The following is a 230,686-nucleotide window of genomic DNA, read 5'->3' as shown; positions in this document are numbered from 1 at the left end:
CCTGCTCTCCTTCGGCAGAGGTAAATTCATCCAATTTTATATTTGTAAAGTATGGCAAGGCTTCGATTCGCGGCGCCTGCAGGCGCATCAACTCGGGCGGGCGATATGCCAGCACAAAACAAACGGAGCAATCTGCCAGCGCCTTTGCCAATGCTTCCAGCAGGTCGTGCGATAGCGCGTCTATCCAGTGCAGGTCTTCCATCACGATCAGGATCGGTTCGGACCTGGAGGCGGCGACCAGGCAATTCTGTAACAGAGTGGTTAATACGTTCTTGCGCTGCTCAGGTTCGAGGTTGCGCGTAAAGTCGTTATCGGGAATATCGAGGTTCAATATCGGTCCAAGCAGGGGCAGGGCTTCCACCCGGTCGGAGTTATGCTCCTTTAGTTTCCCTTCCAATATGCGGATCTGTTTCTCCAGGGGGGCATCGGGATCGATATCGAATAGCGCAGTCCATATCGTCTTCCATGTGAGATAAGGGGACGTCAACCCGTCAGATTGGCACGAACCGCCGAAGCCCGCGAATCCTTTTCTTCTCGCGCTGCGGATTACCTCCGCCACGAGTCGGGACTTGCCCAAGCCTGCCTCTGCCACGATTCCGATCACCTGGCTCTTCCCTTCTTTTGCCAGATCGAGCTTCTCTTCGATGTTTCTCAACTCAGCCTGCCGACCCACCATCGGCAGAGAGTAGTTCGGCTCCTGCAAGCGTACGGCTCGCCGCCGGGTTTCGCCCATTAATTGATATAAAGGAATAGGCTTGGATTTCCCTTTTACCATCACCGCGGGGCGCGCTTCAAAAGTGAAATATTCATTGACAGCCTTGTATATGTGACTGCTTACCAATATTTCACTTTCCCTGGCGGTGATCATGAGTCTTGCTGCGAGATTGACATCATCGCCCAAGGCGCCGAATGTCTTTCGGGTTTCTCCGCCGTAGGCTCCCACCAGCATTAATCCTTGTGTGATGCCTATCTGCAGATGGAGTTCGGTTTTGTTCCGGAGCTCCAGAGCCGCCTTCAATGCACGCTGAGGATTGTCTTCGTGCGCATTCACTGCGCCAAAATTGATGTAAGCATAACTGCCTTTATCGCCGATGGTCACCTGCAATAAGACGCCATCGTATCTGGCGGCGGATTTCTGCATCTCCTTCACAAACACATCCAATAGAGATTGCGCGTTGTCGCCTTCAAAATCGATGCCTGAGAAGCGGATGAACATTGCAACACATGGGCGGAACTCACTGAAAAAATCCTGCCTGCCTTGCAAATGTGGCAATGCCCACTGGTTCAGGGAAGATGGGTCAAGAGATTTAAGCGTTGTTTTTTGCTCTCCCGCTTTCTGCTCCATATTTTTAATCACGGCGAACTTTTCGCCGTCCACCAGCTGCCATTCATCCACCTCCAACGAAGCTCCCAGCGTTTGGACAGTGGCTTCGTCTACCAATACTTGGCCCTTGCCTGCCAAGCGTTCACCCAGAGCCGAGCGGGAGACAGTTCTCCCAGCCAGGACATCGATGAGCTGAATGGATGGATCTCCCACGACAAATCGCCGCGCCTCTCCCGAGGCGATGGATACCTTCAAGAACAGATCCGGGAAATCTGTGATGGCTTTCTGCATCTCAATCCCGGCATGGATCGCCCGAACTGCGCCATCCTCGCCGTCATACCAGCAGGTGATAGCATCACCTGCAAAGCCGATCACGCTTCCGCCATAACGCTCCAGGCTGGCGATGAGAGCGGTAAAGGCGTCGTCTAATCTTTTGGTGAGTTCCTCTGCGCCCTTGCGGGAACCGAGTGTCTCTCGCAGAGATTCGGTCAACGCCGTAAAGCCACTAATATCCGCGAACATCACCGTACCTGAAGAACGGTCCGGCAGGGATGCCCCATTCGCGATCGCCTGTAATCGATCTTGTGGCAGATAAATATCCAGCGTCATATCTGTTCTCTTAGACTTCATCGGAATATATTATCTGTATTGATTCCTTTCGCTTGGGCGCGTTGTTTTGCGCGGTCGGCATGCCCCTCAGTGAAGACCTCGTCGTCCAATTCCCCTTCGAACCGGCCAGGAATGGTTGATCCCTTATCCAGCGCACCGGGCAAAGCGGCGTGCGCTGGCGCGCTATCGGGTGTATATCCGACAACGAACGAATTGGAGGTGAAGACGCCTGTGGGATCCACCTGCTTTTTGACGCTGCGGCACCTGTCATAATCTTCCCAGGAGTAGTAATATGGCCACACCACGTGCATATCGGTGTTGTCGTGACTTGCCCAAAACCAGCGATGATCCGTTGTAGAGAACATGCCAGATTGACCAACACCCTCCTCAAGGTTGCGTTTGTGCCATTGCCACGCATACTCTTGAGCCCCGGGTACTTTGCCATTAAAGAAAATGTCAAGGTTGTAACCGACAGTTGTGTTGCGCCATGCATATGAGGTCTGCCTGCGCCTGCCGTTCTTGGTCACGGCTGAGTCCTTGCCGCCGAAATTCTGACATTGGACAAACACCATGAGACCTTCATCACTGCGCCCGCTCATCTCGTCGATCCGCGACGCTGCCCACTCTGACCAACCGGGGGACGCAACTTTGTCCGTGACCTGACCATACTTCAGGAAGGGGTAGTTGAACTCGCGGGTCCCCTCGAAGGTCCATAGCTGCGTAATACTTTCCGAGATCTTCGTAATTTTGCTGTTGTCACGCTTCACGATAAGATTGAGGATCTTCTGTTCAAACCACATCTTTAACCGCTCCCACCACGAGCCACCATGGTTTGCAGTTTTGAGGATCGCCTCGATCTTATTGCACCACTTCGGGTCATATGTGTCGGGTTTGTTATCCAGGTTCGAGTATTGGAAGTAGACCACCAGGACGGTGAATGGAGAGGAACCGTTTTTATCTCCAAAATGCTTGATCATGAAGTCATCTTTCGAAGCACGTCCAAGTTGATTTGCGATATAGTCTTCCTCGCCTGCCGCCACCGTGAAACAGAAATCATAGTCACCCGGAGCATCCTCCCACTCCTGTACAAGGTCGAACATCTGCACTAAAACGTTGTGATCGAGCGCTGGATCGTAGGGAATGACTTGCTTTAAAGCACGAGCGTATTTATGGTCCGAATCCTTCAGCGGGCGGAGGGTGATGTGGGTCACAATGCCATAGTTGCCGGGGCCGCCACCGAGAACGGCGAAAAAGAGATCCTTGTCCTCTTGATCCGGGCTGTCAACGGCGATGGTTCTCTTTGTGCCATCTGCCAGGAATATCTCAAAGGACACAATATGGTCGCTGAAAAGACCAAAGGCGCGGGATAACTGACCGTACCCGCCCGTTTGCGCATGGCCGCCGACATGCACATCGTAGCATTGGCCGGTCGGCATAAAAAGCCCCTTGTCTTTCAACTTTGTGTTGAATTCCAGCAGTGAGTGGCTAATACCAACACGGAGCAAGCCGGTTTCCGTGTCGTAATCTCCCCAATCTGTATATGCCTCGCTCAAATCGAGTTGGATATTCTTGTCGGATGTTGACGAGGTGCCTGAATAGGCGTGACCGCCTGTACGCACAGCTATACCAAGGTTATTCTCCCTGGCGAAGCGGATTGCTGTCTCGACGTCGCGATCCGCTTCAGGATGTTTGGGATAGATGATGGCCGCCGGAGACATCCATTTCCTGGGTTGCGATGTCGTGGCGTACTGGTAACGCTTGAATTCGTAATCTTCATCGCCAAACTTGTGAACAGGGCAGTGAAAATATGGTAACTTCATCATATAAAATCCTCTCTGATTAATAAAAATACTTCGCTGAAAAATCCGACCACAGAGTCGGGTCGTCTGATAGTTCACAGGGTGGGGATTGCGCTTTATTGGAAAGTTAATAACCCAGGGAAGGAGCGATTTCGGATATTTTCTCACCTTAATATCATATTAGCAAGGAAGGGACAGGCACACTTTTTGGTGTGCCTGTCCCTTCTAAATATCGCCCGGCTCATCCGCCATGCGGACGATGCGCGGGGTGAACTTTCCGATCACCTCCACCAAGTCGTGCTGGGCGGTGATGACCTCATCGATCGCTTTGTATGCCTGCGGACTTTCATCGATACCGCCGCCAAGCAAGGTTACTCCGCGCTCTTTGAGGTAGTCGTCCCGTTCGCGCTTGCTGATGGAATTGATGGCAGCCTTCCGGCTCATTCTGCGACCGGCTCCATGCGAAGCGGACTCAAGCGACTCGCTCACGCCTCTTCCACGGACGACGTAGCCTGCATCTCCCATCGAGCCGGGGATCACGCCGAGAACTCCCACACCCGCAGGCGTAGCTCCCTTGCGATGGACGATGACTTCACGCCCATCGGGCAGTGTTTCGCGCCAGGCAAAGTTGTGGTGATTTTCAACCACCGCCACTTCCTTCAGCCCAACAGTTGCAGCCACGCGTTTGTGGATGATGTAGTGATTCGCCGAGGCGAATCGACCTGCCAATTCCATCGAAAGCCAGTATTCCTGACCATCTTCTGAATCCAGAGTGAGCCAAGCCAAATGGCGGACACTCTTATCGAGGTCGGGGTGTTTCTCCATTGCCAGTTTACTGAAGCGGTCTGCGATCTTCGCGCCGACTCCGCGCGAGCCGCTGTGCGAGAGCAAGGCGAGATATTCGCCGGGCTGTAATCCAAACATCGGTTCATGCAGGCGAAACGAGCCCCATTCCACAAAGTGATTGCCCGTGCCGCTGGTGCCAATTTGATTCATGGCGGTGTCTTTCAACGTCCGTAGTTGCTTGGTTGCCAGCCATGCTTCATCGTCAAGCACTTGATGTTGGGCGCGTTTACTGCCTTTCCATGAAGCGCCCATACCGAAGGCGGTTTCATTCCACAAGGATTCCTCGAACATGCCCTTCTTCTGTCCGATAAGGATCGGTGAGACCTCATATAACGACAGGCGCATACGGCAGGCGATGTCCACACCGACGGCGTAGGGGATGACGACATTCTCGGTCGCCAGTACACCGCCAATGGGCAGACCATAACCGACGTGCGCATCCGGCATGAGCGCGCCAGTGACAGTCACAGGCAGGCGCATGGCGTTTTCCATCTGCTGAATTGCGCCCTGTTCAATCTGTTCTGCGCCCCAAATGGGGAAAGGCAGAGGCGATTCGCGAAGTTCTTCGACAGAGGCTTCGTTGTTTTTATTCTTGCGCAGAATCTCGCGGGCAAGGTCGGCAAGTAAACTGTCAGCGAGGTAATTGCCTGGGTTGGCGCGAACAGCTTCGAGTTGAGCAAGAGCCGCGTCGCGTTCCATGCCGTTAGCGATCATTTTGTTTCCGGCTTCTTTTGCAAGTCCGATACTTTTTCCATCTTGCCAGTTGTTGAGTTTCAGGATCTTTCCTGTGATGATGTCCATGAGGTTGTCTTTCTGTAGGTCAGGCTATGTACCCGTAGGGTCTTTAGCCTGACGAACTTTATTGGCGGGCTACAAGCCCGCCCTACGAATCGATTGGGTCAGGTGGTACGCAGGCTTCATCAAAATTGATGGTAGTAAAAACCTCTGCCTGCAATACCCAGTTACCTTGTGTGGTGCGCTGCCATTTGGCGGCGTAGACACCTGAAGCGCGTACGAGTTCACCTTTTATAGTGTACTCGCCCTGCCAGTTGCCGAGTTCTTCAGCGATGCCCCAACGTTCGTTGGCGGTGATCTCGCGCGGGGTTCGACGATAAACGGCGGTTGGGTCTTGTTTGAAAAGCTCAGCCCAACGTATTTCTTCCTCGTCGGCTCCGTGGAATTGGTCGCTGCGACCGGTGATCAGATGATAACTCGCTGCCAGCAATGGGCGGATGCGTTTGGCGTCTTTTTCGGCGATGGCGCGGTTGAAGGCTTCGCGTGCGGCGTGGATTAGGTCGGTTGTTGATTGGGGCATGAGATTCTCCTTCTCAACCACGAAGGGTCACAAAGGTACACAAAGGTTTTATGGTTTTCCTTTGTGACCCTTCATTCCTTTGTGGTTATTGTTGTTCTTCCAATTTCCAAAGTTCGCGCATTTCCGGGCTCCTCTCCAGGAGTTCGTCGAGTGTGCCCTCGGATTCGACTTTGCCGTCTTTGAGGACGATGATGTGGTCTGCGCGCCTCAAAAGTGGACGGCGATGGGAGACGACGAGACAAGTTAATTCGTTGCCTGATTCAAAGATGCGCTCCCAGAGTTGACGTTCGGTTTCCACGTCCAGTGCGCTGGAAAGGTCATCGAAGACGACCAATTCCGTGTCGCGGATGAACATGCGGGCGGCGGCGGTGCGTTGGGCTTGTCCGCCAGAGAGTTTGACTCCACGTGAGCCGACCATTGTTTCGAGGTCGTCATCGAGGATTTCCAAGTCTCTGTCCATGACGGCGAGTTTGGTCGCTTTGTAGATATCGTCATCACTACGGTTCAAGCCGAGCAGGATGTTGTTCCGCAGGGTGTTGCTGAACAAACGCGGTACTTGCGCGGTATAAGCCACACGTGGCGGGACGAAGAAATTGCCAGCGTCGGTGATGACTTGTCCGTTCCAGCGAATTTCGCCTGAATCGGCGGGGAGCAAACCCAGCAATGTGCGGAGCAGTGTCGTCTTGCCGGAACCGATGCGACCTGTGATGACCGTCAGCGAGCCGCGTTTGATTTTGAGCGAAATGTCTGCGATGCCGTTGACCGAGTTCGGGTAGTGAAAGGTCAGATGGTCAGCGACCAGTTCATTCAGTCGGTCTGAGGCGGTTTTGGTCGGGTAGGTCACTTCGGGCAAGTCGCCATCCAGATCTATTTGTGCATGTTCAACGAGCGCATCCAGCGAGGCATTTTCCATCAGGCGGTACATGCGTTTGACGGAGACGTCCATTTGTTTGTAACGCGCCCACAGCATGCCGCCGAAGGTGGTGAGGTCGCCCATGCTTTGCAGGAGGTAGACGAAGAGCGAAAAGTCGCCGAGGGTGAAGTTGCCAGTGCGCATGGACTGACCGACGAGGATCAGGATGACACCCGTGCCCAGTGTGGAGGTGTTGCGGTAAAGCGAGCCGAGTACTTCGTCGAAAAGTTTTTCGCGGACGGTTAACTTGCGTCGTTCATCGTTGATGCTGTGAAAATGATTGATGATATTCTTTTCAGCGGTGGCGATCTTCACGGCTTGCACTGCGCCAAAGAATTCACCGATGAAGCCTGTCACTTTGCCCGCAGATTGACGCGACGCGCTGCGATAATGTTCGATGCGTTTGGTGGCGATGTTGGCAACGATGCCGACGATGACCAATGGAATCAGCGCCATCACCGTGACCGAAGGGCTGATCTGCGTCATCAATACGATGGAAACGGCGATGATCGCCAAGCCAACCATCACATCGTTGACAAGGATGACGAAGAGCGGCAATTCCTGCACATCGTTTTTGAAGCGGCTGACGGCTTCACCCGCTGAGTCGGGCAGTTGCGACGCGCCAGGGCGTTTGAGAATGTGCGTCAGCAAATTCTTTCGCAGGAGCGTGCCCATATCTGCGAAGATGGGCACGTCGGCATAATAAAACCCGTAACTGGCGAGGACACGTCCAAGCCAGGTGGCGGCGAGGAAAGCGACGACTGCCCAAATGCCAAAGGTTAGTGGCGCTTCACCGGTTAACATATCGAAGAAGGCTTTGATGATGAGTGCGGGTGCAACCTGCCAGCAGAAGCGAATGAGCGCGACGCTAACGAGGTCAACAATCCACAGCCAGGGGCGAAAGCGGATGAGTTCGAGCACAACTTTCCACGCGGGCAGGGCGGGGATGTTGAGGTCTTTTGGGTTGAGGGTTGTTTCGGTCATTGTAAATTCTTTCCTTACCACGAAGGGTCACAAAGGTACACAAAGGTTTTTTGACGGGTTTCCCTTTGACAGGCTCAGGGCAAACCTTTGTGCCTCTTTGTCTCCTTTGTGGTTTTTGCTCTTACGCCAGAACTTCTTCCAAGCCAGTTTGCAGCAATTGATAAAACCTTGCGTTCGGGTTGGATGCCAGTTCTTTGCGGTTGCCGTATTCGAGCACGGAGCCGTTATCAAGGATGAGCACGTCATCGGCGCGGTGCAGGGTATCAAGCCGATGAGCGATGATGATGGCAGTGCGTCCTTGCAGCAGTTTGTCTATCGCGTGTTCGAGTTTCTGCTCGGTGGCAGGGTCAAGGCGGGATGAGGCTTCGTCGAGGATGACCAGACCAGGATTCCGCAGGAAGACTCGCGTGAACGCCAGCAATTGCGCCTCACCCGCGGACAGCGACCTTGATCCTGTTTCCAGTTGAGTGTCCAGACCATTGGGGAGGGTTCGGAACCAGTCGCCCAGTTCGAGGTCTTCAAGTGTGGCGATGATCTTGTCATCGGGGATCGAGCGGTCGAAGAAGGTCAGGTTCTCGCGGATGGATGCGCGGAAGAGTTGCACATCTTGCGTCACAATGGCGATGTTTTGACGAAGCGAGTCTAGTTGAATGTCCTGCAAGTCTTCGCCGTTGATTTTGATGCTGCCTTCGTTGACGGAATACAGGTTGAAGATCAAGCGTCCGAGGGTGGTCTTTCCGCTTCCGGTGCGACCAAGCAGTCCCAAAACAGAAGCAGGCTTGAGGTCCAGTGAGAGGCGTTTGATGACGGAGTCTTCACCGTTATAAGAAAAGGATACATCCTTGAATTCCAACGCGAGCGGATGTGTGTCGATCACTTTGCCGGTCTCATTTTTGGTTTCAGGTTGGAACTGCTTGAATTCGGTCAAACGTTCCACACAGGCGCCAATCGTCTGGAAACTTTCGATCTCGTGCGTCATCGCCCAGAACGGTTCTTCGAGCAGATTGAGGTAATGGACGAAAAGATAAACCGTGCCGATGGTGACGACGCCTGCGGTGAAGAGCCAGTATCCGCTGGTGATGGCGAGCAGCGTACCAGTGGTGAGCGCGAGACCCATCGCGTTTTCGATGATCCAGCGCTTGAAGTGGGCGCGGCGATTATGCGTGAGAATCTCGGCTTGATGGCGGAAGAGTTCGCGGATGGAGAAGCCGACCGCGCCGCTCGAGCGGATGTCTTCGGTGCCTGCCAGTTGTTCTTCAATAAAGCCGTACATCTGACCTTCGGCTTCGCGTCTTGCTTTCTGGTGTGGCACGGCAATGTCTTTGAGCCTGCCGAGGATGCCGATGGTCAACGCTGAGTAAACTGCGAATGCCAAGCCCACGCGCCAATCTTCGATGGCAAGCGTGACGAGGATGCCGATGAGCAAAAGTCCGTTCGCGATGAGGTTGAGCGCGAACTGCGAGAAGAAGGTTGCCAACTCGGTCACGTCACCGTCGATGCGTTCGATCAACTCGCCGGGCGTGTGGTCGTTGTGGAACTTCATGCCGAGTTTGAGCGCGTGTTCGGCGAGTTCGGCGCGCAGGGCGTTGGTGGCTGTCCATGCCACGTTTTCGCCGAGGTAGGTCACGCCGATGTGAACGCCTTGCTGTAACAGCGCGATACCGATGAATGCGGCGGCTGTCCACATCAGCGTGGAAAGGGCTTCGCCTGCCAGCGCGTCGTCGATAAAGAGACGCATGATCTGCGGGGCGAAGATTTTTAACCCGATGCTGCTGAACAACATCATGGCGAGCAGGATGAACCGTCCGCGCTGGGGGCGGATGTGTTCGGCGAGCAGGTTCCAGTAGGATTTGAATGAGAGGTTCATGTTGTAAACGGACTTTCTAACGGATTCACGGAAAAAACGGACAAAAAAACACGGCGCGGGTGCGCCGTGTTTTGGAAAGACACAGGAAATCGAGCCGTGGTTAAACGGTCAACAGGCGCACTTCGGGGTAAGTCGTTATTCGGTTGGATTTCTTACGCAGGTTTAGCAATTGCAACGACATTTGAAGTGCGCTCCTTTCTTTTGAGATTTAATAGCGTTCAGAGTTTACATGAGAGTATGATGAGTTGTCAAGATACAGACGGTCACGACTTTCATGTTAAACTTTCTCCATGGCAGATAAAGCGATTCTATTCAAAAGATTGCAAAGTTTCGATTTCCTGCGCGGTCTGGATTTCGAGACCCTGAAAAGGCTGGCAGAGAGCTCCACCTGGAAGGTTTACGCCCCTAATGAGGTTCTTTTTTGGGAGGGAGAGGTCGAGTCGAACCTGTTTTATCTGCAATACGGCTCATTGAAAGTGTTGAAAGCATCGCCCGACGGGCGCGAGCAGGTACTGAGATTTATTACTGAAGGGGAGATATTCAATGAAGTGGGCGTGCTTGCGAAAAAGGCAAATCCCGCCACTGCGATTGCCCTGGAAGAGTCAGGTGTCTGGCTGATTCCGCGCCATGCCCTGGAAGAAGTAATTCTGGCGCATCCAGGTTCAGCTTTGCAGATCATCGAGAACATGGCTGATAAGATCATCAGCCTGGTGACCCTCGCAGCGGACCTATCCTTGAAGAGCGTGGAAGCACGGTTCATCCAGTTGCTGCTGGATCAAGCCGAAGGGGATTTGATCGAGCGCCGACGATGGACGAATCAGACCGAACTTGCGGCCCGCCTCGGAACCGTTCCAGATGTGCTCGGCCGGGTTATCCGCGAATTGACCAAGGCAGGATTGATCGAAATGAATAAACAGCAGATCCGAATTCTGGACCGGGCGGGGTTGATGGATCGGGCTTAAGCATCAGCGAGTACAAAGTTTGGTTGTAAAAAAGCGACAAAAGTCGTGGCGGGAGGCGGGGGATTGGTTTAGAGTCAGGCGCATCAGAAAGATCACGATATGCCAGAGCCACATCAAATCTATTTTGCAGATATAAAATCCAATGCCGTATTTTCAGCGGATGGTCCCAAGCCGCAGTTTTTGATCGATACGCCCAAGTTCAAGACCCTGGTGGTCGGACTTGAAGCTGGCGGGCAAATCCCCATGCATGCCGGTGAGGCGGCGTTGTATTACTTTATCGAAGGTGCGGGATTGATCACGGTCGAGGATGAAGCGTTCGATATCAAGCCCGGCGTGACTGTCATCGCGCCTGCCGGAGCGAGACGCGGCATGAACGCGAGGACACGCGTGATTTTTCTCGGCGCGAAAGGAGGAGAATGACGTGTACAAACCTGCCGCCTTTCTTGCGTTTGCAGTCGGAGCAATGTCCATCGTGGCGGGCGGGATGGTCATAAAAGGCTGGAGGCCGGGTTACTCGGTTCTGTCCTGGCTGCCGGTTTATAACTTCGCCGTAGGGTTGTTGACGCTTGTGCCTGCTGTTCTGCTGTGGTTCAAAAACCGTTATGCACTTGTCGTTTCGCTCGGCACATTCTCAATTCACACAGTTGTGCTCCTCCTCTTGCTGACAATCTTCCGTGGCGGGGTCGCGGTCCAAAGTATTGGCGCGATGTCGTTTCGCGTGGTCATCTGGTTGATCGTCCTCGCGTTAATAATGTTCAAACGCTAGGACGATTAATTGTTCTTTATCGGACCCCTACCCAAGGAGTTACCTCATGGAAAAAGTCACTGCTGTTCGTTACCATCCATTGCAAGTTACATTTCACTGGCTTACCGTGATGCTCGTACTCACGGCATTCATCCTAGGCAAGTTTATGAGCCGTCTGCCCAATGACGATGTGTCGAAAATTGCCCCATTGGCTTTTCATATGACTGTCGGCATCCTGACACTCATGGTCATTGTCGCCCGATTTGTGGCGCGGGCAAAACTGCCCAAACCGCATCATGTCACGGCGGGGAATGCGGTTTTCGATTGGATCGGAAAATTCGTGCATTATGCGCTTTACCTGATGGTCTTCCTGATTGCCATCAGTGGCCTTTCGCTATCCATGCAAGCCGGGCTTCCCCCGATTGTTTTTGGCGGTTCAGGCGCATCCCTGCCCGCGGACTTTTACAATTTTACAGCACGCCTCCTGCATGGTTTTATTGCGCCCGCCCTCCTCCTGCTTGTGCTTTTGCATGTCGGCGCGGCGTTCTATCATCAGTTTCTATTGAAGGATAACATTTTCAACCGCATGTGGTATGGAAAATAAAAGGAGTACAAATGCCAATCCCGTATTTACTCACTGTTTTGCTCTACATTTTTGTCGCCTTGTTTGCGGCAGCGGACGCCTCCCTCGTCAGTATGAGCGTCTTTAGCGCGTTTCCGGCTTTGCGTTGGGTGCGCGTCCACTTCATCACGCTTGGAATTATCTCGCAGGCCATCTTTGGACTGCTGCCAGTTCTCGTTGCGTCGCTTTCAAATAAGGAAAAACCCGCCATGCGTTGGGACATATGGCTGACCCTCAATGCAGGTCTGATCGCGCTGGTCGCAGGTTTTGCCGGGATGAATCACCCCATTATCTTTACAGGCGGAACGCTCATCTTCATCGCCGCGTTGTTATTGCTCCTGCAATTGTGGAGGATTCGGGGTGGCGATGCGCCTGCAAGCCTAAAATTCTACATTACGGGTATTTTCTATTTGCTCGTAGGCATCATCATCGGGACAGGTTTGTTCCTCAACTGGAGTGAAGCCCTTTACATAAAAGTGCCGCTCGAAGCTCATATTCATGCAAATTCGTGGGGTTTCATGTCGCTCGTGTTCGCCGGCCTTCTCGTGGATTTCATCCCGATGATCACAGGCAAACCGCTGGGCGGAAAATCTGCGATCAATTACATCTTTTGGGGCATGGCCCTCGGTGCGTTCGGGCTCGTCCTGGGACCCTGGCTCGGCGGCAGCCTGCCTCCAACGGTAACAGGATTGGTCCTCCATCTTTCGTCCACGATCTGGCTGGTGGTCTTGATGATTCGCGCGCTGAGAGAAAGCGGAAAATTGAATCTCGCAGGCGGATGGCATCTGGTCTTGTCTTACCTATGGATATTGCTCCCGGTCATGATCGCCCCTTTGATCCTTCTTCACGTCATCGAGGGCGGACCTGTCGAATCGACCGCGCCGCAAGCTTTGATTTATGGCTGGGTTCTGCAATTTGGCATCGCGCTCATCCCATACATTGCACGGCGATTCTTCCTTAAGGACGCGAATCCCGCGCTGGGCGGCTCGTGGCTGAGTCTGGTTTCTGCGACGGTTGGCAGTATCCTCGTTTGGGTGAGTATTTTTATCATCCCGGCAAGAGGACTGATCTACGGAGTTGGCTTCGCTTTCTACGCCCTGGCATTGATTCCGCCATTGAAGGAACTTTTCGTTATCGTCCAATCCGGTTTGAAAAAATACGAACCTGCGTGAAAATATTTACGGCATGACTGAAAATTCCGGTGTATTAATGCGCCGGAATTTTTATTGTTTCCATCAAAACCATAAAAAGGCTACAATTGCATCCGTGGAGACTTCATGAAAACAATCCTGCGGGTGCGTTACTGGCGGATCGTGTTGTTCTTTGCCCGCGTTACGACAAGCATAATTTTTTGGGATATTGTATTGCGGCAAATCGGAATGGGTTTTCTTTCCCGTGCCACACGTCCGCGGCGGTTGCGCCAGATCGCGGTCCGCTTTCGCGCGCTCGCGATTCGCCTTGGCGGGGTGATGATCAAAGTGGGGCAATTCCTCTCAGCCCGGCTGGATGTGCTGCCTTCGGAGATTACCGACGAATTGGCGGGTTTACAGGATGAAGTCCCGCCGGAGGAATATGACCCGATCCGCATCCAGGCGGAACGGGAGTTTGGGTCTCCCATCGATGAGGTCTTTCTTTCCTTTGAAAAAGAGCCGGTAGCCGCCGCATCATTGGGACAAGTCCATTGCGCAAGGTTATTTTCAAACGACGCCGAAGCAATGGGCTTTGAAAATGTCGTGGTGAAGATCCTGCGCCCGAACATCGAACAGATCGTGGAAGTGGATATGTCCGCAATACGGGTTGTGGGCAGCTGGTTGAAACGATATCGCCCCGTCAGCGAGCGGGCCGATGTTATGGCAATTGTTGGGGAATTTGACGCGATCTTGAAGGCGGAACTGGATTATTTGTCGGAGGGAAAGAATGCCGAGGTTTTTGCTGCCAACTTCAATGACGATGGAGGCGTCCATGTCCCGCGTGTGGTGTGGAGCCGAACCACGCGGCGCATCCTTACACTTGAAGATGTCACTGCCATAAAGATCACCGATTACGATGCCATCACGAATGCGGGCATCAGTCGGGCGGTTGTTGCGGAGCGACTGCTTGCGGCGTATTTAAAACAAATTTTCGAAGACGGTTTTTTTCATGCCGACCCGCATCCGGGGAATTTGTTCGTGCTGCCTCTGCCCGAGAAAAACGAAGACGGCTCGACCCGATTCCGCCTGACCTTCATCGACTTTGGCATGGTGGGGAGAATGCCGGGCACGCTCGTCGAGGGGCTTCGAGAGGCGGCGATTTCCATCGGTTTGCAGGATGCGCCGCGTCTGATAAGGGCGTATCAAACTTTGGGGGTCCTGCTTCCAACTGCAAATGTAAAACTTTTGGAGGAAGCCAGCGCCCAGGTCTTTGATCGTTTCTGGGGCATGAGCATGAACGAATTGCGCAGCATCCGTCACGCCGAGATGATGAAATTCGGCTTGCAGTTCCGCGACCTGATGTTGACCATGCCGTTTCAATTGCCCGAGAACCTTTTGCTTCTCGGAAGGACGATGGGGATTTTGTCCGGGATGTGTACAGGCTTGAATCCTGAGTTCAATCTTTGGCTCCAGCTTGCACCGTATGCGCGTAAACTCACGGAGGGCGAGGATGGATCCCCATTGGATGTCTTTTTCGATGAGGCGGAACAATTCTTCAAGACCCTGATCGCCATCCCCGGCCGGGCGGAACGTGTTCTTGGGCGTATCGAGCGGGGTGAGTTGAACGTGCAGATACCCCTGGTAAACCTGCAGATCAGTTACCTCGAGCGTTCCCTGAACCGGTTGACGGGCGGTATCGTGTTCTTGGGTCTGCTGGTGGCAGGCGCGATCTTGTACGATGCCAACGCATTGATAGCACGGGGGTTGTTCGGTGGGGCGGGTGTTGCATTGTTTTACACCATCTTCCTTGCGCGCGGAAAACGCCCGTTTCGGTAGATGTGTCGTAGGGTCAGGCTTGTAGTCTGACGATCATTCTTTTGGCGGGTTACAAGCCCGCCCTTTAAAACAAATAAAAACACTCCCGGTCAATTTGACCGGGAGTTCAACTTTATGAGGATTTTTCTTCCGTCCGTTTGATTGCGGCGTCGATAAGACTGCGAAAGGCGAGAAGCATCTCCCTGCGCGCCGCGCGGCGATGCTCCAAAAATCCGGGCGGCAGGATGGTCTCCACGCTCTTACGCATCTCCTCCCGCGCGGCTTTCATATGTTCCAGCGCCTCGGGCGGAAGTTTGTCCTTCATCGATTTGCGTTTTGCTTCGCTCATGGGCTACTCCTTATACATGATAATTATAGCACCGGGGAAATTCACGGTCCGGGTGTCATGACGGGGAATTGGGTCATGTCCATGTTCGGGTCGATCTCCATGGCTGTCAGCGGGACCCAGCAGGGGTTATTGAAATACGGGTTGCGGATCACAACCCAGCCTGGTACAGATCCGATTCCCAGGATGATGACGTTCTTTCTGCCCTTGGCATTAAGTTCGATGTTGCTGATCAAAGTGTAGGTATCACCGGGACCCGTCCAACAACCGGTCTGGGCAATCAACCGAGGCGGGTTGATCTGTGATGGTGGAAATGTCGGCGTCGGGGTGTCTGTGAATGCGGGAGTCGGCGTTTCTGTCGGCAGCGACGGGGTGACTGTCGCGGCTCCGGCGGTCTGTGTCAACATATCGGCCGCAAGTTGCGCTGCAACCGTGCTGACGACATCCACCGTGGGAGCGGACGATTGTGGGGCACAGGCGGAGAGCACAATGCTGACAAGCAGAACCGTCATAATTTGTCGAACCTGTAATCCAGTTCTTTTCACTTTGCTGCCTATTTACCTTTCTTTTCCATTTTCGCCCACGTATCTTTGAGATTGACTGTCTGGTTGAAAACAGGCTTCTCCGGCAGGGAGTCTGGATCAACGCAGAAATAGCCGAGGCGCTCGAACTGGTAGCGTGATCCAACCGTCGGCGATGCAAGAGCCGGTTCCGCATATCCGCTAAGGATTTCCAACGAGTTGGGATTCAGGCAGTTGAGGAATCCTTCCTCGCCTTCCTCGGGGTTTTCCTTGTTGAAGAGCCGGTCATACATGCGGACTTCCACTTCTTTGGCGTGTTTTGCTGAAATCCAATGGATCGTGGATTTGACCTTGCGCCCGTCCTGTGCATCACCGCCTCGCGTTGCCGGGTCGTACGTGGCATGGATCTCGATGACATTGCCATTTGCATCTTTCACCACCTCGGTACACTTAATGAAATATGCATAGCGTAATCGGACTTCGTTGCCGGGGAACAGACGATGATATTTCGGAGGCGGCACTTCGCGGAAGTCATCCTGCTCGATATAAATGACCCCCGAGAAAGGAACTTTGCGCCTGCCGGATGAAGGGTCTTCGGGATTGTTGACTGCTTCCATTTCTTCCACGAGATCGTCGGGATAATTGTCTATGACAACTTTCAGCGGGCGGATGACCGCCATGCGGCGCAGGGCTCGTTTGTTCAGGTCGTCGCGCACACACTCTTCGAGTAATGCCACATCACTGACACTGTAATTTTTCGCCACCCCCACCCGGCGGATGAAATCCAAAATGGCTTCGGCGGTGTAGCCGCGGCGGCGCATTCCCCTCAGCGTCGGCATGCGCGGGTCATCCCAGCCATTGACACGATTCTCCTCAACAAGGCGGCGCAATTTACGCTTGCTCATCACGGTGTAGTTCATGTTTAGACGCGCAAACTCGATCTGACGCGGCTTGAACACGCCCAACTGATCGAGGAACCATTCGTACAGCGGACGGTGATTTTCGTATTCAAGCGAACACAATGAATGGGTGATGCCTTCCATTGAATCGTTCTGCCCGTGAGACCAATCGTACATCGGATAGATCTTCCACTTATCGCCGGTTCGATGATGCGGCGGGTTATGGATGATGCGGTACATCGCTGGATCGCGCATGTTGATATTCGGATGCGCCATGTCTATCTTTGCGCGCAAAATACGAGACCCATCAGGGAACTCGCCGTTCTTCATGCGTTCAAGCAGATCCATATTTTCTTCAACATCCCGGTCACGGTATGGCGAATTCACACCGGGTTCGGTCAGGGTCCCGCGGTTCTTGCTAACTTCCTCAGGTGTCTGGTCATCCACATAGGCTTTCCCCATCAAGATCAGCTTCTTTGCCCATTCATACAACTCATCGAAATAATCAGACGCATACGTCACTTTCACCCATTCAATGCCGAGCCAGCGCGCATCTTCTTCGATGGCTTCCACAAACTCGGTCTCTTCCTTGGTCGGGTTGGTGTCGTCGAAACGCAGGATCAACTCGCCATTGTTTTCCTTCGCGATGAGATAATCGATCATGAACGCCTTGACATGCCCGATATGCAGATAACCATTGGGTTCGGGGGGCAGTCGCGTGCGCACGTAAGTGTAGCGTCCGCTTTTCAAATCCTCCGCCACGGCTTCGCGGATGAAATCGGTGGGCTTGTTCTCTTCCGGACTCATTCTATGACACAACCTTCGGGGTAATTTATAGCGGACGAAAATCCGCTTCTTACTCGACCTTTTGCCTGCCGGCGTTCCAGGAACTTTTTCCTCGCGGAAGGCGTCGGTGATGCAAATTATAACAAAGTATAATTAACATCATATACCAACAGGAGCATAATTCATGGAAGAAAGACTTAAAAATAACTATGCCGTATTTTTTGACAAAAGCGTTGTCCTCAAAATTTCCCGGTGGGCAGGCATTATTGCCTGGGTGGTTTTGGTGGTCTATTTGCTCACCTCCTCCATCTCGTTCGCTCAATTCATGACGCAATTTGTGACCGGTGTTTTCTACCAGAAGGGGATGTCTATCTTTGACCTGCTCGGTTTCTTCACCCCATATCTCATGCAGTCAATTCCCGGCGTGGTCTATTTCTTCGGTTTGAAATTCGTCGAAAACGGACTGCTCATCCTGATGGAAATCGAGGAGAGCGCCCGACGATCTTCCCGTTCAAGCTGACGGGTTCGCCGATGCCTTCACTTGCGCGGGGTGGGTGGGCGTGATAGAATTCCGCCCGCTGGACGGATAAAGTAAGGTCTTTGGGGATTGGTGAAATGGCATCACGTCGCGCTCTGGACGCGAAATTTGAGGTTCAAATCCTTGATCCCCAGCACAATGCAAGCGCCTTGAGATTTTCTCGAGGCGCTTTATGTTTGCTCTTATTCTTGCATTGAGGGATGTGTAAAAGGTCGAGGCGAAGGAAGAATCAAATGGGGAGGGATAGGCATGAGCGGGGTCGAGGCGATAAATCCGGTCTTAATTGGGGGAAATAGTAAGGAAGATCATCCCAGATATGTAACAAAAATCACAGCGTGTAATTTCTCCGTATGCAATAATAAGTACATATTCCGATAATCATTGTGAAAATAGACACATTACAAAAGGAGAATGCCATGACCCAGAAAGAAAACCCGGAAGAGAAAGAAGCCTTCAAATGGCAGGCTGTGTTCGACAACATCTGGCTGTTGTTCCTGCTCTCGCTGTTGATCAGCGGGGTCATCTACAATGCCTGGGGAATCATTGACCTTATGAACGTTCCCCCTGCGCCATAGGTAAAGGAGAAGATAACCAATGTTAGCCCCCGAAAAACTCTGGTGGAAACCCATGGGTCGCCATGAAAAGACCTGGCTTACCGTCGCGTTCGTTTGGTGCGTGTTCCTTACTGTGATGATGCCGCTCTGGTATTTCATGGGCAAGCAGAACGTGCCCACTGAAACTTATCGAACCACGCCTGCGCAATTCAATGAGACCATGCTTGCCTTCACCGAACAATACAAAGTGGGTGAGGAGACCGTCAACGGCGTGACCCTGCCCGTTGTAGAAGCGCCTCCCGGCAGTGACGTGTATCTGCGCGCCAGCACCTGGCAGTGGTACCCCATTTTACAATTCCAAAAAGGCGAAACCTACCGCCTGCATATATCCTCAATGGATCTTCAACACGGTTTCTCGCTCCAGCCGGTCAACATCAACTTGCAGATCCTGCCCGGCTACGATTACGTGGCGACCATCGTTCCGACCACGACGGGTGAATTCACAATCGTCTGCAATGAATTCTGCTCGCTCGGCCATCACACCATGATTGGCAAGATTATCGTGAAATAGGAGATATGAAATGACCGCACTTGCTCCCACAAATCCATGGATGGCTGGCACAAAGGACGATTACCGGGTCTGCGGCGTCACCACCCTCAAAGTGGATATGCATGCCGAACGCCTTATCATCGCCAACGCGGTGATGGCTGTCGTCTGTCTCGTCCTCGGCGGCATCGCTGCGCTTTTGATCGCCCTCACACGCTGGCAGGCCGTCCACCTGCTGGATGCGACCTGGTTCTACCGTTTATTGACCCTGCACGGCATTGATATGCTCGTGGCATGGATCGTCTTCTTTGAAATGGCCGGGCTGGCGTTCGGTTCCACCGCGTTATTGAATGCGCGCCACGCCGCCCCCAAACTTGCCTGGTTCGGCTGGGGTCTGATGACTATCGGCGGTTTGCTTGCCAATGGCGTCGTGCTGTTCGACCCGAAATCCACTGTTACGTTCACCGCCTATGTGCCGCTCAAGGCGCATCCCTTGTTCTACCTGAGTTACATCCTCTTCGCCGTTGGCGCGTTGATCCAGGTCATCACCTTTTTCATCAACCTCGTCGTTGCAAAACGCGAAAAGCGTTTCGAAGGTTCCCTGCCGCTGGCTGTATTCGGTTTGATGACCGCTGCGATTCTTGCCGTCTATACCCTACTCGAAGGCGCGGTCGCGATCGTGCCCGCCTTTTTATGGTCGCTCGACGTGTTCCCCGTCTACGACCCCGGCATTTACCGCAACTTCTTCTGGGGATTTGGGCATCCCGCCCAGCAGGTTAATCTTGCGGCGATGGTCGCCATCTGGTACATGCTCGCGCAAATGACCGTCGGCATCCGCCCGGTGAATGAGAAATTCTCGCGCCTCGCCTTTATCCTGTATCTGTTCTTCATCAATCTTGGTTCGGCTCATCACCTCCTGGTTGACCCCGGCCTTTCCTTTGCGTGGAAGGCTGTAAACACATCCTATGCCATGTATCTCGCCGTTCTCGGTTCCATGATGCACGCCTTCTCGATTCCCGCCGCGATGGAAATTGCCCTGCGCGCCAAGGGGCACAATAAAGGTTTGTTTGGCTGGCTCCGCAACGGTCCGTGGAATGAGCCGGGCTTTTCCGGCTTGGTCGTGTCCATGATCCTCTTCGGCTGGATCGGCGGCGTCACCGGTGTGACCATCGGCACCGAACAGATCAATATGCTTGCGCACAACACGCTGCGCCTGCCCGGTCATTTCCATGCCACGGTTGTCGGCGGTACCACCACAGCGTTCATGGCATTCACGTACTATGTCATCCCGCTCATCTTCCGCAAAGAACTCAAACTTAAGAAATGGGCGGTCTGGCAGCCCTATGTATATGGCGTCGGCTCGGCTCTCGTTTCTTTGGGCATGATCACCAGCGGCTTGCAGGGCGTGTCCCGCCGCAATTGGGATATCACTTTCGCGGGGGTCGTTCCTGGCACGGTAGACCTCACGCTTGCCATTTTCGGCATCGGCGCGTTGATCGCGGTAACCGGCGGCATCATGTACGTAACCATCGTGCTGGTCTCCATTCTCACCGGTGAGCGCAAAGAAGCCACCAATATGCTTCTCGTGGCTGGTAACGACAATCCTCTGCTCGAATCCACCAAACTCACCGACCATCAGATGGAAGACAAACAAAACCAACCCAAAGGCACATTGGTTCTCGTCTTCGCCTTCCTCGTCTGGTTCGCAGTTTATTACCTCACGAACTGGTGGCTTTTGGGCCGCACCTGGTTTATTCGCTAACGGCGTTTCTCCTTTTGAAAGGACTTCGTCCTGCCAAAACGGGACGAAGTCCAAAAAAATTTACCGGTGAGATGATCGCATCCTTTCTTCTTGGTTTGCTCGGCAGTCTCGGTCACTGTGTGGGGATGTGTTCCGCGATCGTTTTTCTCTTCGACCGGCAGCCCGCCTTTCAGAATAAATTTGCGTGGTTCCTTGCTCATCTGGGTCGTCTTACGACTTATTCCGCGCTTGGCATGGTTTTCGGCCTGTTCGGTCAGACCCTCTGGTCGTATGGAAACCTGCAAGCGATGCTTTCCATCCTTTTCGCGATCCTCGCCTTCTACATGGCATCCGCATTCATCGGATTAACTCCCTCTCCCGAACTTCTGTTTTCGAACTGGATTCAACTTTGGGGAAAATGGATACGCGGATATAAACCCGCTTCGCTCCTAAGCCCGTACCTGCTCGGCCTCCTTTGGGGACTGCTACCCTGCGGCTTGGTCCTGACCGCCCTCATTACCGCGGCTGCTTCCAAATTCGCGCTGCTCGGCGGGTTGACCATGCTGGTCTTCGGCATCGCCACCCTCCCCAGCCTCGTCGCCGTCAAATGGCTGGCGGCAAAATCCATCTCCCGCCTCTGGTCGCGCGGACTCGCTGCACTTATAATGATGACCTTCGGCTTTCAGTTCGCCATGCGCGGATTCGCCGGGTTGGGATGGGTGGATCATTTGATGTTGGGATCGTTTATGTTCTGGTAAAACCGCAATATGCGACCACACGCGGTATATAATGGACATGCGGCTGCAAGTCCAAACCGCAAACGATGGTTGAACATGTTCAAGAGCCTGCAATCGAAGTTAACCCTTCTCTTCACGGCGTTTGTCCTGCTCGTGCTGGTTTCGGTCGGCGCGACGATGTGGGGGTTGGAGACGCAAAGGCAGGACGCGCTGGTGATCAACCTGGCGGGGCGCCAGCGAATGTTGACCCAACAGATGGCGCGGCTTGCCTTTGAGGTGAGCGCGGGGGAAGATACGATCAATGCTTCGTTACAGGAAGTGGAACAGACCTTCGAGCAAACCCTGCGCGCCCTGTTGGATGGCGGAACGGCTCCCTATCTCTCCGATGCGGATGCCGCCCTCCCGCTCACACGCGACCCTGGGATTCGTTCCGCGTTGAATGAAGTTGATCTCACCTGGAGCGAATTCCGCGCCGCGCTCGATATGCTGCAACAAACCCCGCGCGACGATCCATCGTTTGATTCAACCCTCCAATCCATAGAAGAAAAATCTTCCACGCTCGTTGCGCAAGCCGACGAAGTGGTTCGTTTATATGAAGCAGACTCCACTGCGAAGATCAATCGCCTGCGAGTGATACAGATCGGCTTTTTTATCGGCGCGTTGGTTTTGCTGGGCGTCGGGGCTTGGGTCACGCGCAAATCCGCGCTGGAACCGTTGAGGGAATTGTCGCGGGCGGCGAACCGCTTGGGGGAAAACGATCTCGATAGCGCGGTGCAGGTCGAAGGTCCAGAAGAGATGCGGAGGTTGTCTGAGTCGTTCGATTCGATGCGGAAAAGCCTGCGCGCGTCGCGATCCGAATTGCTGGAGGTGCTGTCCACGCTCGAGGAGCGCGTCGCGCAGCGCACGCGCGAACTCGACGCGCTGAACGAAGTCAGCCGCGAGATCGCCTCTCAATTGGATGTGAAGTATGTGCTGAATTCCGTGACCGATAAAGCGCGCATGTTATTGAACGGAGACTCTGCCATGCTTTGCCTGTTGGATGAAACAAAACAAGATTTATTGCTCAAATCCATCAGCGGCATTCCCTCCATCGAAACGACGGATCGCATGTCCACGGTGAACCAAGCCAGCGCGGTGTTGACCAGTCCGCGAGCGTTGATTTGCAGTAATGCGCAATGCGTCGGCGGGTGCGGCTTGCTGACGGAAACGCACGCCGCCAGCCACGCGGTTGCGCCATTGCGAATCGGCGACAGGGTGATCGGCGCGTTGTGCGTGAGCAGTTCCACAACGGATCATTTCACAAGCGAGTCGGCGGACATGCTGACGAAGTTAGCCAACACCGCCGCCATCGCCCTGCAAAATGCGCAACTGTACGCGCAGGCGGAGCGCGTGGCTACGCTGGAGGAACGCCAGCGTGTGGCGGCGGAGATGCACGACGGGCTGGGACAGACGCTCAGCTATCTCGGTTTGATGACCGACCAGACGATGGAGTTCTTATCGGGCGGGCAGGATGAGACCGCGCTCGAACGTTTGCGCAAGACTCGCGAGACGATCGAAAAGGCGGCGGGCGACGTGAGGCACGCCATCAACAACCTGATTGACGAAACGTCACCGTCCGAGATTGATTTGCGCGGGAAATTGCAGTCCTCGGTGAATGAATTCGGGAAGGGTCGTTTGCGTGTTGCGTGGAACGCGGAGGCGTCGCCCAGGTGTTCGCGCCAGGTCGCAGAGCAGGTACTGAAGGTCGCGCGCGAGGCGTTGAAGAATATCGCCCATCACGCCGATGCAAGTCAGGCTGTCGTGCGGATGGGAAAGAACGACGGTCATTATTTTGTCGCGGTCGAGGACGATGGCAAAGGCTTCGATACATCACAGCCCGAACCGAACGGGCATTTCGGTTTGAAGATCATGCAGGCGCGCGCGGAACACATTGGCGGACAAGTGAAAGTCGAATCGGAACAGGGACGCGGAACGCGCGTCACGTTGACGTGGGCAATGGAAACGAGAGAATGAGAATGGGTCGAATGCGCGTTATGCTGGCGGATGATCATGCCCTGTTCCGCGAGGGGCTGGCGGGGATCATCGCTTCGCAGCCCGACATGGAAGTGGTGGGCGAGGCGAACGACGGGCTGGAGGCGTTTGTCAAGGCGCAGGAACTCAAACCCGATTTGATCCTGATGGATGTGCAAATGCCAGGCACGGACGGCTTGGATGCGGCGCGTCAGATCAAGCAGGTTTTGCCCGAGACGACCATCGTCATGCTGACGGTGCGGGACGACGATGAAAAACTCTTCGAGGCCTTGAAGAACGGCGCGCAGGGATATTTGCTCAAAGAGATTCGTTCTCAGGAAATGCTGGCAATGCTGCGCGGCGCGATGCAGAACGAGGCGGCTCTTTCCCCTGCTTTGGCTGGGCGCGTGCTGGGAGAGTTCCGCCGCCTGAGCAAACATGGGATTGTGAACACGGATGACGACAGCGGCTTGACCGAACGCGAGCAGCAGGTCTTGTTGAAGGTGGCGGAGGGCGCGACCGACAAGGAGATCGCAGAGGCATTGACCATCAGCCTGAACACGGTCAAGACGCACATACGGAACATCCTCTCCAAATTGCAGGTCTCGTCGAGAAGGGAAGCGGCAAAGGTGGCGAAGAGCAAGGGGCTGGTGTGAGGTCTGGAACTAATCCTTTTTGAAAAAAGAGTGATGTGACAATCACTCTTTTTTCATTCCCAACGCGGGATAGCGAGGGATTCGATTGCACCGTGTTTTCCAGTACGCTTGAAGAAATACTGTTCACAATTAGCGTTCTCTTGCGTATCCCAACGATGTTTGTGCATCGCAGCAACGACTAGAGAACGTCTTCTACGCTGTAGAAACAATCATGCCAAAACATCGCGTCCTGTTGATATGTTCGCAACATCTTTTCGGCGAGAGCATGGAGAAGATTTTGCGCGCCGAAGCGGACGTGGAGTTGGTCGGTCCGTGGGGCTTGGGGGAGGAGGTCTGCTCGAGGATAACCGAGGCAAGCCCCGATGTGGTCTTGATTGCGGACGACGATTCTCAAAGCGAGGCGGCGGCAAGTTTGACATCCGCCATCATGGAGAGGAATCCGAACCTGCCCATCATCCGCGCGAGACTGGCTGAGAATGTCGTCCGGGTCCACTCCACGCACATCCTGCCCGCCAGCGGCGCCGACCTGCTCGAAACAATCCGAAACCTGCCTGCCATTTCAGCGGGCAAATCATCCGACGAGAGGAGCAAATAAGCAATGAGCGATAACAGAAAGCCTGCCGCCATGCTCAGGCGTTTTTCCCTGCCTTTGATGTTGGGGGCGGCGTTGATTTTCATTGCAACCACGTTCAGCGTTGCCTCCGCCATGCCGCCGCTTCAGACGGACGGGGAGGCATTGTTCACGGCGAAGGGGTGTAACGCCTGTCACACGATCGGCGGCGGCGATTTGGTGGGTCCCGACCTTGCGGGCGTGACTGAACGCCGCACGGAGGAATGGCTGACCCAGTGGTTGACCGCGCCCGACCAGATGTTGACAAGCGACCCCGACGCCCAGGCGATGCTGGCGCAATATAACAACGTCCCGATGCCGAATTTGGGATTGAAGCCCGATGAGGTGGCGGCGTTGATCGCGTATTTGGGCGGCGGCGCGACGTCGGGCGGCTCTTCGGCGGGACTTCCAGCGGGGGACGCGACCTCGGGCAAAGCCTACTTTGTGGGCGATAAACGCTTCGAGAACGGCGGTCCGCAGTGCATGTCCTGTCACAGCGTGGCGGGACTCGGTTCTCTCGGCGGCGGCAATTTGGGTCCCGACCTGACGACGAGCGGCTTTGTCCAATCGGATGCGGCATTCGCGGCGTTCATGGGCGCGCCGTCCACGCAGACGATGGGCGCGATCTGGGTGAAGACTCCGCTGACGGCGCAGGAGCAGGCGGATTTGTACGCCTTCCTGAGCAAGGCTTCGGTGACGAAGCGCGAGCCGAGCGCGTTGTTGCAGATCGCTTTGTTGAGCGCGGTCGGCGCGGCGGTATTGATCTTCCTCGCGCAGTTGACCTGGGGCAAACGCTCGAAGGGCGTGAGAGTACCGATGATCGAACGGACGTTGGCGAAGAAATAATACATTCCCTCACCCCTAACCCCTCTCCCAAAGGGAGAGGGGAACTCCCTTCCCCCTTCGGGGGAAGGGCTGGGGATGAGGGCAACAACGGAGGCACCTAACATGAGTTGGATTCAGGATTTGGTCAACCCGCAAGCCCGCCAGTGGGAGGAGTTCTATCGCAACCGCTGGCAGCACGATAACATCGTCCGCAGTACGCATGGGGTGAACTGCACGGGCGGATGTTCGTGGCAGGTTTATGTCAAGGACGGCATTATCACCTGGGAAATGCAACAGGTGGATTATCCGCTGTTGCAGGACGGTCTGCCGCCCTACGAGCCGCGCGGATGTCAGCGCGGGATTTCGGCGTCGTGGTACGTCTACAGCCCGATCCGCGTCAAGTATCCGTACGCGCGCGGCGTGTTGCTGGACTACTGGCGCGAAGCGAAGCAGAAACATCTTCATCCCGTGGACGCGTACGCTTCCATCATGGAAGACGAGTCGAAGCGCAAGCGCATCCAGAAGGCGCGCGGCAAAGGCGGATTCCGCCGCACGAACTGGGACGAAGTATTGGAGATCGTCGCCGCTTCGATGATCTACACCGCGCGGAAGTACGGTCCCGACCGCGTCTTCGGCTTCTCGCCGATTCCCGCGATGTCGTATCTTTCGTACGGAGCAGGCTCGCGCTTCCTGCAACTGTTCGGCGGCGTGAACATGAGTTTCTACGACTGGTACGCCGACCTGCCGAACGCCTTCCCCGAAATCTGGGGCGACCAGACCGACGTGTGCGAAAGCGCGGACTGGTACAACAGCAAGTACATCGTCTCGATGGGCGCGAACCTGAACATGACGCGCACGCCCGACGTTCACTTTGTTTCAGAAGCGCGGCATGAGGGCGCGAAGTTCGTCGTCATCGCGCCAGACTTCTCTCAGGTGGCGAAATATTCCGATTGGTGGATCCCCGTCAAGGCGGGGCAGGATACGGCGATCTGGATGGCGGTCAATCACGTCATCATCAAGGAATATTACACGGATCGGCAAGTCCCGTACTTCATCAACTACTTGAAAGAAAACACCGACATGCCGTTCCTGATCGAATTGGAGAAGGACGGCGACGGCTACAAGGCGGGACGTTACATCCGCGCCAACACGGTCAAGCGTTACAAGGACGTGGAGAACGGCGATTGGAAATTCCTTGTCCACGACGCGAAGGCGAACGCGCCGCGAATGCCGAAAGGCGCGGTGGGCGACCGCTGGAGCAAGGAACAAGGCAAGTGGAATATCAAGATGGAAGACGGGTTGGATGACCAGCCCATCGAGCCGACGCTTTCATTTCTCGGTTCGCAGGATGAGACGGTCAACGTCGCGTTCTACGAGTTCGCGGAGAAAGTCACCGCCATGCGCGGCGTCCCCGCGAAATACATCGAGACCGAAGGCGGGAAGAAACTCGTCACGACCGTCTTCGATCTGGTCGCCGCCCAGTTTGGCGTGAGCCGCGGACTGCCTGGCGATTACCCGCAGAGTTACGACGAAGTCGGCGCGTATACGCCCGCGTGGCAGGAATCCTACACGGGCATTGGGCGCGACACGATCATCCGCCTGGCGCGCGAGTTCGCCTCCAACGCCGAAGCGACAAACGGCAAGTCCATGATCATCATCGGCGCGAGTATCAATCACTGGTACAACAACAATCTCGTTTATCGCGCGCCGATATACGCGTTGATCCTGTGCGGCTGTTGCGGAGTCAACGGCGGCGGGATGAACCATTACGTCGGTCAGGAAAAACTGACTCTGGTCGCGCCGTGGTCGAGTCTCGCGTTCGCGCTCGACTGGCAGAAGCCGCCGCGCCGACAGCAATCCCCCACGTGGCATTACGTCAACAGCGACCAGTGGCGCTACGAAGGCGACTTCACCGATTACGCGCCCATCCCGCCCAAGACGAAATGGGCGAAGGGTCACGCGATGGACTTGGAAGCGATGGCTGTCCGCATGGGCTGGATGCCGTACTTCCCGCAGTTCAAGACCAACTCGTTTGAAGTGGCGAAGGGCGCCGAAGCCGCGGGCGCGAAGACCGCCGAAGATTTCTCCAAGTGGACGGCGCAACAACTCAAGGACGGCAAACTCGAATTCTCGGTGGACGACCCCGACGCGGAAGAGAACTGGCCACGGGTGTGGGTCATCTGGCGCGGCAACGCCATTCAATCCAGCGCGAAGGGACACGAGTTCTTCCTGCGTCACTATCTCGGCACGCACGATAACATCATCGCGGAGGAACACGCCAGGGACAAGGTCAAGACCGTCAAGTTCCGCGAACCCGCGCCGCGCGGCAAAATGGATCTCGTGGTTGACCTCAACTTCCGCATGGACTCGTCCGCGTTGTATTCGGACATCGTCCTGCCCGCCGCGTTCTGGTACGAGAAGAACGACCTGAACACCACCGACCTTCATTCCTTCGTCCATCCGCTCGGGCAGGCTGTGCCGCCCGTGTGGGAGTCAAAGACGGACTGGGAAATCTTCAAAGCCTTCGCCAGGAAAGTCAGCGAAATGGCGCCCGATATCTTCCCGACTCCGCTCAAGGACGTGGTGACGGGTCCGCTCATGCACGACACGCCCGACGAACTTTCGCAAGCCGAAGTGTTGGACTGGCGAACGGGCGAGTGCGAACCGATTCCAGGCAAGACCATGCCGCACATCCGCGTGGTGGAGCGCGATTACGCCAACCTCTACAACAAGTTCATCTCGCTGGGACCCAACATCCGCACGGACGGAATCAACGGCAACGGCGTGCAAATCCACGTGGCGAAGTTCTACGACGACCTGCTGAAGAATCCCGTCGGCGGTTCGCCCGACCCGCGTCACATGCGATGCGTGGAATGGGGCGGGAACAAATATCCGTCGGTGGAAGACGCGCTTGACGCGGCAAACGTCCTGCTCTTCCTTGCGCCCGAAACGAACGGAGAAGTCTCCTACGCGGCGTTCAAGCATGAGGAAGAACGAGTCGGAATGCCGCTGGCGGATCTCGCCGAAGGCGTGCGCGACGTGCGCATGACCTTCTACGATCTGACGCGACAGGTGCGCCGCACGCTCATCAGCCCGTGCTGGTCGGGCATAGTCAACGACGGGCGCGCGTATTCCGCCTGGTGCCTGAGCGTGGAGCGGCGCGTCCCCTGGCGCACGTTGACGGGACGCCAGCACTTCTACATTGACCATCCGTATTACATGGACTTCGGCGAAAACCTGCCGACGTTCAAACCCAAACTGGTCTCGAAGCCTGGCGACTGGAAGAAGATCGGCGACATCGTGAACAGCCCCGTGGACGATAAGAGCCTGATCCTGAACTACATCACGCCGCACGGCAAGTGGAACATCCACTCGACCTACAAGGACAACCACCGCATGTTGACCCTCTCGCGCGGCATGGATCCCGTCTGGTTGAACGACAAGGAAGCCGAAAGCGTCGGCATTGTGGATAACGACTGGGTCGAAGTCCACAACGACAACGGCGTGGTCGTGACACGCGCGGCGGTCAGCGCCCGCGTCCAGCCTGGGACGTGCCTGTACTATCACGCGGTCGAGCGCACGGTCTTCATCCCCAAGTCGCAGATTCGCAAAGGCAAGCGCGCGGGCGGTCACAACAGCCTGACGCGCACGCGCATCAACCCCGTCCTGCTGGCGGGCGGCTACGCCCAGTTCACCTACGGCTTCAACTATTGGGGACCCATCGGCGTGTTCACGCGCGATACGTACTGCGTGGTGAGGAAGATGGAGAAGTTGGAGTGGTGATTGTTTTCCTCACCCCATCCCCCCTCCCACTGGGAGAGGAGTGAAGGGATGAGGGATAACCAAGGAGTTAGACGATGAACGAGCAAATCAAGGATGGTTCCCTGAAAAAGGCGTTGATTGATAGCGAGAACGCCCTTTGGGGAACGCTAAAGAATAAACATCCCGAACAATTCGATGAGTTTTCTGAGCAGTTCGGCAAGTTCTTCGCCGATGATTACCGCGGCGTATACGCGTATGGAATCAACGCCAAGAGCGATGAGATTGAGGGAACGCGTTGGTGCAGCCTGCAAAAGTATTCACTGACCGAAACGGAAGTGACATTCCCAACCAGCGACATGGCAGTCGTAGTCTATAAGATTGTCACGGAAAACTTTAGCAAAGAACAGGATATCTCTGGCGCTTTCAACGCCTCTTCCGTCTGGGTGAACCGCGGCGGTCAATGGCAGTTGATTCTTCATACGGAAGCAAGACTCAATAACGCATAATGCGATACGCAATACGCGAACCGCAAAAGGAGCAATGGCATGGATATTCGCGCACACGTTTCAATGGTCTTTCATCTCGACAAGTGCATCGGCTGTCACACGTGTAGCATCACATGCATCGAAGCGTCTTTGCGCGATGACGACGGCGCGCCTGTTACCGGTTAGTTCGTTAGAAAGGAAAATTTAGCCATGTTCACTATTCAAAACAAAAACCGCACTATATCGGTTGTCATCATATTGGCAATGGTCCTTAGCCTTGCGCCTGTCAACCCCGCGCGCGCGGCAACGCTTACGCAGAGCGTCACCACCATCGCCGGGAACGGCCTCGCCACCTTCTCGGGTGATGGCGGCCCGGCCACCGCGGCCGCGCTCAGCGGTCCGACCGATGTGGCAGTCGCAGCCGACGGCACCGTGTACATCGCCGACAGCGGCAATCTCCGCATACGCCGCATCAGCCCGGGTGGCGTCATCAGCACGATCGCCGGCAACGGCGCTTATGGCGACGGCGGTGATGGCGGCCCGGCGACCGCTGCGCAGCTCGGTTCAATAGAGGCCATCGCGCTCAGCCCGGCAGACGACATCCTCTACATCGCGGACGTCGGCATGAACCGCGTGCGCCAGGTGGATCTCGGCAGCGGCGTGATTACCACGTTCGCGGGCCGTGGCCTGGATTACATCGGCCACGGGGGCAACGGCGGCCCGGCGACAGACGCCTGGATCGGGATACCCCTGGGAATAGCGGTCGACCCGACCGGCAACGTGTATTTCACCGAGTTCATTTACTGCACCGTGCGCAAGGTGGACATCGCCACCGGCGTCATCACCCGGGTGGCCGGCTCCGGCGTGGCCGGAGATTGCGGTTCGGAGGGCGACGGCGGTGATGCGCTGGCGGCGCGTCTCAACTCGCCCAGTGGCGTGGCCACGGATGCCGCCGGCAATCTGTTCGTGGTCGAGCTGGGAACGAACACCGTGCGTCGCATCGACGCCGTCACCCACATCATCACCACGATCGCGGGCGGCGGCGCCACCCCGCCGGGCTTCGGTGACGCGACGACCATGGACCTCGGTGATATTCATGGCATCGCCATCGACGAGGCCGACAACCTCTACGTCTCGAATCACGCCCAGGTGTTCAAGGTCGACCTCGACACCGGCATCCTCTCCGTCTTCGCCGGTACGGGCGTCAGCGGCTTCTCCGGTGACGGCGGCCCTGCGCTGGACGCTACCTTTTCGGACATTTGGGGGCTGGGCGTCAGGGGAGCCGCGCTTTTCATTGCCGACACGCAGAACAACCGCATCCGCGCGGTCCTGCCGCCGCCGCCACCGGACGATCTGGTCATCGATCTCGCCACCTCGCAGGCGCTGCTCGACAGCCTGAACGCGGTGGCGGGCAGCATCGTCATGATCAACGTGGATGGCCGCGAGTATCTCGTGGTGCCGAACGTGGCGAGCGTCGGGCTCGACGTCACCCTCACCGGCAACGATCAGCTGCTGGTCATCGACCTCCATGCCCTGCAGAGCGCCGGCGGCAACATCACGATCTCGGGCAACCTCGCGCTGCAGAGCGTGGACTTGAGCGGGCTGGAGACGGTGGACGGATCGCTGTCCTTCTCCGGCAACCCGGCGCTGAACGCGATCCTGATCTCGGGCGTGACCGGCATCGGCGGCGATCTCACGCTGGTCGGGACCGCCGCGACCGTCATCGACCTGTCGTCGCTGACTACGGTCAGTGGGTCGGTCGACATCAGCGAGAACGGGTCCATGACGACTATCGACATGTCGTCGCTCGCGGCGGTGGGAGGGAACCTCGAGGTCAGCGATAACCCGTCCATGACGACGATCGACGTGTCCTCGCTCGCCACCGTGGGGGGCGATCTCGTCGTCGTCGACAACGGCGACGCTACCGTCGACATGTCCGCGGGGGCCGACGTGGGCGGCAACCTCACCGTCGAGACCACGGGCACGGGGACATTCTATATGGGAGACAGTGCCGTCGGCGGGGATATCTCGCTCGATGCGACCGGCTACACCGGGATCAGCGGGACCACGCCCGGCGGCGTGCTCGACCTCGCGGTGACCCACCCCGAGGCACTGATGCACCTGCAGGTGCAGGCGGCAACCTTCGAGACGCCGGTGAGCTTCATGGTCACCCGCGTCGATCCGGTCGCCTTGGCGTCGGAGGACGGCGTCGATGCGGGCGGGGCCCCCGCGACTGTCGACCCCATCGTGGCGTACCAGTTCATGTTCGCGGTCCCGACGCTGAATCGCGACGCGACGCTCTCGTTCGACATCGACCTCGCCCAGCTCGACGCCGCCACGCAGACCGCGCTCCTCGACGCGCTCGACGCCGGCACGGCGACGCTGGTGACCAAGGGCGACGCGGTCGGCAGCGTCTACCAGGCGTTCCCGATCTGCTCGGGCGCGGACGTCCCGACCGCCGACGGCTGCGTGCTGGTCGAGACCTTCGATGCGCTCGGACAGCCGACCAGCGGCACGCCTGCCATCGTTCGCTTCAGCAACGTCGTCGGTCACTTCTCCACCTGGGCCGTCGCGATCGTGACACCTGAAGATACAACCGTCGGTGACACAACGCCGCCCGATACAGTGATTGACAGTGGACCTGTGAATCCCACCAACAGCGCCGCGGCAACCTTCACGTTCCATGGTTCCGATGATGTGACTCCAGCCGCATCCCTTACCTTCGAATGCGCACTGGATGGCGGTTCGTTCTCAGCCTGCACCGGTCCAGCAGTATTCACTGGTTTAACCGATGGCAGTCATGGCTTCGCAGTACGAGCCAGAGACGGCGCAGGTAACCTCGATCCCACCCCTGCCACTCATTCCTGGGTCGTGGATACCACCCCGCCCACCCTCAACCCGGTCGTGTCGCCCAATCCCGTAATGTTAAATGGTTCAGCATCGGTCACATCCGGTGCGGCAGATGCACTCTCCGGTCTGGCTTCGCAAAGTTGTGACGCGCTCGATACCAGCAGTGTAGGAACAAAGTCCGTGACTTGTTACGCGATGGATAATGCCGGCAATACGAACAGCGCAAGCACTTCGTACACCGTAACCTATAATTTCACAGGCTTCTTTTCACCAGTGGATAATCTGCCAACGTTGAATCTGGTCAATGCCGGGCGCGCCATTCCTGTGAAGTTCAGCCTTGGCGGTGGCCATGGACTGAATATCTTCGCGGCGGGCTATCCCAAGTCTGAACCGATTGCTTGTAGTTCAACTACCCCTGTGGATGGCGTTGAAACCACTTTCACAGCCGGTTCGAGCAGTCTGTCCTATGACCCATCTTCTGACCAATACACCTTCGTGTGGAAAACGGAAAAGTCATGGGCCGGCACATGCCGCCAGTTGGTCGTGAAGTTGATTGACGGCACAGTCCATCGTGCAAACTTCAAATTCAAGTAGCGGAAGGAACAACGCTGGTCGAGTCGTAATGCGGGATGGGCCGCAATAACCACCCATCCTGAATTGGGAACACTTTTCAAGGAGCAAACAAATGGATATTCGCGCGCACGTTTCAATGGTCTTCCATCTCGACAAGTGCATCGGCTGTCATACGTGCAGTATCGCCTGCAAAAACATCTGGACGGATCGCAAAGGCACCGAGTACATGTGGTGGAACAACGTCGAGACCAAGCCTGGCACGGGCTATCCCACCCTGTGGGAAGACCAGGACAAATACAAAGGCGGCTGGGAAAAGAAGAACGAAGAGTTGAAGTTGAAATTGCACAGCAAACTCGGCGCGCTGGGCAACATCTTCTACAACCCCTACCTGCCCACCATTGACGATTACTACGAACCCTGGACGTACGACTACGAGAATCTCTTCAACGCGCCCGAAGGCGACGACCAGCCGACCGCCCGCGCCATCTCGATGATCTCGGGCAAGCCGATGGACAGCATCGAAGCGGGACCCAACTGGGACGACGACCTGGGCGGCTCGCCCCTTTATGCCCGCAACGATGTCAATCTCGACGAACTCACCGACGACGAGCGCGAGCAACTCAACGAACTGGAGCGCGTCGTCTTCTTCTACCTGCCGCGCATCTGCAACCACTGTCTCAACCCTGGCTGTGTCGCGGCGTGTCCCGCGGGCGCCATCTATAAACGCGGCGAAGACGGCATCGTTTTGCTCTCGCAGGAAAAATGCCGCGCCTGGCGCATGTGCATTTCGGGCTGTCCCTACAAGAAGACTTACTATAACTGGGCTTCGGGCAAATCCGAAAAATGTATTTTGTGCTACCCGCGTCTCGAATCGGGACAACCCCCCGCCTGCTTCCACTCCTGCGTGGGACGCATCCGCTATCTGGGAGTCCTGCTCTACGACGCGGATCAAATCCAGAAATGCGCCTCAGTCCCCAACGAAGAATTGGTCGCCGCGCAACGGAACATGATTCAAGACCCGTTCGACCCCGAAGTCATCAAAGCCGCCAAAGCCAACGGAATCTCCGACGCGATGATCACCTCCGCTCAGAATTCGCCCGTCTATAAGTTCGTCAAGAAATGGCAGATCGCGCTTCCGCTTCACCCCGACTTCCGCACCCTGCCCATGCTCTACTACGTCCCGCCCATGCTTCCCGTCCTTGCCAAGACCGACAAAGACGGCAAGTACGACGTGGCAGGACTCGACAATGAAGGCTTGCCCGCCATGATCAGTTCATTGGAAAAGGCGCGCATGCCCATCAAGTACATGGCGAGCATGTTCTCGGGCGGCAACGTCAAGGTCGTGGAAGAGGTCTATCGCAAACTCATCGCAGTCAGAATCTTCAAGCGCGCGCAGAAAGTCAAAGACTACAAACAAGCCGACGTGGACGCCGCGCTCGCGCAGGGCAACACCAACGCCGACGAAGTGGAAGCCATCTTCCGCCTCACGTCGCTCCCGACCTACGAAGAACGCTTCGTTGTCCCGCCGCTCGGGCGTGAGGTCGCCGTCGAATCGTGGGAAGTCCCGCTCGACCGCAAGCGCGAAGCGGGCTTCGGCGTCCGCAACAAGATCGCGAAGAGGAAGTTCTAATGTATACCGAAACCGAAATGCGAAGCCTCTACCAATGCTTCGCCCGCATATTGGAATACCCCGCGGGCGGCACGCTCCAAGCCGCCATCAAAGCGCAGGGACTCTTGATTGACGAAGACCCCGCCTCCGCCGCGCAGTTGAAGGAATTTCACGACTACGCCGCGTCGCTCCCGCCTGGACGACTCGAAGAAGTGTACACAGGCACGTTCGATTTGGACGCGGCTTGCCATCCGTACATCGGCTATCACCTCTTCGGCGAGACCTACAAACGCAGCGTCTTTCTCGTCGGGTTGAAACAGCGTTACAGCGCGGAGGGATTCGTCTTCCCCGAAAACGAATTGCCCGACCATCTCGCCGTCATCCTGCACTTCCTTGCCACCACCCACGACGAGACACAGGCGCAGGAAATCGCCCGCGACGCGCTGCTTCCCGTGTTGGATCGCATGACGGGACGCGCCAAATCCGAAGGCTTCGACGAAGACGAAAACGCCGAAGCGCCCAAGGCGGAGGAAGAATCCGAAAAGCGCACTCAATTCCACGGCGTGTTGGAGGCGCTGCGCTCCGTCCTGCAAAACCAGTTTCAAGTCCTGACCGTGTTGGAACCCTCCGCCTGAAAGAGGTCAACCGCGAAGACCGCAAAGGTCGCGAAGTCAAAACCAAATTAACGCGAATTACGCGAAGAAGCGAATTTCGCAAATAAAAAAGAATTCGCGTCATTCGCCCATTAGCGGCATTCGCGTTGAAAAAAATCTTTGCGCTCTCCGCGCGCTTCGCGGTTCAAAGAATCTCAAAAGGAGCAATCCATGTTCGATAACGCCCTGTTCATCGGCTTTCCCTACATGGCAATCGCCATCGCCATTGCCGTCACCATCTACCGTTTCTTCTTCGACCCGTATTCCGTCTCCAGCCAGTCGTCGCAGTTTCTCGAAAACCGCATGCTGTTCTTCGGCTCGGTGCCGTGGCACTACGGGTTGATCACCATCCTTCTCGGACACCTCACCGCCCTGCTCTTCCCCAGCCTGTGGGGATTGTTGACCGCCAACCAAGTCCGCCTCTACGTTCTCGAAATCACAGGACTCGCGCTCGCGCTGATGGCGACGGTCGGACTCGTCCTGCTGTTCTACCGCCGCATGGCAAACGCCCGCGCGCAAGCAGTCACCTCCGAACTCGATTGGATTCTGCTGTTCTTCCTCTTCCTGCAAGTCGGTCTCGGATTCTGGGTCGCCTACTACTACCGCTGGGGCTCGGATTGGTACTTGCACACCGCCGTCCCGTGGCTGGTCTCGCTCCTCAAATTCCAACCCGACATTACCTATGTCACCGCGCTACCGTTCTGGGTGAAATTCCATTTTCTCAACGGCTTCGTCATTGCCCTGCTCCTCCCGTTCACGCGACTTGTGCATCTGCTCGTCTATCCCCTCTCCTATCTCTGGCGCGAACATCAGGTCGTGATTTGGAATCGCAGCCGATTTCGCTAATCATGAAATCTTTGGATGAACTCCTCTCCCAAAGCGCGACTCATCATCACCGCCTCTGCCCGCGGCAAGTCCTCGGCGCTCGCATCGGACTTTTGGCTGGACTCCTGCTCGACCTGCCTTTGCCCCAACCCGAAAAACGCCTCATCGCCATCGCCGAAACGGACGGCTGCTTCGTGGACGGACTCTCCGCCGCGACTGGTTGTTACGTCGGCAGGCGCACCCTCCGCGTCGAAGACTACGGCAAGACCGCCGCGACCTTCATTGACTCGCTCACTGAGGGAGCCGTCCGCATCGCGCCGCGGCAGGGAGTCCGCGAACTGGCATGGGACCACGCCCCGTCCGCCCGCAACCGCTGGGAAGCGCAACTCATCGGCTACCAGCACATCCCCGACGATTTGTTGCTCGACTGGCAACACGTCGAACTGACGACTCCTATCAAGCAAATTGTCGGTCAGGCAGGCAAACGCGCGGAGTGCGAAATCTGCGGCGAAGAGATCATCAATCAACGCGAACTCCTCCGCGAAGGGACGGTCTTATGCAAATCCTGCGCGGGGGAGTCGTATTTTCGCCTCCCCCATGAGTATCAATTGGACGCGGATCGCGAAGCACACGGAGAACGCGGATGTTTATAAAAATTTCTCCGCGTACGTCCGCGCTCGTCCGCGTCCCATAAAGATTTCCCCGTTCAACCAACCTACATGTTAATCACCCACGCACTCCTCGGCGAACACGGCGTATTTCACTTCCTGCTCGCGCACATCGAACAATCCCTCCCCGCGCTCGATTCCCTCTCCAGCCTCCAAAACCGAATCGCCGCCTTCGCCTCCGCCCTCGAATCTCACGCAGGCATCGAAGACGAACTGCTCTTCACCGCCCTCGAACCCCACCTCGGTACAGCGGGCGGACCTCTCGCCGTCATGCGCTTCGAGCATACCCAAATCACCGACCTGCTCGGCGCCATCGAATCCGCCAGCGACCTCGACTCCGCCCGCGCCCTCGCAAAGCAAATGATCGAAGTCACGCGCGGACACTTCCAAAAGGAAGAACAAATCCTCTTCCGCATGGCGCATCAGTTCTTGGGCGAAGACGAACTCGCCACCCTCGGCGCAAAATGGGCGCAGAAACGTGCGCCATTGATTTCCCTTGACATGCAATGAGCGAATCCAAGTCCAGCCTCTTTCACACACTCCTCCGCGAAAGCGCGGAACTTCATCCCGCCTATTTCGCGCTCGTCATGGCGACGGGCATCGTGTCCATCGCCGCCAAACTGGAGAACATGCCCCTGATCGCATGGTCTCTTTTTATCGCCAATGTGGGGTTTTACGCGATCTTGTGGCTGTTGACGCTCCTCCGCGTCTTTCGCAATTTCGGCAGGGTCGTCGCCGACCTGATCACCCACGAGCGCGGACACGGATTCTTCACGACTGTCGCGGGGACCTCCGTGCTTGGCAGGCAGTTTCACGTCATCGCGGATCTTCCCGAAGTTGCCGCGATCCTCTGGCTGGTGAGTCTCATTCTGTGGTGTGTTCTAATGTACACCTTCATCACAGCCGTGACTGTGCGCGAGACCAAGCCATCGCTCGAAAACGGCTTGAGCGGCGGTTGGCTTTTACTCGTGGTTTCCACTCAATCCATTTCCGTGACGGGCGCGAGCATTGCCGATCACTTTGGGACGTGGGCTGAGGCGATTCTTTTTCTGACGCTATCCATGTTCCTGCTTGGTTTTCTGCTTTACCTTCTCGTCACCTCCCTGATCTTTTATCGCTTCACATTCTTCAAATTCAGCCCCGCGGAGTTGACGCCTCCCTACTGGATCAACATGGGCGCCATGGCGATCACCACGCTGGCTGGCTCGATCCTGATCCTTGAAGCCAATCACTGGAAAATCATTGTGGACATGATGCCTTTCTTGAAAGGCATTACCCTGCTCTTTTGGGCGACTGCGACCTGGTGGATTCCATTGCTCATCATCCTCGGCGTTTGGCGTCATGGTTACAAACGCTTCCCGATCACGTACGATCCCTCCTACTGGGGTTTGGTCTTTCCCCTCGGCATGTACACCGTCTGTACATTTCAACTCGCCAAAGCCCTGAAGCTCGATTTTCTGTTCCTCATCCCGCGTTACTTTATCTATCTTGCCATTGTGGCATGGCTCGCCGCATTCATTGGGTTGATCGTTCAACTGATAAGGAAACTCTTCGCGCGTCTCACGTAAGGAGGTTGCCATGAATAATCCCAAAAGGATTGTGGGCATTTCGCCAACCAGGGTTTTCTCTGCCCGCGTTCTCCGCTTTATTACGATTCTGGCGCTCTATGCAATGGGATGTGGGTCGGGATCCAATATTCCGTCGCCGAAGGAAAATTCTGACATCATCGCCGAAGCGCCCGCGATATCGCAGGAGCCGATCTTCCGCGACGACTTCAACGGTAACTTGAATCCCGCGTGGACGTGGCAGAACGAAGACATGTCACATTACAAAGTAAAGGAAGACGGCTGGCTGGAGATTATAGGCGGGGACGAGAGCGTATTGGCGGGAGGACAACAGGCAAATCTGTTGTGGACGTCATTGCCTGTAGGAGATTTCGTCATATTAATCCACTTGAAATCACAGCCGCTATTTGACTTCCAACGCGCGGGGATTCTTCTCTCTGGCAATTCTGGAGAATATGTGTCGTTAAATCGGGGCTATTGCATGGAATGTGTCTTGGGCGGCAGCGGCATTTTCCTGGAACACAATCTGGAAGGAGACCGAAGGAGATTCTCTGTCGCCACCGAAGCGACCGATCTGTATCTGATGATCATCCGATCGCGAGGAATCATCGGCGGGTTCTATGCCGTCGAGACAGGTCAATGGCAGAATATTGGAAATATAGAAAACGAGATTTCCTTTGAACGGGTCGGTTTGGATGTAACTAACAATAGCAAATGGGAGAACGGATACGATGTGGTTGGAAGGTTCGATTTCTTCGAGATGCGCGCTTCATATCATCAAAAGCGGCCTCCGCTTTGGGATGTGACGAAAGTCATTGCTTTTCTTCGGTGAAGCGTTATGATCGTTTCGTGTGCGATTCGAAATGCTAAAGGAGCGCCAGCATGAATCCATCGAACCATCCCGCAAGCCCGCCAAAACGAATCAGGGATTTGTTCAGGGAGCGCAATTTCGGCTCGCTGTACTTATCGTCCACGCTGACCCTCATCCCCTCCGCCGAATATGTTGCCGCCAACACCGACGAGACGCGCGACGCGCTGATCGCCATCGGCAACTTTGCCCTGCCCACTGAAACGGGCGAACGCGGAGGCATGGTCAGCGTGAAAGCGGTCAAGGAAGACGCGCTTCGGTATTGGGAAGCGGTGTTCAATGCGGTGGTGAATTGGAAGATGTAAAGGAGAATCACGATGAACCTCAATCCCACCTGGTCTGCGCTCGAAGAAATCTATGACATCCTCGGCGGGTACGGTTATCCCGCCATAGACAAAACCGCCGAAGAGATGGGCTTGGAACCCGATTTTTTCACCTGGCTCGTGGCGGTCTGGCTCTTCGGCGCGGAGACGTTCACCGTCGCAGATTTCATGCGCATGTTTCCTTACGGTCAGCCGCGGGAAAATGAGGAAAGTTTCACCGCCGCCGCGCAAAAGGGATATTTGATTTCAAATGGAAATAGCGGGTATGTCCGCGCTCAAAAGGGAATGGAAATCGCGCAGAAGTTATGGCGCGCCGCTGGGGACTCGCTTGCCAGCCTGAAACCAATCTCTGACAAAGATGAGCAAAGGCTCATGGAATATCTCGGACGATTGGTCAATGCTTCGCTCGCCGCGCCCGAACCGCCTTCGCATTTCTATCTTTCCCACAAACACGAAAACTACAGCCGCTATGGGACGAAATCTCCGCTCGAAGATTTCATTGTCCGCTTTGGGGCGCTCTCGGCGTTCCGCGATGACATGTACATCACGAGTTGGAGCGCGCACGGGGTTCAGGGTCATGTTTGGGAGACGCTCGACAAACTGACTCAAAACGACGCGCTGACCTTCGATGACTTGTTCGAAAAAGCCAAACGGCGCGTCCCGACGCGGGAACTGCTGGCGGAGAACATCATGGAACTCGCGCGGCGCGGGTGGGCGGACGACGCTTCGGGGAAGATTCAAATCACATCGGCGGGCAAACAGGCGCGGGCGGAGGTCGAAGCGGAGACGGAACGTCTCTTCTTCGCGCCGTGGGCGTGTTTGAATGAGTCAGAGTTGGAGGAGTTATCCACTCTCGCAAGTCAATTGCGGGATAGGTTGAGGCAATAGGAGGCTTCCATGAATCTCAATTCCATCTGGTCGGATTGCAAAGAATCTTATGACCTGCTCAACAAGGTCGTTTCCTCGGTCTATCGCAAGATGATCGAAGAGAAGGTTGTCCCCAAGGGGTTTGGCGGCTGGGGACCGTTTGTGGTCATGTTCCCCGATGGAGCGGTCACGTTCGAAAAATATCAGCGCATTTTCCCGTACGACGCGGAGCAGGTATTTCACGAATCTTTTTCTGTTGCCGCGCAGGAGGGATATTTGTCCTTCGATGGAAGTGGGTATCGCGCAACAGACAAGGGGGAGGAAATCACGCAAACGGTTATGCGGGCGTTCACCGATGCGATCGCGCCGCTCCAGCCCATGCCGCAAAGTGAACTCAAACGACTCGTGGACACCCTGATTCGATTGTGCGAAGCGACAGACGCCGCGCCCGAACCGCCATCGCACTTTTGCCAGACGGTTTACAAAAATTACAAACGCACCTTTCCCAGCGACGCACCTCTGCCCAGACTCTTCATCCACTACTTCAAGGAACTGGATTTCCACCGCATGGACTCGCACATGGCGGCGCGGCGGATTCGCAACATCGAAGGCAATCGCTGGGAAGTGTTCAGCGAAGTATGGGGAGGGAAGAACAACACACTCGATAAGATTTTCGATGAACTTGGCTTTCGCGGCATCTCCCGTGACGAATACGCCAGCATCTTACAGGAACTCGTCGCGCATGGATGGATCGAAGAAACCGCGGGCGGTTTTCAAGCCACCGCCGAAGGGAAACGAATCCGCGAAGAAGCCGAAGCCTTGACCGATAAATATTTCTTCGCGCCGTGGAATTGTTTGAGCGAGTCCGAGTTGGAAGAATTGGCAGGTCTCGCAAGTCAATTGCGGGATGGGTTGAATAATCCAGTAGAAAACCGAGGAGACTTATCATGAATCTGAAATCCCTTTGGTCAGCCCTCGAAGAGGCATATGAACCGCTTGACAGTTATCCCAATACCGTTCTGATGAAATTGATCCCTGAATTAAATCTCCCGCCAGGCTGGTTTACCTGGTTTGCGGCGGCAGTTCTTTTTGGCGCGGAACCCATAACTACAGAAAATTACATGCACCTGTTCCCGTATGGGTTGGCGCGCTTGATTGAAGAACGCTTTGCATCCGCCGCGCAACAGGGGTATTTGGTTGCGGAGGAGGGGAAGTATCGCCTCTCAGAGAATGGGGCGAGCGTCATTCAGCAAATTACTCAGGCAGTTGACGAAGCCGTCGCTCAACTGCAACCCATGTCTGCCGAGAAACTGCAACAGTTTGTAAATTACCTAATTTGGCTTGCCGATGCCTCGTCCATCGCGCCTGAACCGCCAACCAAATGGTTAAGCGCCTATAAACGAAACAATATGAATCCTGGAAAAGAAGCGTCCTTGCCCAGATTGATCATCTACTACTTTGATCAAGTCACGGCATACCGCGACGATGTGTACGTTGCAACGTGGGAGACACATCGGGTTGAAGGTCACGCATGGGATATGCTTGATAAGTTTTATAGCGGAGAAGCGCTTGCGTTCGATGAACTGTACGAGAAGTTAAAGGCGTGGGGAGTGCCTCAAGACGTCTACGCTCATGATCTACAGGAACTCGTGAAGCGTGGATGGGTAAAGGAAGAGTCGGGCAAGTATCAAATCACTCCCGCTGGCAAAAAAACTCGTGAAGATGTTGAAGCAGAAACAGAACGTCTCTTCTTCGCGCCGTGGGCGTGTTTAAGTGAGTCTGAGCTGGAAGAGTTGTCGAGTCTCGCAGGTCAGTTGCGGGATGGATTGATGCAATAAACTGAAGGAGAAAGGAGACACCATCGGGTTCAAATATTTCGAAGAGCTCACGACTTTTCTCGAAGCATGGATGAAAAATTCATCCAAAAGTGATTTGTCAAAAAAGGAGATGACAAAATGAACAAACTCAAATGGTGGCTGCGGATCGTCGGCGGGTGGTATTTGCTCATTGGGTCGACTGGTCTTGTGCTTCCAGTCTTCAACCCCGAAATGTACGCGGGAGGTCTTCCGTCCGCTCAGGCCGCGGACGAACTTGCCGTGGCGGCATCCATGGACATGAACTTCGTTGTGATGCTGGTCTTCATCGTGCTCGGCGCGTTGATGGAAGTTGCCAGCCGCGACCCGTCCCGCGCCCGATTCTTCATTTGGGCGATGGTCTGCCTGGAATTCTTCGCCTACTCTGTCGTAAACGTGATCTGGACTTTTCGCGGATGGCAGAACACGGTTCCCATCCTGATCTTGCACCTGCTCTTCGGCGCGACGGGATTCATGTTCCTGCGGCAAACGAAGGCGGAATAATTTTCACCAAAGGAGAACTCAAAATGAAACCAAAACTCTTCCTCACCATAGCGGGCGCGTATTTTCTGCTCGATGGATTTGCAGGCTTCTTCATGGTCAGCGGCTTTGACTTCATCGCCTGGGCGTACAGCATCTTTAGCATGTCGCTCGGCGCGTTGTTCTTGATGACGCGCGGTGAAGAAGCGTCGAAGGCGCGGAATACGATCTTTATGACAGGCTTTCTCGCCAGTTTTGCCGTCAGTCTCATTGCATATTATGCTCAATGGAGCGGACAGTTCATGGACTCGCCCGCAGGCTACATCCCACCGACCTTGTGGCTGATCGTAGCCTGCGGGTTCTTCCTGGTCGGTCGCGCGAATATGAAGTAAAGGAGAAAATCAAATGAAACCGAAAATCGTTCTCACGGTCGCCAGCGTTCTGTATTTCCTGCTGACAGTCGCCAGCTTTTCCATGACTGGCAGCGGCTTTAATTTCCTCGCGTACCTGGCGATTGTTTTGACCCTGTGCCTCGCCATCCTGTTTTGGTCGGTGCGCAATGCGCCTCCATCCAGCGCGCTTGATGCGATCCTGCTCACGGGTTTTCTGGCATACTTTTTGGGATGTATCATCGCTTTTTACGCCCAGTGGAGCGGAAATTACATGGATTCGCCCTTGGGCTATTTGGAAGGCGTTGCCTGGTTGGGAATGGCGGTCTGGTTTTTCCTTGTCAGGCGCGCGAATAAATCCCAATAGCGCCAGCCAAAATACAAAGTTCACCAAAGGAGTAATTACATGCTTTACCAACTCGTTGTCTTCCTGCACGTTGCCAGCGTTCTCGGATACCTGCTGGCGCACGGAGTCTCGGCGGCGGTTTCGTTCGCCCTCAAAAAGGAACGCGACATCAACCGCGTCCGCGCTCTGCTCGACCTTTCGGCGGCTTCATACCCCGTGATGTTCTACGCGCTGTACGCCTTCTTCATTTTCGGAATCATCGCAGGTTTCATGGGCGGATGGTGGGGGCGCGGCTGGATCTGGGCCTCGCTCGTCCTGCTCATCGCCATTGTCGTTTTGATGATGTCATTGGGCACGGGGATTTACAGCGAAGCGCGCAAAGCGGCGGGGATTCGTTACAGCGTCAAAGGAAAATGGTTTCCGCCCGAACCCGCCAAAAGCGATGAAGAGGTCATTGCGATTCTGGCGAAGGCGAATCCCGTTCTGCTCACCGTCATCGGCTACGGTGGATTCGCCGTCATCACCTGGTTAATGACCGCCAAGCCGTTTTAGAAATCCATGTTCACCGTCTACTTCGTCCTCATCGGCATCGCCGCCTTCTTCATCGCCGCGCTCGTCCTTGGCGTCTGGCTTCGCGCCCATCGCACCAAAGAAAACGCCGAACGCTCCAGCCGCGTCATGCACTTCTTCTTTTTCGCGGGAGAAATCGCGCCGCCGCTTGTCGCCATCTTCTACCCAGGTCTGACCCGCTTCGACGCGCTCCTCGGTCTGCCTTCGCTCCCGTTCAAGCCGTTCACCCTCGCGCTCGGCATCCTCCTCGCCATCCCAGGTTTGTATTTTATGGGCATCACCAACAAACTCCTGCGCTCCCTCGGAAGCGGAACCAACGCCTTCATCCTCACCAAACACATCGTGGACGACGACATCTACAAGCGGACTCGCAATCCGATGTCGCTCGGATTCTATCTCTGCGCCCTTGCCCTCGCCTTCGCTTCCTCCTCGACGTTTGTGCTGGTCGCTGCTTCGTTAGGCATGATCCCCGCCCATGTCTTTTTCCTCAAATTCTTTGAGGAACTCGAACTGGAGTTGCGCTTCGGCGAATCGTATTTGGAATACAAGAAGATCGTTCCATTCCTTATCCCTAGATTATCGAAAGGATAACAAATGTCAAATCGTAATTTGTTTCTTCTTGTAGGCTGGTCTGCCATCGTCAGCGCCATCGCCACGATTATCGGCGCTGTGACCCTGGTGATCTTTTTTAGCGTGGGCGATCCGTACGGGAAGATCAACGATGTATGCAGTGTCGTCATCGGGTTAACGGCGATCCTGATCCTTTTCGCGTTGTATCAAATCCATCGCGCTTCCGCGCCGACAGCCAGCCTCATCGCGTTCTTGATCGGCGCGGCTGCCATGCTGATCGGGGCGGCTCTTCAGGCATTGCTCGTCATCACAGGCACGAATTTTGGCAACATTGTCACTTTCGTATTTGGTGTCTACGGTGCCTCGCTCGTGACCTTTAATTGGCTCGCCAATTCAAGCAGATCCTTGCCTCGCGGTTTGTCATGGACGGGAATCGCGGCTGGTCTCGGCTATGTGCTGGTGACGGCTGGCTTCATCCTCGGCGGACCGAATCACCTGCTGACGTATATCGGTGGCGCGCTTTCCGTCATCGCTTATCCCACTTGGGCGATCTGGTTGGGACGCATGTGGTTGAGCGGACGTTAGACACCTTCGGCGCGTCCGCTGCGCGTTGTATGCGTAACCGGCGCTCTCTAGCGTCGGATCTAATCAAAAGGAGAATCCTCATGAAACTCGAAAAATCGATCCACATCAATTGTACGCCCGAGAAGGCATTTGCCTTTGCCACCGACTTCGCCAACGCCTCCAAATGGATGGTCGGATTCATCGAATCCAAAACCCTGACCGAAGGCGCGACGCGGGTTGGGACGCAGTATGCCTTTGTCTCCAAGTTATTGGGTCAGAAGATGGAAATGAAGTCTGAAGTCACCGTCTGGGAGCCTCCCACCCGTTACGCGTACAAGACTATCGACGCGCCGGTCTCCATGCAGGGTACTTTCACTTTCACTGCGGAAGACGGCGGGACTCTCGCCACCATGACAGGTGAAGGCGAGTTCGGCGGTCTCTTCAAACTCGCGGAGGGGATGATGAAAAGCCAGATGGACAAACAAATGGACGACACCATGAACGCCTTGAAAAAGGCGCTGGAAGGATGACACTTGTCATAGCGAGGAGGGTCGGTGGTCGAGTAGCGTTTTTTTGTGTATCGAGACAGACCCCGACCCGACGACCCTGGCACCGTGCGGCTTAAGCCGTACCAGGGCAGGTGAGCAATCCCATCGTTGCATCGGGGATTGCTTCGCTTCGCTCGCAATGACATGAGAAATATGAACTTACGAAAGGAGAATTTCAGATGTTCGTAAACCTGCTCGTTCTGCTCGTCGTTCTTCCGATCACTGTTTTCATCGGCAAACTCACCGTCAAAGCGCAGCAGACGTGGGTCAAGATCCTCGATGGAAAACAAGTTTGGGTGGAGGTCGAAGCGGAGAAGGAACGTCTCTTCTTCGCGCCGTGGACGTGCTTGAATGAGTCCGTGTTGGAAGAGTTGGCGAGTCTCGCAAGTCAATTACGGGATGGGTTGAAGAAATAAGAGGCTTATATGAATCTCATTTCAATCTGGTCTGTTCTCGAAGAAAGTTCCGACATTCTCGGCGACTACGCCTATCCCGCCATGGACAAGGCTGCCGAAGAACTGGGACTCTCGCCCGATTATTTCTCGTGGGTGGCGGCGGTCAATCTCTTCGCCCCTGATTCGTTCACGCTGGCTGAGTTCATGCGGATATTTCCTTACGGCTTGCAACAGGTCAATGAAACGCGTCTCGTGTCTGCGGTGGAGCAGGGTTTTTTGACTCTCGACGGTCAAGGTCAATATCGCGCCACGGAGTTGGGGATAAACATTGCCGTCCATCGCGTGTTCCAGGCGGCAAATGATTCCATTGTCTCGTTACGTCCCATGCCCGAGGAGGCTTTGAATAGGCTGGTCAACCTTCTCACCCGCATTGCAAATGTCGCGCTTGGAATGCCCGAACCACCCATCCAATTCACCACAAGTCACAAACGCAGATCGTACGATCGGATTGGCATGAGGGATTCGGTCCCGGGTTTTGTTGGGCGCTGTCTGGAAATGGAAGGCTATCGCGATGACGCGTACATCACGACATGGCAGGCTCATCGTATTGACGGTCACGCGTGGGAAGTTCTCGACTGCCTTTCGCAAAACGACACGTTGACCTTCGACGACCTGCACGAGAAAACCAACCGTCGCGGCGTGACGCGCGAAGTCCATGCTGAGGACGTGCAGGAACTCGCGAAGCGCGGGTGGGTGGACGACGCCTCGGGGAAGATTCAAATCACATCGGCGGGCAGACAGGTTCGGGCGGAGGTCGAAGCGGAGACGGAGCGCCTCTTCTTCGCGCCGTGGGCGTGTTTGAGCGAGTCGGAATTGGAGGAGTTGGCGAGTCTCGCAAGTCAATTGCGGGATGGGTTAAACAATTAATGAAAGGAGTTTCCTGTGAAAAATCTAGTTCGGTTCACAATTCTGTTTGCCTTGCTGTTCGGTCCCTCCGCATGCGGACCGCGTGAGACATGGGTTTACCTTGTCATGGGGGTGATGACCCGCGAAGAGACCAGCGACATCCCCGAACAGTTTGCGTCCTACATCGAGCAAGAGGCGGGTGTTAAGGTTGTAATCCACGAGCAGGAGAGGTGGGAGCCGTATCAAATCCTGGAGAATATGCGCACCAACGAAGAATTACGCGATCTGGTCAAGAACGCGGAAATCATCACCTTCGATTTCCATCTCGAATTTCTCAACGTCCCAGAGGGACTATACGCGGGCAAAATCTGCGGTGGCGAGGACAATCAAGATTGCATACGTGAAGCCATACAAGAAGAGCAGGAAATTTTCACCGCCATTATAGACTTACTGACCGAACTGCGCACGGGATCGCCCGTTCTTCTTCGAGTGTTCATCATTGATGATCATTATTACCAATTCGAATTGCCTGGCTTTGGCGCGATGGGAAAAGCGGAAACCATCGAAGTTATGAAAATGTACTACCACGAGTTCCAGAAATTCGTGGAAGAGGAAAGCCAGAAGCGCGGGGTTGTAGTGGTGCGCGCCCTGCCCGACCCATACTTTCAAGAATCAAGACCTCCAGGTGAATGGTTAGACGGACTCGGCCATTACACCGAGCAGGGGAGCAGGGTAATTACAGATGAGTTGATCTCACTTGGGCTTGAATTCGAAGTTTTGAAATGACTGTCCCAACGCAGGAGGCGCCTTTGACCGACAAATGTTCCTTAGCGCCGTGGACGTGTCTCAATGAATCCGAGTTGGAAGAGTTGGCGAGTCTCGCAAGTCAATTGCGGGATGGATTGAAGTAACAAAGATTTATTGCAGGATAACAGCCCATGAAAAAAAGAAACCCTGATATACCGCTTGAAAACCTAAACGTTGGCTATAACAGCATTGTGGATTATCACAATAACCTCGTGCAAGTTCGTTTCACGGTCGCTGGACTTTCAGTCGCCGCGGACGGATTCCTTGCCAGCGCATTTTTCCAGACAGATTCCCCCGAATTCTCCAGGATATTGATCTCGATCCTTGGCTTGATCCTTACATTCATCTGTGGAATGTTGGAACTCCGCACGCTCCAACTCTTGATGAAACTACTAAAGGCAGGATACACACTTGAAAAAACAATGGGATTGGGCGAAGACCAGGGAGTGTTTTCTGTCTTGACACATTCTCAAGTTGTGCCTCGATTCTTGAAGAAGTTCTCGAAAGCGCCAACAGATCAAGAAAGCAGATTTGTATTTTCACATTCGGTTATGTTCTGGTTGTTATACCTCTGCATCTTCATCTTTTGGGCAATCATGCTTATTTTGGTGTTCTTGAAAATCGTGTAGAACCATCTCCAACAATATAGTAACTATATGAAAAAACAAATGCGTACTATCCAACTGATTCTCATCCTTACCATTCTTTTAAGCGGATGTACCCCCGCTTCGACCTCCCCCACGCCTGTTACTATCACATCGACCGTCATCCCCACTGTTGCTTCCTCCTCCTCCGCGCCGACAAACACTCCGTTCCCGCCCGCCACATCCACGCCGCCTCTGCCCATCCTGCCGCACGACACCATTGACCCCTCCACGCTCACGGGCAAGTTGATGATGGGCTATCAAGGCTGGTTCTCCTGCCCCGGCGACGGCACGAACATTTACAACGGCTACTACCATTGGATTCACGACGGCTTTCCGAAGTTGAACGCCGAAAGTTACCGCGTGGACATGTTCCCCGACACCCGCGAACTGACCGACGACGAGAAATGCCCCACCGCGCTGAAACTTCCCGACGGAAGCCCCGCCTATGTTTACACCAGCGCGAACGACAAAACCGTCCTGCGCCACTTCCAATGGATGAGCGAATACGGCATTGACGGCGTCTTCCTGCAACGCTTCGGCGTGCAACTGGCGTATCCCGAATGGCGCGACTTTCACACCGACCTGCTGGTCAATGTCCGCGACGCTTCGGAGACCTATGGTCGCGCCTGGGCGGTCATGTACGATGTGACTGGCTCGAACGAAAAAGGCAACAACGTGGTCACATTGCTGGAACGCGATTGGAAATATCTCGTTGACTCGCAAAAGATTCTCGAAAGCCCGCAATACCTCCACCACAACGGATTGCCCGTCGTCGCCATCTGGGGCTTGGGTTTCGACGACCGTCCTGGTACCGCGGCGGAAGCGATGGAATTGCTCGACTTCTTCCAAAACAACCCCGACCCGAAATACCGCGCCATCGTCCTCGGCGGTGTGCCGATATTCTGGCGCACGCTTCAAGCGCCCGCCCGCAGGGAATCCGCCTGGAAGGATTTCTACTGCGCCCTCGACATCATCAGCCCGTGGACGGTGGGCGTCGCCGCCTCCGACGCCGAAGTGGACAACTACTACAGGAATACCGTCCGCGCGGACATGGTGTCCGCGCAGGAATGCGGCGCGGAATATATGCCCGTCGTGTATCCTGGAACTTCCTATCACAATCCAGTGGGTCGTCCCTTCAACGAACAACCCCGCCGCGGCGGACGGCTGTATTGGCGTCAGGTATACGATGCCCTGTCGTTGGACGCGACCATGATTTACAACGCCATGTTCGACGAAGTGGACGAATCGACCGCCATGTACAAAATCGCGGAAACGTCAGCCGACATCCCTGCGGGGATCGAAGTCATCACAATGGACACCGACGGGGAAAGCCTGCCGAGCGACTGGTATCTGCGTCTCGCGGGCGAAGCGACGAAAATGCTGCGCGGCGAGATTCCCCTGACCGACACGATTCCCATCACCCCGTCCGAACCCGAAGCGCTCCAACAGCCTGAGCAAATCCAACTCAAGATCACCACCTCCTCCGATTGGACGACGATCAAACTGGGCGGCATCCAAATCAAGAATGCGCTGATCGCCTCCGCCAGCGCCGAAGCGACCCAGGCCATCGCCGACCTGAACGAAAGCCTGCTCGTCCTCACCCAATCGCTTGACCGCGCCAACGCGGGCAAATCCGTCGAGATGATCGTTGACCTGTTCCCCGCCAAACTCGGAGACTCGCCCCTGACCATCACCATTGGGCGCGGCAGCATCGGCAAAACCGTCGTCGAGGTGTATATCGTCAACGGCTCCACGTCCACCCTGGTTCAAACCATCCAATGGGCGGACGTGGTCAGCGGCGAAAATTTAGCGACGTTTGAAATCCCCGCGGCGTTGATTGTAGTGAAGCCGTAAGGTGAATGTCGGGCGCGGCTGTTCGACGTTGTGCCCTAAAACAAGGGAAAGGAGGTTGCCCGAAAAAATCTTTTCCGTCGTTTTTTGTTTTACCAAAGGAGATAAAATGACACACCATCAAAACCTTCCAAAAATTTCGCTCGAAGAACTGAGGGTGGAGATCAAAAAAGAATACACCAACGTCGCGCTCGACCCGAACAAGGGCTATCACTTCCACACAGGGCGACGCCTTGCGAACCTGCTCGGTTATGACGAAGCCCTCTACGCCGACCTGCCCGAAGCGAACATCGCCTCTTTCGCAGGGACGGGGAATCCATTTTCTGTCGGCGCGATCAATGCTGGAGAAATCGTCGTGGACGTTGGCTCGGGCGCGGGCTTCGACTCCCTCATCGCCTCGCGAATGGTCGGCACAACGGGCAAAGTCATCGGCGTGGACATGACCGACGAGATGTTGAAAAAGGCGCGGGCGGGGGCTGAAGCGATGGGCGCGTCCCACGTCGAGTTCCGCGAAGGACTCGCCGAGTCGCTTCCCATCCCCGATAACTTTGCGGACGTGGTCATCAGCAACGGCGTCCTCAACCTGACCCTCGACAAGACCGCGACCCTGCGCGAGTGGTTCCGCATCCTCAAGCCAGGCGGCCGATTGCAGGTTGGCGATATCCTCGTCGAGCGCGAAGTGCCGTCCGATGCAATGGACGACATCTCGCTCTGGACTGGCTGAATTGCCGGTGCTCTGCTGGATGCAGAGTTGCTCCGCGCCGTGAGCGCGGCTGGTTTTGAAGACGGCAAAATCGTCCACAAATACAACAGTTACATAGACACGCCCGACCCTTCGGACGCGCTGGACTTCGGCACGCAGGGAATCAGTTTCCGCGCGCGCAAGCCGATGTAGATTGAATCTATTTGGTGTTAGAGAACGTCCATACTCAGAGAACAAAAAAGGAGAATAAATGAGCAAACGATTGCAAGTCACCCTATACTTCATCACCGCCTACCTGACCATCTTCGGCATCCTGTTCATCTTCCTGCCGAGCGTCGCGGAAAAAGTATTTTCCAATACCCTGCCCGATAAAACCTTAAACATGCTTTACGGACAGTTAACCCTCACCTTCGCGTACACCGCATTCCTCGCGGCGCGCGGCGGGGACGGGCTGGGCAAACTCTCGCGCGTCATCCTCGCGCTTACGACAGGACATGTCGTAGTTTTTGCCTACCAACTCTTTACGGGCATGTTGAACTTCGCCCAGGCGGGACCTCCGCTTATCATCAACGCGATCTTCACCGTGTTGCTGTTCATGTTCCGCAAGGATGTCAAAACCTAAAACCGAAAATCATCCTGACGTTAGAGAACGTCTGCTACGCCTCCGCGTAAGAGACGCTCTCTAACGTCGACCCTGAACCCCATGTTGTGAATCATTCTCTCTTCCTCGCCCTCCTAACAGGATGGTTATATGAATCACATCCAATTAATTGAAGACAATATCCTGACCTACTACAAAGCCATTGCCCGCCTGCTGAACGGCGACTTCATCGAAACCGATGAGGTCGCCTGGTTTACGACGGGGCGTCGGAGTTTGTACCGTTTCAATGGCGTTGTCAGCACAAAAATCCGCGCGGGAGATTTAAGCAAGGTCATTGATCCAATTCTCGAAACCTTCCTCTCGAAGGACCTCCCGTTTTTCTGGGCGGTTTGGTCGGACTCTGGCACGCCTGGATTGGGCGATTATTTGAATTCGAAAAATGTTCGCTTCGAACATTTCACAGGAATGCCTTGCATGTCGCGCGGACTTGACAACCTGCCCGAACTGCCTCTCCTGCAAGAGGTTGAGATCGTCCGCGTCCAATCCCAACAGGAGCAAGCCAACTGGCTGAACGTCCTCATGGAAGGCTTTGACGAACCAGCAGCGAGCCGCACGGATTTTCAACAAATCCTTGCCAACTCGCTCGCCGAACCTGATCCCATGTTTGAACATTTTCTCGCGCGCTGGCAGGGTGCGCCTTGCTCCATCTCGACCTTGTTGAAAGCCGAACATGGTGCGGGGATTTACCACGTCACCACCCTGCCCCAGCATCGCGGCAAAAAACTTGGTAAAGCCCTCACCCTCGCTGCCATGGAGTCCGCCCGCCGCGCGGGATACAAGGAAGCCGTCCTTTTCGCCACGCCCTCGGGTTTTCCAATCTATCAACAACTGGATTTTCAAACCGTATCCACCGTTGACGCTTTTATTTGGAGTGGGCATGAATGACTACCTTAACCCTAATCTGATCTGTGACCTCATCACAGCGACGGGAAAATAACATTCGACCTTTATGTATGATTCGATGAACCGCTTTTGAATTTACCATTTGTAACAAAAGTCATTTGCTGATTTCCACCCTGCACATACACTTGCGCTTCAACTCTAAAATCGCCAAAGGAGAACCAAACGATATGACCACCTTCATCCTCATTCACGGCATGTGGCACGGCGGCTGGTGCTGGGAGAAATTATCCGCGCTGTTGAAAGCGGCGGGACACGACGTCCACGCGCCGACATTGGCTGGACTCGCCGAACGCGCCGATATGCTAAATGATGACATTGACCTGAACACGCACGTTCAAGAAATTGTGAACCTGTGCGAATCCAAAAACCTGCGCGATGTGATTCTCGTCGGTCACAGTTCGGGCGGATTCATGGCTCACGTCGTCACGGACAAAATCCCCGAACGCGTCGCGCACATCGTCAATCTCGATGGCATTGTTCCCGAAAACGGAAAATCGCTGGCGGATCTAATCGGAGAGACGTGGGACTTCTTCAAGAAGAAAGCGACCGAAAGTGGGAATGCGTGGCGCTGTCCGCCCATTATGGAGTGGACGTTCGGCATCAATGGCGCGGAGTTGGAACGGGTGCAATCGAAACTGACTCCGCATCCGTTGAAGACACTGACCACACCCGTCACACTCGAAAACCCAAAGACGAAATCCATCCCGTCCACGTTCATCCGCTGCTCCGAAGGTATGACGGATGAAGACATTGCCGCCGAAGAAAAGAAGCTCACAGGGCTGGGGATGAATTTCCGCAGTCTGCCGACAGGTCACGACGCGATGATCACCATGCCGAAGGAACTGGCGGAAGTATTGCTTGAAATTGCAAAAGAAAACAAATGAGCCAGCCCACCGTCAACCCCTGGTCGGACGACGACCACTCCGCCTTCCTGCGCCTGCGGATGAAGACTTTCTGGAATTTTGACTACTTCGAGCGGATCATCCTCCTGCTTCTGGACTTACCCCAAAGCGGACGCGTCCTCGACGTGGGCTGTGGCAGCGGCGGCATTTCGCTTCTTCTTGCGGACCTGCAACCTGATCTGCAAATCCTGGGCGTGGACTTTGAACCCAAGCCCCTCGAAGACGCCCACGCCTACGCCTCTCGCAACGGACTGACGAACCTCACCTTCGAGCAGGGCGACGCGCACAACTTGAAATACGAAAACGAATCCTTTGACGCGGTTCTCTGTCAGACAGTATTGACTCACGTCCGCGACGCGCAAGCCGTCGTCAAGGAAATGACGCGGGTTCTTAAATCGGGCGGAGTCTTCTTCGCGGCGGAATACACCAACTCCGCGATAGCGAATTATGACAGCATCCACTTCGGCAAACGCGATGAGGAATGGTATCGCGAGTATTATCGAATCAACCTGCTGTTCATGAAAGGCAAAAAGGCGCTCGGTCGCGGCGACGACACCGTCGGCGTGCGCGTGCCGTTGCTGGCAACCCAGGCTGGATTGGACGTGTACGACGTGCGCCTCAACGACCGCGTCATGCACGTCTTTCCACCGTATCAGCACGAGAAACAACGCAACTATCTCGAACTCGCCAAGACCGCCAACACGATTGACAACGAAGAAAAATGGCTGAAACTGGACGTCGAAACCGTCGTCGCGGGCGGCGGCACGGAAGAGGATGGTCACTGGTTTCACCACGCCATTGACAGCGCAGGAATCGTCCGCGCAATTGAAGACGGGACGTTCACCGCGACGGGGTCGTTCCCGTTGTATTTGACGTTTGCGAGAAAATAAGTACCACAATCTTCAGTTTGTGCAGCGCAAAGCGCACACTGAAGATTGAGTCACGCACAATGACATCACTCGCAGGGTAAACCGCCATCGTCACAGACGGCGGACTGTATGAGCGAAACTAAACAGAAAAACGTAACAAAAGTCACAGTTTTTATCTGGTTTTTCCTTGATAATCTGACTTGATATTTTTTTCACAATGGCCTTAGCAACCAGCGCTTCCAAAATTAAATCTCACGCCACTTGTTCCTTGTGTGGGCTGACAACACTACACCCTCTTAGGAATGAGAGGGGAGATGTCTTTTGCTGCCCATCCTGCAAAGAAGTCTCTGCTCTGCTCGAAGAATCTCCCGCCAAACCAACAGTCCTTGCCAACGTAGCGGATGTAGAAAACCTCACCCTCACGCTCGGCGGGATGTGGTGTTCCTCCTGCGCGTGGCTCGTGGGTGAACAACTTAAACGAACAAAAGGGGTTGCTTCGGCAGACGTAAATTTCATTCAACAACAGGCAAACCTCACCTACGACGCCTCGATCACCAATCCCAAATTACTTAAGAAGCGCATCAAGGCTCTTGGCTACAAAGCCATCCTGCCAAACGAAAAGCCCTACGATGAGGAAGAGTCTTTCTACATGCGCCTGCTCATCGGCGGCGTGATGGTGTTGCACGACATGATTGTTGGCGCAGGTATTTATGCGCGGGAAATTTTCGGTTGGGCAACGCCTGAGTCCCAGCCGCTTGTGGATTTCTTCCAGGTGATGATGTTGGTGACAAGCATTCCTGTTTTGCTTCTGCTGGGTCTGCCGATTCTTCGCGCGGGCTTCGCTTCCCTCCTGCGCGGGCAGCCCAACCTGCACACGCTCATCACCATCGGCACGTTTTCGGCGTTTGGTTTGTCGGTTTATCATCTCATCGTCGGTCAGGGCGGACTGTACTTCGATACCGTCACCATGCTGATCTTCCTCGTCTCGGTTGGACGCTGGCTCGAAATGCAGGCGCATAAATCCAGCAACAAGGCGGTGATGAAATTGCTGGAGCAGATTCCGGATACAGCCACTGTCGTCACAAACGAAGCGGATAAAGATGTGAGCGTATCTGACCTAAAACCAGGTATGCGCCTCCGAGTCCGCCCTGGAGCCCGGTTCCCCGTCGACGGTTTGATCGCCTCTGGAGAAGGGGATGTGGACGAATCGCTCCTCACCGGTGAACCCAGGCCTGCCACACACCGCGAAGGCGACTCCGTCAAAGCTGGCACGATCAACCTCGACGGCAGTTTCGAAGTCATTGCAACCGCTGTCGGCGAATCCACGATGGCGGGACAAATCGGCAGGCTTTTACACGAAGCCCTCTGGGCACGCTCCCCCCTCGAACGCCTGGTTGATAAACTTTCCGCTTGGATGACCCCCGCCGCGCTTACACTTGCCGCAATTGCCTTCCTCATTTGGAATGCCATCTCTGGCTTCGAGCAGGGACTGCTAGTTGCGCTGTCCGTTTTGCTGATTGCCTGCCCATGCGCGCTCGGGTTGGCAACTCCGCTCACGCTCTGGCTGTCGCTCGAACGCGCCGCTGAATCTGGCGCCATCCTGCGTAGCACTGCCTCGTTGGAAAGATTGGCAAAGGTCGAAAAAGTGTTCTTTGATAAGACCGGCACACTCAGTCAATTGCCGATGAAAGTTCAAGGTGTATTCTCAAATTCAGCAAAGTTTCTGCAAATCGTTGCTTCGGTTGAGAACGGATCGGAACATCCCTTGGCGAAGGCGATTGTGGAATATGCCAAATCACAGGGGATCGAATTGATAAAACTAGAATCCTTCAAATCCCTCCCCGCGCTGGGCGTCGTCGGTCGATTACCGATTGCCAATGACCGGTCTATGATCCCCAGCCTCCAGTCTCCAATTTACATCGGGTCTGCTCGTCTTATGTCTGCCGAGGGGTTGACCATGCCTGAGGAAATGAGCAAGCAGGCTGAGGCGTGGAGGGAAGCGGGTTTGGTCATCGTCTATGCCGGGTGGGATGGGCAGGTCGTCGGGGTGGTGGGGCTTGGAGAGACAATCCGCGCGGAAGCGAAAGAAGTTATGACTCAATTGCAGTCGCGCGGACTGGAACTTGGCGTGTTGACCGGGGACGAATCCAGCGCGGGCGAACGCTGGCAAAGGACGCTTGGTGTTCCCGTGCAAGCCGCGCTGATGCCGGACGAAAAGATGAGACGGCTTTCGCAAAATGCCGCCATGGTCGGCGACGGGATCAACGATGGTCCCGCGCTTGCCGCAGCGACCGTGGGACTTGCCATGAACCACGGCACGGATGTCGCTCGAACCGCAGCGGACATTGTCTTGATGCGGGATGATCTGAAAATGGTCCCATGGTTGATCGATCTCTCCCGCGAGTCGATGAAGCGCGTGCGGCAAAACCTCGGTTGGGCGGTGGTCTATAACCTGGTGGGCGTTGCGCTGGCGATGGCGGGCTTGTTGCAGCCCGTCTTTTCCGCGTTTGCAATGGTGGCGAGCAGCATATTCGTCACCAGCAACGCGATGAAGATGAACAATTATCCATTGTTGGATGGAAACGACCCGAATCTCGATCAAGGCGGTGCTCGCACAAAGCCGCCGATGTCATGACCGGTCAAACTCAATACAAACATCAAATCTGGAATTCAATTAATGACACTTCCGAACCCTTATGCAGACCGTAAAATCCTCCGTTCTCTTGAAAAATTGTGGACAAAACTCGAAGGAACGATCAACCGATTCGCCAAATCGGATTTCAACCCCCTCTATCATCTCGGCACCTTGACCATCTTCATGCTCCTGGTGCTGATCGCCACAGGAGTATATCTGACAGTACTCTATCGTCCGGGACTGGATGTCGCCCATGCCACCGTCGTAAAGATCGATTCGACCTGGTTTGGCTCGCTCATGCGCAGTGTTCATCGTTATGCCAGCGATGCGATGATCTTGCTCATCGTCCTTCATCTTCTGAAGATGCTGTTCAGCGATAAATACTGGGGTCAGCGCTGGCTGGCATGGACGAGCGGCTGGATCATGCTGGCAGGGACGTGGTTGACGGGGACGTTCGGTTACTGGCTTGTCTGGGATCAACGTGCACAGTGGATGACCGAATACATGATGCAAACGCTTGGCGGCACTTCAGGCCTGACCTACGTCGCGGCGGATATCGAATCGCGCACGTTCTCGAATTTCGTCATCATCATCTTCCTGCATGTCTTCCTGCCGTTGATCGGTTTTCTGGGTATTTATATTCACGGTCTGAAGCTTTCACGCGCCCGCTGGTGGTCGCCCCGCTGGGTGAGTGTTCAGGCGGTCGTGGGGTTGGTGATCCTTTCCCTCATCAAGCCTGTGGAAATGTTTGCAGAAGCGGACCTTTCGAAGCTTGTCGAGTCAGTGCCAATGGATGCCTATTACCTCGGATTCCTTCCGTTGATCGATCAATGGGGCAATTTGATCTTTTGGGGGCTGGCAGTCCTGCTTGGCGGGAGTTTATTCCTCCTGCCCTGGCTGGCGCGCGGAAAAGATCTGGGTCCCGCGGTGGTCAATGACCCGAAATGCACAGGATGCAATATTTGTTATGCCGAATGTCCGTACGATGCCATCCGCATGGTTCCGCGGAACGATGAGACGATCTATAACAAACTAGCCGTCATAAACACCGCGCAATGTACGGGGTGCGGCATCTGCGCGGGGGCTTGCCCGACGGATGCGATAGACTTGCAGGGTGGTTATAACAGCGAACAGACTTTCGGCGCGGTGCGTGGAGCCTTGCATCGAGAACGGCAGGCGGGGAATCCCGTCACGGTGTTGTTTGCGAGTCAACGCGATGAAGCGCTGGGCGGGTTGCCTGCCCGGCTCAATATCGGGAAGGACCACGATCATGTCGCAGTGTCAAGTTGGGGGGAGGGGGAGGCGGCGCGCGTAGTCACGGCGGTGTTGCCGTCTGCGGGTGCGGTCAATATCGAATGGATCAAATCGCTTCAGCAGGAGGGCGCGCGCAGCGTTGTCATCCTCTCACAGCCTTACGACGACTCTCCAAACCGGGAGGATGCGCATTGGATTCTTAATCGCCTGCATTTGCGCCCCGCATTGACGACCAGGGGTTTGCATTGGCTCGAGACGACTCCTGGCGATGTGGGGGCGGTGGAAACCTTTTTGACCGAATTTCATAATAACGGGTCGCAAAACGGGAACGGAGAGTCGGCCCTGCCCCCGGTGAAGGAACGGAATAAGTTAATTCCCTCCCTTGTGGGCGGACTTGTCGGGACTGTGTTGTTGCTTGGTCTGTTTGCGCTGGCACTGCCCCTCGATGCTCGGGCAGGGATGAAAGCGGCGGATGGAAGTGCGCTGCGGATCGCGGTCGACGCCAGAGGTCGGATCGAGGCTGCGGCAATTCCCGAAGGCGTAACTCTGCCGGAAGGCGCAGACCCCGTGAAAATTTTCGGCGGCGTTCATTTTCCCATCAGTGTGCGGGTGATGGTGGATGGAAATACGATCTTGGACGATACCTATGAGCCTTCCGGCATCAGCGGCAATGGGCGCATCTCTGCGCTGGAATTTTTGGAGATCGAACCGGGAACGCATCATGTGGAGATATGGCTGAAGGATGATCTGAGCGATTATCGGCGGTTATTTTCCGGTGATGTGAGTTTTGAAAAAGGCAGGGTGTTGATCCTTGCCTATGATGAAAACCAGGACAAATTCATTCTCAGATGATCCTGGATACTTCGAATCCCGCTTTCAGCCCCCGCAACGAATCAGCCTCCTTCGGTGTTCATACCTTTGAATTCGTCATTTCAAGTTCATTTCAAAGGAGAACAGATATGGATAACAAGGTATTACAAGTGATCGTCGCGCTTCTCATCCCGCCGCTGGCTGTGTATTTGAAGAAGAACACGATCGATAATGATTTTTGGATCAATCTCGTGTTGACCTTCCTTGGCGGTTTCCCCGGCGTCATTCATGCGTTGTGGGTAATCCTGCGATAGCGACGGTGATAAATATGACTCACCCCGGAACGAACGTTCCGGGGTGAGTTCGTTTTTAAGGGCAGATAGGTCGTGGAAGAACGCGGAGAACAAACTGTCAATTATTGATCAGCTTTTGCCACGTGTTCGGTCCGACGATGCCGTCGGAGGTGATGTTTTTGGAGGCTTGAAAATCCTTTACGGCTTGGGCGGTGATGGGACCGAAGATACCGTCCACTGTGACGTTGTTGAATCCAAATTTGCCTCTCAGGAGCTGCTGAACGGCACGCACGGCGGGACCTGTATCTCCCTGCTTGACCGTGACGATCAACGCCTGCCAGGTTTCGGGTCCGACGATGCCGTCTTCTTTGAGATTCTTCAAGGTCTGGAAATCTTCCACTTCGGATTGGGTCTCGTTTCCGAAAATGCCGTCAGCTGCGGGAGTTTGCCCGTGATGGAGCAGAAGAAATTGAATGGCATAGACTTCATTACCGCTGTCGCCCTTCTTAAGTGTGGGCCAATCCGGCGCGGCAGTGGCTTTGACCTGGACCCAGAACGGCCCGGTTGAAAGGGCAAAGATTGCACCGCCCGAATCCTTCAATTTCCAGTTGCCTTTGTATGTCCCGGGCGAGTTCGGTGCGACGAGGTTCACGGAAACATCGATGGTCTGTCCCGGCGGCACTGTGCCGTTAGTCAATTGCTGTGAGGCGGGACCTCCCATCTGGTCGCCGGAGTCGAAGATGAGTTGATAGCCGGAGGTCCAGGTGCATGAGCCGACGTTCTTGAGTCTCCAGGTTTTCGTGAAGGCTTTTCCGACCGTGATGTTGGTATTATCCGGGATGGTCACATCTTCCACAAAAGACGCGCGGTTGCACGGAAGGGACGTGGCGGTAGGCTGACCCGCCTGTTGAGGCTGGGAGGTGGCGGTCGGTTGGACGCTTCCCGGTCCCGGCTGGCTTGTCGGCTGGTTCCCAGTCGAGGATGTGGCTGTAGATTGACTCTGGTTTAATGACGCTTCGACGGTCTGTGCGGCATAGGTCGAGACCATGTCGAAATCGTTTTCAGGTTGGGGCGCGCCGGAGGGCAGGTTACATGCAGCGACGAGCGCGGCAATTAGGATAAGGGCGGGAACAAGTTTTATTCTCATTATGTTTTCCTCTTCCACGAAGTTTACAACTTACCGCCCATTCCATCAATTTGACATAGGTACCATGCGGGGAATTACGGGGCATGCCGAACGGGTTCGTCCCGCCGCAATCCCTTTTTGATGAGGCTTTTGGTGCGCCTATAGGAATATTGCAGTGAGAAGAAGCAGGATTCCCAGCATTCCAAACCCTGCCTGAACCAGTAAAGGGTTGAGGATCACGCCGATCACCAGAATGGCGGCATTGATGAAACCAGGGACGGCAATTCCAAATTTCTTCAACTGGAGGAATCCCATCGATGTGAAGAAAACCGCCGCTCCAATCATGAGCCACTTGGCAAAGCAGGCGAAGTACTTGATATCGAAGTAGGCTATTGGTGCGTCCGATTGCAGGGATTTCCAGATGAAGTAATTCTCGATCCAATCCGAAACGGCGGCGATGGCGATGCCCGTCAGGATGAAGTAATAGTACCGGGTTCCGTCAGGGGCAGGCGACAGGCGGAGATGATTTGCGAGAGCGAAGAACAGGGCTGTGTAGATCGGTATGAATACAAGCGAATCGCCCCAAAGGGCTTTGTTCAGCCTTCCCATCAAGATGTTCCTCTGCACCTGCACGCCTTCCGCCCTCTCTTTGCCTGTTGTCAGATTATCGAGTTGCTCCTCCATCTCTTCCGGAGTCCGGGCGAATTCAAGCCCGATCTGGGGCATGAAAAATTTTTCAAGCGACATTTCAAGGGAATAGGCGGTCCATGTCATGAAGACCAAAGCAATACCCAGGATGACAAGGATGGCTCGAAAAAAAATCTGCATGGTGCTGCTCTCTTTCTGGAACGCGGAAATAATATTTTTGAAATAACTATACGCCTTCCGGTGGTGGATGCCAAGTCGCGAATGTCATAAAGTTGCCTTTTATCGTTTATGGTCCGGACCTGGATGCGGAGAAACAAAAACAGGACCGGGATTGCAACCGCTCCTGTTCTGCAGCCTCCACTGACAAAGGGTTTATGCTACTCGACAATATTGATCGGCAGGCTGTTGTTCGCCCCAAGGGCAGCCACCGAAACCTTCTGCGCGATCTTCATGGCGATGTCCGTAAATGACCTTGCGACGACCGAATCAGGATGACTCTCGACGATGGGTTTCCCGCTGTCGCCGCCGATTCGAACGTTCTGGTCGATTGGAACCTGACCGAGGAAGGGGGTTCCGCTTTCCATTGCAAGCTTTTCGCCGCCGCCCGATCCGAAAAGATCCATCTTCGAGCCGTCGGGCATTTCCAGCCAGGACATGTTCTCGATAATGCCGAGAATGGGCACTTCAAGGGTTTTGAACATGTTCAATCCGCGCCCGGCATCTTCGAGGGAGACCATTTGCGGCAGGGTCACGATGATCGCGCCGCTGAGGGGTAACGCCTGCGCAAGGGATAGAGCCGCATCACCCGTGCCGGGGGGCAGGTCAACGATCAGGTAATCGAGTTCACCCCATTCCACTTCGCCCAGGAATTGGCGGATGGCTGAGTTGAGCATCGGACCGCGCCATATGAGGGGCTGTCCCGGCTTGACGAGCAATCCCATCGAGACCATTTTCAATCCAAACGCCTCGGCGGGGATGATACGCTGCCCATTCGGCGGGGGGAGTTTTTCCACGCCGAGCATCGTGGGTGTGTTGGGCCCATAAATATCCGCGTCCATGAGACCGACGCGCGCGCCTGCCTTTGCCAGCGCTACTGCAACATTGACCGAGACCGTGGATTTCCCGACACCGCCCTTGCCCGATCCGACTGCGATCGCATTGCGGATTGGCATGTTGACCAGACCGCGCATGCGCCCGTCGTTGGGAACGTCTGAATCCATTTTTATATCGACATTTTTTACGCCTTCGACGCTTTTCAGCGCTGCCCGGCAATCCGCTTCGATCTTTCCGCGCAGGGGGCAGGCGGGTGTTGTCAGCATCACGGTGAAGGAAACCCTGTCGCCCTGGATGTCCAGGTTGCGGATCATGTTCAGGGTTACGAGGTCCTGCCCGAGGTCCGGCTCTTGAACCGTGCCGAGGGCTTTTAGTACAGCTTCTTTGGTTGGGGTCATTTATATTCCTAAAGATGATATGTCGCTGCGGGGAAAGCCATGTCCTTTGCTCCCGCAATGACATTAAGTCGCAGGCGCTGCCGCGGAAGCTGATGCATCCGCTTTTGCGGCTTTCGCTGCTTCCTTTGCCTTCCGCTCGTCTTCGTTCTTCTGGTAATTCAGCGGCCGGATCTGTCGGTAATAAGATGCGGGCTTCGAAAGTTTTTCGAGGTTGTATACATTGCGATCGTATGAGGCGATGTCGAAATTATGATCCATGATGATCGCATCGAAGGGGCAGTATTCTGCGCAGAAGCCGCAGTTCATGCATATATCCATGTCGATATAAAACTCTTTGGGCTCGGGCACGGGTTTGCCGGTGTTCGGGTCGTTGGTGCGCACGATCCAAATGCACTGCGGCGGACAAACCTTCGCGCAAATTCCGCACGAAGTACAGCGGTGTTCACGCTTCCCGTCGGCGCCTTCGTCGTACACCAGGAAGGGCACGTAGCGGAATTCCTCCGGCGTGATCAACTGCTCTTCCGGATATTGGACTGTAAAGATGCCGCGTGTATTTTTCGATGAACGATGCGCCACGCCTTCGGTCGTGTAATAGCGTTTTTTTCCGCGCAGCCACCACACGATATCGTCGAGGTAGGTTTCGCTGAAGCGTTTTAAGGTGACGCTCAGACCTTTCAGTATGCCTTTTCCGTACATGATCTCTCCTATCGATCCACTTCACCCATGACGATGTCGAGCATCGCAAGCAGGGCGACGAAGTCGGCGATCTTGTTGCCTTTGCACATTGTTTCGAGCGCGGTCAGGTTGATGAACGAAGGCGCCCGCACATGATAGCGGTAGGGATTCGGTTTGCCGTTGGAGACGACATAGTAACCGAGTTCGCCCTTCGGAGATTCGACCCGTCCATACGCCTCACCTGCCGGGACCCGGACCTGGTACTGTGGTTTCTGCGAATTGATCGGTCCCTGCGGGATTTGTTTGATCGCCTGCTCCAATATCCTGAGCGACTGTCGGATTTCGTCGAAGCGGATGAGATAGTTATCATACATGTCGCCGTTGTAACGCACGGCCACATCGAAGTCGAAACGGTCGTAGACCGAGTACGGGTCGGCGCGGCGAAGGTCGTACGGCACTCCCGCAGCGCGCAGACAGGGTCCGGTGACGGAATTTCCGACCGCTTCCTCGGCGTTGAGGACATGCATGCCCTTCAGGCGTGCCACCAGCACCTCGTTCTCGTTGAGGAAGCGTTCCATTTCGTCGGTCTTCGCGGGTAGCCGGTCATGGACCAGATCCTTGATCTTCTGCATCACATCGTCGGGGATGTCGCGCACGACGCCGCCAAAGCGGAAGTAATTGCACATCATGCGCGCGCCTGCGACGGCTTCGAAGATATCGAGGATCAATTCGCGTTCTTCGAAGGCGTACAGGGCGGGGGTATATAACGTGCCCAGATCGTTGAGCAGCATCCCGATGAAGATCAGGTGGTTTTGCACGCGGGTCAATTCCGCCATAATGACGCGGATGTATTCCGCACGCTCGGCGACAGGTATCTTCATCAGTTTTTCGACCGTGATCGCGTAGCCGAAGTTGTTCGCCATCGAGTTGAAGTAATCGAGGCGGTCGGTATACGGCATGATCTGGAGGTAGGTGTTGCGCTCGCCGATCTTGTCGTGGTTTCGGTGCAGGTAGCCCATGACAGGCTTGAGGCTGGTGACGGTTTCGCCGTCCAATTCCACTGCCACGCGCAAAACGCCGTGTGTGGATGGATGGTGCGGACCCATGTTCACCACGATGGAATCTGTCTTCAGGTCGCCATCCTTCGGCTTGATGCTGGACCGCTCGAGGGAGAAATAGAGTTGATCCTCGGTCTGCGGCTGGTATTGATCGGGGTCAAAACCGGGGGGGAAGTTCAGATTATCGCGGTACGGATTCCGGAATTCAGCGTAAAGGTGGTTGCCCTCGGGCCAGCGGCTCTTGAACGGTTTTGTTTCCTCTTCGAAGAATGCCTCTTTCCAATCTTTGCGGAGAGGATGGCCTTCGAAGCCTTCCCACATCAAAATGCGGCGCAGGTCCGGGTGGCCCGTGAACTTGATGCCCATCAGGTCCCAGGTTTCGCGTTCCTGGAAGTCCGCGCCGTGCCACACATTGATGAGCGATGGCACTTCGACCGGATCGACGCGGTCCACCTGGGTTTTGAAAACGATGCCGGGTCCGCCGGTTGTGCGAAAGGCGTGGTAGACAACTTCCATCTTGTTCTCGGCGGGGTAGTCCACGCCGGTGACGGTGGAGAGCAGGTCAAAGCCGAATTCGTCGCGAAGTGTCGTGGCGACCTCGACAAGATTTTCCTTTTTGACGATAAAGCCGGAAAAGCCGGGTCGGGCATCGGCGGAGACAAAATCCGGGAAACGAGCGGCAAGGTCAAGGGTCTGGGTTGAGGCGGGGGCGGTCATGCGACACCTTCCTTCCTGGCGGCGGCTTCCTTGTATTCGGCATTGCGGCGCACATCGATCAGGTCGGGTCCCAGGATGGGCATCGGCACATAGTTCGCGTCTGCTTTGCCTTTTTGATACCAGCGCACTTTTTTAATGGATTGTTTGTCGATCTTTTCCTGGAGTTTGATCAGCCCCGCGATCAATGCCTGCGGAGTGGGTGGGCAGCCGGGGATATAGACATCGACGGGCAGGAACTTATCGATGCCGGCCACCACGTTGTACCCTTCCTTGAACGGACCTCCGCTCGAGGCGCAGGCGCCCATTGCCACAACATACTTGGGTTCGGGCATCTGGTTGTACAGGCGAATGAGGGCGGGCAGCATCTTTTTCGTCACGGTGCCCGAGACGAGCATCATATCCGCCTGGCGCGGGGTGGGGCGCATGACCTCCATGCCGAAGCGCGCCATATCGTAACGGGCGGCTTGCGCGGCGATCATCTCGATGGCGCAGCACGCCAGGCCGAACATCAGGGGCCAGACCGACCAGCGGCGCCCCCAGTTGTAGAGCCGGTCGAGCGTGGTAACCGATACCACGTTCTGGATGTCTTCGGGGATGTTGTAGTTCGGCAGGTTCAAGCCTTCGTACTTATTTTCTTCCATGAATGTGCTCCTCGTACCAGTCTTGGTAGATTGCGTAAAGGATGTCGTCGTTCGCGAGCGCGGGATCATCCTCGAATTCCGAAAGTTCCAGCGTCCATTCGTAGATTTTTTTCAGAGTAACTTCCTCGATGTTCACGTCTTTATGGGTTCTGTGAAGTTCCATCGCGATGGCGTAGGTGGCTTCCCAATTCAGACTCATGAATTTATATGACGTTCGCGGAAATACAGGAACAAGGGAAGCGAAAAGGAAAGCCCGACCGACAGCGTCGCTAACAGATACAACCACCAATTCTTCATGTTCAGGCGTTTGGATTCCGAATAATAGAACATCCATGCCGCGAGAACGGAGATCGTCAGGTCTGCCGCGATGAGCGCGCCCCAATCCAGCGCTAGCACTTGCGCCAGCGCCGCCAGGGTGGTCATTTCGTTTGCTGTATAAAAATTGATGATGAAATAATATGGGAGGATGAAACCGAGAATTGCCAGGGATAAGTAGAGGGTCTTTTTCACTGTGGTGTTTTCCATCACAATCCCCGCGATTATAAGCACGGGTTGGTAAACCGTCAATCGAATTATGGAAATATATATTTGCAAAAATGGATTTATGAGTATAATCACCTCAGCCGGGTGACGCTCTCCAAATCAACCACGACGAGCCCGCCTCACTCCGGACTGGATCCTGATCCCCTGTCTGGCGGATCTACCTGCTCTCTTGCATTGAATTTTCACCATGTCCACATCCCGTCAGAGAATCCTTGCGCATCTTAAGAAAAACCGCTCCGCTTCATCACGGGAGATCGCGCGCGCGTTGAAACTCTCCCCGCCCAACGTGAGGCATCATTTATCGGTGCTCTGTTCGGATGGGAGGGTGGAATTGACCAGCGTTAAAAATCGCGATGGCAGGGGTAGACCGGAAAAGCAGTATTCGCTGGCACAATCCATGCTGGGAGATAACCTTCCCGCATTAACTCATGCGATATTGGGAGCGGCAAACTCAAAACTGGATATGAAGTCTGTGGCGCGCATCATTTTGGATGAAAGCGGGTTTGCAAATCAACCGATGAGCAAGCGTCTGGCGCTGCTCATCGATAAGTTGAATGAAATGAACTATCAAGCCCACTGGGAGGCTGGCGCAGGCGGGCCGCGCATAGTCTTCGGCCGCTGCCCGTACGCAAGGGTGATTGCCGGCCACCCGGAAATCTGTAGAATCGACGAAACCCTGCTGGAACAGGCGCTCGGACGCAGTGTCGAGAAGGCAAAGAAACCCGAACCGGCTATAAAAGCGGCTTGTCCTTATTTTTTTCAGACAAAATGAGCCAGATGAAATTAACGTTTTACGAATTTAAACCGGAGGACCTGGCGTCCAACCAGCGGGGATTCATTACACCCAGCCAGACGGAGTTCATCAAAGGCATGGCGGATGGAATCCGCCGGTCGCAACGGGGCGGATTGCCGCTCGTCATATTTTTCCTGTTGCTGGGGTTGGGCATTTTCTTCGGCATGACTTTCTCGAACGAAAGCGCCCGAAAAGCCTTCCTTTCGGATCCTGTGAACCTTTTGGTCATGTGTTCGATTCCCCCTATCGTTTTAGGGATATTCGGTATTTCCATCTACTTCGCCAACCGCCGGGCGGCTCATTTGGAAGAGTCCGGGTTGAAGGTTGCCGAGGGGGAGATTTCCTGGGATGAGGAATATTCGAAGACGGGACCCACGTATTTTTTGTACGTTGGCGAATCCGAATTCGCCTTCGGCGAGGACCTTTCGGGTGATTTCCCGGCGGGGAGGCGCGGGCGGATTTTCCATTGCGAGACATCTTTTTTGAAATTGATCCTGTCGCACGAATTGTTGGATTGATGTCAAATCCAAAGAATCGATCGGACAGTGCGCTATGGAGCCGGGGTGATCTCTTTTTGCATCACTTCGATATTTGCGTTCTTGAGGAAATTTTCAGCGTTCTCGTCCGAGCGGTAGGCAACACTGTAAACGATACGGGTGATTCCCGCGTTGATCAGCGCCTTGGTGCAATTGATGCAGGGAAGGTGCGTGACGTAACAGGTCGACCCTTTAGTGGAAACCCCGTGCAGCGCCGCCTGGATGATGGCATTGGTCTCCGCGTGGATCGTTCGGACGCAATGCCCATCCACCATGAGATGACCGATCTCATCGCAATGTCCCTGCCCGGCGGGCGAGCCGTTGAAACCGGTGGTAAGAATCCGTTTTTCCCGCACCAGAACACATCCCACAAAAGCGCGGTCACAGGTACTTCGTTCCGACACCGCATAGGCGATCTTCAAAAAATAGGAATCCCAGTCAGGTCGCATAATTATCTCCAAAAACGTATTGCGCGCTATTCTACCCGCTGGCTGCCGCTTCGGGGAAGCCATTTCGCCTCTTTGGTGTTTTATTCTCAAAAGGAGCAAACATATGTCTGACAATCCCGCTGCCTCATCGTTTTATGAGCGCCCGAATGTTGAAAGATCAGTGATTCCGGTCGGTCCCGGCGTGCCGGTTGGCATGGAGGGTGTGTACAGCTCCCGGCTTGGGATCGGAGGCGCATATGGATCCTGGGGGGAGAGTTACAGCAACGCCTCCCTCCCGTCCTTTCTCGCAGAGCGGAATGGCAGTTCGTTCGAAGCGGATGATATTTTGAATCTGGCTGAACTTGGCTTTAATTATCGGCAGCATGTACCGAAGTTGACCGAAGCGGAAAGCCTTCAGCTGGAATTGGAAGTTGGTTCACGCTTGCTGAAAAAAACCCTGGAAGTCTGCGGATGGAAAGCGTCCGAGATCGAGGGAGTTTTGATCGGGATGACCGGTCCGATTTCCTTGGATTACATCCGGCAGATAAGCAAAATGGCCGGGATTCCGGAGGATGCGCTCAAAGTCTCCGTACATAAAGCATGCGACGGCTCGATGGGCGCCCTGCACCTGGCGCTGAACCCGAACCTTTCCCAAGCCGGGCAGTTAAACATTGCAGACCACCTGCGCGGAAAAAAGGTGCTTGTTGGCGGCATAGAGGGGTTGAGCCGGATTACTTGTAACACAACCGACAAGAACGCGCTGCAATTGTTCGGCAACGGCATGGGTGCGATCGGCGTCATTCCCGGCAGGACGATGCGCTTCCTCGTCGGCAAAAGCTATGAAACGTATGATGAAGAGGGATTGCTGGCTGTGAAGATGGAATACCCGCATCCCGGCTTGAAAGCGGACACCTCGTTATTGGATGTTACCCGCGACTCGGAGAACGGGATCCGCGTGGCTGGGCTGATGAACGAGCCCAAAAACGGCGAGGCGGTGGAAATGGCTGGCCTGATGGGCATGGTGAAGTTGTTCGTCCGCACGGGCGTGCAGGTGGTGGAGGATGTCTACCGGGAGTATCACTCGCTGATGGAGCGCATGGGCAATTCCGGCAAATCCATCTCGATGGGGATCGTCCATCATGCCAATTACAAGATCAATGCCCTCAAAGCCAAGCATCTCTCCAAATTGGGAATCGAATTCCCCATGCCCTGGCTGTTGAGCGATTTTGGCAACGTCAGCGCCGCTTCGAATATCATCGCCTTTCTGCGCAACCTGCCGAAGCTCAACCTGGGCGATCATGTCCTGTTCGATGGGTTTGGCGCCGGAACCTATTACGATGTGATGGCTGTCTCGATGGGTGAATAAGAACGATTATTAGACAACAGCCGCCTTTCGGGCGGCTGTTTTTTTTATTCCACAGTCACACTTTTTGCCAGGTTTCTCGGTTGGTCCACATCCAAACCGCGGATGGCGGCGATGTGATAGGCAAGCATCTGCAGCGGGAGCACGGTTGCCACGGGAGATAGCATCCAGGGCGCGTCGGGAATCCAAAGCACATGGTCTGCCATGCTTTTTACAAGCTCGTCGCCTTCGGTTGCGACCGCCACGACCATGCCCCCGCGCGCTTTCGCCTGTTGAATTTGCGAGATCATCTTTTCGTGCCAGGGATCCTTCGGCGCGATGCAAAGCACAGGCATTTCCTCGTCGATCAGGGCGATCGGACCGTGCTTCATCTCACCGGCAGGGTAACCCTCGGCGTGGATGTACGAGATCTCCTTGAGCTTCAACGCGCCTTCATAGGCGATTGGCATGTTGATACCCCTGCCAAGGTACAGGCAGCCTTTAATATCTTTGAGCGCCATGGCCACTTTTTCGATCTCGGGTTCGGTGTCGAGCACACGTCCCACGAGGTCGGGGACGAGGCGCAGGTCTGCGACGAGTTCCTTGCGCGTTTTCTCTTCGAGCATCCCGCGCATATCTGCGAGCAGGATGGCAAGCATGTACTGGTCGACCAGCGGGGCAGTGAACGCCTTGGTGGATGCCACGCCGATTTCCGGTCCGGTCTGCATCGAAATGTAACCGTCGGCAATGCGCATGGCTTGCGAGCCGATGGCATTGACGATGCTCCAGATGATGCCGCCTTTGCGGCGTCCCTCCTCCATGGCGGCAAGGGTGTCGGCCGTCTCGCCGGATTGCGAAATGGCGAGCACTACCGTGTTCTCGTCGATGATGGGATCGCTGTATCGGAACTCCGAGCCGATCACCACTTCCACTGGGACGCGGGCGATCTTCTCGATCAGGTATTTTCCAACCATGCCTGCGTAGGCGGCTGTGCCGCAGGCGGTGATGTAAATCCGCTGGATGCGCCTGGCAAGTTCCGGCGTCAGGTTCAGTTCCGGCAGGCGGATGCGCCCCTCTTTGAAATCCACACGTCCGGCGAGGGTATCGGTCAACGCGCGCACCTGTTCATGGATTTCCTTCTGCATGAAATGACGGTACTCGCCTTTCTCCGCCGAGACGGCGTCGAACGCAATCGTGTGGATCTCCGGCTTGACTTCCTCTCCGTCAAGTGTTTCGATACGTACGCTGTCTTTGGTCACCACCACCATCTGGCGCGACTCGAGAAAGATCATGCGCCGGGTATGCTCCAAAATGGCGGGTATGTCTGAGGCGAGAAAGTTCTCGGCTTCGCCCAAGCCTACCACGACGCCCCCCGCGTTCCCGATGCGGGCGGCGATGATCTTGTCCGGCTCGTCCGTTGAAAGCAGCAGGATCACATTTGCGCCTTCGATCTGCTTGAAGGTGCGCCGCGCCGCCTCCTCGAACGAATAACCGGCCGACCTGTGATAATCGGCGAGATGCACGATCGTCTCAGTATCGGTTTCCGAATGAAAGGTCACGCCCTCGGAACCGAGGTCGTCCTTCAGCTCCAGGAAGTTTTCCACGATGCCGTTATGCACCACGACCATCCTGCCGCTGTTGCTGATATGCGGATGCGCGTTCCGGGCGGAGGGAGCGCCGTGAGTCGCCCAGCGGGTGTGTCCTATTCCCGGAGCGCCGTTAAGCGGCGATTTGCTCACCAGGTCTACCAGTTGCTGTAATTTACCCGCATCCCTGCGGATGTCGATCTGATTGTCATTGATCACGGCAATGCCTGCAGAGTCATAGCCGCGGTACTCAAGCCGTTTCAATCCGTTTAAAATGATCGGTGTCGCTTCACGCGGACCGATATAACCTACGATTCCACACATGGTAGGGGATCCTCCAATTTTGGTGTTTTGTGGACCGACGAACCGGCGCTTCATTCATTGGACAGTATGCCGGTTGCGCAGTCTCGAATTTTTGCCGCGCCCTGGGTTTTGTACCGCGGTTGCCCGCAGGGTTTGTCCTCAGGGATTCATCTGGAGGGAAAGATGGGCGGGTCGTGGCAGACCCGGAAGGCTTCCGCTGATCTCTCGATTTTTCCAATTTGCTGATCTCGATATGGACTTTCACCCTACGAGACCGGCAAGTTGGTTAACTCCATTTCGCAATGGAGAACCTTCATCCTCGTCAACCCCGCGATCTGCGGGGTCCATGCGCTGTCTTTCCCATTTGTATGTGTCTCTTACGCTCCTTTCGTGATCGGAGTCAAAATTATACCGTAAAAACAACCGCCAACATTTCGGATGGCGGTTGTTTTTTTATTTTTCTCGAACGACGTCTAGCAGTCTGTACAGATTGGTGTAAAGGTAGGCGTTGGCGTCCTCGTCGGCGTCGGGGTGACGACCGTCGGCGTTGGCGAGAGCGTCGGCGTCCTTGTGGGTGTCCTGGTCGGTGTATTGGATGGCGTCGGCGAGAGGGTGCGCGTCGGCGTGTTGGATGGAGTCGGCGAAACGGTTCGCGTCGGCGTTCTCGATGGCGTGAAGGTGATGGTCGGCGTGAGGGTGATGGTCGGCGTGCGCGTGATGGTCGGCGTACGCGTGATGGTTGGCGTGCGCGTGATGGTCGGTGTGCGCGTCGGTGTGAATGTTTGAGTCGGAGTCGGGGTATAGTTATTGATGCTGCTGGTAACCGTACAGGTTCCCCAACTCGGGAAATCGAATGTCAGGCTGACCGTCCATGCGCCGGACCAGGTCGAACTGTTGGAATCCGCATCCCAGGTGGCTCGGGTGCCGTTGCCGCTCAAGGGCAATGTGCCGGAAGGTGCGCTCGTATTCTGCGGCGATTGGGTGATTCCCGCTCCGCTGGTGCCGCTTGGGTTATAGTACTCGTCACCGTCGAATATCGTTCTGTCCATGTATTTTCCGCCGCCGAGAGGCGAGGGCACCCAGGTGAGCGTCGAACTGATCAGATAAGCGGTTGCCACGTTATCATTTCGGACGCGCGCCTCGAAGCTATCCCCATTGAAGCGCGTGCGGTCGATCAGGATCAGGCTGCAGGAGGGGAGCGGCGTGTTCGTCGGCGTGGGCGTATGGCTGGGAGTGCGCGTTATGGTGGGCGTGCGAGTGATGGTTGGAGTACGTGTAATGGTCGGCGTACGCGATGGGGTATTCGTTGGCGTATTCGTCGGCGTAAATGTGTTGGTAGGAGTGTGGGAGGGCGTCATTGTTGCTGTCGGCGAGTAATACACGAATCCGCCGCCGCTGCCGCCCGGGTTTGGTGGGGGGAAGTTTACGATCTGAGCGGTCTCAAAGGTTTCATTCCGCCCCACACGATAGGATGCGAGGTGGACCATATCGGGCTGGATTCCGAACAGAGGCAGGACGATGAAGGTGAAGTTGTAGTCCGCGGCGACGACGACCAGGTCGCCGGGGTCGCCCGCGCTTCCATCCGCTCCGCCGCCAAGTTCGGTGCATTCGGCGTATTTGGTCAAACTTCCCATTTGCGGGCGTGTAAAGTACAAACCGATCGGGTCGCTAGCTGAATCATCCTCGGGTCCCGCGCAAACAGTGATGTTGAGATATTCGTGAGCTGTTTGAGCCGCAGCTTGATCGGTCCGAAAACCCAAAATGACCCGCAAGGTTTCGTCTATGATGGACGGCAGGCGGGCATCTTTAATTTCTGCGGCTTTGTTATCCTCTGCGCAGGGGGTGTCATCCGAACAGTGGGCAAGGTTGTAGGAACCCGCTGTGGCAAAACGGATGCCAAAGCGTGTCGAGTTCTCGATGATCAGCCAGGCATAGAACAAACGCCCAAACTCGATCAAACCCACCAGGACCAGCAAAAGAATGGGAATGATCAGAGCGAACTCCACCATGGCTTGCGCCCTTTTCGGGCGCGGTATTTTATGTAAGCCTGCTCGGATCATAAGAATAACTCCATGAATTCAACAAAATAAGCGACCATTATTCGGAAATTTTTGTGGCAATGTTCTGCGCGATGATCTCGAAGATATTGCGGAGGGTGACGTTGTTTGGCGCAAAAAAATACTCGCCGTGGTTGATCTCAGAATTCAGAGAATCGCCGGCATCCCGGGCAATGTATTGGAGGAGAAATTCCGCTTCTCCCTGCGACGTGTCTCCATTCGCGACCAAGGTCTGGACATTTTCACCCAGACCGATCGTATAGATTGTAACGCCGTTTCCGCTTTTCATGGCTGCGAGGTTGTCTGCCATATCACGGGCGTAATCTACCGCATCATATTCGGAAATGTCCATCTCTTCACCGCTTATGGGATTTGTATAAGTCACCAGCGGGTCGGATGCGCTTCTTCCATTGTCAGGATCGGGGTAGGCATCGCGGCACAGTTTTGGTTTCGGGTCCGGCATGAGGAAGAATAACCAGGTATTTTGCGGGCAGTATCCGTAGGGATAATCGTCTTCATCAGCTTCGCTGGGAGTGCTTGCGTTCGCAGGGCCGCTCGCAAGGAGCACGGTTACCCATAGTGAATCAGACCGTGAATAATCCGGATTTCCGCTTCCTGAAAATGCCTCTTGCGCCAAAGCCAGCATACCGCCAATATTACTCGATGGACATGAAGATGGGTCAGCCGTTGCCCTGACGCCCGGGTCGGGGTCGCCGATCGCGCTTTCATAGATTTCACAATAAGGCTTGTTGAATGTACCGCTTATATACTGTAGACATTCGCCAGGAAAGTTTGACCCGTCGCAAACGCGGGGCTGGAACACCTTCAGGTTATCGATATTATAAAGAATGGTATTCTGGTCGAATGTAAGGGGCAGCACCTCTGTGGGATCGCGATCGACGGCATCGGTCGGTCCCGACGCCTGTTCTGTCATGGTGATGACCGCGACGCGGTCGTAACCAAAGTAGATCAGGGAATCCACAAAATCCAAAGCCACGTCTTTTACAGCGCGCATGGGCTGGCAGTTATCGGCATCATTACAAACGATCGGGTCGTCGCCCGGGTTGGATTGATTGGGCGCGCCGCTGGTTTCATATGCCATCGAGCCGGACGTGTCGATCAATAAGACCAGATCGATGGTCGCCGCTTCGCCGATGGAGGCAACAGTGAGTTCCGCGCTGTTGATGCCGATTACGCGCAGGAAGGCAAATCCGACATCCGCTTTGGAGGTCACTTCCACAAGTTTTCTGTTCTCGATGGGATTGTCGACCGGGTCGGGATTGCATAGGTCCGGGCGGTCTTCGCCGGTTTCATCGCAGGTGTGGACCTCGATGTCCTTTACATTATTAGCCTGATTGATCTGGAGGAAACTGCGCGCGGCATTTTCCATTGCTGTCAGGTTGAGCACACCCGTATCTGGATCTGGACGAAATTCCTGGGCGGCGGCGACTGCCGCGGAATCGACACTTCGTTTTAATTTTCCATACTCGATCAAAAGCAAGCCTGTATCCGTTACCAGGCCCACCATGGCTATCAGCCCGATAAACGCGGCAGCGACCAATACGATCGCCTGCCCGCGTTCTGATTTTTTCGCCTGGGTCTTCCCGATAAGTCTTTTCATATTCCCTTTCAAACTATGGAGAGGCTTGGTCCAATGGCTTTGCATAAATGGTCGGCATGACGGCTGAAACATACAGCATGGACGGGTCTTCCGGAGAGAAGAATGGTCGTGTCCACGGCAGGTTTAGGGTGCCCTCATAGCCGTAATAGATCTCGATGATTAACAATCCCGAATCGGAGGGTTCGGCGTCGTTCGCGGTCAGGAAGTCTCCGATGCTTGAGTCGGGGTAAAGGGTTGGGGGATCGGTGTCATCGAAGTGTTTGTAATATTCACCGGTAAAAAACCGTTCGATCGCCACGATCGAATCGGGGTCTGTGGTTTCATCCACCTCCACCCCGATCAGGGAGATAAGGATATTGTCCCGGTCAGGTTCGAGTACGATCTGCCTCGAATCCGGGTCGCCTGCGGGCGCGAGCAGGTCGATCGCATATTCCGCGGCGCTTACGTAGAAGGTCGGGTCGACATCCCCGTTTGCATCGAACGGGTTGATCGTGCTGTAACGACGCGCTGTGGACCGCACAGAATCCTGGACCGACAGGTAGGTATTCAGCATGAAGCCGAACTCGACCATCCCCGTGAAAAGGAGGATGAGCAGGGGCAGGGTAATTGCAAATTCCACCAGGCTCTGCGCTTTGGTGGCTTGCTTCCCATCCCTGGAGCGGGATTTCTGGGTTTGATGATATCGAAGCATTACCGATTACTCCAGCTCAACCTTGAAAAATGCGGACTCCTCTTCCGTAATGAAGCGATCTATCGAATTTGAAGGCTTGGGGGATGTTATGGATCGCCTGCGTTGGACTTTTTACAATTATATATCAGTTCCCACCCCCAAACAATATGCAAGAAAACTGTAATACTTTCATTTCTGTAAGTGCTTATTGGAAATGAGGGGAAACCCTATGGCACATTACTCCTATTTGATAAGGATAACCTCTGGCATACTGAGAGTATCCCAATTATCCTCCGCCTTGTATTGGATCTCGATATTGTCCGTGCTATTAACCTCGATGTAAAAAGCGATCATCTGGCTGTGATACGCGGCGCCTCTGATCGCGTCCATGCCATTGATTCGCAGGGTGCCGTGCGGGGCAAAGATGGTGCCGCGCGTTTTCGAATAGTCGCTCCCGTTGAGGTTGATCGTGCCCCAGTTGCCGCCGGGCATGTAGATCAGCAGTCCGGCAGCCCTGCCTGTCTTGGGCGCGCTCAGGTCGTATTCCGCATAGCCGCTGAAACGGACGTTTCCATCTTCCATCACGAATACCACATTCTTGCCTTCGAGGAACTGACCCTCTTTGATGATGAAATCATCCTGAAGGCAGTACACGCCCGGCTCCAGGTATTTAATTCCATCGGGCGGGAAAATCCCGTCTTCATAATTCCCCGAGGAGATCGTTTCGCTCTCGAAATCCGGCGTTGCGATCTTCGACCCGCACCCGACCTGCGGAAGCTTATACGGCGGCGGGTAGGGGATCGGCGCCTTGCCTTCGTCGACGGGATAGGGCGTGATCAATTTGGGTTTTTGGATGCTCGCGCCCCCCACCACGGTGATGCGGTTCGCATCGCGGATGCGGATGCTGCCGCTCCCGTAGGACATTAACGCGCAGTCCTTGTTATCCGAGTTGACGAAGATCCCGCCTCCGTACAAATTGATGGTGGCTTCGCTGTGGATGGAAAAAGCGCGGTGATGCTCGCACTGGGATTCCGGCGCAAGGCTTACGAGTGCGTATCCCGGGAACATATTGCCCAGTTCCGAGGGTTTCGATCGTGAGACGACATGAGCCACGCTCGTAATGGTGGGGATTCCAATGACGACGCCGAAATATGTTCGCAGGTGCGAGGTGAGGATCACTTCGATGTATTCCGAGTCTCCTGCATACGGTCCGGAAAGAGGCGGCGTGTTCAACTCGACGGTACTATTGACCCCGTCATTGTCGTATCCGTTTGCCGCCGCTGTGGCGAGGGCGGCGGCGCGCCAGTTCCCGCCCTCGATTCTTGTCAGCGCAGCGGTCAATGCTGCGGCTGAGGCTGCCGTATCCGCGCGGCGGCTGTCGATGAAGGCATTCGTCCCATCGATGGCAAGGGCGGCGGCGCCGATCAATCCGATGATCGTAAAGACGATCAGGATCATTGCCTGGCCCGACTCGTATAACTTTCTTCTGCGGATATTTTTAAAGGATATTATTTGCATGGCGGTTGAAGAATTACGTTTGAAGCGGCGGCTCTGATGCGGATCGTATCCGCGCCGACGATGTCGCCCGTGAACGGCATCAGGATCGGATAGAAATAAGTTACCCGGACCTGGATGTAGTTCGCGGTTCCTTTTGTCACGCCTTCACAGGCTCTCCCCTTGACGATGATTTCCACATCGACTTTTTCCTCATCCCTGAGGTCAACCGGGGACGAAAAGACTTCCTCATCCTCGCCCCGCGGAAGGATATATCGGGCGCGGTTTTCGATCTCCGCCTTGTTGCCCGGATTGAAGGAGGCGTATAACGCCCCTTCCTGTGCCGCATCCCTGACGATGGAGTAGGAGAATAAAGCCAATCCGAAATCGAACGACGCGAGCATGATGAGGAGTATCACCGGCAGGCTGATCGCCAGCTCGACCAGGCTTTGACCTTTTTCACGGGAATCGTTTTTTTCCATGATCAATTACTCGAATCGACCGGGTAGTTCACGCAGCCCGGGTTGCCGATTGTGATGATAATTCTTTCGGTCCCGTCGCGGAAGTTGTAATTCTGGTCGAAATGAAACTCGATGGCGGATCCGCCCGGGGGAATGGCTGGATAATATGCCGGGATGAATGTGCTCGGTGTGAACAGGTCGCCGGTCCAGGCTTGATCGGCCAGGATGACCCGGTTCAGCCGCAGGGAGGGGGTGCCGCCCGTATCGTGATTCCATTCCACGTAGACCGAGGCGGTGCTGAGCGTGTGTCCTGTGTTGTTGAATATTTCCATGGACATGACGTTATCATCGAATTCGAGAGGACCGTGACTGACGCCCTGTTCCCCGGTGCAATTGATTGCGGTTGAAGTCCGGGTGGGGACTTTGCTCGGGTTGGGTGTGATCGAGGGAGTGAACGTCAATGTCGGGGGCAATGTGTTCGTTGGCGTGCGCGGGAATAAGGTGCGGTAGGCTTCAAAAGTTAAATTGAAGGTGGGCACCGGGGTCGGCGGTTCTGTGGATGTGGCATTGACGAGAGGCGTTCTCGTCGGCACTTTGGAAGGAGTCGCAGTCTCTGCGGCAAAACCGGTTGGGAACGCGGATCCGAAAATCGGAACCGAGATCAAAAAAGTGCGCGCGTTTGCAGATACCACATGGAGCGGCTCGATGTTTCCAAGCGTCAGGATCGGCTCGTAGGATGCCGAGACTTGCACGATGATTCGATCTCCATTCCGAATGACATTGTCTTCGATCGGGCAGGTGTCCGCATCCGGGCTGGGATCGATTTCGAGGATCGGGATCTGTTCGCCATCCGCTGTCACGCCCCGGTCGTATGTAATATTGATATCGTCGAAGTCTGTCAGGATCGCGGAGCGGTTTGCCACATAGCGAATCCCGTCACAATCCTGGTAGTAGGTGACGCCCAAATTCGGTTCGCCGCTCCCGGCGCCGTAACGCGCTGCCTGCCGCGAAGCGTTCGCCACCGAGGCAACGATGAAGATCAGGCGCGATAACTCGATGATGCCGTATACCAGGATTATCAAAACCGGTAGCGCGACCATGAACTCCACCAGCGCCTGAGCACGCCAAGGTTTCCTGAATTTGGGTGATGGAAAAAAATTTGGAGTCATTATCTCAACTTGCCATTAACCGTGCAGGATCGCCTTAAGAACATCGGGAAAATAAACTATGATTCCGGCGCCGATGATGAAATAAGGTCCGAATGGAATGAACATCATCAAGGCATTCTCGTTGTATCGCCTCATGACCATCAAGCCGACGATCAGGAGGAGACTGACGACTCCGCCCAGCAGGATGCTAAGAAAGATCATCACCAAAGTCAGGGTTGGTCCGCCAACAAGCAGCCCGAGAATGGTAACGAGAATGACGTCTCCCTGCCCAAGCGCTTCTTCATCATCCGCTTCCAGGCCCTTAGCCTGCATGCGTCTTGCGCGGAGTTTTGAAAATAGTACCCCGAAAAGATAAAAACCCAGCATGACGATCAGACCGGTCACCCCGCCCCAAAGCGTGTTCTCAAGCCCGCGCGAAACGAAGCCAAGAGTCAGCGCGAGCGCGGCGCCGGCGATGCTCGTTGGGTGGAGGATGAGTTTATGTTCCATGTCGATCGTAAACACGAGCCCAAAATAGATCAACAGGATCATCCCAGCCCAATAGCCAATTTTCAATGGGGGATGGGCGTACATGTAGAGGCTCATTCCAACCATTGCGGCCTGAACCAGCCAGACCCGAATGGATCGGATGTGCCCATTCGGGCATTTTTGAAAAAACAAATAATCCCTCATCGTGAAGGATGCGCCGCAATGCAAACAGGCGGGCAGGCTCAGCCGACGGGTCACCGGCAGCACATCAGATATATAGTTCACGATCCAGCCTGCGATCCATCCTGCCAACAGGGGAACGATCCATTCAAAAAACATGAAATCATTATAATTCCAAATTTTCATGCATGGAGGAAGACGGGATTGTGTAAGCGGAATGCAATGTAATTGGCGGATTATGTAAAACCCCATTACAATTTTGTCAGACAGGAGATGTTCAAATGGAAGAATTTATTATCGAAGGCGGCGTCCCCTTGAACGGTGAAATTACGCCTTCGGGCAACAAGAATGCGGCTCTGCCTTTGCTCGCTGCATGCTTGTTGACCGACGAGCCGGTCATCCTGCGTAACGTTCCTCAGATTCGGGATGTGTTCGCCATGCGCAGATTGGTCGAAAGCCTTGGGGCGGTCGTTGAAGATCTGGATCTTCATACGTGGCGGATCACAACAAGGGAATTGACCGCCTCACACTTGGACCCGGATCTTTGCCGCCGCATCCGGGCTTCCATCCTCATTGCGGGTCCGGTCCTTGCGCGCGCCGGCGCATTGAAACTCCCGCCCCCCGGTGGCGACGTCATCGGGCGCCGTCGACTCGACACGCATATTCTGGCATTGCGCGCGCTCGGTGCGGAGATTGCGTACGATCGGGTCTTCGATATAAAAGCATCAGGTCTGCATGGAGCGGATATTCTTCTGGATGAAGCCAGCGTCACAGCGACGGAAAATGCCATTATGGCGGCTGTCCTGGCAGAAGGCATTACTCATATCCGCAATGCTGCATCCGAACCTCATGTGCAGGAGTTGTGCAACTTCCTCAATAAGCTTGGGGCAAAGATCGAGGGCATCGGTTCGAACGCGCTGACGATTACTGGTGTATCGAGTTTAAAGGGCGGGGAATTCACCATCGGTTCTGATTTGCTCGAAGTTGTGAGTTATGTTGGGGCGGCAGTGGTCACCGGGGGAACGGTGCGAATCAATAACGCTGGCGTGCAGCATCTTGAAATGGTGGCGCAGGTCTTCCGCAGGCTCGGTGTCCATTGGACCGTGGATGGCGATGATATCCTCGTCCCGTCGAACCAGAGCTTGTCAGTCCTCTCCGACCTCGATGGCGCTGTTCCCGAAATTAAAACGAACGTGTGGCCCGCTTTTCCGACCGATCTGACAAGTATTGCGATTACGGTTGCAACCCAGGCAACCGGATCGGTGCTCTTCCATGATTGGATGTTTTCAGGTCGGATGTATTTCACCGACAAGTTGGTCGGCATGGGCGCTCGCATCATCCTCTGCGATCCATATCGATGCCTTGTTCAGGGTCCAACACCACTCTATAGCGAAAAGTTGGAAAGTCCCGACATCCGCGCTGGAATGGCGTTATTGCTTGCGGCATTGGCAGCGAAGGGGACCTCGAAGATCAGAAATATCGTCCAGATAGAAAGAGGATATGAAAAGGTGGACGAGAAATTAAAAGCGCTCGGTGCAAGGATCAGTCGGGATAGGGAATAAAAAAATGCCGCGATTTATTTCGCGGCATTTTTTTATAACGCATCATTATTTGACGATAATTACCGTCTCCCTGATTTTCACCACGAACAGGTGATTGTCTCCAACTCTGTTGACAAATGTGCCAACAGCGGTGGTCTCGTCTCCGTCTGCGTGTTGGATCCATGCCCATGCCCAATACTCGCCCTTGGGCATGGAAACGGTCAGTTTCTCGTTCTTCTTAAGAATATAGGTTTCTGCCCCGCACTGCCCAAAGAGGTTCGTCCTAAGGTTCAGTGAAAGGGACACATTTCCGCCGGTTTCGTTCTCGAACCGGACATTGGAAGTGGGACCTGCCTCGCCTCGGTTGATCGGGTGCAGGCAGTTATCTTCACCTCCGCTGCTCGCCGCTGCTTGCGTGGCTGTGGGCAGAAGGGCGAAATCAGGAGTGGGGCTTGGAAGTTGTGTGAAGGTCGGGAGCGGAGTTGGCGAAGGTATATCCGTGGGTGGCAGGGGTGTGTTCGTAGGAACCGCGGCCTGGGTCTGGGCTACCATCGTTAATGCGGCTGAAATTGCAGTGCCCTGAACCTGTTCCGGCGAAAGCGCCGGTGCTTCCGGTTGGCCGCCGCACGCCGAAACGAACACGGCAAGCAGAACCAGGATTGGAATTATCTTTTTGATCATGTTTACTATCTCTCCATTTTTATAATTCGATGAATAGAAATCAATCTTTCTTTACATTAATTCTATTCTTGTAAAACGTGATTGTGACAAAGCCGCCTTTATCCATCTTGAAACCTCCATCGAACTGCCTGCCGCCCACCCAGGCAACATAGGTGTAATTGCCTGCGGGAGCCTCTGTCGAGAAGATCTTCTTGACCGGATATTCGAGAATGGTGACATATCCTTCTTTTGTCACACAGCGGAGTGAGATATACACATCCGCATCGGCTTTGTTGACGAATTGCACAACTCCATACGGCAGGAAGGGAGGCAGGGTTCCCGAGTAACCGGATTGAGGGGTTGACGGGTTGTTCGCAACAGGAGTTTCTGATGCGGCGGGTGCTCCTTCTGAGACGATCGCCGATGATGGCGTGCCTGCCGCGGGGGTTCCTGCCAAAAGGGTGGCTGTGAGGGTTAATAATACCGGATTAACTGTTTCGGTCGGAGTTGGTTGCGTTGGTGTCGGCCCGGTCGTCAGAATGATCGGCGTTTCACTTGGCAGGGGCGACGGAGTGGGCAGCGCCTGTAATGTCTGCTCGGATAAAACGGCGGCAGTGAGGCGCAGGTCTTCTTCTGAAACCGGGGCGGATTCGCGTTGCGTTTGAGGAAGCGCGGGAAAGCATGCGCTCACGACGAAACCCAAGGCGAGGGTGAGAAGAATCTCCTTTTTCATCCCGACTCCGGGGACCAGCTACACCTGTTGACCTGCTACTTCCATGAACTGCGTGACCACATCCCTCAACATCCGTTCAGGCAAAGCGCCAACCTGTCGATGCACCACCTTGCCATTAAAGACGAACAACAGGGTCGGGATGCCCTGGATTCCAAATTTTTGCATCCATTGGGCATGGTCATCTGTGTTCACTTTCGCGATCAACAACTTCCCATCCAATTCCTTGGCAAGTTTATCAAGGGTTGGGGCGATCATTTTGCACGGGTTGCACCATGGCGCCCAAAAATCCACGATCACCGGGATTGCGGACTGCATGACCACTTTCTCGAACTCTTCATCTGTTATGTGTTGTGGTTCTCCAGGCATTCTTATTCCTTCATTGTCGATTTCTTACATAAACGGCGTATTTAGCCAAAAAAGTATAACATAGAATCCCTGATATAATCGCCGCCCATGAGCGTTTTCTCACGATGGAAGGATGGGCTTTCCCGAACAAGCAAAGCCGCCTTCGGACAGATTGCAGCGATCATCGGTGCATCTGAGATCACCGATGAAACCTGGGATGATTTGGAAGTTATGCTTATCCAGGCGGACATGGGGATCGAAACAGCTTCGTCTGTAATGGAAGAGCTCAAACGCCTCGCTCGAGCCGGGGGCTGGATTCGCTCCGATCAACTTTTGTTTGCGCTGAAAAGTGAATTACGCAGCCGCCTTATCCCACCGCCGGAATTCCATTTTGATGCTCCGCCGGTTGTGATCCTGGTTGTTGGTGTTAATGGATCGGGAAAGACAACGACAATCGCAAAGCTTTCATCGTTTTTCGGCATTTCAGGAAAAAAAGTCCTGCTCGGCGCGGCGGATACCTTCCGTGCCGCGGCTGTGGATCAACTTCAGGTTTGGGGAGAAAGGTTGAATGTCGAAGTGATCGAAGGCGCTCCCGAAAGCGATCCGGGCGCGGTGGCGTTCAACGCTGTCCAGGCTGGTGTTGCCCGCGGCGTCGATATTATCTTGATCGATACTGCCGGGCGTCTGCATACCCGGTTTAATTTGATGGAAGAACTGAAAAAGGTGTATCGCGTTGTCGGCAAGGCTCTGACCGGCGCGCCGCATCATGTTTGGCTGGTGCTCGATGCCACCACCGGACAGAATGCGCTCCAGCAGGCCCGTTCTTTCAAAGATGCTGTTAACGTCACCGGAGTGATATTGACGAAATTGGATTCTTCTGCAAAAGGCGGCATGGCTTTTGCGATTCAGAGGGAATTGAACCTGCCCATCCTTTTTGCAGGCCTGGGTGAAAAAGCGGAGGATCTTACGCCTTTCGACCCCGACGCCTTTGTGGATGGAATTCTTGCGTTACCCCAGGAGTAAACATGCAAGACTTGCTTCAACGTTTGAATACGGCAAATGAAACAATCCAGCAATTATTGGAGCGCCTTTGACTTGGCGGGGAAAAAGGAACAATTGGCAGAACTGGAAAAACAGATTGAACTGCCTGATTTTTGGAGCGATTCTTCATCCGCACAAAGGGTGATGAAAAGCATTTCAGGGTTGCGGAATGAAGTGGATGGCTGGAATGCCATAAAACATCAGGTTCATGACCTGATCGAGCTTGCAAAACTCAACGACGAATCGCTTCGCGGTGAACTTGAAGGCGAGATACAAAAGTTGGAGGCCGAGGTTGAAAAAAGATCCTTTGCCGCGATGCTTTCAGGTCCGTTCGATCATGACGATGCGATTCTTGCGATCCATGCGGGGGCTGGCGGAACTGATTCGCAGGATTGGGCGGAGATGCTCCAGCGCATGTATTTGCGATGGTGCGAGAATGGGGGATTTACGGCCGAGATTCTGGATACGACCCCCGGCGAAGAGGCGGGGATCAAGAGCGTAACGATTGCCGTCGGCGGGCAATATGCGTATGGATATCTTCGTTCGGAAAAGGGCGTTCACCGCCTTGTTCGTCTTTCCCCGTTCGATGCGGCGCACCGGAGGCATACTTCCTTTGCATTGGTGGAAGTGTTGCCCCAGGTCACCATGGATGAGGCGGATGTTGAGATCAATCCCGGCGATGTGAAGATCGATGTTTTCCGTTCATCAGGCGCAGGCGGACAAAACGTTCAGAAAAACGCCACTGCGGTTCGATTGACCCATCTTCCGACGGGCATTGTGGTAACCTGCCAGAATGAACGCTCTCAAACGCAGAATCGCGAGTTTGCCATGCGTATTTTGCGGGCGCGTCTTGTGGAATTAAAACGCGCGGAAAAAGAGGAGGAACGCGCCGTCCTTCGCGGGGAATACACAAAAGCCGAATGGGGAAGCCAGATCCGATCGTACGTTTTACACCCATATCAGATGGTCAAGGACCATCGCACTGATTTTCAGGTTGGCAATGCTCAATCCGTGTTGGACGGGGACCTGGATGAATTCATGGAAGACTATTTGAGAAACGCCCCGGGTGTGAACAAATAATGACAGGCTCCTTTCATAAGTGTCCCCGCCGCCGGGGACTGCGGTCTTGAGCACCGTAAAATTCTACTTTTGCAGGTTGTCTACTGATCAATTTAATTCTTAAAAAAAAGAGAGCGGGTTGATTTGCCCGCTCTCTTTGACTATCCACCTGTGGGAAGCCGCTTCTCGAGGGTGCTACTGAAAAGATCTTCCTGTTCTTGTGATGTGGTTTTGATGGATTTCGCGCGTATCTTTGCGTTGCCGTTGGCTTTTTCCAGGGCTTGCTGCCAGGCGACCTGCATTGCTGTGATCTCAGGCTCGTTGGAAACCTCTTGCTCCAATTCGAAGGTCTCTTCGCTCTTTTTGCCGCCTTTCCGCTTGCCCTTCCCTTTGCGTTCATGCGTTTCGTGAACTGCTTCCATCGCAGGGGCTTCCTGCAGCGCCTTGATGCTCAAGCGGATCTGTCGTTTGCGGCGATCCACATCCAGCACCTTCGCTTCAACTTCGTCGCCCTCTTTGACGACCGCACTGGCGGTTTTGACATAACCATGCGCAAGTTCGCTGACGTGGATCAGGCCGGGTCGTTCCGCACCGAAATCGACGAAGGCCCCATACGTTTCGACTCTGGTCACTTTCCCCTTAACTATCATGTCGGTTTTGATCTCTTTCCAATCATAGGCGAGTGGCTCCACCATCGTCAGTTCGACGCGATCATTGCGGACTCGTTTGACCCAAACCGTGACTTCCTGGTCTTCCTTTAGAACATCTTCCACCTTATTTATGGGGGTTTCACTTATTTGGGATATGTGAAGTACTCCGGGTAAACTTTGCCCTATGTCCACCAGCGCCCCCGCTAAAGTGATCTTCAAAATTTTGCCGCTTAATTTGGTCTTTGGTTCGAGCGCTGCGGCAGGCGCGATGTCGGGTGTTGTCATGATATGCTCCTGCTTTCTGAAATAATGCCAAGGATTAATTATACCTGTCAGGGAATGTCTCGTCAATGATTCTCTTCAAGTGGCAAAATCATCCGGCATTTTAATTTCCCCTGCTTCCAATCCAAAATTCAATATATCGGATGTTCGATCTGGATGTGAAGCCAATAATACCTGTCGAATCCCGCCGGTGAATATGTCGCCGGTAAAACCGGGGGCTAACGTGCATCCGAAAAGTGAATATCTTCCGCCTTCCATGCAGTGACCTGCCTGCCATACCCCAGCGGGAATCACATACTGGATTTCCTGTCCCTTCAACGGCTCATTCCCCAGGATAACATCGCGACTCGAACCGTCCGGATAGAGCAGGATCAAACGCAGCGGATCGCCGCCGTAAAAATGCCACATCTCATCGATTGTCAATTTATGGAAATACGAAACGCTTCGCGGTTCATGGCAGTACATCCCGATCATCCCGGTTCCAAATGGTTTTCCGTTTGGTAGATTCTCCGCCGACCGATAGGTGCTGGCAAACAGGGTCCCTTCCACGGGCAGCCGCTCGAATTTAAAATGCTCGATCATTGCTCTTATTTCTGCGTCCATCTCGACTCCGTTGCTAACTACCTGTGATCAACTGTTCTTCACAGTTAAATTAACAATATTCGCACCGCTTGCTTTCACCAGGTTCTCAGGTGTGATCATGATCTCTTCGCCCCATTGACCCGCGCCTGTTCCAAGGATGGGCTCGTTCATCAAAGTCGCTTCGAGGAAGGAACGGAATCCCTCGGGCTGCCAGCCAAAGGCGGGGATCGAGCCGATGATGTATCCGGTCACTTCTTTTACGCGTTCAGGAGGGGCCATCTGAATATTTCGCGAGCCTATCGCTTTCTTCAAGTTTCCTGAGATGGCGTTCTGATCCCCGCCGAGCATGACAAGCACACACTCGCCGGTATCCACCACTTGAAAGATTAACGTTTTCACAGCCTGGCGTTCTGGAAATCCCAAGACCGCGGCGACATTTGCCGCGCCTTTCTCCGTATCGGGTGGAAAACTTTTTGCCTCATAGGGGATGTCATGTTTATCCAAATGAAGGTGAGCGGGGAGTTTCATGTTCCGATTCCTCTGCGAATGAGTCTAATGATTTCTGCGGGTGTGTGAGTGACCTCTACGGTGACTGCATCCCGGGGTTCTTCCAAAGCCTCGAACTGACTTTGCAATAATTGTACCGGCATGTAATGACCCTTACGGCGCTTCAGCCTCGGTTCGACCTGGTCGTACATCCCGCGCAGATATACAAACCTGACCTTGTCGTTTGCAGTTAGCTTTTCGCGGTATCGCTCTTTCAACGCAGAGCAGGCCAGCACGAGTGACGAGCCTTCCGTCAGATGATTCTGAATCAATTCCCGGAGATGATTCAACCACTCAACGCGGTCTTCGTCGGTCAACGGGATTCCCTTTGACATCTTCTCGCGATTTGTGGGTGGATGAAAATCATCCCCGTCGAAAAAATCCCAGTCTAGCTCGCCCGCCAGCATCCTTCCTATGGTCGTTTTACCGGAACCGGATACTCCCATCACGATAATTGCCTGAGCCATGGATCAACCCATCAACACGTTGTAAATTATTTTGACTTCAAACTCGACAGGAAAATACCCAATAAGATCAAAATGCCGCCTGTAATCGTCATCAACGAAGGTGTTTCATTCAAGAGAAAAAAAGCCAGCGTGGCGGAGCCGATCGGTTCGCCAAGCACAGTCACGGCAACGAGCGTGGCTGTCAGATATTTCAATGCCCAATTATAGGTTGTGTGTCCGATCAGTTGAGGGATTGCCGCAAGAAGAAAGATCCAGCCATAGGTTTTGGGTTCGAAGCCAGCGGGGGTGTTCCCTGATGCGAGCATGATGGTAGTCAAGATGATCGCCGCCATGCCATAGACCAGAAAGATGTACGAAACAAGCGATGTCCCTGCGCGTAGTTTCCTGCCGATGACGAGATAGCCGGTCACTGCCCAAGCGCCCATCAGCGCAAGGAAGTTACCCCACATGGCGCGTCCTTGCAGGATGGTTGAAAGTTCCGGGCAGACGAGCCCACTTTTCCATGCGCAGGCATCGCCTAACCCGATGATCATCCCACCGATGACCGCCAAGACCAAACCAACGACGGCAATCCGTGAGACATGTTCTTTCAGCAGCAAGGGCGAAAGCAGAGCCACCCACAACGGACCCGTTCCTACAAAGACGACCGAACTTGCGACGGTGGTGTATTCTAGCGATGTGATCCAGGTGGCGAAGTGAGCGGCGAGGAAAATGCCCGAGAAAACACCGAGCAGGACCTCGGTCCGGGAGAGGCGTTTGATTTCATCCAAATGACGGGTGAGCGCGAGTGGCGCGATCAGAACCGTCGCAAACGTCAAACGCAGGGCGGCAATCACAAGGGATGGAACACCGTCAGCCTGGGCAAAGCGGATGAAAATACTGGAGGTTGAAACTGCGAAGGTGGCAACGATCAGACTGATCGGCAGGAGGAGGCGGGTGCGGGGATTCATGGAATAGTAGAGTGTACCATCGGCCAAGTGGCGGGGATTTTTATATTGCAATCCTCACCTGGAAGGGATAGAATTAGCGAAACATTTTTTATAAACTCAAAGGAGATAACAATGGCTTTTGAACTTCCCAAACTTGCATATGCGTACGATGCGCTCGAGCCGCACATCGATGCGCGAACCATGGAAATACATCATACCAAGCACCACCAGACCTACATCACCAATTTGAACGGCGCAGTTGAGAAAACTCCCGAACTTGCAGGGAAATCACTCGAGGCCTTGTTGGGTGATTTGAATGCCGTGCCTGAAGGCGTCCGCATGGTCGTGCGCAACCATGGCGGTGGAACCTACAATCACAATCTCTTCTGGGAGGTCATGGGACCCAAGGGAGGCGGAACCCCCCAGGGCGATCTCGCCAGGGCGATCGACGCCTCCTTCAAATCCTTCGATGCCTTCAAAGATGAATTTACCAAATCAGCTACAACCCGGTTTGGATCAGGTTGGGCCTGGCTGGTTAAAAAGGGCAGCGGACTGGCTGTCGTTTCCACGGCGAACCAGGATACACCTTTAGCGGACGGCATGACGCCCATCCTGGGAATCGACGTTTGGGAGCATGCTTATTATTTGAATTACCAGAATCGCCGCCCGGATTACATCGCTGCCTGGTGGAATGTGGTCAATTGGGATGCGGTCGCCGCGAAATTCGCCGCATAGGTTGCCGGTCAATCCCGCCTTGCCACGCGGTTAAAGAACGTTATAATAAGCAGGTCTCGATTGTAAAATATCCCACAAGGAGAAACGTCATGACCCATATCATTACCAGTCTTTGCGTTCGCGACCGCGGATGCATCGATGTATGTCCCGTGGAATGTATGATTCCCGGTTATCCCCTCAATGAGTGGCCCTGGATCTATATCGATCCGGACACCTGCATCGATTGCGGTGCATGCGTGCCGGAGTGCCCCTTTGCCGCGATCTTCCCAGAGGACGAAGTTCCCGCCGCCTACACCGCCAAGGGCGGGGAGTACATCAGCAATGTTGGACTCACCGGTCACTATGAAGCGACGAACCATCACGGCAAGCAGATTGCGCTTGAGACCACGCGCCAGTTAGCTGCTGGCGAAGTGGTGGACCTCACACCCGACATTAAACCGAATTATGATTTCTTCAAGGCCGGTCCGGGATATGGCGCAAAAGATCAGGACGACGGTACCTAGTCTCTTTCAATAAAAAAAGCCGGGAGTGTTTCCCGGCTTTTTTTATTTCAGATCAACGATCCAAAGCTGCGTTCAAGAGGCTTTTGCCTATACGTTCCGCAAGAGCAGGATTGTGTTCCTCGACGGCGACAACGACTGCAAGGGGCGCGCCTTGCCAATCCGGTGGAGTTCCGGCTAAAAACCATGTCACTGCGGTTTTGCTGATGCTACCTGTCGCGGTATGACTCCAGAAGGCGCCGCCTTCCTCGATTAATGAAAAAGCCGCTTCCTTCGCAGCCGATGGCGGCAGCAACACCCGGGGCTCACCCAAAGCCGGAAGGACAACCCATCCCTGTTCGCGTGTGTTGACCGCTGTAGCAATCCGCGGCGCGGGCAAAATACCTTGATAGCTGATCGACGCTGCTGCCAGGCAGACTTGCAACGGGCTTGCGCGCAAATCCTCGACGGAATTCGGGAGCGTGTAATCTACCACCGGCAAAGTGATCGATGGCGTTCGGAAGAGGCCGGATTCTTCATATAGTGTGATCAATCTTGAATTGAATGGAATCTCCCCCGGGAATTTTGCCTCCAGGATGGGCAGGAAAACATCGCCCGCCGGATACAATCCTTGTGTCGCACGGTTGAGCAAAGGCGAGCTTTCGTTTTGAGTGAGCATCTCGCCTTCGGAATCCAATCGATTTGGATCGAAGGTCGGATGAGACGCCAGCACAAGAATCTCGCCCGTTTCTGCGTTCATCAAGATGACTGCGCCTGGATGAGTTCCGAGAAGTTCATCCGCTGTCGTTTGCAAATTTAAGTCAAGGCTGAGCCGCACATCCAAGCCGGGGGGAGGGGTGCCATAGATCAGCTGGTTCCAGAGTATCAGGCTTTTGGGGTTTCCCTGCAGTCCCCGCAAGTATCCATCGAGGTTTGCTTCGAGCCCGGCCTGGCCAAAGACAGGATGCGTGTAGCCAGTTATAGGCGCCAAGTCTGGATAGTAATAGGTCCTGATGTAGGAACCACTTTTTCCTGTGGTGACATTAATCGGCCTGTTATTACTGTCAACGAGTTTGCCTCGCAAGACATAGCGGTCCGCTATGGCGCGTCGGGCATTGTCTGTGCGGGCAAGCAGGTCGTCGCCGCGGATCACGGACCACCAGGCACCGGTGATGGCGCATGCCGCAAACCCAAATGCGAACAAACCTGCCAAAAAAGGGATTGGGCGTGAATCTCTCAGGGATGCGGGCTCATCGTCTTCGATGTTACTTGCCGCAAGCAGCAAATACAATGCAATGTACGATGTTAAAAGGGAGGATCCGCCATAGGAGACGAACGGAAGTGTAACGCCGGTCAACGGCAGGAGGCGCAGGTTCCCGCCAATGATGAGAATGCTTTGAATCCCAAGGTATGAGGCGATGCCCGATGCAAGATACCTTCGAAAATTATCAGGCGAACGCAGGGCGATCGTCAATCCGCGGGTGAGCAGCAACCAGAAGAGAAGGATAATTCCAAGGCTGCCGATCAGACCCGTCTCTTCCGCTATGGCTGAAAATATAAAATCGGAAATGGATACCGGGACCAATAAAGGACTCCCGATTCCCAATCCTCGCCCCAAGACACCCCCGTTCGCAACTGCTAGGAGAGATTGGGTGATCTGGTAGGAATTTCCGGTAGGGTCGCTCCATGGGTTCAGCCATCCCATCACGCGTACCTGAATAACATCCACGAAGTAAAAACCTATCGATAAGCTAACGAGAAGAAATGCGCCCGTGGCGAGCAGCATTCTCCGCTTGCCGGATGCTATGAAGAGAAAAACCGTATAGATCAGGATGAAAATGGACGCTGTTCCAAGGTCGCGTTGGACGATCAGGAGCAGTAATGCAAGCCCGATAACGACGACCGTGGGAATAAGAAGAGGCAGGGAAGTCAGGCGGATGTTTACGCGCTCCGCGAGATACGCAGACAGGTAAATGACAAGAAGTATTTTGAGCGGTTCTGATGGTTGAAAATAAACATCCCCCAGGCTCAACCAAAGACGCGGACCAAACCCGAGCGGGTTGGTGCCGAAGAGCAAGGTTAATGCGGTTACGATCAAGCCTGCGCTCAGGAAGATATACTTATATCTTCTTAGAACAGAAAGACTCTTCAGGCGCGATACTGCGGCGACGAAGACGACTGTACTGAGTCCAAGCCAGGCGGTTTGCCGCAAGCCAAAATCTTCATCCAGCCGCCAGATGGTGAGTATTCCCCAGCCACTTAAAAGAGAAGCGAGAGGAAATAGGAAGGTATCCCGCTCGGGTAATGACTTTATCAGTGAGCGATGGGCAATGTAGGTTAAGACTCCCCAGGCTGAAAACCCGATCCAATGCGAGAAGCGATAATCAACATCCCAACTGCGTTCACGCACCGCCGGGGAAAGCGTCAGGATGATCGATTGCAGAAATAAAAAGAGCGCCGCCCATTGCAGCAGACGCCCTTGCGTCTTATGATTCATTGTGAATGGGTTTGTTTGTCCAGCCGCTGGGTGGGTTCGATGATCACATTTTCAGAAAGGCTGATGCTCAAACCAATGCTGCCGCACTGGATCTCGTCGCCGGACGTGATCACTGTCGGAATGGTCACCGGTAATTTGTTAAGCATCGTCCCGTTCGTGGATGCGAGATCTTCTATCCACCATTGATTATGGTGGTACACCAGGTGCGCGTGGCGCGCAGAGACGGTATCGTCTGGCAATGGAATATCGCTGCCGGGGTCGCGCCCAATCGTAATTTCTGCCTGGTTGAAATACCTTAATACCCCATTCCCGCCCGGTGACTCGACCATGATGCTGAGACCGGGAACGCGTCGGACTGCCAGGGCGACCGCTTGGCGCTGGATTTCACGAAAGAGGAATATCAACGCCCAAGCAAGAAACCCGTATAATGCGACCGCCGCCAGGAGTCTCACTGCGAGGACAACGGCGCCGCTCATTTTTTTCTGAAATCTGCCGTGGAATGATCTTTATTCAAAACCGCAGTTGGTCTCTCTTCTGACCCCCGGTTTTTGAATGGAGCAGTGTCTTTTAAGTCCGGTTGGGGAGGCGGGTTGTCCTGACCGAAAATCAACGCCACCCCTGCCAGGGAGATCACATCCCCTGGATATAAAACGCTCTGGCTGGTGCGCTGCCCGTTGACAAAAGTCCCGCCTGTAGAATTCAGGTCGAAGACGACAAAGCGGCCTTTGATTGCCCGCAGTTGGGCGTGATTGCGGGAAACGCGTGGATCGTCGATGACCAATTGGTTATCCATCCTGCGGCCGATATTTACAACCGGAAGGTTGAGCGGGTAGATTTTTACACCCTCCACGATCAGGAAGGAATTCTCGGGGATCTTTTCCGCGTTTCCGTCGAGGCTGCCGGTATCCAGTGGAGTTGCGTTCGTTTCAGACATAGTTTCTATCCGGTGCGAAGTCAAAATTTCGACATCATTGGGGGAAATTTTTTCATCGGTTGTCACACTGACGGTTGGGGATATTGTAAACTTAAAACCCGCCTCCCGGGCGACTGTCGTGATCGAATGTAAAATGACTGTAAGGAGGTTGGCGTCATCCCATGCGCCGATTTTTTCAGGGTTTAAGACGAAGGTGTACACATCAGGGATGATGATCTCGTCGTTGGAATGAATGCTGTTTTTTTGGATGGCGGCGGCCAGCTTCTGGATAATCACGTCTTCAACAGCCCTGCCGGGGAGGACCTTTAATAGGTCAACCTCGATCAGGTTCTGGAGCCGGGATTCGAGTTCTCGTAAGTTCATCTGATCTATTTCTTTATCGAAGCGAGTTCCCGCAATTTGGGCAGGATTTTGCGCCTGTCTTCACCACGAAGCCGCATTGGGGGCAGGTATTGGGCTGCACCAAACCGAGTGGGGCTCCACAGGCAGTGCAGGACGGTTCCCCGACCGGATTGGCGACGTGACAATATTCGCAAGTCGTGCGTTTTAGATTTTCGGAAAGTTCAGCTGAAGCGCCCGCCGCGCGCGCAGCCTTGGAAATTACCGCCCAAACCCGTTCACTGATCTGGAGGTTCTCGATATCCTGTGCGATATCATCTAGCCGCCCCAGCAAGCTGAAAGGATTCTTGATTGCGGCAAGAGCGCTCATCCCGAGGCTTGCTGCAACTCCAAGCCAGGCTTGTTGTCCCAACTCCACCATGATCCCTTCATCTTCGATGGATTGAATGGTGACCGTCATGGCGGTCTGTCCGCCGGACATTGCATCTGGTCTTGTGCCCACCTGTACCACCAGTCGATCGCTATGCCCCAATGTTTGAGCGCGCATATTACCCTGGTTGAACTCTGCCAAAAGCGCCTGGGCGATATCCACCGGCTTGATCTTTCCGTGATAGATTTTACGCTCCATATCTCGATTATAATCGCCTTTGCGATTCTCCTTTAAGAAGTTTTACGAAATGACAAAAAACAGGTTTCAATTCATCCTACTGGTAATTTTCGCGGCGCTTTTCCTCTTTGGGATTTCCCTCGCTTCTCCTCCCGATTTTGTTCTGGCTCAGCAACCGACAGAGACTCCCGCCCCTGCGACCGGGTTATTCATCACGGTCATTACCACAGAACCGCAGATAAATGTCCGGATGGGTCCCAGCTCGACGGTCTATCCTGTCGTCGGCGTCCTGTTGACAGGGTCCACGGCTCCAGCCCTGGGGCGTTCTGCAGGAGGCGATTGGATTCAGATCGAATTCCCGTCCGCGCCTGGGGGTAAGGGATGGGTCTATTCGCCCCTTGTGCAAGTTTCTCCTCCCGGCAACCTTCAGGTGGTCGAACCGCCTCCGACACCGGTGCCGCCGGCCACGTCCACGATCGATCCGACCCTGGCGGCACAATTTGTCATCCATCCTACGACGACACGCCTGCCTACATATACGCCAGCGCCAACATTGGCGGCGATCGAAATCTCTGAACCTGAGACATCCCAAATCGACATCCCCTGGGCATCCATGATTATTGCGTTTGTTGTTTTAGGTGTCCTCGGATTCTTGCTCTCGTTTATTCGAAGGTAAGCGCATCATGCCTGGTTCGATGAAACATCTGGTCTTGGCTATGATAATTCTTTCTGCGGGGATATTATCCATGTTTTCGGACTCTGCGCAGGGCATCGTTTTTGCCCAACAACCCACCGGTTCAGTGCCGACCGTGACCGGTACCGCCACCGGCATGATCGTCCGTGTCAATCAAGACCTGGAAATCGTCAATGTCTATTCCGGTCCAAGTTCCTATTTGTACCCTTCCATCGGAGTCCTCCTTCTCGGGCAGGAGGCTCCCGCCTTGGGCATCTCGGAGGATGGAAATTGGATACAGGTTTATTACCCGGGCGTGCCGGAATCCGTGGCATGGGTATATGGTCCATATGTGACAATAATCAAGACGGGACGCCTTCCCGAGATTCCTGCGCCAAGCACGCCGACACCGCTCTCCACCCCGACGATCGACCCCACCCTTGCCGCCGCGTTCATCGACCCGGTCACCCCGACCCGCCTTCCTACTTTCACGCCTCCGCCGGAACTTATTGTCCCCACTTTCCTTCCTAATTTCGAGACATCAAATCGCATTCCGATGGGTCTGTTCATCATCGGTCTCGGATTCATTGGGGCTTTTGGAACCCTGATCTCTTTTTTGAGAGGTCGATAGCATGGGACGAGTCGTTTCTTTTTCAAGTCCGTAAAAATAAAAAAATGGACGGGTATCATACCCGTCCATTTTCATTTACTTTATGCGATTAATTATTGCAACCGCACGACCCGCCGCAGCCGCAGCCACCGTCCCCGCCGCCGGAACCGCAGGCGCAGCCTCCCTCGCCATGGCTGTGACCTTTTGCATGAGGGCTATCCACCGCAAAACCCGCTCCGCGAACGGGATCGTTAATGAAATCGACAGTGGCGTCGCGCAGGTAATCGATGGAGACTTCATCCACCACTACCTTTACGCCGTCCGATTCAAATGTTGTGTCGACGTCGCGGATGTTGTTATCCAGCGCCATGCCGAAATTTACGCCGCAACAACCGCCCCCAGCTACGTACACGCGCAGGGCGTATCCTTCGAGTTTTCGATCCGTCAGAATGTTCCGGACGGCTTCGCTCGCGGCAGGGGTGAGTGTAAAGAGACGGGTATTAATTTCCTGGAGCATGAGGTTCTCCTTTTTACGACCAATTTTGGCAAATGTTATCAGGTTTGATGGGGAGTGTCAACTTATTCTGCCCAATTGTTAGCGCAAAGATAAGTCTGGTTCTCATTTTCTTGACATAAACCCTTCCCGACTGTAAAATCCCCCTGCTTAAAAGGCGGAAGCCTTTATTTTTTAATCTCTGTAGGAGGAGTATCCTTTCATGTTCACAATGGGATTATCCAGCATTGAACAGATCGCGATTTGGGCCGTTTTTGCCGTTGCATGGCTTGGGCTCGGATACGCGGTTTTTTTGCGTTCTCAAATCCTCAACGAGGATAAGGGAACGGAAAAAATGCAGGAGGTTTGGGGCGCGATCAAGTCCGGCGCGGATGCGTATTTGCAGAAGCAGTTGAAATCCATCCTTCCACTGATCGGCATTCTTACCATCGCCCTGTTCCTTTCAGTATACGTCGTACCGCCAACGCCCGAAGCACTTGAGCGTTTCCATGGTCAATCTGTAGAACGGATTAAATTGATCATCGGTGTGGCACGCGCTTTTGCATTTGTCATGGGCGCGGGCTTCTCCCTGTTGGTCGGTCAGATCGGTATGCGCATGGCAGTGGAAGCCAACGTCCGGGTTGCTTCGGCTTCGAAGAAGTCTTTCGGTGATTCGCTCCGCATCGCATATCGAGCCGGTACCATCACAGGCATGCTGACAGATGGGCTTGGCTTGTTGGGCGGTACCATCATCTTCATCATCCTCGGCATTGCCGCTCCGGATGCGTTGCTTGGCTTCGGTTTCGGCGGTACGCTTCTTGCGCTGTTCATGCGCGTGGGCGGCGGCATCTTTACGAAGGCTGCCGACGTCGGCGCAGACCTGGTCGGCAAGGTCGAAGCAGGCATCCCTGAGGATGATCCGCGCAATCCGGCTGTTGTGGCTGACCTTGTCGGCGATAACGTCGGTGATTGCGCCGGTATGGCGGCAGACATCTTCGAATCCTATGAGGTAACGATTGTTTCCGGTTTGATCCTCGGTTTGGCGCTCTGGCATATCACCGGCCAACTCGAGTGGATCGTATTCCCGCTCGTGGTCCGTGGTATCGGCGTGCTGTCTTCCATTATCGGTACATATTTCGTGCGCGGCGGCGAGACTGGCAAGAGCGAAGATGCAATGAAAGCGATCTTTAGCGGTTTCCTGACCTCTGCCGTGATCTCAGCCGCTTTGTTCTTCATCGCCGGTTACGCCTATTTGAATACGGCTGAAATGAATCAATGGGGCGGTTGGTGGCGGTTGCCGACGGCGGTTGGCGTGGGCGTTTTGCTGGCCATCCTCATTGATCGTTTGACCGAATACTTCACCGGTACGCATGCCGCGCCTGTTAATGACATCAAGAAATCAGCGGATACGGGTCCTGCGACCTTGATCTTGAATGGCGTCTCTGTCGGATTCGAATCGTCCGTGTGGTCTGTGATTGTCATTGCATTGACCATCATTGCTTCCATCTTTATCTTCGGATCCATCCCCGGCGTCGAAGGTGCGGATCGGGCGACGTTCGTGCTTTATGGCGTTGCCATGACCGGCATCGGTATGTTGACTCTGACGGGCAACAATGTGGCGATGGACTCCTTTGGCCCGATAGCAGATAATGCCAACGGTATCGGCGAAATGTCCTGGTCCGGCAAGACGGATAAAGACACAAAACGCGCGCAGCAGATCATGGCGGATCTCGATGCGGTGGGCAACACAACCAAAGCCATAACAAAAGGTGTTGCCATTGGCTCGGCGGTGATTGCGGCGGTTTCACTTTTCGGCTCCTTCCTCGTGGATGTGTCCCGAGCGCAGGCCGGCTTCGGTATTCCTGTCGAACAGCAGATCCAAACCATCGGTATCCGTGTTGATATTCCACAGGTGTTTGTGGGTATGCTCCTCGGCGGAGCGCTGCCCTGGCTGTTCTCATCCTTTGCCATTCAGGCGGTTGCCCGTGCGGCATCGCTGATCGTGTTGGAAGTCCGCCGTCAGTTCAAACTCGGCGTGTTGACCGGCAAGGTCAAGCCCGATTACGCCCAGGCGGTCAGTATTTCGACCACCGCCGCTCAGAAGGAATTGGTCTCGCTTGCTCTGCTCGGCATCGTGACACCCATCGTCGTTGGCTTGCTCCTGACCGTGGAAGCCCTTGGCGGCTTTTTGGCTGGCATCATTGTTTCCGGTCAATTGCTTGCGGTCTTCCTCAACAACTCCGGCGGCGCCTGGGATAATGCCAAGAAGTTGATCGAAGATGAACCCAAGGACCCGAAGAAGAATCTAGGCAAGGGTTCCGAGCGTCACAAGGCTGGTGTTGTGGGAGATACGGTCGGAGACCCCTTCAAGGATACAGCCGGACCGGCTCTGAATCCAATGATCAAAGTGGTCAATCTCGTTGCAGTGATCATCGCTCCCATTGTCGTCCAATATCAGGGCGTCAAAGGACCGGCGCTGTATACCGTTTGGGTCGTAGCTGCCGTGCTTTTGGGTGTGCTTGCCTGGGCGGTAATGCGCTCCAAAGCTCCTGCTGAAGAAATGGCGGCAGGAGTGAAAGCAGGCAACGCAGCCAGGAAAAGCACCAAAAAGAAGTAATAGCAAAGTCCAGGAAAGCCCCGCTGTGTTGATAGGCGGGGCTTTTTATCGATACCGGCAATGAAATGAATACCACCAATTCCCCTTCCTTTTTTGTTTACAGCCGCTTCGCTTAATGGGTGATTACTACCCTCATCCCGATCTTTTACCACTCTTTCTATGAACGAATCGAAGACACTTACTCAGGCTGAATGGAATGGTTTGATAATTGGAATCTCTGTGTTCTTTGGGGCTTTTGTCCGTTTCATTCCTGGACTTATGACCGATTTTCCCCTCAACGATGGGGGCATGTTCCTGAGTATGATCCAGGATTTACAGGAAAGCCAGGGGCTTCTGCCCAGGTTTACGTCGTATAACCAATTAAATATTCCCTTTGCTTATCCGCCATTCGGCTTTTATTTCGCCCACTTTTTATCTGCCACATTGGGCATTTCAGATGTAGATATCCTTCGCTGGATGCCCCCGTTTGTCAATACAGTAACAATACTCGTTTTTTATTTATTAGCTTCTGAGATTCTCGCATCGAGATCATTGGGTGCTTTGGCTGGCGGATTTTACGCGCTCACGCCTGGTGCATATGGCTGGTTCGTAATGGGCGGCGGGCTTACTCGCAGTTTTGGCTCGATCTTTTTATTGCTCTCGATCCTGTTGGTTCTACGCACATATAAGGTAGGGACTGTAAAAAATATCGCGTTGTCAATCCTTTACTGCTCGTTGGCTGTTCTAAGCCATCCCGAAGCCGGCTTCCATACTGCTGCCATCTGTTTATTGCTGTGGTTTTTTTATGGACGGAGTGTCAGGTCTTTCCGGCGAGCGATATTGGTAGGCGTCGGCACTCTGGGTGTTACATCTGTGTGGTGGTTGACGGTGATTTCATATCACGGGCTGGCTCCATTCCTTTCCGCTTTGCACACTGGCTACAACGGGAAACCCATATGGAATGCCATGATGGATCTGTTGATTGGCGGGGGTATTTTTCCTGTTTTGGCAGTTTTGCGAATAATCGGCATCGGTTGGTCGATTTGGACACGGCGGCATGTATTGCTGCTCTGGACCATCCTGCCGTATCTGGTCGAACCACGCAGCGCTCCAAGCGTGGCGAATTACCCTTTGACGATGATGTTGGCGCTGGCATTCGCGCAGGCGATTCCTTGGTTGGCATCAATCTTGAGACGCAAGCCTGTGGTGACGGAAATTTATAAAGACAAAAAAATAAATAATGTTTTATTGGGCATTCTGATCTATATGTTTATTGAATCAAATCTGTATGGATTTCGCCTGGTTGGAAACAGCCTTACTCTGGGCGAACGGGAGGCTATGAAATGGATGGAAGTAAATACACCCTCTGATGCACTCTTCCTGCCATTGACAGGCGTTCCAAGCCCTGAGACCGACCCGTTCGTGGAGTGGTTTCCCGCACTCGCAGGCCGCCGCAGTCAATCCACCATCCAAGGGTATGAATGGTTGCTAGCGGATGGATTTTTCCAGCGTTATTCCGTTCTCTCGGAATTGCAGAGGTGCAAATCCGTGGACTGTGTCGAACAATGGTCGCAGGATAATGATCTCCCGTATGACTACGCCGTTCTAACAGCTAATAATGCCAAAGGGGAACTTGGGCGTTCCTTTCGAATGAATCCCAATTACGCCCGGATTTATTTTACACAGGAGGTTGTGGTTTACGAAAAAACCCGATGAGAAGGCTGATTCATTACTTGTTTTCTAAAGTTGAGATTTCTTCGGCGCATCGGCGCCTGATTAATTGGAACTCCTAATCCATACCAGAGGATGGGATGGTTTTATTGCCCCCATCCCATCCCGCATGTTAGAATGCGCGCATCTTCCCTGAAAGGATTTCTACCAAATGGCGGATGTAAAAGAATTTGGAGAACGTATCGTCTCCAGCCTGGAAAAAGTGATCGTCGGCAAGCGGCAGTCGCTTGAGCTGGTTGTAATCGGGTTGTTATGCCAGGGTCACATTTTGATCGAGGATGTCCCCGGTGTGGGAAAGACCGTGTTGGCGCGCAGCCTTGCCCGGTCATTGGATTGCGTGTTCAATCGAATCCAATTCACGCCGGATATGCTCCCCAGTGATGTGACCGGGGTTTCCATTTACAACCAGCAGAAAAACGAGTTCGAATTCCGCCCGGGTCCCATCATCGGTCAGATCATCCTGGCAGATGAGATTAACCGCGCCACACCCAAGACCCAGGCGGCGCTTTTGGAGGCGATGGAGGAGCGTCAGGTTACCGTGGATGGCGTAACCCACTCCATGCCCAAGCCGTTTATCGTGCTTGCCACGCAAAACCCGATCGAATACGAAGGGACGTTTCCGCTTCCCGAGGCTCAGTTAGACCGTTTCCTGTTGAGGTTGCGCCTGGGTTATCCGAGCATAAACGATGAGATCCGCATCATGGAGGATCAAAAAATTCAACATCCGCTCGAGGCGTTGACATCAGTCGCGACGGGGGAGGATGTGATCCGGATGAGCGAGGCCATCCGGCAGGTTTACGTATCGAATGCGGTCAAGCGATATATAGTGGAATTGAGCACACGCACCCGGCAGAGCCAGGATGTCTATCTTGGCGCGAGCCCACGCGGAAGTCTTTTTCTTTCCCGCGCCGCCCAGGCACGCGCGGCTCTTCATGGACGGGATCATGTCCTGCCTGACGATATCAAGGCACTGGCAGTACCGGTTCTGGCTCACCGCATCATCGTCAGCGCTGCGGCCCGGTTGCGCGACCTCGGTTCGGATCGGATCGTGCAGGAAATCGTCCTTGCCACCCCCGTGCCGGGGGGTACGTACGAAGCCGCTCAAAAAGAATAGCGATGAAAGCCGGGCGGACTCTCGTCCTTATGATGTTTCTTGTCGGTATCATCGGCGTGCTGGTCAATGGCGCGCCGGTCTATTCCCGATTCCTGTATAGCAGCATCCTGCTCGCCTTTCTCGCCTGGTTGTGGACCTTCTGGGTGGCAAGAGGGCTCTACCTGGAGCGAAGTTCGCGCGAATTGCGGGCTAACGTGGGGGATGTGCTCGAGGAAAATATCAAACTGACCAATCGCAGCCGAATTCCAGCCGCATGGATCGAAGTGATTAATGGAACGACCATCCCGTTCGCTTCAGGTTCACGCCTCTTCACACTGGTAATGGCAAAACAGCTGCGAAATTATACGGCTCGCACCTGGCTGACCCGCCGCGGAAGTTTTCAATTGGGTCCAACGCATGTCTCGACCGGGGATCCGTTCGGCTTGTTCACGGCGGGAAAACAATTCAAAGCCGGCGAGACATTGATCGTCCTTCCAATGATTCACGAAATTCAGGCTTTCCCATCCCCGCAGGGGATTTTGACGGGAGGACCGGTCATTCGCAGGAAGTCGGCGGATATTACCCCTCACGCATCAGGCGTTCGAGAATACGTTCCCGGTGATGCGATGAAGCGCATCCACTGGCCCACGAGCGCGCGGCGTCGGCGTCTTATGGTCAAAGAGTTTGAGCAGGACCCGCAGGCCGAAGTGTGGGTATATCTTGATTCCCAACGGGCTGTTCACTTCCAGAAAAAACATGAAGAGATGGAAGCGCCTTTCCAGACCATGTTGTTAATGAGACGACCAAAGATCGAACTTCCTCCCTCCACGTTGGAATACTCCGTCAGCATCGCGGCATCGCTCGCGCATTATTTCATCCGGCAGGGTCGCGCGGTCGGTTACGCCAGTGCAGGGCAGGTGTTGAACATCCTTCCAGCGGAGCGGGGCGTGCGCCAGGAGGCGAAAGTTCTCGAAATGCTGGCGTTCGTAAAAGCCGATGGAGTTCTATCGCTTGGAGGCCTTATCGCCACACAAGCCGCGCTCCTTCCCCAGGGTTCGAGCGTCATTCTTGTCACTCCCACCACCCGCCCAGACTTGTTCCAGGCAGTCGATGAAGTTCTTCGCCGCTATCTTTCCCCCATCGTGGTATTGTTGGACGCAAAGTCCTTCGAGGGACCGACAGGCTCGGCGGATTTGCTGGCATCCTTGCGGGAAAGGCGCGTGCCCGTCGTCTCTGTTTCTTGCGGCGATAATCTTTCGGAAACTCTTTCAGGAATCTCGACAAATTTCAATCTCCAGGGACCCCGTACATGGCAAACGCCGACCTACGCACAATCGATCTAAACTTTCAGGGGAAGACTCAGGCCATCGCATCTTATTTGATTCGGGATGGAGACGCAGTTGTGTTGATCGAATCGGGACCCGGTTCGACTCTTTCTGCGCTCGAGGCTGGTCTGGCGAATGCGGGCTTGTCCTCCCGAAACGTGACCCACGTCCTGCTCACGCACATACATCTGGATCATGCCGGGGCGGCAGGCTGGCTCTCGCGCCAGGGTGCGGAGATATTCGTGCATCCCATCGGTGCGCCGCACATGCTTAACCCCGAAAAACTTATTGCCAGCGCAACCCGTATTTACGGGGATAGGATGGATCAACTCTGGGGTGAGTTCCTGCCTGTGGCGGAGAGCAGGCTCAAGGTCCCGAATGATGCGGAGGAGATCGTCATCGGAAATTTGCGGTTTCTACCCGTCCAAACCCCCGGGCATGCCGACCATCATTATGCCTATGTCTTCGAGGACATATGTTTCAGCGGGGATGTGGGCGGGGTGCGAATCCCCGGTTTTCAATATTTGCGCGCGCCCATGCCGCCGCCGGAACTGCACTTCGGCAAATGGCGTGACTCTTTGGCGCGATTGCGCGGCATGAAATTCTCAAGGATCGCGCCCACCCATTTCGGTCTATATGAGGATGTAGGGTGGCATTTGAGTTCATTGGACCAGACTCTGGCTGCGATGGAGACCTGGCTGGAACGTGTGATGGCTCGTAATCCTTCCATCGAGGAATTAAGGGAGGAATTCACCCTGTGGATGGAGGAGGAGAGCCGGGAGAAAAACCTCAACGATGAGGTCGTGCGCGCGTACTCACTATCGAATCCGGTGGCGATGAGCGCGGACGGTTTGATGCGGTATTGGAGGAAGGTCCGGGGCGGGTAATATGTCACGCCGAACGCGTGATGCAAGGGACGTGGCAAAAATGGCGAATACCGTTATACTCCCGCTTAAGGAGATGACATGAAGGACTTTATTGCGATTTCTGATTTTTCATCGGATGAGATCCAGGACTTTCTCGACCTCGCGGTCAAGCTGAAGAAGGAGTATTTCAAGAAGGGGAATAAACCGCTTTTCAAGGGCAAGGTCCTTGGGATGATCTTCCAAAAACCGAGCCTGCGTACCCGCGTATCGTTCGATATGGCCATGCGGCATTGCGGCGGCGATGCGCTTTACCTCTCTCCAAGCGAGATCGGGCTCGGCAAACGCGAGTCGATCGCGGATGTGGCGCGGGTGTTATCCGGCTATGTTCAGGCGTTGATGGCGCGCACCTTCGACCATGCCCATGTCGTGGAACTTGCGCAATGGGCGGATGTTCCCGTGATCAACGGTCTAAGCGATTACAATCATCCCTGCCAGGGGATGGCGGATGCGTTGACCATCATCGAAAAATTCGGCAAGAAATCGAAAGGTCTGAATATCAGTTATGTGGGCGATGGTAACAACGTCACGGTTTCGCTCATGCACGTTTCAGCCCAACTTGGCTGGAACATGACTGTGGGGACGCCGGAAGGGTATGACGTGAACCCGGGGGCGGTCGAGATCGCGCAAGCCATTGCCCGCAAAACCGGCAGCAAACTGGTGTTCGTGCGCGATCCCCATGAAGCGGTCAGGAAGGCGAATGTCATTTACACCGATACCTGGACAAGCATGGGCCAGGAAGAAGAGACCGCGATCCGTGAGAAGATCTTCCCGCCGTATCAGGTCAACGCAAAATTGGTGAGCGAAGCGGACAGGGATGTGATCGTAATGCACTGCCTGCCTGCGCATCGCAACCAGGAATTGACCGACGATGTCGCAGACGGCCCTCATTCTGCGATCTTCCAGCAGGCGCATAACAGGCTGCATGCGCAGAAGGCGATCCTTGCTAGGCTGTTTGGCGTGGCGTGAAGAAGGGCGATGCTCGAAATAAGAGATTCGATTGTCTGACACCAAAATCAATTATTTAAGAGGATATCTGTTCAATGAAAACCCGGGATTTTATCGAAATCGAAGAACAGTACGGCGCGCACAACTACCATCCGTTGGATGTGGTCATTGAGAGGGCGGAAGGGGTCTGGGTCTACGATGTGGACGGTAAAAAATATCTCGATTGTCTATCCGCGTATTCGGCGGTCAACCAGGGACACGTCCATCCGGAAATATTACAGGCATTATTGGAACAGGCGAAAAAAGTCACACTGACTTCGCGCGCATTCCGCAACGATCAACTGCCGATGCTGTACAAGGAACTTTCGGAAATGACGGGGTATGAAATGTCATTGCCGATGAATTCCGGCGCGGAGGCGGTCGAGACGGCCGTCAAACTTGCGCGCAAGTGGGGATACCAGGTCAAGAAGATTCCGCGCCATCAAGCGGAGATCATCGTGGCTGGGAATAACTTCCATGGGCGCACCGTAACCATTATTTCATTTTCCACCGAGCCGCTTTACCGCGATGATTTTGGTCCATTCACGCCGGGATTTGTAGTGGTGGAATATGGGAACGCGGGCGAGATCGAGAAAGCGATCACTCCCAATACGGCAGCGGTTATGCTCGAGCCGATTCAGGGCGAAGCGGGCGTTATTATTCCCCCGGATGGATATTTAAAAAAGGTCGCCGAAATCTGCAGGAAGAACAACGTGCTGCTCGTGGCGGATGAAATCCAAACCGGCTTATGCCGAACAGGAAAACTTTTTGCCTCCGATCATGAAGAGGTCCGCCCGGATATCGTCATCATCGGGAAAGCGCTGGCGGGTGGTTTCTATCCCGTTTCCGCTGTACTTGCGGATAAGCCAATCCTTGGCTTGTTCACTCCCGGCGAGCACGGCTCGACCTTCGGCGGAAATCCGCTGGCGGCGGCGGTGGCGCGCGCGGCATTAAAAGTTATGCGTGATGAAAAATTGGCGGAACGCGCAATGGAGCTGGGGACCTACTTTGTGGAGCAATTGAGCGAAATCCCAAGTCCGCATGTGAAAGAGGTTCGAGGGAAGGGTTTGCTCATCGGCGTGGAACTCAAACCCGAGGCAGGCGGCGCGCGTCGATTCTGCGAGGCAATGAAGGCAAGAGGCATCCTCGCAAAGGAGACGCACGATAACGTCATCCGTTTCGCGCCGCCTTTGGTCATCGACAGGGAAACGATCGAATGGGCGTTGCCCGCAATTCGGGAAACGCTCAATATGAAATAGAAATTCGAGACCCTAAGGGCATTGAGACCTTTAGGGTCTTTTCAACGGAGGAAGCATGTATATTGGGATTCCAAAAGAAAGCCGCCCCTTTGAATACCGGGTTGGTCTGTCTCCGGCCGGAGTGGAGATTCTCTCCAGGTTGGGGCATCAGATCTTCGTCGAGCATGAGGCGGGATTGAGCGCGGGATTCAAGGATGAAGAGTACGAAAAGTTTGGGGCGCGAATCGCCTATTCGCCGCAGGAAGTCTTCGGCCGCGCCGATCTTCTGTTGAAGATCTCGCGTCCACTGAAACAGGAGATCGAATGGATGAAAGAGGGAGCCACGCTGGCCGGGTTCCTGCATCTTGCATCCAGTTCACAGGATCAGATCGACCTGTTGATTGAGAAAAAGATCACTGCCCTCGCCTATGAACAGATCACGGACCCGGCCGGGCGTCATGTGGTCCTCCGTCCGTTCAGCCTAATCTGCGGCGCGATGGTTGCCCCGATTGCCGCACGTTTTCTTCAAACCAATCGCGGCGGGAAGGGGATTTTGCTGAGCGGTGTGCCGGGTGTCCCGCCTGCGGAAGTAGTGATTATCGGAGCCGGGGGGGTGGGGTCATCGGCTGCGCGAGCGATGATGGGCGCAGGCGCGCATGTGACCGTACTCGACAGGAAGATGAGCGCTCTGGAGAATCTGACCGAAAAGTTACCCGGTGTGGTGACCATGCTTTCCACAGCCCGCAATATCGAACGCGTGGCTGCCTATGCCGATGTTTTGATCGGAGCGGTTCTGATCACCGGACAACGTGCCCCGATCGTGGTGACGCGGGATGTGGTTCGTTCGATGAAACCGCGGTCTGTCATCATCGATGTCAGCATCGATCAGGGTGGATGTGTAGAAACGTCACGCCCGACGATGCACGATAACCCGGTCTTCATCGATGAGAATATGGTGCATTACTGTGTGCCGAACATCTCAAGCCTGGTGGCGCGGACGGCAAGCCATGTTTTGGTGAACTCGGCGATTCCCTTTATCACTCAGATCGCCAACAGCGGGATCGATGCCGCAATGGAGGCGGATTCATCCATAAAGGTGGCGATCAACACTCATCAGGGAAATCTGGTCAATCTGCTAAGTTTGAAAGGGCGGGAGGCTTCAAAATGAGCACCCCATCCAATTATCAATCGAGAGCGACAACCGCTCAAGAGGCTGTCAAGACGATCAAATCCGGGGACAGGGTTTTCCTGACCGGGAATGTATCCGTCCCTCAAAAACTGCTCGCTGCGTTGGTGGAATATGCCCCCAACCTGAAAGACGTGGAGATTTGCCAGGCATTAACCGTCGGCGCGACAGATTACGTCAGCCCGGAGATGGAAGGGCACCTGCGGGTAAATTCCATGTTCATCAGCGCCAACATCCGCAATGCTGTGCAGGAGGGACGCGCAGACTTCACCCCCGTGCTTCTTTCGGAATTTCCATTGTTATTCAAGCGTGGGATTTTGCCGGTGGATGTTGCGGTCGTCCATGTGTCGACACCGGACGAACACGGTTTTTGCAGTTTGGGGGTCGAGGTCGGGTTAACGAAGTCGGCGGCTGAATCTGCCAAGATCATCATCGCCGAGGTAAACGATAAAATGCCGCGCACGCTTGGCGATTCCTTCATCCATGTCAGCCGTTTGACCCACATAGTGCAGGTCAGCTATGACATCCCGGAATTGGCGATGGCCGAGGAGGACGGCGCGGAGACCGTACAGAAGATCGCCGGTCATATATCGGGTTTGATCCCTGACGGCGCCACGATGCAATTGGGGATCGGAAACATCCCCGACGCGGTCTTGAAATATCTTTTTGATAAAAAAGACCTCGGTATCCATACCGAGCTTTTCTCCGATGGCGTGATCGACCTCGTTAATGCGGGTGTCCTGACGAACGCGCGCAAGAGCCTTCATCCCGGCAAGATCATAGCGGGTTTCATCCTCGGGACCAAACGCCTCTATAATTGGGTCGACGACAACCCCTTGATCGAATTGCATCGCACCGAGTACGTCAACGATCCATTCGTTATTGCCCAGAACGAAAGAATGGTGGCGGTCAACTCCGCCATCGAAGTGGATCTTACCGGGCAGGTCTGCGCAGACAGCATTGGACCCAAACTTTACAGCGGGGTCGGCGGACAGTTGGATTTCATCTACGGCGCATCACGTTCGAAGGGCGGCGTTCCCATCATTGCCCTTCCCAGCACAGCGATCATGAAGGATGGCGCTGCGATCAGCAAAATCACTGCCATGCTCAAACCCGGCGCAGGGGTGGTGACGAGCCGCAATCATGTGCGTTTCATCGTAACAGAATTCGGTATCGCCGACCTTTATGGAAAGACCATTCGCCAGCGCGCGCAGGCATTGATCGAAATTGCGCATCCGCAGTTCCATGACGAATTGAAGAAACAGGCGCGGGATTTGCATTACCTGTAATAACTGAGTGAATTGGACGCGGAGATGGCGTAACTCCGCGTCCGTTTTTTTGTTAACCTGATAATAATTCGACCCGCTTGACATTTCACGCGTTATTCCCTATCATCGGGGCGTTTTGGACCGAGAAACCGCCTGGAGCGGGTCATTCGTCAAATCAGATTCGATAAACCAGGAAGAAATACAATGCGTAATGTAAAGATCGTTGCAACCATAGGTCCCGCGTCGGACACGGAGGATGTTTTGGAATCCTTGATGAGGGCGGGGATGAATGTTGCCCGTTTGAATTTCTCGCACGGCACGCACGAACAGCACCGCGAGCGGGTAAACCGAATCCGCAGAGTGTCGAAGCGGTTGAACATCCCGGTCGGCATCCTCCAGGATCTGCAGGGACCGAAGATTCGGGTGGGTAAATTGGAAAATCCGCTTCAACTTTCCGCGGGGGAGGAGATCAGTCTGTATGCCACGCAGGATTCGCCGCCGAAGAACGGACATCAGGTCATTCCCGTTGATTTTCGTGAATTGTTCGACTCGGTGCAAAAAGGCGATAAACTGCTTCTCGATGATGGGCGGCTTGCGCTTCAGGTCATCTCTGCGAAAGGTCGCGTCGTTCACGCCAAAGTGTTGGTGGGGGGTTTGCTTTCCTCGCACAAGGGGATCAACCTGCCGGGGGTAAAACTCCGCATTGCAGGGTTTACCGAAAAGGATAAAGCCGACCTTGCCTTCGGCATTTCGCAGAACGTGGATGCAGTGGCGATTTCGTTCGTCCGTAGCGCAAAGGACGTAAGAACGGTTCGTGAGGCGATCCATGAATATTCCGCAGGGAAGCGCGAGCCGATGTTGATCGCAAAACTAGAGAAACCGGAAGCCTTGAACGAACTTTATGATATTCTCGATGTGGTGGATGGCGTGATGGTGGCTCGCGGTGATCTGGGTGTGGAACTCCCGCCGGAACGTGTGCCTCCCTTGCAAAAATTGATCATTCGTGCCGCAAACGCCCGCGCGAAACTGGTCATTACCGCCACGCAGATGCTCGAATCCATGATTCAAAATCCGCTTCCCACCCGTGCCGAGGCATCGGATATAGCCAATGCTGTTTTCGACGGGACCGATGCGGTCATGCTTTCCGCCGAGACGGCTTCTGGTGATTTTCCGCACCTTGCGGTCGAGATGATGTCGCGCATCGTCGCGGAAGCCGAGTCTCATTTCAAAGAGTGGGGAAGCCGCCAGGACGCCCGGGCAGGTTTGGGCGAGAGCGATGCGGCTTCGATGGCTCGCGCGGCGAACGCTCTGGCGAGCGATCCGGAAGTGGAAGCGGTATCCGTATTCACCATGCGCGGACGGTCTGCGTGGTTGATGTCGAAAGCCAGGCCGTCGAAGCAAATCCTTGCATTTACCCCGGAGCCGGATACGTTCAACCAACTTGCGTTCTTATGGGGCGTACAGCCTTATCTTGTGAAGTTTGCAAAGAGCATGGACGACATGCTTGCAGAGGTGGATGCGGTTTTGTTGAAATCAGGCATCGAGCCAGGGCAGCAGGTGGTGCTTGTCTGCGGATTCCCCATCGGCGAACAACGCCCGCCAAACATGGCGCTTCTTCACACAGTGGCGAGCGAGGCAACGGTGAAACTGGCGCGAAAATTGGCGGAGAAATAAACAATACCCGACGGCTTGTTGCTCAATAACAAGCCGAAACATGTTTGCTGAAACGACGTGATGAATAAAAAATATTACACGATTCTTATCCTTGCGATTCAGATTGCCGCTGGCTTCATTTATGGATATGTTCGTGAAGAGAATGCGGATCGTATCAGGGAGCCGCGCCTTGTCGGCGATACGGAGGATTATTTCCATAACGCAGGCCTGCCCGTCTTTTCACTTGAATTTTGGACGGATGCCCGCCCCCCGATCACCGCTTTACTCTGGAAGTTCGCTGGCTCAGACCCTGAGGCGATCTTCAAACTCCAGTTATTTTTTTCCATCGCAAGTTGGATAGCGCTCGCATTCGCCGCCGCTCATGCATTGAAGACCGGCTGGTTGAAACCTTTGATTTTTATCGTTACATTAGCCTTCAGCGTGAGCCGCGACGTTTTCATGTGGGACCCCTTCATGGGTAGCGAATCCATTTCCCTTTCCTTCATGGCGCTGTTCCTTGCTGCTGCCGTCTGGCTGTTCGCCGGTTGGGCGACTTACAAGGCGGCGTTGCTTGTCATTCTGGCGTTCTTCTTCGCATTCACCCGTGATACGAACGCCTATATTCTTCTAATGATCGCTGGGCTCATTTCCGTTGTTTTTGCTTTTTCAATCCATCGTCATAAAGCGTGGATGGTTGGTGGGGCATTTTTACTAATCTTCCTTGCAAGCTCCCAGCTTTCCCTGATGGGGCTGCGACCTTATCGCGCCATCCTGATGAACACCTCCCTGCGCATTTTCCCATCCGAAATCTATACAGAATACTTCCGCCAGCATGGCATGCCGGTGGATGACCGGCTTGTGCGTATGGCGAGGAATATGCAGCCCGGTGAAACGTTTGCGGTCAACATGGCGCTCATGTTCGATCAGGACCAGGAGGAATTCCGTCAATGGGCTCTGGGTCCCGGACCGCGGGAGTATGTCAGGTTTCTATGGTTCTATAAAGCTGAAACCTTCCAGAACGTTTTTCTCGAAACCCCGGAGGAAAGTTTTTATCCCGACGTTTATTACTATACCGCGACGGGTTATCGCCCCATCATCGCGAACGACAGGATCGCGGAATTTTTATACCCCACGCGCTTCGGGTTGATCTTTTTCTTCGCCGTAAATCTCATCGCCGCATTTGTCGCCGCGTTCGCGTGGAGGGATGGTCGCGCGCTTTGGCTGATTCCCGTTTTGATGATTCTGCTTTCGTATCCGCAGGCGGTGCTCGTGTGGGCGGCGGATGTGAACGACGTCGCGCGCCATTCGATCCCTCATAACGTCCTGATGCGACTCGGCTTTTGGTTTCTGATTTTCTTTGTGGCAGATTTTCTGCTCAAGGATTTACCTGCCCGAATGCCTTTCCTTCAACGGTTGCGGAATCCCACCGCCTGACACGCTTCGCTCCCCGCCGGAAATTGATGTCCGTAAAAAGGACGGTATTTCTCACCCGTCGGGTTTTACTCCCTCGTGGCGATCAGGATTCCGATTCCGATCAAAATTCCGCCAAAGATGAACAGGGGCGTGATCTCCTCGGAGAGAAAGAGCCAGCCTAATAAGGTCCCTACAACAGGCTGCGCAAAAAAAGTCAGTGACGCCACCCCGGCGGGAAGTTCTGCGAAGGCATAATTCCACAGGAACATTGCGATGGCGGTTGAGATGATGCCGAGAAAGAGCAAACCGCCGATGATGCCCGGTGTGATCTCGCCGATTCCGATCGTGTTGACTTCCCAAATCGAGAACGCAAAACTTGATGGAATTCCTCCTAACAGCATGATCGCGCTGGAAGTCAGAAGATCGGTGGATTGCGAGACTTTCCGCACCAGAACCGAATAGAGCGCCCAGGTCAAAGCCGCCGCAAGCAGACTTATATCGCCCCAAAATAGTGAAGGCGAAAGTTCGGCATTGCGCGGATCGATGACCGCCAGTACTCCCAATGTGGAGACGACCAGCGCACCGATTCGCAATGCTGTTGGTTTTTCATCAAGCAGGAACGGCGCGAACAGCAAAACGAAAGCGGGCGTGGCGGATGTTACCAAAGACCCATTCGACGCAGTAGAGAGTTTCGTCCCGACGAATTGAAAGCCGAGGGATACTCCATATCCGACGACACCGACCAGAAAGCTTTTCCAAAAAAGATCGGCGGTGATCGGAGCCGCCTCAATCGCTTTTTTGTTCCGAAAATAGATCACCAGTCCCAGCGCCATCGCGCCCATGATCAGACGGATCAATAACAGCGAGAATGGAGGGATGACCTCCAAAACCACCTTGCTGACAACGTACATGCCGCCCCAGATCGAGGCGGCAGTAAGACCGGAGATCAAACCTGCGAATGTGTGATGTTTGTGCATAGACCCCCGATTATATCGAACTCACTTAATTTTCATCCATAAAAATATTGTGCGCACCGAACCGCCGCCCAGAGTCATTAAGAGAAATTGTACGTACATCCAGCCAACATCGGGACTGAAACCCAGGGCAAGCGGAATGGTGTCATTTTGATCCGGCAGCCAGATGAATAAAAGCACGCCTGCCAGGGTCAGGTCAAGGAGCGTCAATGCGATCATCTGATTGACGACTTTTCTCCTCTTTCCTGCATCCAAACCCTGTTGTGAGGATAAGAGACGGATTCTCCTGAAGGACCATGTCAACCCGGCAAGGAGCGACAGTAGGATTCCAGCAAGCAAAGCGCGCCCATAGCTCGAAAGAAAATCCGGCGCGGGCGGCTCAAGCGGCTTCAGCCCTAATGCGAGTAAAGTGAGTGACCACCCGATATTATCCATAGCCCCATCTCTGCCTGGGTCGCTTTTATTGAACATAACCACCACGCCGATTTCCTTTTCAGGGACGATGACCATCAGCGAGCGATATCCGACCCATCTTCCGCCGTGCGCGAGTGTGGTTGGAGGCTCGCTGTCTGGGTCGGCCTGTGGGAATGGAAAAACCGTCCATCCCATCGCGTAACCGGCATTCTCGCTGTATTTTACGGCTAACGTGTGGAGTTCTTCCACTCCGTCTGGCGAGACGATGGAGACGCCCTGATAATTTCCCTGATTGAGATGTGCAACCAGGTAACGCGACATGTCTTCAGCGCTTGAAAACAGCCCCGTTGACGGGGTGATGATGCGGGAATAGGGCATGTGATCTTCCCATGCGATTGGGAATCCGAAGAAGGGGTAATATCCGCTGGTTATGTTCGCAGCGTGTGCCTCGGGGAGGGATGTGTATGAGTTTTTCATTCCCAGCGGAGCAAAGATGCGTTCCTCGATATAGGATTCGTAGGATTGTCCCGATACCGTTTGGATCAATAAGCCCAGAATATCGTAGTTCGTGTTCGAATATTCGAACATGGCGCCGGGCGGGAATTTCAGCTTCTCGTCCTTCAATTCGCGGATACTTTCCTCGAGCGCATCGTCTGTAAACCGGTTATCCAAATTCCGTTTATCACCCTCAAATTCTGAAAATCCGCTCGTCTGGTTGAGCAGATGACGGACGGTGATCTGCGCTGAATATTCTGCATCCGCGACCTGAAACCAGGGGATGTAGGTTTGCACTGGCTCGTCCAGATCGATCGTGCCTTCATCCACCAATTGCATGACCCCCAGTGCCGTTATTGATTTGCTGAACGAAGCGACCAGAAATGGCGTTTGCGGCGTCATGGCTCGGCCCGCATCGTCGGCGATGCCGTAGCCCTGGACGTATTCAATTTGATCGCCGCGAACGATCCCGATCGCCGCCCCGGGAATTCTTAATTCATTCATTTTCCCGGTTACATAAGAGTCAATGACGTTCGTATCGGCTTTCTGCGCACGGACGAAATTTGTCTGCCTGTTGGGGAGGAATATCAGGCTCAGGAATATAAGAATAATCCAATGCAAATAACGATAAACCATGGCATTCTCCATTTGATGCTATTCCATGCTGAATTTTCTTTGTCTTAACTTTTTTATCTCGCCCCGTTTTTTCTTCCCCTCCATTCGTTCTTCTTTTGAAGCCTTCGTTGGCTTGGTCTTGTGACGCGTCTTGGGTTTTACGCCCGCTTTGCGGATCAACTCGTGGAACTTGTCGAGAACATCCGCGCGGTTCGCCTCCTGCGTGCGAAAGCGCTTTGCCTCGAGGATCAACACGCCTCCAGCGGTGACCCGTTTTCCGGCAAGCCGAATCAGTCGTCCCTTTAAGTCAGAGCCGAGCGACGGGGAATGGATGATATCGAACCGCAGCTGCACAGCCGTTGCGACCTTATTAACATTCTGTCCACCCGGTCCCGATGCGCGGATGTATTCCAGCGTGATTTCGTTGTCGAGTCTGTTCATTATCTAAATTATAAACGCAACAAAAAGCCCCTCTCCCAAAAAGGGAGAGGGGCTGGGGGTGAGGGGTATTAGAACATCAACTCATTGACCTTGTCGATCATCGCGCGGTCGGGGCGTAATTCGGCATCGGTCAGGCGGTTTAGCGGCGTATCGACCAGGTTGTAGATGTCGGTCAGTGAGGGTTTGTGTGTGTTGACATAGATCAAGCCGGTGAGAAGCCAGTTATTCTGTTGGGCTTCCTCGAGCGCGTGCAAAGCCTGATAGCGGTTGGTCGGATCGTAACCTTTTTCGAGATTTTTCAGAATGACGGTGGAACCATCGTGCATGTCAACTTCGCGTATCTCGCCCTCCATCATTTCCTGTTCGAGCATAATCTCGCTGCGAGGCGCGATGTAGGAAATTTCGTGCAGCGGTTCTTCGTGATCCTTGCCCCAGGCGTAGGAATGATAGGCATTTTCCTGGTTATTGAAGGTCACGCACGGACTGATGATATCGAGCACAGCGATGCCCTTGTGGGCGAAGGCTGCCTTGAGCAATTCCTTCACCTGCTTGGGGTTGCCCGCGAAGGAACGCGCCACGAAGGTGGCGTTCGAGATCAATCCCTCCATGCAGATATCCACCGGCATGTAGGGATTCTCTCCCTGTTTCTTCAACTGCAGGCCTTTTTCAGCAGTGGCGGAGAATTGACCCTTGGTCAGGCCATAGACGCCATTGTTCTCTATGATGTAAACCAGATTGACATTGCGCCGCATGACGTGTTTGAATTGTCCCATGCCGATGCTGGCAGTGTCGCCGTCGCCGGATACGCCGATTCCTTTCAAGCGCGTATCGCCGAAGAGCGCGCCGGTTGCAATGGACGGCATGCGCCCATGCAGGCTGTTGAAACCAAAACTACGGTTCATGAAGTAGGTCGGCGATTTGGACGAACAGCCGATGCCGCTGAATTTGATCACGTCCTCCGGCAGGACGCTCATCTCGTACATTGCGGCAACGATCTGGTTGGAGATCGAGTTGTGTCCGCAGCCCTGGCACAATGTGCTGGGGAAACCGCGGTAATCGTTTTTTGTCAGGCCGACGGCATTCACGTTTGCGGGCGCGCCAGCCATGGGGAGGGTTTCAGTCATTGTCTTTTACTCCTTTTCATCGTCACCGGTAACTACTTTCGCTTCGACCTGCCGGCGGATTTTTTCACCGCCGCTTTTCCAGCCGGAGCCACTTTCGCCTTCGCAACAGTTTTCTTCGCGTTGGGTTTTTTACTGCCCACTGACTCGTACTTCGCAAGGATCCCTTCGCGCACCCACTTTGCCGCCGCGGGCAGACCGTCCTGATATGCGACAGACCTGAACCTGCTTGCGAATTGCGGATATTCCGTGTATAGGATCTGCAGCATCTGTCCGTCGCGGTTCATTTCGACCACAAAGACCTGGTCGTGCTTTTCGATGAAGGCATCCACTTCCTTTGTGAACGGGATCGCGCGCAGGCGCATGAACTCGGATTTGATGCCGTGTTCCCTGTCCAATTTATCTTGTGCTTCGAGAATGGCGTTCTCCGTCGAGCCATAGGCAAGGATGCCGATCGTCGCGCCTTTCGTCTCGCGCAGGATCGGCGCAGGGACGTACTGCTTCGCCGTTTGCTGTTTACGGGCGAGACGTTCCATGTTGCGGACATAGGTCTCCGAGTCCTCCGTATATCTCGCGTTCTCATCATGACCGGTCCCGCGCGTGAAATACGAACCCAGGGGATGCGTGCTGCCGGGAATCGTGCGGTAGGGGATGGCGTCGCCATCCACATCACGGTATCGTCCCCAATTGCCTTTGAGTTCTTCCACATCCTTTTCCCAAAGGATCTTCCCGCGGTCCATCGGGGTGTCTGGATATTGGAATGGTTTGCTCATCCATTGGTTCATGCCCATGTCGAGGTCGCTGAGCACGAAGACGGGAGTCTGGAGTCGTTCGGCTATGTCGAAGGACTTCCAGCCGAATTCAAAACATTCGTACACGTCGCCTGGTAAAAGGATCACCGAATGCGAGTCGCCGTGACCGATGAACGCGGTAAAGGTCAGGTCGCCCTGCGAGGTACGCGTCGGCAGACCGGTGGAAGGACCGATGCGCTGAACGTCCCATACTACAACAGGGACTTCGGTGTAATAAGCGAGACCGGCGAATTCCGTCATTAACGAAAGGCCCGGACCGGACGTGGAAGTCATGGCGCGCAAGCCGGCCCAGCCCGCGCCGACCGTCATGCCGAGAGCCGCAAGTTCGTCTTCCGCCTGCACGACCGCATAGGTGTGTTTTCCGTCATCGCGTTTGCGCAGGATGGGCAGGAAATCGTTCAGCGATTCGGCGAGGGAAGAGGCGGGCGTGATCGGATACCACGCCGCAAACTGGATTCCGCCGAAGATCGAGCCGATGGCGGCGGCGGTGTTGCCATCCGCCATGATCAAGCCTTCGGTCTTGTCCATCGCTTCGAGCTGGTATGGATCTTTCTTTTCGAGATTTGCCGCCGCCCACTCCGCGCCAGCCCTCACCGCATTGAAGTTCATGTCGATCGGCTTCTGCTTGCCTTTGAAATGGAAAGTGAGCGCGGCTTTGACGGTCTCCAGGTCCATGGCGATCATTTGCGCCAGCACGCCGACATAGACCATGTTGCCCACCAGTTCGCGGAAATCGCTCGGCACGTTCGGGTCGTTCTTGACGATGGACTTGATCGGCATCGGGTAGATGGCGATATCGACACGCTCGATCGGCTGTTTGATATCGTCAGCGTAGAAAAAAGCTCCGCCCGGCGTGACCGAGGCGAGGTCCTTTGCGAACGAATCCGGGTTGATCGCGATCACGATGTCGCTTTTTTCCTGGCGGGCGATGAATCCATCCTTGTTCACACGGATCGTGTACCACGTGGGCAGACCTTGGATGTTGGAGGGGAACAGGTTCTTGCCCGAAACGGGAATGCCCATCTTGAAGATGGCTCGCAAGATGGTGTTGTTGGCGGTCGAACTGCCGGAACCGTTCTTGGTGCCGACCGTGATCGAAAAATCGTTCACTATCTTGTTCATGGAACTCCTCGAAAGTTTTTCGTCATTGCGACGATGAAATCAATTGGTGAATCAGGTCAGTATGTTCGCTGAGGGCTTTGAAACCGCCGTCGACATCGTTGGCGCAGATGGCGTCGACCATCTTTTGATGATAATTCCAGACCTGGGTTAGATAGTTGTAATCGGTGAAGTAGTTCAAGCCCACGGTTTCGTAGGCGTCCCAATACGATTGCAATATGCCTGTAACGAACGGATTTCCCAATCGCAGGTAGATGGTTAGATGTAATTCGCGGTGCTCGGGGTGGGGGATTTCCGGAGGCGAGCCGCGCAGTTTTTCCCAGGCGAGCGCGACGAGGTCGTGCAAATGCTTGTGATCATCGGGCGTCAAAGTCCTGACAGCCTGGTGCCAATAAGCCAGTTCGATGTGCTGCCGCAGGTCGGCGAATGCCATGAAATGATCCTTATTGAGCGCGATGGCATAATCCAGGCTTTTCAGGACGGCAGGGGCGAAGTTATAAGGCTTGCGCCTCATTCCCGTCCTCGGCTTGACCTCCACCAGCCCAAGCGCGCGAGCCACTTCGAGCTGTTCCCGCAAAGCGGCGACGCCAACACCCAGTTCACGACTCAACTCCACGAGAGGGGGCAGGCTGGCTTCCGCTTCCGGATGAACGGCCAGATATTTTAAAAATTCAGAAATGTTGGGGGAAACACGGTCACGCAGCATATATACGATTAATCCGATTAATCGTATTTTACGGCATGGTTATCAGAATGTCAAGATTATGCCTGGTTCCAACCACCAAGGAGTTCTCCCGGTTGGCGATTGGAAATGAAATAAAGGAGATCACATGCTTTGATTTTTCACGACAGCCTGTCCCGACTGACAAAGGCGGGTCGAAGGGTTGCCGCGCGCATTGGCTTTATTTTGTAGAAGTTGAAACTCTGCGAACAGATTCAACCATTTGAAGAACAGCGTCAACCACCAAACCTGGTTGGTCAATTTGTATTCCATGACCGCTTTTTTCAGCAACAATCATCTGACTGTTAGACGAGAGTTTTGCTAATTCCGCTTGTAATTCTTGCCAAACTATTTCAGCCTGTTTTGCTTGTTCGACTGGCATACCGGCAAACAAATCAGGGATACCATGCCGTAAAACGATTAGCGGAATATTTCCCAATGAGCCGGATACGCTTAGTTGCTTGTCACTCTCCCTGCTTGCGGCTAATTCATCAAGATTGCTTTGAAAATATTTTGGCTGGAATCCAACTTCGAGATATGTAGTTCGTATTTCAGAGGGCAATTTCATCACTATTGGTGGCGCGGCTTTTTCTCCCATTAATTTGCCCAGCGCATTTAGCAAACCTAATCGTGATGCCAGTAGCATGAACCAATACATTCCCTTTCCAGACGCTTCGAGTTTTTTCCATGCCGGGGGCATTTTTGAGTTGATGGCTTCGTGTCTCGCGTCAAGCAAAATAACACCAGCCACTTCCTCAGGATATTTTCTGGCAAAAAGCCGGACAGTATGACCACCATAAGACGCGCCAACAAGAATATATGGTTTTTTGATCTCCGCTTTTGTCAACAAAGCATGTAATTCCGTAACAATTTGTTCGCTTGTACGGGGAGTGGGTCCAGAGTCGCTCCAACCAAACCCTGCGCGGTCATACGAACATGCATTCGTGAACTTTGCCACTTCGGTTTGAACCATGTTCCAATCCAGCGACCAACTTGCGCCGCCAGATTCAAATATTACCGAGGGGTTCCCTTCGCCAATAGAATATAGATGTAACTGATGGCTGCCTATATTTATCAATTTGCCGATCGGAGGATGGGAATTTTGACTCATTAGAATCGTTTCCTTGGAAAGGAGATAACATTTCGGATGGCGTGCCAACGGTGTGCGTCTCGTCCCCGAGCCTCTCGACGGGCTCGACAACCATGCGGGCATGGACTCCGTCTGGGAGCAGGATGCGAAGCGCGCTCGAAGCCAGCCCGTCCTGGTGCTCTCCCAGGGAAAAATGCATGACTGCGAAGCGTCCCGCCCCAAGGACGATGGGGAGGCTTTGTTAGCCCGTTCTTAGAGAGGCAACCAGGTGCCAATTCCAATTTCCATCGCCCGGTGATAAATTGTCGGAGCTACCGCCATGTCATCCAGAGCCACGCCAAGATTGCACGCGATTGTTCGTTCATCTGGTGATTCACGACCGGGCTTCATCCTGGCTACCAATTCACCCAGGTCGGCATGGATAGGTGGCACATCCTGAAAATATCCAACACTCTTGTAATATTCAAATTGTTTCAAATCGTCAGTGCAGAATTTATCTGCTTCCTTCATCGCTGCGGGTTCCCAATAGGAATCAAAATCTACAAGCGACGCAAAGGCGCCTTTGTCGAACCATCCCGGCTTGATGGTCTTGTGCGGTTTTTTTAGTATCGGACCCGCTGTCACAACCAGGTCACAACCGGTCACCGCTTCCCGGGGTGATTGCACAGGGATTACTTTAAGTCCCAATTTTTCCCGCACGGTCTGACTAAAGTTATTAACTGCCTCGGGGCGTACATCGTAGGCAAAAACTTCCTCGAGGGGGAAAGATACGCTTAGTGCCTCGGTGTTCGTTATGCCTTGCACGCCACAGCCCAAAATACCTAGTTTGGCAGATGAGGGTCGCGCTAGTTTTTTCGCCGCGACCGCCGAAGCGGCTGCTGTCCGCATGGCAGTGATCCATTCGCAATCCATGACAGCCAACGGGATCCCGGTTTCTGGGTCGTTGAGAATGAGCAAACCTGTAATATATGGCAGCCCCTTTTTTGCATTCTCGGGAAAACCGCTGACCCATTTCATGCCTGCCGAATTGAGTGCCGGGATATAAGCGGGCATTGCATGGATGAAGTTATCGCCCTCACCAGGGTGGATACCTGGTTTGGGCGGCATTTCAACGCGGCCGTGCCCTTTTTCATCAAATGCTGTCTCAAGTAGTTGAATGATTTCTGCCATTCCCAGGTTAACAGAAACTACATCAGATTGCGAGAGATATAGGATTTTATGCTGTTTCATATTTGGATTTCCTTATGAATGGAAATTATTGGACGTTACAACATTTCAAGCAAACGCCTAACGAGACTGTCGAAAAACCGAACTGGGGAGGGCGAAAGCGGACAAGCGCCCAGGTTTTCCCGCGGATCGCGGTGGAACGGGGTGACCGGGCTCAAAAAGGGCTTATGCCCGCGCCCCAAAGGTATGGATCTTGCCGATATTGTGGACCAGAGCGAACAAACACCATTGTACATCCACTTTGCGTTTGATCGTCTGCAAGATATCGATGGTTTTAGGGCTGTAAGTTGAAGGGGAGCGTGGTGCTTCAAGGGACAGCGCCCCGCAGGATGAGCTCAGGGACGCTTAAGATGAGACGGTTTCTGAGGACGCTTTGTTGGCTGGTGTTTTGCGGAAACCTTACTTACTGGACAAGTCTTCGAGCCTTTTTAGAATCACAGGGTTGGTAATAAGACCTTTCTTAAGAATTTCCAAAAACAGTTCTTTGTCACGCTCCCATAATTCGACCATTACTTTTTCTGCCTCTCGCTGATTACTTAATCGAATTTTTTCAAAAAGTGAGTTGAAAACTTCGGATTTTTGCTGACCATCTGCGATAACATTACTGGCAATTTTTCGTACTTCTGCCATGTTAGTTAAGTCTTCAAGAACGTAATTGAATAATTCGCTGTCTCCCTCCCCTCTGTTCAGTAAGTAAACTGCAATCTTTCTAAGTTCAGATTGATTTTTAGTCGAAATGTTATCCACCAAGTCTCTTACTTGGCGAGAATCGTGGTGTTGCAAGTCTATCAAGTTTAGAACAATGTCAAGAATTTTATCAGCGCCAAGAATTTTCTCAGATATTTGTACGCCTCTACTTAAATCACCTTGCTTAATGAGACGGATAACCATTGATGACTTGACAGACTCATCCCTGATTTTGGAAACTATTTTTTCGTAAGTATCAAAATCGTCTCGGTTATAAAAATACTCAGCAATAGACCTTTTTTCATTATCATCTTCTGGAAGTTCGTCTAAACTGTCTTTGTATTTGCCATAACTTTTATCCATTTTTTCTTTGTCGCGGATAAAAATAGCGTCTTTGACTGATTCGACGAATGTCTTAACTTGGGGATATGGAATAGCGGCATGTTTGCTGTCTGACGCTAACGAACGGAAAAACATGCGCACACTTACATCATCTGTTATGTTGGTTGCTTGTCGGTCTTGCATTGGATGCACTAGGTCAGAAACTTTTACGTCATCAGTAAGTAAGATATAGTATTTTTTATCAGCAAGCCAAAATGCGCTCCATTCAATAAAAAGCCAGGGTTTACGTGCGTATTCAGGTGTTACTAAACAAATGAGAGCATCACACTTTTGAAGGTTGTCTCTAATTGACTTTTTCCATTCATCTCCTCCGCCGATCTCTTGAAACGCTAAGTAAAGTTGAATATCCCCTTCAAAGGCATTATTTATGACACGGGTTAATTCTTCGGCAATTATTTTATCGTTCCCTGTATGGCTGACGAAAATGTGGTATGGCATATTTAATCCTCAATTTTGAACTGATGAAACCAGCTAACGAAACTGTCGAAAAACCGAACTGGGGCGGGCGAAAGCGGACAAGCGCCCGGGTTTTTCCTGCGGATCGCGGAGGAACGGGGTGACCCGGCTCAAAAAAGGCTTATATCCGCGCCCCAAAGGTATGGATCTTGCCGATATTGTGGACCAGGGCGAACAAACACCATTGTACATCCACTTTACGTTTGATCGTCTGCAAGATATCGATGGTTTTAGGGCTGTAAGTTGAAGAGGAGCGTGGTGCTTCAAGGGACAGCGCCCCGCAGGATGAGCTCAGGGACGCTTGAGATGAGACGGTTTCTGAGGACGCTTTGTTGGCACGCTTTTGGATTGCAAGACTCACCTATGTTGAAACAGGTTTCATTTCTCGACAACGAGGATAATTTTTGCAACCATAAAATTGTTTTCCTTTGTGTTCGCCCTGCGCTACGGTTCGTAACAACATTGGGATGCCGCATTTAGGGCAAAGTGGATTTCCATTCTCTTGCTTGTTAATTTCAGATTGCGAACTCGAAGGGCTAATTTTATCCTTCAAAAGCGGTGCGATTTTAGATGCAATTTCTTTTGTATTGTACTCTCGCTGAACGGGCAAACGCAATAATGGCAAGCCTGCAACTTCAAAGACTCTATCAACAAAATCATCGCGTTCCTGCCTGTTGTCTTGCTTGTGGCTGGAATCGTCTAATTCAATACCTAACAATGGCTTCATTGTGACAGAATCACAAATAAGAAAATCCAAATGCTTTTGAGCGATTCTGCTGAAATATGTCATGTTTTCATTTGGACGAGCCACAAAGAAAACATCTGCCAACCTTACTTTTGACTGAATTGTTAACCGTGTGCCACCAAGAGAAACAAGGATTTTATAAAACGAAAATTCAGCGGGCGAAAGAAAATCATCGCGAACACGATAGGGAAGTGTTTCGGGAATATTTGATTCAATTATTGGGGCAGGTTCATCAGTCGCTTTATATGAACTGGCTGTAAAAACGGTTTTAGTTGTTTTGCGTCCCAGGAAAGGGAATAAGATGCTTAAGCAACCTTGTTTTTCTTTTCTCTTTGCTGCCATGTGCTATATTTTTTCTCCACCGAATTTTACTTTGTTATGCAAGGAACTGCCCAACGAGACTGTCGAAAAACCGAACTGGGGAGGGCGAAAGCGGACAAGCGCCCGGGTTTTCCCGCGGATCGCGGTGGAACGGGGTGACCCGGCTCAAAAAAGGCTTATATCCGCGCCCCAAAGGTATGGATCTTGCCGATATTGTGGACCAGGGCGAACAAACACCATTGTACATCCACTTTGCGTTTGACCGTCTGCAAGATATCGATGGTTTTAGGGCTGTAAGTTGAAGAGGAGTGTGGTTCTTCAAGGGACAGCGCCCCGCAGGATGAGCTCAGGGACGCTTAAGATGAGACGGTTTCTGAGGACGCTGTGTTGGGCGCTTTTGTTATGCAAGACTCGATTACATATTTTGAAGTTGCTCGCGAATCAAAGTGCTTAATTTCTTCACGACTTCATGATATTTTTCAGACGGCAATTTACACGCAAATTCCGCTTTCCTTGCCTTCCAATCAAGACTTTTTACTTGGTCAGATAGAATTGCGCCTTTTACTTCTAATCCTTCAGGTATCAAAACTTCAAACGGATAGCCTTTTACCTGGCTTGTTATTGGACAAAGTATCGCTAATCCAACTTTACCGTTATATGCCTTTGGGGACAAAACCAACGCTGGTCTATGACCTGCCTGTTCATGTCCTGCTTGTGGATTGAACATAATCCAAACGATGTCGCCGCTATCAGGAATATATGCCATAGTTTTCACCAAACTTCATTTCCTACGGCAGAACCCGTATCTATTTCATTGTGGAGATTGTCTTTCGTGATACCTGCAAGTAATTCTTCAAGCGTCCAGCTCGGCGCTGGAACTGGCGTAACAATAATCTTGCCTTTTACGATGCTTATTTCTACGAAAGAATCATTTTCTAATTGAGCGTCAACCGCAAAGGCTTTAGGTATTCGGAGGGCAAGGCTGTTGCCCCATTTCTGAACTTTTGTGAGCATAAGGTTATCTCCTGTCTGTTTCTACAACAAAGATACACCTTTTTGCTGGATTTTTCAAGTGCTTATTTTGGACGGGGCGTGCCAACGAGACTGTCGAAAAACCGAATTGGGGAGGGCAAAAGCGGACAAGCGCCCGGGTTTTTCCCGCGGATCGCGGTGGAACGGGGTGACCGGGCTCAAAAAGGGCTTATATCCGCGCCCCAAAGGTATGGATCTTGCCGATATTGTGGACCAGGGCGAACAAACACCATTGTACATCCACTTTGCGTTTGGAGCGCAGCGTGAAGGTGGATTGCTGTTTTTTCGCTCCCTTACACCCTGATCTACTTTCTTTTCGCGGTACCCTTGACTTCCCACTTCATCTGTGGACGCTTTGTTGGGCGGCTTTTTATTAATGACTACTTCCCAAATCCAACTCCATGAAGATTGCTATCTTATGTATTTCTTCTGGTACTTCGCTATAAGGCTCTATTTGTTTGAAGCCTAAAGATTCGTATAATTTTATCGCTGATGTTAGAAAGTTACCTGTGTCCAATCGCATAAGGTGATAACCAATTTGCCGAGCATCTTCGATGAGTGTCTGTGCAAGCGTTCTTCCCACACCCTGCTCTCGATATTGCGGTAAGACATACATGCGTTTCAATTCACAAATCTGTTCATCAATGGGACGCAAGGCTGCACATCCAACAGCGTGATTTGCTTCGATTGCTAATATCAATCTGCCTTTTGGTGTTGCATATTTTCCAGGTAGGTTGGCGAGTTCATCTTCAATGCCTTGGTAGGAAATATCCAATCCATGCTCACGCGCCAGGAATTTATAATACTCGCGAAATAGTTCATTGATTTGTTCCATCTCAGCGGGAGTTTGGACTTCAATTATCTTCATGGATATTTCTCAACAAATCTTTCTCACACATTCGGAGCCGCCGAACGGTTTGCGTCTCGTCCCCGAGCCCTTCGACGGGCTCAGGGTAAACTCCGCGAGTGGGATACCTGCGCTGTGTCTCGGCAACCTCGACAACCAGGGCGGGGACGGCGAAGCTGTCCAACCAGCCTGTCCTGGACGGACAGTCCAGGGAAAATGACAAGGCGTAGGAAACTGCCTGGGATGTGCGCAGATCGGGCGAGCGAGCCTCCAGCGAGCACCGTTCGTCCAGCTTGACTGGATCGCCCAGTCAAAGCGCATTGGCGCTTGACAATCCCACCAGTCAAGTGCATGCTGTGTTGGGTGGTGCTTGCAAGTTGCTTGCATTGTTTGTCTGCAAATGTTTCATGCGAGACCAAGAACCATTGCCAAGATAATGAACTGGAATATTCCGTTCTGTAAGTGAATAATAATTGCGACCCACGTGTTCTGCTGTCGTTGCGCTATATATGGAAGGGCAAGACAAATAGGCAATAAAGCCAATATTTGCCAGGGGTAAAAAGCGACATGCCATAGTAGCCACAACAGACCATTTACCAGCCAAGCCCATTTACCGTGCGCCTTTTCTTGGCGTGGCAAGATATATCCACGCCACCATAATTCTTCACCAAAAATATTAAAGAACAACTGGATGAATAAAAGGATGACTACCCCCCAATTACCTTTCAGTGGGGATCCGATAAAATCAGCGAATACGACTGCGCTAATAGGTACGCCAGGTGTTTGCCAAGGGGTAAAGAAATCTGGCGGAGCGATGGCAGGAAGGGCTGCAATCAGCAACTGCGCGGTAAATGACACCATTCCAATGCTCAAAAAGGTCACGACCAACCCTCCGATTGCCCAAAGCCAATCTTTTCCCGTCATTGGGAGCAATCGGAAGCGTGTCTTAATATTGCTCCATGAAAGTGGATAACCATCGCGTTTGTAAAAACCAAATGCGAGAGCAAACAAGATTGCCAGTGGTAGAGTGAAGGAAACTATATTGGCTTTGAATGGAGTTAGCCCCAAGCGCATTAGGGCTGGCGTGCCATTGTAGAGGGAGATTCGAAAGAGAAGTGCAGACAGTCCAAAATAGAGTAGTGCTTTCCAGAAAGACATGGGCTTGATAACGAAAGCGCTTTGGTTGGTCATCCTAGTCATGTTTTCACTCCTTCTTGAACTGTTGCGAGGCTTCATCTGTGTTAGTTCTCAACCGCCCAACGGGACTGTCTAAAAACCGAACTGTGGAGAGCGAAAGCGGACAAGCACCCGGGTTTTCCCTGGCTATTCGACAGTTTCAACAGTTTGCGTTAGCTGCGTGTGGGCGGGCGTGGATAATGCTTGGGAGCAGAAAAACTCGAAGCGAGAAAAATACTCGAAAATGCCGCAGATCGGGCGAGCAAGCCTCCAGCAAGCACCGTTCGTCCAGCTTGACTGGATCGCCCAGAGCACAGCGTCCCCGAAGGGGGAGCGCGTTGGCGCTTGCCATCCCCATCGTCGGGTGAACGCTGTGTTGGGGCAACCTATTCCGCTCCGATCCGTTGCTTGATGTACTTTATGATTACATCAACCACAGCTTCCCGTTCACAGTCGCGGAACATTTCATGGTTGGTTTTCTCAAACCAGACAATCTCCTTTTGTTCTGTTGGTGTTGAGATACCATTGTAGATAATATTCGCACTGACTGGTGCGACCAAGGAATCGTTGCGGCTTTGTAGAATAAGGGTCGGGGGTTGTATGTGCGACAATCGAGTACGAGTCGTTCCAGTGAAATCCAGAAAGGAGAGAACGGCATCCATTGGAGCCCAGAGATAATTGGGATTGCCAGAGGCGAGAGCGGAGTCGGCATAGACTGGAGGAAAATCCCACTTCTTGAGCAATTTGCCAACCACAGGGGAGAGGAAATGCAATGGCTGACCTGGAGCGAGTGGTGATGCTGGTTGAACCGCCGCGGCGACAAGAATAAGACTTTCGATTTCGCCTTGGCTGTCGGCAGCCAAGTTTAATGCCACCAATCCACCCATACTGTGTCCAATCACAATGACTTTCTCAGATTCCGTCAGTAGATCTTGGAGGGCACATTCAGCATCCGATAACCATTCATGCCAGGTGACGCCCCGCAGCGCTTCGGGAGAGCGTGCGCCATGACCTCGCAAGGTGGGCATTCGATAGGGCACTCCTAATTGTTTTACTGAAGGCTCAATTTCGCGGACGGTATCAGGGCTCGCCGTTAGACCATGAATGATCAGAACACCATATTTTTTCTTGTACACCGTACATCTCCTTTGCAATAATGGTGAGAAGCTATCAGCGCCCAACGGTTTGCGTCTCGTCCTCGAGCCCTTCGACGGGCTCAGGGTAAACTCCGCGAGTGGGATACCTGCGCTGTGTCTCGGCAATCTCATCATGCGGACTGATCTTCCACCATCTTGGGAACCCTTTTGGTTTTATGGTGTCGGTATCCCACAGCCTTCAGAAATAACGGGGTTGATGTCGTTTGGAAAATCGATTTCGATCGCCAAAACACCAAAATTATAAGATGGCTCGTCAATGACATCGTTGATCTGTAAAAAGATCTGCCCCGCGTCGGCAACCCTGAATGTACATTTGTTGCCAATAAAGTAATTAAATGATCCTATGCGCGCGACCAATCCGCCCACACTGTAACCCAGCATCGGGCACAGGTCTTCCGGCTCGCAGGCATTCACATCACCACTGCCCGCCGTTTCGGGGTATCCGTTCATGTAGATTTCAGAGGACAATTTATTTTCCAAATCCTCCGGGATTCCGCTCCGCACATCTTCAGGGAAAGGTATCCTGTATGGTGTCCATTTTCCTCCCACTACCTCGATACTTATGATGTCTCCCGCTGCGGCAGTGACGCCCGTAAACTGCCATGCTGAAGCCGAGTCGATCGCAATAGGTATTCCGGATGTCCCGGATTCTCCTCCAACCGCTGAAGCAACTGGCGGATAATTCGGGCTCGAAGCCGCTTCCGCAGTTTGAGTTGCCGCAAGGGGAATGCGGACCGCAGAGACGCCCGCGGAATAACTGAAGTAGGCGCCAATGATGCCCGCCATGGCGGTAATGGCAGCTGGCAGGATGACCGCTGCAAGGTTCACAGAAGATTTACTTTTTCCCATACTTCTGATCTCTCTCCTTTATTACCATTATCCTAAAACCTCATTAGCCAATGCGCGACGGATTACATCTTCTCTCTGAGTCCATCGGCGCACCCAGTAAAGCGAAACATTGCATCATTAGATAAGAAGTTTATTGGCAACAAACAAAACGAGGGCGGTTATTGTCTGGGTGATCGCGAATGGTTTTACCGCTAGTGAAATATTAACCGCATGATCGGGCAGCTTTTCCTTCCTCGATATTGAGGTAAGAATGAATCTGGTGTCAGTCTGAATGGCTATGGCGCGCTTGTATTTCCCTAGAATTTCTTTTCGCGCAATCGCTCCAGTGAGAAGCGTCATGAAGTAATTCAACGGCGCAACGACGACCAGCCAGGCCAGCAATGCAAAGCTCATGAAAAGGATGACGACAAAACCATTGATCGTATCCAAACCGAAGTTGAACCAACGATTCAGAGCCTGATCGGTCTTATAATCCGGATCCTGTTCCGCGGTAAACGCAACCGATGCAAAAAAGGCGGCCATCAGCCCAAAACACCCCTGAATATAATAGCCGGGATGGGCGGACAATAATTGATTACGGGAATCCAGCCCTTCCCATATCGATGCGGTAAAACCAACGATGATGCCGATGAGCGTGCCGTTCGTTATATACCAAATAAAATAATTCTGATCGAAAATATAACGGAATAGAAGCCAATTGATGGTGACGATCCCTGCGAGAAAAGCCAAATATGGCAAAGGACCTTCTAAGAGTGAACGAGAACTTTTTTTCATTTTGGTTCCTTACTTTCTGTGCTGCGTATCGGGCTGACGGGCATTCTCAAACGCAGGCCAATGATTATTGCCTTTTCAAACGAATTGAACGCACTCTGCAAGTCACCATGCCGCCCAACCAGTAATTGGACGGTCGATTCTATATAACTTCTTATGGATGGTTGGTTACGTCTAAAGTCCTGAATTGTTTACCCCCGTCATGCGGCAAGGATCGAATCACCCTACAAATAATACGTCATCCTCTGCAAATGGGTGGATGGGTCGATGTACTGCACCTTCACCCCGCCTGGCACGTTCAAACTGATCGGCGCATAGTTCAAGATCGCCTTCACCCCCGCCTGCACCAGCTGGTCCGCCACCGCTTGAGCCGACGGAGCGGGCACCGTCAGCATCGCCACCTTCACCCCCAGTTGGCGGATGCGCTCCACCATCGTCTCGGCGTCTTCCACCCTGAAATCGCCGATCTTTTCCCCCACCTTATCCTTGTCCCTGTCGAAGATCGCCACAATATGAAACCCCCGGTCGCGGAACCCCTGGTAATTCGCCAGCGCGTGACCCATATCGCCCGCGCCGACCACCGCCACTTCCCAAATGCGGTTCACCTTCAGGATCTCGCGCAGTTTATCGATCAGATACTCGATGGAATACCCCGTCCCCTGCTTGCCGAACTCACCGAACTGCGAAATATCCTTGCGGATCTGCGCCGCCGAAATACCCACATGCTCGCCCAGCTCCTGCGACGACGTGGTCTTCAAACCCATGTCTGCCATGCGTTGAAGCGCCCGCAGGTACACGGGCAATCGTCCGATGATGATGTCGGGAATCTTCCTCGCGTTCATGTGCCCTCGCCAAAATTGGTATGACTAACTATACCAAAAAAAGAGATTTTGTACAATTCGGTACAAGTGCTTCACAAACGAAAGCTGTTTGGATGAAAACCCGCGCCTCAGGCGGGGACCGGGCTTGGGCGGTCCCCATCAGGCTTTTCCCGCGTCCGAGGCGGGGATTCCGCAAAAAAATCCCCCGATGTGATGAAACATCGAGGGATGCGGATTTAGAAAAGTTTTATTGTTAGGGGATGATGATCGGATTGCAAGTACAGGTTGCGTCGTCCAGCCTGGTCCCCTGCCGGCATGTGATTTGACAACCAGGCGAACCCGGGTCGATTCTTTCTTCCTCTGCTTTTGGCGTCGGCTCGAAGATCATGCAAAGCCCCAGGTCCGTTGCCGAGACGAGAACGCCGATCGGCACCCGGCAGGCGTTATCCACCTCAGCCAAAAACTGGATCGGGTAGAAGGTAAAACTCTTGACCGCCGCGCCCGCCTCTTCCTGGGTCATCCCGTCGTTGAAATCGAACTTCATCGGGTCGATCTGCCTGCCCGCCCACGGACCGATGAGGAACTTATTGTCGTTGTCGATGAACGCGGTCTTCACAGCGATCTGCACGATCAGCGCACTGTCGGGGGAAATGCGCACCCAGGCCGCGTCCGGGTCCTTGCCCGCGCCGTTATCGAAGACCTTCGTCTCGAACCCGTCTATGAATCCGGGCTTTTCCTTGTCCTGGTATACCGGCAGCAGGCCGCCCACATCGTTGTTCGTATCCTCCCAGATCTGCGCATTTTCGGTCGACCAATCGGTGGAGGAGGGATTGGACACCAGCACGAGAAAATCGCCCTTGCCGTCTATGTTCGTATCGATCTCCAGCGCGTATTGACCGGGCAGGTTCCCTTCCGGGCTGAGCGAACGCACCGTGATGCTGGCATAGGTGAAGATCGCATCCTGGAATATTTCGTAGAACTGAATATCGAGATCGGGGAAGTATTGGTCCATCGCCACGGCGTTGAACGGGCGCTCGTATTCGCCGAACGTGAAGCGGTCGCCCCCCGGCGCGGTGTGATCGCCGGATGTGCTGGCGGAATCCTGGTCCCCGGCGTGGCCGGCGCTTTGCGACGGCAATTCCTCGGGGATGTGGGTATGGACGATCTCGCTTGGCGCGGCAGCCGCCGTTGATGTGGGCTCGATGACGACGATCTGCGTGACAGCCTCCTGCGGCTCGGGCGTCGAACCGCCGCAGGCTTGGACGATAAGCAACATTCCACCCAGCAGGATTTTTGTCGATATATGTTTCATTTTCAACTCCAATTTATAAAACCGATACAATACGCCTGTCATTCTGAACGCAGCGAAGGATCTCGCCGGTCTTCGCGATGTTCAGGGTGACATATTTATTTCACATACGCCTCCTTTCCAGTCTTCATCCTTTCGGCGTGACCTGGTCCTGGGTCCACGCCTTGAGCCTTTCGCCCTCCGGCGCATCTTTGCGCCCGAGGACCTTGTACACATTCACCGCTTTCGTTTTGCCTTTTACGGTCACCGCGTCTGCAAGTTCCGCGTCGAATTCGTCTTTCACCTGTTGATACGTGCTCTCGCTGACCAGGATGGGCCAGGCGTAGGTCTTGGTCAGGTCTTGTAAACGCGCGGCGAGGTTGGCGTTGTCGCCGATCACCGTGTAATTGATGCGCTGCGCCGAGCCGAGCAAGCCCACGAACACTTCGCCCGAGTTGATGCCGACTCCCATTTCGATCTGGCTCGGTCGTCCCTCGTCCGCCCATTTCTCCTTCAACTCCGCCAAAGCGGTGCGCATGTCCAATGCGGCGCGCAGCGCGCGGACGGCGTGGTCTTTATACGGCACGGGCTCGCCGAAGAACGCGATGATGGCGTCGCCTTCGTATTTATCCACTGTGCCGCCGTGTTTGTAAATCACCTGCGACATCGCTTCGAGATACGGGTTGAGCAATGCCACCACCCCCTCCGGCGTCATTTTTTCGGAAAGGGTCGTGAAGCCGCGGATGTCCGAGAAGATGATCGTCAGGTCGGCGCGTTTGTTCAACGAGTTGATGTCCTGCGTCTTCATCATCTGGTCCACCATTTCGGGTGAGATGAAGCGGCTGAACAGGTTACGCACGCGCCGTTTTTCGCGCTCCTGCGAGACGGCTTGTTCGAGGGTCGGCAGGACGACTCCGAGAAAGAGCATCCCTTCGGGCGCGGCGACCGGCAATACATATCGTTGCTGGAGGAACAGGAGGAATGCCAGCAGCCAATATGCCAGAGCCGCGAGAGCCAGCAGCGAGATCGTCAACGACGGGCGTTTGGAAAGCGTGATAAAGAATGCCAGCAGCGCCGCTCCAACGATGATGAGGAGCGACATCCACGGCGGAGCATACGCGATGTATTTGCCGTTGAGGATCGTATCCACCGTGTTGGCGACGACTTCCACGCCCGGTGTGGTATTCCTTGCCGAGAAGGGGGTTGGGTAGATATCCTGCAAGGTGATCGAGGTCGCGCCGATCAACACGATTCTGCCGCGGAAGGCGTCCGGGTCCTGTTCGAGCGTGATGCCGTCATGCACATCCGATGCGGAATAGGTCGGGTAGGTCCCGGCGGGTCCCGCAAAATAGACCGGCAGCAAGCCCGAACTCAATGGCGCGCTCTGCCCGTTGAATTCCACGCTCGAAGCGCTGAAGACGGGCGGTTCGGCGTTCGAATACAGGCGCGCGATCTCGAACGCCCAGTGCGGGTAAATCTCTCCCTGGTATGAATCATATGCCGAGACGCTCCGCACGATCGCGTCTTCATCGCGGCGGACGGAGGTAATGCCCATGCCGTCCAATACATCGCGATAGATGGAAAGCGGCAGGACGCGCGACTCGGTCACGAATCCCTCACCGGTGCCGCGCAGGATCTGCATCACCGCCGCCGAGGAGGGACTTTCTCCCAGCGACCTCGCAAGCGCTCCGTCATTCTCCGGCTGGCTCTCATCCGGCTCGAAGAGAAATACATCCACGCCGACGACCCTGCCGCCGCCCTGGTTGATCTGGTCCACGATTCCGGCAAGATACGAACGGGGCCAGGGCCATTGCAGTCCCGTCCAGTTGAAGGATTGGTCGTCGATCGCAACGATGACGATCTCGCCCGATGGTTCTTCCGCGCCGCGCATGCGCACGAACGTATCCTGGATTGAATATTCCAGCCGTTCGAGCGGCGTGGTGATGTCGGTGAAAGTTGCAATCGCCTGCGTGAGGAGAAGAATCAGCGCCGTGCCGATCAGGAGGATGATGCGCAGGCGTTGCCCTGCCTGCGCCAATCCCGCACGCACAGGTGAGCTTGTCGAAGCGTTGACCGGCTTGGATTCTCTTTGCATGAAAGATTATTCGCCTCCGCAGTAGGGAGAACAATATTCCTCAATTGCAGGCGGCTCTGTTGGCGGCGGTTCTGTCGGCTGCCGCGGACCTGGATTGTCTTCCGGTTTTGGCTTTTGGGTCGGGTCCGCTTTCGGCTTGGAGAAATTGACCGAAGCGCTGGTGCAGAGCGGGGTCCCGTTCGAGCCGTAGGCGGTCACGAACCACTCGTAGTTCCCGCCGAGCGGCAGGACTTCGATGTAGAATTCCGCGCCGGGGTCTGTCGTCTGGATGATCGCCGTGCTTCCGTTTTCATTAACGAAGGTCAGGATGTAATACTCCGCGCCGGGCGTTTCGCTCCAGGAGAATGCCTGCTTCCCGGCTTTGCCGAGGGTGCTGCCATCGGCGGGAGCTTGGGGCTGGGAACATGCGCCGCCTCCGCCGCCCGAAGATTCTGTCGGCGCTTCAGTGGGCGGCTCGGTGGGAGTCTCGGTCGGTTCTTCGGTCGGCGCCTCGGTTGTCGCGGCTAAAAGTTTGGCGATGCCCTCGTCGTAATATTTCTTCGTTTCGCTGTCGTTGTTGTTTTGGATCCATTCTTCGAAATCTTCGAACGTCATCCCGCCGAGCAATGGCGATCTCCACGTGCCGTCCTCCTCCTGGTGGAAAAGGATCACGCTTTGCCCGTTCGTAAAGATGACCTGCACTCCGTCCGGGTTGGTTGCCGAGCAGGTCCCTTCGAGGCAGGTGATGTGAATATCGCCGGTGACCGGGTCGATCTCAACTTTCATATAGGACCCGCGCACCGAAGCCACGCCGGAGGGCGTTTCCACATCCGCCTGCCCGCCGTTCAGGATGATGAAGATCCTTCCCAATTCAAGTTTGATCTTTGTATAAAGACCGCCATCGGTTTCCTCGTTCGAGATCAGGGTAAAGACCGAGGAAGGCGTCACGCGCACGATCGTGCCCGAAGAAAGATCGAGGCGCACGCGCCCGTCATCGCCGGTTTGGATCTGCCCGTTCACGTTCAAGATCGACCCGGCGTTCACCTCCGCAAAGGCGGCTTCTTCCGCCTGTTTCATTTCCACCAGGCCCGAGAGCTCGCTCAGCGTCGCGGAAAGCGGCGGTGTTTCTTCATTGGTCTGGCAGCCCGCAAACGTCAGGGAGAAGGCAAGCAGTAGTACGATAAGGTTTTTTCTGTACATTTTTCTCCGTTTCAGTCGATGGTGACCGTAATTCTAACTTTATAGTCCGCGTGGATCCCATCCCCCGTTGGAACTGGCGATATTTTCAAGAGATATATTTTGCCCGGCTCGGTCTCCATCGCAACCGTGCCGCCGCATTCAAGCGGCGCCATGTCTGATTGAATGAATTCTAATAGAACGAAGCCGGAATCACATGAGAGTTGAATGACAACCCTGTCATGGTCCGCCGAAAAGGCGATCCAGTCTTCGCCATCGCCCTGCGGCGTCGAAACGTCTCCCTCGAATTGGATCGAACGCGCGGAAGCGGGCGAGAGCGAAAAGACCGCGATGGGCGCGTCGGCTGAGTCGTTATCGTTTTGCGCGATCTCCATGGGGGCGGGCGCTTCGGCTGAATCTGCTTCGCTTGTTCTAGCAGGTTGATTTTCATCGCCGAGAGCGGGGATCGCATCGATGTTCTCGATCTGCATGAATTCCGCATTGACCCAGCCCGTCCCATCCGCGGCGGGAGGATACGCGACCTTCATCCACGCTCCCGATGCATCCTTTCCGAAGATGGGCACCACATCGTTCTGATTCAACAATCCCAGCAACTCGAAATCCTGCCCCGGTCCACTGCGCACGTTGACCCCGCGCGTGATCACGCCTCTCACCCCGGACCCGGATTCCGATTCTGCGCCCAAGATGGGAATCTCCGCCGATTCATTTTGTGCCTGCACGAAATCCGCGCGCACCCAGCCAGAGTTTCCATTGAATAGGATTCGATACCAAAGACCGCTGGAATCCCTGCCGATGATCTGTACGTTTGAGAAGGCGGGAATTGCGCCGAGCGCCCGGCTTGCCGTGGAGGTATCCTCCCTCAAATTGACCTCGCTTGTCGTCACGCCGGGGATCGGAACGATAGTCGGCGCAAGGGTCGGCCGCGGCGAAGCAGCAGTGAACGCAGGTGTGAGAGTGGGAGGAAGGGTCGCGGTGACAAATGCCGGTCCTGGGATGGAAGGCGTTGTGGGCGATGAGTCGCAGCCTGCGCAAATGAGCAGGAACGCGATGGACGAAATGAGTCTGAGTCGGGTCACGCGATAATTGTATCCAATAAAAATTCACCCCAAAGGCGATTGATTCCTTTGGGGTTTCGGGCTGGCGCCCCCGCGCAGACTCGAACTGCGCTCTTCGGCTCCGGAGGCCGACACTCTGTCCACTGAGCTACGGGGGCGGGCGAGCCGAATTTTACCATAGGCAAAAAAACGGCTGACGAATGAGCCGTCAGCCGTTTTTTTAAATGTCATTCTCAGCCGCGAAGCGGCGAAGGATCTCAGGGCTTTCAGAAGATTTTATGTCTTCGCCTGCGGCGCGAGGTTCGCAATGTTCCCGCGCAGTTTTGTGATGATGGCCGCGTTCCCCTTTTCGTCGCCGAATTTTTCGAGTTGTTCCTTCTTGTGCGCCAGTTCGCCGAGGTATTGATAGAAATGACTGGTGGCTTTATACGCGCCGCCGCTCAGCGCCGCCATGCGCGCGCCGAACTGGAAGAACGAGACCGCGGTCTTGTACTGCGCGTCTGAGATCAAACCGCCCGACACTTCCTCTTTCAAGTGTTTTTTCAACAATCCCTGCTCGTGCCGGATCAGCCAGATGATGAAGCCGAGGAAGATGAGCCAGCCCGCCCATTCGAGCAGGACGACCAGCGCAAGGCTTCCCAGACCGGTGACGAACACAAGCGAGGTGTTATGGAAGGCGTGCGCGAACACAGCCAGGAAATAACCGACGACAGGCGCGGCGAGCTTGACCAATAAGTTGCGGTTCATTCGTGCCACGGCAAAACCCAGCCCGGTGAATGCGGTATAGAAAGGATGCCCCCATGCGAACACACCCACGCGCAGGGCAAAGTTCGTGAACATGCCCGCCCAGCCGCCGTCGCTGTATTGACCGAGGAAATAGAACACATTCTCGGTGGCGGCGAATCCCAGCCCGGCGATTCCGCCGTAGATGATGCCGTCCAGGATCGAGTCGAACTCCTTGCGGAAGATCAGGAAGACAAGCAGGACCGCGAGTCCCTTCATGAACTCTTCCACGATCGGCGCGGTGATCGAACCGCCCGCAATGTCTTCGAGCACCGCGTCGTTCAACACAAAGCTGAAGCCGATCTCGAAGATGGTCGCCACGATGAGCGTGCCGATGATGGCGAAGAAACCGCCCCAGAAGAAGGTCATCAACAACAGCCAGCGCGGCTCCTTTTCATACCGGTCGAGCCAGTAAAGGAACCACGAAAAGAAAAATGCGGGAATGAAAGCCATGGGTATTGCGGCAAGCACAGCCATAGTACTCCTCCGAAGAATTTGGGATTGGAAATGACAAACCTAATTTTAACGATATACCGGAATAAATCAATCCTTGAAGATCAGGCGTGTGCGCTCCACCCGCGCGGTTTCCGGCTCGATTCCCAACGCCGCCAAGACTTCTTCCGGTCTTCCTGTCGCGCCCTCACGCGCCGCCAGGGTCATCTTCAGCCACGCTGTTCCGTCCGCCTGGGTGATGACGCTCATCATTTCGATCAACGGACGCAGGTCGTAGCTCTTCCCGCGCCGCTCACGGATGATGGACTCTGTCATCATGACGGACTCCACTTTCCGCTTCAATTCGGAACCGTCGATGGGTTCCGTCAAACGGACGTCGTACGCCGCCGATAGCACCTGGGTCTGCAAGGCGGGAAGCCACTCGTCCACCGATTTGATCTCCCTAACATTTATATCCGGCGGAAGATTATCCTTTAAACGCGAGCTGATGTCTTCGACGGAGACCTCTTCGTTCAAGCGTACATCCAGCACTTCGCCCCGCGAGGAGAATCCCAGCGGCAGGGCGGCGGCAAGACTGATCTTCGGCTGGGGGTGAAATCCCTGCGAATAAGCAAGGGGCAGGTCGGCGCGGCGCATGGCGCGTTCCCACAAGCGGTGCAGGTCGAGATGACCGATGTAACGCAGCGCCCCCTGCTTTGTGAATGTGATGCGGACTCGCATGTCTGTCTATTTCGGTTCGGCGGCGATTCGCCCCAACCAGGCATGGATCAGCGACCCGGTGCGGCGATATGGACGGTAGGTATGCTCGGCGATGCGATGGAACAGGTCATGGTCGAGGAATTGATGATGGCTGAGCTTCTCCAGCAATTCGACGATGCTCGCATAAACCGCCAGTTCCTCCGCGACGATCTCATCGAACTCGATGTTCTTGTACGCGTTCAGCACGGTCCAATTGTGCTTGTGCTTTTCCACGAGCGGGGATTCATAATCCGGGTAGCCGAACTCTTTTTGAAAATTTTCCAAAGCCGAGAACGAGGCGGACGGCGAATATGCCTCTCCGTGCAGGATCTCGGTCAGGCGGTCCGCGATGAATAGTTCGTGCGAAAGCGCTTCCGCCAGCAGGTCCTTGACGGTTAACCCGCCCGAGACGCCGCGCAACGTCAACCGGCGCGCGAATCCCACGCGGTTGAGCAGTAGCTCGAACTGGTCGCGTTCGTTTTGCAGGCGTACTAGGAGAGCGGTTTTGTTCATTAAATAAATGTTCCCGGCGGAATACCGATTCCGGGTACTTTCCTCGCCGCCGGGGACGGCGGCTGAGCGATCAATCGCCTACCAGCGGTAATTCCATTTCCATCTTTCGAGCGGGAGATTTTACCTCCGGACATTTCCAAACTTCGCCCGGGTTTTCGCGGCGCAGGTTCGCAAAGGTCGGCAGGATGCCGCAGGCGAAACAATTCAGGCGGCAGTCCACGCGGATCTCACCTTCGAGCGACATGCGGAAATCCTGGAAGAGGAAGTTCTTGCGCACCGCCGCACTGATATGCTCCCAGGGGAACACTTCATCCGTTCGGCGCTGGCGGTTGGTATAAAAGGCGGGGTCGAGCCCGTGCTCCTGGAAGGCGGCGATCCATGTATCGAACCTGCGTCCTTCCTCCCAGGCGTCGAACTTCGCGCCGTTCTTCCACGCGGAATAAATGACTTCCGCCATGCGGCGGTCGCCGCGCGAAAGCCAGGCTTCCACGAGCGTGTCGTCGGGCTTGGTCCAGCTCAATTTGATGTTCTTGTCCTTGAACAGTTCGCGTTTCAGCAGGGCTTGTTTTTCAAGGATGCTGTCGCGCGTGTCGCAAGAAACCCACTGGAAGGGAGTTTGCGGCTTGGGAACAAAAGTGCTGACGCCGACATTCAACTTCACCTTCCACCCCGCAACCTTGCGTCCTTCGGCGATGACGCGTTTACTTAGATCCGCTATTGCCTGCACGTCTTCGAGCGTCTCGCTCGGATGCCCGATCATGAAATACAACTTGATCGTCGTCCAGCCGCGGCTGTAGATTTCGTTCGTGGTCTTGATGATGTCTTCATCAGGGATGAACTTGTTGATGATGCGGCGCATTCGTTCGCTGGCGGCTTCGGGCGCAAGCGTGAAACCGCCGGAGCGGTGCTGTTTGAGTTTCTCCATCAGGTCCACAGAAACAGACTCGATGCGCAGGGAGGGCAGCGAAACGGTAAGTTTCCTTCCCTCAAAGCGTTTGCTGATGGCATCCACCAGATCTTTGATATATGTGTAATCGGAAGAGGAGAGCGACATCAATGCCAGTTCTTCGAATCCCGTCGCGTGGACGGCCGCCTCGGCGGCTTCCACCACCTCTTCCACGCTTCGTTCGCGGACCGGGCGCGTAATCATACCCGCCTGGCAGAATCTGCATCCGCGGGTGCATCCGCGCATGATCTCGACCGAGACGCGGTTATGCACCACATCGATGTTCGGCACGATGAACTTTGTGGGCGGCGGCGGCAGTTTGCCCACGATGCGTTTGTTTATCACCTTCGGCGCTTCGGGGATGATCGGTTCCGTGACAGCGACCGTTCCATCGTCCATGTACGAGGTTTGATAGAAGCGCGGCAGATACAAGCCCGAAATCCTTAACAGGCTGCGCAGGCGTTCTTCGCGCGGTTTTCCTTTTGTCTTTTGCAGCGAGTCGATGATGTCGTGGATGGCTTCCTCGCCTTCGCCGACGACGAAAGCATCGATGAAGGCATGCATCGGCTCGGGATTGGTGGCGGCATGTCCGCCCGCGATGATGATGGGATGCGAATCGTCGCGATCCGCCGAACGGATGGGAATGCCTGCAAGATCGAGGATGTTGAGGGCGTTGGTGTAAAGAGTCTCGTAGGGCAGGGTAAAGCCGATGAGGTCGAAACAGGCCAGAGGGCGTTTTGATTCGAGCGCGTAAAGCGGAATCCCATGTTCGCGCATCAGGGCTTCCATATCCAGCCAGGGAGCGTAGGCGCGCTCGGCGAGCGCATCCTCCCGCTGGTTGACCTGGTCGTAAAGAATCTTCAAGCCGACATTTGAAACGCCGATGTCATAGATATCGGGGAAGACGAATGCGACGCGGGTTTTTGCCGAGTCCCAATCCTTTACCGTCGAGTTCAATTCTCCGCCTACATAACGACCCGGTCGTTCAACTTTTAAAAGGATTCGTTCGAGTTTTGTCTCGATCTGTTCTGGCGTAAGCATTCCGCGATTATACCTGATAAGAATTACCCGGTTTGGAAACATAAACCGGCAGGTCATCCCTGCCGGTTCGTTATTGCGCCTTGAAGTTATTGTACAGCCACGGCGGCCGGCTTCGCCATCCGTTCGCGAGCCCAGAGCCAGAGCGCGCCCAGGCCGAAGAACATGATGATGAACCCGATCAGCCAGCCTACTGCCGGAAGGTTGACCAGCAAACCGACGATCACCACGCCAAGGAGCAGGGGCCAAACTTTGTGTTCGCCCAGCGCGGGGTTGAAGCGCCCGAGGATCCAGCGCCCGCCCAGCCAAGCCACAAGGATCTGGGAACCGAAGCCGGTGAACAGCACGAACCCGATGATCAGCGCAAAAATGGACAGGAGGCTAAGCCAGATGACCGTCCCGGAAACGCCGCCAAGGGTCAATGCGCCGAAGATCACTCCCAGGATGATGGTCACGACCACGATCAGGAACAGCGCAAAGAAGAAAGCGGCGTAGGCGACGATGCCCCAGCCAAAACTCGGAACAGGCTGGGCTTGCAGTTTGCCCATCAGGCTTTTCATGAAGACAGGCGCAAGCCATGCGAGCAACAACCCGAAGAGAGCGAGAGTCACGATATCGCGGAGCAGGTCGAAGGTCCAGTTTGCGGCGATCTCTGCCGGAGTGGGCGGAGTTGGGACGACTCTTTGGTCAACAACAGGTTCGTTTCGGGTGACCTTTCCATCGACGGCGCCCGAAGGGATGGTGATATCCTTCGTTTGAGTATAGGTGAAATCACCGCCGATCCTGGCGCCTTCCGCGATCTTCAAACCGGGGTTGACGGTTGGGATGGACACGTTCGTGTTCGAAATGTACATGGATGGGGGAGGACCGCCCTGGTTCATCTCGCCGACCTCGGCTTTTACATCGCCGCCGATCTCGCCGCGTAGTTCCAATGCGCCTGCGGCAAGTTGCAGATCGTCGCTGATCGAACCGGCGAGCAATCCCTGCGCCCCGGCAAACACGGCATCATTCTCGACCGAACTGCCCTGCTTCGTTTCGAGGCTTGCGCCCGCAGCGACCAGGTCCCCGCCGATCACTGCGTTGGCGCCAAGTTGGAGTGCCGCACCGGCAATACGCGCATCGTCCTGCACAGTGCCCTCGATCAGGACGGTGTTTCCCGCCGCGATCAGATCGCCCTCCACAGTGCCGTTGATCGTGATGAAGTTGCCGAATACGATTAGATCTCCCTTGACGGTTCCATCGAGGGTGAATTGATCTGCTCCGACGTAGAGGTCATCGTTAACGACTTCATTGGCTTCGATCACGATTACATCACCCGAGCGCCCGTCGAAAGCCAGCACCGGGGTTGTGGCCGCCAGCGAGAACAGGGCAATTATCATAAGGACTGTCAAAAATCGTTGAATGGTTTTCATGGTGTCTCCTTGGAAAACATTTCCGAAAGAGATATACGGCATGTATCCCCCGAGGTTGCAATAGTTCCCGCCTCTTCCCCGGCCTGAGGCTGGTCACCCCATTCTGTCTCTTATTCCCCTTGCAGCGTCTTCAACTTTGCAGGTTTCCCTGAATACCAATTCATGATCTCGACGAACCAGGCACAATACGTCTCCTTGGCGTTATCGATTCCCGCCCGGATCTCATCCAGGCGCATGAACCTGACCTCGGAAATTTCCTCCGGATCGAAGCGCACCTGCCCCGGCTGTATTTTTCCTTCGTAGATCACGCTGATCTCATTATCGTTCGGTCCGTATTCCATTTGGATCTTCCCCAGCAGGTTGATCTCGATTCCCTCCACGCCCATCTCTTCCTTCAACCCGCGCATTGCCGCTTCCCGATAACTTTCCCCCGCCTTGACGTGTTCCGACACCGAGCAATCCAGCAGGGATGGGGACGAAGCGCGGTCCGCGCTTCGTTTTTGGATCAGCATCTCGCCCTGGGCATCAAATAGGAAGACATGCACCCCGCGATGCTGCAATCCCCGCCGGTGGACATCCGAGCGCGACGCCTGCCCAATTACTTCATCCTTGTCGTTCACAACATCCAATTGTTCGTCAGACATTTTGTTTTTCTTTCTTTACAAACGCGGGGTCCGAAGGAATCTTGCAATTCCATGCGCTGCCCATTTCCCTTCCAGCGCGCAGCGATCGGCAGTCTCCACGCCGCGCAGGAGATTTCCAGCTATGAAAACCCCTTGAACCGAAGATTGGAAGTTCCCGTCGATCACCGGTCCGTTCGTGCGCGAGTCGATCTGCAAACCGCCCGTGCGCGCCAGTTCGTGTTCGGGAATCCAATTCCCGGTAAAGATGATCGAGTCGCATTCCACAATTTTTTTGCTTCCGTCTTTGTGGGTGAGTTCGATGCCTTCGACCCGTTCTTGACCGTAAATATTCGATACGCGGGTATTCGTTATGATCGGCGTGCGGGACATTATATCGGCCAGCGCCAACTTCATTACAGTGTACGGAAATTCGATTTGATGCATGGGTTCTTCCGTCACCATCATCGCACATTCGATTTTTGCGCCCATGAGCGACATCAACGCCGAGAGGCTGACCAATTCAGCGCCGACGATGACCGCGCGTTTGCCAACCGGCAATTTTTCCTGGTAAAGAAACCTTTGCATTGAACCGGTCGTGTAAATCCCTTGCGGTCTCTTCCCCGGCACCAACCGCGCTGCACGCGGACGTTCCCGCACGCCGGTCGCCAGTAAAACGGTTTGCGCTTTAATTTCGCCAATTCCATTTGGCGATGTAAAACTCAATACCTTCTCAGTGCTCTCTGTTGCAGGATTTTTCCATCCCAAAATCGTTGTGGATGTTCGCACTTCCACATTCATCTTTTCAGCCAGGTCACGATAATACCTTGCGTACGTGGGTCCCTGCCACATGCGCCACAAGTCTTCACGCCCAAAACCGGTGTGATGGCAAAAGCGCGGCATCCCGCCTGCTTCCGCTTCGCGGTCTGCCACCAAAATATTTTTCACTCCCTGCTTCTTCAACTCGATTGCCGCGGATAGACCCGCCGGTCCACCGCCGACGATGAGGACATCCACATTCATGTTACTCTGTGCGAAGCGATGAGTCTCGCTGGGTAAGATGGAGAGTCTTCGCTCACTCCGTTCGCTGAGAATGACCTGGAGAGTCGCATGACAATTGAACCCCTGACAGCGCCCCTGCGAAGCGCGCGTCCTGCGGCGCAAGCCGTCCAGCGTCGTGGCAGGGATCGGCGCATTCATGGCGGCGATCAACTCGCCGCGCGAAACCCGCTCACAATGGCAGACCATCTCGGCATAAAGCGGATTCTTCGCAACCATTTCCGCGTCTTGATGCGGGCGCACGAACGACTGTCCGATCGTCGGAAGTTTGATGGTCTTGAATTCCTTTTTCTGTTTTAGATGCAAACCCGCTTCGCGGAGCAACTCCACGCCGTATTCGGCGATGCCCATCGCGCCGGAAATACCCGTCGAACGGATTCCGCCCAAACACAAGTAACGAAGCGATGCATCCATCTCGATCTGATAATCGCTGTGTTCTGTCGCCGCGCGCAGACCGGCGTAAGTGGCGGTCACTTCTTCGTTCAGCAGTTGCGGCAGGATTTTTTCCCCTTTATCAAGCAGGAACTTCAGCCCTTCTTCTGTCGTCTCTGTCGCCGATTTGTCATCCAGATCCTCAGCGGTCGGTCCAAGCAGAATATTTCCATAAACGGTCGGGCTGATCAGTACACCCTTTGTGACGGATGTTGGAACTGGCAGGAGTACATGATTAATCAAATCTCTTGCCATTTTGTCGAAGACGATCAACTGTCCGCGCCTCGGAACGACCCGGAAGCGGGTCTTTCCATATTGGGCATCGATCTCATCCGAGAACAGTCCCGCCGCGTTGACGATAAACCTCGAATATATTTTATTTCCCTGCTGGTCGAGTAGTTCCGTATGTTCGCCACTGGTCGTATCGAGGCCAGCGACTTTGAAATTGAGGAACAACGCCACGCCATTCTCCACCGCCTGATACGCCATCGCCAGCGGAACGGAAAACGTGCAGAGAATTCCTTCGCCGGGAACAAACAATCCACCCAGGGCGCCCGGGCTGATGTGCGGCTCACGTTGACAAATCTCTTCAGAGGCGATAATGCGAACATCCGTTACCCCGTTATCGTGTGCCTGCTTGAGCAGTTTGGGAAGAGCGTCGAATTGTACTTGATTCCATGCAATGAGCAGACCGCCCAGGACTTCATGCGCAATATTCGCTTCCGGCATGTACTCCTTCATCAAGGAGTAACTACGTCGCAGAAGTCTGGCTTCGAGCGAGCCAGGCTTGGCATCATAACCGGTATGCCAAATCGCCGTGCTGGCCTTGGAAGTCCCCATGCCCACATCGGGATTGGATTCTAATAGGGCGATCTTTAGGTCATAGCGTGAAAGTTCTCTTGCAATGGCGCATCCCACCGCCCCCGCGCCGATGATGGCGATGTCGTAGATGGTTGTCATAATATCTCGTTTATGTGGCGGTCACGATATGCTCCTCGCAAAGAACGCTCGTCGCTGCTCGATCACCAGGGTCACTTTATCTGTGAAATACTTTCACCGCCTCCAGCGCTTTGTTCCATTTTTCCAGTTTCTTTTTTCTTTCTTCCTTCTTCATCGTTGGAGTATAAATCTTTTCCGCCTTCCAACTCTCAGACAGCATCTCGAAACTTGTGCCCAATGACGATACGCCTGCAAGATTGGCAATGCCGATGGCTGTCGCTTCCACCGAAGCGGACACACGTACTTCGAGATCCAATAGATCAGCGATCATTTGCATCAGGTAGGGGTTGCCAGCCGGACCGCCGTCCACTTTGAGGTGGGGAGGAGTTGTGCCGCTGTCCTGCGACATGGCGGTGACGACTTCGTAGACGCGGCAGGCGATTCCGTCCAATGTGGCGCGGACAATGTCGTCAGAAGTCGTACTGCGGTTCAAACCAAACATTGCACCCTGCACATCCGTGCGCCAATGCGGAGCGGCAAGCCCCTGCAAGGCTGGAACAACGACAACTCCCATATCCTTTGAGTTTGTCGCGGAATCGTGACTGGCGGCTGACTCCGGAATGAACTTGAGATTATCCCTCAGCCATTGCACGGCCGAGCCGGTGACGAAGATGCCGCCGTCGAAAGCATATGCAGTGTGACCGTTGAAATTCCAGCCAACAGTTGTAAGCAGGCCATTGTTCGAGAGTTTGGGTTTGTCGCCAATGTTCATCAAAAGGAAACTGCCTGTCCCGAACGAGCATTTCATTTCACCCGCTTTGAAACAAGCCTGCCCGAACAACGCGGCTTGCTGATCGACCAATAACGCATGCAGGGGTAAAGGATTTCCGTTCCCAAAATCCACATCACCAATGTAACCCGCGGAAGGCTTCACTTCCGGCAGCATGCTTTTGGGAACGTCGAATAATTGCAGTAATTTTTCATCCCACTGGAATTTGTTCATGTCGAACAACAATGTGCGCGAAGCGGTGGAGGGATCGGTTATGTGTAATTTTCCGCCGCTCAGTTTCCAGATCACCCAGGTTTCCGTGGTGCCAAACTTTAGTTTGCCCTCATGCGCACGTTTGCGGATCTCCGGGTTGTTTTCGAACACCCACTTGAGTTTGGGGGCGGAGAAATAACTGTCCAACAGCAGCCCGGTCGTTTGGCGCAACCAAGCCAAATCCACGTTTGGGGCGAGCGAGTCACAGACAGATTGACCTCTCGTATCCTGCCAGACGATGGCGGGGGTCAAAGCCTTTCCGGTTTCCGTATCCCAAACAACGAAAGTCTCACCCTGATTATCGAATCCAACAGCTGAGATTTCATACTTGGAGAGAAGTGGAGCGCAGGCCTCTTTGACAGTACGGACGATGTCCTCCGGCTCCTGTTCGACCCAGCCTGCCTGCGGGAACCGGGCCGGTAACTGCGCCGAATTCTTTTCGACCATTTCTCCGTTTTCGTTCACGATAACAGCGGTGGTCTGTGTGGTGCCTTGATCGATGCCGAGAAGAAATTTCATGGAATATATAAGGGGTATATAAAGAAGACCTGACAGGTTTAACCACCTGTCAGGTCAGATAGTGGATGGGAGTTATGCTTCGCCGTATTTCTTTTCGATGTCAGCGATCATCTTCTGGCGTTCCTTGATCTTCTCTCCTTCGGGCACGCCTTCGAAGCGATTATCTTCGCCGCCGGTGACGAAGGTGATCACAGCTGTGACCACTCCAACAATGATGGCGGTAATGGCTGTGCTACCGGGCGGAATGAGGAAGTGCAGGTTATTCGAGTCGGGGACTGAGATAAAACTGAGACCGTAACCTACAACGGCTACGACGATGCCGATAACTGCCGACTTCTTCGACCACAGCCCAAGCAAGGCAACCACGAAAATGATGGTGAAATAGAAGACCTTCTCATTGGGCGGGAAGAAACCGCTGATCGCGAGGGTAACGCCGGAAAGGACAGCGATAATGGCATTGACCTTCGAGAACCCGCCGAGATTGAACGGTCCTTTTTCGGGCCATTTCGATCCGCCTTCTGCGAGAAATCCTGCCGCGATCGGCATTGCCATGGAAAGATACAAGAAGACGGCGCAAGCCACTGCCAGTACGAGATAGTAGGGAGCATACACCGTGCTGAGGAGAGCCAGAGCCGCAGAGGTCCAGATCGCGTAGGTGGGGGTGCGGTATTGGGTGCTGACGTGGGAAAGCGTCTTTGAAGCGGGGAGCCCGCCGTCGCGCGCGAAGGCGTACATCATGCGGGAAGTGGATGTGAGACCGGCAAGTGCGCAGATGTAGTTCACCACGACAAGACCGCCCGCCAGGATGATGCTCAACCAACCCGGCATTCTGGACGCGCCCCACATATAGAAGAATGATCCCCATCCCGCTGCTGCGGCATCTTCAACACTTGGCATCACCAATACATATGCTGCTACAGCGACGAGACCGAAGACCCACGACGCGAATACCGCCTGCCACATGCCTTTCGGAACGTTTACCTGGGCATCCTGGGTCTCCTCCGATGTATGCGCAGATGCATCATAACCTGTCAGGGTGTAGCATACATAGGAAAGTCCAAGCAGGAATGCGAAGGCGATGCTCTCGGTGCGGAAGGGAACAACCGCTCCACCCGCATCACCTGTCACGTTTTGGAAGGAGAAGAGCCGGGAGAAGTCCAAAGCCACAGGGCTGAAGGCGAAGAGGACGATGATGAGGATGACGGTCAGGGCGAGGATCATGTAGCCGCTGAAGTCGGTCACTTTGGTGGTGATATCGATGCCGTAATGATTCAAGAGCGCCTGGGTCGTCAAGACGAACGCCATGAAGAAGAACTGGTGCCAGTAGCCGAATCCGGAAACATCCATACCGAGGGCAGTTCCCAGAAACAGGTCTTTGAAAAATACGGAATACAAAAGCACATCCACCGAGGAGACCACGCAGATCAAACCGATGAGGTTAAACCATGCAGTTGCCCAACCCCAGGCTTTCCCGCCGAGGTGACTGCTCCAGTGATACAAGCCGCCAGCTGTCGGGAAGGAGGAGGCAATCTGTCCCATGCCCCAGGCGACGGTCATGGCGAGCGCGCCGCCCACCAGCCAGATGATGAAAGCGCCGCCGGAGCCAAGGGCGTTGAACGCGGCCGGGAAGGCCGAGATTCCCCCCGCCAGGATGCAGATGATCGAGAATGAAATTGCGAAGTTCGAGAACCCGCTCATACGGCGGGAAAGTTCCTGCGCGTACCCCATCTTATGCAGGACTTGCTTGTCGTGCGCTTGACTTTTTTGTGCCATTTCGTAATTCTCCTTGATTTTAATTTGGTGTTTGAATCAAGTCATTGAACTTACGAATATCGTTTGGGTTCCACGATAGGCGCCTCCTCCTCCCGAGGGGAGTTTTCTCTGAGTATTTGCATTGAAAACACTGGCTGTTAAAAAAGGGTACGGAGTATTTCACTCCGAATTACAGCCCCAGCCAGGGGATGCCGATTATAGAACAAGGGCGCGGTTTTTCACCGCGCCCTTGTCGGACCTTATCCAAATATTTCCAAAAGCTGTTTTATGCGCACGACCCCGTCGAATCCTTTGATCTCCCCCTTTGTCATACTGGCTTTTTCGCCGTCCGGGTCACCGAGGCAGGTGACGATCACATCGCCCGCGTTTACATCTTCCTTTTCGGTGTAGTGGTTGGTAGTGACCACGGTTTTCATCCCGGCGGCTTTGGCGGCTTTCACGCCGTTCTTGGAATCCTCGACCACGAAAACTTCATCGGGGTTTAGCCCGAGCTTTGAAAGCGCCAGATTGTAGATCTCCGGATCGGGTTTCTTGTTCTTGACAACATCGCCGGCCAGCACCGCATCGAACTTGATGTCGGATAGGATCTTTTCGGTGATGGCTTTTGCCGCCTGTTCATTGGACGTGGTGCAGACTGCGATCTTCAAACCCGACTCCATCGCCTCTTTCATGAACCGGTGAATGCCAGGCCGAAGCGGCAGTTTGCCTGTCTCGATCAATTCCACGAACAGGGCTGTTTTGCGCTTGTGCATCTCTTTGACTAGGTTGTCGATCTCCTCCTCGGTCAGCGACTTGGAGAATCCATTCGTTTTCCAGTGATGCTTCATGCGCTCCTTGCCGCCTGCGATCTGGAGCAGTTCATGGTAATACTCCACATCCCACTCGTCGGTGAAACCGAATTCCTTGAAGGTCATATTAAAGGACACGCGATGGCCGTCACGCTCGGTGTCGATGATCACACCGTCCTGGTCGAAGAAGACTGCCTTGATTTTTGACATGGTTGCCTCCATGTCATTGCGGGCACGATCGGGCGAAGCAATCTCCACGAAAATATCGGGATTGCTTTGTCGTTTCGCTCCTCGCAATGACAATTTATTTCTTCACACCAAAGAATTCAAGAATGGTGTTGACAAAGAGTTCGTTCTCTTCCTTCGTGCCGATGGTCACACGGAACCAGCCGTCGGAGCCGTATTTCTTGCTCTCGCCGCGCAGGATGATGCCCTTGGTTTCAGCATAAGCCAGAACTTCCTTGCCGGTCTTGCCCGTCTCGCCGCAGTCGAACAGGATGTAGTTGGCTTTGGATGGCATGACGTAGAAGCCGGGGATCACGCTCAGGGATTCGCTAATGTAATTGATCGCATCGTTGTTGAACTTGACCCGTTCCGCCAAACCTTCGGTGTCTTCAAAGGCGGCAAGCGCCGCCCACATGGGGATCGTGCCAACATTCCACGGCAGGAGCGAACCGGCGATCTGCTTGATCACATCCTCGTGACCAAGGGTGTAACCGAAGCGCATCCCGGCGAGGCCATATGCCTTTGAGAGGGTGCGGGTGATAAGCACGTTCTTGTATTTCTTGGTCAATTCCACCTGAGACATTCCGAGGCCGGCATATTCAATGTAGGCTTCGTCGACGACCATTGGAATGCCCAGCTTGGCGAAAGGTTCAAAGTGTTTCGGGTCCATGAAGTTGCCGCTGGGATTATTGGGATTCGGTATGACAATGATCTTTGTCTTGTCGGTGACGGCTTTCATCAAGGCATCGGGATCGAAGTGCAGCAGGTGATCCTTGTAGATCATCGGCACATCGACCATTTTTGCGCCCAGCAATTTTCCGCGCAGGCCGTAAATGCCGAAGCAGGGCGTATGCTGGATGACTTCATCACCCGGCACGATGAACATGCGGAAGATATTGTCGTACACTTCGCTCGAGCCGTTACCGATCATCACATTCTGTGGTCCCGCCACGCCGTTGATCTCCGCGATCTTCTGGCGGACGATGAGGCCCTGGTCGGGGTAGCGGTTGGTCATCTTCGCGTACTTGAGCATCGCCTCTAAAACTTTATCGGAAGGCGGCAGCGGGTTTTCATTCGACATCATGCGGTGCAGTTCGGGGCGGCGCCAGGCCAATTCGATATGCTCCGATATGTACATCGGGATTCCCTTTACCCATGGGGCGTAATATTCATTGATATTCTTCATGTGGCTTATCTCCTAAGTGTTTTGTGAATTCGAAAAGACCATTAAGAAGACGTCCCCTGCCGCCTGCTCGCCAGTCTCAAATCTCTGATCTCTTTGCTTACGCCTTGCCGTTGCAGCCGAGTTTGTCCATCCAGTGCATCACGGCTTTGCGGATCGCATCGCGGACGAAGACATCGAGCTTGCCGGGGTCGTATTCATCGCGATGGGCGTTGATATATTCCCATTTGGCATCGATGAGCGTGTGCTTCAATTCGGTCGAGACGTTGAATTTCGCGCCGCCCGCTTCGCGCAATTTGACGATATAGTCATCCGGCAGTCCGGTTCCGCCATGGACGACAACAGGGGTCTTGATCCCATTGCCGTTCAACATTTTATGAATGGTCGCCATGCGCTCGAAATCGACCTTTGGATTCTTGGTCTTGTAGACGCCGTGAGCGGTGCCGATGGCGGGGGCGAAGATATCCACGCCAGTGCGTTCCACAAATTCAACAGATTGTTTCGGGTTGGCAAGCTGCGCCTCATCCTCCGCGACCTTTACCTGGTCCTCCACACCGCCCACGGTCCCTAACTCGCCTTCGACGGAGATATTGCCGACTTTGTGGCAGTAATCCACCACTTCCTTGGTCTGGCGGATGTTCTCTTCATAATACTGCTTGGAAGCGTCGATCATGATATTGGTGTAACCTGCGTCCGCGCATTTCTTGCAGTAGGCAATATCCGTACTGTGGTCGAGGTGCAGGCAGACCGGCACCGGAGCGGATTCCGCCAGGGTGCGGTAGATCGCCACCATCATGTTCGTTCCGAGAAATTGCGAAGGCTTGACAGACGTCTGCACGATCACGGGCGCCTTTTTTTCGATCGCCGCGTCGATCACCGCCTCGAATTGCAGCAGGTCGGTGATGTTGAACGCGCCCACAGCCCAGCCTTCCTTCGCTGCGGGGATCATGATTTCTTTTGCGTTTACGATTGACATGGTTGTCTCCTGTTTTTCTTTCAAACTATGGATTTCATCAGGCTCAAGACGATTATGAGCCTAGTTCGACAATGCTTTCTGATGGCGGGAAGCCATCCGTTCGCTTATATATTTCTCGAGTCCGGCAAAACCTTTTGAAAAATTTTCTATCGTGCTGAGCGTGGATGGGTGAGTGTTGAACTGTTCCAGCGCCAACCCATCCGGGTCGTAGGCTTGTATGCAGAAGGGGATCTTTTTCATCTTCTCCAATACATCCTTCGGGACGCCTTTCTTGATCTCCGGCTCGAACTCCAGGTCATCGCCAATCTCGAAGAGCGGCTCCAGCACATAGGGCGGGCAGGTGTACACGATGTCACCGCCAGCGAGTTTTTGCACGTCCCAGAAGCGCGTCTTTCCTGCGACGTTGGGACCGACCCGCATCGAACAGGCAAGCATCTTACTGGCATAACCGCCCTCGGTCAGCATGCGGTATGCCCGGCGGAAAACCGCGATGCCGAACCAGTGCTTGTCCTGCCAGGAGAGTTCGATATTTTTTCGCTCTGCTTGAACATCCAGCACTTCATGTTCCGTCAGACGTCCGATCATCATGGTGATGACCGCCCGCCACCTGTCCAGTCTGGTACCGTTCTTCTCGGCGATCTTTATTCCGTCCATCGCTGCGTTTGCCGATGCTAGAATCTGCGGCAGTGTGAAGCACACCGTGGTATTGGTGCTGATGCCCCTGGATGTCAGGGTTTTGACAACCTCGATCCCCTGCATGCTGGCAGGGACTTTGATCATCACGTTCGGGCTGAGGGCGCTCAATTCCTCCGCATCCCGGACCATGCGTTCGGTCTCGGTGAAGAGGCGCGGATCCAACTGACCGGAGATCCAGCCGAAGCGTCCCTTCGAGGCTTCAAAGATCGGAAGGTACATTTGCGCGCCGCGCTTTACAACTTCCTTGTATGTCATCCAGACGGCCTCGTTCAAACTGAGACCCGGGCTTGACTTGATCAATTCATCCACCCATTGGTTCCAAAACTCAGGATCGCTTTGGACAGCCTGCCACGAAAGCGGGGGGTTGGTCGTGCATCCCCGAAACACACTTTCAGCGGGGTTTTCTTCGTTGAACAACCTTGCGAGTTGTTCTGTGAGGACCGGCTTTCGGGCGGGTTCTACCCTGTCAACCATTTTGCGCACCCACTGGCGGTACACCAGCGGCGATGAATCCCACCAAACCTCCAGGTCGGGATGCGTTTTCGCGAGGCGTTCGACGGGACTTTCGATCATGGCGCACACTCCTTTCTCAAAGCGCACAGGAAAGTCTACGTTAGGCTGGATGAATGGGCGAAGAAAATCTAAACGTAAACCTCCAAATTCATTTTACATCCCGCAGCCACTTTTCCCAACGATAATCCGTCACATGCATGCGGTAACGGCCGAACCACAGATCGGCATATCCCTGGAAATCCTCCTCCAGTTTCGATATAACGGTTTGAGTTGTGCCCCACATCGATTCGTGAAGCTCCGACATCGCCCACATGATCCTCAGCCTGGCATAATGCTTCGGTTTCATTTCGCCAAAATAAGCGGTGAGGAAGATGCGGATCTGGTCTTCGTTCAATCGATGATGGTGGGAGAAATTTCCGAGGTCGAAGAAGATATCACCCATGCCCGCGTATTCCCAATCCAACAGACGCAGTTCGCCGATATCTCCTGCAACTTCTTCATCCAGCCAATTGAGGTTGAGCAGATCGTTATGGCAGGGCGTCGGTTTGTAGGGATCTTTCAATAACGCCTTTTCCGCTTCGCGCATTTTCTTCATGATGAAATCCCAGTCGTTCGGGAACTTTGCCCCTTTGGTCTTTGCCCTCTTAGTCAGCATTTCGACGCGGCGGAAAACGTTGAACTCGCCTTTCAATTTCGGCGCATTGCGATGGAATAACCTCAACTTCTGCGCCACGCGGACGAGATAATCCGGCTTGATGATGTCCTCGGGCATGATGCGCCTGCCGTTGATAAAACGCGTGACAATGTAACCTTCCGGCTCGATGAAATACATCACCTCGGGTGCGATGCCCAACTCGCCGGCGGCCCTGTTCGCCGCACATTCCACATCGCGTTTGATTCCCAGTTGCTCTGTGCCTTCGCCTGCAAGGCGGATCACGTACGCCTTTCCATCTGCTTCGATCTTAAAATTCAGGTTGGTGATGCCGCCGCTCAACGGAATCTTCTTGACGTTCTTTGACTCCGCGAGAAACGGCACCCTGGCGATGGCTTTGTCGATGGCAAGCGTATTCATTGGATTCTGGTTCCTTCCTTTGGCAAAAATATTTTTGGCGGATGAACAACCGCTTCAAGCCTGACTCTTCGCCGCGCTTTGGTCGGCGCTTTGAACCTGCTTCGTGTTTGCGAGCCTCTTTTCCAGTTTTGCTTTCCTCCCCTCTCCCATTTTGGGAAAGGGGTTGGGGGGTGACGGTTATGCCTTGATCCTCTCGTTCTTCGGGTCAAACAGCACATTCTGGGTCACTTCCACGCCGACCTGTTCGCCGAAACACTCGATCTCGAGTTTTGTTCCAGGCTTGGAGTATTCCATTGGCAAATACGCATACGCAATCGACTTGGCGACCGAATAGCCGAATCCTCCCGAAGCCACCCAGCCGACCGTCTTGCCGTCGACGCGGACGGGTTCCTTGCTCATGACAATGGTACGGTCATCGGCGAGAGTCATCGTACAGAGTTTGTTCTTGATGCCTTCTGCTTTTTGTTTTACCAGCGCTTCTTTGCCGATGAAATCGCCTTTATCGAGTTTCACCGCGAAACCGAGGCCTGCTTCATACGGAGTGTAGTCCGGTGAAATTTCGCCGCTCCAATAGCGGTACCCTTTTTCCAAACGCAGCGAATCGATCGCTTTGTATCCACCCGCCACCATGCCTTCGGGTAGTCCGGCTTCCCAAAGCGTATCCCATAATCGCAAGCCATACTCCATCGGGCAGTAGAACTCCCAACCGAGTTCGCCCACGTAGGTCACGCGCGAGGCGAGAGCGGGCACATCACCCACATTGATCCGCTTGGAGGTCATATAGGGGAAGCCCGCGTTGGAAACATCGTCGGTCGTTGCCTTCTCGAGGATGGTACGGGCTTTGGGTCCCCATAACCCAATACAGGCGTAGTTCGAGCCGACGTCTTCGATGGTCACACTGCCGTCCTCCGGCATCTGCAGCGAGAGCCAGGACATATCGTGTTGACCGAACGCCGTACCCGTCACAATGAAGAAACGGTCATCAGCCAGGCGGGTGACCGTGAAGTCGCATTCGATACCGCCGCGCTTGTTGAGGCATTGAGTGTAGACCAGCGTCCCGATCGGGACATCGATCTGATTCGCGCAGACGTAGTTGAGGAATTTCAACGCGCCGGGTCCGCGCACCTCGAATTTATTGAACGAAGTCTCATCGAACAGACCTGCGTGTTCGCGCGTCATCAAATGTTCGTGACCGATGGCACGGCTCCAATTGTGACGCATCCATCCGCGCGGTTCGTGTCCGTGCGTGGCGCGTTCTTCATATTTTGTGAACCAGTTCGGGCGTTCCCATCCCATCTTTTCGCCGAAGGAACAGCCGAGGTCTCGCAGGCGGAAATAGGTGGGCGAGATGCGCACATTGCGTTTGGAGAGGCGTTCTTCAGCAGGGTAGTGAATGTCGTAATACTGGGTGTAGGTCTCGAATGCACGCGCACGCGTATATTCGAGGCTGTTGTAGTTCGGGCCAAACCTCCGCACGTCGAGGCGCCAAACGTCCCATTCGGGCGAACCGTCGATGATCCATTCCGCCATCACCTTTCCGATGCCGCCCGCACCGGCAAGGCCGTGAGCGCAGAAAGCGCAGGCAACCCAAAAGCCTTTAACCGATGTCGGTCCGAGCAAAAATTCTCCATCGGGGGTAAATCCTTCCGGACCATTGAGCAACCTAACAACCTCGGCATTTTCTATGGCTGGAACGCGGCGAATCGAGTTTTCCATCAAAGGCGTGAAGCGGTCCCAATCGGGCTCGAGCAGTTTAAATTTGAAATCGCGCGGAATCCCATTCATGCCAAAAGTGGCGGGCTGGCGTTCGTAGCCGCCGGTCACAAGTCCGCCCACTTCCTCTCGCCAATACACGAGCAGATCGGGATCGCGCAGGTTGGGGAATTTGGACGTCACACCTTCGATGGGTTTGGTCATGATGTAAAGATGCGCCATCGGAATGACGGGCAGATTCAAACCGACGAGTTTTCCGACTTCGCGTCCCCACATCCCGGCAGCATTGACCACAACCTCGGTCTTGATCGTACCTTTATCCGTGACCACTTCATGGACACGCCCATCCTTCAGGTTGATCTTCTCGACGTTCGTATTTGTGAGAATCTTTGCCCCGCGGTTTTTTGCGCCCACGGCGAGCGCATTCGTCAAGCCGGTGGGATCGATGCTCCCATCGTTGGGTGTGTACGCCGCACCTACAACGCCGGTTATGTCCATTAACGGGAACATGTCCTGTGCTTCTTTCGGTGAGATCAATTCCATGGGCACACCGAAAGACCGGGCGAGTCCGACGAGGCGCTTGGTCTCCTCCAATCGTTCGTGGGAAGAGGCGAGGCGGACTCCACCAACTTCGCGCCATGAGGTATCCTGTCCCGTTTCTGCTTTGAGGGTGCGATACAGGTCCGTGCTGTAATGCATCATACGGGTCAGGTTCGCATCCGAGCGCATTTGCCCGACGAGCCCCGCAGAGTGCCAAGTGGAACCCGCGGTCAATTCGTGGCGTTCGAGAAGGACGACATCCTTCCACCCTAGTTTTGTAAGATGATAGGCGATACTGGCTCCGCCCACGCCGCCACCGATGATGACAGCCTGCGCTTGTGTTGGAAATTCAGACATGAAGGTCTCCTGAGAGTGGTGTAGGTCACGCTTCAAGCGTGACCTACGAAATTATTTTTGCCAAACCGAATCAGGTTTTGCCATCTGTGCCACGATGTCGAATGATGAAATCACACCCAGTGGGAACGCGTCCGGGTTTTCCCGGTCGACCACGACAAGACGGTGGTGATGATTTTGGATCATCTTGTCCGCTGCTTCACGCAGACTGGCAGTAATGTCGATGGTCAAAGCCGGATGCATCACATCGCGAACGATCTTTCCCTCCGCGCCGCCGTTTTGGACGTAAGGTAACAGGTCCCTGCCGCTTACCACGCCGAGCACCTTGCCTTTCGCATCCACCACCAGGACCGAGCGCCATCCTGCGGATGTCATTGCGCGTGCGGCGGAAAGGATCGGTGTTTTTCCCCGGCAGACGAGGATCGCATCCGACATCACATCTCCTACACTTCCGCGTTTAATTGCGCTTGACTCAGCGAGATACGCCACGAAATCTGAAAGTGAAATGATGCCGACCGGTTTGCCGTCCTGGGTAACAACCAGGCGGTTGACATCTTTATCAATGAATTCGCGCACAGCTTCGGTAAGCGGAACACTCCCTTCAACGGTGGTGATCGGCGATGACATCAAGTCTGCGGCAGTAAGTTTGCGCATGGTGTTCAGGCTTTCCGGGTCAGAAGAGAGCCATTCGCCTGCCAGCAGGTCGAAGTCAGATATGACCCCTGCCGCGCGCCCATCCCGGTCATTGACCACCAGGGCATGGACATGATTGTTATGCAACAGAACAGCCACCTGGCCAAGCGTCGCATCGGATTTGCAGGTGATTAGATTGGCGTGCATGATATCTTTTACAAGTTTTGCCATAGCGACTCCTTAAACTTCATCCACATCCTTGTACCACTTCACCCGGTCGCCGACCCGGTCGCGGATGCGCCATGCCAGCGGCTTGGGCTCGTCGTTCAAACGCTTTAGAATCGCATCCACCTGCGATTCGACCTGTTTCTTTTGATCCGGGGTTAACTGGGTATAGTGATGTGCAAGTTGTTTGACCTTTTCCAGGTTCATTGTAGTCGTGCGCCAAAGCCCCCATTCGTTCGCGCATAATGCGGCGGCAAGTTTGATGTTTATGGTTTCCTTGTCGGTATCTCCCAACGGATGTTCGAGCAGTAACATGATGGTGTCGATGATGTCCTTCTCGTTGATCTGCACGATCTGCATTTTTTCCAGGAGCAGTTCCGTCAATGGAATGGTGGGCGAGTCGATTTCGAGCCGGTCCTTCCAATATATCGCGTGGCAAAAATCGAGCTTCTCGTAGAATACATCCACATGCAAGCCGGTGCCGGGTTTGTCGAAGATGGCACGTTCGCCCTCGCTGTTTATGAAAACTTCCCGGTTTTCGGCATATCCCATCCTGGCAAACATCCCACTGATTTCTTTGTTCTGCTGTTTGTAAGCCGCAAAATCGATGTCTGTGTACGCGCGCCCCAGCGCCGCCTGCAAGTAGCCGAATTGCGGGCAGTGCATTTGAAAAGCCAGCGACCCGATCACGCGCAAAAGGATGCCCGAATCGTCACTGGCTTTCAAAATCGCATATAACTCATTCTCGAACTTCTCCCGTTCTGATTGATCCTGCTGGCCCATCCCGATCGAACTGTTCGACATGAATATCTCCAGAGAATGAGGATCGTTTTCGTGCTCTAAGAACTGTTCCTTTCATCGACGTAAGGAACAATAAAATATTATACTGAAAAATTCAAAAACTTGCAAATTTCATCATATTCCTATATAATCCCCCGACAAAAGTGAGCAATTTCCATCATCGCTAATCTGAGATTATTTGATGAGCAAACCCCTGATCCCTGCTCAAAGGCGAGAGAAAATTCAGGAATATCTGGCAATCCATCAGATCGCGCGCACCGCAGATTTATGTGAATTGTTGGAAACGTCTGAAGCCACTGTGCGCCGGGACCTTGAATGGATGGAGCAGAAGGGGGTGTTGGAACGGACGCATGGGGGAGCCATTCTCAGCCAGCGCATGATCCTCGAACAGGAATACCAACAACGCGCCCAACATCACCCTGAAGAAAAGAAAAGGATCGGCGAACTTGCCGCCTCACTCATCGAGGACGGCGACATCGTTTTTATCAACAGCGGCACGACCGCCACCCAGGTGCTTCAACACATCCGCCGCGATTCGCGCATTACCGTCTTCACCAACAATGTCAGCGCAGTGATGGAACTCGGTGAGCCCGGCTTTCATTACCATATGATCGGAGGCGAATTCCAATCCCGTTCCAATTCCCTGGCAGGCCGCTTCGCTCTCGACAATCTTAACTTGATCTACGCCAACAAGGCCATCATCGGGGTGGACGGGATCTCCCTCAAACACGGTTGCACCGTGCCCAGCCTGCCCGAGTCCGAGGTCGTTCGCAAAATGATCGAACGCACCAAAGGCCAGGTCATCATCGCCACGGATTACAGTAAATGGGGCGTTGTTTCCAATTTCCAGATCGCAGCCCTTGATGAGATCGACAAACTGGTGACGGATGGAAAGTTTCCTTCTTCTGCGATGGAAGAACTCGCCTCACTCTCCATCGCCTGCCTGATTGCCGAGCCCGTGCCGAATCTTGCCTGACGCATTAACGCGCCAGGCATTTTCTTTTGGAGAATCGATGTCATTCCTGTTTTCAAAAAAAACGAAAAAAGAAGCAGCACGCCTTTTCTTTGCCACCGACCTGCATGGCTCCGAACGGACCTTCCGCAAGTTCATCAACGCAGGCAAGTTTTACGAGGTCAATACGCTGGTAATGGGCGGGGATATTCAGGGCAAATTGATGATTCCCATCATCAAAGAAGGGAATGGCCGCCACCGCGCCACCGTGCAGGGACGTACCGAACATTTGGCGTCTGAAGATGAATTGAAGGCTCTGATGGGCAGGTTGGATATCCTCGGCTTTTACTACAAGGTCATGGAGCAGGATGAGTTCCAATCCCTGCAGACCGATCCCGTCGCGGTGCATGCCTTGTTCAATGAACTGGCGCGGCAGAAATTGATCAACTGGGTGAACCTCGCGGAAGAGCGGCTGAAAGGGACCGGCATTAAATGCTTTGTAACCGGCGGCAACGATGACGAGTGGGAGGTGTTAAACGTCGTGAAGGAACAGGCGACTGAATCGTTCTTCGCATGCGAAAACGAATTGGTTCATGTGGACGATGCACACAGCATGATCTCGATCGGCATCAGCACGCCGACACCGTGGAACACCCCCCGCGAAGTCTCTGAAGAGGAACTCGGAAGGTTGATCGATGAAATGGCGGCAAAAGTTCCCGATATGCAAAAATCCATATTCAACTTTCACGATCCGCCAATCGACTCGACCCTTGATACCTGCCCGAAGTTGGACTGGTCGAAAGACCCGCCGGAGCAGATCACGGAGGGGGGACAGGTCGTTTTGCATGGCGCAGGCTCGAGGTCCGTTCGTGAGGCGATCGAAAAATATAGACCGATGCTCGGCCTGCACGGTCACATTCATGAATCGCAATCTGTGGCAAAACTCGGCAGGACGACTTGCATCAACCCCGGTAGTGAATATGCAGAGGGCGTTCTGCGCGGGTGCATCGTCACCTTCGCGGATGGAGAAGTGCAGGGATATCAGATGACCAGCGGTTGACCATTGCCATATCCTTAGAGTTATTATTGCGGCAAGGCAGCAGAAAAGGAGGCTGACTATTTCCAATATTTGCTCATCGTTCTGGAATAGGTTGATCTAATCGTTTTCTTAATCTCACAAAGGAGAAGAAATGGCTGCAACAGCAAAACCAGAAGTATTTACCCGCAAGGCATCGGGACTTGTGCGCGTGATGTCCCCGTTCTCCGCCTTCGTCTATAACATCCTGACGATGGGCTTGATCTTCCCGTGGACATATCTGTGGGCGCCCGGCGCGCTGCCCGGCGGCAAATTGGTGTGGGGCATATTGCTAGCGATGGCGATCGAAATACCGATCGCGCTTGTGTATGTCTGGCTTTCGACTGCGCTCCCGCGTTCGGGCGGCGATTATGTCTTCCAAAGCCGTGTGTTCGGCGGCGGCATTGCGTTTACGGTCGTGATGTCCGGCTATGTGATATGGATCCTTCAATGGGTTGCCTTATCCGGCTGGCTCTTATCGTATCTGGGATTTGCGCCGCTCTTTCTGGGTCTGGGCGCATTCACTGGCAATGCGGGCTTGACCAATCTCGGGTTGTGGTTCACCAGCTCGACGGGCATCATTATTACCAGCATCCTCAACGCATTTGTTGCCTTGATGATCCTCATCAGCGGTTTCAAGAATTACGTGCGTTTCCAATCCGTGATGATCGTCGGCACCCTGCTCGCCTTCGTTACCATGCTGGTGGTTTTGTTCACGGGCAATCCCGCTTCTTCCGTTGCGAAACTTGACTCGTTCGCTCTGGCGATCAGCGGCGTTTCCAATTTCGTACAGACCGCTAGGGATGCGACTGTCGCCGCAGGCATCGATCTCAATCCGCCTTTCAGCTTGATCGCGACCCTGCTCGTTGCGCCCATCGCGTGGACTTCTCTGCAGTGGGCGACCTATTCCGCCCAGCAAAATGGCGAGATCAAGAATGCCCGTTCGTTCCGCGATCAACTTTTCATCATTGTCGGCTCTTTGATCTTCACCGGCATTCTGCTTGCCATCCTTGCGGCAGCGCTTGAAAAGGCCGTGGGAACGGAATTCCTCTACATAGCCGGTGCGGGGTATTGGTCCTTGATAGGCGAAGCCACCATATCCGGCTTCTGGTTGTGGCCCAATATCATCGCTGTGGCGCTTTCCGCCAGCCCGATTGTGGTGATCATCATTGGATTGGGATACATCCTCAATTCGCATCAGATCGTGCACAACTGCTACATCGGCATGACGCGTGTGATGGTCGCCATGTCGCTCGACCGCCTGCTTCCTGAATGGGTCAGCAAAGTGGACGATAAGCGCCATACTCCTGCCAATGCACACTGGGCATATTTCATCGCTTCGATCCCCGTCATCCTGCTTTACAACCTGTATCCCGGCTGGGTCGGTTTGACTCTGGGTGTGACATTTGCCTGCGGTTATGTGTTCGTCCTTACCTGCCTGGCAGGGGCTTTGCTTCCATACCGCGCAAAGGATGTGTACGAATCCTCGCCTGGAGCGGCGTACAAACTTGGCGGAATACCCCTCGTGACGGTTTTAGGCGTGATCGGCTTCATCCTGGGCACGGTCTTCCTGTTGATGTTCATGTTCGATTCGCGTCTTGGTCTGACCAGCCCGCTGGCTTACCAGATCGTGTTCGGCGTGCTGGCGGTCTCGGCAATCTGGTATTTCTTTGCCAAGAATGCGCAGAAATCCAAGGGCATCAATGTGGATTACGCCTTCAAGGAGATCCCGCCCGAGTAATTTTGATTCATCGTAACGAACAATGCAGGTCACGCCTGAAGCGTGACCTGCATTGACAGCAGGAAGTATGCCGGTGAATCCGTGCACGGGTGACAGGAACCGATCCTTTCTTGGAGACCTGTTTGCGGATTTGCTTGTATACAATTGAGCGCGAAGGATACGCTCCGAAACGTGTCTTCGCATAAGAGAACGCCAACGAGATAATAACCGGAGATGAAATGAAAACACAGGCAGAGATCGTTGTCATTGGCGGGGGAATTTTTGGGGCACAGGCCGCATACCATCTTGCAAAGAACGGGCGCAGGGATGTCGTCATCATTGAAAAAGGGGAGATCGCCAGCGGCGAGTCGTCTCATGCTGCAGGTTTGGTGACCCAGTTCGCCACATCGCAAGCCATGTTGCGCTTCCGCATGTACAGTGTGGAATTGTATAAAGAGTTGGGATTGTTCACCACCGTCGGAAGTTTGCGCGTGGCCTCGAGCAGGGAGCAGCTGCTAGAAATGGAAAGAAGTGTCAGCCGCGCCAAGGCGTTGGGATTGGATTGTGAAGTGATCGGTCCCGACGAGACCGGAAAACACATGCCGCAGATATCCAAGAAGGATCTGTTCGGCGGGATTTACCTTCCCGGCGACGGCCAGCTTGACCCTTACACGACCACGACCTCGATTGTCAATTCCGCCAAACAGCTGGGCGTCGAGGTTTATACCAACACACGCGTGACTGGAATCAAATTGTCAGCCAAAGGTGAGGTCCAGGCGGTCCTGACAGACAAGGGCGAGATCCGATGCGAGATCATCCTCAACGCGGCAGGGCTATGGGCGCCTCGCATCGCCGCCATGGCTGGACTCAACGTCCCCACGACCCCGGTCGACCATCAACATATTGCTTTACATGCCGTACCGGGACATGAATTCGATTCGGGCACACCCTGTTTGCGCGATCCGGATAATCTGGTTTATATGCGTCAGGAACAGGGTGGGTTGGTGATCGGCGGTTATGAACCGAAGCCGCTTTCGCGCTGGATCGACGGTACGCCTTGGGAACATGGAAGCAAATCCTTCCCCGGCGACTTCGACCAGTTCGAAATGCTGCTTGAAGGAGCGATCCGCAGAATCCCATTTTTGGATCAGGCGGGCATCATTACCTTGGTGCGCCACCCCGGGGCATACACGCCGGATTGTCAGCCCCTGCTTGGACCGATGCCTGGCGTGAAGGGATTTTGGATGCTGGCGGGCATGTCGCTGAACGGTTATGGCGGTGCGGGCGGCATGGGTAAATTGATCGCTGAATGGATCATCGACGGCGAAGCGCCGATGGATATTTACAATTATCGCGCCACCCGCTTTGGAAATTATTATTCCGATGTCAAATACGCGGCGGACCGCACAGTGGAAAGCGTGAAGTATTACTATCGTTTGCGCTTCCCGCACGACGAGCACGAGACCGCGCGCCCGCATCGCACCAGCCCGGTGCATTACCGCTTGATGGAGAACGGCGCTGTCTTTGGCGAGAAATTCGGTTGGGAGCGCGTTAACTATTTTGACCCCGGCAGGGAGTGGAGGCGCATGGGCGAGGATCAACGCCAATGGGGTTGGACCAAGCCTCCGTTCTTTGAGAGACTGCGAAAGGAACACATCGCCACCCGCGAACGCGTTACCTTATACGATCTGACATCCTTCGGCAAGATCGAAGTTAAGGGACCCGGCGCGCTGCCACTGCTGCAAAGGTTGACATCGAGCAATGTCGATAAACCGGTTGGAAGCGCGGTCTACACCCAATTCCTCAACCGCAACGGCGGCATCGAATCGGACCTGACCTTCACACGGTTGGGCGAGGAATACTTCTGGGTCATCACGGGTTCGGGTTTTATCGCCAACGACCTGGCGCACATCCAGATGCATGTCGATGATAAGGATGGAGAGATCTCCGTCCGCGATATTACCCTGGAACATGCCTGCCTTGCCTTATGGGGTCCGAAAGCCCGCGAAGTATTAAGGAAGGTGACAAGTTCGGATGTATCCAACGAAGCGCATCCGTACCTGACCACAAAACCCATCATCATCAATGGAGCGAAGGTTTTGGCTCAGCGCGTGAGTTACGCGGGCGAATTGGGCTGGGAGTTGTATATCCCCAACAATCGGGCTGCCATGGTCTGGGACATGCTCATCGAAGCAGGCAGGGAATTTGACATGGAACTCGGTGGATACAAAGTACTCGATCCCCTGCGCCTCGAAAAAGGCTTCAAGTATTTCACGGTTGACATTACGCCGACGACAACGCCCTATGAAGCGGGGCTTGGCTTCTGCGTCGATTTGGATAAGGGTGATTTTATCGGGCGCGATGTGCTGGCCAAACAAAAGGCGGAGGGTGTGACTCGCAAACTCAGCACATTGGTGTTGACCGATACGGATGAATTCGTCCAGATCTACGGCGGGGAGGCTGTCTATCATGGTGATAAACTTGTGAGCCGCGTGAGAAGCGGCGGCTACGGTTTCACCGTGAAGAAAAACATCCTGTATGCGTATCTTCCCATCGAACTGGCTGTGAAGGGGAATCGCTTCACGATTGAACTGATCGAAGGCAATCGCGAGGCGGAAGTGACCGCCAGCGTGTTATACGATCCCAAGGGTGAGAAGTTGAGAGCGTAGTTGTGGTTCCGGCAGAGTACATCGCAAGCGCCGTCCATCGATCGCTGTAATTGTATGGTAAAAAAGAAACTTTCCCCCCCGGCTTACATCGGCTTTGGGATGTTGACCCCGGTCTACATCATGTCGCTCGACAGGCTGCCGAAATTGAACACCGGCGCGGTCGTGCATGAGGTCAGTGATTATGTATATGACGACGCGGCGATCATCGCCTGCAACCTAAGCCAGTGGGGGGTTCCATCGGGTATGATCGGCACGGCTGTTGGGGACGACATGCTCGGGCGTTATATCAGGGACAAACTGCGCGACTTCGGCGTGCAGGGCGAAGTGCGCTTTACAAAAAAATATAGCACGCCGCTCGAGGTGAACGTCTCAGATAAAAAAGGCGCGCGGACGTATTTCTGGCAGCGCTCGAAGGAGATCCTCGCTACGCTCGATACCGCGGACCTTTCGCTCATCAAAAAAGCCAGACTGCTCTATGTGGACTGGTATGATGGCGATAAACACATCCTGCGCGCCATGCACGAAGCCCGCAAACACCATGTGCCCGTCTTTTTGAATCTCGAACACGGGCATCAGGATCACGAATTATTGCGGAAGTATTCGGGATACACAACCATCTGCCAGGCGGTGACCGACGCCGCGCAGATCGGCAAAAAGCAAGCCATGTTGTCTGTGGCGAGAAAGTTGATCAAAGCCGGAATCCAGACCGCGGTTATCACCATGGCGAGTCAGGGATGCATGGTGGTTCAGGGAAACGAGGTAATTCGCGCCCATGCGCCAAAAGTAAAGGCCGTGGACGCCTCCGGCGCAGGCGCTACCTTTTCATCCGGATTCATCTACGGTCATCTTAATGGCTGGAGTTTGGAGGATACGGTCCGCTTTGCGATCGCGGCTGCGTCCTTGAAGGTGACCCGCTCAGGGTTGAAGATGTTTCCCGTGCGCGAGGTCAAGGGGTTGGCGCATTCGGTGCGGATCGAACGGATGCAGTACCGCCATAATCAGTTCGTGCGGATCTCCGAACTCTTCAAATTGCCCGAAGATAATGTCCTGATCGCAAACCCGCTGGTGAAGGAAACCCGCAAGTTTGCGGCGCGGATCCTGCCCAAACGAAAAACGGAAAGAAAGAAGATCAAAAAGTCGCTCGTCGAATAAGGATAATTGCCCATGTCATTCGCAAATTTACTTACCCAGGAACAGATTGAAAGGATCCACGACGCCTCACTGGAGGTATTGGAGGATACGGGCTTGAAAGTCCGCTTCGAGCCGGCGAGGGAATTGTTCAAGGCGCACGGCTGCAGTGTGGACGGTGAAAGGGTGAAGTTTCCGCGGTCGGTGGTCGAAAAATACCGCAGGTTGGTTCCGCCTTCATTTACTTTTCCTGCGCGCGATCCAAAATTCGACAGGACGATCCCGCAGGACAGCCCGGTCATTGTTACGGCGAGTTCCGCGCCTGATATCATCGACCCGGTTACAGGTCAGGAAAGACGCGCTGAGTCCAAGGATATCGCGCAGATCGCCCACCTGATCAATGAACTTCCCGGTTACGATATCTTCTCCATTTCCACACTTGCAGATGACGCGCCCGCGGATCAATTCACGCTCTCGCGCCTGTATCCTGCCATCAAGTATTGTCTTAAACCGATCCGTGTCACCACGACAAACATGAAGGATACGATAAGCGTCATGGAAATGGCGTACATCGTCGCGGGCGGTGAAGAGGAATATCGGAAACATCCCTTCCTCACACATCACTACTGCCCGGTTGTTTCCCCGTTGACGATGGATCATCTTTCGACCGAGAACGTGATGTTCTTTGCGGAACAGGGTTTGCCCGTTTATCCCACCATCGTCCCGAACGCAGGGCTTACTTCGCCCATGTCGATGGCGGGGACCCTGGTGCAGGGGAATGCGGAATTCTTATCCGCTTTGATGTTGATGCAAATGACAAAGGAAGGCACACCGACGATCTATGCCACCCTGGGCACGGTCGCCGATATGCGTTCAGGCGCATACACGTCCGGTGCCATCGAATGCGGCATGCTGCATATGGCGTTCGCGCAAATCGCGCGCTTTTATAACGTGCCGGCGGGCGGGTATGTGGGTCTCACCAATTCGAAATTGAACGATGCGCAAGCCGGGTATGAAACGGGCATGTCGGGAGTGGCGGGCGTGCTGGGCGGCATGGACATGTTCAACATCGGCGGTTTGATCGATGCGCTCAAGACATTCGATTTTGCCAAGGCTGTGATCGATGATGAAATGGCGCTCATGATGAAGCGCATCAAACGCGGCATTTCCTTTAACGAAGATGACCTTGGAATCGATCTTATTAAGGGGATCGGACCCGGCGGCTCGTTCATTACCGCCAAACACACCACCAGCCGCATGAAGACCGAGGCTGTGATGACCAAGATCGCCGACCGCGACGCGCGCACGATCTGGGAAAAGAAAGGCGCGACGGATACGCAAGCCAAGGCAATGGCGAAAGCCAGGGACATCATGACGAAGAATACCGCGCCTCTCATCCCGCCCGAGGTTGATTCAGCGCTGCGAGCCAGATTCCCCGGCCTGGTGGCGGGCGAACTGACCGCGATAATTTGAATTCTGCCATTTCGAAAGGAAATCCATGTTCGGCTTTTTTAAAAGAAAAGAAAACGTATTTCAAGCCCTGATCGAACAACAGGCTTCCCTGTCATATGAAGGCTTGCGCCTGCTCATGAAGTATTTCGAGACAAGCGACCCCCAGGTTGCGGAGGAACTGTCCATCAAGGAGAAGGAGGCCGACGAAGTGCGGCGCATCCTGATCGATGAATTGAACCGAAGTTTCATCACCCCCTTCGACCGCGAGGATATCTTTGCCCTGTCCCGCTCGATCGACGACGTCATCGATTACGCCGATACCACCGTGATTGAAATGGTGATTCTCAAGGTCGAGCCGACGCCTTATATGTCGCGTATCGCCTCCCTTTTGAAAGATGCGGCTTATGAGATCATGCACGGCGTGATGCGCCTGCCCAAAAATCCCAATGTGGCGCTCGATCATGCCCAGCGCGCCAAGGCATTGGAGAACCGGGTCGAAGCTGTCTATCGCGAGGCTGTTGCGGACCTGTTCAGCGGTCCCGAAGACCTGCATCACGTGGTCGAAATGTTGAAGTTACGAGAGGTGTACCGGCATTTATCCAACGCGGCGGACAGGGGTGATGAAGCCGCCAACATCATCGCGGACGTGGTGGTAAAGAAAGCATAACAAGACGTTAATGTCATCTTCCCTTATCCTTGTTATCATTTTGGCGCTCATCTTCGAGTTCATTAACGGTATGCGTGATGCCAGCAATATCGTTGCGACCATGATCTCATCAAGGGCATTCTCGCCCCGCTCCGCGCTTGGCATGACGGCGGTTGCCGAATTTTTGGGTCCGTTTCTTTTCGGCGTCACCGTCGCCAAGACCATCGGCAGCGACGTCGTCGACTCGCATATGTTGACCATCGAAGTCTTGATCGCGTGTTTGTGCGGCGCCATTATTTGGAACCTGATTACATGGTTTTTTGGTATTCCGAGCAGCTCTTCGCATGCGCTCATCGGCGGGTTGATCGGAGCCGTGATGGTATCGGCGGGATGGGATGCGGTCAAATTGGATGGGTTGAATAAGGTTTTGATCGCCTTGTTTACCTCGCCGGTGATCGGTTTTCTGATCGGTTTCATCGCTTTGCGGCTGATCTATTTCCTTGCGCAGAGGTCGTCGCCGAACATTAATAATTTTTTCAGACGCGGACAATTCCTTACTGCGGTAAGCCTGGCGTTCAGCCATGGCACGAACGACGCGCAAAAGACGATGGGCATGATCACACTGGGGCTGATCGTTGCTGGCGTCCAGGAATCGTTCGTTGTGCCGTTCTGGGTGATCTTGGCCAGCGCGGCGACAATGGCGTTGGGGACATCGCTGGGTGGTTGGAGGCTCATTCGCACATTGGGCGGCAAGTTCTATAAGATCCGCCCGGTGCATAGTTTCTCCACCCAGTTGACTTCGGCATTCGTCATCCTCGGCGCTTCGGCAATCGGGCTTCCCGTCAGTACCACGCAAGTCGTGAGTTCGGCGATCATCGGTGTCGGCGCATCGGAACGATTTGGCAAGGTCCGCTGGAGTGTGGCAGATGATATTCTGACAGCCTGGGTGCTTACCATCCCGGCAAGCGGATTGTTCGGCGCGGGTATTTATTGGCTGATTGTGAATTTCACTTGAAATCGAATATTCATGGTTTGACTTTGAATATTGATGATGTTAAAATGTTAACAGTTCGTTAATGAGACAGGAGGTATCGGGAAGCAATGTCGAGTTCGTGCAAGTGGTTTCGTTCGTTTGATCAATCTAACAATAAGGAGAAAGAGATGCGTACGAAGAAGTTTGCTTTTCATTTGCTCGCCCTGTTCGTGATCGCCGCAACCGTGCTTTCCGCATGCGGCGCCCCTGCCCCTGCTGCGACCGAAGCGCCCGCCGCAACCGAAGCTCCCGCGGAAGTCCCTGCTGCTACGGAAGCCCCCGCCGCTGATCCCATGGCGGAACTTGTGGCTGCCGCAGAAGCCGAAGGCATGCTGACCACCATTGCTTTGCCGCCGGATTGGTGCAATTATGGCGGTGTGATCGACGCCTTCAAAGCCAAATATCCCAATATCGAAGTCAACGAATTGAACCCTGATGCCGGATCCGCGGATGAGATCGAAGCCATCAAAGCCAACAAGGACAATAAGGGTCCCCAGGCTCCGGATGTGATCGACGTCGGTTTCTCCTTTGGCGAATCCTCCAAGGCGGAAGGCTTGATCCAACCCTACAAAGTCTCCACTTGGGATACCATCCCCGACGATGCCAAGGATCCTGAAGGCTATTGGTACGGCGACTACTACGGCGTGCTGTCCTTCCTCGTGAACACCGATGTTCAACCGGATGTCCCACAGGACTGGGCTGACCTGCTCGATCCGAAATACAACGGGCAGATCGCGCTTTCCGGCGATCCCCGCACCTCCAATCAGGCGATCCAGTCTGTGTTTGCGTCTGCCCTCGCCAATGGCGGTTCCCTCGATAATGCCCAGCCCGGTTTGGATTTCTTTGCCGAGTTGAACGCCGCTGGCAACCTCATCCCGTTGATCGCCAATAATGGCCTTGTTGCCACAGGCGAAATCCCCGTCCGCATCACCTGGGACTACAATGCTCTCGCCGCCATCGATTCCTTCGAAGGCAATCCGAACGCCACTGTTGTGGTGCCTGCGACCGGCCGTTTCGCTGGTGTGTACGTCCAGGCGATCAGCGCGTATGCTCCGCATCCCAATGCCGCCAAATTGTGGATGGAATTCCTCTACTCGGATGAAGGCCAGCTCTTGTGGATGGAAGGTTACTGCCACCCGATCCGCGAAGCCGACCTGCGCGCCCGCGGTGTGATTCCGCAGGAGTTGCTCGACAAACTCCCAGATGTTTCCGGTGCTGTATTCCCCAGCCTTGACCAGCTTAATGCTGCCAAGGATTTGATCACAACCAACTGGGATACGGCTGTTGGTGCCGACGTTCAAGCTGCTCCGTAACCTGTTTGTCAGATGTTGAAATGCGAGACCCTGCCGTCAGGCAGGGTCTCGCCGCAACTTCGCAGATCGTTAAGGATATGATCATGGCGCAGACCACAGTAAAACCGATCAAACAGCCGGCCGCCACTGCAAGTTGGAAGACCTGGCTCGGCGTTACCCCGTTCTTGATTTTTGCCGTACTGTTCTTATTTTTACCCTCATTGCGGTTGTTCACCGCGAGTTTTACCAACCCCGAAGGAAAGTTCACACTTGATAATGTGACTCAACTGGTATCGGAACCATTCATTGTGAATGCGTACAAGCTGAGCATACAGATCAGTGCTGTAACAGCGTTGGGCGGGGGTATCCTTGGTTTTCTTATGGCGTACTCCGTTACGGTGGGGGGGTTGCCTAAGTCCCTGCGCTCCGCGTTAATTACATTTTCAGGTGTTGCTTCCAATTTTGCCGGTGTGCCGCTTGCATTTGCCTTTGTTGCCACCTTGGGACGACAGGGCTTCATTACACACATCCTTCGGGATTATTTAGGACTGAATATATACGAAACCGGATTCAACCTCTATAGCTTTGCCGGTTTGAGCCTGGTCTATATGTATTTTCAATTTCCCTTGATGGTCTTGATCATGGCTCCCGCCCTTGATGGGTTGAAGCGCGAGTGGCGCGAAGCGGCTGAGAACCTTGGCGCAAATACGACCCAATATTGGTTGAAGGTTGCCCTGCCGGTCTTGCTGCCTTCCATTCTTGGCGCGATGATTCTTTTGTTCGGGAACGCCTTTGGAGCATATGCCACCGCTTATGCGTTAACGGGCGGCCGCATTGGAATTGTGACCATCCAGATCGGTGCGCAAATTCGTGGTGATGTGCTCTATAACCCGGGGCTTGGATATGCAATGGCGATCGGTATGGTGGTGGTTATGGCAATCTCGCTGGCGGGCTATTCCTGGCTTCAGGCGCGGACCGAAAGGTGGTTGAAATGAATTTCTTTTCCCGCTTGCGTCGTTTCCCATTCTGGAGTTGGGTTTGGTTCATTATCGGAGCGCTGTATTTCATCCTGCCCTTGTTCGCCACATTCGAATTCTCCTTAACATGGGATCCCGAAATCCCGCTAAAAGCTTATCAACGTGCTTTTGAAGATAACGATTTTTGGGAAACCTTCGGCTATTCGAATATGCTGGCGTTAGCCACCATTATTGCCAGCGTCATCCTGATCGTTCCCACCGCTTATTGGATCCGGCTTCGATTGCCCGAGGCGCGCCGCATTGTTGAGTTCATTACATTGATGCCGTTCGTTGTTCCTGCGATCATCCTGGTATTCGGAATGATCCGCATTTATAGTTCCCCAATCGATGTTCCATTTACTGAAATCCAACTGATGCAGCCCCTTACGAATTTCAAAACGGGCACAAACATCCTGATCGTGGCCGGGTACATGGTTCTTGCCATGCCGTATATGTACCGATCTGTGGATACCGGGATGCGTACCGTGGATATTCGCACGCTGACCGAGGCGGCTCAGAGCCTCGGCGCGAACTGGTTCGTCATAATCACCCGGATCATCCTGCCGAACATTCGCTCCGCTTTGCTGAGCGGTGCGTTGCTCACCTTCGCGATCGTTGTCGGCGAGGTGACCCTGGCCACTTTCCTCGGCGTGAATGCCTTCGGTCCATACCTCTTCCTGCTCGGTCAACATCGCGCTTATGAGCCGGCGGCGCTTTCGTTCATCAGTTTCCTGCTCACATGGGCGGCAATGGGTTTGCTTCAACTCGTGTCCGGCGGGCAGGGACAGGCCGCAGGCGCGCATTAAACCATTCGTGGAGAATCCGATGTCATATTTAACTCTCTCGGGAATTACAAAACAGTTCGGCGATACCGTGGTGGTGGACAATTTCGACCTGGAGATCGGCAAGGGAGAATTTGTCTCATTCCTCGGCCCGTCCGGATGCGGGAAAACCACAACCCTGCGAATGGTGGCCGGTTTTGAAATTCCCACCGTAGGCAGGATTACTTTGGACGGGGCAGACATCACAGACAGGGCTCCCAATCAACGCAATGTCGGAATGATCTTCCAGTCCTACGCCCTGTTTCCGAATATGACCGTCGCGCAAAACATCGGCTTTGGTCTGAGTGTCCGAAAAGAAACCAAAGAGATGGTCAAACAACGCGTTGATGAGATGATCAGCCTCATCAACCTCGAAGAACACGCGAACAAATTTCCATATCAACTTTCGGGTGGTCAGCAGCAGCGCGTTTCCCTGGCTCGCGCGCTTGCCATCCATCCACAGGTTTTGCTCCTTGATGAGCCGCTTTCCGCTTTGGATGCGAAGATTCGCGTCTCCCTCCGGGCTGAGATTCGCGCCATCCAAAGGAGACTCGGCATCACCGCCATATTCGTCACCCACGACCAGGAGGAAGCGCTTTCCATCTCCGACCGCATTGTTGTCATGAACGCCGGGTTGATCGAACAGGTCGGCACGCCGTTCGAGATCTATAATTTTCCGCAGACTCAATTCGTGGCGAATTTCGTCGGTTCGCTTAACAACGCGACCGCTGAAATTGCCGACCCTGCAAAAGGCCTCTTGCACTTGAACGGCATCCACTTGGTTACGGCATCGGACGTGAAATCGAAAAAGAAAGGCGACAAAGTCCGAATTTCCATCCGTCCGGAACGCCTTGGATTCGCCTCCGAACAGAAAAAGGATAACATCCTCGATTGCTCCATCGAAAACATCATTTTCCTCGGCTCGGTCGTTCGTATCCAGGTAAAGATCGGCGACGCCAAATTCAATATGGATACCTTCAATAACCCGTTCCTCGAACTGCCGAAGATCGGCGCGAAAGATCAGGTGACCTGTTCGAAAGAAGCGGTATTGGTCCTGGATGAATGAAAAAAAAGTAGGTCACGCTTCAAGCGTGACCTACAGCTTTTAATAGTTTGTTTGATGAACAAAGTGATTCTTGTCCTCTCAGATGCTCTGCGATACGATGCAGCCACAGCGAACATGGGCTACCTGATGCACCTGGTGGAATATAAAAAAGCGAGCCTGTACAAGATCGTCGGAGAACTTCCAAGCATGTCGCGCCCGATGTACGAGTCCATTCATACCGGGCTGCCCTCCAGCGAGACAGGCATCGTGGCGAATTCCGTGGTGCGCTTGTCGAACAAACCCAACGTTTTCAAGTTGGTAAGGGATGCGGGAAAGGTCACGGCTGCGGCGGCGTTTTACTGGTATTCCGAGTTGTATAACCGCGTTCCCTACGATCCCATCGACGATAAAGAAACCGACGATGAATCGCTGAATATTCAACACGGACGCTTTTATACGGAGGACGAGTTCCCGGACGTTGAATTGCTCAATTCGGCGGCTTTTCTCGTGCGCAAGTACGCGCCGGATTATCTCCTGTTCCACCCGATGGGACTGGATTATTACGGCGAGATATACGGTTCAGAATCCAAGGAATATCGCAATCACGCCACCTACCAGGACTCGAGATTTGCGCCGCGCATCATGGAATGGCTTGGAATGGGTTACACCGTTCTCGTAACGGGCGACCACGGCGTCAACAAGGATGGGAATCATGGCGGGGCGGAGTCGGGGCAGAGAGAGGTTCCCTTCTTTGCGATTCAGCCGTCCCTTAAAGGTAGAGGCGAGACGGGCGAGGTCATCTCGCATTTGCAGATCGCGCCCACGGCGCTGAGTCTGCTTGGCATCCCAATTCCATCGACGATGGAACGTGAGCCGTTAACCTTCGACTAAAGCCGAAACCAGTTCACGATTGAAGTCGGGAATATCCGCCACAACCCGCCCCCAAACCTGGTTGCCCTCGCGGAAGGCGGGCTCATCCACCCAAACCCCGCCGACGTTTTCAAGATCATCCTTGATACCGGTCGAACCGGTGACGCGCTGACCCTTCCTGACGATACCCGCAGAGACCGCAATCGATCCGCCGTGACAGATGATGCCGATGACCTTATTGGCATCGTTCATTTCACTGACAAGTTTCTTGACGACATCGTAACGCCGTAATTTATCAGGCGCCCAGCCGCCGGGTAGAATGATTGCAAAAAGTTCGCCGGCTTTGAGGTCTTCGATCTTCGCATCTGGTGTGATGACGAGACCATTCTTGCCGCGCACGGATTTGAGGTCCAGCCCTGCCGAAAGCACTTTTGCGCCTTCTTCCTGCAAACGCATCACAGGTACATAATACTCAAGGTCTTCCACGCCTTCGGCGATCAGGGTGGCAATCGTTTTATTTTTTAATCTCATATCATCCTCTCACTTGAATAAAGCTTCAAATTGTGCGCCACTTTTAATTAGATTTTCCTCTTCCTGTTTATTGAGCGGAGTAAAGTTTTCACAAGCCTGAATGACCATGGGAAGAATTCGAACGTCACCGGCTGTGCAAACTCCAGTGACATCGTGGGAAAGCACAAAATTAACTCCGCGTTGGATCTCATCCATTTTATCGAACGGCTTATACCAAGTAGTGGCGGTTTTGGGTTTTTCGCCCCACGGACCTTTGGTGATCGATTTGATGATCATGGTGCCAATATCTTTTGCTTTGCAAACGGAGATCAATTCTTCAGCGGCGCTGCGATATTCTGGCATAGCCATTTGGACGAAATTTAGCGGGAAGAGCACTGAGTCAAAATCGAAGCGGCGCAGCGCCTCAAGATAGATCTTGGGAGCATCCACTCCATGCCCGGTGATGCCAATGTAGTTTGTCAGACCTTGGTCGCGTGCTGCCGTCAACGCTTCCAAGGCTCCGCCTTTGGCGAAAAGGGAATCCAGTTCGTCGAAGCTGGTGACGGCATGACATTGATACAAGTCGAATGAATCGGTATGCAGGCGCTCAAGCGATTCATGAATTTCGCGCCATGCGCCTTCTTTTGTGCGTTCCATGGTCTTGCAACCGAGAAAGAAACGCCCACGCTCGGTCTTCATCCACGGACCGACGCGCAGTTCGGCTTGTCCGTAGGATGGGGCAATGTCAATATGATTGATGCCCGCATTGATGACCATTTCCATCACACGGTCAGCTTCTTTTTGTTCGATTTCCCAAAATGCCGCGGCGCCAAAGATGGCAACCGTGCTTTCATGTCCTGTGCGTCCGAACCGCCTTTTTTCCATGAGTTATTCTCCGATGATTTTTATCAAAACTCGTTTTCGTCGCCTGCCGTCGAATTCGCCGTAAAAGATCTGCTCCCATGTTCCAAAATCAAGCTGACCATTCGTAACAGCCACCACCACCTCGCGCCCCATCACCTGGCGCTTCATATGAGCGTCGGCGTTGTCTTCGCCGGTGTCGTTGTGCCGGTATCCGTTGACCGGCTCGTGCGGGGCGAGTTTCTCCAGCCATTTCTCGTAATCGTGATGCAGCCCGCTCTCGTCGTCGTTGATAAAGACGGACGATGTGATATGCATCGAATTGACCAGACACAACCCTTCCCTGATCCCGCTTTCCTGCAATGCCTGTTCCACATCGCGGGTGATGTTGACGAATTCCCGGCGGGAGGGGACGTTAAGCCAGAGTTCTTTGCGATAGGATTTCATGTTATTCCGTTTTTTCGACAACCACGGTCGCTTCGGTCAATAGCGCAGCGATGGCTCCCAGCGCAGCCAATTGCGGCGCGATCAAGGCTCCCATCACGCCGATGGTAACGGGGATTTCGACGACGGTCTTGCCGTCCTTATCCTTGATGATGATCCTGCGGATGTTGCCTTCGTGAAGCAATTCCTTGATCTTGGCGACGATCCTTTCGCCATCCACGCGGAATTCTTCAGTGTGAGTTTTTTCGTTCATGTGATTTCCTTTCAGGTATTGTTCCGATAGTACTCGAACCACTTCGCGTCAAGCGGTTTCCATTCGTCGCTCTGGTCGGCGACATCCGCCCAATTCTCCTTGCCGCTCCATTCCCCGATCTTGATGGCATATACGGATGTGGCGCGGAGTTCCTTTTCTGTGATCTCGCGATACTCCTCCCCGGCTTGTAGGGTGGGGAAGTATTTGCCGATCAATCCATACAACAATCTACGCGCTTCTGCAGGTTCGGTTACGACTCGCGCGGTGCCAAAAACGACCACGCTTCGAAATTGGAGCGAGAATTCCAGCGCGACGTTCGAGGGGAGCATTTTCCCCAACTCGCTCGCCTCGAGCGTGACTTTTGGGTTGTACTCGATGTTCGAGCGGATTCTCCCCGAGATATTGGAGTGAAAGGCGATCTGGTGATTTTCTTCATCGAACCAGAAAGTGGTTGGATTGATGAATGGCTGTCCATCCACTGAAGTGGCGATGTGACCGACTTTCGCTGTTTTTAGGAACTCCCGAATCCATGCATCGTCTTTTGTCAGGTGTGGCCTGCGTTGGAAAGCGGTGGGGTTTTGACCGATATATTCTCTGGCCATGATGTTTCCTATTGGGTGTCGACGAGCAGGTGCAGATACCATACCCATTGGGCGATGTAGCCGCCCACGATGCTCACGAACACGATCAACCAGCCTGCCCAGGTCACCTCTCCGAGGAAGGATAGTAAAAAATATGCGCCTGCGCCTGTCGTGAGCGAACTTAACAGGGCGACTTCGACCGCTATCAGATTTGCGATGCTGTAAGGTTTGTTCGTCGGAGGGATGCTGCGCAAGCGCCACTTGAACGCATCCTCGACCTCCGGATGGTGCTTGATGTAGAAATCCTTGATCTGGTTCATCGCCTCCACCGATTCGTGCCAGGCGGCGCGCAGGCGGGCAAGTTGGGCAATGGTCAAGGCGCCCATGAAGGTCAATACGAGGAATAGCGCAAAGAATGCAAAAGACACGATCCGCGATTGCGCCTCCAATTGTGTGCCGATGATGGCGGCAACGAAGGAGCCGACTGAAACAAAGTAGAACGAGGTGACTCGTGAGCGGTCTTCATTAGCCTGGAAGGCGGTCTGGGCGATGTATTTATATTCCCCCTGAAGCAGCTCGTCTGGATTGAGATCGGGTTTGCGTGCCATGCGAAATCTCCTTGGTCTGATGTGCTTCAATTATGACATGACTTTGTCTTCGGCGCAAAAAAGCGGACGATCATTCATCGTCCGCCTTCCAAACCGGCACTTTCGGATTATTCTCCGGCTAGACCTTGATTGCCCATTCACCCTTGCGCATCACCGGTTCGCGGGCGCCGTCTTTTGTGATGCCGTCGATGTCCATTTGCGGCGAGCCGATCATGAAGTCCACATGGTTAAGGCTGACGTTGCCTCCGGCGGCGATGAATTCTTCGTCGTTCAACTCGGTTCCACCGGCGAGGGTGAAGCGGTAGGCGCGTCCGATCGCGATATGGCAGGAGGCGTTCTCGTCAAACAGTGTGTTGTAGAAGAGATGTCCGCGCCTGCCGATGGGAGAAGAGGCGGGGACGAGCGCAACTTCGCCGAGGCGGTGGGAGCCTTCGTCTGTATCCACCAGTTTTTTCAGCGCAGCCTCGCCTTTTTTCGCCGTTACCCTGGTAATGCGTCCGTTCTCGAATGTGACCTGGAAATCCTCGATCAATGTTCCACCGTAACTGAGCGGGAATGTTGCGCTAATGACACCATCCGCGCGGTTGCGGTCCGGCAGGGTGAAGACTTCTTCGGTCGGCATGTTGGCGGTAAAAGCGATGCCGTTCTGCGCAAGGGATTGGGCGCTGATCCATAAATGACCGCTGGGAAGCCCGAGTGTGAAGTCGGTGCCGGGACCTTTATAGTGAAGTGCTGTGTATTGCTTGGCTTGAAGATATAAGGCTCGCTCACGCAGGGATGCGATGTGTTTATTCCAGGCTTCGATGGGGTCCGGCTGGTCGATGCGGGTGGTTTCGAAGATCGCCCGCCATAATTTTTCCTGCGCTTCCACCACCGAGAGATCGGGGAAGATCTTTTGTGCCCAGGCTTCCCCGGCGGCGGCAACCACGCACCAGTTAATGGCATTCTTCGTCACTTTTTCACTGATGGCGTTCCAGTGCTCGATGTGGGTTTTTTGCAATTGTCCGACGATGTCTGCGTCCAAACCGCCCAGCAGGTCGGGATTCGAACCGGCGATGGACAGCAAAGCGCCGTCGTGCTCGATCATGTCCAATGCGGCCTGGATTTGCCATTTGGGGTAAATATCGAAGGAGTCTTTGGGTGCATGCTGGGCGCGGAGGCGCAGCATTTCCTCATCCGCAAAGATGGCTTCCACATATTTCGCGCCGACGCCATAGGCGGCTTTGGCGATCTCGCGGACAAGTGGGGCGAATTGATGCGGGACGCCGCGGGTTGCGCCAAGCATGATGATCAGGCGCTGCCCGGCGCGGATGTTCAATCCGACTTTGACGATGGCCTCCGCGTATTTTGCCAGCATTTCCTGATGGTTTTTACCGGTCATATAACCTCGCTGAAGTGAAAAATGAATGCCTCAAGTATAGCATGGGCGGCATTTCGCGGGCGGCGTTATTCCGGTTGGACAGGGAATCTCTCGCTGGAACCGATTTCGACTGGGAGTGTTTTATACTTGGGCAATTATATATCTTACAGCAGGAGAGTCTCTCATGCTCACGGTCGAAAAAGTGGATACTGGAAATAAAAAACAGGTTAAGCGCTTTGTTGATTTGCCTTTCCGCATCTATGCGGACTGTTCCCAGTGGGTGCCGCCGTTGTTTGTGGATGCCTATAATCAGTTAAACCGCAGGAAACATCCCTTTCACGAGCATTCGGATGTGGAGTTCTTTCTTGCCGTACGCGACGGACGGGATGTGGGGCGGATCGCCGTCATCGAGAACAAGTTGTACAACGGTTATCACAAAAAACAGACCGCGAATTTTTATTTGTTCGAGTGCGATAACGACTCTGAGGCTGCGAAATTATTGTTCGATACCGCCGCGAATTGGGCGAAAGCGCGGAACTTGAATATCTTGATCGGTCCGAAAGGCATGGGTCCGTTGGATGGATACGGCGTTTTGGTTTTTGGGCACGAGCACCGCCAGACGATGACCATGCTCAATTACAACCACGCCTACTACCAGTCCCTGGTCGAGGCGCAGGGTTTCGTCAAGGAAGTGGATTTTGTTTCATGCTTCCTGCCCGCGGATAAATTCCAAATGCCGGAGCGTGTCCAGCGCATCGCCGAACGTGTGATGCAAAGGGGGCATCTGGAGATCAAGGCATTTAAGAACAAAAAAGAACTGGTCAGTTGGGCGGATCGCATCGGTAAGGCATATAACGACGCCTTCGTAAACAATTGGGAATATTACCCATTAACCCCGCGTGAGATCGTTTTCGTCGTCGAAAACATCATGACGATCGCGGATCACCGCTTGATAAAGATCATCACCCACGACGAGGATGTGGTGGGATTCCTGTTCGCCTTCCACGATGTCTCCGCCGCGATGCAGAGGGCAAAGGGAAAACTATTCCCGTTCGGGCTGCTCGACATTTTGATGGAGATCAAACGAACGAACACCGTCGCTGTCAACGGCATGGGCATCCTGCCAGAGTATCAGGGACACGGCGGCAACGCGCTGTTGTATTACGCGATGGGGAATACATTGTTGGACTTTAAACAGTTCATCCACGTGGAGATGACGCAGGTCGCCGAGACCACCGAACAGATGCGCGCAGACTTGAAGAATTTGAACGGGGTGGAATATAAGAACCATCGGGTGTATCGAAAAGGATTGTGATCTTATCTTATGGTAGTCATCCGGCTTCTCGGTGTTACCAGTCTGTCCGATGAGAAGGGTGGATTCATCCCCCTGCCCACCAAGAAATGCGGACTCTTGATGGGTTATCTTGCGTGTAATAAAAACATTCTGCTGGATCGCTCTTCGGTGGCATCCATGCTTTGGCCCGACCAAAACGAATCCCGCGCCCGCCGGAATCTCAACAATGAAATCTGGAGACTGCGAAAATATCTGGACAACGCTCTTGTGACGGATTCCCAAACCCTAAAGTTTGCCCCCGATGGAAAAATTGAGATCGATGTGGAAATCTTCGAGCGAATCAACGCGGGGTCTTCCGTACCCGAATTCGAAGAAGCAATCTCCCTATATAGGGGTCAGTTCATGAGCGGTTTTTTCGAAGATTGGGTCCTGGTCAAGCGCGAATACTTTGCAGACCGGCTTGTTCACTACCTCGATCATTGCGCCGTCCATTATCAGGAAAACAATGATGTCAGAAAAGCGGTTGCCTGCGTGCGCAGAATTCTGCTTTTGGACCCGGTCAATGAGGCGAGTCATCGGCGACTGATGCGTTTGTATGTCATGATCGACGATTATTATTCAGCTCTCTGGCAATACCGCGAATGCGAAGAGATCCTCGAACGCGAACTGAACGTGCCTCCGATGCCTGAGACGCAAGCCTTGTATGAGCAAATTCAAAAGCAACTGGCGGCGCGGAAAGGCGGGAATTGAAAGTTTCGGGTAGAACGCAGGTTTATTGAGATAGTTTTGAGATAGGCGTTTGCTATTCTGCTGTCAGTTGACAGCAGAATTTTTTGCCATGAAGAAACCTGTCCTTACCGTTCATCCAGTAAACAGAGTTGTTATTTTCAGGTTTGTCGTTCATCTGTGGCGGGAGAAAGTTCGCGCGGGGCGGTTTGTCTGGCGCGGTTCGGTGACAGACGCGCGAAGCGGCGCGACAAAATATTTCCAATCCCTGCCCGCATTGGCCCGGCTGATGGCGAAGGCTGTCAAAACCAAACCAAAGGAGTAGAAACCATGATAAAGAAAACTCTGTTCTTCACGCTTGCATTGTTCCTCGCTCTCGCCGCCTGCGGTCCCTCGCCTGAGGAAATTGCAACCATGACCGCCTCAGCGTGGACTGCGACGCCGACGATTACGCCTTCGCCCACGCCCACGCCAATCCCGTACGATATGACCGTCAAAGTGACCGATGCGGATGGAATTCCGATTGCGGAGGCAAGCGTCACAGTCGGCGATGGAGACCCGAATTTGACCGATGCAAATGGAGCGACTTCGTGGATAAATCTCGATCCCCCTGATGGATCTGTAAACGTTTCTGCCCAGGGGTATTTCGCCTCAGAGCAGACTTTCAGCCTGAATCGCGGACCCAATGAAGTCGTCGTCGCATTGGAGCGCGACCCATTTGGATTGCTCCCTTCGCAAGCATGCGCGCCGGGAGAGACCCTTCTCTATCTTGAAGACTTTCAAGACGGTGAAGCGGAAGGATGGCCCGACATCGATTTCCGCGCGAACGGTTGGAACCTCGAAGAGTATACGGATGAACCGGGAAACACGGTGGTAAGTAATAATCTGATGGAACATTTAGGCGCCAATCTTCAGGATCAAACCTTTGCGGAAGCTGTCTGGCGGGTTCGATTCCTCGTTCAGGGGCGGCGAGCCATCTCGTTGAACTGGCTTCAAAATAACGGTGTCGAAGTTGACAGCCAGTTTGTGGACGACGCTCGCTATCAGATCGTTGTGGATAAGGGCAATACCGAAATCCGGCGTCTGACTATTCCCGTTCTCAATATCCCTGTAGGGAGGGGTAGAGGAGCCGCTACGGGCGTCTGGCATAACATCGAAATCAGCACATTTCAAGGCGAGACGCTTATTTACCTGGATGGCGCGCGCGTTTCAGGATATCGCGATCCGAAGCCATTGCCCGGCGGCGGCATCGGGTTGGAACTCATCCCCTTCGACAACGCCATCGAGGGAACCGTTAACTATTTCGACAATATCTCCGTCTGCGGTTTAAGTGCGCCTTTCACGTCCATGTTTGTTGCGCCGTGAGTTGTCATCCCTGAATAAAAAAACAGAAGCCGGAGATTCGTTCTCCGGCTTCTGAAAGGGAGCAGTGTTGCTCGATTACTTTGCGATTGCCGGGGTTACATCAAGAATCGCAGGTTCCCCGGTCTTATGGATTTCTCCATCCTCGAGTTTGGTGAGCGGAAAGATGACATGGAACTGACTGCCCGGGAAGTTGACCTCGTCATAGCCGGGGCTTTCCACCCAGATTCTCCCTCCGTGCGCCTCGACGATGCCTTTGGATAATGCCAGACCCAAGCCAGCGCCTCCGCCTTTGAAACGCGACTTGCTCGTGGAGTGTTTGCCCAACTCGCCGGGTTGATAGAACTTTGTAAAAATGACCTCGCGGAGATTTGGGTCCACGCCCACGCCGGTGTCGCTGACGATGATCTCGACGCCGCCATTCGGCAGGTTGACGATGGCGGGAATCTGCCTGCCTGTCAACGAGATCCTGCCTCGATCCGGTGTGAACTTGACGGCGTTTTGCACCAAATGGTTGATCATCTTCTCCAGCAAATGGGAATCAGCTTTGACAAGGGGCAGGGAGGGAATTTTGATGGTCAGGCTTTGCTCGCGCTCGCGGATCGTCTTAATATGGTCTGAACAAACCTTTTCGATCAAACGGGCGAGGTCCACAGGCTGAAGGTGGGGGATCAGGGAGCGCGCGTCGAGCTGGGCGATGTCGAACATCGAATCCATCACTTCATGCAGGCGCATCGTCCCGTCGTGGATGCCCTTCATCATGCCCTTTTGGCCATTTTCAAGTTTTGGGTCTTCCATCAGCATCTCGGTATAGCCCTTGATGACGGTGAGCGGCGTGCGAAGTTCGTGCGAGGCAATGCTGATGAAATCGGATTTCGCCTGGTCGATGCGTTGCAGTTCCTGATTGTTCTTTTCCAAAGTGCGGCGCGCCTGTCTCAACTCATTGTTCAGGCGCATGAGGTTATCCACCAGGCGGGCATTTTCGAGCGCGACGGCGGTCTGGTTGGCATGCGCGCTCAGCACGGAAAGGTCTTCGCGGGTATATCGATTGCCGCTTAATTTCGAGCCGAACGCGAGCATGCCGATCCATTGTTTCTTTGCGAAGATCGGAATGTAGACCTCGCAGCGCAGGTCGTTGAACCAGGTCCGCTCGAGGGGGGAGGCGGCTCGAAACGCCGGATGCAAATCCAGGTCATATTGAAGAAGCGGTTTCTGCTCGCGGATAAAGTTGGAGGCGATGACCCCGTCCTCTTCCAATTCGACAGCCACATGCTGGCGTTCCTCCGGGCTTTGGGCATTGCGGATCTTATACGTCCTGCGGCCGTCAGCCTGGCGTTCGGCATCGACAAGAAATAGAAACCCGCGTTCGATCTGCATCGCTTCGAGCATGATTCCAATCGCGATGCTGGAAAGCCGGTCCATATCGAGGATGTTGCTGATGCTCTCGCTGTACTGGTGAATGGTCATGCTGGCGTCGTACTGGTCGCCCTTCATCCATTTTGTGATGGCACGCGAGACGAGGGCATTGAGCGGGGTGAAGAGCATGGCGATGAACAGCGCCGCCACCGTGCCGGCGATCAACGGATTGTAGTTTTCGTTATTTCCGAACAACGCCTGAATGACCAGAAAACCGCCGGCATAGAAACCGACCAGGGCAATGATGCTGGCAAGATAGATCAGTATGCGCCGCGTGATGTTTTTCAAATCCGGGACATAATGCGTGCCGACCACGTATGCGATCCCGACCGCGACGAGCAGCCTGAGCGGCTGACCCGTGATCAATATGCCGGAAAAGAGCAGGATATCGCTGATAAGGGTAAAGAAAACGGGCGCCCACCAATATGCGAGTCTGCCGCGTAGAAGCGGCTGGCGGCTTTGTCTTTGGGAATACGAGAGGTTGAGGATCAGGGCGATGCTCAGGATGATCCAGCCCAAAATTACCCATGCGGGACCGAGCCGGGAACGGTAAAGGATCAACTCGCCGTTCGTCCAAAGCGTCTCCGGCAGGTTCAAAGCGTTGGTGAGGATCAACGCGAGACCCAGAGCCCATGCGCCAAAATAACCGATCCAGGCCCACCAGAATTCGCGCTTCAGGAATACCTGGAGCGTGAGCATCATAATGACGCCCAGCGTGAACGCGATATAGGTCTGTAGTTCCTGGAAAAGGAGGGTGCCCTCACTGGCCTGCCAGACGGCTTCCGCGATGTTGATGACCATCGCGAGCAGGGCATACAAAACCACCAGCCAGGTGGCTCCACCCTGGCCTTCCTCCCGCCGTTGGACGGCAAAGAAAATGACCGGCAGATAGAACCCGCCGAGCAGCAATAAAATGATGACTTGCGCCAATGATGAGTTCATAATGTTGGCGGAAATTTTACTCGAATTCACAGATAATCGGTTATCATTGTTATCATGCTTACTTCGCGGTCTGCCCGGCTTAAATATAATTTTTCACGTGAATTTTTCCGCCCCGATGGGCGCGTTGTTTTTACCGATCTTGCCACAGCAAGGGCGTTTGCCGGACAGATGTCGGCGCATCGCTCCAGCCCCGTTTCGGTCTCGGATGTTTACGTGATCTTTCTGCTCGATGAGGCATATCACATCCTGCTTCGTCATTACTACAGCCGTTACACCGGCGTGATGGCACGCGCCATGGGGTCGCTCCAATCGACGCTTGGCTCGAAGTACGACCTGACCCTGACGAAGTTCACCGAGGAATTTCCGCCCATGGTTGTGTTCCGCGGCGAGATGTCGGCGGGGATGTACCTGGCGACGAAGATCGCAAACGTAGGCGAGATGGGTTACGGGGTCCGCGCGGCGGCAATCGATGAGATGCTGTTGGTGAATAACGCCAATAAGAATCCCGCCATCGCTTCGTACAGGGATTTATTCGACGCTTCCGTCATGGACGGCTCGGCATTTGGAGAATTTACCAGCCGTCTTCTCGAATTTTTCTCCCGGCAGCCGGGTTTGGGCGATGACGACTCGGGGCGGGCGGAAACATTGGTGGATATTCTTAATGGACCCATTCAAGCCTCTCCCGATTCTCTCGAAGGACAGTTGAAATTCATCCTCGAACGCTGGGGGCATGTGCTCGGCAAAGAGTTTTCCACCCGCCTTCTGCGCGCCCTCGATTACCTCCGCGAAGAAATCATCCGCAAGCAGGGACCGACGGACACCTTCGGCGCGGAGATCCGATTGCCGGATTATTTGTCGGGGGAATATTCCGAATACGAACGCTACAGTCCCGACCAGGATTGGATGCCGCGACTCGTTTTGATCGCCAAGAACACATACGTGTGGCTCGACCAGTTATCGAAAAGATACAAACGCGCGATAAGCACCCTTGACCAAATCCCCAATGAAGAATTGGACCTGCTCGCCTCGCGCGGATTCACCGGCTTGTGGTTGATAGGCCTGTGGGAGCGAAGCCGCGCCTCGCAGCGCATCAAACAGCGCATGGGTCAGGCGGATGCGGTTGCATCGGCGTATTCCCTCAACTCCTACGACATCGCCGGGGATTTGGGAGGGTGGTCTGCCCTGGAAGATTTGCGCGCGCGGGCATGGTCGCGCGGGATTCGCCTCTCGGCGGATATGGTCCCGAACCACATGGGCATCGACTCGAAGTGGGTGATCGAACATCCCGATTGGTTCCTGGCCATGTCTCATTCGCCCTACCCGTCTTATTCGTTTCGGTCTGAAAACCTGTCCGATGATTTGCGCGTGGGCATTTATCTCGAAGACCATTACTATGACAAAACCGATGCCGCAGTTGTGTTTCAACGCCGTGACTTGCAGACCGGCGACCTGCGATTTATCTATCACGGCAACGACGGCACATCCTTCCCATGGAACGACACCGCCCAACTCGATTACACCAAAGCCGAGGTCCGCGAGGCGGTCATTCAAGTCATCCTGCACGTGGCGCGCAATTTTCCGGTCATCCGCTTCGATGCGGCGATGACACTCGCCAAGAAGCACATCCAGCGTCTGTGGTTCCCCGAGCCGGGCGCGGGTGGGGCGATTCCCTCACGTTCGCAGTTCGGCTTGACCAAGGCGGAGTTCGACGACAAAATCCCCGTCGAGTTCTGGCGCGAAGTTGTCGATCGGGTCGCGGCGGAAGTTCCCGATACGCTCTTGCTTGCCGAAGCCTTCTGGCTCATGGAGGGATATTTCGTACGCACGCTCGGGATGCATCGCGTGTACAACTCCGCGTTCATGCACATGCTGCGCGACGAAGATAATGCCAAGTATCGCATGGCGATCAAGAACACGCTCGAATTCGACCCGCAGATCCTCAAGCGCTACGTCAACTTCATGAACAATCCCGACGAGAAGACTGCCGTTGAGCAGTTCGAGAAGGGCGATAAATATTTTGGTGTATGCACACTGCTTGCCACCCTGCCGGGCTTGCCAATGTTCGGTCATGGACAGATCGAGGGATTTGCCGAGAAATACGGGATGGAATTCCGCAGCCCGAAATGGGATGAGACCCCGGATGATGGTTTGATCCAGGCTCACGATTGGAGGATCTTCCCGCTTCTTCACCGCCGATTCCTGTTCGCTGACGTGGAGAATTTCCTGCTCTTCGACCTGCAAAAACCCTACGGCGGACTCGATGAAAATGTTTTTGCCTATAGCAATCGTTTCCAGGACGAACGCGGGCTGGTCATTTATCACAACAAATATTCAGACACAAAAGGCTGGATCAAAACCTCGGCTCCCGCCTTGGATAAAACATCGGGCAAACTTGTCCGCCGCAACCTTGCCGAAGGACTTGGCTTGCCGCGAGATGGATTCGCCATCTTCAAGGATTACGCCTCGCAATTGGAATACATCCGCTCGTGCGAGGAGATTTGGAAAAGCGGCATGTATGTGGAACTCGGCGCGTATCAATGCCACGCCTTCATGGACTTCCGCTTTGTCTACGATAAGGAGTGGGGGGATATTTGCGATCAATTGAACGGCGCGGGCGTCCCGTCCATGCAGGGGGAGTGGGGGAAGATGTATGCAAAACCCGATGAGGTTATGGAAGAGAAACCTGTAGAGAAGAAGAAGCGCGCCGTCCGCAAGGCTGCGGTCAAGAAGACGGCTGCCAAGGCAAAGAAAGCCGCAGTTAAGACTAGATCTGTGAAGAAGACCCCTGCTGTGAAGAAGGTTGTTGCTACCAAAGCGAAAAAAGTGAAAAAATCGAAGAAAGATTCTGCAAAGAAGGCACAAATTACACAAGCAGTTACGGCGAAGGCATCTGCTAAACCCGTTGCAAAGAAAAAGACGGTCAGTAAGAAGAGCAAGTAAACCCATCTACTCGGTTGGAGAGAAATTTTCCAACCGAGTATTTTTACGACAATCCATGAAACCCAAACTCTATCTCATCACCCTGCTCGCCTTCCTCGCCATCGACTCGATCTGGCTGGGATTGGTTGCGCCGTCGTTTTACCAGTCGCAGATCGGTTATATCCTGGCGGAGAATCCCAACTTCCTCGCGGCGGGATTTTTTTATCTGCTGTTCGTCCTTGGCATGGTGGTGTTTGTCGTCGAGCCAGGTGTGCGCGAAGGGACGCTAATCAAGGCGGTGCGGCGAGGCGCGGTGTTCGGGCTGGTGACCTATGCCACCTACGATTTGACCAATCTTGCCACGCTCGAAGGCTGGCCAGTTCTGGTCACAGTTGTTGACCTTGCATGGGGAACGATCTTAAGTGCGGCGGTAACACTGGTCAGCGTCTGGGCGGGCAGGCGATTCGTCAAATAAAATAAAAATCGCCAAGCCCGGCAAAGATTTTCTTGACAACCTTGGCGATTCAAAGATTTTATTCTCTCGACCTGCCGCTTACTCCTTGTCCGTCAAATAATGGAGAAGGACCAGGCCCAAACCGAGGAAAAGCGGGATGAAGCCTCCCAGCATCCACGGTCCGAGATGAAGCGGATACCCATCGCCGTTGGTAAAGCCGATGGGGTAGAGTCCGATGGTGAAGGCAAGTCCCAGCGCGGCAATTACAATTCCCCAGCGCAGAAAGCCTTTTCCTCCTTTCGTTTCCGGGCGGGTCAGGCCTTTTTCAGCCAGTCCCATGTTTTCCTTGTAATTGATGTACCTCATAATGGCGATGAAGCCAAAGGTGATCAACAGAATTGCGGAAACGCCGATGACGGGGACAAAATCGCTGTTCATTTTTTTCTCCTTTTGTTTTGAAAAATCTATTCTTCCAGGGCGTTGATCGTGATGTTGCCGCTGTTCGTCGAAACGGTGAGTTGAGCGCCGCCGCCGTTGACCGTCCCGGTGATCTGACTCTTATCGGAACCGGTGCTTCCCGTCGTGACAACTGTGATGGGCAGGTCGGAGTCGATGTTTCCAAAATCGGTTTTGAGATAGACGTTCAATTTCGAGTCTGCGGGCAGGGTCAGGGCGATCTCGCCGAAATCGGATTTGATCCTGTGCGGACCTGCGCCGAGCGAACCTTCGAACCTGATCGTGCCGCTGTTCGAACTGAGATCGAGGGTGGCTTCCTGCGCATTCGACACGGTGATATTGCCGAAATCGGTATGCGCTTTGATTCTTTTCTTCGCGCCGTCGATGACGATCCCGCCGCTGTTTGAATCGAGATCATAGGATCCCGCCAGCGTTTGATTCAGTTCGATATCGCCGAAGTCGCAAGTGACCGCCAGCGCGCCGCGGATGTTCGCATTGACAATCCTTACCTTGCCGCTGCTCGATTCGACGGTGAGGGATGAGGCGGAACCGTTCTCGAACGATGTATCGCCGAAATCCGATTTGGCAAACAGCTCGCCCGAGGCGCGGACTTCGATAAGCGCTAGTGTGCCGCTGTTCGAGCGGATGGAAATATCCCTGCCTTTGACGTTCTCGAGTGTGATCCTGCCGAAGTCGGCGTCGACGGATATATCCTGCGACTTCGCGTCCAAATTTTGAATCTCGATCTCGCCGCCGGAATTTTCCAGAGTCAGCGCTCCTGCGACGTCTTTTACCGTCACATCGCCGAAATCGCTGGCGATTTCCACGCTGCCGTTTACGTTCGCAACATCCACCCTGCCGAAGTTGGTCTCGATACCGACAGTCGTATCGGCGGGAACGGTCACGACGAAATCAACGGTATCGATGTGATTTGTCTGCATCCCGTCCAATTTATACAGCAGGGTGACGGCATTGCCGTCCTGCCTGATCTCATAGCGGATGTCGCCAAGATCTTCCTCCGCTCGGGATCGGGTGGGCGCGTTGCCGGTCTTGATGACTTTGACCTCCACCGCCTCAACATACGCGCCGATAACGGATATATCCCCGGCATCGTTGTCCAAGTTGAGTGTGACCGGTTTCTTTGCATCCACCTTCAGGGTTTTGGTCTCCTCTGCTGTCGCGGATGCGAGGTTTGAATCGAATCCGAATCCGCCTTCGCGGGCGGAGAAATATACTACTGCGCTGATCCCCGCCATCACAAGCAACAAGGCGATGCTTAATAAAACGATCACCAGGGGTCTTTTCATTACTTTGCTCCTTGATTTATCATGGTCTCACTTCATTGGACAGAAGTCGTGAGAAAAAGTTTCAAGGGCTAACAGCAGATCTTGGACCACAGACGGTGGACGAGCAAACCGTCTGTCCATGGTCAATCGTCCATCGTTTTCCAGCCAAATGTGAAACTTTACCCGCCTTTCACTGTCTAATTCGTCAGAGACTTCATGCCCGCTTCCGAGCAAACTCTCGTGCTAAAAGCCCAAAAAGGCGACCCTGATGCCTTCGCCGCTCTTGTGCGCGAACATCAACAATATGTCTACAACCTTGCCCTGCGTGTCGTCAAAGATGAGAACGAGGCGCTCGATCTGGCGCAGGAGGCCTTTGTGCGCGCCTGGACGGCCCTGCCCAACTTCAAAGGGCAGTCCCAATTCCGCACCTGGCTGTATCGCATCGTCACGAACCTTTGCTACAACAGGCTTCCCAACCTGCGGCGGTCGCTTAACGACCTTGGCGACGACGTGATGGAGGATATCCCCGAACCGCACTTCAATACACCCGCATCTGTTTTTGAATCAAACGAGACCAGGCAGCATCTCGACGAAGCGATTCAAAACCTGGATGCCAAATATCAATTGCTCATTACCCTCAGATACCAAAATGAACTTTCTTATGAAGAGATCGCCTCGACCCTCAACCTGCCGCTCGGCACCGTCAAAACGGGTATTTTCCGCGCAAAGGAACAACTCCGCAAGTCGCTTGCCCAATTGGAGGAATCATGGATAACCGCCTAGAAAATGACGCGCTCATCGAAGACGCGCTCTCGTCCCAGCCGCTTGCGCCCATGCCGCGCGACATTGCCCCCGAATTAATGGCGCGCATCCGCGTCGAAAAGCGCCCAGCCCTGGTTACATGGAAAGACCTGGCTGTCGCAAGCGCCATCGTCCTTTCGGTGATCGCGTTATTCGTTTCCGCGCAGAGCCTTCCGCCCGTTGTGCTGGCAAAACTTCGCCTTCAAGGCATTCTTCTTTATCATGGGTTTATTTCCAACGCCCGCCTGCTCATTCCCGCGCAGTTCGCAGGTTTGGCATGGCTTTTGGCTGGCATTGGCATCCCCGCTTTGATCCGCCTTGCAATGGATGATAAGCCTTAATTTTGATCCAGCCGTTGCAGGATGTGACTCACGGATGTGGATGCGGGTCCGCCCAGGGATTGGATCAACCCGAAGCGCGCATCCCTGACTTGATTCGCCTCAGCCTGACCTCGTAACTGGATCGTTGCTTCCACAGCTTGATACACGCCCGCGGCTCCACCTGTGAATCCGCGCGCCTTCATTCCGCCCATCGTCGCGCAGGGGATGCTGCCTTTAAGACCGATCGACCCGTCCGCGGCGAGTTTCCAGCCGCTCCCCTTGATCGCAAACCCGACCGCTTCCAATTGCAGGGCGGCAAAAATGCTGAACATGTCGTGATACTCGAAGAAGTCAATGCCGTCGAGAGTCAACCCGACCTGCTTCATGGCTTTGCCCGCCGAGATTTGCGCCGTATCAAAGAACAACATATCTTTTCGGTCGTGCAATGCCAGCGTATCCGAAGATGCTCCTGAGCCAGCCACTTTCACTAACGGATTTTTGTAATTCGACGGCAGCAACTCCCGCCGGGTGAGCAGAACAGCCGCCGCGCCATCCGCATTGGGCGCCATGTCGAACATGTTAAGCGGGTCGCTGACCATCTCCGCTTTGGCGTAGACTTCCGCTTTGATGGCTTTGCGAAACATGGCATTTTTATTCGCGACGCCATTGGCATGTGCGGTGAGTGCGAATCCTGCAAATCCACCGGCTGGGACCTCATATTCGTGCATATAACGCTTCATCAAGAGTGCGGCTTGTGCGGCAGGAGTCACGCCCTGCACGGCTTCGAAATCCGCATCGCCGGTGGTGGCGAGGGCTTCATCCACGCCCGCGCCGACCTTGTCTGTAAATTTCTCTACACCCACAACCAGAGCGACATCCACGAAACCGCTTGCGACGGCGAGATAGCCCTGACGCAGTGCCGCTCCGCCCGAAGCGCCCGCCGCTTCGACGGTCACAGCTTCGATGCCGTTCAGCCCGGCAAAATCCGCAACCAGCACAGCGACGTGCGCCTGCCGAGAAAGGTTCGGCGCGAGCATATTGCCCACGAACAGCGACTGAGGCTTGAGTCCGCCCGCATCTTGAATGGCGTCATGGATGGCGGCGTAGGCGAGGTCGCGCAGACCAATATCCCAATGCTCGCCGACTTCGGTTTGTCCTATTCCTGCAATAACGACGTCTGTCATGTATAGTTTCCTGATTGTGTCATAGGGAATAGTGAATGGTGAATAGTTGGTTTTACTATTCTCTATGACCTATTCACTGAATTTTCTACTTCATCGCCAATTTACCGCGGAAGCGCACATACGTTGCATAATCGATCTCCGTGCGACGCTTGATATATTCCTGAGTCTTCGTGGCGAGGTTTTGTCTGGCAGAGACTTTATCAGTGACGGTAATGTCGAAGGCGTCGGACCCGGCTCCGGAGCCGAAAGAGACGACAAGAATCCGCTCACCGGGCTGGGCGATGTCGAGAGTCGCAGTCAAACCGATCATTGCTGCGCCTGCGTATGTGTTTCCAATGATCGGCACGAGCAGACCGGGTTCGATCTGATCCATCGAGAAACCGAGTTGACCCGCAACACGCTGCGGAAACTTTGTATTCGGCTGGTGGAAGACCGCCCACTTGTAATGTTTGGCGGTGGTGCCAGCCGCTTCCATGAGATGCGTTGCGGCTTCGGTGATGTGCTTGAAGTAGGCGGGTTCGCCGGTGAAGCGCATGCCGTGTTCTGGATATTTCTGATATTCGCGCCGCCAGAAGTCGGGCGTATCGGTGACGTAGGAATACGAAGCATTGATGACCGCCAGCGACTCTTCGGCGGGACCGACAATATACGCGCCACCGCCCGCGCCAGCGGTATATTCGAGCGCGTCGCCGGGTTTGCCTTGCGCCGTATCCATGCCGATTGCCATGGCGTAGTGACCCATGCCCGAGCCGACCAAACCCATCGCAGCGACGAGCGCCTCTGTGCCAGCCTTGCAGGCGAATTCCCAGTCTGCGGCTTGGGTGTTCGGGACGGCTCCAATGGCTTCAGCCACGAGCGTGGAGGTTGGCTTGACCGCATACGGATGCGACTCCGAGCCGACCCACACGGCACGAAGTTCGGTCGGGTCGATTTGAGCGCGCATCATTGCATTCCGCGCCGCCTCAATAGACATCGTGATCACGTCTTCATCCAGCCCGGGGACGGCTTTCTCCTTGATGGGGAGTCCGCCCGTCTTGCCCGTCCATACGCGGGCGACTTCTTTTGCGGGCAGACGGTAACGCGGCACATACGCGCCATAACCGACAATGCCAACCGGCTTGACGGGTTTAAGTAAAGTAGGGGAAGGTTGAGGAGTTGTCATTTTTTTTCCTGAGTAAGTAAGAGGATTGTAGCGGGTGAGGGCTTGCAAAAGCTATCTTGTTATTTTAACTTGAATCACGGATAGAAAACCCTGTACACGGATTACACGGAATGCACGGCTTCTCACGGATTTTTTAAAATTTTTTCCGTGATAATCTGTGAAATCCGTTTTTTCCGTGTCCTGAACTTCCTTTTTTTATTCATTACTAATGTTGTTGAATAGTTCAATTGTTTGAATTAACTCATGCGGAAGATTCACCACATAATCCGGCTCTCCCATTTGTAACATCTCCAAACTCTGATGTCCCCAAGTGACGGCAACGCTGACTACTCCCACTTCTTTCGCGGCGCGGACGTCGCTCAGCGAGTCGCCGATCATGAAAACGGATTCCTCCATAAACCGCTTCCGCGCCAGTGATATTTTCTGCGCCTTCGAGCCGGGCGTGTCCACACCGTAAACGGCATGGACGAGACTGTCCAATCCGTGGTGGGTGAGAAAGGCGCGGACGTTCTGTGCTGTATTTGTCGTCACGATGGCGAGTTTATGGCTGGTTGAAAGATGACGGATTACATCATTCAATCCGTCAAAGATAGCGGGCGGAGATTCTATTTCTGCGAACAGGTTCAGGCTGATTTTAACGAATTCGTCCAGAAGATGCTCAGGTACATCACAAGCCCGTCCGAAGGTATCAAATGACATCACTTCGAGATGGCTCAGGTCATCTTTGGTGACAAAATGATTTACACCCAATTGATTGCAAGCCTCCTGCCCGAATCGTATCAGGTCGTCAAGTGTGTCCGCAAGAACACCGTCAAAATCAAAAATAACAAGCGCCATGAAGATTCAAAAACTTTGAGGTTAAGATGTGTATTGCCCCATCGCTTCATTTGCGAACGGTCTGTCACTCATTTGGTAAATGTCAGCCATCTTTTCCATATCCAAATTGACCCGGATGAACTCAAGCTGGGTAATCGATTTTTCAAAGGTAAGAATGGCATATTCTGCCCAGGGATCGAGCAATTTTTGCTCACTGATCTGTTCGTGATTGTATGCCACGCCGACACTGCCCGGGTTGAAGTAAAAGTTCCGGCTGTCCCGCAGGCGGCGGGTATATTGGAGATGGACATGTCCGCCGGTGAGAATATGGTCAGCGTGCGGTTTGAGAGTTTCCTGGAACTCATCCTCAGGAGTGGATGGCAGGAGGATCTGGTCGAACGATGCAGGTGAGCCGTGGAAAGCGAGCAGGCTCTTGCCGTTTTCCAAATCGGCAGTGACCGTTGGTTGAAATGCGTCGATGAATGCATAGTCCTCCTTGCTCAGTTTGCTCAACGACCACTCGCGGACGATGTTCAATTTCTTCCGGCGTTCTTCTGAGATCAAATGCGCATCTGTCTCGACCCCGGTCAGCAGCCATGCATCAGAATTCCCCATCACGATGGGGCATTTCAGTTCGCGCAAAAGTTGGACGGTTTCATGTGGCTGCGCTCCGCCTTGAACCATATCGCCATTGCAGACGATATGATCAAAGTCTTTCCTTTTTGCATCCGCCAATACGGTTTCGAGCGCCAGGCAGTTTCCATGAACATCGGATAAGACAAGGATTCTCATTTTATTTTCCTTTATGTATACCAAAATTTTGACATCAACCCAGCCTGCCTGAAAACCTCCGCGACCTGCTCCATGCTGCGCCCGTGATATTCGGGCGACATGCGGTTGCCGTACCAAAGTTTGGAAAGCTCCCATACTTGTTGGATATTGAGCATCTCGCCGCGTTCGAGATCGTTTCGTTTACACCACTTATCAACCCATTCTTCCGACCGGAAGAGAAGCATGGTTGCTCAGGTGAAGACAAGGTCATCGTACCAGCGGGCGAAAGGCAGGGGGAAGTGGATTAGTAATTGGGAATTGGTAAATTGGTGATTGGTAATTTGCCCATCTTTGATTTCGATGCGGACGGTATCGTTGCTCCCTGTGCAAACTGCGTCAATGAGGGCGTCACAATGCAAAGCGGCAGGGATGCCGAACATGTCCCAGGCGCAGTTGGCGAAGTAGGTCTTGTCATTGGCAAGGACTTTGAAATCGGTGGGAATGCCTGAGAACGGATTTGCCATGCGGATAGCCATCTTGTCTAAATCGAGGAACACAGCGTGGCGGTTATGAAGTTCTTTATAAAATTCTGTGGCTTCTTCAATTGAGGTTCCAAAATGCGCGGCGGCTTCATCCACGCGAGGTGGGCGGGTGGCTTCTGCAATGTGTGAGTAAACAAAATAGCGGATTTGCCAGAGAAGATTATCCTCTTTCATCTTTCCGCTTTCTATCTTCCCAACACCGCTTCAATAATCCCAACATACCCCCGCGCCGTCTTTTCCAATTCAAGCAAACTAAGCTGTTCATCCACCACGTGCGCGTCCCCTTCCGCGCCGGGACCAAAGCCAATGGTTGGGACGCCCGCTGTGCCAATGCTGTAAGCGGCGTTGGTGCAGAATCGGTAGGCACCCAGTTTCGGGTCCAGCCCTGAGGCGCGAAGTCCTTTTAATGCCATTTGCACAAACTCGTTATCTTCATCCAACTCCCAAGCCGGGAAGAATTTATGCGCGGTTAGCGTTTCGCCTGTGTAGGTGATGTGGTCGCTTTGCGCGATTCTTGCCGTGAAGTTGACATCCTTCAGTGCAGACAATGAAGTAATTTCATTCAACACACCTTCAGGTGTTTCACCTGGCAGAAGGCGGCGATCATAGGTCGCTTTGCATTTGGCGGGGATTACAGAGTAAGCGGGGTAGGGCTCCGAAATGATGTCGGTGAGCGCGTAAATTCCCGGACCCATCAACGGATATTCCTTGACCTGGAGTTTTTCGATCTCTGCGATGACCTTCGTCATCAAATGAATAGCGTTGATGCCCAATTGCGGCGACGATGAATGCGCAGGCTTGCCAATTGCTTCAAGATGAATCTCTGCCCGTCCGCGCCCGCCGCGTGCCAGGTTGAGTTGGGTCGCTTCGCCGATCACGACATAATCCGGCTTGACCTCGTCCATCACAGCTTTGAGCGCGCCGCCTTCGTAAACCTCTTCCATCACTGAAGCCGAAATTACCACTGTGCCCCCGAGTTTGTTTCTGTCCGCGCTCGCCGCCGCGTGGATCATCGCCGCAAGTGAACCTTTCATGTCCATCACGCCGCGCCCGTACATGTGTGTGTCGGTCACTTCGGCGCCGAAAGGGGCGCGAGTCCAGACGGACCCGGGAGCGATTCCCACCGTATCAGTGTGCGCATCAAAAAGCAGAGTCTTACCCGCCTGCGCCCCGCGGATCATTCCCACGGCGGAACCGTATTTGTCAACCCAAACCTTATCAAAGCCGAGAGCGTTCATCTCGTCCACGACGAGTCTCGTGACCGCGCCTTCCTCACCAGACAAACTGGGCTGGCGGACGAGCTTTTGTGTAAATTCAATTAAGGCTTCGGTATCCATGAGTCACCATTTACCAATCTACTAATCTACCAACTTACCACTTTCTACTTTCCACTCATCGTCTTCAAAATCTCTTCCGCCCTGTCAATTCTCACAACCTTCTCTGCCACCATTTGCGCCGCAACCTTTTCGATCAAATCACCTTCCGCACCTGCGGCGATCGCAACTTGACGCGCATGCAGTGACATGTGTCCGCGTTGGATGCCTTCAGTGGCGAGAGCGCGGAGAGCTGCCATATTCTGAGCCAGTCCCACTGAAACGATGATCTCAGCTAATTCATTGGCAGTTTTTACACCCATGAGTTTGACTGCGGCTTGCGCCGCCGGGTGGACTTTGGTCGCTCCGCCGACGATGCCAACCGCCATGGGTATTTCGAGCGTGCCGACGAGGTTGCCTTCACTGTCTTTTCCCCAGGTGGAGAGGGAGGTGTAATGTCCGTTTTTGACGGCATAGGCATGAGCGCCCGCTTCAATGGCGCGCCAATCGTTGCCTGTGGCAATGACCACCGAGTCCACGCCGTTCATAATGCCCTTGTTGTGGGTAGCGGCGCGGTACGGGTCCACGGCGGCGAAGGCGTAGGCGGCGATGATTCCATCGCGGACAGATTCACCGGAGAAGGTATCGAAAGCTAATTCTTTTACGGGGATTGTACAACGTGCGCGGGCAATGCGCCTATCTGCGAGGTTGGAGAGAATGCGCAGGTGAACTTTCCCGCCGGTGATGGCTTCGATCTTTGGCGCGAGTCTTTCGCAAGCTGTATTGACCGCATTCGCGCCCATCGCATCACGGACGTCATAGATTAGATGAACAACCAGGAATCCGCCAATTGGCGAATCTTCGAATACTCGAACATCGAGGTCTCTTGCACCGCCGCCGAACTTTTTGAGGATCGGGTCAATCGAGTCCGCTTCGGCGAGCAGTTCGGCTTTCTTCTCGTATATCTTTAGTTTTGCTTCATTGAGATTGGGCACATTAATGACCTGCATCTGCCCGATCATGAGCGGGTCGGTGGTGGTGGCTTGGTATCCGCCGCCTGCGCGGGCAAGTTTTGCCATAAACGAAGCGCCTGCCACAACAGACGGTTCTTCAAGCGTCATCGGCACGAGCACATCACGTCCGTTGACCATGAAGTTCAGCGCAATGCCCAATGGCAGGCTATGGAGACCGATCACATTTTCGATCATGTGGTCGGCGGCTTCAGCGGAGAGCCCGCCTGAGGTCCACGCGCCAAGATCGGGCGGAGTCTGAAGCGAGAGCGCTTCCTCAATTTTCGCGCGACGCTCTTCGAGCGTCATGTTATAAAAACCAGAGATTCGGGATGTTGTCATATTGTGTCCTATGCTAACAATTTCCTGCTGGCAAATTCTATCAAATAACAGGTCTTGGTATAATTTGCAGGAGGAGTTTGGATGCTTCTAACCCGCGAGCAATTACAGGAACGCCTCTTTGCGCTTCATCGGGCGAGCCTTGAATTGGTTAAGGATGTTTCGCTGGATACCTTGCTGGAAAGGATCGCATCCACTGCCTGCGAACAGGCGGGGGCAAAATATGCCGCATTGGGCGTTCTGGATGAAAAAGGGAAACTCGAAAAGTTCATTTCCGTAGGCATGACCCGCGACGCGGTCAAGCGTATCGCGCATCCGCCGGTGGGACGCGGCTTGATCGGGGAATTGATGGACACCGAATCCCCCCTGCGTGTTCCCGTAATTCAAAATCATCCCAAGTCTGTGGGTTTTCCCGATCACCACCCAAGGATGGTCTCCTTCCTGGGTATGCCAATTCGGACGAGTGACCGCCAATTGGGACAGATCTACCTGACCGAGAAAAAGGACGCCGATGATTTCTCGTCGGACGACGAGATGATCATACAAATGCTCGCCACATATGCGGCGACCGCCATCACCAACGCGCGGTTGATCGAGAACATGATGGAACGTGACGCCGCGCTGACCCGTCGCAATGTGGACATGAACCTTTTGAACGATATCGCCTCTGCGTTGACCTCCAGCCTCGATCTCAACGAAATCCTGAACAAAGCCCTCGGGTTGGTGATGAACTATTTGAAAATGGAAGCGGGGGAGATCTTCCTGCTGGAAGAGGATAAGACCACATTACGCATGATGCTCCACCGCGGGGAAGCCGCCGAGGCGTTTTGGACGAGAAACTTGTTCCAGGTGGGTGAGGGGTATCCGGGAATCGTTGCGAAAATTGGGCGTCCAATGATCAGCACAGACCTCGCCAAGGATGAAAGTTTCCTGCGCAAGGCGGTGGTGAAGGCCGGTTTTCGGCAAATATTGAGTATTCCTCTTATTTCAAGTGAAAGCGTGATGGGTGTGATGAGCGTCGCCACGCGTTCGAAGGCTCCGTTCGAAGATCGAAGCGTTCAGATGCTTTCCGCGGTCGGAGCATGGGCTGGACTTGCCATCGAAAATGCCCGATTACACGCCAATGCGCGTCGGTTGGCGGTCTTGGAGGAACGCAATCGCATCGGTATGGACCTTCATGACGGCATCATTCAATCGATTTACGGGGTTGGGCTGGGTTTGGAAGGCGCAAAACACCTTGTCATTGAAGATTCGGACGAAGCGAAGGCAAAAATCGACCATGCCATCGAGGGTTTGAACCAGGCAATACGCGATTTACGAGCGTATATTCTCGATTTAAGACCCCGCCAGCTCGGAAACGACGGCTTAATGAACGGAATCAAGCGCCTGATCACTGAATATCGCGCAAATACATTCTCTGAAGTGTTATTTACATCGCCCGAATCCGAGATGAAGGAGTTGACTCAGGCTCAATCTCTCGCATTATTTCACATATGCCAGGAGGCGTTGGCGAATTCCGCCAAGCATGCGAAGGCAAAAAACGTCCGAATTTCGCTTTGGACGACGGAAGATCGCGCCTTATTGGAGATCAACGATGATGGAAAGGGCTTTGATGTTGAAAAAATGTCCACATTCATCGGTCACGGACTTGCCAATATGCAGACTCGCGCGCGTTCATCGGGTGGTGATGTCGATATTACATCGATTCAAGGCGAAGGAACGACGGTGTTGGCATGGGTTCCGCGCGGAATCAAACAATGAAACGCGCAAAACATTCATGATCACAAATTGAATCGCAGGATTTTGAGTCTCATCCGATTTGAATCGTGAATGTTGTTCATGAACATTTATTAACATAGAAATATCATGCTTATGTCGATTCCGCCTCCAATACCCATATATGGGGGTAGGCGTGCGGTAATTGGGCGCTCATGGCTGAAACGCTTGTTCTAGTAAAAAATCAGGTTTAACTTGAAATCATAAAGATTCTTTAAGATGGGATAATCTTAAAAAAACAAAAATTTTTAACTTCACGTAGGTCTAACGACTATTATTCATTGGGATATTCTGCTAGAATAAGCGCACGCTGAAATAACGGATGTTTGCTTGATAGAGTTCATCCGCTGATCCCAGAAAGAAGAAGTACAACAGATTCAAACGAAAACTCGAAAAAGCCGCCCAGAAAGGCGGGTTAGTTTCATCTACGTCAAAATTTCGGAAATCTTGAACATCGAGGAACAACTATGAACGCTGAACAGGCATGGCAAACCGTCCTTGCGCAACTCCAAATGGATATGCCGCGCGCATCCTTCGATACCTGGGTGCGCGATACCCGCCCCGTTGGCTACGATAACGGGATGCTGACGGTAGGAGTCCGTAACGCCTACGCGCGCGACTGGCTCGATACGCGCCTTGCCGCCACTGTCAATAAGCTTTTGATCGATACGTTGAACTCGAAAGTGTCGGTGAAGTTCATAGTTTCCCAATCGGAAGATATCGCTTCCACTTTGGACCCCGATCCGGCACCCGCTTCGATTCAAATTACTCCGCCTGAGCCAAAACCCCGCCATGTGACCTTAAATCCGCGCTACACTTTTGACACCTATGTGGTCGGTTCGGGCAACAGGCTTGCACATGCGGCTTGTCAGGCGGTCGCAGACAAGCCTGCGAGGGCGTACAACCCCCTCTTCCTTTATGGAGGCGTCGGACTCGGCAAGACCCATCTCCTTCACGCCATCGGCAATGCCTGTCACGCCAGCGGGTTGAACGTCCTGTACGTTTCATCAGAGGAATTCACCAACGACCTGATCGCCGCCATCCGCACGCACACCACGCAGGCTTTCCGCGAAAAATACCGTTCTGCCGACGTGCTTTTGATCGACGACATCCAGTTCATCGCCGGGAAGGAATCCACGCAGGAGGAATTCTTCCACACCTTCAATACATTGCATGGGCAGGACAAGCAGATCATCGTTTCGTCCGACCGGCCGCCAAAATCACTCATCACGCTCGAAGAACGGCTGCGCTCCCGCTTCGAGTGGGGGCTGACTGCCGATATCCAGGCTCCAGACCTCGAAACCCGGCTTGCCATCCTCCGCTCCAAAGCCGAACGGACCGGCAGGCAAATTTCGGATGAGATCCTCGAAAGCATTGCCCAGCGCGTGCAGTCGAACATCCGCGAGCTAGAAGGCGCTCTTAACCGCATCATCGCCTACGCGGATTTGAGCGGGGCATCTCTCACCCCAGACCTTGTGGAAGTGGCGCTGGCGGATCTGATGCCGTCAAAAAACGACATTCAACCTAATCACGTTGTCGACCTTGTTGCACGAAAATTCGGTTTAACTGCTGAAAAACTGCTCGGGCGCGACCGCACCAAGGAAATAGCCTTGCCGCGGCAGATCGCCATGTATCTCCTGCGCGAAGAGGCGAAAATCTCCTTTCCCCAGATCGGTGAAGTCCTCGGCGGGCGGGACCACTCCACGGTGATGTCTGCCTACGAAAAGATCAAGGAACAGATTCATGCAGATAGGCGGCTGGAACAAGATATCGCCTCGATCAAGCAGCAACTATACAATCAGTCTGTGGTCGTATAAATTGGCCGGAATCCAAACAGGCGCATCTCAATCGGATGCGCCTGTTATTTTTTCATGAAATTGATTGTTCGAAAATTGTGTGAAATTAATTTCGCTCCGTCCATGAAGGATGGGCGTATTTCTCGTTCACCAACTCCTCCGCGCGTCGAAGTTCGGAATGGGCCAGCTCCCCGTTCTCGAAACGGATTCCCAACTCCGCTTCGAATCCATAGACGAAAGCCTGGGCGGCCTGTTCCCAACTTGAATCCACGCCGTGAGCGGATCTGACCGTGGTTGCCCGCGCCAGCAATCTTTCCTTCGCGTTTTGCCTTTTTGACTCGTTTTCGAAAACCAGGACGTCGCAGATACGGGATAGGTCGCCGGTCAAGGGAAGCGAGCCGTGCTGGAGTACGCCTTCCTTCCTGCGCGCCTGAGCCGAACCGATCAATTTCCTTCCATTCACAGTGATCTCATACGTTGACGGCACTTCGAAGCAGACGGGGTTCAAATTTTGCTGGGAATGTCCGTCTTCAGATTCTTTTACCTCGACAGGCACGTTTAATGATCGCACAGCATAAGACAACGCTTTTGCCAGCCGGTTGTAGGATTCAAGCACTCCGCCTGAAAGGACGGGTTCATCCGCGGGACCGGCCACAGAGTAGGTCAACTCGTCGGTGTGCAGGATCGCCCGTCCCCCGGTCACGCGGCGGACGACATCCCAGCCCCGGGCGCGCAGTCGCTCCACATCCACATCCCTGAAGGGTTGGGCGTGACCAAGGGAAAGACACGGCGGATTCCATGAATACAAGCGCAGTGTCGGCTTCGACTCGCCGCGAAAAATAGATTCGAGGATGGACTCGTCCACAGCCATGTTCCATGCGCCGGTGGCTGGGGAAGTGTAAAGGAGACGCCAGATTGACATGGTTTTATATTCTTAGAAATTTCTCCGCCGCATCTTCGAGGGTTCTTTCATCAAGGTGTTCCAATGGCGGGCGAACCGCCCACAGCGGCAATCCATGAATTTTGTGAAGTAATCCTTTGAGGATCGGCGCGATGGGGGAGAATTGCTCCAGAAAATGTCTCTGGTCTGTCACCTTTGCCTGAACCTTCGACGGGTCCCGGCCTTCTTGGAACATGTCCCAGATCTTTCGTAAATTATCGGAGATCAAATTTGCCGGGGCGGTAATCGCGCCTTGCGCGTGATTCTTCAGCGCGTGATGAAAATAGGAATCTGTCCCGTTCAGGACAAGCAGGTCTTTTCCAAAACGCTCCCCGAGGGCGGTTGCGAACGACTCATCATGCGAAGAGTCTTTGACACCTGCAAATCGATCCGGGAATTTTGTTTTAAGCCGTTCCAACAAATCCAGTGAAAAGCCGAGACCCGTCATCGGCGGGATGTGATACCCAAGCAGATATTTTCCCTGCGGTACGGCTTGCTCGATCAATTCGCTGAACCACTGGAACAAGCCGTCCTCCGTTGCCTTGCGGTAATAATAGGGCGGGAGGACAACTGTCCCGTCATAGCCTAGGTCGTAAGCGAGTTTTGTCAACTCGATGGTCTCTGAAAGGCTGGATGTCCCTGTCCCCACCAATAATTTAAAATCCCGTATTTGATGACGGATCACCCGGATGGATCGAAGAACCGCTTCGCGTTCGCGGGGCGAGAAGGATGGACCCTCCCCCGTCGTTCCAAATAACAATGCCCCATGACATCCCCGTTCGGCAAGGAAGTGGAGAAAACCGGCGAGCAGTTCGAAATCGAAGGCGGTATCGGGTCTGCCTGGCGTTTTGGGGATGCCGAGATAGGGAGTAACCGCGGCGGCGTATACACCGGAAAGGGGGTGGAGGTCGGTCATGATATTCTCTTTTGAGTATAGGGAATGACGTATCGCCTTAACGTGTTTACCTTGCAAAAGGCTTGAATGCAATAAGTATCATTGGAGATGGATTTACTCGTTTTCTTCGATGAATTGTTTTGCGGCGGTCTCCGGTGGCTGGAGCGGTTGGCCTTCCTCTTGATACAAATAGTGTTGATGGTCGAGCGTCCAAAGATAAAGATCGCCTTCGGTTTTGCCGGGGAAATCCTCCAATAATCCGCTTTGACGGATGATGTTCACAATGGGCAGGTAGACCTTGTCGTACCAGTGCTCGACCGCTTCACGCTCTGAGATATTGCGTTTGAAATCCAAACCCATGAAATAGCGGTGCACGGCGATGTGCTCCAGCATGCGGGTGAAACCGTCAGGGACGTTAAGCTTGATGTCCGCATCCGGGCGGAGTTTATCCAAGCCTGTCCGCTCGAGAAAATCCACTTTAGCGCCTAGGATTTCCAGGTCTTCCGGCTTGATCTCGGGGGTGATATTGACCCGTGTGGCGCATTCGCGGACCTCGGCTTCGATGAATTCCTGTTTTTGCTCACGCGCGACAGATACGCGGTGATGTCCATCCACAACGAAATAAACCTGCCCCGCCTTGTAGAGCACCACGGGAGGGAGGTGGATATCCTGGTAAAAGGCGCGGTCCACTTTTTGCCACCTTCCGGCAAGCTGATCTTCCTTGGGGAGGAATGCGTTATCGAACTCATGATACCGGTTCAGACTCCCCGCAATCTGGTCCACCCGGACAGTTTTGACACCCCTGTAAATGGGACCTCCGATCTTCAACTTCTCCTTGACGGCATCGTACGAAAGAAGGGTGGTGCGCTGGCCGGAAAGCACCGAAAAAACCTGGTTGATGAATGACTTGAAACGCGCGCGGCTGAAATCGGCGCGAACCAGGGAATCGAGTTCATTGGGCATGGTCTGCTCGCTTTTCTTTATTGATTGGGTCTAAAGTCGAAAATTCGATCACTTTGTAAGGATAGACATTGATTATGGTCGTGCATCCGAACCCTGTCTCCTTTTTGGCGATGTTACTGCGATAAAAGTGAGTGTGTCCATGCAGGTGGATGCGGGGACGGGCGAATCGGATCAGCCAATTGATGGCGCTCAGCCCATGATGGGGTTGATCGGTATCGTCATGGATGCCTGAGGGCGGTGAATGACTGATAAGAATATCAAGGGCGCGCCCGTATCGGAGCCGGTTGGAAAGGAGTCGGGGTATCATTCCGAATGCCCTCAGGTACGCTTCCCATTGGGTGTATTGGTTGGTCCCATCGGGCCGGTAGCGCACGGAACCGCCGAAGCCGCCGATCAATATATTTTTATGACAGAATGTCTTGAGGTCCAGATTTGAGCCGCCTTCTGCTTTCGAATTCGAATCTCGAGGATTGAAATCAGGGTCGTGATTCCCTGGCACATAAAACAATGGCGCATTCAGCACCGTCACTAGAAATTCGAGATAGGTATAAGGCAGGTCACCGCAACCGAGAATCAGCCCGACGTCGCTGAAATGACCGTTCGACGCAAGGGAATAGACGCGTTCGACTACCTGATCGCTGACTGCGAGGATTTTCACAGACCTTGATTGTGCCGTAGTTTATGCGCCATTGCAAGGCAGAAATCCCTGTTTTTTTCAAAATTGCAATACCCAGCCGGAGCAAATACCCTTATAATTCACAAATTCGGATTTATTGATATGGAAACTAGAAACATCACATCTCCCATCGGTCCTTATGGTTCGGGTTCGGGTGATCAGCCGGGGCGCAAGCAATTGCTGGCCGGTGTGACGCTGGTCAACCGATATTCCATTCAGGAGGTGATCGGGATTGGCGGCATGGGCTCGGTTTATCGCGCCCGGGATATGCACTTCCCGAATGTGGTGAAACTGGTGGCGGTGAAGGAGATGATCAATATGGCGCCGGATCTGCTCGTGCGCCAGACGATCGTGCAGAATTTCGAACGCGAGGCGAATCTGCTTGCCACTCTCCACCATCCTTCCATACCGCGGATCTACGATTATTTCTCCCACGACGATCGTTCCTATCTCGTGCTTGAATTCATTCAAGGCAGGGATCTGGAGGCGGTCATCAACGATGCGGACGGCTTCCTGCTGGAGGACCAGGTCATTAATTGGGCGATCCAGCTGTGTGACGTGCTTGCTTATCTGCACAACCACAAACCGGAACCGATCATTTTCAGGGATATGAAACCGTCCAATGTGATCATCAACCACAACGGGGACGTGGTCCTTGTGGATTTCGGCATCGCTAAAACTTTTCAGACGGGCATAAAAGGCACAATGATAGGCACCGAGGGTTATTCTCCGCCCGAGCAGTATCGCGGCGATGCCACTCCTCTCGCGGATATCTACGCCCTTGGCGCGACCCTGCACCACGTCCTTACCCGCCGCGATCCGCGTTTGGAGCCTCCCTTCACATTCGCCGAGCGGCCTGTACGCAGGATCAACCCGAATACTTCCATCGAACTTGAAGCGGTTGTGAACACAGCCTTGCAATACAATCCCACAGAACGATTTCAAACCGCCGATGCGATGAAGGACGCGCTGATGGGTGTCGCGCGAAAAACCGGCGTTCTTGAAAAACTGACTTCCACCGCGCTGCCCACGCCTGTCAGCAGTGGGGTAAAACCCGTATGGGATTTCAAATGCGAGGATGAGATCCGCGGAACACCGACCCTGCACCAGGGCATATTGTACGTTGGTTGTTATGATAACAACCTCTACGCCTTGAACGCTGCTGACGGCAAGTTCCAGTGGAAGTATCCGACGGATGGCGGGATTGTCTCCCGCCCGTTAGTCTATGAGAACAACGTCTTTTTCTGTTCGGAAGATCAACGGCTGCACGTCATTGGAGCGCGCTCGGGCAAACTCTTGTGGACGTATTACACTGATGGCAGGATCTACTCCTCACCGCGCATCTCGGACGGACATGTCTTCTTCGGATCCGACGATAATGACCTGCATGCGGTCAATGTCAATAGCGGCAGGCCGGTCTGGAAATTCTCCACCGACAGCCCGATCCATTCCACACCTTTGATCGCAAACGAGATGATCTACTTTGGGACGGAAAGCGGCTCATTCTACAGCCTCGATTTTCGCGGCGCGATGAAATGGCGATTCCAGGCGAAACGCGCCTTGACCTCCTCCCCGGTCAATAAAGGACAGGCGATTTATGCCGCCTCACTCGATGGTACCCTCTATGCCCTGGATGCCAAGAGCGGTTGGGCGATTTGGAAGTTCCGCCTTGGAAAGGGGACGATTTCTTCGCCTGCGATCGCTGACGAGTTCATCTTCATCGGCGCAGCAGACGGCTTTGTCTATTGCGTCGATGTGCGCACGGCGAAGGAAGTCTGGCGCTATAAAACAGACAACCAGATAAGCAGCTCCCCGGCGATTTACAAGGATTCCCTCTATATTGGTTCTGTAGACGGAAATATGTACTGCCTTGAGTACCGCACGGGCCGCCTTCGCTGGAAATTCGAGACCAACGGCCCGATCACCGGCTCGCCCGTCGTTTTTGACGATATTGTGTATTTCGGTTCGACGGACCATCATGTTTACGCGTTATTTGCTTGAATGGTTACGTGCTTTTCGCCTAAAAGGAGAACTTGTGGCTGATTTATTCCGAAAGTTATTTGGCTCAAAAGAGGATACAAAACCCCGGCAAGCAGATGCCGTCACCACGGCCCCGTTGACCGACCAGCAGATTCAGTCGATCATCTCCAGCCAGGCTCCCCGCTATGAGATTCGGCAGTTGGTGGCAAGCGTCGGACAATCCGTCGGTAAACAACGCGATCACAATGAAGACAGCCTGCTTGCGCTCACCACCACGATCTCCGGGAGCCCCGAGAGCATACCATTTGGTCTGTATATCGTTGCCGATGGAATGGGCGGGCATCAGTTTGGCGAAGTGGCAAGCAACGCGGCTGTCCGAATCGTCGGCGGCAATATTGTCAATAAGTTTCACTCGTATTTGTATAAACTTCCTGCGCAATCGCTTCAGGAATCCCTGCAAGAGGTCATGGAATCCTCCATCATGGAGGCGCATCAATACATCCAGAGAGAAGCGCCGGGTTCCGGGACGACAGTTACAGCCGCGCTCGTGCTTGGCCATCAAATTACCCTGGGGCACGTGGGCGATAGCCGCGCGTATGCGATATATCCTGATGGCAGGTTGGATTCGCTCACCCGTGATCATTCGCTCGTCAAGCGGCTCGAGGAACTTGGGCATCTCAGCAAGGATGAGGTGGATAGCTTCCCTCATCGCAATGTCTTGATCCGCGCGCTGGGCCAGGGTGAGACTCTTGAAGCGGATATCTTCACCATCCCGTTCCCGCAGCCGGGCTACCTCATGATATGCAGCGATGGGTTGTGGGGTGTGGTTAACGAAAAGGATGTCGTTCGCATCGTCAACGAGTCGCCCAACTTGCACCGCGCCTGCCAGAGCATGGTCGAGGCTGCGAATGCCGCGGGGGGGCCGGATAATATTACGGTGATTCTTGCTCAAATCGTAGGATAACTTCCGACATGTCCGCCAGCCAGCCCGATCATTACGTCACGCTTGGGGTCTTGCGTGATGCCACACAGGAGGAGATTCGACGCGCCTATCTCGAGGCGGCTCAGCGATTGCATCCGGATAAGAACGTGGCGGCCGGCGAAACCGAAATATTCCTCAGCGTCCAACAGGCGTATGAGGTGCTTTCCAATCCAAAACGGCGGGCGCAATACGATGCCACCCTCCCGCCTGAAGTCCCTGTCGCGAATAAATTCATCCGTCACGAGGTTTACTACAGCCGCCCAAGTCTTGTGCAGATCAAGGAGGACCAGCTTCTTTACATCCTGCTGGAGATCGAACCTTCGGAAAAACAATCCGGGAGCCTTCCCGCTCCACCTCTGAATCTTTGCCTTGTGTTGGATCGCTCGACATCGATGCAGGGCGACAAGATGGATGTCCTCAAGGCGACAGCAGTTCAGTTGATGCGGACTCTGCGTCCGCAGGATGTACTCAGCATCGTCTCCTTCAGTGACCGTGCAGAAGTGGTTGTGCCTGCTTCGATCAATCTGGATCGGAGGAAACAGGAAAACAGCATCCAGATGATGCAAACGTCCGGGGGCACGGAGATTTTCCAGGGGTTGGAGGCGGGTATGAAGGAGATCCGCCGCACACTTGACCCGTCGAGAGTCAATCACATCATCCTTCTTACCGATGGGGAAACCTACGGGGATGAGCAGGCCTGCCTGAACCTTGCGGAAGAGGCTGCTCAACAAAATGTTGGTATTACCGGCATGGGGATCGGTTCTGAATGGAACGACATCTTTTTGGACGCATTGGCAGGCAAGACCGGCGGTTCCTCTGTATACATTTCGGAACCAAGGGATATCGAAAGATTCCTGGTCGAGAAATTCAAAGCGCTCACCAGCACATATGCAGATGAAGTGCTGCTTGAATTCAGCGAACAGGAGCACATAAAGCTCAATTTTGCCTTTCGCCTTCAGCCGGAGGGCAGCCAAATCGAGGTAAGATCGCCTATGCACCTGGGTCCGATCCTGCGGGATACGCCCCTGCATATCCTCCTCGAACTTGTGGTCAGGCCAACTGCGCTTGAGAATCACGATGTCCTGCTTTTGGATGGACTCTTGAAGGCGTCTGTTGTCTCCCAGCCTTTGCCGGTTCCTCCAATTCGGTTCCGGCTGATCCGGAATGTCTATCCAGAACCCAAAGCCGAACCTCCGCCGACAAAAGTACTCAAGGCGCTTTCCCGCCTGACTCTTTACCGAATGCAGGAACGGGCGCAGGTGGCGGCCAGTCAGGGGCGCCATGATGAGGCGGCGCGCCACCTGCAAAATCTTGCCACCCACCTGCTTTCGCAGGGTGAGACGGGCATTGCAAAAACCGCCTTGCTAGAAGCGCAAAACCTGGAAAACCAACGTGCCTGGAGCGAATCGGGCAGCAAGGATATAAAATACAAAACCCGGGCGCTGTTATTGGGCAGTGGCAAGGAGAAACCAACATGATCATCTGTTCCAATTGCAAGCATGCCAATATGACCGGCGCATTGTTTTGCGCTGAATGCGGCGCACAACTCATCGGAAGGGATACATTGACGACCCAGACGATCGCGACAGAAAACCTCAAATACACCAGCCAACGCACCACTGGGGAGATGAGCGGGCCCGTGGAGGGAGAGGATGCATGGGCGAACCTCTATCTTCTCGATACCGGTCAGGTCCTGCCGCTTTCCTCCCGGAATGAATTCACCATGGGTAGAATCAGCGAGGGGCAGCCCATCATGCCGGATATCGACCTTTCGCCCTATCAGGCGTATGCGGCGGGGGTTTCGCGCCTGCATGCGGTCATCCGGCGCAACGGGGAAAAAGTTGCCTTCATGGATCTCGGATCTGCGAACGGGACCTACATCAACGGAAACCGAATGACTCCAAATACCGAGCAGATGCTCAAGCATGGCGATATTCTTGCGCTCGGCAAAATGAGGATTCAGGTCCTGATCGAAAAAGAGTAATTACAAGGAGAACGAATTGACATGGCATTCACCGTGATCCTGCATATACCCAATGAGGTATCCGTCGCCGGGGAAGTGGAAGACCTTCCCAAACCCACTGACAATATCATTGTCCTTACCAACCCGCGCCAAAAGGACGGGAAGGACCTGCACTATATCGACCCCGGTACCGACAAGGTCATCTGGCCTCTTGCCAAGGTGAGTTTCATCGAGATCCTCGGAGACGCCCAGGACGAAAAGATCATCGGCTTTGTGAGGGAATAAATGGCAGATTTAGACAGGAGGCGCATTCTCGTTGTGGATGACGAGGAGCGCATGGTTCGCTTCATCCGCATGAACCTGGAGCACGATGGCTTCCAGGTGGGGGAGGCGTTCAATGGAAAGCAGGCAATCCAAAAGATCCGTGATTTCACCCCCGACCTCATCCTTCTCGATGTGATGATGCCGGATATCGACGGCTTCGATGTCCTCGAAACCATTCGTGATTTTAGCAATGTGCCCGTCATCATGCTCACCGCCAAAGGCGAGGAGGATGACCGCGTCCGCGGGCTGGAGCAGGGAGCGGATGATTACATCACTAAACCGTTTAGTCCGCGCGAACTGGTCAGCCGCATCAAAGCCGTTCTGCGCCGCACCGAAGGCGCCACTGGCTCCATGCACGGATTGATCGAGATCGATAAGCGCCTCAAGATCGACTTCGAACGCCGCGAGATCTGGCTGGAGGGCAAGCTCGTCAAACTCCGTCCGACGGAATATCGCCTGCTTTATCACCTGGTTCAAAACGCTGGCTGGGTCGTCTCTCATGACCAGTTGCTCCAAAAAGTATGGGGCTATGAATATCGGGACGAACCGCACTACGTCCGCCTGTATATCAACTACCTCCGCCAGAAACTGGAGAAAGACCCGGCAAACCCGGTCTACATCCTCACCGAGCGCGGAGTGGGCTATCGCTTCGTCGATTTCAAAAGAAACAAAGAATAGCCGGCACAGGCATGTTGACCTGTCTTCTCTAACAAAATGAATACAAAACGCTTGTGTTCTTCTAACGCAGGCGTTTTAAATTAGGGGCATGAAACAAACCAAAACTCAAAAGGAGGTACCTATGTCTAATTTAATTCGTTGGGAGCCCGCTCGCGAGATGATGACCCTGCGTGAAGCCATGGATCGCCTCTTCGACGACGCGTTCACCCGCCCGCTCAGCCTCACCGGCAACAACTGGTCCATTCCCGCCGTGGATATGTACCAGACCGATAATGAGGTCGTTGTGAAAGCCGCCCTCCCCGGCATCAAGGCGGATGAGGTCCAGATCAACGTCACCGGCGAAGTCCTCACCATCAAGGGCGAAGCCAGGCAGGATAGTGAGACGAAGGAAAAAGCGTATCACATCCGCGAACAGCGCTGGGGCGCCTTCGAACGCTCGATCGTCCTGCCCACCGAGGTCGTGGCCGACAAGTCCAAAGCGGATTTCGAGAACGGCGTATTGACCATCACGCTTCCCAAAGCGGATGAAGTCAAACCCAAGACCATCAACATCAAGACCAAATAAAACCTCTTCCCATCCATGTCATTCTGGGCGAAGCGATGAATCTCCCGCTCCATTTCAGGATGACGCCGATTATGAAACAGGAGTCGAACATCGACTCCTGTTTTGTTATGATATACGGGATACTGGAGACTTTAACACATGACCCAAGCCTTTTCCTCCCTTCGCATCAACCCGGACCGGATGCTGGATTCCTTCAACCAGTTAGCCTCCATCGGCGCCACGGCTGATTCGGGCGTGGACCGGCCCACCTTCAGCGAGGCGCACCTTGCCGCCCGGAAGTGGTTCCGTGATCACATCGAACAAAGCGGATTCGAATTCCGCACCGATGGGGCGGGGAACCATTTTGCTGTATTACCATGCGACGATCCCTCCGCGCCAACGCTGATTCTCGGTTCGCATTTGGATTCTGTCCCAAACGGCGGGCGGTTCGACGGCGCTCTCGGTGTAATGGCCGCACTCGAAGTGTTGAAAACGGTCCGAGAAAACAGGATCAGGCTAAAAGTCCATTTGGAGGCGATGGATTTCACCGATGAAGAAGGCACGCTTGTCGGTCTACTTGGCAGCGCGGCGCTTGCCGGCCACCTTCATCCCGATGATTTGCAAAAACCGCGCGGCGGACGGGGGAAATTGCTAGAAGGGATGCAACGGGCAGGGTTGAATGAATCCGGCATGTTGAATGCGGCACGAAGGAAGGAAGACTTGGCAGGTTATTTGGAACTGCACATCGAGCAGGGAAAAAGATTGGAACGCGCGAATATGGATATTGGCATCGTTAATGCCATTGTCGGCATCTGGTCATATCGTTTAACATTCATCGGCAAGGCGGATCATGCCGGTTCGACGACAATGGAAGACCGGCGTGATGCGTCATTGGGCTCGAGCGCGTTCACATTGGCGGCGCGGGAAATGGTCATGCGCAAATTTCCGAATTGTGTGGTGAACGTGGGTCGAATGGAGTTCGCGCCGGGTGCCTTCAACATTGTCCCTGCGCAGGTGGATGTGTCTCTCGAATTTCGCTCGCCGGATGAAGAACAATTCGACCGGTTGAATCAAGCCTTGCTCGAATTGGCGGAACGCGAAGCCGGACGCTTCGGTTTGAGTCTGAAGACTGAATATCTTGGCAGGCACTCGCCAAGCCTGATGGATGAAACCATCCGCAACAACTTTGCCGAGGCTTGCAATGACCTTGGATTGTCGCATACGCCTCTTCCCTCCGGCGCCGGTCATGATGCTCAATCGCTTGCGGATGTGTGCCCCGTGGGGATGATCTTCGTCCCATCGGTGGATGGAGCGAGCCACTCTCCGCGCGAGTTTACCGAGTGGAAAGATTGTGTCAACGGCGCGAACGTACTTTTGCAGGCGGCGCTGCGTTTGGGAAGCGGGTAAAATAAGCCAGTCCATTCATCTGTGGTGAAAACACCAGGATTCCCCATGAAAATCTTCGACCCAAAATACAATTCCATTCCCAAGACCGAAATCCACTGCCACCTTGAGGGCGCGATTCGCACCCAGACCATCATCGACGTGGCGAAGGAATTCGACATTTCCCTGCCTTCCTATGAGGTGGAGGAATTGGACAAGCACGTCAAGGTCCTCGACCAGATGGAAGACCTGCAGGCGGTGCTGGAGGCGTTCGATATTTTCCAGCGAAGCATCACATCGCCCGCGGTTGTCGAAAGGATCGCCTGGGAGCTCTTCGAAGACTGCGCAAAACAGAATATCAAACTCTTCGAAGTGCGCTTTTCGCCCGATTGGGCGTTCCATGGTCATAATCTGGACTGGGATGCCTGTCTCGAAGGTTTGCTCCGCGCGCAGGCACGTGCGGAAAAAGAATTCGACATGGCGATCGGCATGGTCGCCATCACATCCCGAAGCATGGGCGCTGAATCCTGCGTCAAAACCGTGGATTGGGCGATCAGGCATAGGAAATACATCCAGGCGGTTGATCTTGCGGATGGCGAAAAGATCTACCCGGCAAGGGATTTCATCAGACCGATTCTCAAGGCAAAAGACGCCGGGCTGAAAGTCACCATCCATTCGGGCGAAGATACGCCCGCCTCTTATGTGGCTGAGACCATCAGGAATTTCCAACCGGACCGTATCGGCCACGGAATCCACAGTATCGAAGACATGAAGGTTGTCGAACTGATCGTCGAGCGCGGAATCACCCTCGAGGTGAATCCCTGGTCGAATTACCTGACCAACTCCGTCCCGACGATCGAGGCGCATCCGCTCAAAAGATTGTTCGATCTTGGCGTGCGGGTCACGATCAACTCGGACGATCCGGAAGTGCTGGAAACCAATGTCAACAACGAATATCGAATCGCGCACGAAATCCTTGGCATGAGCATGGAGGACATCCACACCTGCAATCGCCTTGCTTTCGAGTCGTCGTTTATCGACCCCGCCAAAACCAAACCCCTTTGGGAAAAGTATTTTGCATGAGGAGAAAGGGAGTTGAAAGTCTCCAGACTTTCGACCTTCAAACGACGGGAGTCGTTGGAGTCCGGTTTAAAATCAAATTGACCGATTCCCTCCCTCTGCGGTAAAATAATGCGCTTATCCGACTCAGAACACCCATCCCATCGGGGATTGTGTAATCATCTCAAGGAATAGGAAGATCGTAGAATGACAAAACGAACGTATCAGCCCAAGATCCGCCGCCGCGTGCGCGTGCATGGTTTCCGTTCGCGCATGGCGACTGCCGATGGGCGCGCCGTCCTCAAGCGCCGCCGCCTGAAGGGACGCCATAAACTTACTGTTTCAGCAAACAATCACGTCAAACGGACTCGCTGGTAATTCTCCAGCGTTCGTCGCGGAGATATCATGAGGCGCGGGTGCAGAGACGATTTCGACTGTCCCGGTCTGAAGATTTCAAGCGGGTGCGGCGGACCGGCAAGTCTTATGCCCATCCGCTTGTTGTATTGGTGGCGCAGGCTAATGAATCAAGCGGTCATTTAAAGGTCGGCATAGCGGCGGGTAAGATGACGGGAACCGCTGTCCATCGCAACCGTGCGAAGCGTCTCCTGCGCGAAGCGATGCGGACTCTCATCCCTTCCATCGCCCTTCGACAAGCCCAGGACAACGCCTCCGGCTGGGACCTGATCCTGATCGCCAGACCCGCGCTTGCTTCTGCAACCCTGGCAGACTGCCGCTCCGCTTTGATGAGCCTCCTCAAACGCGCCGGACTTCTTCTCCCAATAGATGAATCCTGAATTCGACGAGCAATTCCACCTGCACGATTATTCCCATGAACCGCAGCTGCGCGATATGCCCCGGACGATTGGGAATCTTCCGCGCATCTTCCTGCTGGCTTTGATTCGTCTGTATCAAAAACTCATTTCACCAGGTCTGCCCGCCAATACCTGCCGCTTTTATCCGTCCTGTTCGCACTACGGTTACCAGGCGGTTTATAAATACGGCGCATTGAAAGGTTCTTTCATGGCGGCCTGGCGGGTCTTGCGTTGTAACCCTTTCAATCCCGGCGGGTATGACCCCGTTCCATAGGAGTACGAATTTTCGATGCCAAAAAAGATTTCCTTTATTGCGTTTGCGCTGTTCGCAGCCGTTTTCCTGGCTGGCTGTACCGGCCCAAGCGCATGGCCAGGTCTGGCTGCCAGCGATAAAGTGGCGTACCTGGCGCACACAAATGCGGTTTTTGCAGTGGATGTCAACACCGGGGCGGAATTGTGGCAATTTAGCGTAAGCGGCGGTTTCCTGGGATCGAATCCCAGCCTTTTCGTCACGACCCCTGTGCTCACAGAAGATGAATTATTGATCGTTCCCGACTCGGGTAACAAACACACCCTTTACGCCCTTGATACCAACGACATAACCTCCGACAAGGCTCCGAATATCGCCTGGACCTTCTCAGACGTGAAGGGACATTGGGTTGCGCCTCCCCTTGTCGTGGATGACCGCCTGTTTGCCCCGAACTCAGACGGCAACGTCTATGTCCTCGATTTGACGGATGGGAGATCCGAGAAGAGCGCGATCGAAAAGATCGAACTTTCCGGCGGGTCGGAGACCAACCGGCTTTGGGCACAACCCGTCAGCGATGGCACGCGCATCTTCGTGACCTCGCTCGATCACCGCATCTTTGCGATCAACCTGGAATCGTATGCAATCGAATGGCAGCACCAGCTCGACGCTGCCGTACCAGGCGCCCCCGTCCTCGGCGCAGACGGCATGTTATATGTCGGCTCGCTTGCCAGCAAACTGGAACGCTTCGACCCTGCCACCGGCGACCATGAATCAGTCAAGGATACGAACGACTGGGTGTGGGGGACCCCGGTGACCGACGGCGATAATTTGTATTTCGGCGACGTGGCGGGATATTTTTATTCGTACAATACCAAAACAGGCGATTGGAATTTTGACCCGATTCAACTCGATGGCGCGATTACCGCCAGTCCGCTGATCGTGGACGATCGGATCATCGTAGCCACCGAGTCTGGCGACGTCTATTCCGTGCTTAAAGATGGATCCGATTTCGAGGTGTGGTACCGTCCCGACCAGGAAGGGAATGTCTATTCCACTCCGGTGGTTTCTGGCGAATACATCCTTGTGGCATACCTGCAATCAGACTACTACTTCGTTACGCTCGATCGCGACGGCGATGTGAAGCGGACCTTTCCCGAAAAATAAAGAGATTGACAACTTATGAAGAATCCAGGCAATCAAACCCAGCAAGCGCAATTACCGGAAAATCCAGCCGAACTTCTCAAGGGTTCGTGGAAAACGTTCCTGGTCATCGGTGTTTTGTTCGTGGCGTTCACCAACTTCAACTTCATCATCGACCTGATGATCAACATCATGATCTTCATCTACGGGCTGGTCGGGCGGAATTTCGGGCTGGCGCTCATTCTGTTTACCGTGTTGATCCGTGTCCTGACATGGCCCCTCAACGCTCAACAGATGAAGGGTCAGCAAGCCATGCAGGAACTCCAGAACGACAAGGAATGGATCGCCGTCCAGAAAAAATACGCCAAGGATAAGGAAAAACTGGCGCAGGAACAGTTCCGCATCCAGCGCGAGCGCGGGGTCAATGTCTTCGGCTCCTGTCTCCCGATGCTCATCCAGTTTCCCATCCTGTTTGCGCTCATTCCCGCCATCAATTATGCCATCGGTTCCGGACCGCTCAGTATCTTGAACCTCTCGCGCCGGTTGTATGATTTTCAGAATGCCGCAGAGCTTGTGCCGCTCAACAGCAAGTTCCTGTGGATGGACATGGGACTGCCTGAGCGAACGGAGATATTCGGTTTTGCCATCCCCGTGCTTGCGTTGATCGTGGCGCTGACCACCTACCTGCAGAGCAAACTCACCATGCCCCCGTCGGCGAATCCCAACGACCAATCCGCGCAGACCGCCAAAATCATGAGCATCCAAATGCCCATCATGCTCTTCCTCTTCTCGGTCAATTATGCCTCCGGATTGTCGATCTATTTCATAGCAAGCAACCTGCTCGGCATCATCCAATATGCCGCTACCGGGCGCGTCAACTGGCGCAGCCTGCTGCCTGGCGGCGATAAAAATCCCCCGGCAAAAAAATAGGGAGGCTCTATGAATGAGCGCACTACACTCGAAGTTATCGCTCCGTCCGTTGAGGAAGCCATCCGTCAGGGTCTCGACCAACTTGGTCTGACCGCCGATGCGGTTTCAGTGGAAGTGTTGGATTCCGGCTCGAAGGGATTGTTCGGACTTGGCGGCCGCCAGGTGCGGGTGAGACTTTCGGTAAATCCCCCGCCCCAACCCGATCGTCCCGCATCAAAACCGGAACCGAAACCTGTTCCGCCTAAAAAGGCGGAGTCCAAGCCGAAAGCGGCTGAACCCAAACCCAGGGTCGAGAAGAAGACTGTGGAACAAAAACCGGCACCGCAAAAACCTGAAACAAGGAACGGGGTAATCGAGCACGACCCGGTTATAAACATTGCGGAGGATGTGGTCTCCAAACTAATTCATCACATGGGCTTGACGGCCCAGGTCTCGGCTCATTACGATGAAATGGACAACGGCGAGCACCGCACCATTTTGGTGGATGTGCGCGGCGACGATCTTACGGCTCTCATTGGACGCCGCGCTGAAACGCTTACGGCATTCCAGCATGTGGCTTCCTTGATCGTCGGTAAGCAGTCCCAGCAGTGGGTTCAATTGATCGTGGATGTGGAGGGGTATCGCGCCCGCCGCGAAAAACAAATTCGCCAGCTCGCAAACCGCATGGCAGACCAGGTCACAAAGACCGGGCGCAAAGTGACGATGGAGCCCATGCCTTCGGGCGAACGGCGTGTCGTTCACATCGAACTGCGCGGGCATCCCGCCGTCAAGACCGAAAGCACCGGAGAGGAACCGTATCGTAAAGTGGTTATTCTGCCAAAAGAATAATCAGATCGTGTACGAAAGGCTATGGACCGTGGATGTATGTCTGCGGTCTTTTTTATCGCCTGTTGTCCATCGTCTACCGTCCGCCCTCACGGTATAATTCGACCATGCCTGAACTTTACCCTGTGGATTATCTTCTTGTCGGTCATGCGGCACTGGATGTTACGCCTGCAGGACATCAGCTCGGCGGAACGGTAAGTTACGCCGCATTGACGGCAAAGGCAATGGGCATGCGCGTGGGTGTTGTGACTTCGGCAGGGAAGGATGCCCCGCTCGATCTGCTTGATGGGATTCAGATTTTAAACATCCCAACCGAAACAAGCACGGTGTTTGAAAATTTGAAAACCGGGAATGGAAGAAAACAGACGCTTCATCATCGCGCGGCATCGATCTCCTTTGAGGATATCCCCCAGGTTTGGCGGACTGCTCCGATCGTCCATCTCGCCCCCATCGCTCAGGAAGTGGATGCGAACATGGCGGGGAAATTCCCGAATTCGTGGGTGGGAGTCACTCCGCAAGGATGGATGCGGGGATGGGATGAAAAAGGTTCGGTGGATGCAAAAGCCTGGGAAAACAGCGATCAGGTCCTCGGTCGGGTGGGAGGCGTGGTGTTGAGTCTCGAAGACATCAACCGCGATCTCGAACTTGTCGAATGGATGGCGCATCACACAAATCTGCTTTGTGTTACCGAAGGGGACCAGGGCGCGGTGATGCACTGGCATGGCGACCGCAGGCGGTTTCGTCCGCCGCAGGTCGATGAATTGGACGCGACAGGCGCGGGAGATATTTTTGCGGCGGCGTTCTTCGCCCGCTTCCACCAAACGCGCGATCCGTGGGAGGCGGCTCGATTTGCCGTGCATCTCGCCGCGCATTCGGTCACGCGCACCGGGCTGGGTGGGATCCCGACAAGGGCAGAGATCGAACATTGCAAGATGGAGGTTTTATCTTGACGAAGGTTTATACGCTCGTGAATCAAAAGGGCGGCGTGGGCAAGACCACGACCACCATCAACCTTGCGGCATATCTTGCCAGGATGGGACTGCGCGTGCTTGTGGTCGATCTCGACCCGCAGGCAAACGCGACATCCTGCCTCGGCGTGGATAAACTCGCTGTGGAGAACAGCACGTACGAAGCCTTGCTCGGCGATGAAGATATATTCCCCTACATTTTATTGAACGAGCGTTTGAAATTATCCCTTTTGCCTTCGTCACCGGCGCTGGCTGGCGCAGAGGTGGAACTCGTCGATGAACTTGCTCGCGAGTCGCGTTTGCGCAGAGCGGTATTGAAAGTGGCAAGACGCTTTGATTATGTTTTGATCGATTGTCCGCCTTCGCTCGGATTGCTGACCGTCAACGGATTGATGGCGGCGATGGACGGCGTGATCGTGCCGGTGCAATGCGAGTATCTTGCGCTGGAGGGATTGGGGCAGTTGACGGAAACGCTCGAGCGCGTCCGTTCGGCTCTTTTCCCTGAACTGAAAGTGCGCGGCGTGGTGCTGACGATGTTCGACAATCGGACAAACCTATCGACCGACGTGGTGCGCGAGGTGAACAAGCACTTCCCGAACCAGGTCTTCAAAAGCATCGTTCCGCGCAGTGTCCGTTTGGCGGAGGCGCCATCGTATGGGCTTCCCATTTCTGAATACGCGCCGCATTCTCCCGGAGCACAGGCATACGAGGCACTGGCGAAGGAATTATTGAAAGGCGATAAGAATTAAACGCAAATCGTCACGAGGGACCCAAAGGAATACCTTAGCGACGCATTTTGACCCTTCGTGTTTGAAAAGGTAGAAAACATGGCTCAACGAAAAGGTCTCGGCAAAGGTTTGGATGCGCTCATCCCCGGCGGGAAGTCTTCCATCCCGCTCGCCAAAGGCGGGCATGGCGGCATTCAGCAGGTGGCGGTGGAAGCCATCAAACGCAACCCGCGCCAGCCGCGCGTGCATTTCAAGGAGGAAGAATTGGACGAGTTGGCATCGTCCATTCGGGAACATGGGGTCATCCAGCCGTTGATCGTCTCGCCGAAGAACGACGGCACGTTTATCCTGATCGCGGGAGAACGCCGCTGGCAGGCTGCGCAGCGCGCCGGGTTGAAAACCGTCCCTGTGGTGACGCGGCAGGCGAGCAACCAGGAATTCCTCGAACTGGCGTTGATCGAGAACGTTCAGCGGGCAGATTTGAACCCGATGGAGGAAGCCGAAGCTTATCATCAACTGGCGGATGACTTCGGTCTCTCACACGAGATGATCGCCCGCCGCGTCGGCAAGAGCCGCGTGGCGGTGACCAATACCATGCGCCTGACAAACCTTGCGGATCCGGTCAAACAGGCATTGGTGGACAACAGAATCACAGAAGGTCACGCCCGCGCCCTACTCGGGCTTTCAACACAAAAAGCGCAGACGTCCGCGTTGCAAACCATCATCAATCTCTCTCTGAGCGTGCGCCAGGCGGAAGAACTCGTCCGCAAGTTGACGGGGCAGAGGCCGGTGAAGGTCAGGAAGTTCATTCGCAATGCTGATGTATCGGATGTGGAAAAACGCCTCCAGCGCAGTCTTGGGACGAAGGTCACGCTCAAGCACGGCAAGAAGGGCGGGACCGTGACGATCTATTATTATTCAGACGAAGAGTTGAATGCGCTGTTGAAGAAGATGACGTAAAATATGAAACTCCTCTATAACGCGGACATCCACACGCTCGATTCAACCGCTCCACGCGCCTCGGCGATCCTCATCGCCCGCGGGCGGGTCATCGCCGTGGGGGATAGGGATAACCTCGAAAGCCTCGCTCACGGCAAGGTCGAAAAACATGATATGAAAGGAGCGACCATCCTGCCGGGATTAACCGACGCGCATCTCCACATGCAGCATTATGCGCTGGGATTGTCCAAAGTGGATTGCGAGACAAAGACGAAAGATGAATGTCTGAACCGCATTGCGGAACGGGCGAGATCGTCAAAGCCCGGCGAGTGGGTGTTGGGACATGGCTGGCAGCAAAATGATTGGGATGGCAATTTCCCGACAGCCGCCGATCTCGATGTCGTCTCGCCGAATAACCCTGTGTATCTCACCGCAAAATCGCTCCATGCGGCATGGGTGAACACAGTTGCGCTGAAACTTGCGAACATCACCGATGAGACGCCAAACCCGAAGGATGGTGCCGTTCAACGCGACTCGAAGGGTAAAGCCACCGGAATTCTGCTCGAAACGGCCATGGCGTTGGTCAGCTCCATCGTCCCGCAGCCAAGCCCCGGCGGGATCGAGGCGGCCATGGAATATGCCCAATCCGTTTTATGGAGAATGGGCATCACGGGCATCCACGATTTCGACCGGCGGGATTCTTTCATGGCATTGCAATCATTGAATGCGAAGGGCAAACTAAAAATACGCGTATGCAAGAACATTCCGGTGGAAAGCGTCGAGCAGGCGAACGACCTCGGTTTGAAAAGCGGCTTTGGCGATGACATGCTTTGGATCGGCTCGGTCAAAGCCTTCATGGACGGCGCGCTCGGTCCGCGCACGGCGGCGATGTTCCAACCGTATGAGGGCGAGCCGGACAATAAAGGAATTCTTAACATGGACGGCGAAGAACTTTTCGAACACGCCCGCAAAGCGGCTGATGTGGGTCTGAGCATGACCGTCCATGCGATCGGCGATAAAGCGAATCATGAAGTGCTTAATGCCTTCGAGCAATTGAGAAGATATGAAACACAAAACGGTCTGCCGCATTTACGCCATCGCATCGAGCATGTGCAGGTCATTCATCCCGACGATGCGCCGCGTCTTGCGAATCTCGATGTCGTTGCATCCATGCAGCCCATCCATGCCACATCCGATATGCACGCCGCGGATCGTTACTGGGGCGAACGCTCCAGGCTCTCTTATGCCTGGCGGACTCAATTGAATTACGGCGCGCTGCTGGCTTTTGGATCGGATGCGCCGGTGGAGTCTCCCAATCCATTTTGGGGATTGCACGCCGCGATTACCCGGCAGCGTGCCGACGGCTCTCCCTCCTCCGCTGGCTGGTACCCCGAACAAAAATTGACACTCGCCGAAGCCTTGTCGGCATATACCTCCGGCGCCGCCTATGCCGCCTATGCGGAAGACCGGCTTGGCAAACTTGCCGAAAATTATCACGCCGACCTGATCGTCCTCGAAGAGGACCCGTTTGAAATCGACCCGGCGAACCTGTTGACAATCAAGCCTTCTGCTGTCATGATTGATGGAAAATGGGTCGTCGGCTGACCTATCTGGATGATGCAGTATGGAATCGAACTTGCCAAAATTATCCCCTGAGATGCTCGTTCCCCGGTTGGGCGAATACCTCGTCCAGAAAGGGTTGATCAATGAGATCGACCTTTTGCGCGCTCTTGCATATCAGCAGGATGCGGCAGAGAAGGGCGGACAGGCTTTGTTGGGGCAGGCGTTGATAGAGATGAAGCTGCTCAACCGGGAAACCCTGGACCAGATCATCACCGAGCAGATCATCCAACTGCGCACCGCTTTGCAATCTGCCAATAGAAATCTCGAGCAGCGCGTTCGCGAACGGACGGCCGACCTGAACGAAGCCATGAACCGGCTCTCCGAACTCAATCAGATGAAGGCGAACTTCGTGTCGAACATCTCCCACGAATTACGCACACCGCTCACGCACATCAAGGGATATATTGAATTACTGGTTTCGGAATCGCTCGGCAAGATCACGGACGAACAGAGGCACGCCCTCACGGTCAGCCAGCGCGCGACAGGGAAACTGGAGGATATGATCGAAGATCTGATCATGTTCTCGCTTTCCTCCCGCGGGGAAATGAGCATGAAACTCGATAGAGTGGATATCCGCCGCATAGTGTCGTTGGTGGCTGTAAGCGCGGCGCGCAAGGCGGAAGATCGCGGCGTAAAATTGATCGTGGAAGCGCCGGATGGGATTCCCTTCGTTCAGGCAGACGGGGAGAAGATCGGCTGGGTTGTGGGGCAATTGCTCGATAACGGGATCAAGTTCACCCCGTCGGGCGGAAGCGTTACCGTCTCTCTTGAAGGGGAGGGGAAGAACTTAATCCTTGTGGTTGTCCGGGACACGGGGATCGGGATCCCGCAGGGACGGATGAACGAGATCTTCGAGCCCTTCCATCAATTGGATGGATCTCCGACACGCCGCCAGGGCGGGACCGGTCTGGGATTATCGTTGGTGAGGCAGATCATCGAAGCGCACGGCTCCCTGCTCGATGTTAAATCCACAGAAGGCAAAGGCACTTCTTTCAAATTCCCGCTGTTGGCTATTCGCGATTGAGCCATGGACAAGGGCACGCTTTCAGAATTACACCGCATTTTCCAGGAGGTGCAATCGAAGCCGGATATAAAATCCGCGTTGGATGTCCTGTTCCTTTCCATGCGGAGTTTCTTTGTTTTCGACAATGTCGCCATCTACCTGAGCGACCGAAAGACGCGCGGCTTGGATATCCTCTATGCCCGCGCCATGGGACGGGGAAAGACCGCAGAAGCAGATGCGGCCTGGGGGGAGGTCGCGGCGAACGATGTCATCATGAACGAACACATGGTGATTCACGGTCCCAAAAAAGGCTCGAGGAATGATGATCGCATTTCGCAGACCTACTTGTTGGGAGTACCTCTTTATATCGGTTCGAAGCTGCGAGGCGCTTTGTTATTTGTCCGCTTTGGAGGACCGGAATATTCGGATGTCCACATCCATATCGCGTCGCTTCAGGCGGTTTGGACCTCAGCCCTGATCGAGCACAAGGAACTTCAGGAGGCGCGCAATGAATTGGATTCCGTCCAGAGGCAGATGCGCCTGCAGGATGATTTCGTTTCGACCATTTCGCATGAATTGCGGACCCCCCTTGGTTTTATCAAAGGTTACAGCACAAGCCTCCTGCGCCAGGATACGAAATGGGATGAAGCCACCCAGCGTGAATTTTTGACGATCATTGATGAAGAGACAGACCGTCTTGCGAAATTGATCGAAGACATGCTTGAGTCTGCCCGCCTGCAAAGCAAGACCATCCAATTCAAATTCTCTCCCATTCGGCTCGATGCTCTCGTGCGCGATGTTGCCTCCCGGGTGCAGATGCATCACCCGCGCCTTGTTGTCGATCTGCAGCTAGAACCTGTCCCGTCTGTTCTGGGGGATGGGGTGCGCCTCTCGCAGGTGTTCGAAAATCTTTTCAGCAATGCCATTAAATATGCTCCCGGCACGAAGATCACGATAGGCGCGAAGGCTGTGAATGGAAAAGTCAGGGTGTCCTTCACCGACGGGGGCGAGGGCATCCCGGAGGAATTCATTCCTTTCCTGTTCGAACGTTTCTACCGCGTTCCGGGCGAGCGCACGGTGACCGGCACGGGGTTGGGGCTTTATATTTGCAAGCAAATTGTTATGGCGCATCATGGTAATATTTGGGTAGAGTCAGTGTTGGATCGCGGGACGACCTTCTATATCGAACTGCCTGCCAATCCGGCGCTTTGACCCAAGCAATCAACCTTCAAGGAGTCACCCTATGGCAAAGCGTATATTGATCGTCGACGATGAACCTCGATACCTGCGTCTCCTGGAAGCAAACCTGCGTACCGAAGGTTACGAGGTGGTCACCGCCCAGGATGGGATGCAGGCGCTGGATGTGTTTTCTGCAAATCCGATCGACCTGGTGTTGATGGATGTCATGATGCCGCGGCTCGATGGGTTTGGCGCCACCCAGCGTCTGCGTGAATTCACCAACGTGCCTATCGTGATCCTCACCGCGCGCGGCGAGGAACAGGACAGGGTGCGGGGTCTCGACCTCGGCGCGGATGATTATCTTGTCAAGCCGTTCTCTGCCACCGAGCTGTTGGCGAGGGTGAGGGCGGTTCTGCGACGGGCAACTACTACAAGCGATGCGGGCCAGGTGCGGTTCTTTACGCATGACGATCTTAAGATCGATTTTGCCCGCGCAGAGGTCTGGCGCGGTGAGGAGCCTGTCTCCCTCTCCGCCACAGAATACAAGCTCCTGCTGCACTTTGCGCATAACGTCGGCAAGATTCTCACATCGGAGGAACTGCTGACGAATGTATGGGGGGTCGAGTACAAGAACGACAAGGAAATATTATGGGTGAGCATCGCACGCCTGCGCCAGAAACTCGAGAAGGATGCTCACACCCCCCGGCATATTGTCACGCGTTCCGGTCTGGGATACCTGATGCCCCCCACGGAAACGTGATACCCGCGCATGACGACGGGCATGCGCACGGAAAAGGCCATGCCTCAAAAGAAAATTTTAATCGTCGATTCAGACGCAGCAAGCAGTAACTTCATAGCAAGAAAATTACATGATCTGGGATTTGAAATCCTTCAGGCCGGGTCGGGCAAGGAGGGATTGATCTCCGCGTGGCGCGACCATCCGGATATGGCGGTCATCGATCCGGCATTGTCCGATCTGAGAGGGGAGGATCTGGCATCCAAACTTCATAACGATCCGCGTACCAGCCATTTACATTTGGTGGCGCTCAGCAGCGACCATAATCCTGCCCGAATCAAATCCTGCCAGGATGCGGGGTTTAGTGATTACATCACCAAATCCGGGCAGGCAGTCGCCCTGCTGGGAGATGCTGTCCGGCGGATATTTGGGATTTCAGGGGAGTCAATGAAAAAGGGCGGCTTGATGATCGTCTTTCTCAGCGCAAAGGGCGGTACAGGTACATCCTCCATTTGTGCGAATATGGGCGTGGAGATCTCCAAACTCAATCCGGATGCGCGTGTTGCCGTTGCGGATCTGGTATTCCCCATCGGTTCGATTGCCCCGATCGTGGGATACGATGGGGATGAAAATATCGTCACCCTGGCGGAGCGATCCGCGCTCGAAACTTCCCCCGATTTTCTCAAACATGCCCTGCCTGTGATCGAGCAATGGCGCTTCCACCTCATGGCAGGTTCGCCTGACCCCGAACAGAGCAATCAACTGAATGTGGAACGCATATGGGATATGATCTCCGGGCTGAAAGCCGCCTATGACTTCGTTCTTGTGGATATCGGGCGTTCACTGTCGAAGATCACTCTTCCGCTGATTCAGAATGCCGACCTTGTCGCGCTGCTCATCAGCACCGATGTAAGCACGATCTCGCTCACCGGAACCATGCTGAATTATTTGAAAACAAAGGGAGTGAAAGGGGATTCGGTTTATACGATTCTCAACCGACACGCCGGTTTGGAAGGATTGAGTAAACGGGAAGCGGAAAACATCCTTGGTGTAACGGTCAATGCCGCGGTCCCCTATCTCGATACCAACCTCGCGTTTGCGAGTAGCCAGCACCGACCTTATACGTTAAAATTCCCGAATGATACCGCGTCCATTATTTTTCACGACACCGCCGGTGAAATGGCTGCCCTTGCCCGCAAGATACGCGGGGGATAAGCCCGCCCCGGCGGCGGGAGAATGCCATGACAATCGAATATGACGAAAAAGGGAAATACTTTACCAATGTCATTCATAAGATCCCCATACCGTCGGTCATACAAACCACTTCAAATCTTGTGCGCGGGTTTGTCCACGTTCGGCAAAACGAACGATATAAGGATGAACTCGAGAATGGCGAGCAATTTCTTGCAGTCACCGATGCGAAGGTGACAGACCCGGCCGGGAACACGATCTTTTCGAGCTCCTTTCTGGCGGTACAGAAGAACCAGATCGTTTGGATCATGCCCCTTTCCGAAGAGCACACACGGGATTCGAACTCATGAATGCTGAGCGAGGGAATGCCCCGCAGCGACTGACCGGGCAGGACCTCATCCGCCTGAAAAAATATCTGGCGGATACCCTCCTGCGCGCGCTGGAAATCGAGGGTGTGGAAGCGTCCATGAGAGGCAACTTTATTACACAAAATATAGGACGCGCATTCGAGTCAACCCAGTTGAGTTTGCCTGAAGACCTGAAAAAGGATATTTTCCGCCAGGTACTGAATGACCTGCTCGGGTACGGTCCTTTACAACCGTTATTGGACGATCCGGATATCTCAGAGATCATGGTCAACGGACCGAAAAAAGTCTTCATTGAGAAAAAGGGTCGATTGATAAAAAGCGAAATTGCATTCGATGACGACGATCACGTCTTGCGGATCATCGAACGGATCATCCTGCCGTTGGGACGCCATATCGATTTCGACTCGCCGACCGTCGATGCCCGCCTGCCCGACGGTTCGCGCGTCAATGCCGTTGTGCGCCCCGTTTCGATCGACGGGCCCTCCATCACCATTCGAAAATTCCACAAGGATAAACTGGGTGTCGAAGACCTGATCAATTTCGGCTCGATCACCGCCCATATGGCAGAGTTCCTGGGAGCCTGTGTCAAAGCTCGATTTAATATCCTGATTTCAGGCGGGACAGGCTCCGGTAAAACCACGCTCTTGAACGTCGTCTCCGGTTTTATTCCCGAGAACGAACGAATCATCACCATCGAAGACGCCGCTGAATTGCAGCTTCAACAAGACCATGTCATGCGCATGGAGACGAAACCCCCCAATGCAGACGGATTGAATGCTGTGACCATCCGCGACCTTGTAAGGAATTCCCTGAGAATGCGTCCCGACCGGATCGTAGTGGGTGAGGTGCGCGGCGGCGAAGCGCTCGATATGCTTCAGGCAATGAATACCGGTCACGACGGATCGTTGACGACCGTCCACGCCAATAGCCCGAGGGATGCCATCTCCCGGTTGGAAACACTGGTCTTGATGGCGGGGATGGAACTGCCCCTCAAGGTTGTGCGGCAGCAAATCTCCTCTGCAGTCGATTTGATCATTCAACAAACGCGCCTCAAAGACGGGAATCGCAAAGTAACTGCCATCACTGAGGTGGCGGGAATGGAAGGCGATGTCGTTGTTCTGACCGACATATTCAAATTCAACCAGACAGGCGTGACCGAGGACGGAACTGTCCTGGGCGAGTTGAAGCCTACGGGTATCCGCCCCCTCTTCACCCCGAGGCTCGAGGCGGCGGGATACAAGCTCGGTCCCGAGATTTTCATGAAAGGCAAGTCCCCAGACCCGCCGACAAGACGTTGAACCACTCTGCTATAATAGGATTCATTCTGACGAGGTATCATGACGAATGCTCAAATCACCCTTCGGGAAAAAAAATTAGGCTTGCTGATACGGGATGCCCGCATGGCAGAGCGGCGCAGTATCAAGGAATGCGCCGATGCCATCGGCGTAAAACCCGGTTTGTTTCGTGCGTATGAAGAGGGGCGCCGCGCACCCTCCCTGCCCGAATTGGAGGCGCTGGTCTTCTTTCTGAAAATTCCAATTTCGCAATTCTGGGGCAACGAAACGGTTTCAGACTCGCCCGCACCCCTTGCACATGAAGACGTTACCCGCTTGATCGCCCTGCGGCATCGCATGATCGGCGCGTTGATCCGCCAGGAGCGTACCAACGCGAACATGTCCATCCGGCATTTATCCACCGAAACGGGCATCTCACAGTCCCGCTTGAAGGCATACGAACTGGGAGAGAAAACCGTCTCGGTTCCGGAACTGGAAAGCATTCTTCTCGTGATGGGCAGCCGCATCGAAAACTTCTTCGACCAGAGCGGCCCGGTGGGCGAGTGGATGACAAGTCAGCAAGCCATGCAGAAATTCATGGAACTCCCCAAAGAACTGCAGGAATTCGTCTGTCAACCCGTCAACCGGCCATATCTCGATCTCGCTGTGAAACTATCCAGCATGTCCAGAGATAAACTTCGCTCGGTTGCGGAAGGGTTGCTGGACATTACCCTTTAATCACCATGACCCTTGATCCCGCGCAATTCGATGCCAGGGGCAAGAAAGCCTTTGCAGAAAAAAGATTTCTCGACGCCGTGGAATATTTTCGCCAGGCAGCGGAGGGATATACGCTTGGGCGGGCTGGCTTGCTTGCCGCCGAAATGCGCAATAACATGAGCGTGGCTCTATTGCAGGCGGGCAAGCCTCAAGAGGCGCTTGACGCAGCGCTCGACACGGATAAAATTTTTGCTAGCGGGAACGATGTAAAACGTCAGGCAATGGCATTGGGGAATCAAGCCTCCGCGCTCGAAGGGCTACACCGCTACGACGAAGCCATCGCCTTATACGAACGATCTGCTGAGCTGTTCTCAAGCGTGAATGAAGGCGACTTGCGCGCCATGGTATTGAAGTCCGCTGCGGGATTAAAGCTCAAGGCAGGCCGGATCACCGAATCTGCATTCAAAATAATGGGCTCAGTGGATGCGAAGCAAAACCCGACTTTCTTCGAACGCATCATGAAGTTCTTTCTGCGAATCATCAAATGATCGGTGTCAGCCTGCAGATTCGCCGCGCGGTCTCTAGGGATCACCGCCAGATATCCAGCCTGATCTTTCACGAATCGAATACGCATCGCCACCTCGATTGGCGCACCGCCCTCGAATGGATTGGAGAGCGTAATTTTTGGGTCCTCGAGGATCGCGATACCCTCCTTGCCGCTTTTGCATGTCCCGAAGAACCGCCAAATGTGGCCTGGATTCGGCTCTTCGCTTATGATTCGCTTCTTTCCGGAACCGAAGCCTGGTCTGCCCTGTGGGAATTTGCCTGCACCGAAATCTTCACTGCCAATCCTGAAGTGCAGGTCGCATCTATTGTCACCAAGCAGTGGTTTCAAACGCTTCTGGTCGCCAGCGGTTTTGTTCCAAACTTGGACATCGTCATGCTCGAGCTGAAATTGGAAGATTACCTGCCTCCCAGCAGTACGGGGAAATATCGCATCAGACCCATGCGGGAGGTTGACCTGGATGAAGTGGCAGAGATCGATCTCGAGGCGTTCGGGCCTTTTTGGCATAATCCTGTAGACTCTCTGTATCGTGCCCGGAGCCAGTCCATTTGGGCGACCGTCGCTGAAGACGAGTTCGGGTTGATAGGGTATCAGATCAGCACGGGTAACCCGTTTGGGGTTCACCTTGCAAGGCTCGGCGTCCGGCCTGATGCGCAGGGCAGGGGAGTGGGATCTGCTTTGGTGAGCGACCTTGTCCAAAATTCCGGGGTGATCGGATCCGGGCGATTATCGGTCAATACGCAGGAGGATAATATCGCCTCTTTGAAGTTGTACAAGAAATTGGGGTTCAAGCGTACAGGCGAGCATTATCCGGTTCTTGTTCATTCCATGAGGAGCGGGGCATGACTGCGATCTTGACGTACGGATTTGCAGTCCATTGGAGCGCCTCAATGCGAAATTATGATCACCATTGGAGCATGATATGAAACATCAGGAATCATTCAGGAAAACCCTCGACGGTCTGGATTTATTCATCCAAGTGTGGGAACCACAGGTGGTTTCAACGCGTGCTGTGGTGTTGCTCGTGCATGGACTTGGAGAACATACTTCGCGGTATGCCCATGTTGCTGAAGCGCTGGGAAGGGAGGGATTTGTTCTCTTCGGCTTTGACCTGCGAGGTCATGGCCGTTCCGGCGGCGAGCGCGGACATATTTCATCCAGCGAAGAATACTTGACTGATATTGATCAAATATTGGTAGAAGCGCGGTTACGTTATCCGGGTAAGCCAATATTACTTTACGGACACAGCCTCGGGGGCATCATGGCGTTATATTTTGTCTTGAAACGCAAACCGGACATGAAAGGCGTGATCGTCACAAGCCCCGGCTTGCGGACGGCGCTTGAAAAACAACCGAGCAAGATACTGCTGGCAAAAGTGCTGGGTTCGCTTTTCCCGAAAATCGCCATTCCAAGCGGACTGGACCCAAAGATGCTCTCCCGCGACCCGTCGGTTGTGCAGGCTTACATCAACGACCCTCTTGTGCATGATAGGACCACGCTTGGTTTTGGGAAGGTCATGCTTTCTGTGATTGCATGGACGCTGGCTCATGCCGGGGAATTCTCCCTGCCGCTTTTGCTGATGCATGGCAAGAGTGACCAACTTGCGTACCCATCCGGGAGCATGGATGTTGCCTCTTCTTTGAAGGACCGCGCCACCCTGGTGCTTTGGGAGGACCATTATCATGAGATCCATAACGAACCGGATAAGGCCGAGGTCTTCAAGACCATGACGATGTGGATGGACGCCCGCTTGCGTGAGGAATAAGATAAGAGCGGTTTAACCCATTTCTGGACAAAATCATTTGGGCGTGGGAAAATCCTGCGACAACTCATTATTCGCTTTTAACAGCGCGTTTTCCCAGGCGCAGATCAGGGTTGTATATTCAAAACATTAATCATCGACAGGAGTGATATGAACAACAAAGAAATGAGCAAGCGGCAAGCCCGTAAGGATCAGATGAGGCGCAAGGAAAGGCGATCCCGGCTGTTGGCAGTTGGCTTGATTACGCTGGGCGCATTATTTCTCGCCTTCTTGATCATCTATCCGAACTTGAAGCCGATCGAAGCGGTAATACCGGCACCTGAGGTCAGCCGCCCGAACACGGAGTTCAATGCGGCGGGCGATCCGGAAGCGCCGATTACCATCACGGAGTATTCCGACTATCAGTGCCCGTATTGCAGGCTGTTCTATGAAAATACCGAACCTTCGCTGATGGATCAATACGTGGCAGACGGAACGGTTTATTTTGTTTATAAATCAGTTGGAGCTTTCATCGGACCCGAATCCAAAGCGGCCGCCGAAGCTTCTTACTGTGCCGCCGATCAGGGTAAATTCTGGGAGATGCATGACATCCTGTTTGCGAACCAGACCGGTGAAAATGTCGGTGCGTATAGCGAGCGGCGCCTGGAAGCCATGGCGGACGAGCTTGATCTCGACCGCTCCCTATTCGATGACTGTATGTCTTCGGGGAAATACGATGAGTTGGCAGATCAGGATGCGGCAGACGCTACCGCGGCGGGCATTCAGGCAACCCCGTCGTTCATTCTTACCTATGAAGTGAACGGAGAGACAAAAACGCGGGTCATCCAGGGTGCTCAATCCATAGATGTATTTGCCCAGGAGATCGAGGCCGCCCTTGCGGAAATGGGACAGTAAAGTTTTTCTGATGAAAAGCATGACTCACCCGGAAATTTAGGTTTCTTGGGTGAGTTCGTTTTTAAGAGGAAATGGGACACGGATTAACGCTGAAAACGCGGATTTTTTATTCCCTTTCCGAGTTCACCTGCGTCGTCCGCATCCCAAATTAAATTCTGGTTTAATTATGTTTTGTTTATCAACTTTCCTGTAAT

225 protein-coding genes, 2 tRNA genes and 1 pseudogene (1 of these 228 cut by a window edge) are annotated in these 230,686 nt (G+C 54.1%); 127 read left to right on the top strand and 101 right to left on the bottom strand.

Features of this window, described 5'->3' with window-relative positions:
• The 6 genes from HS100_22130 to HS100_22105 form a co-directional block, all read right to left on the bottom strand.
• A protein-coding gene (locus HS100_22130) for an AAA family ATPase (protein MBE7436630.1) crosses the window boundary here: on the bottom strand, nt 1–1,933 show its 5' end (the start). The gene continues 2,072 nt to the left of window position 1, outside the view; the window shows 1,933 of its 4,005 coding nt (coding positions 1–1,933); its start codon is at nt 1,931–1,933; its stop codon lies off the left edge, out of view.
• 17 nt (nt 1,934–1,950) lie between these two features.
• Nucleotides 1,951–3,900: an FAD-dependent oxidoreductase gene (locus tag HS100_22125; protein ID MBE7436629.1), complete on the bottom strand. Its 1,950-nt coding sequence runs from the start codon at nt 3,898–3,900 to the stop codon at nt 1,951–1,953.
• Nucleotides 3,901–3,957: 57 nt separating this feature from the next.
• Nucleotides 3,958–5,292, bottom strand: a complete 1,335-nt coding sequence (locus HS100_22120; GenBank protein ID MBE7436628.1) for an RtcB family protein — start codon at nt 5,290–5,292, stop codon at nt 3,958–3,960.
• 169 nt (nt 5,293–5,461) lie between these two features.
• The gene (locus tag HS100_22115; protein ID MBE7436627.1) at nt 5,462–5,893 is read right to left on the bottom strand and encodes a nuclear transport factor 2 family protein; all 432 of its coding nucleotides are present in this window, start codon (nt 5,891–5,893) and stop codon (nt 5,462–5,464) included.
• 85 nt (nt 5,894–5,978) lie between these two features.
• Nucleotides 5,979–7,790: an ABC transporter ATP-binding protein gene (locus tag HS100_22110; protein ID MBE7436626.1), complete on the bottom strand. Its 1,812-nt coding sequence runs from the start codon at nt 7,788–7,790 to the stop codon at nt 5,979–5,981.
• A gap of 121 nt (nt 7,791–7,911) precedes the next feature.
• Complete coding sequence (locus tag HS100_22105) at nt 7,912–9,657, bottom strand: ABC transporter ATP-binding protein (GenBank protein ID MBE7436625.1); 1,746 nt, start codon at nt 9,655–9,657, stop codon at nt 7,912–7,914.
• Nucleotides 9,658–9,947: 290 nt separating this feature from the next.
• Here HS100_22105 and HS100_22100 point away from each other — a divergent pair, with 290 nt between their 5' ends.
• The 6 genes from HS100_22100 to HS100_22075 all read left to right on the top strand — a co-directional run bounded on the left by HS100_22100 (nt 9,948) and on the right by HS100_22075 (nt 14,952).
• Nucleotides 9,948–10,619 carry a Crp/Fnr family transcriptional regulator gene (locus HS100_22100; GenBank protein ID MBE7436624.1) on the top strand — a complete coding sequence of 224 codons (672 nt, stop codon included), beginning with the start codon at nt 9,948–9,950 and terminating at the stop codon, nt 10,617–10,619.
• Between the two features lie 99 nt (nt 10,620–10,718).
• On the top strand, nt 10,719–11,039 hold the full coding sequence (locus HS100_22095) for a cupin domain-containing protein (GenBank protein ID MBE7436623.1): 321 nt from the start codon (nt 10,719–10,721) through the stop codon (nt 11,037–11,039).
• 1 nt (nt 11,040) lies between these two features.
• The gene (locus HS100_22090) at nt 11,041–11,385 is read left to right on the top strand and encodes a hypothetical protein (protein MBE7436622.1); all 345 of its coding nucleotides are present in this window, start codon (nt 11,041–11,043) and stop codon (nt 11,383–11,385) included.
• A 46-nt stretch (nt 11,386–11,431) separates the two neighbouring features.
• Nucleotides 11,432–11,968 carry a cytochrome b gene (locus HS100_22085; protein MBE7436621.1) on the top strand — a complete coding sequence of 179 codons (537 nt, stop codon included), beginning with the start codon at nt 11,432–11,434 and terminating at the stop codon, nt 11,966–11,968.
• An 11-nt stretch (nt 11,969–11,979) separates the two neighbouring features.
• Nucleotides 11,980–13,158 carry a hypothetical protein gene (locus HS100_22080; protein MBE7436620.1) on the top strand — a complete coding sequence of 393 codons (1,179 nt, stop codon included), beginning with the start codon at nt 11,980–11,982 and terminating at the stop codon, nt 13,156–13,158.
• A 105-nt stretch (nt 13,159–13,263) separates the two neighbouring features.
• A complete protein-coding gene (locus HS100_22075; GenBank protein ID MBE7436619.1) occupies nt 13,264–14,952 on the top strand; it encodes an AarF/ABC1/UbiB kinase family protein in 1,689 nt (562 codons plus the stop codon).
• 112 nt (nt 14,953–15,064) lie between these two features.
• Here the strand turns inward: HS100_22075 and HS100_22070 are convergent, their stop codons facing one another.
• From HS100_22070 to HS100_22060, 3 genes are read right to left on the bottom strand one after another with little or no spacing between them, the layout of a single operon-like run.
• Nucleotides 15,065–15,280 (bottom strand): hypothetical protein, encoded by a 216-nt coding sequence (locus tag HS100_22070; GenBank protein ID MBE7436618.1) that lies wholly within the window; start codon nt 15,278–15,280, stop codon nt 15,065–15,067.
• 41 nt (nt 15,281–15,321) lie between these two features.
• Complete coding sequence (locus HS100_22065; protein MBE7436617.1) at nt 15,322–15,789, bottom strand: hypothetical protein; 468 nt, start codon at nt 15,787–15,789, stop codon at nt 15,322–15,324.
• Nucleotides 15,790–15,830: 41 nt separating this feature from the next.
• The gene (locus HS100_22060) at nt 15,831–17,504 is read right to left on the bottom strand and encodes a glutamine--tRNA ligase/YqeY domain fusion protein (protein MBE7436616.1); all 1,674 of its coding nucleotides are present in this window, start codon (nt 17,502–17,504) and stop codon (nt 15,831–15,833) included.
• 163 nt (nt 17,505–17,667) lie between these two features.
• Here HS100_22060 and HS100_22055 point away from each other — a divergent pair, with 163 nt between their 5' ends.
• The 45 genes from HS100_22055 to HS100_21835 all read left to right on the top strand — a co-directional run bounded on the left by HS100_22055 (nt 17,668) and on the right by HS100_21835 (nt 59,726).
• Nucleotides 17,668–18,003, top strand: a complete 336-nt coding sequence (locus HS100_22055) for a hypothetical protein (protein ID MBE7436615.1) — start codon at nt 17,668–17,670, stop codon at nt 18,001–18,003.
• A gap of 81 nt (nt 18,004–18,084) precedes the next feature.
• Nucleotides 18,085–18,155 (top strand) — tRNA-Gln (locus tag HS100_22050).
• A 282-nt stretch (nt 18,156–18,437) separates the two neighbouring features.
• Nucleotides 18,438–18,596: a hypothetical protein gene (locus HS100_22045; GenBank protein ID MBE7436614.1), complete on the top strand. Its 159-nt coding sequence runs from the start codon at nt 18,438–18,440 to the stop codon at nt 18,594–18,596.
• Nucleotides 18,597–18,615: 19 nt separating this feature from the next.
• Nucleotides 18,616–19,146, top strand: coding sequence for a cytochrome C oxidase subunit II (locus HS100_22040; GenBank protein ID MBE7436613.1), 531 nt, complete (start codon nt 18,616–18,618; stop codon nt 19,144–19,146).
• 40 nt (nt 19,147–19,186) lie between these two features.
• Nucleotides 19,187–20,884 (top strand): cbb3-type cytochrome c oxidase subunit I, encoded by a 1,698-nt coding sequence (locus tag HS100_22035; protein MBE7436612.1) that lies wholly within the window; start codon nt 19,187–19,189, stop codon nt 20,882–20,884.
• Nucleotides 20,885–20,955: 71 nt separating this feature from the next.
• The gene (locus tag HS100_22030) at nt 20,956–21,621 is read left to right on the top strand and encodes a sulfite exporter TauE/SafE family protein (GenBank protein ID MBE7436611.1); all 666 of its coding nucleotides are present in this window, start codon (nt 20,956–20,958) and stop codon (nt 21,619–21,621) included.
• Between the two features lie 9 nt (nt 21,622–21,630).
• Nucleotides 21,631–23,613 carry a type IV pili methyl-accepting chemotaxis transducer N-terminal domain-containing protein gene (locus HS100_22025; GenBank protein ID MBE7436610.1) on the top strand — a complete coding sequence of 661 codons (1,983 nt, stop codon included), beginning with the start codon at nt 21,631–21,633 and terminating at the stop codon, nt 23,611–23,613.
• Between the two features lie 2 nt (nt 23,614–23,615).
• Nucleotides 23,616–24,266, top strand: coding sequence for a response regulator transcription factor (locus HS100_22020; protein MBE7436609.1), 651 nt, complete (start codon nt 23,616–23,618; stop codon nt 24,264–24,266).
• A gap of 211 nt (nt 24,267–24,477) precedes the next feature.
• Entirely contained in the window at nt 24,478–24,861 is a 384-nt protein-coding gene (locus HS100_22015) for a response regulator transcription factor (protein MBE7436608.1), read from the top strand.
• A 3-nt stretch (nt 24,862–24,864) separates the two neighbouring features.
• Nucleotides 24,865–25,722 (top strand): cytochrome c, encoded by an 858-nt coding sequence (locus HS100_22010; protein MBE7436607.1) that lies wholly within the window; start codon nt 24,865–24,867, stop codon nt 25,720–25,722.
• Between the two features lie 102 nt (nt 25,723–25,824).
• Entirely contained in the window at nt 25,825–29,484 is a 3,660-nt protein-coding gene (locus tag HS100_22005) for a nitrate reductase subunit alpha (GenBank protein MBE7436606.1), read from the top strand.
• Between the two features lie 74 nt (nt 29,485–29,558).
• A complete protein-coding gene (locus tag HS100_22000) occupies nt 29,559–29,969 on the top strand; it encodes a nuclear transport factor 2 family protein (GenBank protein ID MBE7436605.1) in 411 nt (136 codons plus the stop codon).
• Nucleotides 29,970–30,158: 189 nt separating this feature from the next.
• The gene (locus tag HS100_21995) at nt 30,159–33,392 is read left to right on the top strand and encodes a hypothetical protein (protein ID MBE7436604.1); all 3,234 of its coding nucleotides are present in this window, start codon (nt 30,159–30,161) and stop codon (nt 33,390–33,392) included.
• A gap of 91 nt (nt 33,393–33,483) precedes the next feature.
• Entirely contained in the window at nt 33,484–35,001 is a 1,518-nt protein-coding gene (narH, locus tag HS100_21990) for a nitrate reductase subunit beta (protein MBE7436603.1), read from the top strand.
• Nucleotides 35,001–35,615 carry a nitrate reductase molybdenum cofactor assembly chaperone gene (gene narJ / locus HS100_21985; GenBank protein MBE7436602.1) on the top strand — a complete coding sequence of 205 codons (615 nt, stop codon included), beginning with the start codon at nt 35,001–35,003 and terminating at the stop codon, nt 35,613–35,615. The genes narH and narJ overlap by 1 nt, the downstream gene beginning before the upstream one ends.
• 189 nt (nt 35,616–35,804) lie before the next feature.
• The gene (narI, locus tag HS100_21980; GenBank protein MBE7436601.1) at nt 35,805–36,479 is read left to right on the top strand and encodes a respiratory nitrate reductase subunit gamma; all 675 of its coding nucleotides are present in this window, start codon (nt 35,805–35,807) and stop codon (nt 36,477–36,479) included.
• Between the two features lie 2 nt (nt 36,480–36,481).
• Nucleotides 36,482–37,111, top strand: coding sequence for a TraR/DksA C4-type zinc finger protein (locus HS100_21975; protein MBE7436600.1), 630 nt, complete (start codon nt 36,482–36,484; stop codon nt 37,109–37,111).
• 66 nt (nt 37,112–37,177) lie between these two features.
• Nucleotides 37,178–37,636 (top strand): hemerythrin domain-containing protein, encoded by a 459-nt coding sequence (locus HS100_21970; GenBank protein ID MBE7436599.1) that lies wholly within the window; start codon nt 37,178–37,180, stop codon nt 37,634–37,636.
• Entirely contained in the window at nt 37,633–38,694 is a 1,062-nt protein-coding gene (locus HS100_21965; protein ID MBE7436598.1) for a tellurite resistance/C4-dicarboxylate transporter family protein, read from the top strand. The genes HS100_21970 and HS100_21965 overlap by 4 nt, the downstream gene beginning before the upstream one ends.
• A gap of 10 nt (nt 38,695–38,704) precedes the next feature.
• On the top strand, nt 38,705–39,523 hold the full coding sequence (locus HS100_21960; GenBank protein MBE7436597.1) for a hypothetical protein: 819 nt from the start codon (nt 38,705–38,707) through the stop codon (nt 39,521–39,523).
• Between the two features lie 50 nt (nt 39,524–39,573).
• Entirely contained in the window at nt 39,574–39,864 is a 291-nt protein-coding gene (locus HS100_21955; GenBank protein ID MBE7436596.1) for a hypothetical protein, read from the top strand.
• A gap of 12 nt (nt 39,865–39,876) precedes the next feature.
• Entirely contained in the window at nt 39,877–40,770 is an 894-nt protein-coding gene (locus HS100_21950; protein MBE7436595.1) for a hypothetical protein, read from the top strand.
• Between the two features lie 9 nt (nt 40,771–40,779).
• Nucleotides 40,780–41,700 (top strand): hypothetical protein, encoded by a 921-nt coding sequence (locus HS100_21945; protein MBE7436594.1) that lies wholly within the window; start codon nt 40,780–40,782, stop codon nt 41,698–41,700.
• Nucleotides 41,697–42,587, top strand: coding sequence for a hypothetical protein (locus HS100_21940; GenBank protein MBE7436593.1), 891 nt, complete (start codon nt 41,697–41,699; stop codon nt 42,585–42,587). Before HS100_21945 ends, HS100_21940 begins: the two co-directional genes overlap by 4 nt.
• A 117-nt stretch (nt 42,588–42,704) precedes the next feature.
• On the top strand, nt 42,705–43,106 hold the full coding sequence (locus HS100_21935; GenBank protein ID MBE7436592.1) for a hypothetical protein: 402 nt from the start codon (nt 42,705–42,707) through the stop codon (nt 43,104–43,106).
• Between the two features lie 23 nt (nt 43,107–43,129).
• Nucleotides 43,130–43,474: a hypothetical protein gene (locus tag HS100_21930; GenBank protein ID MBE7436591.1), complete on the top strand. Its 345-nt coding sequence runs from the start codon at nt 43,130–43,132 to the stop codon at nt 43,472–43,474.
• A 13-nt stretch (nt 43,475–43,487) separates the two neighbouring features.
• Nucleotides 43,488–43,838, top strand: a complete 351-nt coding sequence (locus HS100_21925) for a hypothetical protein (GenBank protein MBE7436590.1) — start codon at nt 43,488–43,490, stop codon at nt 43,836–43,838.
• A gap of 39 nt (nt 43,839–43,877) precedes the next feature.
• On the top strand, nt 43,878–44,369 hold the full coding sequence (locus HS100_21920; protein ID MBE7436589.1) for a hypothetical protein: 492 nt from the start codon (nt 43,878–43,880) through the stop codon (nt 44,367–44,369).
• 6 nt (nt 44,370–44,375) lie between these two features.
• Nucleotides 44,376–44,978 (top strand): hypothetical protein, encoded by a 603-nt coding sequence (locus HS100_21915; protein ID MBE7436588.1) that lies wholly within the window; start codon nt 44,376–44,378, stop codon nt 44,976–44,978.
• Between the two features lie 3 nt (nt 44,979–44,981).
• Nucleotides 44,982–45,542, top strand: a complete 561-nt coding sequence (locus HS100_21910; protein MBE7436587.1) for a hypothetical protein — start codon at nt 44,982–44,984, stop codon at nt 45,540–45,542.
• Nucleotides 45,543–45,622: 80 nt separating this feature from the next.
• Nucleotides 45,623–46,051 (top strand): SRPBCC family protein, encoded by a 429-nt coding sequence (locus tag HS100_21905; protein ID MBE7436586.1) that lies wholly within the window; start codon nt 45,623–45,625, stop codon nt 46,049–46,051.
• Between the two features lie 197 nt (nt 46,052–46,248).
• Entirely contained in the window at nt 46,249–46,485 is a 237-nt protein-coding gene (locus tag HS100_21900) for a hypothetical protein (protein MBE7436585.1), read from the top strand.
• Between the two features lie 9 nt (nt 46,486–46,494).
• The gene (locus tag HS100_21895) at nt 46,495–47,391 is read left to right on the top strand and encodes a hypothetical protein (GenBank protein MBE7436584.1); all 897 of its coding nucleotides are present in this window, start codon (nt 46,495–46,497) and stop codon (nt 47,389–47,391) included.
• Nucleotides 47,392–47,406: 15 nt separating this feature from the next.
• Nucleotides 47,407–48,156, top strand: coding sequence for a hypothetical protein (locus HS100_21890; GenBank protein MBE7436583.1), 750 nt, complete (start codon nt 47,407–47,409; stop codon nt 48,154–48,156).
• A gap of 152 nt (nt 48,157–48,308) precedes the next feature.
• On the top strand, nt 48,309–48,806 hold the full coding sequence (locus tag HS100_21885; GenBank protein MBE7436582.1) for a hypothetical protein: 498 nt from the start codon (nt 48,309–48,311) through the stop codon (nt 48,804–48,806).
• A gap of 39 nt (nt 48,807–48,845) precedes the next feature.
• Nucleotides 48,846–50,678: a hypothetical protein gene (locus tag HS100_21880; protein MBE7436581.1), complete on the top strand. Its 1,833-nt coding sequence runs from the start codon at nt 48,846–48,848 to the stop codon at nt 50,676–50,678.
• A 106-nt stretch (nt 50,679–50,784) separates the two neighbouring features.
• Nucleotides 50,785–51,399, top strand: a complete 615-nt coding sequence (locus HS100_21875) for a methyltransferase domain-containing protein (GenBank protein MBE7436580.1) — start codon at nt 50,785–50,787, stop codon at nt 51,397–51,399.
• A 27-nt stretch (nt 51,400–51,426) separates the two neighbouring features.
• Nucleotides 51,427–51,570: a hypothetical protein gene (locus HS100_21870; GenBank protein ID MBE7436579.1), complete on the top strand. Its 144-nt coding sequence runs from the start codon at nt 51,427–51,429 to the stop codon at nt 51,568–51,570.
• Nucleotides 51,571–51,628: 58 nt separating this feature from the next.
• Nucleotides 51,629–52,000, top strand: a complete 372-nt coding sequence (locus HS100_21865) for a hypothetical protein (protein ID MBE7436578.1) — start codon at nt 51,629–51,631, stop codon at nt 51,998–52,000.
• Between the two features lie 129 nt (nt 52,001–52,129).
• Nucleotides 52,130–52,924, top strand: coding sequence for a GNAT family N-acetyltransferase (locus HS100_21860; protein ID MBE7436577.1), 795 nt, complete (start codon nt 52,130–52,132; stop codon nt 52,922–52,924).
• Nucleotides 52,925–53,109: 185 nt separating this feature from the next.
• Nucleotides 53,110–53,826, top strand: coding sequence for an alpha/beta fold hydrolase (locus HS100_21855; GenBank protein ID MBE7436576.1), 717 nt, complete (start codon nt 53,110–53,112; stop codon nt 53,824–53,826).
• The gene (locus tag HS100_21850) at nt 53,823–54,734 is read left to right on the top strand and encodes a class I SAM-dependent methyltransferase (protein MBE7436575.1); all 912 of its coding nucleotides are present in this window, start codon (nt 53,823–53,825) and stop codon (nt 54,732–54,734) included. The genes HS100_21855 and HS100_21850 overlap by 4 nt, the downstream gene beginning before the upstream one ends.
• Before the next feature lie 196 nt (nt 54,735–54,930).
• A complete protein-coding gene (locus HS100_21845) occupies nt 54,931–57,348 on the top strand; it encodes a cation-translocating P-type ATPase (GenBank protein ID MBE7436574.1) in 2,418 nt (805 codons plus the stop codon).
• A gap of 42 nt (nt 57,349–57,390) precedes the next feature.
• Nucleotides 57,391–59,454, top strand: coding sequence for a 4Fe-4S binding protein (locus HS100_21840; GenBank protein ID MBE7436573.1), 2,064 nt, complete (start codon nt 57,391–57,393; stop codon nt 59,452–59,454).
• Between the two features lie 107 nt (nt 59,455–59,561).
• Nucleotides 59,562–59,726: a YqaE/Pmp3 family membrane protein gene (locus tag HS100_21835; GenBank protein ID MBE7436572.1), complete on the top strand. Its 165-nt coding sequence runs from the start codon at nt 59,562–59,564 to the stop codon at nt 59,724–59,726.
• 97 nt (nt 59,727–59,823) lie between these two features.
• On the opposite strand, the gene HS100_21830 is transcribed toward HS100_21835, so the two are convergent.
• From HS100_21830 to HS100_21795, 8 genes are all read right to left on the bottom strand, one after another.
• Entirely contained in the window at nt 59,824–60,852 is a 1,029-nt protein-coding gene (locus tag HS100_21830; protein ID MBE7436571.1) for a peptidoglycan-binding protein, read from the bottom strand.
• A 138-nt stretch (nt 60,853–60,990) separates the two neighbouring features.
• Complete coding sequence (locus tag HS100_21825; protein MBE7436570.1) at nt 60,991–61,659, bottom strand: hypothetical protein; 669 nt, start codon at nt 61,657–61,659, stop codon at nt 60,991–60,993.
• A 197-nt stretch (nt 61,660–61,856) separates the two neighbouring features.
• Nucleotides 61,857–62,930, bottom strand: coding sequence for an Mrp/NBP35 family ATP-binding protein (locus tag HS100_21820; GenBank protein MBE7436569.1), 1,074 nt, complete (start codon nt 62,928–62,930; stop codon nt 61,857–61,859).
• A 63-nt stretch (nt 62,931–62,993) separates the two neighbouring features.
• On the bottom strand, nt 62,994–63,626 hold the full coding sequence (locus HS100_21815; GenBank protein MBE7436568.1) for a 4Fe-4S binding protein: 633 nt from the start codon (nt 63,624–63,626) through the stop codon (nt 62,994–62,996).
• A gap of 8 nt (nt 63,627–63,634) precedes the next feature.
• Nucleotides 63,635–65,380 carry an NADH-quinone oxidoreductase subunit D gene (locus HS100_21810; GenBank protein MBE7436567.1) on the bottom strand — a complete coding sequence of 582 codons (1,746 nt, stop codon included), beginning with the start codon at nt 65,378–65,380 and terminating at the stop codon, nt 63,635–63,637.
• Nucleotides 65,377–66,021, bottom strand: a complete 645-nt coding sequence (gene nuoB, locus HS100_21805) for an NADH-quinone oxidoreductase subunit NuoB (GenBank protein ID MBE7436566.1) — start codon at nt 66,019–66,021, stop codon at nt 65,377–65,379. The genes HS100_21810 and nuoB overlap by 4 nt, the downstream gene beginning before the upstream one ends.
• Complete coding sequence (gene iscX / locus HS100_21800) at nt 66,008–66,220, bottom strand: Fe-S cluster assembly protein IscX (GenBank protein ID MBE7436565.1); 213 nt, start codon at nt 66,218–66,220, stop codon at nt 66,008–66,010. The genes nuoB and iscX overlap by 14 nt, the downstream gene beginning before the upstream one ends.
• A complete protein-coding gene (locus HS100_21795; protein MBE7436564.1) occupies nt 66,217–66,546 on the bottom strand; it encodes a DUF2834 domain-containing protein in 330 nt (109 codons plus the stop codon). The genes iscX and HS100_21795 overlap by 4 nt, the downstream gene beginning before the upstream one ends.
• A gap of 205 nt (nt 66,547–66,751) precedes the next feature.
• Between HS100_21795 and HS100_21790 the strand changes: the two genes are divergently transcribed.
• Nucleotides 66,752–67,336: a winged helix-turn-helix transcriptional regulator gene (locus tag HS100_21790; GenBank protein MBE7436563.1), complete on the top strand. Its 585-nt coding sequence runs from the start codon at nt 66,752–66,754 to the stop codon at nt 67,334–67,336.
• Between the two features lie 5 nt (nt 67,337–67,341).
• Nucleotides 67,342–67,875 carry a hypothetical protein gene (locus HS100_21785; protein ID MBE7436562.1) on the top strand — a complete coding sequence of 178 codons (534 nt, stop codon included), beginning with the start codon at nt 67,342–67,344 and terminating at the stop codon, nt 67,873–67,875.
• A 32-nt stretch (nt 67,876–67,907) separates the two neighbouring features.
• Here the strand turns inward: HS100_21785 and HS100_21780 are convergent, their stop codons facing one another.
• Nucleotides 67,908–68,342, bottom strand: coding sequence for a CMP deaminase (locus HS100_21780; GenBank protein MBE7436561.1), 435 nt, complete (start codon nt 68,340–68,342; stop codon nt 67,908–67,910).
• Nucleotides 68,343–68,445: 103 nt separating this feature from the next.
• On the opposite strand from HS100_21780, the gene HS100_21775 reads away from it, so the two are divergent.
• Nucleotides 68,446–69,687 (top strand): hypothetical protein, encoded by a 1,242-nt coding sequence (locus HS100_21775; GenBank protein MBE7436560.1) that lies wholly within the window; start codon nt 68,446–68,448, stop codon nt 69,685–69,687.
• A 44-nt stretch (nt 69,688–69,731) separates the two neighbouring features.
• On the opposite strand, the gene glmS is transcribed toward HS100_21775, so the two are convergent.
• The 8 genes and pseudogenes from glmS to HS100_21735 form a co-directional block, all read right to left on the bottom strand.
• Nucleotides 69,732–71,573: a glutamine--fructose-6-phosphate transaminase (isomerizing) gene (gene glmS, locus HS100_21770; GenBank protein ID MBE7436559.1), complete on the bottom strand. Its 1,842-nt coding sequence runs from the start codon at nt 71,571–71,573 to the stop codon at nt 69,732–69,734.
• A 1,895-nt stretch (nt 71,574–73,468) separates the two neighbouring features.
• A pseudogene (locus HS100_21765) lies at nt 73,469–73,612 on the bottom strand (pilus assembly protein).
• A 37-nt stretch (nt 73,613–73,649) separates the two neighbouring features.
• Entirely contained in the window at nt 73,650–75,230 is a 1,581-nt protein-coding gene (locus HS100_21760; protein MBE7436558.1) for a VWA domain-containing protein, read from the bottom strand.
• A gap of 13 nt (nt 75,231–75,243) precedes the next feature.
• Nucleotides 75,244–75,921 (bottom strand): pilus assembly protein, encoded by a 678-nt coding sequence (locus HS100_21755; GenBank protein MBE7436557.1) that lies wholly within the window; start codon nt 75,919–75,921, stop codon nt 75,244–75,246.
• Nucleotides 75,922–76,143: 222 nt separating this feature from the next.
• Nucleotides 76,144–77,418, bottom strand: coding sequence for a hypothetical protein (locus HS100_21750; protein MBE7436556.1), 1,275 nt, complete (start codon nt 77,416–77,418; stop codon nt 76,144–76,146).
• Nucleotides 77,409–77,876, bottom strand: a complete 468-nt coding sequence (locus HS100_21745) for a pilus assembly protein (protein MBE7436555.1) — start codon at nt 77,874–77,876, stop codon at nt 77,409–77,411. Before HS100_21745 ends, HS100_21750 begins: the two co-directional genes overlap by 10 nt.
• A 2-nt stretch (nt 77,877–77,878) precedes the next feature.
• Nucleotides 77,879–79,024, bottom strand: a complete 1,146-nt coding sequence (locus HS100_21740) for a pilus assembly protein (GenBank protein ID MBE7436554.1) — start codon at nt 79,022–79,024, stop codon at nt 77,879–77,881.
• Between the two features lie 15 nt (nt 79,025–79,039).
• Nucleotides 79,040–79,831: a prepilin peptidase gene (locus HS100_21735; GenBank protein ID MBE7436553.1), complete on the bottom strand. Its 792-nt coding sequence runs from the start codon at nt 79,829–79,831 to the stop codon at nt 79,040–79,042.
• Nucleotides 79,832–79,953: 122 nt separating this feature from the next.
• Between HS100_21735 and murA the strand changes: the two genes are divergently transcribed.
• Nucleotides 79,954–81,234, top strand: coding sequence for a UDP-N-acetylglucosamine 1-carboxyvinyltransferase (murA, locus tag HS100_21730; protein MBE7436552.1), 1,281 nt, complete (start codon nt 79,954–79,956; stop codon nt 81,232–81,234).
• Nucleotides 81,235–81,279: 45 nt separating this feature from the next.
• On the opposite strand, the gene HS100_21725 is transcribed toward murA, so the two are convergent.
• From HS100_21725 to trxA, 3 genes are read right to left on the bottom strand one after another with little or no spacing between them, the layout of a single operon-like run.
• Complete coding sequence (locus HS100_21725; protein MBE7436551.1) at nt 81,280–81,894, bottom strand: hypothetical protein; 615 nt, start codon at nt 81,892–81,894, stop codon at nt 81,280–81,282.
• A gap of 40 nt (nt 81,895–81,934) precedes the next feature.
• The gene (locus HS100_21720; protein MBE7436550.1) at nt 81,935–82,606 is read right to left on the bottom strand and encodes a hypothetical protein; all 672 of its coding nucleotides are present in this window, start codon (nt 82,604–82,606) and stop codon (nt 81,935–81,937) included.
• Nucleotides 82,607–82,624: 18 nt separating this feature from the next.
• Nucleotides 82,625–82,972 (bottom strand): thioredoxin, encoded by a 348-nt coding sequence (trxA, locus tag HS100_21715; protein MBE7436549.1) that lies wholly within the window; start codon nt 82,970–82,972, stop codon nt 82,625–82,627.
• Nucleotides 82,973–83,059: 87 nt separating this feature from the next.
• On the opposite strand from trxA, the gene ftsY reads away from it, so the two are divergent.
• Nucleotides 83,060–83,974 carry a signal recognition particle-docking protein FtsY gene (gene ftsY / locus HS100_21710; protein ID MBE7436548.1) on the top strand — a complete coding sequence of 305 codons (915 nt, stop codon included), beginning with the start codon at nt 83,060–83,062 and terminating at the stop codon, nt 83,972–83,974.
• Between the two features lie 36 nt (nt 83,975–84,010).
• Nucleotides 84,011–85,072 carry a peptide chain release factor 2 gene (locus HS100_21705; GenBank protein ID MBE7436547.1) on the top strand — a complete coding sequence of 354 codons (1,062 nt, stop codon included), beginning with the start codon at nt 84,011–84,013 and terminating at the stop codon, nt 85,070–85,072.
• A gap of 140 nt (nt 85,073–85,212) precedes the next feature.
• Here the strand turns inward: HS100_21705 and HS100_21700 are convergent, their stop codons facing one another.
• From HS100_21700 to HS100_21680, 5 genes are all read right to left on the bottom strand, one after another.
• Nucleotides 85,213–85,986, bottom strand: a complete 774-nt coding sequence (locus HS100_21700) for a S1 RNA-binding domain-containing protein (protein MBE7436546.1) — start codon at nt 85,984–85,986, stop codon at nt 85,213–85,215.
• Nucleotides 85,987–86,061: 75 nt separating this feature from the next.
• The gene (locus HS100_21695) at nt 86,062–86,586 is read right to left on the bottom strand and encodes a cupin domain-containing protein (GenBank protein ID MBE7436545.1); all 525 of its coding nucleotides are present in this window, start codon (nt 86,584–86,586) and stop codon (nt 86,062–86,064) included.
• Between the two features lie 27 nt (nt 86,587–86,613).
• Nucleotides 86,614–87,093: a deacylase gene (locus HS100_21690; protein ID MBE7436544.1), complete on the bottom strand. Its 480-nt coding sequence runs from the start codon at nt 87,091–87,093 to the stop codon at nt 86,614–86,616.
• Nucleotides 87,090–87,557, bottom strand: a complete 468-nt coding sequence (locus HS100_21685; GenBank protein MBE7436543.1) for a gluconokinase — start codon at nt 87,555–87,557, stop codon at nt 87,090–87,092. The genes HS100_21690 and HS100_21685 overlap by 4 nt, the downstream gene beginning before the upstream one ends.
• A gap of 47 nt (nt 87,558–87,604) precedes the next feature.
• Nucleotides 87,605–88,528, bottom strand: a complete 924-nt coding sequence (locus HS100_21680) for a DMT family transporter (protein MBE7436542.1) — start codon at nt 88,526–88,528, stop codon at nt 87,605–87,607.
• A 111-nt stretch (nt 88,529–88,639) separates the two neighbouring features.
• Between HS100_21680 and HS100_21675 the strand changes: the two genes are divergently transcribed.
• Nucleotides 88,640–89,242 carry a superoxide dismutase gene (locus HS100_21675; GenBank protein MBE7436541.1) on the top strand — a complete coding sequence of 201 codons (603 nt, stop codon included), beginning with the start codon at nt 88,640–88,642 and terminating at the stop codon, nt 89,240–89,242.
• Nucleotides 89,243–89,331: 89 nt separating this feature from the next.
• Nucleotides 89,332–89,745, top strand: coding sequence for a ferredoxin family protein (locus HS100_21670; protein MBE7436540.1), 414 nt, complete (start codon nt 89,332–89,334; stop codon nt 89,743–89,745).
• A 52-nt stretch (nt 89,746–89,797) separates the two neighbouring features.
• Here HS100_21670 and HS100_21665 read toward each other — a convergent pair whose 3' ends face one another.
• Genes HS100_21665 through HS100_21650 form a run of 4 tightly spaced genes read right to left on the bottom strand, consistent with a single transcriptional unit; the run spans nt 89,798 to nt 94,119 of the window.
• Nucleotides 89,798–92,218, bottom strand: coding sequence for an FtsW/RodA/SpoVE family cell cycle protein (locus HS100_21665; protein MBE7436539.1), 2,421 nt, complete (start codon nt 92,216–92,218; stop codon nt 89,798–89,800).
• Nucleotides 92,215–92,694 (bottom strand): FHA domain-containing protein, encoded by a 480-nt coding sequence (locus HS100_21660; protein MBE7436538.1) that lies wholly within the window; start codon nt 92,692–92,694, stop codon nt 92,215–92,217. The genes HS100_21665 and HS100_21660 overlap by 4 nt, the downstream gene beginning before the upstream one ends.
• Nucleotides 92,691–93,515, bottom strand: coding sequence for a DUF3662 domain-containing protein (locus HS100_21655; protein ID MBE7436537.1), 825 nt, complete (start codon nt 93,513–93,515; stop codon nt 92,691–92,693). Before HS100_21655 ends, HS100_21660 begins: the two co-directional genes overlap by 4 nt.
• 13 nt (nt 93,516–93,528) lie before the next feature.
• Nucleotides 93,529–94,119 (bottom strand): zinc ribbon domain-containing protein, encoded by a 591-nt coding sequence (locus HS100_21650; protein ID MBE7436536.1) that lies wholly within the window; start codon nt 94,117–94,119, stop codon nt 93,529–93,531.
• A gap of 49 nt (nt 94,120–94,168) precedes the next feature.
• Between HS100_21650 and HS100_21645 the strand changes: the two genes are divergently transcribed.
• Together HS100_21645 and HS100_21640 are read left to right on the top strand one after the other, a co-directional pair.
• The gene (locus tag HS100_21645) at nt 94,169–94,774 is read left to right on the top strand and encodes a hypothetical protein (GenBank protein ID MBE7436535.1); all 606 of its coding nucleotides are present in this window, start codon (nt 94,169–94,171) and stop codon (nt 94,772–94,774) included.
• A 70-nt stretch (nt 94,775–94,844) separates the two neighbouring features.
• The gene (locus tag HS100_21640; GenBank protein MBE7436534.1) at nt 94,845–95,402 is read left to right on the top strand and encodes a hypothetical protein; all 558 of its coding nucleotides are present in this window, start codon (nt 94,845–94,847) and stop codon (nt 95,400–95,402) included.
• 88 nt (nt 95,403–95,490) lie between these two features.
• Here the strand turns inward: HS100_21640 and HS100_21635 are convergent, their stop codons facing one another.
• Nucleotides 95,491–95,898: an iron-sulfur cluster assembly accessory protein gene (locus HS100_21635; GenBank protein ID MBE7436533.1), complete on the bottom strand. Its 408-nt coding sequence runs from the start codon at nt 95,896–95,898 to the stop codon at nt 95,491–95,493.
• A gap of 199 nt (nt 95,899–96,097) precedes the next feature.
• Here HS100_21635 and HS100_21630 point away from each other — a divergent pair, with 199 nt between their 5' ends.
• The 11 genes from HS100_21630 to HS100_21580 all read left to right on the top strand — a co-directional run bounded on the left by HS100_21630 (nt 96,098) and on the right by HS100_21580 (nt 111,308).
• On the top strand, nt 96,098–98,491 hold the full coding sequence (locus tag HS100_21630; GenBank protein MBE7436532.1) for a sodium-translocating pyrophosphatase: 2,394 nt from the start codon (nt 96,098–96,100) through the stop codon (nt 98,489–98,491).
• A gap of 258 nt (nt 98,492–98,749) precedes the next feature.
• Nucleotides 98,750–100,186, top strand: a complete 1,437-nt coding sequence (locus HS100_21625; protein MBE7436531.1) for a glycosyltransferase family 39 protein — start codon at nt 98,750–98,752, stop codon at nt 100,184–100,186.
• Nucleotides 100,187–100,352: 166 nt separating this feature from the next.
• Nucleotides 100,353–101,315, top strand: coding sequence for a MoxR family ATPase (locus HS100_21620; protein MBE7436530.1), 963 nt, complete (start codon nt 100,353–100,355; stop codon nt 101,313–101,315).
• A 2-nt stretch (nt 101,316–101,317) separates the two neighbouring features.
• Nucleotides 101,318–102,637, top strand: coding sequence for a DUF58 domain-containing protein (locus HS100_21615; protein ID MBE7436529.1), 1,320 nt, complete (start codon nt 101,318–101,320; stop codon nt 102,635–102,637).
• Entirely contained in the window at nt 102,604–103,506 is a 903-nt protein-coding gene (locus HS100_21610; protein MBE7436528.1) for an MBL fold metallo-hydrolase, read from the top strand. Before HS100_21615 ends, HS100_21610 begins: the two co-directional genes overlap by 34 nt.
• A gap of 78 nt (nt 103,507–103,584) precedes the next feature.
• On the top strand, nt 103,585–104,511 hold the full coding sequence (gene argF, locus HS100_21605; protein ID MBE7436527.1) for an ornithine carbamoyltransferase: 927 nt from the start codon (nt 103,585–103,587) through the stop codon (nt 104,509–104,511).
• A gap of 74 nt (nt 104,512–104,585) precedes the next feature.
• Entirely contained in the window at nt 104,586–105,788 is a 1,203-nt protein-coding gene (rocD, locus tag HS100_21600; protein ID MBE7436526.1) for an ornithine--oxo-acid transaminase, read from the top strand.
• A gap of 55 nt (nt 105,789–105,843) precedes the next feature.
• Nucleotides 105,844–106,935 (top strand): alanine dehydrogenase, encoded by a 1,092-nt coding sequence (locus HS100_21595; GenBank protein MBE7436525.1) that lies wholly within the window; start codon nt 105,844–105,846, stop codon nt 106,933–106,935.
• Nucleotides 106,932–108,242 carry an acetyl-CoA hydrolase/transferase family protein gene (locus HS100_21590; protein ID MBE7436524.1) on the top strand — a complete coding sequence of 437 codons (1,311 nt, stop codon included), beginning with the start codon at nt 106,932–106,934 and terminating at the stop codon, nt 108,240–108,242. The genes HS100_21595 and HS100_21590 overlap by 4 nt, the downstream gene beginning before the upstream one ends.
• 183 nt (nt 108,243–108,425) lie before the next feature.
• A complete protein-coding gene (gene pyk, locus HS100_21585) occupies nt 108,426–109,895 on the top strand; it encodes a pyruvate kinase (GenBank protein MBE7436523.1) in 1,470 nt (489 codons plus the stop codon).
• Nucleotides 109,896–109,955: 60 nt separating this feature from the next.
• A complete protein-coding gene (locus HS100_21580) occupies nt 109,956–111,308 on the top strand; it encodes a hypothetical protein (GenBank protein MBE7436522.1) in 1,353 nt (450 codons plus the stop codon).
• A gap of 65 nt (nt 111,309–111,373) precedes the next feature.
• Here the strand turns inward: HS100_21580 and HS100_21575 are convergent, their stop codons facing one another.
• The 7 genes from HS100_21575 to HS100_21545 form a co-directional block, all read right to left on the bottom strand.
• A complete protein-coding gene (locus HS100_21575; protein ID MBE7436521.1) occupies nt 111,374–112,264 on the bottom strand; it encodes an EamA family transporter in 891 nt (296 codons plus the stop codon).
• Between the two features lie 21 nt (nt 112,265–112,285).
• Nucleotides 112,286–113,806: a beta-lactamase family protein gene (locus HS100_21570; protein ID MBE7436520.1), complete on the bottom strand. Its 1,521-nt coding sequence runs from the start codon at nt 113,804–113,806 to the stop codon at nt 112,286–112,288.
• Nucleotides 113,807–113,824: 18 nt separating this feature from the next.
• The gene (gene arfB, locus HS100_21565; protein ID MBE7436519.1) at nt 113,825–114,226 is read right to left on the bottom strand and encodes an aminoacyl-tRNA hydrolase; all 402 of its coding nucleotides are present in this window, start codon (nt 114,224–114,226) and stop codon (nt 113,825–113,827) included.
• 68 nt (nt 114,227–114,294) lie between these two features.
• Nucleotides 114,295–115,332: a 2-oxoacid:ferredoxin oxidoreductase subunit beta gene (locus HS100_21560; protein MBE7436518.1), complete on the bottom strand. Its 1,038-nt coding sequence runs from the start codon at nt 115,330–115,332 to the stop codon at nt 114,295–114,297.
• A 50-nt stretch (nt 115,333–115,382) separates the two neighbouring features.
• The gene (locus HS100_21555) at nt 115,383–117,281 is read right to left on the bottom strand and encodes a 2-oxoacid:acceptor oxidoreductase subunit alpha (GenBank protein ID MBE7436517.1); all 1,899 of its coding nucleotides are present in this window, start codon (nt 117,279–117,281) and stop codon (nt 115,383–115,385) included.
• Between the two features lie 22 nt (nt 117,282–117,303).
• On the bottom strand, nt 117,304–117,984 hold the full coding sequence (locus HS100_21550; GenBank protein MBE7436516.1) for a FadR family transcriptional regulator: 681 nt from the start codon (nt 117,982–117,984) through the stop codon (nt 117,304–117,306).
• Between the two features lie 196 nt (nt 117,985–118,180).
• Nucleotides 118,181–119,110 carry an alpha/beta hydrolase gene (locus HS100_21545; protein ID MBE7436515.1) on the bottom strand — a complete coding sequence of 310 codons (930 nt, stop codon included), beginning with the start codon at nt 119,108–119,110 and terminating at the stop codon, nt 118,181–118,183.
• A gap of 52 nt (nt 119,111–119,162) precedes the next feature.
• Between HS100_21545 and HS100_21540 the strand changes: the two genes are divergently transcribed.
• Entirely contained in the window at nt 119,163–119,345 is a 183-nt protein-coding gene (locus HS100_21540) for a hypothetical protein (GenBank protein MBE7436514.1), read from the top strand.
• Here HS100_21540 and HS100_21535 read toward each other — a convergent pair.
• Nucleotides 119,342–120,319, bottom strand: a complete 978-nt coding sequence (locus tag HS100_21535) for an ornithine cyclodeaminase family protein (GenBank protein ID MBE7436513.1) — start codon at nt 120,317–120,319, stop codon at nt 119,342–119,344. The two genes, HS100_21540 and HS100_21535, sit on opposite strands and share 4 nt — an antisense overlap.
• A gap of 396 nt (nt 120,320–120,715) precedes the next feature.
• Nucleotides 120,716–121,843, bottom strand: coding sequence for a TIR domain-containing protein (locus tag HS100_21530; GenBank protein MBE7436512.1), 1,128 nt, complete (start codon nt 121,841–121,843; stop codon nt 120,716–120,718).
• A gap of 118 nt (nt 121,844–121,961) precedes the next feature.
• Here HS100_21530 and HS100_21525 point away from each other — a divergent pair, with 118 nt between their 5' ends.
• Nucleotides 121,962–122,108 carry a hypothetical protein gene (locus HS100_21525; GenBank protein ID MBE7436511.1) on the top strand — a complete coding sequence of 49 codons (147 nt, stop codon included), beginning with the start codon at nt 121,962–121,964 and terminating at the stop codon, nt 122,106–122,108.
• A 114-nt stretch (nt 122,109–122,222) separates the two neighbouring features.
• Here HS100_21525 and HS100_21520 read toward each other — a convergent pair whose 3' ends face one another.
• From HS100_21520 to HS100_21370, 31 genes are all read right to left on the bottom strand, one after another.
• Nucleotides 122,223–122,948, bottom strand: a complete 726-nt coding sequence (locus tag HS100_21520) for a DUF2726 domain-containing protein (GenBank protein ID MBE7436510.1) — start codon at nt 122,946–122,948, stop codon at nt 122,223–122,225.
• 394 nt (nt 122,949–123,342) lie between these two features.
• A complete protein-coding gene (gene mazF / locus HS100_21515) occupies nt 123,343–123,693 on the bottom strand; it encodes an endoribonuclease MazF (protein MBE7436509.1) in 351 nt (116 codons plus the stop codon).
• A 5-nt stretch (nt 123,694–123,698) separates the two neighbouring features.
• The gene (locus HS100_21510; protein ID MBE7436508.1) at nt 123,699–123,941 is read right to left on the bottom strand and encodes an AbrB/MazE/SpoVT family DNA-binding domain-containing protein; all 243 of its coding nucleotides are present in this window, start codon (nt 123,939–123,941) and stop codon (nt 123,699–123,701) included.
• A gap of 391 nt (nt 123,942–124,332) precedes the next feature.
• Nucleotides 124,333–124,827, bottom strand: a complete 495-nt coding sequence (locus HS100_21505; protein MBE7436507.1) for a GNAT family N-acetyltransferase — start codon at nt 124,825–124,827, stop codon at nt 124,333–124,335.
• 384 nt (nt 124,828–125,211) lie between these two features.
• Nucleotides 125,212–126,006, bottom strand: coding sequence for a CPBP family intramembrane metalloprotease (locus HS100_21500; GenBank protein MBE7436506.1), 795 nt, complete (start codon nt 126,004–126,006; stop codon nt 125,212–125,214).
• Nucleotides 126,007–126,368: 362 nt separating this feature from the next.
• Nucleotides 126,369–127,118: an alpha/beta fold hydrolase gene (locus HS100_21495; protein ID MBE7436505.1), complete on the bottom strand. Its 750-nt coding sequence runs from the start codon at nt 127,116–127,118 to the stop codon at nt 126,369–126,371.
• A 174-nt stretch (nt 127,119–127,292) separates the two neighbouring features.
• Nucleotides 127,293–127,988, bottom strand: coding sequence for a hypothetical protein (locus HS100_21490; protein ID MBE7436504.1), 696 nt, complete (start codon nt 127,986–127,988; stop codon nt 127,293–127,295).
• Between the two features lie 117 nt (nt 127,989–128,105).
• Entirely contained in the window at nt 128,106–128,762 is a 657-nt protein-coding gene (locus tag HS100_21485) for a hypothetical protein (GenBank protein MBE7436503.1), read from the bottom strand.
• Between the two features lie 221 nt (nt 128,763–128,983).
• The gene (locus HS100_21480) at nt 128,984–129,601 is read right to left on the bottom strand and encodes a redox-sensing transcriptional repressor Rex (protein ID MBE7436502.1); all 618 of its coding nucleotides are present in this window, start codon (nt 129,599–129,601) and stop codon (nt 128,984–128,986) included.
• Between the two features lie 232 nt (nt 129,602–129,833).
• The gene (locus tag HS100_21475) at nt 129,834–130,892 is read right to left on the bottom strand and encodes a hypothetical protein (protein MBE7436501.1); all 1,059 of its coding nucleotides are present in this window, start codon (nt 130,890–130,892) and stop codon (nt 129,834–129,836) included.
• 124 nt (nt 130,893–131,016) lie between these two features.
• Nucleotides 131,017–132,963 carry an adenylate/guanylate cyclase domain-containing protein gene (locus HS100_21470; GenBank protein MBE7436500.1) on the bottom strand — a complete coding sequence of 649 codons (1,947 nt, stop codon included), beginning with the start codon at nt 132,961–132,963 and terminating at the stop codon, nt 131,017–131,019.
• 6 nt (nt 132,964–132,969) lie between these two features.
• Nucleotides 132,970–134,142: a FecR domain-containing protein gene (locus HS100_21465; GenBank protein MBE7436499.1), complete on the bottom strand. Its 1,173-nt coding sequence runs from the start codon at nt 134,140–134,142 to the stop codon at nt 132,970–132,972.
• 11 nt (nt 134,143–134,153) lie between these two features.
• On the bottom strand, nt 134,154–135,215 hold the full coding sequence (locus HS100_21460) for an SH3 domain-containing protein (GenBank protein ID MBE7436498.1): 1,062 nt from the start codon (nt 135,213–135,215) through the stop codon (nt 134,154–134,156).
• Nucleotides 135,216–135,277: 62 nt separating this feature from the next.
• Nucleotides 135,278–135,352 (bottom strand) — tRNA-Arg (locus HS100_21455).
• A 118-nt stretch (nt 135,353–135,470) separates the two neighbouring features.
• On the bottom strand, nt 135,471–136,454 hold the full coding sequence (locus tag HS100_21450) for a PrsW family intramembrane metalloprotease (GenBank protein MBE7436497.1): 984 nt from the start codon (nt 136,452–136,454) through the stop codon (nt 135,471–135,473).
• A gap of 66 nt (nt 136,455–136,520) precedes the next feature.
• Nucleotides 136,521–137,150, bottom strand: a complete 630-nt coding sequence (locus tag HS100_21445) for a DUF2344 domain-containing protein (GenBank protein MBE7436496.1) — start codon at nt 137,148–137,150, stop codon at nt 136,521–136,523.
• Between the two features lie 6 nt (nt 137,151–137,156).
• Entirely contained in the window at nt 137,157–137,681 is a 525-nt protein-coding gene (locus HS100_21440; protein MBE7436495.1) for a hypothetical protein, read from the bottom strand.
• Between the two features lie 70 nt (nt 137,682–137,751).
• Nucleotides 137,752–139,668: a TIGR03960 family B12-binding radical SAM protein gene (locus HS100_21435; protein ID MBE7436494.1), complete on the bottom strand. Its 1,917-nt coding sequence runs from the start codon at nt 139,666–139,668 to the stop codon at nt 137,752–137,754.
• 86 nt (nt 139,669–139,754) lie between these two features.
• Entirely contained in the window at nt 139,755–141,077 is a 1,323-nt protein-coding gene (locus tag HS100_21430) for a polymer-forming cytoskeletal protein (protein MBE7436493.1), read from the bottom strand.
• Nucleotides 141,078–141,187: 110 nt separating this feature from the next.
• Nucleotides 141,188–141,721 carry an NUDIX domain-containing protein gene (locus HS100_21425; protein ID MBE7436492.1) on the bottom strand — a complete coding sequence of 178 codons (534 nt, stop codon included), beginning with the start codon at nt 141,719–141,721 and terminating at the stop codon, nt 141,188–141,190.
• A 15-nt stretch (nt 141,722–141,736) separates the two neighbouring features.
• Nucleotides 141,737–144,148, bottom strand: a complete 2,412-nt coding sequence (locus HS100_21420) for an FAD-dependent oxidoreductase (GenBank protein MBE7436491.1) — start codon at nt 144,146–144,148, stop codon at nt 141,737–141,739.
• A gap of 76 nt (nt 144,149–144,224) precedes the next feature.
• Nucleotides 144,225–145,688, bottom strand: coding sequence for a glycerol kinase GlpK (gene glpK, locus HS100_21415; protein MBE7436490.1), 1,464 nt, complete (start codon nt 145,686–145,688; stop codon nt 144,225–144,227).
• Nucleotides 145,689–145,760: 72 nt separating this feature from the next.
• The gene (locus HS100_21410) at nt 145,761–147,461 is read right to left on the bottom strand and encodes an amino acid permease (protein ID MBE7436489.1); all 1,701 of its coding nucleotides are present in this window, start codon (nt 147,459–147,461) and stop codon (nt 145,761–145,763) included.
• A 239-nt stretch (nt 147,462–147,700) separates the two neighbouring features.
• On the bottom strand, nt 147,701–148,459 hold the full coding sequence (locus HS100_21405; GenBank protein MBE7436488.1) for an HAD-IA family hydrolase: 759 nt from the start codon (nt 148,457–148,459) through the stop codon (nt 147,701–147,703).
• A gap of 94 nt (nt 148,460–148,553) precedes the next feature.
• On the bottom strand, nt 148,554–149,660 hold the full coding sequence (locus tag HS100_21400) for a histidinol-phosphate aminotransferase family protein (protein MBE7436487.1): 1,107 nt from the start codon (nt 149,658–149,660) through the stop codon (nt 148,554–148,556).
• 97 nt (nt 149,661–149,757) lie between these two features.
• Nucleotides 149,758–150,633, bottom strand: a complete 876-nt coding sequence (locus HS100_21395) for a class II fructose-bisphosphate aldolase (protein ID MBE7436486.1) — start codon at nt 150,631–150,633, stop codon at nt 149,758–149,760.
• A 60-nt stretch (nt 150,634–150,693) separates the two neighbouring features.
• Nucleotides 150,694–151,902: a hypothetical protein gene (locus HS100_21390; GenBank protein MBE7436485.1), complete on the bottom strand. Its 1,209-nt coding sequence runs from the start codon at nt 151,900–151,902 to the stop codon at nt 150,694–150,696.
• Between the two features lie 88 nt (nt 151,903–151,990).
• A complete protein-coding gene (locus tag HS100_21385; protein MBE7436484.1) occupies nt 151,991–152,914 on the bottom strand; it encodes a phosphotransferase family protein in 924 nt (307 codons plus the stop codon).
• A 177-nt stretch (nt 152,915–153,091) separates the two neighbouring features.
• Nucleotides 153,092–155,524, bottom strand: a complete 2,433-nt coding sequence (locus tag HS100_21380) for an FAD-dependent oxidoreductase (GenBank protein ID MBE7436483.1) — start codon at nt 155,522–155,524, stop codon at nt 153,092–153,094.
• Nucleotides 155,525–155,575: 51 nt separating this feature from the next.
• Entirely contained in the window at nt 155,576–156,385 is an 810-nt protein-coding gene (locus HS100_21375) for a CBS domain-containing protein (GenBank protein MBE7436482.1), read from the bottom strand.
• A gap of 9 nt (nt 156,386–156,394) precedes the next feature.
• Nucleotides 156,395–157,183 carry a hypothetical protein gene (locus tag HS100_21370; GenBank protein MBE7436481.1) on the bottom strand — a complete coding sequence of 263 codons (789 nt, stop codon included), beginning with the start codon at nt 157,181–157,183 and terminating at the stop codon, nt 156,395–156,397.
• Nucleotides 157,184–157,361: 178 nt separating this feature from the next.
• Here HS100_21370 and HS100_21365 point away from each other — a divergent pair, with 178 nt between their 5' ends.
• From HS100_21365 to HS100_21305, 13 genes are all read left to right on the top strand, one after another.
• Nucleotides 157,362–158,156, top strand: coding sequence for a DeoR/GlpR transcriptional regulator (locus tag HS100_21365; GenBank protein ID MBE7436480.1), 795 nt, complete (start codon nt 157,362–157,364; stop codon nt 158,154–158,156).
• 37 nt (nt 158,157–158,193) lie between these two features.
• Nucleotides 158,194–159,192, top strand: coding sequence for a metallophosphoesterase (locus tag HS100_21360; protein MBE7436479.1), 999 nt, complete (start codon nt 158,194–158,196; stop codon nt 159,190–159,192).
• 130 nt (nt 159,193–159,322) lie between these two features.
• Complete coding sequence (locus HS100_21355; protein MBE7436478.1) at nt 159,323–160,948, top strand: APC family permease; 1,626 nt, start codon at nt 159,323–159,325, stop codon at nt 160,946–160,948.
• 218 nt (nt 160,949–161,166) lie between these two features.
• Nucleotides 161,167–163,596, top strand: a complete 2,430-nt coding sequence (locus HS100_21350) for an FAD-dependent oxidoreductase (protein ID MBE7436477.1) — start codon at nt 161,167–161,169, stop codon at nt 163,594–163,596.
• Nucleotides 163,597–163,650: 54 nt separating this feature from the next.
• Nucleotides 163,651–164,748 carry a carbohydrate kinase family protein gene (locus HS100_21345; GenBank protein ID MBE7436476.1) on the top strand — a complete coding sequence of 366 codons (1,098 nt, stop codon included), beginning with the start codon at nt 163,651–163,653 and terminating at the stop codon, nt 164,746–164,748.
• A 12-nt stretch (nt 164,749–164,760) separates the two neighbouring features.
• Nucleotides 164,761–166,197, top strand: a complete 1,437-nt coding sequence (locus HS100_21340) for a trimethylamine methyltransferase family protein (protein MBE7436475.1) — start codon at nt 164,761–164,763, stop codon at nt 166,195–166,197.
• 25 nt (nt 166,198–166,222) lie between these two features.
• On the top strand, nt 166,223–166,843 hold the full coding sequence (locus HS100_21335) for a DUF47 family protein (protein MBE7436474.1): 621 nt from the start codon (nt 166,223–166,225) through the stop codon (nt 166,841–166,843).
• Between the two features lie 10 nt (nt 166,844–166,853).
• Nucleotides 166,854–167,837 (top strand): inorganic phosphate transporter, encoded by a 984-nt coding sequence (locus tag HS100_21330; GenBank protein MBE7436473.1) that lies wholly within the window; start codon nt 166,854–166,856, stop codon nt 167,835–167,837.
• A gap of 146 nt (nt 167,838–167,983) precedes the next feature.
• The gene (locus HS100_21325; protein ID MBE7436472.1) at nt 167,984–169,168 is read left to right on the top strand and encodes an extracellular solute-binding protein; all 1,185 of its coding nucleotides are present in this window, start codon (nt 167,984–167,986) and stop codon (nt 169,166–169,168) included.
• 83 nt (nt 169,169–169,251) lie between these two features.
• Nucleotides 169,252–170,142 (top strand): ABC transporter permease subunit, encoded by an 891-nt coding sequence (locus HS100_21320; protein ID MBE7436471.1) that lies wholly within the window; start codon nt 169,252–169,254, stop codon nt 170,140–170,142.
• Nucleotides 170,139–170,969, top strand: a complete 831-nt coding sequence (locus tag HS100_21315; GenBank protein ID MBE7436470.1) for an ABC transporter permease — start codon at nt 170,139–170,141, stop codon at nt 170,967–170,969. Before HS100_21320 ends, HS100_21315 begins: the two co-directional genes overlap by 4 nt.
• A 19-nt stretch (nt 170,970–170,988) precedes the next feature.
• Nucleotides 170,989–172,050: an ABC transporter ATP-binding protein gene (locus HS100_21310; protein MBE7436469.1), complete on the top strand. Its 1,062-nt coding sequence runs from the start codon at nt 170,989–170,991 to the stop codon at nt 172,048–172,050.
• A 54-nt stretch (nt 172,051–172,104) separates the two neighbouring features.
• Nucleotides 172,105–172,920: an alkaline phosphatase family protein gene (locus HS100_21305; protein ID MBE7436468.1), complete on the top strand. Its 816-nt coding sequence runs from the start codon at nt 172,105–172,107 to the stop codon at nt 172,918–172,920.
• Here HS100_21305 and HS100_21300 read toward each other — a convergent pair.
• The 7 genes from HS100_21300 to HS100_21270 all read right to left on the bottom strand — a co-directional run bounded on the left by HS100_21300 (nt 172,906) and on the right by HS100_21270 (nt 177,537).
• Nucleotides 172,906–173,430, bottom strand: a complete 525-nt coding sequence (locus HS100_21300; protein ID MBE7436467.1) for a type 1 glutamine amidotransferase — start codon at nt 173,428–173,430, stop codon at nt 172,906–172,908. The genes HS100_21305 and HS100_21300 overlap by 15 nt on opposite strands.
• Before the next feature lie 9 nt (nt 173,431–173,439).
• Nucleotides 173,440–174,294: an aldo/keto reductase gene (locus HS100_21295; GenBank protein ID MBE7436466.1), complete on the bottom strand. Its 855-nt coding sequence runs from the start codon at nt 174,292–174,294 to the stop codon at nt 173,440–173,442.
• 3 nt (nt 174,295–174,297) lie between these two features.
• Entirely contained in the window at nt 174,298–174,717 is a 420-nt protein-coding gene (locus tag HS100_21290; GenBank protein MBE7436465.1) for a YjbQ family protein, read from the bottom strand.
• A gap of 1 nt (nt 174,718) precedes the next feature.
• Nucleotides 174,719–174,967 (bottom strand): DUF4342 domain-containing protein, encoded by a 249-nt coding sequence (locus HS100_21285; protein MBE7436464.1) that lies wholly within the window; start codon nt 174,965–174,967, stop codon nt 174,719–174,721.
• A gap of 11 nt (nt 174,968–174,978) precedes the next feature.
• Nucleotides 174,979–175,569 (bottom strand): pyridoxamine 5'-phosphate oxidase family protein, encoded by a 591-nt coding sequence (locus HS100_21280; protein ID MBE7436463.1) that lies wholly within the window; start codon nt 175,567–175,569, stop codon nt 174,979–174,981.
• A gap of 8 nt (nt 175,570–175,577) precedes the next feature.
• Nucleotides 175,578–176,156: a hypothetical protein gene (locus tag HS100_21275; protein MBE7436462.1), complete on the bottom strand. Its 579-nt coding sequence runs from the start codon at nt 176,154–176,156 to the stop codon at nt 175,578–175,580.
• 118 nt (nt 176,157–176,274) lie between these two features.
• Nucleotides 176,275–177,537: an aminopeptidase gene (locus tag HS100_21270; GenBank protein MBE7436461.1), complete on the bottom strand. Its 1,263-nt coding sequence runs from the start codon at nt 177,535–177,537 to the stop codon at nt 176,275–176,277.
• Nucleotides 177,538–177,700: 163 nt separating this feature from the next.
• Between HS100_21270 and HS100_21265 the strand changes: the two genes are divergently transcribed.
• The 4 genes from HS100_21265 (at nt 177,701) to HS100_21250 (ending at nt 180,901) form a co-directional block, all read left to right on the top strand.
• A complete protein-coding gene (locus HS100_21265) occupies nt 177,701–178,831 on the top strand; it encodes a hypothetical protein (GenBank protein ID MBE7436460.1) in 1,131 nt (376 codons plus the stop codon).
• 9 nt (nt 178,832–178,840) lie between these two features.
• The gene (locus HS100_21260; GenBank protein ID MBE7436459.1) at nt 178,841–179,560 is read left to right on the top strand and encodes a hypothetical protein; all 720 of its coding nucleotides are present in this window, start codon (nt 178,841–178,843) and stop codon (nt 179,558–179,560) included.
• Between the two features lie 88 nt (nt 179,561–179,648).
• A complete protein-coding gene (locus HS100_21255; GenBank protein ID MBE7436458.1) occupies nt 179,649–179,861 on the top strand; it encodes a hypothetical protein in 213 nt (70 codons plus the stop codon).
• A 5-nt stretch (nt 179,862–179,866) separates the two neighbouring features.
• Nucleotides 179,867–180,901, top strand: coding sequence for a carboxypeptidase regulatory-like domain-containing protein (locus HS100_21250; protein MBE7436457.1), 1,035 nt, complete (start codon nt 179,867–179,869; stop codon nt 180,899–180,901).
• A gap of 75 nt (nt 180,902–180,976) precedes the next feature.
• On the opposite strand, the gene HS100_21245 is transcribed toward HS100_21250, so the two are convergent.
• Entirely contained in the window at nt 180,977–183,256 is a 2,280-nt protein-coding gene (locus tag HS100_21245; protein ID MBE7436456.1) for a GAF domain-containing protein, read from the bottom strand.
• A 54-nt stretch (nt 183,257–183,310) separates the two neighbouring features.
• On the opposite strand from HS100_21245, the gene HS100_21240 reads away from it, so the two are divergent.
• Nucleotides 183,311–186,196 carry an alpha-amylase gene (locus tag HS100_21240; GenBank protein MBE7436455.1) on the top strand — a complete coding sequence of 962 codons (2,886 nt, stop codon included), beginning with the start codon at nt 183,311–183,313 and terminating at the stop codon, nt 186,194–186,196.
• 55 nt (nt 186,197–186,251) lie between these two features.
• Nucleotides 186,252–186,650: a DUF2177 family protein gene (locus HS100_21235; protein ID MBE7436454.1), complete on the top strand. Its 399-nt coding sequence runs from the start codon at nt 186,252–186,254 to the stop codon at nt 186,648–186,650.
• Nucleotides 186,651–186,728: 78 nt separating this feature from the next.
• On the opposite strand, the gene HS100_21230 is transcribed toward HS100_21235, so the two are convergent.
• Both HS100_21230 and HS100_21225 read right to left on the bottom strand, forming a co-directional pair.
• Complete coding sequence (locus tag HS100_21230; protein MBE7436453.1) at nt 186,729–187,067, bottom strand: hypothetical protein; 339 nt, start codon at nt 187,065–187,067, stop codon at nt 186,729–186,731.
• A 26-nt stretch (nt 187,068–187,093) separates the two neighbouring features.
• Nucleotides 187,094–188,392, bottom strand: a complete 1,299-nt coding sequence (locus HS100_21225) for a DUF4097 family beta strand repeat protein (protein MBE7436452.1) — start codon at nt 188,390–188,392, stop codon at nt 187,094–187,096.
• Nucleotides 188,393–188,587: 195 nt separating this feature from the next.
• Between HS100_21225 and HS100_21220 the strand changes: the two genes are divergently transcribed.
• Together HS100_21220 and HS100_21215 are read left to right on the top strand one after the other, a co-directional pair.
• On the top strand, nt 188,588–189,154 hold the full coding sequence (locus tag HS100_21220; protein ID MBE7436451.1) for a sigma-70 family RNA polymerase sigma factor: 567 nt from the start codon (nt 188,588–188,590) through the stop codon (nt 189,152–189,154).
• Nucleotides 189,139–189,513, top strand: a complete 375-nt coding sequence (locus tag HS100_21215; protein ID MBE7436450.1) for a hypothetical protein — start codon at nt 189,139–189,141, stop codon at nt 189,511–189,513. The genes HS100_21220 and HS100_21215 overlap by 16 nt, the downstream gene beginning before the upstream one ends.
• On the opposite strand, the gene HS100_21210 is transcribed toward HS100_21215, so the two are convergent.
• The 8 genes from HS100_21210 to HS100_21175 form a co-directional block, all read right to left on the bottom strand.
• A complete protein-coding gene (locus HS100_21210) occupies nt 189,510–190,676 on the bottom strand; it encodes a thiolase domain-containing protein (GenBank protein MBE7436449.1) in 1,167 nt (388 codons plus the stop codon). The genes HS100_21215 and HS100_21210 overlap by 4 nt on opposite strands.
• An 85-nt stretch (nt 190,677–190,761) precedes the next feature.
• The gene (locus HS100_21205; GenBank protein MBE7436448.1) at nt 190,762–191,838 is read right to left on the bottom strand and encodes a hydroxymethylglutaryl-CoA synthase; all 1,077 of its coding nucleotides are present in this window, start codon (nt 191,836–191,838) and stop codon (nt 190,762–190,764) included.
• Between the two features lie 195 nt (nt 191,839–192,033).
• The gene (locus tag HS100_21200) at nt 192,034–192,675 is read right to left on the bottom strand and encodes an HAD family hydrolase (protein ID MBE7436447.1); all 642 of its coding nucleotides are present in this window, start codon (nt 192,673–192,675) and stop codon (nt 192,034–192,036) included.
• 21 nt (nt 192,676–192,696) lie between these two features.
• Complete coding sequence (locus HS100_21195) at nt 192,697–193,446, bottom strand: metallophosphoesterase family protein (protein ID MBE7436446.1); 750 nt, start codon at nt 193,444–193,446, stop codon at nt 192,697–192,699.
• An 11-nt stretch (nt 193,447–193,457) separates the two neighbouring features.
• The gene (locus tag HS100_21190; protein MBE7436445.1) at nt 193,458–193,670 is read right to left on the bottom strand and encodes a hypothetical protein; all 213 of its coding nucleotides are present in this window, start codon (nt 193,668–193,670) and stop codon (nt 193,458–193,460) included.
• A gap of 6 nt (nt 193,671–193,676) precedes the next feature.
• Nucleotides 193,677–194,141: a hypothetical protein gene (locus HS100_21185; protein MBE7436444.1), complete on the bottom strand. Its 465-nt coding sequence runs from the start codon at nt 194,139–194,141 to the stop codon at nt 193,677–193,679.
• A gap of 11 nt (nt 194,142–194,152) precedes the next feature.
• Nucleotides 194,153–195,304 carry a YgeY family selenium metabolism-linked hydrolase gene (locus HS100_21180; GenBank protein MBE7436443.1) on the bottom strand — a complete coding sequence of 384 codons (1,152 nt, stop codon included), beginning with the start codon at nt 195,302–195,304 and terminating at the stop codon, nt 194,153–194,155.
• Nucleotides 195,305–195,348: 44 nt separating this feature from the next.
• On the bottom strand, nt 195,349–196,632 hold the full coding sequence (locus HS100_21175; protein ID MBE7436442.1) for a hydroxymethylglutaryl-CoA reductase, degradative: 1,284 nt from the start codon (nt 196,630–196,632) through the stop codon (nt 195,349–195,351).
• Nucleotides 196,633–196,713: 81 nt separating this feature from the next.
• Between HS100_21175 and HS100_21170 the strand changes: the two genes are divergently transcribed.
• The gene (locus HS100_21170) at nt 196,714–198,390 is read left to right on the top strand and encodes a GAF domain-containing sensor histidine kinase (protein ID MBE7436441.1); all 1,677 of its coding nucleotides are present in this window, start codon (nt 196,714–196,716) and stop codon (nt 198,388–198,390) included.
• A gap of 482 nt (nt 198,391–198,872) precedes the next feature.
• Nucleotides 198,873–200,222 carry a chromosomal replication initiator protein DnaA gene (dnaA, locus tag HS100_21165; protein ID MBE7436440.1) on the top strand — a complete coding sequence of 450 codons (1,350 nt, stop codon included), beginning with the start codon at nt 198,873–198,875 and terminating at the stop codon, nt 200,220–200,222.
• Between the two features lie 85 nt (nt 200,223–200,307).
• On the opposite strand, the gene HS100_21160 is transcribed toward dnaA, so the two are convergent.
• From HS100_21160 to HS100_21145, 4 genes are all read right to left on the bottom strand, one after another.
• Nucleotides 200,308–201,123 carry a lipoate--protein ligase family protein gene (locus tag HS100_21160; protein ID MBE7436439.1) on the bottom strand — a complete coding sequence of 272 codons (816 nt, stop codon included), beginning with the start codon at nt 201,121–201,123 and terminating at the stop codon, nt 200,308–200,310.
• Between the two features lie 4 nt (nt 201,124–201,127).
• The gene (locus tag HS100_21155) at nt 201,128–202,057 is read right to left on the bottom strand and encodes a dihydrodipicolinate synthase family protein (protein MBE7436438.1); all 930 of its coding nucleotides are present in this window, start codon (nt 202,055–202,057) and stop codon (nt 201,128–201,130) included.
• Between the two features lie 93 nt (nt 202,058–202,150).
• Nucleotides 202,151–202,999, bottom strand: coding sequence for a hypothetical protein (locus HS100_21150; GenBank protein MBE7436437.1), 849 nt, complete (start codon nt 202,997–202,999; stop codon nt 202,151–202,153).
• A complete protein-coding gene (locus HS100_21145; protein MBE7436436.1) occupies nt 202,989–203,657 on the bottom strand; it encodes a metallophosphoesterase in 669 nt (222 codons plus the stop codon). The genes HS100_21150 and HS100_21145 overlap by 11 nt, the downstream gene beginning before the upstream one ends.
• A gap of 120 nt (nt 203,658–203,777) precedes the next feature.
• On the opposite strand from HS100_21145, the gene HS100_21140 reads away from it, so the two are divergent.
• From HS100_21140 to HS100_20995, 30 genes are all read left to right on the top strand, one after another.
• On the top strand, nt 203,778–205,676 hold the full coding sequence (locus tag HS100_21140) for a serine/threonine-protein kinase (GenBank protein MBE7436435.1): 1,899 nt from the start codon (nt 203,778–203,780) through the stop codon (nt 205,674–205,676).
• Nucleotides 205,677–205,710: 34 nt separating this feature from the next.
• A complete protein-coding gene (locus tag HS100_21135) occupies nt 205,711–206,619 on the top strand; it encodes a serine/threonine-protein phosphatase (protein ID MBE7436434.1) in 909 nt (302 codons plus the stop codon).
• Between the two features lie 8 nt (nt 206,620–206,627).
• Nucleotides 206,628–208,115: a VWA domain-containing protein gene (locus tag HS100_21130; GenBank protein MBE7436433.1), complete on the top strand. Its 1,488-nt coding sequence runs from the start codon at nt 206,628–206,630 to the stop codon at nt 208,113–208,115.
• Nucleotides 208,112–208,621 (top strand): FHA domain-containing protein, encoded by a 510-nt coding sequence (locus HS100_21125; protein MBE7436432.1) that lies wholly within the window; start codon nt 208,112–208,114, stop codon nt 208,619–208,621. The genes HS100_21130 and HS100_21125 overlap by 4 nt, the downstream gene beginning before the upstream one ends.
• Nucleotides 208,622–208,642: 21 nt before the next feature.
• Nucleotides 208,643–208,885, top strand: a complete 243-nt coding sequence (locus HS100_21120) for a hypothetical protein (GenBank protein ID MBE7436431.1) — start codon at nt 208,643–208,645, stop codon at nt 208,883–208,885.
• Nucleotides 208,886–209,602: a response regulator transcription factor gene (locus HS100_21115; GenBank protein MBE7436430.1), complete on the top strand. Its 717-nt coding sequence runs from the start codon at nt 208,886–208,888 to the stop codon at nt 209,600–209,602.
• 121 nt (nt 209,603–209,723) lie between these two features.
• The gene (locus HS100_21110; GenBank protein ID MBE7436429.1) at nt 209,724–210,167 is read left to right on the top strand and encodes an Hsp20/alpha crystallin family protein; all 444 of its coding nucleotides are present in this window, start codon (nt 209,724–209,726) and stop codon (nt 210,165–210,167) included.
• 138 nt (nt 210,168–210,305) lie between these two features.
• Complete coding sequence (locus HS100_21105) at nt 210,306–211,553, top strand: Zn-dependent hydrolase (GenBank protein ID MBE7436428.1); 1,248 nt, start codon at nt 210,306–210,308, stop codon at nt 211,551–211,553.
• Nucleotides 211,554–211,598: 45 nt separating this feature from the next.
• Entirely contained in the window at nt 211,599–212,612 is a 1,014-nt protein-coding gene (gene add, locus HS100_21100; GenBank protein MBE7436427.1) for an adenosine deaminase, read from the top strand.
• Between the two features lie 183 nt (nt 212,613–212,795).
• Nucleotides 212,796–212,966 carry a 50S ribosomal protein L34 gene (rpmH, locus tag HS100_21095; GenBank protein MBE7436426.1) on the top strand — a complete coding sequence of 57 codons (171 nt, stop codon included), beginning with the start codon at nt 212,796–212,798 and terminating at the stop codon, nt 212,964–212,966.
• 38 nt (nt 212,967–213,004) lie between these two features.
• Nucleotides 213,005–213,382 carry a ribonuclease P protein component gene (gene rnpA / locus HS100_21090; GenBank protein MBE7436425.1) on the top strand — a complete coding sequence of 126 codons (378 nt, stop codon included), beginning with the start codon at nt 213,005–213,007 and terminating at the stop codon, nt 213,380–213,382.
• 55 nt (nt 213,383–213,437) lie between these two features.
• The gene (gene yidD / locus HS100_21085; protein MBE7436424.1) at nt 213,438–213,674 is read left to right on the top strand and encodes a membrane protein insertion efficiency factor YidD; all 237 of its coding nucleotides are present in this window, start codon (nt 213,438–213,440) and stop codon (nt 213,672–213,674) included.
• Nucleotides 213,675–213,689: 15 nt separating this feature from the next.
• Entirely contained in the window at nt 213,690–214,814 is a 1,125-nt protein-coding gene (locus HS100_21080; GenBank protein ID MBE7436423.1) for a PQQ-binding-like beta-propeller repeat protein, read from the top strand.
• Between the two features lie 15 nt (nt 214,815–214,829).
• Complete coding sequence (locus tag HS100_21075; protein MBE7436422.1) at nt 214,830–215,720, top strand: membrane protein insertase YidC; 891 nt, start codon at nt 214,830–214,832, stop codon at nt 215,718–215,720.
• A gap of 9 nt (nt 215,721–215,729) precedes the next feature.
• Nucleotides 215,730–216,548 carry a Jag N-terminal domain-containing protein gene (locus HS100_21070; protein ID MBE7436421.1) on the top strand — a complete coding sequence of 273 codons (819 nt, stop codon included), beginning with the start codon at nt 215,730–215,732 and terminating at the stop codon, nt 216,546–216,548.
• Nucleotides 216,549–216,652: 104 nt separating this feature from the next.
• Nucleotides 216,653–217,495 carry a ribokinase gene (locus HS100_21065; GenBank protein ID MBE7436420.1) on the top strand — a complete coding sequence of 281 codons (843 nt, stop codon included), beginning with the start codon at nt 216,653–216,655 and terminating at the stop codon, nt 217,493–217,495.
• Nucleotides 217,492–218,262: a ParA family protein gene (locus HS100_21060; protein ID MBE7436419.1), complete on the top strand. Its 771-nt coding sequence runs from the start codon at nt 217,492–217,494 to the stop codon at nt 218,260–218,262. Before HS100_21065 ends, HS100_21060 begins: the two co-directional genes overlap by 4 nt.
• Nucleotides 218,263–218,340: 78 nt before the next feature.
• A complete protein-coding gene (locus tag HS100_21055) occupies nt 218,341–219,201 on the top strand; it encodes a ParB/RepB/Spo0J family partition protein (GenBank protein MBE7436418.1) in 861 nt (286 codons plus the stop codon).
• 3 nt (nt 219,202–219,204) lie between these two features.
• A complete protein-coding gene (locus tag HS100_21050; GenBank protein MBE7436417.1) occupies nt 219,205–220,785 on the top strand; it encodes an amidohydrolase in 1,581 nt (526 codons plus the stop codon).
• A gap of 19 nt (nt 220,786–220,804) precedes the next feature.
• Nucleotides 220,805–221,827 (top strand): hypothetical protein, encoded by a 1,023-nt coding sequence (locus HS100_21045; protein MBE7436416.1) that lies wholly within the window; start codon nt 220,805–220,807, stop codon nt 221,825–221,827.
• Nucleotides 221,828–221,830: 3 nt separating this feature from the next.
• Nucleotides 221,831–223,018: a HAMP domain-containing histidine kinase gene (locus HS100_21040; protein ID MBE7436415.1), complete on the top strand. Its 1,188-nt coding sequence runs from the start codon at nt 221,831–221,833 to the stop codon at nt 223,016–223,018.
• Between the two features lie 31 nt (nt 223,019–223,049).
• Nucleotides 223,050–223,745, top strand: coding sequence for a response regulator transcription factor (locus tag HS100_21035; GenBank protein ID MBE7436414.1), 696 nt, complete (start codon nt 223,050–223,052; stop codon nt 223,743–223,745).
• Nucleotides 223,746–223,784: 39 nt separating this feature from the next.
• Complete coding sequence (locus tag HS100_21030) at nt 223,785–224,936, top strand: response regulator (GenBank protein MBE7436413.1); 1,152 nt, start codon at nt 223,785–223,787, stop codon at nt 224,934–224,936.
• Nucleotides 224,937–224,962: 26 nt separating this feature from the next.
• The gene (locus HS100_21025) at nt 224,963–225,262 is read left to right on the top strand and encodes a hypothetical protein (GenBank protein MBE7436412.1); all 300 of its coding nucleotides are present in this window, start codon (nt 224,963–224,965) and stop codon (nt 225,260–225,262) included.
• Complete coding sequence (locus HS100_21020) at nt 225,259–226,578, top strand: CpaF family protein (protein MBE7436411.1); 1,320 nt, start codon at nt 225,259–225,261, stop codon at nt 226,576–226,578. Before HS100_21025 ends, HS100_21020 begins: the two co-directional genes overlap by 4 nt.
• A 39-nt stretch (nt 226,579–226,617) precedes the next feature.
• Nucleotides 226,618–227,292: a helix-turn-helix transcriptional regulator gene (locus HS100_21015; GenBank protein ID MBE7436410.1), complete on the top strand. Its 675-nt coding sequence runs from the start codon at nt 226,618–226,620 to the stop codon at nt 227,290–227,292.
• 5 nt (nt 227,293–227,297) lie between these two features.
• Nucleotides 227,298–227,819, top strand: coding sequence for a hypothetical protein (locus HS100_21010; protein ID MBE7436409.1), 522 nt, complete (start codon nt 227,298–227,300; stop codon nt 227,817–227,819).
• Complete coding sequence (locus HS100_21005) at nt 227,816–228,682, top strand: GNAT family N-acetyltransferase (protein ID MBE7436408.1); 867 nt, start codon at nt 227,816–227,818, stop codon at nt 228,680–228,682. The genes HS100_21010 and HS100_21005 overlap by 4 nt, the downstream gene beginning before the upstream one ends.
• A gap of 76 nt (nt 228,683–228,758) precedes the next feature.
• Nucleotides 228,759–229,601, top strand: a complete 843-nt coding sequence (locus HS100_21000) for an alpha/beta hydrolase (GenBank protein MBE7436407.1) — start codon at nt 228,759–228,761, stop codon at nt 229,599–229,601.
• 147 nt (nt 229,602–229,748) lie between these two features.
• Nucleotides 229,749–230,492, top strand: coding sequence for a thioredoxin domain-containing protein (locus tag HS100_20995; protein MBE7436406.1), 744 nt, complete (start codon nt 229,749–229,751; stop codon nt 230,490–230,492).
• Nucleotides 230,493–230,686: the final 194 nt, after the last annotated feature.

The sequence above is a fragment of the Anaerolineales bacterium genome (assembly GCA_015075725.1).
Lineage (GTDB): Bacteria > Chloroflexota > Anaerolineae > Anaerolineales > Villigracilaceae > Villigracilis.
The sequence above is the reverse complement of the archived record's forward strand: the minus strand, read 5'-3'. Positions and strand labels throughout refer to the sequence as shown.

What these genes read in the sequence shown, in the direction of transcription:
- HS100_22120 (MBE7436628.1), bottom strand. Translation starts at nt 5,292, where the DNA reads ATGATCGCTAACGGCATGGAACGCGACGCGGCTCTTGCTCAACTCGAA.
- HS100_22115 (MBE7436627.1), bottom strand. Translation starts at nt 5,893, where the DNA reads ATGCCCCAATCAACAACCGACCTAATCCACGCCGCACGCGAAGCCTTC.
- HS100_22110 (MBE7436626.1), bottom strand. Translation starts at nt 7,790, where the DNA reads ATGACCGAAACAACCCTCAACCCAAAAGACCTCAACATCCCCGCCCTG.
- HS100_22105 (MBE7436625.1), bottom strand. Translation starts at nt 9,657, where the DNA reads ATGAACCTCTCATTCAAATCCTACTGGAACCTGCTCGCCGAACACATC.
- HS100_22100 (MBE7436624.1), top strand. Translation starts at nt 9,948, where the DNA reads ATGGCAGATAAAGCGATTCTATTCAAAAGATTGCAAAGTTTCGATTTC.
- HS100_22095 (MBE7436623.1), top strand. Translation starts at nt 10,719, where the DNA reads ATGCCAGAGCCACATCAAATCTATTTTGCAGATATAAAATCCAATGCC.
- HS100_22085 (MBE7436621.1), top strand. Translation starts at nt 11,432, where the DNA reads ATGGAAAAAGTCACTGCTGTTCGTTACCATCCATTGCAAGTTACATTT.
- HS100_22080 (MBE7436620.1), top strand. Translation starts at nt 11,980, where the DNA reads ATGCCAATCCCGTATTTACTCACTGTTTTGCTCTACATTTTTGTCGCC.
- HS100_22075 (MBE7436619.1), top strand. Translation starts at nt 13,264, where the DNA reads ATGAAAACAATCCTGCGGGTGCGTTACTGGCGGATCGTGTTGTTCTTT.
- HS100_22070 (MBE7436618.1), bottom strand. Translation starts at nt 15,280, where the DNA reads ATGAGCGAAGCAAAACGCAAATCGATGAAGGACAAACTTCCGCCCGAG.
- HS100_22065 (MBE7436617.1), bottom strand. Translation starts at nt 15,789, where the DNA reads ATGACGGTTCTGCTTGTCAGCATTGTGCTCTCCGCCTGTGCCCCACAA.
- HS100_22060 (MBE7436616.1), bottom strand. Translation starts at nt 17,504, where the DNA reads ATGAGTCCGGAAGAGAACAAGCCCACCGATTTCATCCGCGAAGCCGTG.
- HS100_22055 (MBE7436615.1), top strand. Translation starts at nt 17,668, where the DNA reads ATGGAAGAAAGACTTAAAAATAACTATGCCGTATTTTTTGACAAAAGC.
- HS100_22045 (MBE7436614.1), top strand. Translation starts at nt 18,438, where the DNA reads ATGACCCAGAAAGAAAACCCGGAAGAGAAAGAAGCCTTCAAATGGCAG.
- HS100_22040 (MBE7436613.1), top strand. Translation starts at nt 18,616, where the DNA reads ATGTTAGCCCCCGAAAAACTCTGGTGGAAACCCATGGGTCGCCATGAA.
- HS100_22035 (MBE7436612.1), top strand. Translation starts at nt 19,187, where the DNA reads ATGGCTGGCACAAAGGACGATTACCGGGTCTGCGGCGTCACCACCCTC.
- HS100_22030 (MBE7436611.1), top strand. Translation starts at nt 20,956, where the DNA reads ATGATCGCATCCTTTCTTCTTGGTTTGCTCGGCAGTCTCGGTCACTGT.
- HS100_22025 (MBE7436610.1), top strand. Translation starts at nt 21,631, where the DNA reads ATGCGACCACACGCGGTATATAATGGACATGCGGCTGCAAGTCCAAAC.
- HS100_22020 (MBE7436609.1), top strand. Translation starts at nt 23,616, where the DNA reads ATGGGTCGAATGCGCGTTATGCTGGCGGATGATCATGCCCTGTTCCGC.
- HS100_22015 (MBE7436608.1), top strand. Translation starts at nt 24,478, where the DNA reads ATGCCAAAACATCGCGTCCTGTTGATATGTTCGCAACATCTTTTCGGC.
- HS100_22010 (MBE7436607.1), top strand. Translation starts at nt 24,865, where the DNA reads ATGAGCGATAACAGAAAGCCTGCCGCCATGCTCAGGCGTTTTTCCCTG.
- HS100_22005 (MBE7436606.1), top strand. Translation starts at nt 25,825, where the DNA reads ATGAGTTGGATTCAGGATTTGGTCAACCCGCAAGCCCGCCAGTGGGAG.
- HS100_22000 (MBE7436605.1), top strand. Translation starts at nt 29,559, where the DNA reads ATGAACGAGCAAATCAAGGATGGTTCCCTGAAAAAGGCGTTGATTGAT.
- HS100_21995 (MBE7436604.1), top strand. Translation starts at nt 30,159, where the DNA reads ATGTTCACTATTCAAAACAAAAACCGCACTATATCGGTTGTCATCATA.
- narH (MBE7436603.1), top strand. Translation starts at nt 33,484, where the DNA reads ATGGATATTCGCGCGCACGTTTCAATGGTCTTCCATCTCGACAAGTGC.
- narJ (MBE7436602.1), top strand. Translation starts at nt 35,001, where the DNA reads ATGTATACCGAAACCGAAATGCGAAGCCTCTACCAATGCTTCGCCCGC.
- narI (MBE7436601.1), top strand. Translation starts at nt 35,805, where the DNA reads ATGTTCGATAACGCCCTGTTCATCGGCTTTCCCTACATGGCAATCGCC.
- HS100_21975 (MBE7436600.1), top strand. Translation starts at nt 36,482, where the DNA reads ATGAAATCTTTGGATGAACTCCTCTCCCAAAGCGCGACTCATCATCAC.
- HS100_21970 (MBE7436599.1), top strand. Translation starts at nt 37,178, where the DNA reads ATGTTAATCACCCACGCACTCCTCGGCGAACACGGCGTATTTCACTTC.
- HS100_21965 (MBE7436598.1), top strand. Translation starts at nt 37,633, where the DNA reads ATGAGCGAATCCAAGTCCAGCCTCTTTCACACACTCCTCCGCGAAAGC.
- HS100_21960 (MBE7436597.1), top strand. Translation starts at nt 38,705, where the DNA reads ATGAATAATCCCAAAAGGATTGTGGGCATTTCGCCAACCAGGGTTTTC.
- HS100_21955 (MBE7436596.1), top strand. Translation starts at nt 39,574, where the DNA reads ATGAATCCATCGAACCATCCCGCAAGCCCGCCAAAACGAATCAGGGAT.
- HS100_21950 (MBE7436595.1), top strand. Translation starts at nt 39,877, where the DNA reads ATGAACCTCAATCCCACCTGGTCTGCGCTCGAAGAAATCTATGACATC.
- HS100_21945 (MBE7436594.1), top strand. Translation starts at nt 40,780, where the DNA reads ATGAATCTCAATTCCATCTGGTCGGATTGCAAAGAATCTTATGACCTG.
- HS100_21940 (MBE7436593.1), top strand. Translation starts at nt 41,697, where the DNA reads ATGAATCTGAAATCCCTTTGGTCAGCCCTCGAAGAGGCATATGAACCG.
- HS100_21935 (MBE7436592.1), top strand. Translation starts at nt 42,705, where the DNA reads ATGAACAAACTCAAATGGTGGCTGCGGATCGTCGGCGGGTGGTATTTG.
- HS100_21930 (MBE7436591.1), top strand. Translation starts at nt 43,130, where the DNA reads ATGAAACCAAAACTCTTCCTCACCATAGCGGGCGCGTATTTTCTGCTC.
- HS100_21925 (MBE7436590.1), top strand. Translation starts at nt 43,488, where the DNA reads ATGAAACCGAAAATCGTTCTCACGGTCGCCAGCGTTCTGTATTTCCTG.
- HS100_21920 (MBE7436589.1), top strand. Translation starts at nt 43,878, where the DNA reads ATGCTTTACCAACTCGTTGTCTTCCTGCACGTTGCCAGCGTTCTCGGA.
- HS100_21915 (MBE7436588.1), top strand. Translation starts at nt 44,376, where the DNA reads ATGTTCACCGTCTACTTCGTCCTCATCGGCATCGCCGCCTTCTTCATC.
- HS100_21910 (MBE7436587.1), top strand. Translation starts at nt 44,982, where the DNA reads ATGTCAAATCGTAATTTGTTTCTTCTTGTAGGCTGGTCTGCCATCGTC.
- HS100_21905 (MBE7436586.1), top strand. Translation starts at nt 45,623, where the DNA reads ATGAAACTCGAAAAATCGATCCACATCAATTGTACGCCCGAGAAGGCA.
- HS100_21900 (MBE7436585.1), top strand. Translation starts at nt 46,249, where the DNA reads ATGTTCGTAAACCTGCTCGTTCTGCTCGTCGTTCTTCCGATCACTGTT.
- HS100_21895 (MBE7436584.1), top strand. Translation starts at nt 46,495, where the DNA reads ATGAATCTCATTTCAATCTGGTCTGTTCTCGAAGAAAGTTCCGACATT.
- HS100_21885 (MBE7436582.1), top strand. Translation starts at nt 48,309, where the DNA reads ATGAAAAAAAGAAACCCTGATATACCGCTTGAAAACCTAAACGTTGGC.
- HS100_21880 (MBE7436581.1), top strand. Translation starts at nt 48,846, where the DNA reads ATGCGTACTATCCAACTGATTCTCATCCTTACCATTCTTTTAAGCGGA.
- HS100_21875 (MBE7436580.1), top strand. Translation starts at nt 50,785, where the DNA reads ATGACACACCATCAAAACCTTCCAAAAATTTCGCTCGAAGAACTGAGG.
- HS100_21865 (MBE7436578.1), top strand. Translation starts at nt 51,629, where the DNA reads ATGAGCAAACGATTGCAAGTCACCCTATACTTCATCACCGCCTACCTG.
- HS100_21860 (MBE7436577.1), top strand. Translation starts at nt 52,130, where the DNA reads ATGAATCACATCCAATTAATTGAAGACAATATCCTGACCTACTACAAA.
- HS100_21855 (MBE7436576.1), top strand. Translation starts at nt 53,110, where the DNA reads ATGACCACCTTCATCCTCATTCACGGCATGTGGCACGGCGGCTGGTGC.
- HS100_21850 (MBE7436575.1), top strand. Translation starts at nt 53,823, where the DNA reads ATGAGCCAGCCCACCGTCAACCCCTGGTCGGACGACGACCACTCCGCC.
- HS100_21845 (MBE7436574.1), top strand. Translation starts at nt 54,931, where the DNA reads ATGGCCTTAGCAACCAGCGCTTCCAAAATTAAATCTCACGCCACTTGT.
- HS100_21840 (MBE7436573.1), top strand. Translation starts at nt 57,391, where the DNA reads ATGACACTTCCGAACCCTTATGCAGACCGTAAAATCCTCCGTTCTCTT.
- HS100_21835 (MBE7436572.1), top strand. Translation starts at nt 59,562, where the DNA reads ATGGATAACAAGGTATTACAAGTGATCGTCGCGCTTCTCATCCCGCCG.
- HS100_21830 (MBE7436571.1), bottom strand. Translation starts at nt 60,852, where the DNA reads ATGAGAATAAAACTTGTTCCCGCCCTTATCCTAATTGCCGCGCTCGTC.
- HS100_21825 (MBE7436570.1), bottom strand. Translation starts at nt 61,659, where the DNA reads ATGCAGATTTTTTTTCGAGCCATCCTTGTCATCCTGGGTATTGCTTTG.
- HS100_21820 (MBE7436569.1), bottom strand. Translation starts at nt 62,930, where the DNA reads ATGACCCCAACCAAAGAAGCTGTACTAAAAGCCCTCGGCACGGTTCAA.
- HS100_21815 (MBE7436568.1), bottom strand. Translation starts at nt 63,626, where the DNA reads ATGTACGGAAAAGGCATACTGAAAGGTCTGAGCGTCACCTTAAAACGC.
- HS100_21810 (MBE7436567.1), bottom strand. Translation starts at nt 65,380, where the DNA reads ATGACCGCCCCCGCCTCAACCCAGACCCTTGACCTTGCCGCTCGTTTC.
- nuoB (MBE7436566.1), bottom strand. Translation starts at nt 66,021, where the DNA reads ATGGAAGAAAATAAGTACGAAGGCTTGAACCTGCCGAACTACAACATC.
- iscX (MBE7436565.1), bottom strand. Translation starts at nt 66,220, where the DNA reads ATGAGTCTGAATTGGGAAGCCACCTACGCCATCGCGATGGAACTTCAC.
- HS100_21795 (MBE7436564.1), bottom strand. Translation starts at nt 66,546, where the DNA reads ATGGAAAACACCACAGTGAAAAAGACCCTCTACTTATCCCTGGCAATT.
- HS100_21790 (MBE7436563.1), top strand. Translation starts at nt 66,752, where the DNA reads ATGTCCACATCCCGTCAGAGAATCCTTGCGCATCTTAAGAAAAACCGC.
- HS100_21785 (MBE7436562.1), top strand. Translation starts at nt 67,342, where the DNA reads ATGAAATTAACGTTTTACGAATTTAAACCGGAGGACCTGGCGTCCAAC.
- HS100_21780 (MBE7436561.1), bottom strand. Translation starts at nt 68,342, where the DNA reads ATGCGACCTGACTGGGATTCCTATTTTTTGAAGATCGCCTATGCGGTG.
- HS100_21775 (MBE7436560.1), top strand. Translation starts at nt 68,446, where the DNA reads ATGTCTGACAATCCCGCTGCCTCATCGTTTTATGAGCGCCCGAATGTT.
- glmS (MBE7436559.1), bottom strand. Translation starts at nt 71,573, where the DNA reads ATGTGTGGAATCGTAGGTTATATCGGTCCGCGTGAAGCGACACCGATC.
- HS100_21760 (MBE7436558.1), bottom strand. Translation starts at nt 75,230, where the DNA reads ATGAAAAGACTTATCGGGAAGACCCAGGCGAAAAAATCAGAACGCGGG.
- HS100_21755 (MBE7436557.1), bottom strand. Translation starts at nt 75,921, where the DNA reads ATGCTTCGATATCATCAAACCCAGAAATCCCGCTCCAGGGATGGGAAG.
- HS100_21750 (MBE7436556.1), bottom strand. Translation starts at nt 77,418, where the DNA reads ATGCAAATAATATCCTTTAAAAATATCCGCAGAAGAAAGTTATACGAG.
- HS100_21745 (MBE7436555.1), bottom strand. Translation starts at nt 77,876, where the DNA reads ATGGAAAAAAACGATTCCCGTGAAAAAGGTCAAAGCCTGGTCGAGCTG.
- HS100_21740 (MBE7436554.1), bottom strand. Translation starts at nt 79,024, where the DNA reads ATGACTCCAAATTTTTTTCCATCACCCAAATTCAGGAAACCTTGGCGT.
- HS100_21735 (MBE7436553.1), bottom strand. Translation starts at nt 79,831, where the DNA reads ATGTTTTTTGAATGGATCGTTCCCCTGTTGGCAGGATGGATCGCAGGC.
- murA (MBE7436552.1), top strand. Translation starts at nt 79,954, where the DNA reads ATGGAAGAATTTATTATCGAAGGCGGCGTCCCCTTGAACGGTGAAATT.
- HS100_21725 (MBE7436551.1), bottom strand. Translation starts at nt 81,894, where the DNA reads ATGATCAAAAAGATAATTCCAATCCTGGTTCTGCTTGCCGTGTTCGTT.
- HS100_21720 (MBE7436550.1), bottom strand. Translation starts at nt 82,606, where the DNA reads ATGAAAAAGGAGATTCTTCTCACCCTCGCCTTGGGTTTCGTCGTGAGC.
- trxA (MBE7436549.1), bottom strand. Translation starts at nt 82,972, where the DNA reads ATGCCTGGAGAACCACAACACATAACAGATGAAGAGTTCGAGAAAGTG.
- ftsY (MBE7436548.1), top strand. Translation starts at nt 83,060, where the DNA reads ATGAGCGTTTTCTCACGATGGAAGGATGGGCTTTCCCGAACAAGCAAA.
- HS100_21705 (MBE7436547.1), top strand. Translation starts at nt 84,011, where the DNA reads ATGAAACAATCCAGCAATTATTGGAGCGCCTTTGACTTGGCGGGGAAA.
- HS100_21700 (MBE7436546.1), bottom strand. Translation starts at nt 85,986, where the DNA reads ATGACAACACCCGACATCGCGCCTGCCGCAGCGCTCGAACCAAAGACC.
- HS100_21695 (MBE7436545.1), bottom strand. Translation starts at nt 86,586, where the DNA reads ATGGACGCAGAAATAAGAGCAATGATCGAGCATTTTAAATTCGAGCGG.
- HS100_21690 (MBE7436544.1), bottom strand. Translation starts at nt 87,093, where the DNA reads ATGAAACTCCCCGCTCACCTTCATTTGGATAAACATGACATCCCCTAT.
- HS100_21685 (MBE7436543.1), bottom strand. Translation starts at nt 87,557, where the DNA reads ATGGGAGTATCCGGTTCCGGTAAAACGACCATAGGAAGGATGCTGGCG.
- HS100_21680 (MBE7436542.1), bottom strand. Translation starts at nt 88,528, where the DNA reads ATGAATCCCCGCACCCGCCTCCTCCTGCCGATCAGTCTGATCGTTGCC.
- HS100_21675 (MBE7436541.1), top strand. Translation starts at nt 88,640, where the DNA reads ATGGCTTTTGAACTTCCCAAACTTGCATATGCGTACGATGCGCTCGAG.
- HS100_21670 (MBE7436540.1), top strand. Translation starts at nt 89,332, where the DNA reads ATGACCCATATCATTACCAGTCTTTGCGTTCGCGACCGCGGATGCATC.
- HS100_21665 (MBE7436539.1), bottom strand. Translation starts at nt 92,218, where the DNA reads ATGAATCATAAGACGCAAGGGCGTCTGCTGCAATGGGCGGCGCTCTTT.
- HS100_21660 (MBE7436538.1), bottom strand. Translation starts at nt 92,694, where the DNA reads ATGAGCGGCGCCGTTGTCCTCGCAGTGAGACTCCTGGCGGCGGTCGCA.
- HS100_21655 (MBE7436537.1), bottom strand. Translation starts at nt 93,515, where the DNA reads ATGAACTTACGAGAACTCGAATCCCGGCTCCAGAACCTGATCGAGGTT.
- HS100_21650 (MBE7436536.1), bottom strand. Translation starts at nt 94,119, where the DNA reads ATGGAGCGTAAAATCTATCACGGAAAGATCAAGCCGGTGGATATCGCC.
- HS100_21645 (MBE7436535.1), top strand. Translation starts at nt 94,169, where the DNA reads ATGACAAAAAACAGGTTTCAATTCATCCTACTGGTAATTTTCGCGGCG.
- HS100_21640 (MBE7436534.1), top strand. Translation starts at nt 94,845, where the DNA reads ATGTTTTCGGACTCTGCGCAGGGCATCGTTTTTGCCCAACAACCCACC.
- HS100_21635 (MBE7436533.1), bottom strand. Translation starts at nt 95,898, where the DNA reads ATGCTCCAGGAAATTAATACCCGTCTCTTTACACTCACCCCTGCCGCG.
- HS100_21630 (MBE7436532.1), top strand. Translation starts at nt 96,098, where the DNA reads ATGTTCACAATGGGATTATCCAGCATTGAACAGATCGCGATTTGGGCC.
- HS100_21625 (MBE7436531.1), top strand. Translation starts at nt 98,750, where the DNA reads ATGACCGATTTTCCCCTCAACGATGGGGGCATGTTCCTGAGTATGATC.
- HS100_21620 (MBE7436530.1), top strand. Translation starts at nt 100,353, where the DNA reads ATGGCGGATGTAAAAGAATTTGGAGAACGTATCGTCTCCAGCCTGGAA.
- HS100_21615 (MBE7436529.1), top strand. Translation starts at nt 101,318, where the DNA reads ATGAAAGCCGGGCGGACTCTCGTCCTTATGATGTTTCTTGTCGGTATC.
- HS100_21610 (MBE7436528.1), top strand. Translation starts at nt 102,604, where the DNA reads ATGGCAAACGCCGACCTACGCACAATCGATCTAAACTTTCAGGGGAAG.
- argF (MBE7436527.1), top strand. Translation starts at nt 103,585, where the DNA reads ATGAAGGACTTTATTGCGATTTCTGATTTTTCATCGGATGAGATCCAG.
- rocD (MBE7436526.1), top strand. Translation starts at nt 104,586, where the DNA reads ATGAAAACCCGGGATTTTATCGAAATCGAAGAACAGTACGGCGCGCAC.
- HS100_21595 (MBE7436525.1), top strand. Translation starts at nt 105,844, where the DNA reads ATGTATATTGGGATTCCAAAAGAAAGCCGCCCCTTTGAATACCGGGTT.
- HS100_21590 (MBE7436524.1), top strand. Translation starts at nt 106,932, where the DNA reads ATGAGCACCCCATCCAATTATCAATCGAGAGCGACAACCGCTCAAGAG.
- pyk (MBE7436523.1), top strand. Translation starts at nt 108,426, where the DNA reads ATGCGTAATGTAAAGATCGTTGCAACCATAGGTCCCGCGTCGGACACG.
- HS100_21580 (MBE7436522.1), top strand. Translation starts at nt 109,956, where the DNA reads ATGAATAAAAAATATTACACGATTCTTATCCTTGCGATTCAGATTGCC.
- HS100_21575 (MBE7436521.1), bottom strand. Translation starts at nt 112,264, where the DNA reads ATGCACAAACATCACACATTCGCAGGTTTGATCTCCGGTCTTACTGCC.
- HS100_21570 (MBE7436520.1), bottom strand. Translation starts at nt 113,806, where the DNA reads ATGGTTTATCGTTATTTGCATTGGATTATTCTTATATTCCTGAGCCTG.
- arfB (MBE7436519.1), bottom strand. Translation starts at nt 114,226, where the DNA reads ATGAACAGACTCGACAACGAAATCACGCTGGAATACATCCGCGCATCG.
- HS100_21560 (MBE7436518.1), bottom strand. Translation starts at nt 115,332, where the DNA reads ATGGCTGGCGCGCCCGCAAACGTGAATGCCGTCGGCCTGACAAAAAAC.
- HS100_21555 (MBE7436517.1), bottom strand. Translation starts at nt 117,281, where the DNA reads ATGAACAAGATAGTGAACGATTTTTCGATCACGGTCGGCACCAAGAAC.
- HS100_21550 (MBE7436516.1), bottom strand. Translation starts at nt 117,984, where the DNA reads ATGCTGCGTGACCGTGTTTCCCCCAACATTTCTGAATTTTTAAAATAT.
- HS100_21545 (MBE7436515.1), bottom strand. Translation starts at nt 119,110, where the DNA reads ATGAGTCAAAATTCCCATCCTCCGATCGGCAAATTGATAAATATAGGC.
- HS100_21535 (MBE7436513.1), bottom strand. Translation starts at nt 120,319, where the DNA reads ATGAAACAGCATAAAATCCTATATCTCTCGCAATCTGATGTAGTTTCT.
- HS100_21530 (MBE7436512.1), bottom strand. Translation starts at nt 121,843, where the DNA reads ATGCCATACCACATTTTCGTCAGCCATACAGGGAACGATAAAATAATT.
- HS100_21520 (MBE7436510.1), bottom strand. Translation starts at nt 122,948, where the DNA reads ATGGCAGCAAAGAGAAAAGAAAAACAAGGTTGCTTAAGCATCTTATTC.
- mazF (MBE7436509.1), bottom strand. Translation starts at nt 123,693, where the DNA reads ATGGCATATATTCCTGATAGCGGCGACATCGTTTGGATTATGTTCAAT.
- HS100_21510 (MBE7436508.1), bottom strand. Translation starts at nt 123,941, where the DNA reads ATGCTCACAAAAGTTCAGAAATGGGGCAACAGCCTTGCCCTCCGAATA.
- HS100_21505 (MBE7436507.1), bottom strand. Translation starts at nt 124,827, where the DNA reads ATGAAGATAATTGAAGTCCAAACTCCCGCTGAGATGGAACAAATCAAT.
- HS100_21500 (MBE7436506.1), bottom strand. Translation starts at nt 126,006, where the DNA reads ATGACTAGGATGACCAACCAAAGCGCTTTCGTTATCAAGCCCATGTCT.
- HS100_21490 (MBE7436504.1), bottom strand. Translation starts at nt 127,988, where the DNA reads ATGGGAAAAAGTAAATCTTCTGTGAACCTTGCAGCGGTCATCCTGCCA.
- HS100_21485 (MBE7436503.1), bottom strand. Translation starts at nt 128,762, where the DNA reads ATGAAAAAAAGTTCTCGTTCACTCTTAGAAGGTCCTTTGCCATATTTG.
- HS100_21480 (MBE7436502.1), bottom strand. Translation starts at nt 129,601, where the DNA reads ATGAACGCGAGGAAGATTCCCGACATCATCATCGGACGATTGCCCGTG.
- HS100_21475 (MBE7436501.1), bottom strand. Translation starts at nt 130,892, where the DNA reads ATGAAACATATATCGACAAAAATCCTGCTGGGTGGAATGTTGCTTATC.
- HS100_21470 (MBE7436500.1), bottom strand. Translation starts at nt 132,963, where the DNA reads ATGCAAAGAGAATCCAAGCCGGTCAACGCTTCGACAAGCTCACCTGTG.
- HS100_21465 (MBE7436499.1), bottom strand. Translation starts at nt 134,142, where the DNA reads ATGTACAGAAAAAACCTTATCGTACTACTGCTTGCCTTCTCCCTGACG.
- HS100_21450 (MBE7436497.1), bottom strand. Translation starts at nt 136,454, where the DNA reads ATGGCTGTGCTTGCCGCAATACCCATGGCTTTCATTCCCGCATTTTTC.
- HS100_21445 (MBE7436496.1), bottom strand. Translation starts at nt 137,150, where the DNA reads ATGCGAGTCCGCATCACATTCACAAAGCAGGGGGCGCTGCGTTACATC.
- HS100_21440 (MBE7436495.1), bottom strand. Translation starts at nt 137,681, where the DNA reads ATGAACAAAACCGCTCTCCTAGTACGCCTGCAAAACGAACGCGACCAG.
- HS100_21435 (MBE7436494.1), bottom strand. Translation starts at nt 139,668, where the DNA reads ATGCTTACGCCAGAACAGATCGAGACAAAACTCGAACGAATCCTTTTA.
- HS100_21430 (MBE7436493.1), bottom strand. Translation starts at nt 141,077, where the DNA reads ATGAAAACCATTCAACGATTTTTGACAGTCCTTATGATAATTGCCCTG.
- HS100_21425 (MBE7436492.1), bottom strand. Translation starts at nt 141,721, where the DNA reads ATGTCTGACGAACAATTGGATGTTGTGAACGACAAGGATGAAGTAATT.
- HS100_21420 (MBE7436491.1), bottom strand. Translation starts at nt 144,148, where the DNA reads ATGACAACCATCTACGACATCGCCATCATCGGCGCGGGGGCGGTGGGA.
- glpK (MBE7436490.1), bottom strand. Translation starts at nt 145,688, where the DNA reads ATGAAATTTCTTCTCGGCATCGATCAAGGCACCACACAGACCACCGCT.
- HS100_21410 (MBE7436489.1), bottom strand. Translation starts at nt 147,461, where the DNA reads ATGGCACAAAAAAGTCAAGCGCACGACAAGCAAGTCCTGCATAAGATG.
- HS100_21405 (MBE7436488.1), bottom strand. Translation starts at nt 148,459, where the DNA reads ATGTCAAAAATCAAGGCAGTCTTCTTCGACCAGGACGGTGTGATCATC.
- HS100_21400 (MBE7436487.1), bottom strand. Translation starts at nt 149,660, where the DNA reads ATGAAGAATATCAATGAATATTACGCCCCATGGGTAAAGGGAATCCCG.
- HS100_21395 (MBE7436486.1), bottom strand. Translation starts at nt 150,633, where the DNA reads ATGTCAATCGTAAACGCAAAAGAAATCATGATCCCCGCAGCGAAGGAA.
- HS100_21390 (MBE7436485.1), bottom strand. Translation starts at nt 151,902, where the DNA reads ATGATCGAAAGTCCCGTCGAACGCCTCGCGAAAACGCATCCCGACCTG.
- HS100_21385 (MBE7436484.1), bottom strand. Translation starts at nt 152,914, where the DNA reads ATGAATACGCTTGCCATCGACAAAGCCATCGCCAGGGTGCCGTTTCTC.
- HS100_21380 (MBE7436483.1), bottom strand. Translation starts at nt 155,524, where the DNA reads ATGTCTGAATTTCCAACACAAGCGCAGGCTGTCATCATCGGTGGCGGC.
- HS100_21375 (MBE7436482.1), bottom strand. Translation starts at nt 156,385, where the DNA reads ATGGCAAAACTTGTAAAAGATATCATGCACGCCAATCTAATCACCTGC.
- HS100_21370 (MBE7436481.1), bottom strand. Translation starts at nt 157,183, where the DNA reads ATGTCGAACAGTTCGATCGGGATGGGCCAGCAGGATCAATCAGAACGG.
- HS100_21365 (MBE7436480.1), top strand. Translation starts at nt 157,362, where the DNA reads ATGAGCAAACCCCTGATCCCTGCTCAAAGGCGAGAGAAAATTCAGGAA.
- HS100_21360 (MBE7436479.1), top strand. Translation starts at nt 158,194, where the DNA reads ATGTCATTCCTGTTTTCAAAAAAAACGAAAAAAGAAGCAGCACGCCTT.
- HS100_21355 (MBE7436478.1), top strand. Translation starts at nt 159,323, where the DNA reads ATGGCTGCAACAGCAAAACCAGAAGTATTTACCCGCAAGGCATCGGGA.
- HS100_21350 (MBE7436477.1), top strand. Translation starts at nt 161,167, where the DNA reads ATGAAAACACAGGCAGAGATCGTTGTCATTGGCGGGGGAATTTTTGGG.
- HS100_21345 (MBE7436476.1), top strand. Translation starts at nt 163,651, where the DNA reads ATGGTAAAAAAGAAACTTTCCCCCCCGGCTTACATCGGCTTTGGGATG.
- HS100_21340 (MBE7436475.1), top strand. Translation starts at nt 164,761, where the DNA reads ATGTCATTCGCAAATTTACTTACCCAGGAACAGATTGAAAGGATCCAC.
- HS100_21335 (MBE7436474.1), top strand. Translation starts at nt 166,223, where the DNA reads ATGTTCGGCTTTTTTAAAAGAAAAGAAAACGTATTTCAAGCCCTGATC.
- HS100_21330 (MBE7436473.1), top strand. Translation starts at nt 166,854, where the DNA reads ATGTCATCTTCCCTTATCCTTGTTATCATTTTGGCGCTCATCTTCGAG.
- HS100_21325 (MBE7436472.1), top strand. Translation starts at nt 167,984, where the DNA reads ATGCGTACGAAGAAGTTTGCTTTTCATTTGCTCGCCCTGTTCGTGATC.
- HS100_21320 (MBE7436471.1), top strand. Translation starts at nt 169,252, where the DNA reads ATGGCGCAGACCACAGTAAAACCGATCAAACAGCCGGCCGCCACTGCA.
- HS100_21315 (MBE7436470.1), top strand. Translation starts at nt 170,139, where the DNA reads ATGAATTTCTTTTCCCGCTTGCGTCGTTTCCCATTCTGGAGTTGGGTT.
- HS100_21310 (MBE7436469.1), top strand. Translation starts at nt 170,989, where the DNA reads ATGTCATATTTAACTCTCTCGGGAATTACAAAACAGTTCGGCGATACC.
- HS100_21305 (MBE7436468.1), top strand. Translation starts at nt 172,105, where the DNA reads ATGAACAAAGTGATTCTTGTCCTCTCAGATGCTCTGCGATACGATGCA.
- HS100_21300 (MBE7436467.1), bottom strand. Translation starts at nt 173,430, where the DNA reads ATGAGATTAAAAAATAAAACGATTGCCACCCTGATCGCCGAAGGCGTG.
- HS100_21295 (MBE7436466.1), bottom strand. Translation starts at nt 174,294, where the DNA reads ATGGAAAAAAGGCGGTTCGGACGCACAGGACATGAAAGCACGGTTGCC.
- HS100_21290 (MBE7436465.1), bottom strand. Translation starts at nt 174,717, where the DNA reads ATGAAATCCTATCGCAAAGAACTCTGGCTTAACGTCCCCTCCCGCCGG.
- HS100_21285 (MBE7436464.1), bottom strand. Translation starts at nt 174,967, where the DNA reads ATGAACGAAAAAACTCACACTGAAGAATTCCGCGTGGATGGCGAAAGG.
- HS100_21280 (MBE7436463.1), bottom strand. Translation starts at nt 175,569, where the DNA reads ATGGCCAGAGAATATATCGGTCAAAACCCCACCGCTTTCCAACGCAGG.
- HS100_21275 (MBE7436462.1), bottom strand. Translation starts at nt 176,156, where the DNA reads ATGGCACGCAAACCCGATCTCAATCCAGACGAGCTGCTTCAGGGGGAA.
- HS100_21270 (MBE7436461.1), bottom strand. Translation starts at nt 177,537, where the DNA reads ATGACCGGTAAAAACCATCAGGAAATGCTGGCAAAATACGCGGAGGCC.
- HS100_21265 (MBE7436460.1), top strand. Translation starts at nt 177,701, where the DNA reads ATGCTCACGGTCGAAAAAGTGGATACTGGAAATAAAAAACAGGTTAAG.
- HS100_21260 (MBE7436459.1), top strand. Translation starts at nt 178,841, where the DNA reads ATGGTAGTCATCCGGCTTCTCGGTGTTACCAGTCTGTCCGATGAGAAG.
- HS100_21255 (MBE7436458.1), top strand. Translation starts at nt 179,649, where the DNA reads ATGAAGAAACCTGTCCTTACCGTTCATCCAGTAAACAGAGTTGTTATT.
- HS100_21250 (MBE7436457.1), top strand. Translation starts at nt 179,867, where the DNA reads ATGATAAAGAAAACTCTGTTCTTCACGCTTGCATTGTTCCTCGCTCTC.
- HS100_21245 (MBE7436456.1), bottom strand. Translation starts at nt 183,256, where the DNA reads ATGAACTCATCATTGGCGCAAGTCATCATTTTATTGCTGCTCGGCGGG.
- HS100_21240 (MBE7436455.1), top strand. Translation starts at nt 183,311, where the DNA reads ATGCTTACTTCGCGGTCTGCCCGGCTTAAATATAATTTTTCACGTGAA.
- HS100_21235 (MBE7436454.1), top strand. Translation starts at nt 186,252, where the DNA reads ATGAAACCCAAACTCTATCTCATCACCCTGCTCGCCTTCCTCGCCATC.
- HS100_21230 (MBE7436453.1), bottom strand. Translation starts at nt 187,067, where the DNA reads ATGAACAGCGATTTTGTCCCCGTCATCGGCGTTTCCGCAATTCTGTTG.
- HS100_21225 (MBE7436452.1), bottom strand. Translation starts at nt 188,392, where the DNA reads ATGAAAAGACCCCTGGTGATCGTTTTATTAAGCATCGCCTTGTTGCTT.
- HS100_21220 (MBE7436451.1), top strand. Translation starts at nt 188,588, where the DNA reads ATGCCCGCTTCCGAGCAAACTCTCGTGCTAAAAGCCCAAAAAGGCGAC.
- HS100_21215 (MBE7436450.1), top strand. Translation starts at nt 189,139, where the DNA reads ATGGATAACCGCCTAGAAAATGACGCGCTCATCGAAGACGCGCTCTCG.
- HS100_21210 (MBE7436449.1), bottom strand. Translation starts at nt 190,676, where the DNA reads ATGACAGACGTCGTTATTGCAGGAATAGGACAAACCGAAGTCGGCGAG.
- HS100_21205 (MBE7436448.1), bottom strand. Translation starts at nt 191,838, where the DNA reads ATGACAACTCCTCAACCTTCCCCTACTTTACTTAAACCCGTCAAGCCG.
- HS100_21200 (MBE7436447.1), bottom strand. Translation starts at nt 192,675, where the DNA reads ATGGCGCTTGTTATTTTTGATTTTGACGGTGTTCTTGCGGACACACTT.
- HS100_21195 (MBE7436446.1), bottom strand. Translation starts at nt 193,446, where the DNA reads ATGAGAATCCTTGTCTTATCCGATGTTCATGGAAACTGCCTGGCGCTC.
- HS100_21190 (MBE7436445.1), bottom strand. Translation starts at nt 193,670, where the DNA reads ATGCTTCTCTTCCGGTCGGAAGAATGGGTTGATAAGTGGTGTAAACGA.
- HS100_21185 (MBE7436444.1), bottom strand. Translation starts at nt 194,141, where the DNA reads ATGAAAGAGGATAATCTTCTCTGGCAAATCCGCTATTTTGTTTACTCA.
- HS100_21180 (MBE7436443.1), bottom strand. Translation starts at nt 195,304, where the DNA reads ATGGATACCGAAGCCTTAATTGAATTTACACAAAAGCTCGTCCGCCAG.
- HS100_21175 (MBE7436442.1), bottom strand. Translation starts at nt 196,632, where the DNA reads ATGACAACATCCCGAATCTCTGGTTTTTATAACATGACGCTCGAAGAG.
- HS100_21170 (MBE7436441.1), top strand. Translation starts at nt 196,714, where the DNA reads ATGCTTCTAACCCGCGAGCAATTACAGGAACGCCTCTTTGCGCTTCAT.
- dnaA (MBE7436440.1), top strand. Translation starts at nt 198,873, where the DNA reads ATGAACGCTGAACAGGCATGGCAAACCGTCCTTGCGCAACTCCAAATG.
- HS100_21160 (MBE7436439.1), bottom strand. Translation starts at nt 201,123, where the DNA reads ATGTCAATCTGGCGTCTCCTTTACACTTCCCCAGCCACCGGCGCATGG.
- HS100_21155 (MBE7436438.1), bottom strand. Translation starts at nt 202,057, where the DNA reads ATGACCGACCTCCACCCCCTTTCCGGTGTATACGCCGCCGCGGTTACT.
- HS100_21150 (MBE7436437.1), bottom strand. Translation starts at nt 202,999, where the DNA reads ATGCCCAATGAACTCGATTCCCTGGTTCGCGCCGATTTCAGCCGCGCG.
- HS100_21140 (MBE7436435.1), top strand. Translation starts at nt 203,778, where the DNA reads ATGGAAACTAGAAACATCACATCTCCCATCGGTCCTTATGGTTCGGGT.
- HS100_21130 (MBE7436433.1), top strand. Translation starts at nt 206,628, where the DNA reads ATGTCCGCCAGCCAGCCCGATCATTACGTCACGCTTGGGGTCTTGCGT.
- HS100_21125 (MBE7436432.1), top strand. Translation starts at nt 208,112, where the DNA reads ATGATCATCTGTTCCAATTGCAAGCATGCCAATATGACCGGCGCATTG.
- HS100_21120 (MBE7436431.1), top strand. Translation starts at nt 208,643, where the DNA reads ATGGCATTCACCGTGATCCTGCATATACCCAATGAGGTATCCGTCGCC.
- HS100_21115 (MBE7436430.1), top strand. Translation starts at nt 208,886, where the DNA reads ATGGCAGATTTAGACAGGAGGCGCATTCTCGTTGTGGATGACGAGGAG.
- HS100_21110 (MBE7436429.1), top strand. Translation starts at nt 209,724, where the DNA reads ATGTCTAATTTAATTCGTTGGGAGCCCGCTCGCGAGATGATGACCCTG.
- HS100_21105 (MBE7436428.1), top strand. Translation starts at nt 210,306, where the DNA reads ATGACCCAAGCCTTTTCCTCCCTTCGCATCAACCCGGACCGGATGCTG.
- add (MBE7436427.1), top strand. Translation starts at nt 211,599, where the DNA reads ATGAAAATCTTCGACCCAAAATACAATTCCATTCCCAAGACCGAAATC.
- rpmH (MBE7436426.1), top strand. Translation starts at nt 212,796, where the DNA reads ATGACAAAACGAACGTATCAGCCCAAGATCCGCCGCCGCGTGCGCGTG.
- yidD (MBE7436424.1), top strand. Translation starts at nt 213,438, where the DNA reads ATGCCCCGGACGATTGGGAATCTTCCGCGCATCTTCCTGCTGGCTTTG.
- HS100_21080 (MBE7436423.1), top strand. Translation starts at nt 213,690, where the DNA reads ATGCCAAAAAAGATTTCCTTTATTGCGTTTGCGCTGTTCGCAGCCGTT.
- HS100_21075 (MBE7436422.1), top strand. Translation starts at nt 214,830, where the DNA reads ATGAAGAATCCAGGCAATCAAACCCAGCAAGCGCAATTACCGGAAAAT.
- HS100_21070 (MBE7436421.1), top strand. Translation starts at nt 215,730, where the DNA reads ATGAATGAGCGCACTACACTCGAAGTTATCGCTCCGTCCGTTGAGGAA.
- HS100_21065 (MBE7436420.1), top strand. Translation starts at nt 216,653, where the DNA reads ATGCCTGAACTTTACCCTGTGGATTATCTTCTTGTCGGTCATGCGGCA.
- HS100_21055 (MBE7436418.1), top strand. Translation starts at nt 218,341, where the DNA reads ATGGCTCAACGAAAAGGTCTCGGCAAAGGTTTGGATGCGCTCATCCCC.
- HS100_21050 (MBE7436417.1), top strand. Translation starts at nt 219,205, where the DNA reads ATGAAACTCCTCTATAACGCGGACATCCACACGCTCGATTCAACCGCT.
- HS100_21045 (MBE7436416.1), top strand. Translation starts at nt 220,805, where the DNA reads ATGGAATCGAACTTGCCAAAATTATCCCCTGAGATGCTCGTTCCCCGG.
- HS100_21040 (MBE7436415.1), top strand. Translation starts at nt 221,831, where the DNA reads ATGGACAAGGGCACGCTTTCAGAATTACACCGCATTTTCCAGGAGGTG.
- HS100_21035 (MBE7436414.1), top strand. Translation starts at nt 223,050, where the DNA reads ATGGCAAAGCGTATATTGATCGTCGACGATGAACCTCGATACCTGCGT.
- HS100_21030 (MBE7436413.1), top strand. Translation starts at nt 223,785, where the DNA reads ATGCCTCAAAAGAAAATTTTAATCGTCGATTCAGACGCAGCAAGCAGT.
- HS100_21025 (MBE7436412.1), top strand. Translation starts at nt 224,963, where the DNA reads ATGACAATCGAATATGACGAAAAAGGGAAATACTTTACCAATGTCATT.
- HS100_21020 (MBE7436411.1), top strand. Translation starts at nt 225,259, where the DNA reads ATGAATGCTGAGCGAGGGAATGCCCCGCAGCGACTGACCGGGCAGGAC.
- HS100_21015 (MBE7436410.1), top strand. Translation starts at nt 226,618, where the DNA reads ATGACGAATGCTCAAATCACCCTTCGGGAAAAAAAATTAGGCTTGCTG.
- HS100_21010 (MBE7436409.1), top strand. Translation starts at nt 227,298, where the DNA reads ATGACCCTTGATCCCGCGCAATTCGATGCCAGGGGCAAGAAAGCCTTT.
- HS100_21005 (MBE7436408.1), top strand. Translation starts at nt 227,816, where the DNA reads ATGATCGGTGTCAGCCTGCAGATTCGCCGCGCGGTCTCTAGGGATCAC.
- HS100_21000 (MBE7436407.1), top strand. Translation starts at nt 228,759, where the DNA reads ATGAAACATCAGGAATCATTCAGGAAAACCCTCGACGGTCTGGATTTA.
- HS100_20995 (MBE7436406.1), top strand. Translation starts at nt 229,749, where the DNA reads ATGAACAACAAAGAAATGAGCAAGCGGCAAGCCCGTAAGGATCAGATG.